Annotated in this window: 232 protein-coding genes, 3 tRNA genes and 1 other RNA gene (1 of these 236 running past the window's edge); 144 read left to right on the top strand and 92 right to left on the bottom strand. The window is 70.5% G+C overall.

Annotated elements, in window-relative coordinates; genetic code table 11:
• Positions 1-201: the start of an AAA family ATPase gene (locus tag CLV30_RS10975; RefSeq protein WP_420841972.1), read on the bottom strand. 756 nt of this gene lie to the left of the window's left edge; 201 of the gene's 957 nt are visible here — the first part of the coding sequence; its start codon is at positions 199-201; its stop codon lies beyond the left edge, outside the window.
• 595 nt (positions 202-796) lie between these two features.
• Between CLV30_RS10975 and mraZ the strand changes: the two genes are divergently transcribed.
• From mraZ to CLV30_RS10885, 18 genes are all read left to right on the top strand, one after another.
• Positions 797-1,228: a division/cell wall cluster transcriptional repressor MraZ gene (gene mraZ / locus CLV30_RS10970; protein WP_106537229.1), complete on the top strand. Its 432-nt coding sequence runs from the start codon at positions 797-799 to the stop codon at positions 1,226-1,228.
• A gap of 273 nt (positions 1,229-1,501) precedes the next feature.
• Positions 1,502-2,470, top strand: coding sequence for a 16S rRNA (cytosine(1402)-N(4))-methyltransferase RsmH (gene rsmH, locus CLV30_RS10965; RefSeq protein ID WP_106537285.1), 969 nt, complete (start codon positions 1,502-1,504; stop codon positions 2,468-2,470).
• Positions 2,467-2,880, top strand: coding sequence for a cell division protein FtsL (gene ftsL / locus CLV30_RS10960; RefSeq protein ID WP_205740596.1), 414 nt, complete (start codon positions 2,467-2,469; stop codon positions 2,878-2,880). The genes rsmH and ftsL overlap by 4 nt, the downstream gene beginning before the upstream one ends.
• Entirely contained in the window at positions 2,880-5,213 is a 2,334-nt protein-coding gene (locus CLV30_RS10955) for a peptidoglycan D,D-transpeptidase FtsI family protein (protein ID WP_106537228.1), read from the top strand. The genes ftsL and CLV30_RS10955 overlap by 1 nt, the downstream gene beginning before the upstream one ends.
• Positions 5,214-5,232: 19 nt before the next feature.
• Positions 5,233-6,843 carry a UDP-N-acetylmuramoyl-L-alanyl-D-glutamate--2,6-diaminopimelate ligase gene (locus CLV30_RS10950; protein ID WP_205740595.1) on the top strand — a complete coding sequence of 537 codons (1,611 nt, stop codon included), beginning with the start codon at positions 5,233-5,235 and terminating at the stop codon, positions 6,841-6,843.
• Complete coding sequence (locus CLV30_RS10945; RefSeq protein ID WP_106537227.1) at positions 6,840-8,291, top strand: UDP-N-acetylmuramoyl-tripeptide--D-alanyl-D-alanine ligase; 1,452 nt, start codon at positions 6,840-6,842, stop codon at positions 8,289-8,291. Before CLV30_RS10950 ends, CLV30_RS10945 begins: the two co-directional genes overlap by 4 nt.
• The gene (gene mraY / locus CLV30_RS10940) at positions 8,288-9,349 is read left to right on the top strand and encodes a phospho-N-acetylmuramoyl-pentapeptide-transferase (protein ID WP_106537226.1); all 1,062 of its coding nucleotides are present in this window, start codon (positions 8,288-8,290) and stop codon (positions 9,347-9,349) included. The genes CLV30_RS10945 and mraY overlap by 4 nt, the downstream gene beginning before the upstream one ends.
• Positions 9,346-10,809, top strand: a complete 1,464-nt coding sequence (murD, locus tag CLV30_RS10935; protein ID WP_240723205.1) for a UDP-N-acetylmuramoyl-L-alanine--D-glutamate ligase — start codon at positions 9,346-9,348, stop codon at positions 10,807-10,809. The genes mraY and murD overlap by 4 nt, the downstream gene beginning before the upstream one ends.
• A gap of 28 nt (positions 10,810-10,837) precedes the next feature.
• Entirely contained in the window at positions 10,838-12,118 is a 1,281-nt protein-coding gene (gene ftsW / locus CLV30_RS10930) for a putative lipid II flippase FtsW (protein ID WP_165358511.1), read from the top strand.
• Positions 12,115-13,200: an undecaprenyldiphospho-muramoylpentapeptide beta-N-acetylglucosaminyltransferase gene (gene murG, locus CLV30_RS10925; protein WP_106537224.1), complete on the top strand. Its 1,086-nt coding sequence runs from the start codon at positions 12,115-12,117 to the stop codon at positions 13,198-13,200. Before ftsW ends, murG begins: the two co-directional genes overlap by 4 nt.
• Positions 13,201-13,285: 85 nt before the next feature.
• A complete protein-coding gene (gene murC, locus CLV30_RS10920; RefSeq protein ID WP_240723204.1) occupies positions 13,286-14,665 on the top strand; it encodes a UDP-N-acetylmuramate--L-alanine ligase in 1,380 nt (459 codons plus the stop codon).
• A complete protein-coding gene (locus tag CLV30_RS10915; protein WP_106537222.1) occupies positions 14,662-15,402 on the top strand; it encodes a cell division protein FtsQ/DivIB in 741 nt (246 codons plus the stop codon). The genes murC and CLV30_RS10915 overlap by 4 nt, the downstream gene beginning before the upstream one ends.
• A 56-nt stretch (positions 15,403-15,458) precedes the next feature.
• Positions 15,459-15,968, top strand: coding sequence for a DinB family protein (locus CLV30_RS10910; protein WP_205740594.1), 510 nt, complete (start codon positions 15,459-15,461; stop codon positions 15,966-15,968).
• 408 nt (positions 15,969-16,376) lie between these two features.
• Positions 16,377-17,576 carry a cell division protein FtsZ gene (ftsZ, locus tag CLV30_RS10905; protein ID WP_106537221.1) on the top strand — a complete coding sequence of 400 codons (1,200 nt, stop codon included), beginning with the start codon at positions 16,377-16,379 and terminating at the stop codon, positions 17,574-17,576.
• A gap of 10 nt (positions 17,577-17,586) precedes the next feature.
• Entirely contained in the window at positions 17,587-18,309 is a 723-nt protein-coding gene (gene pgeF, locus CLV30_RS10900) for a peptidoglycan editing factor PgeF (protein ID WP_106537220.1), read from the top strand.
• A 126-nt stretch (positions 18,310-18,435) separates the two neighbouring features.
• The gene (locus tag CLV30_RS27840) at positions 18,436-18,969 is read left to right on the top strand and encodes a cell division protein SepF (RefSeq protein WP_106537219.1); all 534 of its coding nucleotides are present in this window, start codon (positions 18,436-18,438) and stop codon (positions 18,967-18,969) included.
• A gap of 96 nt (positions 18,970-19,065) precedes the next feature.
• Entirely contained in the window at positions 19,066-19,353 is a 288-nt protein-coding gene (locus CLV30_RS10890) for a YggT family protein (protein ID WP_106537218.1), read from the top strand.
• A gap of 46 nt (positions 19,354-19,399) precedes the next feature.
• Positions 19,400-20,320 (top strand): DivIVA domain-containing protein, encoded by a 921-nt coding sequence (locus tag CLV30_RS10885; protein ID WP_106537217.1) that lies wholly within the window; start codon positions 19,400-19,402, stop codon positions 20,318-20,320.
• 149 nt (positions 20,321-20,469) lie between these two features.
• Here the strand turns inward: CLV30_RS10885 and ileS are convergent, their stop codons facing one another.
• Complete coding sequence (gene ileS, locus CLV30_RS10880; protein WP_106537216.1) at positions 20,470-23,715, bottom strand: isoleucine--tRNA ligase; 3,246 nt, start codon at positions 23,713-23,715, stop codon at positions 20,470-20,472.
• Between the two features lie 362 nt (positions 23,716-24,077).
• Here ileS and CLV30_RS10875 point away from each other — a divergent pair, with 362 nt between their 5' ends.
• The 6 genes from CLV30_RS10875 to CLV30_RS10845 all read left to right on the top strand — a co-directional run bounded on the left by CLV30_RS10875 (position 24,078) and on the right by CLV30_RS10845 (position 31,631).
• Positions 24,078-24,341, top strand: coding sequence for a DUF167 domain-containing protein (locus tag CLV30_RS10875; RefSeq protein WP_106537215.1), 264 nt, complete (start codon positions 24,078-24,080; stop codon positions 24,339-24,341).
• Positions 24,342-24,471: 130 nt separating this feature from the next.
• On the top strand, positions 24,472-24,903 hold the full coding sequence (locus CLV30_RS10870; RefSeq protein WP_205740593.1) for a TraR/DksA family transcriptional regulator: 432 nt from the start codon (positions 24,472-24,474) through the stop codon (positions 24,901-24,903).
• 10 nt (positions 24,904-24,913) lie between these two features.
• Positions 24,914-25,837, top strand: a complete 924-nt coding sequence (locus CLV30_RS10865; RefSeq protein ID WP_106537213.1) for an RluA family pseudouridine synthase — start codon at positions 24,914-24,916, stop codon at positions 25,835-25,837.
• Between the two features lie 541 nt (positions 25,838-26,378).
• On the top strand, positions 26,379-27,389 hold the full coding sequence (locus CLV30_RS26945; protein WP_205740592.1) for a chorismate mutase: 1,011 nt from the start codon (positions 26,379-26,381) through the stop codon (positions 27,387-27,389).
• Positions 27,390-27,564: 175 nt separating this feature from the next.
• Entirely contained in the window at positions 27,565-31,095 is a 3,531-nt protein-coding gene (gene dnaE, locus CLV30_RS10850; RefSeq protein ID WP_106537212.1) for a DNA polymerase III subunit alpha, read from the top strand.
• Positions 31,092-31,631: a hypothetical protein gene (locus CLV30_RS10845; protein WP_106537211.1), complete on the top strand. Its 540-nt coding sequence runs from the start codon at positions 31,092-31,094 to the stop codon at positions 31,629-31,631. Before dnaE ends, CLV30_RS10845 begins: the two co-directional genes overlap by 4 nt.
• Before the next feature lie 193 nt (positions 31,632-31,824).
• Here CLV30_RS10845 and ybaK read toward each other — a convergent pair whose 3' ends face one another.
• Positions 31,825-32,319 (bottom strand): Cys-tRNA(Pro) deacylase, encoded by a 495-nt coding sequence (gene ybaK, locus CLV30_RS10840; protein ID WP_106537210.1) that lies wholly within the window; start codon positions 32,317-32,319, stop codon positions 31,825-31,827.
• Positions 32,320-32,491: 172 nt separating this feature from the next.
• On the opposite strand from ybaK, the gene CLV30_RS10835 reads away from it, so the two are divergent.
• The 9 genes from CLV30_RS10835 to hisB all read left to right on the top strand — a co-directional run bounded on the left by CLV30_RS10835 (position 32,492) and on the right by hisB (position 41,515).
• Positions 32,492-33,502 carry an acetylxylan esterase gene (locus CLV30_RS10835; protein WP_106537209.1) on the top strand — a complete coding sequence of 337 codons (1,011 nt, stop codon included), beginning with the start codon at positions 32,492-32,494 and terminating at the stop codon, positions 33,500-33,502.
• A complete protein-coding gene (locus CLV30_RS10830; RefSeq protein ID WP_106537208.1) occupies positions 33,490-33,846 on the top strand; it encodes a PAS domain-containing protein in 357 nt (118 codons plus the stop codon). The genes CLV30_RS10835 and CLV30_RS10830 overlap by 13 nt, the downstream gene beginning before the upstream one ends.
• Before the next feature lie 132 nt (positions 33,847-33,978).
• Positions 33,979-34,776 (top strand): IclR family transcriptional regulator, encoded by a 798-nt coding sequence (locus tag CLV30_RS10825; protein WP_205740591.1) that lies wholly within the window; start codon positions 33,979-33,981, stop codon positions 34,774-34,776.
• A gap of 45 nt (positions 34,777-34,821) precedes the next feature.
• The gene (locus tag CLV30_RS10820) at positions 34,822-35,481 is read left to right on the top strand and encodes a bifunctional 4-hydroxy-2-oxoglutarate aldolase/2-dehydro-3-deoxy-phosphogluconate aldolase (protein ID WP_106537206.1); all 660 of its coding nucleotides are present in this window, start codon (positions 34,822-34,824) and stop codon (positions 35,479-35,481) included.
• Positions 35,478-36,425 carry a sugar kinase gene (locus CLV30_RS10815; RefSeq protein ID WP_276319986.1) on the top strand — a complete coding sequence of 316 codons (948 nt, stop codon included), beginning with the start codon at positions 35,478-35,480 and terminating at the stop codon, positions 36,423-36,425. The genes CLV30_RS10820 and CLV30_RS10815 overlap by 4 nt, the downstream gene beginning before the upstream one ends.
• Positions 36,426-36,589: 164 nt before the next feature.
• Positions 36,590-38,329, top strand: a complete 1,740-nt coding sequence (locus tag CLV30_RS10810; RefSeq protein WP_106537205.1) for an AMP-binding protein — start codon at positions 36,590-36,592, stop codon at positions 38,327-38,329.
• A gap of 110 nt (positions 38,330-38,439) precedes the next feature.
• Positions 38,440-39,786 carry a histidinol dehydrogenase gene (gene hisD / locus CLV30_RS10805; RefSeq protein WP_106537204.1) on the top strand — a complete coding sequence of 449 codons (1,347 nt, stop codon included), beginning with the start codon at positions 38,440-38,442 and terminating at the stop codon, positions 39,784-39,786.
• Positions 39,783-40,913, top strand: a complete 1,131-nt coding sequence (locus tag CLV30_RS10800; RefSeq protein ID WP_106537203.1) for a histidinol-phosphate transaminase — start codon at positions 39,783-39,785, stop codon at positions 40,911-40,913. Before hisD ends, CLV30_RS10800 begins: the two co-directional genes overlap by 4 nt.
• Positions 40,913-41,515, top strand: a complete 603-nt coding sequence (hisB, locus tag CLV30_RS10795; RefSeq protein ID WP_106537202.1) for an imidazoleglycerol-phosphate dehydratase HisB — start codon at positions 40,913-40,915, stop codon at positions 41,513-41,515. The genes CLV30_RS10800 and hisB overlap by 1 nt, the downstream gene beginning before the upstream one ends.
• 245 nt (positions 41,516-41,760) lie before the next feature.
• On the opposite strand, the gene CLV30_RS10790 is transcribed toward hisB, so the two are convergent.
• On the bottom strand, positions 41,761-42,918 hold the full coding sequence (locus CLV30_RS10790) for an alpha/beta hydrolase family protein (protein ID WP_106537201.1): 1,158 nt from the start codon (positions 42,916-42,918) through the stop codon (positions 41,761-41,763).
• A gap of 53 nt (positions 42,919-42,971) precedes the next feature.
• Between CLV30_RS10790 and hisH the strand changes: the two genes are divergently transcribed.
• From hisH to CLV30_RS10755, 7 genes are all read left to right on the top strand, one after another.
• On the top strand, positions 42,972-43,613 hold the full coding sequence (gene hisH, locus CLV30_RS10785) for an imidazole glycerol phosphate synthase subunit HisH (protein ID WP_106537200.1): 642 nt from the start codon (positions 42,972-42,974) through the stop codon (positions 43,611-43,613).
• Positions 43,610-44,353 carry a class I SAM-dependent methyltransferase gene (locus CLV30_RS10780; RefSeq protein ID WP_205740590.1) on the top strand — a complete coding sequence of 248 codons (744 nt, stop codon included), beginning with the start codon at positions 43,610-43,612 and terminating at the stop codon, positions 44,351-44,353. The genes hisH and CLV30_RS10780 overlap by 4 nt, the downstream gene beginning before the upstream one ends.
• A gap of 80 nt (positions 44,354-44,433) precedes the next feature.
• Positions 44,434-45,159 carry a bifunctional 1-(5-phosphoribosyl)-5-((5-phosphoribosylamino)methylideneamino)imidazole-4-carboxamide isomerase/phosphoribosylanthranilate isomerase PriA gene (priA, locus tag CLV30_RS10775; protein WP_106537199.1) on the top strand — a complete coding sequence of 242 codons (726 nt, stop codon included), beginning with the start codon at positions 44,434-44,436 and terminating at the stop codon, positions 45,157-45,159.
• On the top strand, positions 45,156-45,566 hold the full coding sequence (locus tag CLV30_RS10770) for a RidA family protein (protein ID WP_106537198.1): 411 nt from the start codon (positions 45,156-45,158) through the stop codon (positions 45,564-45,566). The genes priA and CLV30_RS10770 overlap by 4 nt, the downstream gene beginning before the upstream one ends.
• Positions 45,563-46,324, top strand: coding sequence for an imidazole glycerol phosphate synthase subunit HisF (hisF, locus tag CLV30_RS10765; RefSeq protein WP_106537277.1), 762 nt, complete (start codon positions 45,563-45,565; stop codon positions 46,322-46,324). Before CLV30_RS10770 ends, hisF begins: the two co-directional genes overlap by 4 nt.
• A 481-nt stretch (positions 46,325-46,805) precedes the next feature.
• Positions 46,806-48,614: an ABC transporter ATP-binding protein gene (locus CLV30_RS10760; RefSeq protein WP_106537197.1), complete on the top strand. Its 1,809-nt coding sequence runs from the start codon at positions 46,806-46,808 to the stop codon at positions 48,612-48,614.
• A complete protein-coding gene (locus CLV30_RS10755; RefSeq protein ID WP_106537196.1) occupies positions 48,611-50,410 on the top strand; it encodes an ABC transporter ATP-binding protein in 1,800 nt (599 codons plus the stop codon). The genes CLV30_RS10760 and CLV30_RS10755 overlap by 4 nt, the downstream gene beginning before the upstream one ends.
• Positions 50,411-50,509: 99 nt before the next feature.
• On the opposite strand, the gene CLV30_RS10750 is transcribed toward CLV30_RS10755, so the two are convergent.
• Together CLV30_RS10750 and CLV30_RS10745 are read right to left on the bottom strand one after the other, a co-directional pair.
• Positions 50,510-51,046 carry a septum formation family protein gene (locus tag CLV30_RS10750; RefSeq protein ID WP_165358510.1) on the bottom strand — a complete coding sequence of 179 codons (537 nt, stop codon included), beginning with the start codon at positions 51,044-51,046 and terminating at the stop codon, positions 50,510-50,512.
• A gap of 137 nt (positions 51,047-51,183) precedes the next feature.
• Complete coding sequence (locus CLV30_RS10745) at positions 51,184-51,669, bottom strand: septum formation family protein (RefSeq protein ID WP_165358509.1); 486 nt, start codon at positions 51,667-51,669, stop codon at positions 51,184-51,186.
• Between the two features lie 169 nt (positions 51,670-51,838).
• On the opposite strand from CLV30_RS10745, the gene hisI reads away from it, so the two are divergent.
• From hisI to pyk, 14 genes are all read left to right on the top strand, one after another.
• The gene (gene hisI, locus CLV30_RS10740; protein ID WP_106537276.1) at positions 51,839-52,213 is read left to right on the top strand and encodes a phosphoribosyl-AMP cyclohydrolase; all 375 of its coding nucleotides are present in this window, start codon (positions 51,839-51,841) and stop codon (positions 52,211-52,213) included.
• Positions 52,210-53,769 (top strand): anthranilate synthase component I, encoded by a 1,560-nt coding sequence (locus tag CLV30_RS10735; RefSeq protein WP_205740589.1) that lies wholly within the window; start codon positions 52,210-52,212, stop codon positions 53,767-53,769. Before hisI ends, CLV30_RS10735 begins: the two co-directional genes overlap by 4 nt.
• Positions 53,766-54,401: a Trp biosynthesis-associated membrane protein gene (locus CLV30_RS10730; RefSeq protein ID WP_165358508.1), complete on the top strand. Its 636-nt coding sequence runs from the start codon at positions 53,766-53,768 to the stop codon at positions 54,399-54,401. Before CLV30_RS10735 ends, CLV30_RS10730 begins: the two co-directional genes overlap by 4 nt.
• Positions 54,402-54,536: 135 nt before the next feature.
• The gene (locus tag CLV30_RS10725; RefSeq protein ID WP_211300039.1) at positions 54,537-54,800 is read left to right on the top strand and encodes an HGxxPAAW family protein; all 264 of its coding nucleotides are present in this window, start codon (positions 54,537-54,539) and stop codon (positions 54,798-54,800) included.
• 2 nt (positions 54,801-54,802) lie between these two features.
• Positions 54,803-55,156 (top strand): winged helix-turn-helix domain-containing protein, encoded by a 354-nt coding sequence (locus CLV30_RS27525; RefSeq protein ID WP_106537192.1) that lies wholly within the window; start codon positions 54,803-54,805, stop codon positions 55,154-55,156.
• Positions 55,157-55,345: 189 nt separating this feature from the next.
• Complete coding sequence (trpC, locus tag CLV30_RS10715; RefSeq protein WP_106537191.1) at positions 55,346-56,158, top strand: indole-3-glycerol phosphate synthase TrpC; 813 nt, start codon at positions 55,346-55,348, stop codon at positions 56,156-56,158.
• Between the two features lie 253 nt (positions 56,159-56,411).
• A complete protein-coding gene (gene trpB, locus CLV30_RS10710) occupies positions 56,412-57,680 on the top strand; it encodes a tryptophan synthase subunit beta (RefSeq protein WP_106537190.1) in 1,269 nt (422 codons plus the stop codon).
• Positions 57,677-58,471, top strand: a complete 795-nt coding sequence (gene trpA, locus CLV30_RS10705; RefSeq protein WP_106537189.1) for a tryptophan synthase subunit alpha — start codon at positions 57,677-57,679, stop codon at positions 58,469-58,471. The genes trpB and trpA overlap by 4 nt, the downstream gene beginning before the upstream one ends.
• Entirely contained in the window at positions 58,468-59,205 is a 738-nt protein-coding gene (locus CLV30_RS10700; RefSeq protein ID WP_106537188.1) for a DsbA family protein, read from the top strand. The genes trpA and CLV30_RS10700 overlap by 4 nt, the downstream gene beginning before the upstream one ends.
• Before the next feature lie 84 nt (positions 59,206-59,289).
• The gene (locus tag CLV30_RS10695; RefSeq protein ID WP_106537187.1) at positions 59,290-60,120 is read left to right on the top strand and encodes a DsbA family protein; all 831 of its coding nucleotides are present in this window, start codon (positions 59,290-59,292) and stop codon (positions 60,118-60,120) included.
• Between the two features lie 57 nt (positions 60,121-60,177).
• A complete protein-coding gene (gene lgt, locus CLV30_RS10690) occupies positions 60,178-61,389 on the top strand; it encodes a prolipoprotein diacylglyceryl transferase (RefSeq protein ID WP_205740622.1) in 1,212 nt (403 codons plus the stop codon).
• A gap of 328 nt (positions 61,390-61,717) precedes the next feature.
• The gene (gene gltB, locus CLV30_RS10685) at positions 61,718-66,241 is read left to right on the top strand and encodes a glutamate synthase large subunit (protein ID WP_106537185.1); all 4,524 of its coding nucleotides are present in this window, start codon (positions 61,718-61,720) and stop codon (positions 66,239-66,241) included.
• A gap of 150 nt (positions 66,242-66,391) precedes the next feature.
• On the top strand, positions 66,392-67,858 hold the full coding sequence (locus CLV30_RS10680) for a glutamate synthase subunit beta (protein WP_106537184.1): 1,467 nt from the start codon (positions 66,392-66,394) through the stop codon (positions 67,856-67,858).
• A gap of 27 nt (positions 67,859-67,885) precedes the next feature.
• The gene (gene pyk, locus CLV30_RS10675; protein WP_106537274.1) at positions 67,886-69,325 is read left to right on the top strand and encodes a pyruvate kinase; all 1,440 of its coding nucleotides are present in this window, start codon (positions 67,886-67,888) and stop codon (positions 69,323-69,325) included.
• Between the two features lie 137 nt (positions 69,326-69,462).
• On the opposite strand, the gene CLV30_RS10670 is transcribed toward pyk, so the two are convergent.
• Positions 69,463-70,302 (bottom strand): helix-turn-helix domain-containing GNAT family N-acetyltransferase, encoded by an 840-nt coding sequence (locus CLV30_RS10670; protein WP_106537183.1) that lies wholly within the window; start codon positions 70,300-70,302, stop codon positions 69,463-69,465.
• Positions 70,303-70,466: 164 nt separating this feature from the next.
• Here CLV30_RS10670 and CLV30_RS10665 point away from each other — a divergent pair, with 164 nt between their 5' ends.
• From CLV30_RS10665 to CLV30_RS10655, 3 genes are all read left to right on the top strand, one after another.
• Positions 70,467-71,357 carry an LLM class F420-dependent oxidoreductase gene (locus CLV30_RS10665; RefSeq protein WP_106537182.1) on the top strand — a complete coding sequence of 297 codons (891 nt, stop codon included), beginning with the start codon at positions 70,467-70,469 and terminating at the stop codon, positions 71,355-71,357.
• Between the two features lie 98 nt (positions 71,358-71,455).
• The gene (locus CLV30_RS10660; RefSeq protein WP_106537181.1) at positions 71,456-71,884 is read left to right on the top strand and encodes an SAM-dependent methyltransferase; all 429 of its coding nucleotides are present in this window, start codon (positions 71,456-71,458) and stop codon (positions 71,882-71,884) included.
• A 372-nt stretch (positions 71,885-72,256) separates the two neighbouring features.
• The gene (locus CLV30_RS10655; protein WP_165358507.1) at positions 72,257-72,799 is read left to right on the top strand and encodes a DUF2321 domain-containing protein; all 543 of its coding nucleotides are present in this window, start codon (positions 72,257-72,259) and stop codon (positions 72,797-72,799) included.
• Between the two features lie 72 nt (positions 72,800-72,871).
• Here CLV30_RS10655 and CLV30_RS10650 read toward each other — a convergent pair whose 3' ends face one another.
• The 23 genes from CLV30_RS10650 to CLV30_RS10530 form a co-directional block, all read right to left on the bottom strand.
• Complete coding sequence (locus CLV30_RS10650; RefSeq protein WP_106537179.1) at positions 72,872-73,639, bottom strand: hypothetical protein; 768 nt, start codon at positions 73,637-73,639, stop codon at positions 72,872-72,874.
• 658 nt (positions 73,640-74,297) lie between these two features.
• Positions 74,298-74,552, bottom strand: coding sequence for a hypothetical protein (locus tag CLV30_RS10640; protein ID WP_106537177.1), 255 nt, complete (start codon positions 74,550-74,552; stop codon positions 74,298-74,300).
• Positions 74,549-75,286 carry a hypothetical protein gene (locus CLV30_RS10635; protein ID WP_106537176.1) on the bottom strand — a complete coding sequence of 246 codons (738 nt, stop codon included), beginning with the start codon at positions 75,284-75,286 and terminating at the stop codon, positions 74,549-74,551. The genes CLV30_RS10640 and CLV30_RS10635 overlap by 4 nt, the downstream gene beginning before the upstream one ends.
• Positions 75,283-75,681, bottom strand: coding sequence for a sigma factor-like helix-turn-helix DNA-binding protein (locus CLV30_RS10630; RefSeq protein ID WP_106537175.1), 399 nt, complete (start codon positions 75,679-75,681; stop codon positions 75,283-75,285). The genes CLV30_RS10635 and CLV30_RS10630 overlap by 4 nt, the downstream gene beginning before the upstream one ends.
• Entirely contained in the window at positions 75,678-76,010 is a 333-nt protein-coding gene (locus tag CLV30_RS10625; protein ID WP_106537174.1) for a hypothetical protein, read from the bottom strand. Before CLV30_RS10625 ends, CLV30_RS10630 begins: the two co-directional genes overlap by 4 nt.
• A complete protein-coding gene (locus CLV30_RS10620) occupies positions 76,007-77,194 on the bottom strand; it encodes a metallophosphoesterase family protein (RefSeq protein WP_106537173.1) in 1,188 nt (395 codons plus the stop codon). The genes CLV30_RS10625 and CLV30_RS10620 overlap by 4 nt, the downstream gene beginning before the upstream one ends.
• Positions 77,187-77,552, bottom strand: coding sequence for a hypothetical protein (locus tag CLV30_RS10615; protein ID WP_106537172.1), 366 nt, complete (start codon positions 77,550-77,552; stop codon positions 77,187-77,189). The genes CLV30_RS10620 and CLV30_RS10615 overlap by 8 nt, the downstream gene beginning before the upstream one ends.
• Positions 77,549-77,749: a hypothetical protein gene (locus CLV30_RS10610; RefSeq protein WP_106537171.1), complete on the bottom strand. Its 201-nt coding sequence runs from the start codon at positions 77,747-77,749 to the stop codon at positions 77,549-77,551. The genes CLV30_RS10615 and CLV30_RS10610 overlap by 4 nt, the downstream gene beginning before the upstream one ends.
• A complete protein-coding gene (locus CLV30_RS10605) occupies positions 77,749-77,985 on the bottom strand; it encodes a hypothetical protein (protein ID WP_106537170.1) in 237 nt (78 codons plus the stop codon). The genes CLV30_RS10610 and CLV30_RS10605 overlap by 1 nt, the downstream gene beginning before the upstream one ends.
• 1 nt (position 77,986) lies before the next feature.
• Complete coding sequence (locus CLV30_RS27275) at positions 77,987-78,547, bottom strand: toprim domain-containing protein (RefSeq protein WP_420841971.1); 561 nt, start codon at positions 78,545-78,547, stop codon at positions 77,987-77,989.
• The gene (locus CLV30_RS27835) at positions 78,468-78,794 is read right to left on the bottom strand and encodes a CHC2 zinc finger domain-containing protein (protein ID WP_420841970.1); all 327 of its coding nucleotides are present in this window, start codon (positions 78,792-78,794) and stop codon (positions 78,468-78,470) included. The genes CLV30_RS27275 and CLV30_RS27835 overlap by 80 nt, the downstream gene beginning before the upstream one ends.
• Positions 78,795-78,885: 91 nt before the next feature.
• On the bottom strand, positions 78,886-79,512 hold the full coding sequence (locus CLV30_RS10590; RefSeq protein ID WP_106537169.1) for a hypothetical protein: 627 nt from the start codon (positions 79,510-79,512) through the stop codon (positions 78,886-78,888).
• A complete protein-coding gene (locus tag CLV30_RS10585) occupies positions 79,509-80,033 on the bottom strand; it encodes a crossover junction endodeoxyribonuclease RuvC (protein WP_106537168.1) in 525 nt (174 codons plus the stop codon). Before CLV30_RS10585 ends, CLV30_RS10590 begins: the two co-directional genes overlap by 4 nt.
• Positions 80,030-80,218 (bottom strand): hypothetical protein, encoded by a 189-nt coding sequence (locus tag CLV30_RS10580; RefSeq protein ID WP_106537167.1) that lies wholly within the window; start codon positions 80,216-80,218, stop codon positions 80,030-80,032. Before CLV30_RS10580 ends, CLV30_RS10585 begins: the two co-directional genes overlap by 4 nt.
• On the bottom strand, positions 80,215-81,048 hold the full coding sequence (locus tag CLV30_RS10575; RefSeq protein ID WP_106537166.1) for an AAA family ATPase: 834 nt from the start codon (positions 81,046-81,048) through the stop codon (positions 80,215-80,217). The genes CLV30_RS10580 and CLV30_RS10575 overlap by 4 nt, the downstream gene beginning before the upstream one ends.
• Complete coding sequence (locus CLV30_RS10570; protein WP_106537165.1) at positions 81,042-81,281, bottom strand: hypothetical protein; 240 nt, start codon at positions 81,279-81,281, stop codon at positions 81,042-81,044. Before CLV30_RS10570 ends, CLV30_RS10575 begins: the two co-directional genes overlap by 7 nt.
• A 78-nt stretch (positions 81,282-81,359) precedes the next feature.
• Positions 81,360-81,770, bottom strand: a complete 411-nt coding sequence (locus tag CLV30_RS10565; RefSeq protein ID WP_106537164.1) for a hypothetical protein — start codon at positions 81,768-81,770, stop codon at positions 81,360-81,362.
• A gap of 61 nt (positions 81,771-81,831) precedes the next feature.
• Positions 81,832-82,236, bottom strand: coding sequence for a hypothetical protein (locus CLV30_RS10560; protein WP_129710902.1), 405 nt, complete (start codon positions 82,234-82,236; stop codon positions 81,832-81,834).
• 14 nt (positions 82,237-82,250) lie between these two features.
• Positions 82,251-82,778, bottom strand: coding sequence for a hypothetical protein (locus tag CLV30_RS10555; RefSeq protein WP_106537162.1), 528 nt, complete (start codon positions 82,776-82,778; stop codon positions 82,251-82,253).
• A gap of 62 nt (positions 82,779-82,840) precedes the next feature.
• Positions 82,841-83,788 (bottom strand): PD-(D/E)XK nuclease family protein, encoded by a 948-nt coding sequence (locus tag CLV30_RS10550; RefSeq protein WP_106537161.1) that lies wholly within the window; start codon positions 83,786-83,788, stop codon positions 82,841-82,843.
• The gene (locus tag CLV30_RS10545) at positions 83,785-84,051 is read right to left on the bottom strand and encodes a hypothetical protein (RefSeq protein ID WP_106537160.1); all 267 of its coding nucleotides are present in this window, start codon (positions 84,049-84,051) and stop codon (positions 83,785-83,787) included. The genes CLV30_RS10550 and CLV30_RS10545 overlap by 4 nt, the downstream gene beginning before the upstream one ends.
• A gap of 274 nt (positions 84,052-84,325) precedes the next feature.
• A complete protein-coding gene (locus tag CLV30_RS10540) occupies positions 84,326-84,781 on the bottom strand; it encodes a hypothetical protein (protein WP_106537159.1) in 456 nt (151 codons plus the stop codon).
• A gap of 375 nt (positions 84,782-85,156) precedes the next feature.
• Positions 85,157-85,402: a helix-turn-helix domain-containing protein gene (locus tag CLV30_RS10530; protein ID WP_106537271.1), complete on the bottom strand. Its 246-nt coding sequence runs from the start codon at positions 85,400-85,402 to the stop codon at positions 85,157-85,159.
• Between the two features lie 259 nt (positions 85,403-85,661).
• Between CLV30_RS10530 and CLV30_RS10525 the strand changes: the two genes are divergently transcribed.
• Positions 85,662-86,984, top strand: coding sequence for a glycosyltransferase (locus CLV30_RS10525; RefSeq protein ID WP_165358506.1), 1,323 nt, complete (start codon positions 85,662-85,664; stop codon positions 86,982-86,984).
• Between the two features lie 86 nt (positions 86,985-87,070).
• A complete protein-coding gene (locus tag CLV30_RS10520) occupies positions 87,071-87,322 on the top strand; it encodes a hypothetical protein (protein ID WP_106537156.1) in 252 nt (83 codons plus the stop codon).
• A 111-nt stretch (positions 87,323-87,433) separates the two neighbouring features.
• Here the strand turns inward: CLV30_RS10520 and CLV30_RS10515 are convergent, their stop codons facing one another.
• From CLV30_RS10515 to CLV30_RS10400, 25 genes are all read right to left on the bottom strand, one after another.
• Positions 87,434-87,769 (bottom strand): hypothetical protein, encoded by a 336-nt coding sequence (locus tag CLV30_RS10515; protein WP_106537155.1) that lies wholly within the window; start codon positions 87,767-87,769, stop codon positions 87,434-87,436.
• A 15-nt stretch (positions 87,770-87,784) separates the two neighbouring features.
• Positions 87,785-88,051 (bottom strand): hypothetical protein, encoded by a 267-nt coding sequence (locus tag CLV30_RS10510; RefSeq protein WP_106537154.1) that lies wholly within the window; start codon positions 88,049-88,051, stop codon positions 87,785-87,787.
• Positions 88,051-88,200, bottom strand: coding sequence for a hypothetical protein (locus CLV30_RS26430; RefSeq protein WP_165358505.1), 150 nt, complete (start codon positions 88,198-88,200; stop codon positions 88,051-88,053). The genes CLV30_RS10510 and CLV30_RS26430 overlap by 1 nt, the downstream gene beginning before the upstream one ends.
• Positions 88,197-91,877 carry a phage tail protein gene (locus CLV30_RS10505; protein ID WP_106537153.1) on the bottom strand — a complete coding sequence of 1,227 codons (3,681 nt, stop codon included), beginning with the start codon at positions 91,875-91,877 and terminating at the stop codon, positions 88,197-88,199. The genes CLV30_RS26430 and CLV30_RS10505 overlap by 4 nt, the downstream gene beginning before the upstream one ends.
• On the bottom strand, positions 91,874-92,734 hold the full coding sequence (locus CLV30_RS10500) for a hypothetical protein (RefSeq protein ID WP_106537152.1): 861 nt from the start codon (positions 92,732-92,734) through the stop codon (positions 91,874-91,876). Before CLV30_RS10500 ends, CLV30_RS10505 begins: the two co-directional genes overlap by 4 nt.
• Positions 92,735-92,752: 18 nt before the next feature.
• Entirely contained in the window at positions 92,753-96,355 is a 3,603-nt protein-coding gene (locus tag CLV30_RS10495) for a hypothetical protein (protein WP_106537151.1), read from the bottom strand.
• A 3-nt stretch (positions 96,356-96,358) separates the two neighbouring features.
• Positions 96,359-96,529 carry a hypothetical protein gene (locus CLV30_RS26940; protein WP_205740584.1) on the bottom strand — a complete coding sequence of 57 codons (171 nt, stop codon included), beginning with the start codon at positions 96,527-96,529 and terminating at the stop codon, positions 96,359-96,361.
• Between the two features lie 209 nt (positions 96,530-96,738).
• Complete coding sequence (locus tag CLV30_RS10485) at positions 96,739-97,101, bottom strand: phage tail assembly protein (protein WP_106537149.1); 363 nt, start codon at positions 97,099-97,101, stop codon at positions 96,739-96,741.
• Positions 97,102-97,247: 146 nt separating this feature from the next.
• Complete coding sequence (locus CLV30_RS10480) at positions 97,248-97,799, bottom strand: phage tail tube protein (protein WP_106537148.1); 552 nt, start codon at positions 97,797-97,799, stop codon at positions 97,248-97,250.
• Positions 97,800-97,886: 87 nt separating this feature from the next.
• Entirely contained in the window at positions 97,887-98,384 is a 498-nt protein-coding gene (locus tag CLV30_RS10475; protein WP_106537147.1) for a hypothetical protein, read from the bottom strand.
• Positions 98,384-98,725, bottom strand: a complete 342-nt coding sequence (locus CLV30_RS10470) for a DUF5403 family protein (protein WP_106537146.1) — start codon at positions 98,723-98,725, stop codon at positions 98,384-98,386. Before CLV30_RS10470 ends, CLV30_RS10475 begins: the two co-directional genes overlap by 1 nt.
• On the bottom strand, positions 98,725-99,096 hold the full coding sequence (locus tag CLV30_RS10465; protein ID WP_205740583.1) for a hypothetical protein: 372 nt from the start codon (positions 99,094-99,096) through the stop codon (positions 98,725-98,727). Before CLV30_RS10465 ends, CLV30_RS10470 begins: the two co-directional genes overlap by 1 nt.
• The gene (locus CLV30_RS10460) at positions 99,093-99,536 is read right to left on the bottom strand and encodes a hypothetical protein (protein WP_129710901.1); all 444 of its coding nucleotides are present in this window, start codon (positions 99,534-99,536) and stop codon (positions 99,093-99,095) included. The genes CLV30_RS10465 and CLV30_RS10460 overlap by 4 nt, the downstream gene beginning before the upstream one ends.
• Before the next feature lie 17 nt (positions 99,537-99,553).
• A complete protein-coding gene (locus CLV30_RS26425) occupies positions 99,554-99,694 on the bottom strand; it encodes a hypothetical protein (RefSeq protein WP_165358504.1) in 141 nt (46 codons plus the stop codon).
• A 14-nt stretch (positions 99,695-99,708) separates the two neighbouring features.
• Positions 99,709-100,734 carry a phage capsid protein gene (locus CLV30_RS10455; RefSeq protein ID WP_106537144.1) on the bottom strand — a complete coding sequence of 342 codons (1,026 nt, stop codon included), beginning with the start codon at positions 100,732-100,734 and terminating at the stop codon, positions 99,709-99,711.
• 28 nt (positions 100,735-100,762) lie between these two features.
• Complete coding sequence (locus CLV30_RS10450) at positions 100,763-101,353, bottom strand: hypothetical protein (RefSeq protein ID WP_106537143.1); 591 nt, start codon at positions 101,351-101,353, stop codon at positions 100,763-100,765.
• A gap of 77 nt (positions 101,354-101,430) precedes the next feature.
• On the bottom strand, positions 101,431-102,492 hold the full coding sequence (locus CLV30_RS10445) for a VG15 protein (protein WP_165358503.1): 1,062 nt from the start codon (positions 102,490-102,492) through the stop codon (positions 101,431-101,433).
• Positions 102,489-103,964: a phage portal protein gene (locus CLV30_RS10440; protein ID WP_205740582.1), complete on the bottom strand. Its 1,476-nt coding sequence runs from the start codon at positions 103,962-103,964 to the stop codon at positions 102,489-102,491. Before CLV30_RS10440 ends, CLV30_RS10445 begins: the two co-directional genes overlap by 4 nt.
• Before the next feature lie 46 nt (positions 103,965-104,010).
• A complete protein-coding gene (locus CLV30_RS10435; protein WP_106537141.1) occupies positions 104,011-105,684 on the bottom strand; it encodes a terminase in 1,674 nt (557 codons plus the stop codon).
• Positions 105,681-106,103 carry a phage terminase small subunit gene (locus CLV30_RS10430; protein WP_106537140.1) on the bottom strand — a complete coding sequence of 141 codons (423 nt, stop codon included), beginning with the start codon at positions 106,101-106,103 and terminating at the stop codon, positions 105,681-105,683. The genes CLV30_RS10435 and CLV30_RS10430 overlap by 4 nt, the downstream gene beginning before the upstream one ends.
• 20 nt (positions 106,104-106,123) lie before the next feature.
• Positions 106,124-106,696, bottom strand: coding sequence for a hypothetical protein (locus CLV30_RS10425; protein ID WP_106537139.1), 573 nt, complete (start codon positions 106,694-106,696; stop codon positions 106,124-106,126).
• Positions 106,693-107,760, bottom strand: a complete 1,068-nt coding sequence (locus CLV30_RS10420; RefSeq protein ID WP_129710900.1) for a collagen-like protein — start codon at positions 107,758-107,760, stop codon at positions 106,693-106,695. Before CLV30_RS10420 ends, CLV30_RS10425 begins: the two co-directional genes overlap by 4 nt.
• Before the next feature lie 122 nt (positions 107,761-107,882).
• Positions 107,883-107,956 (bottom strand) — tRNA-Lys (locus CLV30_RS10415).
• A 244-nt stretch (positions 107,957-108,200) separates the two neighbouring features.
• Positions 108,201-109,205, bottom strand: a complete 1,005-nt coding sequence (locus tag CLV30_RS10410; RefSeq protein ID WP_106537137.1) for a hypothetical protein — start codon at positions 109,203-109,205, stop codon at positions 108,201-108,203.
• Between the two features lie 330 nt (positions 109,206-109,535).
• Positions 109,536-109,608, bottom strand: a tRNA-Asn gene (locus CLV30_RS10400).
• A gap of 1,773 nt (positions 109,609-111,381) precedes the next feature.
• Here CLV30_RS10400 and CLV30_RS10395 point away from each other — a divergent pair.
• The 11 genes from CLV30_RS10395 (at position 111,382) to CLV30_RS10355 (ending at position 116,154) form a co-directional block, all read left to right on the top strand.
• A complete protein-coding gene (locus tag CLV30_RS10395) occupies positions 111,382-111,990 on the top strand; it encodes a hypothetical protein (protein ID WP_106537135.1) in 609 nt (202 codons plus the stop codon).
• A 110-nt stretch (positions 111,991-112,100) separates the two neighbouring features.
• On the top strand, positions 112,101-112,265 hold the full coding sequence (locus CLV30_RS26420) for a hypothetical protein (protein WP_165358502.1): 165 nt from the start codon (positions 112,101-112,103) through the stop codon (positions 112,263-112,265).
• A 5-nt stretch (positions 112,266-112,270) separates the two neighbouring features.
• Positions 112,271-112,441, top strand: a complete 171-nt coding sequence (locus CLV30_RS10390; protein ID WP_205740581.1) for a hypothetical protein — start codon at positions 112,271-112,273, stop codon at positions 112,439-112,441.
• 89 nt (positions 112,442-112,530) lie between these two features.
• Positions 112,531-113,136, top strand: a complete 606-nt coding sequence (locus CLV30_RS10385; protein ID WP_106537133.1) for a hypothetical protein — start codon at positions 112,531-112,533, stop codon at positions 113,134-113,136.
• Positions 113,137-113,157: 21 nt separating this feature from the next.
• Positions 113,158-113,769 carry a DUF7178 family protein gene (locus CLV30_RS10380; RefSeq protein ID WP_420841967.1) on the top strand — a complete coding sequence of 204 codons (612 nt, stop codon included), beginning with the start codon at positions 113,158-113,160 and terminating at the stop codon, positions 113,767-113,769.
• A gap of 15 nt (positions 113,770-113,784) precedes the next feature.
• Positions 113,785-113,850, top strand: an RNA gene (locus CLV30_RS10375) — hammerhead ribozyme type II.
• Positions 113,851-113,866: 16 nt separating this feature from the next.
• The gene (locus tag CLV30_RS26415) at positions 113,867-114,025 is read left to right on the top strand and encodes a hypothetical protein (RefSeq protein WP_165358501.1); all 159 of its coding nucleotides are present in this window, start codon (positions 113,867-113,869) and stop codon (positions 114,023-114,025) included.
• Positions 114,022-114,225 carry a hypothetical protein gene (locus tag CLV30_RS10370; protein WP_106537131.1) on the top strand — a complete coding sequence of 68 codons (204 nt, stop codon included), beginning with the start codon at positions 114,022-114,024 and terminating at the stop codon, positions 114,223-114,225. The genes CLV30_RS26415 and CLV30_RS10370 overlap by 4 nt, the downstream gene beginning before the upstream one ends.
• Positions 114,226-114,313: 88 nt before the next feature.
• On the top strand, positions 114,314-115,315 hold the full coding sequence (locus CLV30_RS10365; protein ID WP_106537130.1) for a DUF932 domain-containing protein: 1,002 nt from the start codon (positions 114,314-114,316) through the stop codon (positions 115,313-115,315).
• A 102-nt stretch (positions 115,316-115,417) separates the two neighbouring features.
• Positions 115,418-115,840 carry a hypothetical protein gene (locus CLV30_RS10360; RefSeq protein ID WP_106537129.1) on the top strand — a complete coding sequence of 141 codons (423 nt, stop codon included), beginning with the start codon at positions 115,418-115,420 and terminating at the stop codon, positions 115,838-115,840.
• Positions 115,837-116,154: a hypothetical protein gene (locus CLV30_RS10355; protein ID WP_106537128.1), complete on the top strand. Its 318-nt coding sequence runs from the start codon at positions 115,837-115,839 to the stop codon at positions 116,152-116,154. The genes CLV30_RS10360 and CLV30_RS10355 overlap by 4 nt, the downstream gene beginning before the upstream one ends.
• Here the strand turns inward: CLV30_RS10355 and CLV30_RS10350 are convergent.
• From CLV30_RS10350 to CLV30_RS25965, 5 genes are all read right to left on the bottom strand, one after another.
• The gene (locus CLV30_RS10350; protein ID WP_129710899.1) at positions 116,113-116,532 is read right to left on the bottom strand and encodes a hypothetical protein; all 420 of its coding nucleotides are present in this window, start codon (positions 116,530-116,532) and stop codon (positions 116,113-116,115) included. The two genes, CLV30_RS10355 and CLV30_RS10350, sit on opposite strands and share 42 nt — an antisense overlap.
• A 63-nt stretch (positions 116,533-116,595) precedes the next feature.
• Positions 116,596-117,447 carry a helix-turn-helix domain-containing protein gene (locus CLV30_RS10345; RefSeq protein WP_106537126.1) on the bottom strand — a complete coding sequence of 284 codons (852 nt, stop codon included), beginning with the start codon at positions 117,445-117,447 and terminating at the stop codon, positions 116,596-116,598.
• Positions 117,448-117,461: 14 nt separating this feature from the next.
• Complete coding sequence (locus tag CLV30_RS10340; RefSeq protein ID WP_106537268.1) at positions 117,462-117,908, bottom strand: DUF6879 family protein; 447 nt, start codon at positions 117,906-117,908, stop codon at positions 117,462-117,464.
• A 43-nt stretch (positions 117,909-117,951) separates the two neighbouring features.
• Complete coding sequence (locus CLV30_RS10335; protein WP_106537125.1) at positions 117,952-118,176, bottom strand: hypothetical protein; 225 nt, start codon at positions 118,174-118,176, stop codon at positions 117,952-117,954.
• A gap of 244 nt (positions 118,177-118,420) precedes the next feature.
• Positions 118,421-118,675 (bottom strand): hypothetical protein, encoded by a 255-nt coding sequence (locus CLV30_RS25965; protein ID WP_129710898.1) that lies wholly within the window; start codon positions 118,673-118,675, stop codon positions 118,421-118,423.
• A gap of 83 nt (positions 118,676-118,758) precedes the next feature.
• Here CLV30_RS25965 and CLV30_RS10330 point away from each other — a divergent pair, with 83 nt between their 5' ends.
• The 13 genes from CLV30_RS10330 (at position 118,759) to CLV30_RS10265 (ending at position 125,828) form a co-directional block, all read left to right on the top strand.
• Entirely contained in the window at positions 118,759-119,385 is a 627-nt protein-coding gene (locus tag CLV30_RS10330; RefSeq protein WP_106537124.1) for a DUF2637 domain-containing protein, read from the top strand.
• A 7-nt stretch (positions 119,386-119,392) separates the two neighbouring features.
• On the top strand, positions 119,393-119,599 hold the full coding sequence (locus CLV30_RS10325; protein ID WP_106537123.1) for a hypothetical protein: 207 nt from the start codon (positions 119,393-119,395) through the stop codon (positions 119,597-119,599).
• Entirely contained in the window at positions 119,599-120,162 is a 564-nt protein-coding gene (locus CLV30_RS26410; RefSeq protein ID WP_165358500.1) for a zinc metalloprotease, read from the top strand. The genes CLV30_RS10325 and CLV30_RS26410 overlap by 1 nt, the downstream gene beginning before the upstream one ends.
• A complete protein-coding gene (locus tag CLV30_RS10320; protein WP_165358499.1) occupies positions 120,159-120,794 on the top strand; it encodes a metallophosphoesterase family protein in 636 nt (211 codons plus the stop codon). The genes CLV30_RS26410 and CLV30_RS10320 overlap by 4 nt, the downstream gene beginning before the upstream one ends.
• Positions 120,791-121,282, top strand: a complete 492-nt coding sequence (locus CLV30_RS10315; RefSeq protein ID WP_106537121.1) for a hypothetical protein — start codon at positions 120,791-120,793, stop codon at positions 121,280-121,282. Before CLV30_RS10320 ends, CLV30_RS10315 begins: the two co-directional genes overlap by 4 nt.
• Before the next feature lie 192 nt (positions 121,283-121,474).
• Complete coding sequence (locus CLV30_RS10310) at positions 121,475-121,900, top strand: hypothetical protein (protein WP_106537120.1); 426 nt, start codon at positions 121,475-121,477, stop codon at positions 121,898-121,900.
• A 303-nt stretch (positions 121,901-122,203) separates the two neighbouring features.
• Complete coding sequence (locus tag CLV30_RS10300; RefSeq protein WP_165358498.1) at positions 122,204-122,548, top strand: hypothetical protein; 345 nt, start codon at positions 122,204-122,206, stop codon at positions 122,546-122,548.
• A 366-nt stretch (positions 122,549-122,914) separates the two neighbouring features.
• Positions 122,915-123,151: a hypothetical protein gene (locus tag CLV30_RS10290; RefSeq protein ID WP_106537116.1), complete on the top strand. Its 237-nt coding sequence runs from the start codon at positions 122,915-122,917 to the stop codon at positions 123,149-123,151.
• A complete protein-coding gene (locus tag CLV30_RS10285; RefSeq protein WP_106537115.1) occupies positions 123,141-123,518 on the top strand; it encodes a hypothetical protein in 378 nt (125 codons plus the stop codon). Before CLV30_RS10290 ends, CLV30_RS10285 begins: the two co-directional genes overlap by 11 nt.
• Positions 123,515-124,102, top strand: a complete 588-nt coding sequence (locus CLV30_RS10280) for a deoxynucleotide monophosphate kinase family protein (protein ID WP_205740579.1) — start codon at positions 123,515-123,517, stop codon at positions 124,100-124,102. Before CLV30_RS10285 ends, CLV30_RS10280 begins: the two co-directional genes overlap by 4 nt.
• The gene (locus tag CLV30_RS10275) at positions 124,099-124,389 is read left to right on the top strand and encodes a hypothetical protein (RefSeq protein ID WP_106537114.1); all 291 of its coding nucleotides are present in this window, start codon (positions 124,099-124,101) and stop codon (positions 124,387-124,389) included. The genes CLV30_RS10280 and CLV30_RS10275 overlap by 4 nt, the downstream gene beginning before the upstream one ends.
• The gene (locus CLV30_RS10270; protein ID WP_165358497.1) at positions 124,386-124,562 is read left to right on the top strand and encodes a helix-turn-helix domain-containing protein; all 177 of its coding nucleotides are present in this window, start codon (positions 124,386-124,388) and stop codon (positions 124,560-124,562) included. Before CLV30_RS10275 ends, CLV30_RS10270 begins: the two co-directional genes overlap by 4 nt.
• Positions 124,563-124,691: 129 nt before the next feature.
• Positions 124,692-125,828, top strand: coding sequence for a tyrosine-type recombinase/integrase (locus tag CLV30_RS10265; RefSeq protein WP_106537112.1), 1,137 nt, complete (start codon positions 124,692-124,694; stop codon positions 125,826-125,828).
• 76 nt (positions 125,829-125,904) lie between these two features.
• Here the strand turns inward: CLV30_RS10265 and CLV30_RS10260 are convergent.
• A tRNA-Leu gene (locus CLV30_RS10260) sits at positions 125,905-125,981 on the bottom strand.
• An 80-nt stretch (positions 125,982-126,061) separates the two neighbouring features.
• Between CLV30_RS10260 and CLV30_RS10255 the strand changes: the two genes are divergently transcribed.
• The 5 genes from CLV30_RS10255 to CLV30_RS10235 all read left to right on the top strand — a co-directional run bounded on the left by CLV30_RS10255 (position 126,062) and on the right by CLV30_RS10235 (position 130,979).
• On the top strand, positions 126,062-126,682 hold the full coding sequence (locus CLV30_RS10255; protein ID WP_240723199.1) for an ANTAR domain-containing response regulator: 621 nt from the start codon (positions 126,062-126,064) through the stop codon (positions 126,680-126,682).
• Between the two features lies 1 nt (position 126,683).
• A complete protein-coding gene (locus tag CLV30_RS10250) occupies positions 126,684-127,859 on the top strand; it encodes an ABC transporter substrate-binding protein (protein ID WP_106537111.1) in 1,176 nt (391 codons plus the stop codon).
• A 282-nt stretch (positions 127,860-128,141) separates the two neighbouring features.
• Positions 128,142-129,431 (top strand): branched-chain amino acid ABC transporter permease, encoded by a 1,290-nt coding sequence (locus CLV30_RS10245; RefSeq protein ID WP_165358496.1) that lies wholly within the window; start codon positions 128,142-128,144, stop codon positions 129,429-129,431.
• Between the two features lie 16 nt (positions 129,432-129,447).
• Positions 129,448-130,440 carry a branched-chain amino acid ABC transporter permease gene (locus CLV30_RS10240; RefSeq protein ID WP_106537109.1) on the top strand — a complete coding sequence of 331 codons (993 nt, stop codon included), beginning with the start codon at positions 129,448-129,450 and terminating at the stop codon, positions 130,438-130,440.
• Positions 130,441-130,520: 80 nt separating this feature from the next.
• Complete coding sequence (locus CLV30_RS10235) at positions 130,521-130,979, top strand: protein-tyrosine phosphatase family protein (RefSeq protein WP_106537108.1); 459 nt, start codon at positions 130,521-130,523, stop codon at positions 130,977-130,979.
• A gap of 264 nt (positions 130,980-131,243) precedes the next feature.
• On the opposite strand, the gene CLV30_RS10230 is transcribed toward CLV30_RS10235, so the two are convergent.
• The 5 genes from CLV30_RS10230 to CLV30_RS10210 form a co-directional block, all read right to left on the bottom strand.
• Positions 131,244-132,569 (bottom strand): ABC transporter substrate-binding protein, encoded by a 1,326-nt coding sequence (locus CLV30_RS10230; RefSeq protein ID WP_106537107.1) that lies wholly within the window; start codon positions 132,567-132,569, stop codon positions 131,244-131,246.
• A gap of 236 nt (positions 132,570-132,805) precedes the next feature.
• Complete coding sequence (locus tag CLV30_RS10225) at positions 132,806-133,582, bottom strand: ABC transporter ATP-binding protein (protein WP_106537106.1); 777 nt, start codon at positions 133,580-133,582, stop codon at positions 132,806-132,808.
• Positions 133,579-134,601 carry an ABC transporter ATP-binding protein gene (locus CLV30_RS10220; RefSeq protein ID WP_106537105.1) on the bottom strand — a complete coding sequence of 341 codons (1,023 nt, stop codon included), beginning with the start codon at positions 134,599-134,601 and terminating at the stop codon, positions 133,579-133,581. The genes CLV30_RS10225 and CLV30_RS10220 overlap by 4 nt, the downstream gene beginning before the upstream one ends.
• 348 nt (positions 134,602-134,949) lie before the next feature.
• A complete protein-coding gene (locus CLV30_RS10215) occupies positions 134,950-135,687 on the bottom strand; it encodes a DUF554 domain-containing protein (RefSeq protein WP_106537104.1) in 738 nt (245 codons plus the stop codon).
• Positions 135,688-135,700: 13 nt separating this feature from the next.
• Positions 135,701-136,192, bottom strand: a complete 492-nt coding sequence (locus tag CLV30_RS10210; protein ID WP_106537103.1) for a PaaI family thioesterase — start codon at positions 136,190-136,192, stop codon at positions 135,701-135,703.
• Positions 136,193-136,269: 77 nt separating this feature from the next.
• Between CLV30_RS10210 and polA the strand changes: the two genes are divergently transcribed.
• Positions 136,270-138,960: a DNA polymerase I gene (gene polA / locus CLV30_RS10205; RefSeq protein ID WP_240723198.1), complete on the top strand. Its 2,691-nt coding sequence runs from the start codon at positions 136,270-136,272 to the stop codon at positions 138,958-138,960.
• Between the two features lie 237 nt (positions 138,961-139,197).
• Positions 139,198-140,685 carry a lytic murein transglycosylase gene (locus tag CLV30_RS10200; protein WP_205740577.1) on the top strand — a complete coding sequence of 496 codons (1,488 nt, stop codon included), beginning with the start codon at positions 139,198-139,200 and terminating at the stop codon, positions 140,683-140,685.
• Positions 140,686-140,971: 286 nt separating this feature from the next.
• Here CLV30_RS10200 and CLV30_RS10195 read toward each other — a convergent pair whose 3' ends face one another.
• Positions 140,972-142,207: a lipopolysaccharide biosynthesis protein gene (locus tag CLV30_RS10195; RefSeq protein ID WP_106537102.1), complete on the bottom strand. Its 1,236-nt coding sequence runs from the start codon at positions 142,205-142,207 to the stop codon at positions 140,972-140,974.
• A gap of 215 nt (positions 142,208-142,422) precedes the next feature.
• Here CLV30_RS10195 and CLV30_RS10190 point away from each other — a divergent pair, with 215 nt between their 5' ends.
• From CLV30_RS10190 to CLV30_RS10175, 5 genes are all read left to right on the top strand, one after another.
• Positions 142,423-144,204 carry an MmpA family trehalose lipid delivery protein gene (locus tag CLV30_RS10190; protein ID WP_129710894.1) on the top strand — a complete coding sequence of 594 codons (1,782 nt, stop codon included), beginning with the start codon at positions 142,423-142,425 and terminating at the stop codon, positions 144,202-144,204.
• Between the two features lie 31 nt (positions 144,205-144,235).
• Positions 144,236-144,385 carry a hypothetical protein gene (locus tag CLV30_RS26405; protein WP_165358495.1) on the top strand — a complete coding sequence of 50 codons (150 nt, stop codon included), beginning with the start codon at positions 144,236-144,238 and terminating at the stop codon, positions 144,383-144,385.
• A gap of 23 nt (positions 144,386-144,408) precedes the next feature.
• Positions 144,409-145,767 carry a glycosyltransferase family 4 protein gene (locus tag CLV30_RS10185; protein WP_129710893.1) on the top strand — a complete coding sequence of 453 codons (1,359 nt, stop codon included), beginning with the start codon at positions 144,409-144,411 and terminating at the stop codon, positions 145,765-145,767.
• Positions 145,768-146,007: 240 nt separating this feature from the next.
• Positions 146,008-146,619 (top strand): class I SAM-dependent methyltransferase, encoded by a 612-nt coding sequence (locus CLV30_RS10180; RefSeq protein WP_240723197.1) that lies wholly within the window; start codon positions 146,008-146,010, stop codon positions 146,617-146,619.
• Positions 146,616-150,800 (top strand): alpha-(1->3)-arabinofuranosyltransferase, encoded by a 4,185-nt coding sequence (locus CLV30_RS10175; protein ID WP_106537099.1) that lies wholly within the window; start codon positions 146,616-146,618, stop codon positions 150,798-150,800. Before CLV30_RS10180 ends, CLV30_RS10175 begins: the two co-directional genes overlap by 4 nt.
• Here the strand turns inward: CLV30_RS10175 and CLV30_RS10170 are convergent.
• Positions 150,780-151,223 (bottom strand): hypothetical protein, encoded by a 444-nt coding sequence (locus tag CLV30_RS10170; protein WP_106537098.1) that lies wholly within the window; start codon positions 151,221-151,223, stop codon positions 150,780-150,782. The two genes, CLV30_RS10175 and CLV30_RS10170, sit on opposite strands and share 21 nt — an antisense overlap.
• Positions 151,224-151,229: 6 nt before the next feature.
• Positions 151,230-151,859 carry a hypothetical protein gene (locus CLV30_RS10165; RefSeq protein WP_129710892.1) on the bottom strand — a complete coding sequence of 210 codons (630 nt, stop codon included), beginning with the start codon at positions 151,857-151,859 and terminating at the stop codon, positions 151,230-151,232.
• A 219-nt stretch (positions 151,860-152,078) separates the two neighbouring features.
• Between CLV30_RS10165 and pgfA the strand changes: the two genes are divergently transcribed.
• From pgfA to coaE, 6 genes are all read left to right on the top strand, one after another.
• Complete coding sequence (gene pgfA / locus CLV30_RS10160; RefSeq protein ID WP_205740576.1) at positions 152,079-153,695, top strand: cell envelope lipid trafficking protein PgfA; 1,617 nt, start codon at positions 152,079-152,081, stop codon at positions 153,693-153,695.
• 372 nt (positions 153,696-154,067) lie between these two features.
• On the top strand, positions 154,068-155,555 hold the full coding sequence (rpsA, locus tag CLV30_RS10155; protein WP_106537095.1) for a 30S ribosomal protein S1: 1,488 nt from the start codon (positions 154,068-154,070) through the stop codon (positions 155,553-155,555).
• A 221-nt stretch (positions 155,556-155,776) separates the two neighbouring features.
• On the top strand, positions 155,777-156,478 hold the full coding sequence (locus tag CLV30_RS10150) for a hypothetical protein (protein ID WP_129710891.1): 702 nt from the start codon (positions 155,777-155,779) through the stop codon (positions 156,476-156,478).
• 160 nt (positions 156,479-156,638) lie between these two features.
• Positions 156,639-157,382, top strand: coding sequence for a YwaF family protein (locus tag CLV30_RS10145; protein ID WP_106537265.1), 744 nt, complete (start codon positions 156,639-156,641; stop codon positions 157,380-157,382).
• On the top strand, positions 157,345-159,315 hold the full coding sequence (locus CLV30_RS10140) for an endonuclease/exonuclease/phosphatase family protein (protein ID WP_165358494.1): 1,971 nt from the start codon (positions 157,345-157,347) through the stop codon (positions 159,313-159,315). The genes CLV30_RS10145 and CLV30_RS10140 overlap by 38 nt, the downstream gene beginning before the upstream one ends.
• Before the next feature lie 24 nt (positions 159,316-159,339).
• Positions 159,340-160,518 carry a dephospho-CoA kinase gene (gene coaE, locus CLV30_RS10135; RefSeq protein WP_106537092.1) on the top strand — a complete coding sequence of 393 codons (1,179 nt, stop codon included), beginning with the start codon at positions 159,340-159,342 and terminating at the stop codon, positions 160,516-160,518.
• A 21-nt stretch (positions 160,519-160,539) separates the two neighbouring features.
• On the opposite strand, the gene CLV30_RS10130 is transcribed toward coaE, so the two are convergent.
• Complete coding sequence (locus tag CLV30_RS10130; protein WP_106537091.1) at positions 160,540-161,229, bottom strand: pyridoxamine 5'-phosphate oxidase family protein; 690 nt, start codon at positions 161,227-161,229, stop codon at positions 160,540-160,542.
• 81 nt (positions 161,230-161,310) lie between these two features.
• On the opposite strand from CLV30_RS10130, the gene pdxR reads away from it, so the two are divergent.
• From pdxR to CLV30_RS10115, 3 genes are all read left to right on the top strand, one after another.
• Positions 161,311-162,714 (top strand): MocR-like pyridoxine biosynthesis transcription factor PdxR, encoded by a 1,404-nt coding sequence (gene pdxR, locus CLV30_RS10125; protein ID WP_106537090.1) that lies wholly within the window; start codon positions 161,311-161,313, stop codon positions 162,712-162,714.
• A 63-nt stretch (positions 162,715-162,777) separates the two neighbouring features.
• Entirely contained in the window at positions 162,778-164,886 is a 2,109-nt protein-coding gene (gene uvrB / locus CLV30_RS10120; protein WP_106537089.1) for an excinuclease ABC subunit UvrB, read from the top strand.
• Positions 164,887-165,116: 230 nt separating this feature from the next.
• Complete coding sequence (locus tag CLV30_RS10115; RefSeq protein ID WP_106537264.1) at positions 165,117-166,133, top strand: TerC family protein; 1,017 nt, start codon at positions 165,117-165,119, stop codon at positions 166,131-166,133.
• A gap of 282 nt (positions 166,134-166,415) precedes the next feature.
• On the opposite strand, the gene CLV30_RS10110 is transcribed toward CLV30_RS10115, so the two are convergent.
• Together CLV30_RS10110 and CLV30_RS10105 are read right to left on the bottom strand one after the other, a co-directional pair.
• A complete protein-coding gene (locus tag CLV30_RS10110; RefSeq protein ID WP_106537088.1) occupies positions 166,416-167,075 on the bottom strand; it encodes an MBL fold metallo-hydrolase in 660 nt (219 codons plus the stop codon).
• 13 nt (positions 167,076-167,088) lie between these two features.
• On the bottom strand, positions 167,089-167,844 hold the full coding sequence (locus CLV30_RS10105) for a maleylpyruvate isomerase family mycothiol-dependent enzyme (RefSeq protein ID WP_106537087.1): 756 nt from the start codon (positions 167,842-167,844) through the stop codon (positions 167,089-167,091).
• A gap of 121 nt (positions 167,845-167,965) precedes the next feature.
• On the opposite strand from CLV30_RS10105, the gene uvrA reads away from it, so the two are divergent.
• Together uvrA and CLV30_RS10095 are read left to right on the top strand one after the other, a co-directional pair.
• Positions 167,966-170,839: an excinuclease ABC subunit UvrA gene (uvrA, locus tag CLV30_RS10100; RefSeq protein WP_106537086.1), complete on the top strand. Its 2,874-nt coding sequence runs from the start codon at positions 167,966-167,968 to the stop codon at positions 170,837-170,839.
• Between the two features lie 156 nt (positions 170,840-170,995).
• Entirely contained in the window at positions 170,996-171,472 is a 477-nt protein-coding gene (locus CLV30_RS10095; protein ID WP_205740574.1) for a Rieske (2Fe-2S) protein, read from the top strand.
• Positions 171,473-171,559: 87 nt separating this feature from the next.
• Here CLV30_RS10095 and CLV30_RS10090 read toward each other — a convergent pair whose 3' ends face one another.
• Positions 171,560-172,396, bottom strand: coding sequence for a mechanosensitive ion channel family protein (locus CLV30_RS10090; RefSeq protein WP_106537084.1), 837 nt, complete (start codon positions 172,394-172,396; stop codon positions 171,560-171,562).
• 295 nt (positions 172,397-172,691) lie between these two features.
• Between CLV30_RS10090 and uvrC the strand changes: the two genes are divergently transcribed.
• The 9 genes from uvrC to CLV30_RS10045 all read left to right on the top strand — a co-directional run bounded on the left by uvrC (position 172,692) and on the right by CLV30_RS10045 (position 181,880).
• Positions 172,692-174,668, top strand: a complete 1,977-nt coding sequence (uvrC, locus tag CLV30_RS10085; RefSeq protein WP_106537263.1) for an excinuclease ABC subunit UvrC — start codon at positions 172,692-172,694, stop codon at positions 174,666-174,668.
• 78 nt (positions 174,669-174,746) lie between these two features.
• Entirely contained in the window at positions 174,747-175,628 is an 882-nt protein-coding gene (gene rapZ / locus CLV30_RS10080) for an RNase adapter RapZ (protein WP_106537083.1), read from the top strand.
• 25 nt (positions 175,629-175,653) lie between these two features.
• Entirely contained in the window at positions 175,654-176,682 is a 1,029-nt protein-coding gene (locus CLV30_RS10075) for a gluconeogenesis factor YvcK family protein (RefSeq protein ID WP_106537082.1), read from the top strand.
• A 186-nt stretch (positions 176,683-176,868) separates the two neighbouring features.
• Positions 176,869-177,849 carry a DNA-binding protein WhiA gene (whiA, locus tag CLV30_RS10070; protein WP_106537081.1) on the top strand — a complete coding sequence of 327 codons (981 nt, stop codon included), beginning with the start codon at positions 176,869-176,871 and terminating at the stop codon, positions 177,847-177,849.
• A gap of 228 nt (positions 177,850-178,077) precedes the next feature.
• Positions 178,078-179,085, top strand: coding sequence for a type I glyceraldehyde-3-phosphate dehydrogenase (gene gap, locus CLV30_RS10065; RefSeq protein WP_106537080.1), 1,008 nt, complete (start codon positions 178,078-178,080; stop codon positions 179,083-179,085).
• A 20-nt stretch (positions 179,086-179,105) separates the two neighbouring features.
• Positions 179,106-180,296, top strand: coding sequence for a phosphoglycerate kinase (locus CLV30_RS10060; RefSeq protein WP_106537262.1), 1,191 nt, complete (start codon positions 179,106-179,108; stop codon positions 180,294-180,296).
• 93 nt (positions 180,297-180,389) lie between these two features.
• Complete coding sequence (tpiA, locus tag CLV30_RS10055) at positions 180,390-181,148, top strand: triose-phosphate isomerase (RefSeq protein ID WP_106537261.1); 759 nt, start codon at positions 180,390-180,392, stop codon at positions 181,146-181,148.
• Between the two features lie 132 nt (positions 181,149-181,280).
• Complete coding sequence (gene secG, locus CLV30_RS10050; protein WP_106537079.1) at positions 181,281-181,511, top strand: preprotein translocase subunit SecG; 231 nt, start codon at positions 181,281-181,283, stop codon at positions 181,509-181,511.
• A gap of 21 nt (positions 181,512-181,532) precedes the next feature.
• A complete protein-coding gene (locus CLV30_RS10045; RefSeq protein ID WP_106537078.1) occupies positions 181,533-181,880 on the top strand; it encodes an RNA polymerase-binding protein RbpA in 348 nt (115 codons plus the stop codon).
• A gap of 124 nt (positions 181,881-182,004) precedes the next feature.
• On the opposite strand, the gene pgl is transcribed toward CLV30_RS10045, so the two are convergent.
• From pgl to tkt, 6 genes are read right to left on the bottom strand one after another with little or no spacing between them, the layout of a single operon-like run.
• Positions 182,005-182,775, bottom strand: a complete 771-nt coding sequence (gene pgl / locus CLV30_RS10040) for a 6-phosphogluconolactonase (protein ID WP_106537077.1) — start codon at positions 182,773-182,775, stop codon at positions 182,005-182,007.
• Positions 182,772-183,728 carry a glucose-6-phosphate dehydrogenase assembly protein OpcA gene (gene opcA, locus CLV30_RS10035; RefSeq protein ID WP_106537076.1) on the bottom strand — a complete coding sequence of 319 codons (957 nt, stop codon included), beginning with the start codon at positions 183,726-183,728 and terminating at the stop codon, positions 182,772-182,774. Before opcA ends, pgl begins: the two co-directional genes overlap by 4 nt.
• Positions 183,725-185,260: a glucose-6-phosphate dehydrogenase gene (gene zwf, locus CLV30_RS10030; RefSeq protein ID WP_106537075.1), complete on the bottom strand. Its 1,536-nt coding sequence runs from the start codon at positions 185,258-185,260 to the stop codon at positions 183,725-183,727. The genes opcA and zwf overlap by 4 nt, the downstream gene beginning before the upstream one ends.
• The gene (locus CLV30_RS10025; RefSeq protein ID WP_106537074.1) at positions 185,257-186,846 is read right to left on the bottom strand and encodes a glucose-6-phosphate isomerase; all 1,590 of its coding nucleotides are present in this window, start codon (positions 186,844-186,846) and stop codon (positions 185,257-185,259) included. Before CLV30_RS10025 ends, zwf begins: the two co-directional genes overlap by 4 nt.
• Positions 186,843-187,973, bottom strand: coding sequence for a transaldolase (gene tal, locus CLV30_RS10020; protein ID WP_240723195.1), 1,131 nt, complete (start codon positions 187,971-187,973; stop codon positions 186,843-186,845). Before tal ends, CLV30_RS10025 begins: the two co-directional genes overlap by 4 nt.
• Before the next feature lie 39 nt (positions 187,974-188,012).
• Positions 188,013-190,154 (bottom strand): transketolase, encoded by a 2,142-nt coding sequence (gene tkt / locus CLV30_RS10015; protein ID WP_106537073.1) that lies wholly within the window; start codon positions 190,152-190,154, stop codon positions 188,013-188,015.
• A 212-nt stretch (positions 190,155-190,366) separates the two neighbouring features.
• Here tkt and CLV30_RS10010 point away from each other — a divergent pair, with 212 nt between their 5' ends.
• Both CLV30_RS10010 and CLV30_RS10005 read left to right on the top strand, forming a co-directional pair.
• Positions 190,367-191,329 carry a heme o synthase gene (locus CLV30_RS10010; protein ID WP_106537072.1) on the top strand — a complete coding sequence of 321 codons (963 nt, stop codon included), beginning with the start codon at positions 190,367-190,369 and terminating at the stop codon, positions 191,327-191,329.
• A gap of 138 nt (positions 191,330-191,467) precedes the next feature.
• The gene (locus CLV30_RS10005; protein WP_106537071.1) at positions 191,468-192,361 is read left to right on the top strand and encodes a hypothetical protein; all 894 of its coding nucleotides are present in this window, start codon (positions 191,468-191,470) and stop codon (positions 192,359-192,361) included.
• Here the strand turns inward: CLV30_RS10005 and CLV30_RS10000 are convergent.
• From CLV30_RS10000 to CLV30_RS09990, 3 genes are all read right to left on the bottom strand, one after another.
• On the bottom strand, positions 192,340-193,137 hold the full coding sequence (locus CLV30_RS10000; protein WP_106537070.1) for a nucleotidyltransferase domain-containing protein: 798 nt from the start codon (positions 193,135-193,137) through the stop codon (positions 192,340-192,342). The two genes, CLV30_RS10005 and CLV30_RS10000, sit on opposite strands and share 22 nt — an antisense overlap.
• Positions 193,134-194,093 (bottom strand): COX15/CtaA family protein, encoded by a 960-nt coding sequence (locus CLV30_RS09995; RefSeq protein WP_106537259.1) that lies wholly within the window; start codon positions 194,091-194,093, stop codon positions 193,134-193,136. The genes CLV30_RS10000 and CLV30_RS09995 overlap by 4 nt, the downstream gene beginning before the upstream one ends.
• 133 nt (positions 194,094-194,226) lie before the next feature.
• The gene (locus CLV30_RS09990; RefSeq protein ID WP_106537069.1) at positions 194,227-195,165 is read right to left on the bottom strand and encodes an AraC family transcriptional regulator; all 939 of its coding nucleotides are present in this window, start codon (positions 195,163-195,165) and stop codon (positions 194,227-194,229) included.
• Between the two features lie 117 nt (positions 195,166-195,282).
• On the opposite strand from CLV30_RS09990, the gene CLV30_RS09985 reads away from it, so the two are divergent.
• A complete protein-coding gene (locus CLV30_RS09985) occupies positions 195,283-196,026 on the top strand; it encodes a class I SAM-dependent methyltransferase (RefSeq protein WP_106537068.1) in 744 nt (247 codons plus the stop codon).
• A gap of 31 nt (positions 196,027-196,057) precedes the next feature.
• On the opposite strand, the gene CLV30_RS09980 is transcribed toward CLV30_RS09985, so the two are convergent.
• On the bottom strand, positions 196,058-196,771 hold the full coding sequence (locus CLV30_RS09980) for an ABC transporter permease (protein ID WP_106537258.1): 714 nt from the start codon (positions 196,769-196,771) through the stop codon (positions 196,058-196,060).
• Positions 196,772-196,809: 38 nt separating this feature from the next.
• A complete protein-coding gene (locus CLV30_RS09975; RefSeq protein ID WP_106537067.1) occupies positions 196,810-197,736 on the bottom strand; it encodes an ABC transporter ATP-binding protein in 927 nt (308 codons plus the stop codon).
• Between the two features lie 229 nt (positions 197,737-197,965).
• Here CLV30_RS09975 and CLV30_RS09970 point away from each other — a divergent pair, with 229 nt between their 5' ends.
• From CLV30_RS09970 to CLV30_RS27830, 11 genes are all read left to right on the top strand, one after another.
• Positions 197,966-198,658 (top strand): helix-turn-helix transcriptional regulator, encoded by a 693-nt coding sequence (locus CLV30_RS09970; RefSeq protein WP_211300037.1) that lies wholly within the window; start codon positions 197,966-197,968, stop codon positions 198,656-198,658.
• Positions 198,659-200,071 carry a Fe-S cluster assembly protein SufB gene (gene sufB, locus CLV30_RS09965; protein WP_106537065.1) on the top strand — a complete coding sequence of 471 codons (1,413 nt, stop codon included), beginning with the start codon at positions 198,659-198,661 and terminating at the stop codon, positions 200,069-200,071. It abuts the gene before it with no gap.
• A 47-nt stretch (positions 200,072-200,118) separates the two neighbouring features.
• The gene (gene sufD, locus CLV30_RS09960) at positions 200,119-201,342 is read left to right on the top strand and encodes a Fe-S cluster assembly protein SufD (RefSeq protein ID WP_106537064.1); all 1,224 of its coding nucleotides are present in this window, start codon (positions 200,119-200,121) and stop codon (positions 201,340-201,342) included.
• Between the two features lie 88 nt (positions 201,343-201,430).
• Complete coding sequence (gene sufC / locus CLV30_RS09955) at positions 201,431-202,189, top strand: Fe-S cluster assembly ATPase SufC (RefSeq protein ID WP_106537063.1); 759 nt, start codon at positions 201,431-201,433, stop codon at positions 202,187-202,189.
• Between the two features lie 42 nt (positions 202,190-202,231).
• Entirely contained in the window at positions 202,232-203,500 is a 1,269-nt protein-coding gene (locus CLV30_RS09950) for a cysteine desulfurase (RefSeq protein WP_276319984.1), read from the top strand.
• Entirely contained in the window at positions 203,497-203,949 is a 453-nt protein-coding gene (gene sufU / locus CLV30_RS09945; protein ID WP_106537062.1) for a Fe-S cluster assembly sulfur transfer protein SufU, read from the top strand. Before CLV30_RS09950 ends, sufU begins: the two co-directional genes overlap by 4 nt.
• The gene (locus tag CLV30_RS09940) at positions 203,949-204,269 is read left to right on the top strand and encodes a metal-sulfur cluster assembly factor (protein ID WP_106537061.1); all 321 of its coding nucleotides are present in this window, start codon (positions 203,949-203,951) and stop codon (positions 204,267-204,269) included. Before sufU ends, CLV30_RS09940 begins: the two co-directional genes overlap by 1 nt.
• The gene (locus CLV30_RS09935) at positions 204,266-204,904 is read left to right on the top strand and encodes an HAD family hydrolase (protein WP_106537060.1); all 639 of its coding nucleotides are present in this window, start codon (positions 204,266-204,268) and stop codon (positions 204,902-204,904) included. Before CLV30_RS09940 ends, CLV30_RS09935 begins: the two co-directional genes overlap by 4 nt.
• Positions 204,905-204,909: 5 nt before the next feature.
• Complete coding sequence (def, locus tag CLV30_RS09930) at positions 204,910-205,410, top strand: peptide deformylase (RefSeq protein ID WP_240723214.1); 501 nt, start codon at positions 204,910-204,912, stop codon at positions 205,408-205,410.
• A gap of 87 nt (positions 205,411-205,497) precedes the next feature.
• A complete protein-coding gene (locus tag CLV30_RS09925) occupies positions 205,498-205,728 on the top strand; it encodes a DUF433 domain-containing protein (RefSeq protein WP_106537058.1) in 231 nt (76 codons plus the stop codon).
• On the top strand, positions 205,694-206,179 hold the full coding sequence (locus tag CLV30_RS27830; protein ID WP_165358492.1) for a DUF5615 family PIN-like protein: 486 nt from the start codon (positions 205,694-205,696) through the stop codon (positions 206,177-206,179). Before CLV30_RS09925 ends, CLV30_RS27830 begins: the two co-directional genes overlap by 35 nt.
• Here the strand turns inward: CLV30_RS27830 and CLV30_RS09915 are convergent.
• Positions 206,146-207,030: an SMP-30/gluconolactonase/LRE family protein gene (locus tag CLV30_RS09915; protein ID WP_106537057.1), complete on the bottom strand. Its 885-nt coding sequence runs from the start codon at positions 207,028-207,030 to the stop codon at positions 206,146-206,148. The two genes, CLV30_RS27830 and CLV30_RS09915, sit on opposite strands and share 34 nt — an antisense overlap.
• A 52-nt stretch (positions 207,031-207,082) precedes the next feature.
• On the opposite strand from CLV30_RS09915, the gene CLV30_RS09910 reads away from it, so the two are divergent.
• The 4 genes from CLV30_RS09910 to CLV30_RS09895 are packed head-to-tail and all read left to right on the top strand — an operon-like array spanning position 207,083 to position 210,801.
• Positions 207,083-207,985, top strand: a complete 903-nt coding sequence (locus CLV30_RS09910; protein ID WP_106537056.1) for an AAA family ATPase — start codon at positions 207,083-207,085, stop codon at positions 207,983-207,985.
• Complete coding sequence (locus CLV30_RS09905; protein WP_205740569.1) at positions 207,982-209,130, top strand: vWA domain-containing protein; 1,149 nt, start codon at positions 207,982-207,984, stop codon at positions 209,128-209,130. Before CLV30_RS09910 ends, CLV30_RS09905 begins: the two co-directional genes overlap by 4 nt.
• Positions 209,123-210,235, top strand: a complete 1,113-nt coding sequence (locus tag CLV30_RS09900) for an XdhC family protein (RefSeq protein ID WP_106537055.1) — start codon at positions 209,123-209,125, stop codon at positions 210,233-210,235. The genes CLV30_RS09905 and CLV30_RS09900 overlap by 8 nt, the downstream gene beginning before the upstream one ends.
• Positions 210,232-210,801: a nucleotidyltransferase family protein gene (locus CLV30_RS09895; RefSeq protein ID WP_106537054.1), complete on the top strand. Its 570-nt coding sequence runs from the start codon at positions 210,232-210,234 to the stop codon at positions 210,799-210,801. The genes CLV30_RS09900 and CLV30_RS09895 overlap by 4 nt, the downstream gene beginning before the upstream one ends.
• A 154-nt stretch (positions 210,802-210,955) precedes the next feature.
• On the opposite strand, the gene CLV30_RS26400 is transcribed toward CLV30_RS09895, so the two are convergent.
• Genes CLV30_RS26400 through CLV30_RS09880 form a run of 4 tightly spaced genes read right to left on the bottom strand, consistent with a single transcriptional unit; the run spans position 210,956 to position 214,919 of the window.
• The gene (locus CLV30_RS26400; protein WP_165358491.1) at positions 210,956-211,108 is read right to left on the bottom strand and encodes a hypothetical protein; all 153 of its coding nucleotides are present in this window, start codon (positions 211,106-211,108) and stop codon (positions 210,956-210,958) included.
• Between the two features lie 22 nt (positions 211,109-211,130).
• Complete coding sequence (locus CLV30_RS09890; protein ID WP_106537053.1) at positions 211,131-212,573, bottom strand: YlbE family protein; 1,443 nt, start codon at positions 212,571-212,573, stop codon at positions 211,131-211,133.
• Complete coding sequence (locus tag CLV30_RS09885) at positions 212,570-214,072, bottom strand: AllF/FdrA family protein (protein ID WP_106537052.1); 1,503 nt, start codon at positions 214,070-214,072, stop codon at positions 212,570-212,572. The genes CLV30_RS09890 and CLV30_RS09885 overlap by 4 nt, the downstream gene beginning before the upstream one ends.
• Before the next feature lies 1 nt (position 214,073).
• Positions 214,074-214,919: an oxamate carbamoyltransferase subunit AllH family protein gene (locus CLV30_RS09880; protein WP_129710889.1), complete on the bottom strand. Its 846-nt coding sequence runs from the start codon at positions 214,917-214,919 to the stop codon at positions 214,074-214,076.
• 79 nt (positions 214,920-214,998) lie between these two features.
• Between CLV30_RS09880 and CLV30_RS09875 the strand changes: the two genes are divergently transcribed.
• From CLV30_RS09875 to CLV30_RS09860, 4 genes are all read left to right on the top strand, one after another.
• On the top strand, positions 214,999-216,750 hold the full coding sequence (locus CLV30_RS09875) for a PucR family transcriptional regulator (protein ID WP_205740568.1): 1,752 nt from the start codon (positions 214,999-215,001) through the stop codon (positions 216,748-216,750).
• 69 nt (positions 216,751-216,819) lie between these two features.
• Positions 216,820-217,044 (top strand): type II toxin-antitoxin system Phd/YefM family antitoxin, encoded by a 225-nt coding sequence (locus CLV30_RS09870; protein ID WP_205740567.1) that lies wholly within the window; start codon positions 216,820-216,822, stop codon positions 217,042-217,044.
• On the top strand, positions 217,041-217,427 hold the full coding sequence (locus CLV30_RS09865) for a type II toxin-antitoxin system VapC family toxin (RefSeq protein WP_165358490.1): 387 nt from the start codon (positions 217,041-217,043) through the stop codon (positions 217,425-217,427). Before CLV30_RS09870 ends, CLV30_RS09865 begins: the two co-directional genes overlap by 4 nt.
• Before the next feature lie 34 nt (positions 217,428-217,461).
• Positions 217,462-217,899, top strand: a complete 438-nt coding sequence (locus tag CLV30_RS09860; RefSeq protein ID WP_106537253.1) for a PPOX class F420-dependent oxidoreductase — start codon at positions 217,462-217,464, stop codon at positions 217,897-217,899.
• 8 nt (positions 217,900-217,907) lie between these two features.
• Here the strand turns inward: CLV30_RS09860 and CLV30_RS09855 are convergent, their stop codons facing one another.
• Positions 217,908-218,465, bottom strand: coding sequence for a GNAT family N-acetyltransferase (locus CLV30_RS09855; RefSeq protein ID WP_106537049.1), 558 nt, complete (start codon positions 218,463-218,465; stop codon positions 217,908-217,910).
• A gap of 79 nt (positions 218,466-218,544) precedes the next feature.
• A complete protein-coding gene (locus tag CLV30_RS09850; RefSeq protein WP_106537048.1) occupies positions 218,545-219,387 on the bottom strand; it encodes a class I SAM-dependent methyltransferase in 843 nt (280 codons plus the stop codon).
• A 125-nt stretch (positions 219,388-219,512) separates the two neighbouring features.
• Between CLV30_RS09850 and CLV30_RS09845 the strand changes: the two genes are divergently transcribed.
• From CLV30_RS09845 to CLV30_RS09820, 6 genes are all read left to right on the top strand, one after another.
• Entirely contained in the window at positions 219,513-221,159 is a 1,647-nt protein-coding gene (locus tag CLV30_RS09845; RefSeq protein ID WP_129710888.1) for a LuxR C-terminal-related transcriptional regulator, read from the top strand.
• Between the two features lie 223 nt (positions 221,160-221,382).
• Positions 221,383-222,816, top strand: coding sequence for a uracil-xanthine permease family protein (locus tag CLV30_RS09840; protein WP_205740566.1), 1,434 nt, complete (start codon positions 221,383-221,385; stop codon positions 222,814-222,816).
• Between the two features lie 58 nt (positions 222,817-222,874).
• Complete coding sequence (locus tag CLV30_RS09835) at positions 222,875-223,792, top strand: FAD binding domain-containing protein (RefSeq protein WP_106537252.1); 918 nt, start codon at positions 222,875-222,877, stop codon at positions 223,790-223,792.
• A complete protein-coding gene (locus tag CLV30_RS09830; RefSeq protein WP_106537045.1) occupies positions 223,789-224,325 on the top strand; it encodes a (2Fe-2S)-binding protein in 537 nt (178 codons plus the stop codon). Before CLV30_RS09835 ends, CLV30_RS09830 begins: the two co-directional genes overlap by 4 nt.
• Complete coding sequence (gene cutA, locus CLV30_RS09825; protein WP_106537044.1) at positions 224,322-226,715, top strand: aerobic carbon-monoxide dehydrogenase large subunit; 2,394 nt, start codon at positions 224,322-224,324, stop codon at positions 226,713-226,715. The genes CLV30_RS09830 and cutA overlap by 4 nt, the downstream gene beginning before the upstream one ends.
• The gene (locus CLV30_RS09820) at positions 226,712-227,365 is read left to right on the top strand and encodes an SRPBCC family protein (protein WP_106537043.1); all 654 of its coding nucleotides are present in this window, start codon (positions 226,712-226,714) and stop codon (positions 227,363-227,365) included. The genes cutA and CLV30_RS09820 overlap by 4 nt, the downstream gene beginning before the upstream one ends.
• 18 nt (positions 227,366-227,383) lie before the next feature.
• Here the strand turns inward: CLV30_RS09820 and CLV30_RS09815 are convergent, their stop codons facing one another.
• Positions 227,384-227,638 (bottom strand): hypothetical protein, encoded by a 255-nt coding sequence (locus CLV30_RS09815; protein ID WP_106537251.1) that lies wholly within the window; start codon positions 227,636-227,638, stop codon positions 227,384-227,386.
• Positions 227,639-227,793: 155 nt separating this feature from the next.
• Between CLV30_RS09815 and CLV30_RS09810 the strand changes: the two genes are divergently transcribed.
• Complete coding sequence (locus CLV30_RS09810; RefSeq protein WP_106537042.1) at positions 227,794-228,696, top strand: carbon-nitrogen hydrolase family protein; 903 nt, start codon at positions 227,794-227,796, stop codon at positions 228,694-228,696.
• The last annotated feature ends 194 nt before the right edge of the window (positions 228,697-228,890 follow it).

Genomic DNA, 228,890 nt, shown 5'->3' with positions numbered 1-228,890 from the left:
GCGGACCGTGCAGTCGACCGCGCGCGCGACGGTCTTGGCCAGCATCGTCTTGCCGACCCCGGGCACGTCCTCGATGAGGATGTGCCCCTCGGCCAGCAACACGGTGAGCGCGAGCCGGGTGACTTCGGGCTTGCCCTCGATGACCGAGCCGATGGCGGCCTGGATGCGGCTGGTCGTGTCCGCGAGGTCAGGGAGGGCCAGTTCGGGCACCGGATGATCAGGGCTCGGTACCGCTTGGTGCCGGCTGTTGGTCAACGGTTCAGCCACATTTCCTCCCAATTGCTCCCCGACCTCACTGAGGCGTACCCGGCTGGTCGCCGACCATTCGGCACAACCCCCACCCCGTCCATTCTGACGTGCCTCGCGACTCACACGTTGCTGCCGGACCTTCGAGCTGTTGCGGAGAAGCCTATGTCGGCACGGAGCGCGCGCACCACGCGCCGGTTCCGGTGATCGCGGGGTTCCGCGCCGTTTCGGGTGCGTGCTCCCTGCTCATCGCAGCCTCCGGCAGTGGCCGATCAGGAGACGGGTGGCGGCGGATCGATCATCTCGGATCGACCCGATGGGCACCGGATCACTTCCGGCGTCGGGACGCGGGCGATCACGTGCGCACCGGGTGAACGGGGTCGAGTGCTTCCCGGAGGTCCGCTGGGGAGCGCCATGGGGGGCTTCTGGGGCGATTGTGGTTGCAAGTGGGGGAGAGTGGAGTACAGTGGCGGGCAATGGAGTACAGGCGGTCTGATGGGTTCGCCCGTGGGGACACGGAGGATCCGTTCGGACAGCGGGGAGGTGGGCCGTGTTTCTCGGCACCCACACGCCCCGGCTGGACGACAAGGGCCGGCTGTTCCTCCCGGCGAAGTTCCGGGACGAGCTGGCGGAGGGTGTCGTGATCACACGCGGACAGGAGCGTTGCCTCTACGTGTGGCCGCGCGCCGAGTTCGTGCGGTTCACCGAGCAGTTGCGCGCGGCACCGTTCACGCACAAGGGCACGCGGGACTTCGCCCGCATGCTCGCCGCGGGCGCCAGTGACGAGGTCCCGGACAAGCAGGGCCGCATCACCATCCCGCCGGGGCTGCGCACGTACGCCGGCCTCGAGCGCGAGTGCACCGTCGTCGGTGCCATGACCCGGGTGGAGATCTGGTCCGAGCAGGCCTGGGAGGACTACCAGGCGGAGAAGGAGCCGATGTTCGCCGACATCTCGGAGGAGGTGTTGCCCGGGATCTTCTGACCCGCCGCAGGGCACGTCTCGCATGTGCGTACGGCGAGGTCTCCGGCCGCTCATGGCTGGTTGGCGCACCTTCCCCGGTGCCAAGCAGCCGGAGCTGGCAAGCCCGAGCGGGCGGGGACCTGGTCGTACGGACAGCACCGAGGGAAACGGACGAGAGGCGACGGACGCGATCGACGGCGAGCGGCGGACTCAGTGGCTGACACGAACGGCGCGGACACGACGTCCCGACGCGGTGCCCGGACGTCGTGGGCGGCACGAGACACGGGGGTGTCGATGACCGAGCACAGCGGCGAAGACGCCGCACACGTTCCGGTGATGCTCGATCGGGTCGTCGACCTACTCGCGCCGAGTCTGGAAGCGGACGGGCGAGTGGTCGTCGACGCGACCCTGGGCATGGGCGGGCACGCCGAGGCCATCCTCGAGCGCAGCCCCGGCGCCCGGCTGGTGGGCATCGACCGGGACCCGGACGCGTTGGAGCGTTCGCGGGTGCGGTTGCGGCGTTTCGGCGACCGGTTCACCTCGGTCCACGCGGTGTACGACGAGCTCGCCGAGGTTCTCGGTGAGCTCGGCATCGACCGGGTCCACGGCGTCCTGCTCGACCTTGGTGTCTCGTCGCTGCAGCTCGACGAGGCCGAACGCGGCTTCGCCTACTCCCGGGACGCGCCGCTGGACATGCGCATGGATCGCACCTCGGGCATCACCGCGGCGGACGTGCTGAACACCTACGACACGCGGGCGCTGACCCATGTGCTGCGCGCCTACGGCGAGGAGCGCTTCGCCGCACGGATCGCCGGTGCCGTCGTGCGAGAGCGTGCACGAGAGCCCTTCACCACCAGCGCCCGGTTGGTCGCGCTGGTCCGGGACACGGTGCCCGCACCCGCCCGCCGCACCGGCGGGCACCCGGCGAAGCGGACGTTTCAGGCGCTGCGGATCGAGGTCAACGGCGAGCTGGCGACGTTGGAGCGGGCGCTACCGGCGGTCATCGACGCGCTGGCCGTCGGGGGCCGTGCGGTCGTGCTCTCGTACCACTCGCTGGAGGACCGGCTGGTCAAGCGGGCGTTCGCCGCGGGCGCGTCGAGTACGGCGCCGCTCGGGCTGCCCGTCGAGCTGCCCGAGCACAAGCCGATCCTGAAGCTGCTGACCCGGTCGGACGAGCCCACCGCGGACGAGGTCGCCGCCAACCCGCGAGCGGCGTCGGCGCGACTGCGAGCCGTGGAACGCATCGCGGGAGGTGCCGCATGAGCGCCGAACGCGCCGTGGCCACCGAGCGTGCGCGCTCGTCCGCGCCCCGGCGGCCCACACTGCGCAGCGTGCCGACCGGAGCCAACCGGATGCCGCGCGCGCCATTCGTCGTGCTGGTGCTGCTGGTGCTCGGTGTCGGGCTGATCGGACTGCTGCTGCTGAACACGGCGCTGCAGCAGGGCTCGTTCGAGTTGGAGGAGCTGCAGGCGGAGACCGCCGAACTGCGTGACCGCCAGACCACGCTGGCCGAACGGGTCGCCGAGCGTTCCGCGCCGGATGCGCTGGCCGAGCAGGCCCGGCGGCTCGGAATGGTGCCGGCGGACGATCCGGTGTTCCTGGAGCTCGGAGCCGCCGGGTCCGCCGGATCCACCGGAGCGTCGGGTGCGGAGGCCTCCGGGGGTGGAAACTGATGGCGTCGCAGAGTCGCGGTCCGGGTTCGCGCACCGGCAAGGCCGCGGGGACGGCGAACTCCGGCCGTGGGGGGACGACCGGGGCCGGTCCGCGGACGAGCAAGCCTGCTGGTCCGCGGACGGGTAAGCCCGCAGGTCAGGGGGCCGCCAAGTCCGCTGGCCCGGCGACCGGGAAGTCCGCAGGGTCGGGGGCGGCCAAGGCGAAACGCCCTGCCGGCGGCACCCGTCCGTCGTCGGCGCGTGGCCGGTCGGCCGGCGGCTCCGCGACATCCGGCCGGCGAGCCCGCGACCCGGAACGGCAGGAGACCGCGTCCGACTCCGCCAGGGGCAGCCGGTCCGGCACGACCAAACAGCGCCGGACTCCGGAGCGTGCGCCGGCATCGGGCACGACCTCGAGCCGGCGCGGCCCGTCGGCGGCGACGAGCCGAACCGCGCGGGCGGCGGCCGCGCCGCAGCGACCGAAGTCGGCATCCGGGCCGAAGGCGTCGAGTTCGAAGCAGGCGCCGAAAGCGAAGCAGGCGCCGAAGCCGAGGGCGGCGTCGAGCCCCAGGCAGACACCGAAGCCGAAGCAGCCGCCGAAGCCGAAGCGGCCGCCGAAGCCGAAGCGGCCCCCGCGCCCGGTTCAGCTCGCCGATCCGCGCAAGCGGCTGCGGGTGGCGCTGGTGGGCGTGTGCGTGGTGCTGTCGCTGTTCGGGGGCCGGCTGATCCAGCTGCAGGGCCTGGACGCGTCCAGTTACGCCGCCACCGCCAGCGACATCGGGCGCGAGATCAACACCATCCCGGCCGAGCGCGGCGACATCGTCGACCGCGACGGCGCCGTGCTCGCCGACACCGCGGAGGCCTACGACGTCGTCGTGGACCAGACGCAGGTCACCAATCCCGCCGCGTACGCCCTGCAGCTCGAGAAGCTGCTCGACGTCGACGCCGGGACGCTGCAGGAGGACCTGACCGGCGACGACCGCTTCATCTACCTGGCGAAGGGCGTACCGGGTGCCACCTGGCGTGACATCAAGGCGCTCGGGCTGGCCGGCATCACGCCGGAGGACTCGGCCGCGCGCGACTACCCGTCCGAGGAGGTGGCCGGCAACATCGTCGGTGTGCTGGGCGCCGACGGCACCGGTCTGACCGGGCTCGAGCAGGCCATGAACTCCACCCTCGCCGGCACCGACGGCAAGGCGTCGTACCAGTACAGCCCGTCCGGGCAGCGGATCCCGACGAGCGCGGAGAACAACGTCCAGGAACCGGTTCCCGGTACCGGGCTGCGGCTGACCATCGACCGGGACGTGCAGTGGTTCACCCAGCAGGCGCTGGCCGGGGCGGTCGAGCACGCCGGCGCGGCCGACGGGGCGGCGGTGGTCATGGACGTCGACACGCAGGAGATCGTGGCGATGGCCGGAACCCCGGCGTTGGACCCGAACGAGCCGGGCAAGACCGACGCGGAGCACCGCGGCAACAAGGCGGTCGAGGACGCGTACGAGCCCGGGTCGGTGTTCAAGCCGCTGACCATGTCCGCCGTGATCGAGGAGGGCCTGGCCGACCCGTCGACCGTCTACACGGTGCCGGACCACATCGAGCGCAGCGGCGAGACCATCCACGACTACTACGGTCACGGCGCCGACCGGATGACGCTGGCGGGGATCGTCGCGAAGTCCAGCAACGTCGGCACCGTGCTCGCCGCCGAGGATCTCGACAAGGACACGTTCCGCAACTACCTCGAAGAGTTCGGACTGGGCGAGCCGACCGACCTCGGCCTGCCCGCCGAGACCGGCGGCATCCTGCCGGAGGACTGGTCGGATCTCACCCGGGACAACATCGCGTTCGGGCAGGGCGTCTCGGTGAGCGCGGTGCAGATGGCCTCGGCCTACGCGACCATCGCCAACGGTGGCGTCCGGGGGGATCCGCGGCTGGTGGCCGCCACCATCGGCCCCGACGGCGAGCAGACCCCCGTCGAGCCCGGTGCCACCCGCCGGGTGATCAGCGAGAAGACCGCCGCCGACGTGACGAGGATGATGGAGGCGGTGATGGGCGACGACGGCACCGGGGAGCCCGCGCGCGTCGAGGGGTACCGGGTCGCGGGCAAGACCGGCACCGCGCAGCGCGTCGACCCCGAGTGCGGCTGCTACGCCGACTACAACTCGTCGTTCATGGGGTTCGCGCCCGCGGACGACCCGCAGTACGTCGTCGTGGTGTCGCTGTTCGAGCCGACGAACGGCAACTCCGGCGGCGGCCTGGCCGGCCCGGCGTTCTCGGACATCATGCGATTCGCACTGGAGCAGGGTGGTGTGGCACCGTCCGGCACCGAGGCCCCGCAGGTGCCACTGTTCGCCGAATGACCGAGTAGATTGCTCTGTCGTGCCCGATCGTCCCGGACTCCGTCCCCGTCACGTCGCGCCGCGCCGGCTCGCCGAGGTCGTCGCCGCGGCGCGACTGCCCGTCCCCACGGGACTGCCCGAGGACGCCGGCGACGCCGTCGTCACCGGCGTGACGCACGACTCCCGCCAGGTGCGGCCCGGTGACCTGTACATGGCGCTGCCCGGCGCACAGACGCACGGAGCGCGGTTCACCGCCGCCGCGATCGGTGCCGGGGCGGCCGCCGTGATCACCGACCCCGCCGGCGCCGCGGACGCGGCCGGCGCCGGCGCGCAGGCCGGAGCGGTGCCCGTCGTGATCGTCGACGACCCACGTGCGCGCATGGGCGCGGTCGCCGCGCACGTCTACGGCCAGCCCGCCCGTGACCTGCTCGTGCTCGGCGTCACCGGGACGAACGGGAAGACGACCACCACCTATCTCGTGGAGGCGGCGCTGCGCGCGGCCGGGCACCGGACCGGTGTGATCGGCACGGTGGGCACCCGCATCGGCGGCGAACGCCTCGACAGCGTACGCACGACGCCCGAGGCCACCGACGTGCACGCGCTGCTGGCCCTGATGCGCGAGCAGGACGTCACCGCGTGCGCCATGGAGGTGTCCAGCCACGCCATGGCTTTCGGGCGGGTCGACGGCGTCGTGTTCGACGTGGTGGGGTTCACCAACCTCACCCAGGACCACCTGGACTTCCATCCGGACATCGAGGACTACTTCGAGGCCAAGGCGCGGCTGTTCACGCCCGAGCACGCCGAGCGGGGCGTGGTGGTTACCGACGACGAGTTCGGGCGGCGGCTCGCCGCCCGGCAGCTGATCCCGACGACGCGGATCGTTCAGGGGACGGCGGGGGTCGCGGACGAGGCGGTGGCCGCGCCGTCCCGGGACCGGCACGAGTCGGCGCCGGCGCAGCCGCACTGGACGCTCGACCGCCACGGCGCGCTCCCGGTGCTGGCGGGCCCGGACGGGCAGCGGCTCGGGCTGCGGGTGCCGATCCCGGGGGACTTCAACGTCACCAACGCCGCGCTGGCGGTGGTCATGGCGCTGACGGGAGGGGTGCGGCCGGAGGCCGCCGTCGAGGGGGTCGCGGGCTGTGACGGCGTGCCCGGCCGCATGGAGCCGGTGCAGGTCGAGGACCCGTCGGTGCCGCACGGGGTGGTCGATTTCGCGCACAGCCCCGATGCCGTCGACAATGTCCTGCGGTCACTGCCGCCGGCCGGACGGCTGATCGTCGTCGTCGGCGCCGGCGGTGACCGCGACCGTGACAAGCGGCCGCTCATGGGCGCCGCGGCGGCTCGTGGAGCCGACGTCGTGGTGGTCACCGACGACAACCCCCGCTCGGAGGACCCCGCGGTGGTCCGGGCTGCGGTGCTCGCGGGTGCGCGCGGCGCAGCGCACGCACGCGCCGGCGACATCGTCGAGGTCGGCGGGCGCCGCGAGGCGATCCGGGCGGCGGTGGCGGCGGCGGACGCGGGCGACGTGGTCGTCGTCCTCGGCAAAGGGCACGAACAAGGGCAGGAGATCGCAGGCGCCGTGCACCCATTCGATGATCGAGACGTGCTCCGTTCGGAGCTGCGCCGGCGGAGTGAGGTGAGCCGACGGTGATCGCGATGACGCTGGCCGAGCTCGCCGCGGCCACCGGCGGGACCCTGGACGCGGTGCCCGACCCGGGGCGGCAGGTGACCGGTCCGGTCGTGGTCGACTCGCGCGAGGTGGAGCCCGGGGGCGTGTTCGTGGCCCGCGCCGGCGAGGAGCGTGACGGGCACGACTACGCCGCCACGGCCGTCGAGGCCGGCGCCGTCGCGGTGCTGGCGAGCCGCCCGGTCGGCGTGTCGGCGGTGCTCGTCGACGACACCGAGCGCGCGTTCGGCGCACTCGCCCGGGCGGTGGTCGACCGGCTGAAGGCCGGCCGGGGCGACGACGCGACCCAGGGGCTCGCCGTCGTCGGGGTGACCGGCTCGTCCGGCAAGACCACCACCAAGGACCTGCTGGCACAGGTCCTCGAGCCGCGGGGTCCGCTGGTGGCGCCGCCCGGCTCCTACAACACCGAGGTCGGCGTGCCGCTGACCGTGCTGCGCGCCGACGACACCACGCGCACGCTCGTCGTCGAGATGGGCGCGCGCGGCGTCGGGCACATCGACTACCTGTGCGGCATCGCCGCGCCGGACATCGGCGTCGTGCTCAACGTCGGCAGCGCGCACCTGGGCGAGTTCGGCGACCGGGAGACGATCGCCCGGGCCAAGTCCGAGCTCGTCACCGCGCTGCCCGCGCAGGGCACCGCCGTGCTGAATGCCGACGACCAGGTGGTGCGCCGGATGGCCGACGCGACGCTCGCCCGGGTGCTCATGGTGGGCGAGTCGGTGCACGCCGACATCCGCGCCGAGGACGTCCGGCTGGGCCCCTCCGGGTGCGCCTCGTTCACGCTGGTCACGCCGGAGGGCAGCGCCGAGACGACGCTGCGGCTGGTCGGCGAGCACCAGGTGAGCAACGCGCTGGCGGTGGCCGGCGTCGCGCATGCGCTCGGCACGCCCGCGAGCGAGATCGCCGCGCGGCTGGGACGCGCGCAGGCGCGGTCGCGCTGGCGCATGGAGGTCACCGAGCGGCCCGACGGCGTGACCGTCGTCAACGACGCGTACAACGCGAACCCGGAGTCGATGCGGGCCGCGTTGAAGACGCTGGCCACCATGGCGCCCCGGGCGGATGCCGAGGCGGGGCGCACCTGGGCCGTCGTCGGCGAGATGCTCGAGCTGGGCGACTCGTCGGCTGCCGAGCACGACGCCATCGGCCGCCTCGCCGTCCGGTTGAACGTGTCCCGGCTGGTGGCTGTCGGAAAGGGCGCGCGAGCCGTGCACCAGGGCGCGTCGCTGGAGGGGTCCTGGGACGGCGAGTCGGTGGCGGTGCCCGACGCGGACGCCGCGTACGAGCTGCTCGAGCGTGAGCTGCGCGCCGGCGACGTGGTGCTGCTGAAGTCCTCACGGGACGCGGGACTGCGTCATCTCGGCGACCGGCTGGCCACCGGCCGAGGCGGTGCCGACGCGGGAGGCGCCTCGTGATCTCGATCCTCACCGCCGGGGTCGTCGGGCTCGTCGCCTCGATCCTCGGCACGCCGCTGGCGATCCGGCTGCTGGTCAAACGCGGTTACGGGCAGTTGATCCGCGACGACGGCCCCACCAGTCACCACACCAAGCGCGGGACGCCCACCATGGGCGGCGCGGTGATCATCGTCGCGGCGGTGCTCGGCTACCTGGTGGCGCACCTCGTCCGGCTGTCCATGCCCAGCGTGTCCGGCGCGCTGGTGCTGTTCCTGGTGGTCGGGCTGGGCGTGGTGGGCTTCCTGGACGACTACATCAAGATCTCCAAACAGCGCAGCCTCGGCCTGCGCAGCCGGGCGAAGATGTCCGGCCAGGTGGCGATCGCCGTGATCTTCGCGGTGCTGGCCATCCGTTTCCCGGACGGGCAGGGCTACACCCCCGCGTCGCAGGCGCTGTCGGTGCTGCGGGACACGCCGTGGGTGCTGCCGGCGGTCGTGTTCGTTCTGTGGGCGCTGTTCATGATCTCCGGGTTCTCCAACGCGGTGAACCTGACCGACGGGCTGGACGGGCTGGCCACCGGCGCCGCGGTGATGGTGTTCGGCGCGTACACGCTCATCGGCGTGTGGCAGCTGAACCAGAGCTGTGGCGTGGCGCCCGGGCCGAGCTGTTACGAGGTACGCGACCCGCTGGACCTCGCGGTCGTGTCGGCGGCGCTGGTGGGTGCGTGTTTCGGGTTCCTGTGGTGGAACGCGTCCCCGGCGAAGATCTTCATGGGCGACACCGGCTCGCTCGCCCTCGGCGGCGCGCTGGCCGGCCTGGCCATCACCACCCGCACCGAGCTGCTGCTGGTGCTGCTCGGCGGGCTGTTCGTGCTGATCACGCTGTCGGTGATGCTGCAGGTGGGCTGGTTCAAACTGTCCGGCGGCAAACGGCTGTTCCGGATGGCGCCGTTGCAGCACCACTTCGAGCTCAAGGGCTGGGCCGAGGTGACCATCGTCATCCGGTTCTGGATCATCGCCGGGATGTTCGTCGTCCTCGGCCTCGGAGTCTTCTACGCCGAGTGGGTGGCCGGATCGTGACCGGGGCAGTGCCGTGGCTCGACCGTGCCGACCGGTCCAGCCCGTGGCCGCAGGTGTCGGCCGTCGTCGCCGGGCTCGGCGTGTCCGGATACGCGGCCGCCGACGCGCTCATGCAGCTCGGCGCCCGGGTGACGGTCGTGGACGAGCGCGACGGCGACGCCGAGCGCGAGCGCGGCACGATCCTGTCGATGCTCGACGTCGACGTGCGCCTCGGAGCGGGGTCGACGGCGGCGCTGCCGGCCGGCACCGACCTCGTCGTCACCTCGCCCGGCTGGCGCCCGGACGCGCCGTTGCTGCGTGCCGCCGCGGACGCGGGCGTGCCGGTGTGGGGCGAGGTGGAGCTGGCCTGGCGGCTGCGTGACCCGGCGACGCCGTGGCTGGTGCTGACCGGCACCAACGGCAAGACCACGACGGTGCGGATGCTCGCGGCCATGCTGCGCGCGGCCGGCCTGCGCACGGCGGCCGCGGGCAACGTCGGCGACCCGATCGTGGGCACCGTGCTCGACCCGGCCGGGCACGACGTCGTCGCGGTGGAGCTGTCGAGCTACCAGCTGCACTGGACGCGGACCATGGCCGCGCACTCGGCCGCCGTGCTGAACATCGCACCGGACCACCTCGACTGGCACGGCTCGGTGCAGGCGTACGAAGCCGACAAGGCCCGCATCTTCACCGGTGTGCAGCACGCCTGCGTCTACAACGCCGCCGACCCCGCGACCGAGCGGATGGTCCGCGACGCCGACGTGACCGAGGGCGCCCGCGCCGTCGGCTTCACGCTCGGCGTGCCCGACGTGGGCATGGTGGGCGTCGTCGAGGACGTGCTGGTCGACCGGGCGTTCGTCGCCGAGCGGCAGACGTCGGCCGCGGAGCTGGCGTCGGTGTCCGACGTGTACCCGCAGGCGCCGCACAACGTGGCCAACGCGCTCGCGGCGGCCGCGCTGGCACGCTCGGCCGGTGTCGCGCAGAGCGCGGTCCGCGACGGGCTGCGGGCGTTCGAGCCCGACCCGCACCGGATCGCGGCCGTGGCGACCATCGCCGGGGTCGACTACGTCGACGACTCCAAAGCGACGAACCCGCACGCGGCGGCGGCGTCCCTGCTGGCCTACGAGCCGGTGGTGTGGGTCGCCGGCGGCCTGGCCAAGGGCGCCGAGTTCGACGAGCTCGTCGGCCAGGTCCGCGACCGGCTGCGCGGCGTCGTGCTGATCGGCGCCGACCAGGCACGCATCGCGGAGTCGCTGGCGCGACACGCACCGGATGTCCCGGTGATAGCGATGTCCGGCATCGACAATCAACCTGTGGACGAGACCATGGCGAACGTCGTCGACGCCGCGGCCGGGATGGCCGAGGCGGGCGACACCGTCCTGCTGGCTCCCGCGTGCGCGTCCATGGACATGTTCACCGACTACTCCGCGCGGGGAGAGGCCTTCGCCGCGGCGGTGCGACGCCGCCGGCGCGACGCTTAGGGGTCCGGCGATGCGACGAGTCAGCGCAGTGACCAGCCGCGCCGACCGCGCGGCCGACGACACCGGCACCGACGGGGCGGCCGCGCGGTCGGCGGTGACCGCGGCCCGTGACGCCGTGGCGCGGCTGCTGCGCCGGCCGACGGCGTCGTACTACCTGGTGCTGGGCTCGGCGGGGATGCTGCTGCTGCTCGGCCTGGTCATGGTGTTCTCCTCGTCCAGCATCATCTCGCGGATGCAGTTCGGCTACTCGTACTACTTCTTCGCGCGCCAGCTCGCGTGGGTGCTGGTCGCGCTGCCCATCGCGTGGGCGGCGTCGCGGATACCGCTGCGGTTCATCCGCCGGCTCGGCCTGCCGATGGTGATCGTCGCCGTGGTGCTGCTGGCGATGACGTTCGTCCCGGGGCTGGGGGTCAGCCGTGGCGGCAACCGCAACTGGCTCGACTTCGGCGGGCCGTTCCTACTGCAGCCGTCCGAGCCGGCCAAGTTCGCCCTCATCATCTGGGGCGCCCAGGTCTTCGCGCTCAAGGGGAAGCTGCTGCGGCAGTGGAAGCACCTGATGATCCCGTTCGTGCCGGTGTCTGCGGCGGTCGTCGCGCTGACCATCGGACAGCACGACCTGGGCACGGCCCTGGTCCTGATGGCGATCGTGCTGACGCTGCTGTGGGTCGTGGGCGTCCCGACGTGGCTGTTCACGCTGGCGCTGGGTGGCGTCGCGCTGGTCGGCACGTACTTCGTCACCGCCTCGGCCAACCGGATGTCGCGGGTGTCCGGCTTCCTCGACCCGTTCTCCGACTTCTCCGGAACCGGGTACCAGGCGGCGAACTCGATCTACGCGTTCGCCACCGGCGGCTGGTGGGGGACCGGCCTGGGCGCCAGCCAGCAGAAGTGGGGCCAGCTGCCCGAGGCGCACACCGACTTCATCTTCTCGATCCTCGGCGAGGAGCTCGGCCTGCCCGGCGCGCTGATCGTGCTGATGCTGTTCTTCACGCTCGGCTACGCCGGCATCCGGATCGCGATGCGCACCCACGACACGTTCACCAGGCTGGCCGCGGCCGGCATCACCGGCTGGCTGATCGTGCAGGCGGTCATCAACCTCGGCAGCGTGCTCGCGGTCTTCCCGGTGGTCGGCGTACCGTTGCCGCTCGTGTCCTACGGCGGTGCCTCCGTGGTGGTGGCCATCGTCGCGGTCGGCGTGCTGATGACGCTGGCCAAGGAGGAGCCCGGCGCGCGCGAGGCGCTCGCCGCCCGGAAACGTGCGCGCCGCGAGCGGCGGCAACGACGCAGACTTCGAGGGAGGACCACCGGGTGAGGGTGGTATTGGCCGGCGGCGGAACCGCCGGGCACGTGGAGCCCGCGCTCGCGACGGCCGACGCGGTGCTGCGTGCCGAGCCGGACGCCGAGGTCACGATGCTCGGCACCGAACGCGGCCTCGAGATGCGGCTGGTGCCCGAGCGTGGGTACGAGCTCGCGCTGATCCCGCCGGTGCCGCTGCCGCGGCGGCCCACGCCGGACCTGCTGCGGCTGCCGGCGCGGGTGCGCGCCGCCGTCCGCGACACCGCGGCGGTGCTGCGCGAACACCGCGCCGAGGCGCTGGTCGGCTTCGGCGGCTACGTCTCCATGCCCGCCTACCTGGCGGCGCGCCGCCTCGGCACCCCCATCGTCGTGCACGAGGCCAACGCCAAGCCGGGCCTGGCCAACCGCATCGGCGCACGTTTCACCGAGCACGTCGCCACCGCGGCCGCCGACATCTCGCTGCCGCACGCCCGGCACATCGGCATCCCGCTGCGCCGCTCCGTGGCCATCCTCGACCGGGCCGCCGCCCGCGACGAGGCGTGCTCGTTCTTCGGTCTCGACCCGCGGCGGCGCACCGTGTTCGCCTTCGGCGGCAGCCAGGGCGCCCGCCGCATCAACGAGGCCGTCCACGGCGCGCTCGACGACCTGCTCGGCCGTGGCGTCCAGGTGCTGCACGCCGTCGGTGCCGCGAACGCCGGCGCCTACCGCGGCCGCGAGGGCTACGTCCCGGTGCCCTACGTCGACCGGATGGACCTCGCCTATGCGGCCGCCGACCTCGCGATCTGCCGCGCCGGGGCCATCACCTGTGCGGAGCTGGCCGCGGTGGGGCTGCCGGCGATCTATGTGCCGCTGCCGCACGGCAACGGCGAGCAGCGGTTCAACGCCGAGCCGACGGTGGCGGCCGGCGGCGGGATTCTCGTCCCCGACGCGTCGTTGACACCGTCCTGGCTGGCAAGCGAGGCCGGTGCGCTGGTCGACGACACGGACCGGATGCGGGAAATGGCGGCCGCAGCCGCTACTCTCGGTCGTCGCGACGCCGACGACCAGCTGGTCGAGATGGTCCGGCGCGCCATGGGCACGAGCAGCGTCGGAGGGTGAAACAGTGATCGTCTCGCCACCGGAGCGGATCGTCGCGGCCGATAAGCTGGGCCGGGTCCACTTCGTCGGTGTCGGGGGAGCGGGGATGAGCGGTATCGCTCGCATCCTGCTGGCCAGGGGAATCGCGGTGTCGGGAAGCGACGCCAAGGAGTCCGGCGTGCTGGCGGCGCTGCGGGCGCTGGGCGCGCAGGTGCACGTGGGCCACGAAGCGGCGAACCTCGGCGACGCCGAGACCGTCGTGGTGTCCACCGCGATCCGCGACACGAACGCCGAGGTCGTGGAGGCGCGGCGGCGCGGCCTGCACGTGCTGCCGCGCGCCTCCGCGCTGGCGGCGGTGATGTTCGACCGCAGGCCGGTGGCCATTGCGGGGACGCACGGCAAGACCACCACCACCTCCATGCTCACGGTCGCGTTGCAGCACTGCGGCGCGGACCCGTCGTTCGCCATCGGCGGCAACCTGAACGAGTCGGGGGCCAACGCCCACAACGGCAGCGGCGAGTTCTTCGTCGCCGAGGCCGACGAGAGTGACGCCTCGTTCCTCGCCTACGACCCGGAGGTCGCGGTCGTCACCAACGTCGAGGCCGACCACCTGGACAACTACGGCACCGAGTCGGCCTACATCCAGGCCTTCGACGCGTTCGCCGACCGGGTGAGCGGGTTCCTGGTGGTGTGCGCCGACGACCCCGGAGCGCGTGCCCTGGGTGAACGCGCCGCCAAACGCGGCGTCACCGTGCACACGTACGGTGAGACCGTCGACGCGGACGTGCGGCTGAGCGGGCTCGACCTGTCCTGGCCGCCGTCGCCGGCCGACGACCCCGCCGGGGGCGGCTCCGGCGCGTCGTTCGAGCTGGTCGCTCGCGGGCGCAGGCAGGGCCGGGTCGAGCTGCAGGTGCCCGGGCGGCACAACGCCCTGAACGCGACCGCGGCGTTCACCGTCGGGCTGGGGCTCGGGTTCCCGAGCGGTGAGCTGCGTGACGGCCTGGCCGGATTCAGCGGCACGCGGCGCCGGTTCGAGCTCAAGGGGATCGCGCGGGGGGTGCGCGTCTACGACGACTACGCGCACCACCCCACCGAGGTCGCGGCGACGCTGGCCGCGGCGCGGTCGGTGGCCGGCAGCGGGCGCGTCGTCGTGGTGTTCCAGCCGCACCTGTTCAGCCGGACCCGGATCTTCGCCGAACAGTTCGGCGCGGCGCTCGGCGCGGCGGACGAGGTCGTCGTCATGGACGTCTACGCCGCCCGCGAGGACCCCGAACCCGGCGTCACCGGCGCGCTGGTGGCCGCCGCGGTGCCGTTGCCGCCGTCGCAGGTGGCCTTCGAGCCCTCGTGGTCGGCGGCTCCGGAGCTGGCGGCGTCGCGGGCCGACACCGGTGACGTCGTGCTCACCGTCGGCGCCGGTGACGTCACGCTCGTCGGGCCGGAGGTGCTGGAGTTGATCGAGAACCCGGAGGGCGGACAGCGGCCATGAGCGTCGCGGCGCGGTCCAGCGGATCCCGGGACTTCGCCGCCCGGGTGCGGCGGCAACGGCTGCGGCGGGTGCTGACCGGGCTGATCGTGCTGGCCGGAGCCGTGCTCGTCGGCCTGGCGGCCTGGCTGGTCGGCTGGTCCGATGCGCTGGCCGTCCGCGACGTCTCGGTCGAGGGCGTGAGCGAGGATCGCCGGGCGGACGTGATCGAGACCGCGCAGGTGCCCGTCGGGTCACCGCTGGCCCGCGTGGACACCGGCGCCATCGAGGACCGGGTCGCCGCGTTGCCCGAGGCGGCCGCGGTGGACGTCGGCCGCTCCTGGCCGAACACGCTCACCATCGAGGTGACGCCGCGGGAGCCGCTGGCGGCGGTGCGGTCGGGCGAGGTCTGGTACGCCGTGGACGAGTCCGGCGTGTTGTTCGGCGAGTCCAGCCGGCGTCCCGAGGGGGTCCCCGTGCTGGAGGCACCGACGGACGACGACGAGGCGCTGGTGCGCGCTGCCGGGGTGGCGATGGTCACCGGGCTGCCCAGTGCCGTGCGCGACCGCGTCGAGAGCGTGCGCGCCGACTCCGAGGCCGACATCCGGCTGACCCTCGCCAGTGGCGCCACCGTCGAGATGGGCACCGCCGAACGGATCGACCGCAAGGCCGAGGTGCTGCTGGCGCTGATCGAGAAACAGGAGGAGACGCCGTCGGTGTACGACGTCTCGGCGCCCGAGCACCCGGCCGTCACCCCGTGACCCGGTGGCACGACGAGGGTGGAGTCGTGGCCGGAGAGGTGGCAGACTCGCCGCCCGTGACATCCGCGCCGCCCGCACGCCAGGACGTCGGCTTCGACCTGGACGCCCGTACCGAACTGGAGCACTTTCTCGACTTCCACCGGGCCACCGTGCACCACAAGCTCGCCGGACTGGCCGACGACGACGCGTGGCGCCGGTTCGTCCCGTCGCTGACCACGGCCGCCGGCGTCGTCAAGCACCTGACCTGCGTGGAGCAGTACTGGTTCCGCACCGTCCTCGCCGGCACGTCCGGGCCGCCGCTGCCGTGGACGCACGACCCCGACGCGGACATGGCCCGCGGCGATGGCGAGACGGTGGAGTCACTGCTGGCCGGTTACGCCGCCGAGTGCGACCGCTCGCGCGAGGTGGCCGCGGGCCTGGCGCTGACGGACCGTTCCGTGCTGGCGCGGCACGGGGAGCACCCCACGCTGCGCTGGGTGCTGATGCACATGGTCGAGGAGACGAGCCGGCACAACGGTCACCTCGACATCGTCCGCGAGCTGACCGACGGCGCCGTCGGCGAGTGAGCCGCCCGAGGGCGCCCCGTCGGCCGCGTCCTGCGCGCTGGGCTCACGTTGATCGTGGAGCTCTTGGTCCGAGAAGCAGACAATCCAGGCGCTGGACCCCCAGAACTCCACGATCAACCGCGGCGTGGTGTGGCGTTTCGGGTGGGCGGTCCCGCCGGTCCGCAGTGGCGGGACGGGGGATATCGTGAGCGGCGCGCTGGCGCCCCGGGCCGTCGTTGTCGACCGGAGTCCGGCAGTCGCGCAGGTGCGCCGTGCTCGTACTTCGTCCGATGTCGAAAGTGCGACGGTTCGGCGTGTCTGCGTCGTCGCCTCGGTCGCCGCGCTTAGCGTTTGAACATCTTCAGGTTGACATAACTATAAACCTCAACTTGAGGGTGAGAGTTGAACTCGAACGAGAGGCGATGTGACGTGACTGCCCCGCAGAACTACCTAGCGGTGATCAAGGTCGTCGGCATCGGCGGCGGCGGCGTCAACGCGGTCAACCGCATGATCGAAGTCGGACTCAAAGGCGTCGAGTTCATCGCGATCAACACGGATGCCCAGGCACTGTTGATGAGCGACGCGGACGTCAAGCTCGACGTCGGCCGCGACGCCACGCGGGGCCTGGGGGCCGGTGCGAACCCGGACGTGGGCCGCACCGCCGCCGAAGACCACGCGGAAGAGATCGAGGAGGTCCTGAAAGGGGCCGACATGGTCTTCGTCACCGCCGGCGAGGGCGGCGGCACCGGCACCGGCGGGGCACCCGTGGTCGCGCGGATCGCCCGCTCGCTCGGTGCTCTCACCATCGGCGTCGTGACCCGGCCGTTCATGTTCGAGGGGCGTCGGCGCGCGATGCAGGCCGAGGCCGGCATCGAGGCGCTGCGCGAAGAGGTCGACACCCTCATCGTCATCCCCAACGACCGGCTGCTGTCCATCAGCGACCGCCAGGTCAGCGTGCTCGACGCGTTCAAGAGCGCCGACCAGGTGCTGCTGTCCGGTGTCCAGGGCATCACCGACCTGATCACCACCCCCGGACTGATCAACCTCGACTTCGCCGACGTCAAGTCGGTCATGAGCAACGCCGGGTCGGCGCTGATGGGCATAGGTTCCGCGCGAGGGGAGGATCGCGCCGTCGCGGCCGCCGAGATGGCGATATCGTCGCCGTTGCTCGAGGCGTCCATCGACGGCGCCCACGGCGTCCTGTTGTCCGTGTCCGGCGGGTCCGACCTCGGCCTTTTCGAGATCAACGAGGCCGCCAACCTGGTGGCGCAGGCGGCGCACGACGAGGCGAACATCATCTTCGGCGCGGTCATCGACGACGCTCTCGGTGACGAGGTCCGGGTGACGGTCATCGCCGCCGGTTTCGACGGCGGCCTGCCGACCCGCCGCGACCTCGGATCCGTCCGCAAGGCCGAGGGCGGCCCGGCTGCGGCCGGCGCCATCGGGTCCGTCGGCACGGCGGGGGAGTCCGGTGAGGCCCCCGAGTCCGCCGACACGCCGGGCGAGGCGGCCCCGGCCGGTGACGGGGCAGGCGATGCGCCCGCCCCGCCGTCCCCGCCGCGGGAACAGCGCCGCATCGTGCCGTCGGGTCCGGGTGACGAACTCGATGTACCCGACTTCCTGAAGTAGCGTCGACAGCGTGCTCAGGCACGAACTCGACCTGGGGCCGGTGCGGTTCGCGTTCACCGATCGCCTCGGTGGCGTCAGCGCCCCACCGTACGACGAGCTGAACCTGGGCGGTCACGTCGGCGACGATCCCCGGGCCGTCCGCGAGAACCGTCGCCTGCTGACCGCTGCCGCAGGGCTCGGCGTGGACGACGTGTCGTACATGAACCAGGTGCACGGCGCGGACGTTGCCGTCGTGGACGGCCCGTGGCCGGACGAGGCTCCGGCCGTCGACGCCATGGTGACCACCGTCCCGGGGCGGGCGCTGGCCGTTCTGGTGGCCGACTGTGTCCCGGTGCTGCTCGCGGACCCGGACGCCGGCGTGGCCGCCGTGGCGCATGCGGGCCGGCAGGGCCTGGCCGCCGGGGTGGTGCCCGCCGTCGTGCGGGCCATGCGCGAGTGCGGGGCGCGCAAGCTCGTCGCCAGGATCGGTCCGGCCGTGTGCGGCCGCTGTTACGAGGTTCCCGAGCAGTTGCGCGACGAGGTCGCCGCCGAGGTCCCCGAGGCGTGGTCGCAGACCCGGGACGCGACGCCGGCGTTGGATCTGCCGGCCGGCGTGCTCGCGCAACTGCGTGCGACCGGTGCCGACGTCGCGGACGTCGGCACGTGCACCGTCGAGGACGCACGCTCGTTCTCGTACCGCCGCGACGGGGTCACCGGTCGGCTTGCCGGACTCGCATGGGTTTGTCAGGTGTGACGGGTGTGGCTGCTGCGACACACGGGCGTGTCGCAGCAGGAAAATGCCTGGTTCGGTTCAGCGGCGGGTCTAGTGTCTGAAGGCAACAGGGGACCGTCCACCACTAGTGCGGAGGATACATAGAGCATGGCCGGCGCAATGCGCAAGGTTGCGGTCTACCTCGGCCTCGTGGAGGACCGAGACCGCTTCGAAGACTATGACGACGAGTACGAGATCGACGACGACGGCTACGCCGAGGGGTTCGAGGACGATGCGCGAGACGAAGTCGAGGAGTTCGAGCCTCGACAGCCCGAACGCCGGGAGCGCGAGCAGACGGCCACGGTGGCGTCGTTGGACGCGCGGCGCCCGGTGAGTGCCGTGCGCCGCCAGGCCGCCAACCGCGAGGCGCGGATCACCACGCTGCATCCGCGCACGTACAACGACGCGCGCAAGCTCGGCGAGCATTTCCGCGACGGCATCCCCGTCATCATGAATCTCTCCGAGATGGACGATGTCGACGCCAAGCGGCTCGTCGACTTCGCCGCCGGCCTGATCTTCGGCCTGCACGGGAGCATCGACAGGATCACCGCGAAGGTGTTCTTGCTCACGCCGGCGGACGTGCAGGTGACCGCTCAGGACAAGGAACGCATCGCAGGTGGCGCGTTCTTCAACCAGAGCTGACGCGTGTCATGCTGACCGAGTTGTCGTCCCCGTCGAGGGCGGCGCGCCGGAGCCGATGTCGGCACCAGCGCACGTCGTCAGGTAGGTTCAGGTGTTGTGTCGGTTGTAAGTCAGGTCCTGTCCGCGGCGCTGTGGCTGTTCTTCATCGCCCTGCTGATCCGGCTCGTAGCCGACTGGATCCAGGTCTTCGCTCGAGAGTGGCAGCCGAAAGGGCTGCTGCTGGTCGTTCTGGAGGCCATGTACACGGTGACCGACCCCCCATTGCGGGCGATCCGCCGCGTCATTCCGCCGCTGCGGATCGGATCGATCGCCCTTGACCTGGCGTTCATCGTGCTGATCATTCTGGTCCAAATCGCACTTGCGATTGTCGGATCCCTAGGATGACGCGGTACGGTGACATTCTGCCAATGCTCACATCCGAGGTGACGCTATGCCACTGACGCCCGAGGACGTCCAGAACAAGGAGTTCACGACGGTCCGCCTGCGCGAGGGTTACGACATGCAGGAGGTCGACGAGTTCCTGGACGAGGTCGAGGCCGAGCTCGCGCGTATGCAGCGCGAGAACGACGAGCTGCGCGACAAGCTCGGCGCCGTGACTCGCGGCGGCGGCGTTGCCGCCTCTGCCGAGCCGGGGCAGGCTCAGCGCCAGCCCGAGGCTCCCTCGTCGCCTCAGGCTCCGCCGTCGGCCTCGACCCCGGCAGCCAGCACGTCCGGCACAGGCGCCGCGGCCCAGGGGTCCGGTGGCCAGCCGAGCGATGCGGCCGCCAAGGTGCTCGCGCTCGCGCAGAAGACCGCTGACGAGCTCGTCGCCGACGCCAAGTCCGAGGCCGACCGTCTGATGAGCGAGGCGAAGTCCCGCTCGGAGAAGCTCGACTCGGAGACCAAGGCGAAGGCCGCGAAGATCGAACAGGACGCGCGTCAGCGTGCCGAGTCGATCGAGCAAGAGGTCCAGCAGCGCCGCACGCAAGTGTTCGGCAAGCTCGAGTCCGACCGCGCCGACCTCGAGCGTGAGCTCGAGACGCTGCGGGCCTTCGAGCGCGAGTACCGCAGCAGGCTCAAGTCGTACCTGGAGCGTGAGCTGCGCAAGCTCGAGACCGGTGGGGTCGACGAAGCCGAGACCGGCGACGCCGGCACGGGTCAGCTACCCGCCGAGCCCGCAGGAAGCGGAGGTCAGGCGGGCACCGACACACAGTCGGGTGGCGGTGGCCAGGCCGCTGCGGCCGCGTCGGGTGGCCAGGCGACCCAGTCCGGCGGGCAGAACACCGGCGGGCAAGGCTCCGGCAACTCGGCGGCGCAGCAGTCCGGCTCGTTGCGGTCGGTGGCCAGCCTCCTCGACGACGAGCAGCACTGACACGGTCTGTCGCCCGAAGCGGCGTCAGCCGCCCAACGCGGCCCGGACAGCGGCACGGGGGCGTCCTCACGACACCCCCGTGCCCACGGGCGGCGTTGGGAATGATCACGTTCCGCATGTAATTCCATACATGCCATCTGACAACATGATCATTCTCCGGCAGCGGGGGTGAGGCGGCGGACGCGGAAGGTCAGTCCGAGGTCGGCGTCCGTGCGGTCGGTCTCGTCCGGCAGGGCGTCCAGCGATTCGTGTACGGCGGCCGCGAGGACCTCGTCGGCCAGCAGCTCACAGTGCTCGCGCAGCGCCGCCGCCATCGGCTCGTCGGCCTCCCAGGCGATCTCGATCCGGTCGGTGACGTCGAACCCGGACGCCTTGCGGGCATCCTGGACCAGGCGCACGGCCTCCCGGACCAGCCCCGCACGCACGAGCGCGTCCGTCAGGGTCAGGTCCAGCGCCACCGTCTCACCCTCACGGGCCACCGCCCAGCCCTCACGCGGCGTCTCGGTGATGACGACGTCGTCGGGCTCGAGCTCGACCGCGCCGAGACCGTCGACCTCGATCGAACTCGATCCGCGGGTGTTCAGCGCCGCGGCGAGCTCCTCAGCGTCAGCGGCGGCGACGGCGGCGGCGACCGTGGGCGTGTCCTTGGCGAAGCGCTTGCCGAGGGACCGGAAGTTCGCCTTCGCGGCGACGTCCACCAGCCGCTCCTCGCCGGCTCCGCTCTCGGCCACGGACATGACCTCGACCACGTTCAGCTCGTCGGCCAGTTCGGTGCGCAGCTCGCCGCGCAGCGACTCCCAGCCGCGGGCGCCGACCAGGGCCCGGGCCAGCGGCTGCCGGGTGCGTACCTTCGACTCGGCGCGGGCGGCACGCCCCAGCTCGACCAGACGGCGCGTCAGCGCGACCTCGGTGGCGAGGCGGTCGTCGACCAGCGAAGGGTCCGCGGCCGGCCACGACGCCATGTGCACCGACTGCGCGGCGTCCGGGGTGACCGGGACGATCAGGTCCTGCCAGATCCGCTCGGTGACGAACGGCACCAGCGGCGCCATCAGCCGGGTGAGCGTCTCGACGCACTCGTGCAGCGTCGCCAACGCCGCCGGGTCGCCGTCCCAGAACCGCCGTCGGGACCGGCGCACGTACCAGTTGGACAGGTCGTCGACGAACGCGGTGAGCCGGGCGCCGGCCTGCTGCGTGTCGAACTGGTCGAGCGCACCGTCGACGTCGCCGACCAGCCGGTGCAGCTCCGAGAGCGCCCAGCGGTCGAGCACCGGGCGCTCAGTCACCGGTGGCGCGGGCGTCGCCGGTGTCCATCCGGCGGTGCGCCCGTACAGCGACAGGAACGACGCGGTGTTCCAGTAGGTCAGCAGCACCTTGCGCACGACCTCGGACAACGTCGCGTCGCCGACCCTGCGGGCCAGCCACGGCGACCCGCTGGCCAGCATGAACCACCGCACCGCGTCGGCGCCGTGTGCGTCCATCAGCGGGATCGGCTCGATGATGTTGCCCAGGTGCTTGCTCATCCGGCGCCCGTCCTCGGCGAGGATCAGGCCGAGGCACACGACGTTCTCGTACGACGACCGGTCGAACACCAGCGTCCCGATGGCCATCAGCGTGTAGAACCAGCCGCGGGTCTGGTCCAGCGCCTCGCAGATGTACTGCGCCGGGTACGCCCGCTGGAACGCCTCGACACTGCCGGGGGCGTGCGGGTATCCCCACTGGGCGAACGGCATCGCGCCGGAGTCGTACCACACGTCGATGACGTAGGGTTCGCGCCGGAACGTGCCGGCGACGCCCGGCAGCGTGAACGTGACGTCGTCGACGTAGGGCCGGTGCGGGTCGAGCTCGGACAGGTCCTGTCCGGCCAGCTCGCCCAGCTCTGCCAGCGAACCCACGCACACGAGGTGCGACGGGTCCTCGTCGTTGCGCCAGATCGGCAGCGGCGTGCCCCAGTACCGGTTGCGTGACAGCGCCCAGTCGACGTTGCCGCGCAGCCACTCGCCGTAGCGACCCCACTTGACGGTCTCGGGGAACCAGTTCGTCTTCTCGTTCTCGCGCAGCAGCGCGTCCTTGATCCGGGTGGTGCGGATGTACCAGGACGGCTGCGCGTAGTACATCAGCGGCGTGTGGCAGCGCCAGCAGTGCGGGTAGTCGTGCTCGTACGGCGCATGGCGGAACAGCCGGCCGCGCTCGTCGAGGTCGCGGACGAGGTCGGCGTCGGCGTGCTTGAAGAACTGCCCTCCCACCAGCGCGACGTCGTCGGCGAAGGTGCCGTCGGCGCGGACCGGGTTGACCACCGGCAGTCCGTAGCGCTTGCAGACCCGCAGGTCGTCGGCGCCGAACGCCGGCGCCTGGTGGACGAGACCGGTGCCGTCCTCGGTCGTGACGTACTCGTCGACGACGACGATGTTCGCCTGCTGCTCGCCGGCTGGCAGCTCGACCAGCTCGAAGGGCCGCTGGTAGGACCAGTGTTCCATCTCGCCGCCGCGGAAGCGGCTGGTGACCGTCCAGCCCTCACCCAGCACGGCGTCGAACAGGGGCTCGGCGACGACGAGGGTCTCGGCGCCGCCGTCCGAAGCAGCACCCTCCTCCGATGCAGCCGGAAGGTCCCTGGTGGCCACCACGTAGGTGACGTCGGGGTGCACGGCCACGGCGGTGTTGGACACCAGCGTCCACGGCGTCGTCGTCCACACCAGCAGCGCCGCCTGCCCGGCCAGCGGGCCGGACGTCAGTGGCAGTCGCACGTACACGGACGGGTCGACGACGGTCTCGTAGCCCTGCGCGAGCTCGTGCGAGGACAGCCCGGTGCCGCAGCGCGGGCAGTACGGCGCCACCCGGTGGTCCTCGACCAGGAGGTCGTTGTCGAAGATCTGCTTCAGCGACCACCAGACGCTCTGCACGTACGAGGAGTCCATGGTCCGGTACGCCTGCGGCATGTCGACCCAGTGGCCCATCCGCGTGGTCAGCTCTTCGAACGCGTCGACGTGGCGCAGCACCGACTCACGGCACCGGGCGTTGAACTCCGCGACCCCGTAGGCCTCGATGTCGTCCTTGCCGTTGAAGCCGAGCTCCTTCTCGACGGTGATCTCGACCGGCAGGCCGTGGCAGTCCCACCCGGCGATGCGCGGGACGTGGTACCCCTTCATCGTCCGGTAGCGGGGGAAGACGTCCTTGAACACCCGCGACTCGATGTGGTGCGTGCCGGGCATCCCGTTGGCCGTCGGCGGGCCTTCGTAGAACGTCCACTGCGGGTTGCCCTCGCTGCTCTTCAGCGTCCGGGCGAACACGTCGTTGTCCCGCCAGAAGGCGAGGACGTCGTGTTCCATGGCCGGCAGGTCGACCTGGGCCGGTAGCGGCCGGTAGGTGCCCTGTGGCGTCTGCGCCGCGGTGTCGTCCATCTCTGGTGTCCTCCGTCGTGTGTCCCGGAACCGGCAACGGCGCTGCCGGACACGGTCGTGCTCGACGGAGGGACGGGTGGGGCCCGCGGTACCACCCTCCTTGACCACGCCGGTGGAACCCGCGTGGTCCGCTTCGTTCACTGCGGCCGGGTCTAGTCGGCCCGCCGTGGCGGTGCCTTTCTTCCGGCGGCTCCGGGGTGATCTTCACTCGTGCTCGTGTCACCGGGCTCACACCGTCCCCGGCTCGCTGTGACCGTCACACGGGCTACTCGTCCCATCGACGCCTGCTCGCAGACGACCAGTGTACGCACGACCGGCAGGAGCGGTCGCCCGGATTTCCGCGACCGTGTCAAGCTGGGGCGATGCGCGTGACGATCAGGGTCAAGCCGGGGTCCGCCCGTCCGCGGGTCGGCGGGCGCTACGGTGAGGCCCTGGTGGTCGCGGTCTCGCCGCGGGCTGTCGACGGCCAGGCGACGCGGGCGGCGCTGGATGCGCTGGCCGGCGCCGTGGGCTGCCGCCGCCGTGAAGTGATCTTGCTCACCGGGTCGAACAGCCGAACGAAGATCGTCCAGGTCCCCGACGTGTACTCGGCCCGTGTGACGGAATTGATGGAGCCCGGAGATTGAAGCGCGCAGCCGCACGATCTATCCTCACGGCACCTGGCTCTTTAGTAGGGCGGAGCCGGCCGGAACAGGGGGATTGAGCACCATGGCGAAACGGGCGACGGGGCAGACAGCGGAGACGAAGGTGGACACAGTGGCTGATGACGAGCGGCCGGAAGCCACGGAGGCTGTCGCGTCCGCGTTGGTCGTGCGCGAGGACGAGGATCCCTGGACGGCTGACGAACTGACCGAGGTCCAGCAGGTGCTCGCCACCGAGTCCGGCCGGCTGCGCGAAGAGATCGAGGAGGCCGAGGCGGACATCGCCGACCTGCTGCGCAGCGGCGACACCGGAGGCGAGGACCAGGCCGACACCGGATCGAAGACGTTCGAACGCGAGCACGAGATGTCGCTGGCGGCGAGCCATCGCGAGATGCTCACCCAGACCGAGCGGGCGCTGACGCGTATCGAGAACGGCACGTACGGCGTCTGCGAGAGCTGCGGCAACCCGATCGGCAAGGCGCGGTTGCAGGCCTTCCCACGGGCCACCCTGTGCATGACGTGCAAGCAGCAGCAGGAGCGGCGTTGACGCCGCGCGCATGACCGACCATCGCAGCATGCCCGTCCCGGACGGGCTCGACGGCGAACGGCTGGACGCTGCGTTGTCTCGGCTGTTCGGCTTGTCGCGAACACGGGCGGCGTCGCTCGTCGCCGACGGGCAGGTGGCCCTCGACGGCGAGGTCGCGGTGAAGTCCGCCCGCGTGCACGGCGGCTCGTGGCTCGACGTCGACATGCCGGCGGCGCCCGCGCCGGTGACGGTCGTCCCCGAGCGGGTCGAGGGGATGCGGGTGATCCACGACGACTCGGACGTCGTCGTGGTCGACAAACCCGTGGGCGTGGCGGCGCACCCGAGCCCCGGCTGGCAGGGGCCGACGGTCGTCGGCGGCCTCGCCGGCGCCGGGTTCACGGTGACCACCAGCGGCGCCGCGGAGCGTCAGGGCATCGTGCACCGGCTGGACGTGGGGACCAGCGGCGTGATGGTGGTGGCGAAGTCGGAGCGGGCGTACACGTCGTTGAAGCGCCAGTTCAAGCAGCGCACGGTCGACAAGGTGTACCACGCGCTGGTCCAGGGGCACCCCGATCCGTCCCGCGGAACCATCGACGCGCCCATCGACCGGCACCCCACGCACGACTATCGGTGGGCCGTCGTCTCCGGCGGCAAGCCCAGCGTGACCCACTACGAGACGCTCGAGGCGTTCCCGGCCGCGAGCCTGCTCGAGGTCCACCTCGAGACCGGGCGGACGCATCAGATCCGGGTGCACATGGCGGCGGTGCACCACCCGTGCGTGGGCGACCTGACCTACGGGGCCGACCCCTCGCTGGCCGAGCGGCTGGGCGTCACCCGGCAGTGGTTGCACGCCTGCCGTCTCGGTTTCGAGCACCCGGACACGGGAGAGTGGGTCGAGTACGACGCCGCGTACCCCGACGACCTGCAGGTCGCGCTCGACCGCCTCGCCGCGTGAGTCTGCTGCCACCGGCCCTCAGGCTTCGGCTACGGGCTTCGGGCTTCGTCCGTTGGTCGTGAGCCTGCGGTGCGTCACCTGATCGTCGTTTGTGCACCTGATCGCTGCGGCGAGCGTGATCAGGTGACGTCTCCGGGTCGGGGAGCCACGCTTCTGTCACCTGATCATGTCCGGGAAGCGGACACCGAATGATCAGGTGACGGTTCGCGGCCGCAGGGCGCCGATCTGTCACCTGATCACCGGGTGTCCGCATCGTGGAGACGATCAGGTGACCTCCGGGGCCGTGCCGTCTCGGTATGCGGGCGGTTCTGTCCGGACAATGGACCCGGCGGTGGGCGTTCGGCTAGCATGAGCGCATGCGCTGCTATCACGTCTTTACCGAGCCGGCCCGGGTGGCCGGCCGCGGTCGGACGTAGCACCGCGGATTCCACACCCGAGTCGGCACCCAAGGCCTTCAGGCGTCTCGCCTGGGGCCTTTCGTCATTCACGGCGACGCGCGGCCGGCTCGCTGCGGGCGGCTGCGCCGGAACAGGAGCCATCAGTGACCGCACCCGCCTCGCGCGCCACCGAGCCGTCCCCGCACGGACGAGGAAAGGCCCGGCTGGTCCTCGCCGACGGCGTGACCGTCGGCGGACCGCGCGTCCCGATCGTCGCCCCGCCCGGAACCGGCGCGGACGCCGTCTACGTGGACGCCGCCTATGTGGACCCCGCCTACGTGGACGCTGCCACGGGCTCCACTGCCGGCATCGACATGGACGGCGCCACGAACGTCACCGGCCCGGGCGTACTGGTCGATCTCACGGCGGAGCCGGACGGCGGATCCGCTCGCTACACGGCCGCGTCGCACTCGGGTGCCTCCGTCGTGGTGGTGGCCGACGACGCCGCCGGCCCGGACCGGGAGCCGGCCAGGGAGTCCGTGGACGCCCCGCAGCGGCACACAGCTGCCGCGGCGCGTGACGCGGCGGTCGTGCTCCGGCTGCGCCGCGACAGCGCGCCCGGTGACGTGGCCGAAGCTGCCCGGCGAGCAGGGGCGGACGCCGTCCTGGTCGATGCCGATGACCTGCCGGCCCTGGAACAGGCCCGGCGTCACGGCGTGCCGGTGCTCGCCGACGTCGACACCGCGTCCGTGGCGGCGCAGGCGGCCGTGGCCGTCGTCGGCGGGGCGGACGGGCTGTGGCTGTCCGGTCCGGTGACGGCCGGCGACGTGGGGCAGGCGCGCGAGGCCGCGACCCGGCTGGCGCCCCTCGTGCGCCAGGCGGTGCCGGATTCGGTGCCGGGGTGCCGGGAGGCGCTCGACGGGGTGGACGCGGCGCTGGCGACGCTGCTGGAGCACCGGGTGGCGTTGGCGGGGCGTATCCAGCAGCTCAAGCCCGTCGGCGGGTACGCGGGCCGCGACGCCGACCGGGAAGCGGCGATCGTGCGGGCGATGGCGGGCCGGGCGCCGTCACTGGGCGCCGCTCGGCTGGCCGGCATCGTCGACGCGGTGATCGCCGCCGGGCTGGACGTGGCCGAGGCCCGAGACGACGGAACGCCGCCGGTGTGGCGGGGATGACCGGCCACCGAACCGGCGATCACACGCGACACATCCGTCACTTTCGTCACAGTCCCGTGGCGTGCCCGGAGAGTCTGCGAGCCGGCGCCTTCGAGGGCGCATAGGGTAGCTCCCGTTCCTTCTCGCGAGCCCTCTCGCGTGGTGTGTGTCGATCCCCGAGGAGGCGGCAGCAGTCGTGTCGAGCGCTGGGTCCAATGCAGGGAATTTCGTCCACCTGCACGTGCATACCGAGTACTCCATGCTCGACGGTGCGGCCCGGGTCGACGACCTGTTCGCCGAGGCGTCGCGGCTGGAGATGCCGGCGCTGGCCATGACCGACCACGGCAACGTCTTCGGCGCCCACGACTTCTACAGCAAGGCCAAGAAGCACGGCATCAAGCCGATCATCGGCACCGAGGCCTACGTGACCCCGCGCACCAGCCGGTTCGACAAGGTGCGGGTGCGCTGGGGCGACGGTTCCGGCGACGACGTGTCCGGCGGCGGTGCGTACACCCACATGACGCTGCTGGCCGCGAACACCGGCGGCATGCACAACCTGTTCCGGCTGTCCTCGCTCGCCTCGATCGAGGGGTTCTACTTCAAGCCGCGGATGGACCGGGAGCTGCTGCAGACGTACGCCGGCGGGCTCATCGCCACCACCGGGTGCCCCAGCGGCGAGGTGCAGACGCTGCTGCGCCTCGGCCAGTACAAGGAGGCGGTGGCCGCGGCGGCGGAGTTCCGCGACATCTTCGGCACGGACAACTACTTCGTCGAGGTCATGGAGCACGGCCTGGACATCGAGAAGCGCGTCCGCGACGACCTGCTGCGGCTGGCGAAGGAACTCGACCTGCCGCTGCTGGCCACGAACGACCTGCACTACACGCACAAGGACGACGCCAAGGCGCACGAGGTGCTGCTGTGCGTGCAGTCCGGGTCCACCATGGCCGACCCGAAGCGGTTCAAGCTCGACGGCGACGACTACTTCCTCAAGTCGCCCGAGCAGATGCGCGAGGTGTGGTCGGAGCTGCCCGAGGCCTGCGACAACACGCTGCTGGTCGCAGAGCGCTGCGACGTGAAGTTCTACGAGGAGCCGGGCGCGTACATGCCCAGGTTCCCGGTACCCGAGGGTGAGGACGAGGTCTCCTGGTTCGTCAAGGAGGTCGAGACCGGGCTGCACAAGCGCTACCCGGGCGGCATCCCGGACGAGGCGCGAAAGCGCGCCGAGTACGAGACCGAGGTCGTCACCGGCAAGGGCTACGCCGGCTACTACCTGGTGGTCGCCGACTTCATCAACTGGGCCAAGGACAACGGCATCCGGGTGGGCCCCGGCCGCGGCTCCGGTGCCGGGTCCATCGCCGCGTACGCCATGGGCATCACCGACCTCGATCCGCTCCCACACGGGCTCATCTTCGAGCGGTTCCTCAATCCCGAGCGGATGTCGATGCCCGACTTCGACGTCGACTTCGACGAGAGTCGGCGCGGCGAGGTCATCCGCTACGTCACGGACCGCTACGGCAGCGACCGGGTGGCGCAGATCGTCACCTACGGCACCATCAAGGCCAAGCAGGCGGTCAAGGACGCCAGCCGCGTCCTCGGATTCCCGTTCGCGATGGGTGAGCGCATCACCAAGGCGATGCCGCCGGCCGTCATGGGCAAGGACGTCCCGCTCACCGGGATCTTCGATACCGAGCACGCGCGCTACTCCGAGGCCGGCGAGTTCCGCTCGCTGTACGAGTCCGACGCCGAGGTGCGCAACGTCGTCGACACCGCCAAGGGCCTGGAGAACCTGAAGCGGCAGTGGGGTGTGCACGCGGCCGGCGTCATCATGTCGTCGGAGCCGCTGCTCGACACCATCCCGATCATGAAGCGCGAGCAGGACGGCGCGATCATCACCCAGTTCGACTATCCGACCTGCGAAGATCTCGGCCTGGTCAAGATGGACTTCCTTGGCCTGCGCAACCTGACGATCCTCGACGACGCGCTGCGCAACATCGTCCGCAACGGCAAGGACCCGGTCAACCTCGAGGCGCTTCCGCTCGACGACAAGGCCGCCTACGAGCTGCTGGGTCGCGGCGACACTCTCGGCGTGTTCCAGTTCGACGGCGGCCCGATGCGCTCGCTGCTGCGGCAGATGAAACCGGACAACTTCGAGGACATCTCCGCGGTCGGTGCGCTCTACCGGCCGGGGCCGATGGGCGCCAACAGCCACATCAACTACGCGCTGCGCAAGAACGGCCAGCAGCCCATCACGCCGATCCACTCCGAGCTCGCCGACGCCCTCGAACCCATCCTGGGCACGACCTACGGCCTGATCGTCTATCAGGAGCAGGTCATGGAGATCGCGCAGAAGCTGGCCGGGTACACGCTCGGCAAAGCGGATCTGCTCCGCCGGGCCATGGGCAAGAAGAAGCGAGAGGTCCTCGACGCCGAGTACGTCGGCTTCGCCGCGGGGATGAAGGAGAACGGCTACTCCGAAGAGGCCATCAAGACGCTCTGGGACATCCTCGTCCCGTTCTCCGACTACGCCTTCAACAAGGCGCACAGCGCCGCCTACGGCGTCATCTCGTACTGGACGGCCTACCTCAAGGCGAACTACCCGGCCGAGTACATGGCTGCGCTGCTCACGTCGGTGCGCGACGACAAGGACAAGACCGCCCTCTACCTGTCCGAGTGCCGCCACATGGGCATCAAGGTGCTGCCGCCGGACGTCAACGAGTCGGCGGGTGACTTCACTGCGGTCGGCACCGACATCCGGTTCGGGCTGACCGCCATCCGCAACGTGGGCTCCAACGTCGTCGACGGCATCGTCGCCGCCCGCAACGACGAGGGCCGGTTCGAGTCGTTCCCCGACTTCATGAACAAGGTGCCGGTCAACGTCTGCAACAAGCGGGTCGTCGAGTCGCTGGCCAAGGCTGGTGCGTTCGACTCGCTCGGGTATGCGCGCCGGGCGCTGGCGGCGGTGGTCGACGACGCCGTCGACACGGTCATCTCGCTCAAGCGCAACGAGGCGGTCGGGCAGTTCGACCTGTTCGGCGGGGCCGCCGAGGACAACGGCGGCAGCTTCGAGGTCGCGGTCCCCGAACTGTCCGAGTGGGACAAGAAGCAGAAGCTCGCCTACGAGCGCGAGATGCTCGGCCTGTACGTGTCCGACCACCCGCTGATGGGGCTCGAGCACGTGATCTCCGGCGCGTCGGACCACACCATCTCCTCGCTCGGCGACGAGGACGAGGTGCCCAACGGCACCACCGTCACGGTGGCCGGGCTGATCACGTCGTTGCAGCGCAAGGTCAGCAAGCGCGGCGACACGTGGGCCATCGTCACGATCGAGGACCTCGAGGGCGGCATCGACACGATGTTCTTCCCGGCGACGTACCAGCTGTACGCGCTGCAGCTCGCCGAGGACGAGATCGTCGTGGTGAAGGGCCGGCTGGACCGCCGCGAGGAGTCCCCGCAGCTGATCGCCAGCGAGCTGAGCCTGCCGGACCTCGCGGATGGTCCGACCGGGCCGATCGTGGTGTCCGTGCCGGCCAGCCGTTGCACGCCGCCGATGGTCGACCGGCTCAAGGACGTCCTGGTCACGCATCCCGGCGTGACCGAGGTGCACCTGCGACTGACGGGTTCGGGCCGGACCACCGTGATGCGCCTGGCCGACGGACTGCGGGTGACCCCGTCCACCGCGCTGATGGGTGATCTCAAGGCATTGCTGGGCCCGTCGTGTCTGACGTGACCGAGACCCGCGCGCAGCGGCTCGGCCACGCCGGCGCGGGGACGCTGCGGGTGCTCACCGAGGTCGTCGTGGCGACGGTGGTGCTGGGTGCCGGCATGGGCGTGCTGTGGTGGCTGCTGGCGCCGGAGGTCACCGGCGTGGTGGTCGGCGGCGAACTGGCCGTCGACGCGCACGAGGGACAGAAGCTGTTCGACCGCGACGCGAGGTTCGCGCTGCTCGCAGGGGCGTGTGGACTGGTCACGGCGGTGACGTTCGCGGCGCGTCACCCGCGGCGCCCGGTGACCGTGCTGCTGGCACTGGCGGTGCTGGGTGTCGGCGGGTCGCTGCTCGCGCAGCTGACCGGCTGGTTGCTCGGCCCGTCCGGCGACGTCTCCGGCCTGGCCGACGGAACCGAGCACGCGGTCCCGCTGCGCATGGACACGCAGGCGGGGCTCATCGTGTGGTCGATGGTGGCCACGGTCGTGGTCGCCGTCGTCGCGGTCTTCCGTGAGGACCGGACCCCGTTCGCCGTCCCGGGGCAGCCAGCACCGAAATGACGTTCGTGTGACACAGCCGTTGGTGGCCTGCGCGTGCCCGCAGCGGCGTAACGCCGTACTGGTGTCCGGGTGTCGTCGTGTCGTGGCGTCGTCGTGTCGTGGTGTGGTTCGCGCGCAGATTCGTATGTCGATGCTCGCTGCTGGCCGCCTCGGCGGCGTCGATCCGAGTGATCGTCACACGAGCCCGACGTGATCAGCTGACGCGGGCGATGGTCGCGGTCTTCGCCTCAGTCGTCCGCACCAGATTCGATGGCGTGATTTCGAGGTCCAGTCCCCGGCGCCCGGCGGAGACGTACACCGTCTCGTGGTCGAACACCGATTCGTCGACGACGGTCGGCAGCTTCTTGCGCTGGCCGAAGGGACTGATGCCACCGACGACGTACCCGGTGGCCCGCTCTGCGCGGGAGGTGGCGGCCATGACCGCCCGCTTGCCCGAGGCTGCCCGGGCGAGCGCCTTCAGGTCGAGCGAGCCGGACACGGGGACGACGGCCACGACGAACGCGTCGTCGATCTCGGCCAGCAACGTCTTGAACACCCGTGCGGGAACCACGCCGAGCGCGCGTGCGGCTTCGAGCCCGAACGACGGCGCGGAGGAGTCGTGGGTGTAGGGGTGCAGGGTGTACGGCACGCCAGCATGTTCCAACGCCGTTGTCGCAGGGGTGCTTGATCGTTGGCGCGTTGCACTCATTGGGGCAATCTAGTCCGATCCGGCCCGTTCCGTCATCGAACGCGCCGTGACCTGCGCGTTCTACCGGTCCGGTGGGCCCGCCGGCCGGGCGCGTCCCGGCGATCGGCCGTACGGTCCATTAGGCTGCGACGACCGATGCCGGCCGCGGTGCGATGTTCTGGAGGCGACGCCGATGCCGCTGTTCGACCTGCCCCTGTCAGAGCTGCGCGAGTACCGTCCCGAGCGCAGCGAGCAGCCGGACTTCGACGACTTCTGGTCGCGCACGCTCGCCGAGGCCGCGGCGTTCCCACTGGACGCCCGGTTCACGCCGTACGACGCGGGGTTCGGCCTCGTGGACGTGTACGACGTCACCTACGCCGGCTGGGGCGGGCACCGTATCGCCGGATGGTTGCTGGTCCCGGCGGGCGCGTCGGAGCCGCTGCCGACGGTGGTGCAGTACATCGGCTACGGCGGCGGCCGTGGGTTCCCGCACGACTGGCTCGCTTTCGTGGCCACCGGGTGCGCGACGTTCGTCATGGACACCCGCGGGCAGGGCTCGGCCGGCACGCCGGGTGACACACCCGATCCGGTCGGCGGCGACAACCCGCAGAGCCCGGGGTTCATGACGCGCGGCGTGCTCGACCCGGACCAGTACTACTACCGGCGGGTGTTCACCGACGCCGTCCGCGCGGTGGACGCGGCCGTCTCGCATCCACTGGTCGACGGTGACCGCGTCGTGGTCGCCGGAGGCAGCCAGGGCGGCGGCATCACCCAGGCGGTGGCGGCGCTGCGGCCGGGCCTGATGGGTGCGATGATCGACGTGCCGTTCCTGACCGGCTTCCGCCGGGCCACCGAGATCGTCGACACGCTGCCCTACGGCGAGATCAGCACCTACCTGTCGATCCACCGCGACCAGGAGGAGCAGGTGTTCGGAACGCTCTCGTACTTCGACGGCATGAACTTCGCGGTGCGCAGCGAGGTGCCGGCGCTGTACAGCGTCGCGCTGATGGACCCGATCTGCCCGCCGTCGACGGTGTTCGGCTCGTTCAACCACCATGCCGGCCCGAAGGAGATCCGGGTGTGGACGTACAACAAGCACGAGGGCGGTCAGACGTTCCAGATCCGTGAGCAGCTGCTGTGGCTGCGTGAACAGTTCAAGCGCGACGACGGCCCCGGTACGGGGCGAGGGACGTGGTGGCGATAGCCGAGCACTCGATCGTCGTGGCCGGCACCGACGGGGTGATCACGCGGTGGAACGACGGCGCGGTCGCGCTGTTCGGTCATCGCGCCGAGGAGGCGGTCGGACGCAGCCTCGACCTGATCGTGCCGGAGCACCTGAGGCAGGCGCACTGGACGGGCTTCCGCCGCGCGATGGACCACCCGCAGGTCCGTGACCTGGCCGCCGACCTTCCGGTGCTGTGCGCCGACGGCGAGATCCGGCATTACGCGGGCCGGCTGCTGGTTCTCAGCGACGCGTTGGGCGTGGCGATCGGAGCGATGGCGGTCTACGCCCCCGAGGGCAGCACCGGCGTCCGCCCGTTCGGCTAGTGGGGGACGTCGCCGTCGTTCCGGACGACGGGACCGGTCCGGCGCCGGGTCTCGGATGAGCCGCGGCGTCGCGTCGCGTAGACTCTGCGCACGGAGCACAATGGCGTTGTGCAAAGCGCAATGGAAGGTCACGTGGACAGGAACTCCTCGTCGTCGCTGCGCAGGGCGCTGGCCCTGCTGGACGAAGTGGCGGCTGCCACCCCGGACGGCGGAGCCACGCTCGGTCAGCTGGCCGCCTCCGTCGAGGTGCACAAGAGCTCGGTGCTGCGGCTGCTCGCGCCGATGGCCGACGCTGCGCTCGTCCGGGTCGACAGCGGGCGCTACCGCCTCGGCCCGCGCGCGGCGCAACTCGGCGCGGTGTACCTGGCGGCGCTGGACCTGCGTGCGGTGGCGCATCCGCTGCTCGAAGAACTGGTCGACGCGACCGGCGAGACGGTCTACCTGGTGCTGCCGGACCTGCCGGAGATGGTGTACGTCGACAAGATCGACGGGCCCGGGCGGGTGCGGATGGCCTCGAGCATCGGCTCGCGCCAGCCCGCGCACTCGACCGGCGTCGGCAAGGCCTACCTCGCCTTCGCCGGGGACGAGGCCGTCGACCTCGTCGTCGGGCACGGAATGCCCGCCCGCACCGAGCAGACCGTCACCGACCCGCGGCGGTTCCGGGCCGAACTGTGCCGCGTGCGTGACCGCGGATACGCCGTGGACGACGTCGAGAACGAGGCGGACATCCGCTGCGTCGCCGCGCCGATCGTCGACCACGCGGGCAGCGTGACGGCGGCCCTGTCGGTGGCCGGCCTGGCCACCCGGATCACTCCCGAGCGTTACGAGCACCTCGGTGGTCTCGCCGTGCGGACGGCCCGTGCGGTGTCGGCCGCGCTCGGAGCCCCCGACCCGAAGATCATCGGCGCGCTCCGTGCGGAGGACGGCTGAGATGCTGATGATCACGAGAAGAACCGGACGTTCTGGAGGTTACGCATGACCGTTGCCGAACGCAGACAGCCGAGCAGGCAGCTGCGAGAGACCGGTGTGATGGCGATCCTGCGCGCCCGCTCCGCGGAGCGCTTCACCGACGTGAGCAGGGCACTGGTCGACGCGGGCATCACCTGCCTGGAGATCACGCTCACCGTGCCGGGCGCGATCGAGGCGATCGGCAACCTGCGCGCCGAACTTCCGGACGATGTCGACGTCGGCGCCGGCACGGTGACCGACGGTGTGCAGGCGCGGGCCGTGGTCGAGGCCGGCGCGGGCTTCGTCGTGTCGCCGTCCGTCGAGCCGGACGTGCTCGCGGTCGCGGCCGAGGCCGGAGTGCCCTCCTATCCGGGCGCCTTCACGCCGACGGAGGTGCTGACCGCGTGGCGCGCCGGTGCCTCGATCGTCAAGCTGTTCCCGGGATCCGCCGTCGGGCCGTCCTACATCACGAGCCTGGCCGGGCCGTTCCCGGACATCGAGATCATGCCGACCGGCGGGGTGAGCCTGACGAACATCGGCGACTGGATCAGTGCCGGTGCCTCCGGCGTGGGCCTGGGCGGTCCGTTGCTGGGCGACGCCGCGGACGGCGGCGATCTCGGCGCGCTCGCCGAACGCGCCCGGGTGGCGCTGGCCGCGGTGCGCCAGGCCCGGGGAGGTGTGGCGTGAACGCCGGCATGGTGACCCTCGGCGAGACGATGGCGCTGGTCTCCGGCGCGGAGGTCGGCTCGTGGGCGGGGCATCGGGACCTCAAGCTGTCGGTGGCCGGCGCGGAGTCGAACGTCGCCATCGGGGTGCGTCGACTCGGGCACCCGGCGAGCTGGATCAGCCGCGTCGGGGCCGACGGATTCGGCGAGCTGATCCTGCGCGAGCTCCGCGCCGAGAGCGTGTCCGCGCTGGCGACGACGGACGACGTGCGCCCGACCGGCCTGATGGTCAAGGAACGGCCGAACAGCCTGCGCACGCACGTGCGGTACTACCGCGGCGGCAGTGCTGCCGCGGGCATGACGGCGGCGGACGTGGACGAGCAGGCGGTCACGTCCGCGGCGGTACTGCACGTCACCGGCATCACGCCCGCGCTCGGCCGGGGGCCGGCGGAGGCGGTCCGGCACGCCGTCCGGCTCGCCCGTGACGCCGGGGTGACGGTCTCGCTGGACGTCAACTACCGCTCCGCGCTCTGGAGTCGCGACGACGCCGGCGCGGCGCTCGCGCCGCTGGTGGCGCAGGCCGACGTGGTGTTCGGCGGCCCCGAGGAGGCTTCGCTGCTCGTCGACGAGGCCGATCCGGAGCGGATGGCGCGCGACCTGGTGTCGCTCGGGCCGGGCCAGGCCGTCGTCAAACTGGGCGCGGACGGCGCGGTGTCCTGCATCGACGGCATCGTGACCAGCACCCCGGTGGTGCCTGTCCGGGTGGTCGACACCGTCGGCGCCGGCGACGCGTTCGTGGCCGGGTACCTGGCCGAGCTCATGTCCGGCGCGGAGTCGGAGCAGCGGCTGCGCACGGCCGCGGCTGCCGGCGCGTTCGCCTGCACCGCCCTTGGCGACTGGGAGGGCCTGCCCACCGGCGCCGACCTGCGGGCTCTGGTCGGCGGGGGAGACCAGGTCCGCCGCTGACGCCGCCGATGCCGTCTGACGGATGGGGGTGTGGTTACTGGCGCTATGGCCCCAGTAACCACACCCCCATCCGCTCGCGATCTTCGCCGACGCGCTCGGCTGACGGCCGCGGGCGGGGTAATGTCCGCCGCAGGACAACGTCAGCTCCACCGTGGAGGCCGGCCATGACCGAGACGACGCCCCACCAGAGCTTCCGGCAGGCACGCGATCTGCTCCTGGATTCGCGTGCCGACCTGGACGGCGCGCGCCGGCGGTACGTGCCGCCGCGGCCGGCCACGTTCAACTGGGCGCTCGACTGGTTCGACCAGGTCGCCCGGTCCGAGCCGACCGCCGGGCGGGTGGCGCTGCGGGTCGTCGACGAGCAGGACGAGACCGCGCTGACCTACGCGGAGCTGTCCGAACGCTCGGACCGGCTCGCGAACTGGTACCGCGCCCAGGGCATGCGGCGCGGCGACCGGCTGCTGCTGATGCTGGGTAACCAGGTCGAGCTCTGGGAGACCATGCTGGCCTGCATCAAGCTCGGCGTCGTCATCGTCCCGGCCACCACGCAGCTGTCCGCGGCCGACATCGTCGACCGGATCCGGCGCGGCGGCATCGGGCACGTCGTCGCGCGAGCCGCGGACGCCGAACGGCTCGACGCCGCCGCGGGTGAGTGCACCCGCATCGCGGCGGGCGGAGCGCCCACGGGCTGGCTGGACCACCGCGACGGCCTGGAACACCACGGCGGGTTCGAGCCGGACGCTCCGACCTTCGCCGACGACACGCTGCTGCTGTACTTCACGTCCGGCACGACCACGCTGCCGAAGCTGGTCGAGCACTCGCACGTGTCCTACCCGATCGGGCACCTGTCCACGATGTACTGGGTGGGGTTGCAGCCCGGCGACGTGCACGTCAACGTGTCGTCGCCGGGGTGGGCGAAGCACGCGTGGAGCACCGTGTTCGCGCCGTGGAACGCCGAGGCGACGGTGCTGGTCATCAGCCAGCCCAGGTTCGACGCCGAAGGGCTGCTGGAGACCATGGCCGCCCACGAGGTCACCACGTTCTGCGCGCCCCCGACCGTGTGGCGGATGCTCGTGCAGGCCGACCTGGCCGCCTTCCGCGGGCGCATCCCGCTGCGTGAGGTCGTCGCCGCGGGCGAGCCGTTGAACCCGGAGGTCATCGAGCAGGTCCGGCAGGTGTGGGACGTCACGGTCCGCGACGGCTACGGGCAGACCGAGACCTGCGCGCAGATCGCCAACACTCCCGGCCAGCCGGTCCGGCCCGGCTCCATGGGGCGGCCGCTGCCCGGGTACGAGGTGGTGCTGCGCGAGCCCGCCAGTGGGGCGGACCGCACCAGCCCCGGCGGGGAGGGTGAGGTGTGCCTGCGCCTCGACCCGCGACCGGTGGGGCTGATGACCCAGTACCGCGACGACCCCGAGCGCACCGCCGACGTCACCCGCGGCGGTGAGTACCACACGGGCGACGTCGCGACCATCGACGAGGACGGCTACATCACCTTCGTCGGCCGCACCGACGACGTCTTCAAGTCCTCGGACTACCGGATCAGCCCGTTCGAGCTCGAGAGCGTGCTCATCGAGCATCCCGCGGTCACCGAGGCAGCCGTGGTGCCGTCACCCGACCCGATCCGGCTGTCGGTGCCCAAGGCGTACGTGACGCTCGCCGCCGGGCACGAGCCGGACGCACAGACGGCCGGGTCGATCCTGCACTACGCCCGTGAGCATCTCGCGCCCTACAAGCGGGTGCGGCGGCTCGAGTTCGGCGAACTCCCGAAGACGATCTCCGGCAAGATCCGCCGGGTCGAGCTGCGCGACCGAGAGGACGATCTGCACGGGGACGGGACGCGCGGCGAGCAGGCGGGCGGTGCGGAGTTCTGGGAGGACGACGTCGCCGGCCTCGGCTCGTGACGATCTGGCGTCCGGGCGCGTCGTCCGCGTGATGAACCGGCGCACCGAGGCACGTCCCGGAATACGGTCCGGTTGTCCGCCTGGTGAGCTGCGCATCTACACTCGGGTAAGTGATACGCCGCATCGACCTGCGGGGGGCGAACGGCGACGGCAGCGCCGTCGACTACCGGTCGCTCGTCCCGCGCGCCGCCACTGACGTCGAGTCCACGCTGGAAGCCGTCCGGCCGATCTGTGCCGACGTCGAGCATCGCGGGCTGTCCGCGGTCAAGGAGCTCACGGCGCGGTTCGACGGCGTCGAGCTCGACGACGTCCGGGTTCCGGAGGCGGCCCTGGACGCGGCGCTGCGCACTCTCGACCCGCAGGTGCGTGCCGCGCTCGAAGAGTCGATCAGCCGGGCGCGTGCGGTTCACGCCGGTCAGCGCCGGACGGACACGACCGTCAGCCCTGTTCCCGGCGGCACCGTCACCGAGCGGTGGGTTCCGGTCGAGCGGGTCGGTCTGTACGTGCCCGGCGGACGCGCGGTCTACCCGAGCAGTGTCGTCATGAACGTCGTTCCCGCGCAGGAGGCCGGTGTCGGGTCGCTCGCGGTGACCAGCCCGCCGCAGCGTGACGCGCGCGGGCTGCCGCACCCGACCATCCTCGCCGCGTGCGCGCTGCTCGGGGTCACCGAGGTGTACGCCGTCGGCGGCGCCCAGGCGGTGGCCATGTTCGCCTACGGCGTGCGCGGCGACGACGGCACCTGGGCATGCCCGCCGGCCGACCTCGTCACCGGTCCGGGCAACGTCTACGTCGCGGCGGCCAAGCGACTGCTCAAGGGCCGCATCGGCATCGACGCCGAGGCGGGTCCCACCGAGATCGCGGTGCTGGCCGACAGCGGCGCCGACCCCGCACACGTCGCCGCGGACCTGATCAGCCAGGCCGAGCACGACCCGCTGGCGGCCAGCGTGCTCGTCACCGACAGCCCGGCACTGGCCGACGCCGTCGACACGGAGCTGACCCGTCAGGTGGCCGCGACGAAGCACGTCGAGCGTGTCCGAACCGCACTCGGCGGCGCGCAGTCGGCGAGCATCGTCGTCGACGACCTCGACCAGGGGCTCGCGGTGGTCGACGCCTATGCGGCGGAGCACCTGGAGATCCAGACCGCCGACGCGGCGGCGGTGGCGGCACGCGTGCGCAATGCCGGCGCGGTGTTCGTCGGGCCGTACGCCCCGGTCAGCCTGGGCGACTACGTCGCCGGCTCCAACCACGTGCTGCCCACCGGCGGCAGCGCGCGGCACACCGCCGGGCTGTCGGTGCAGTCGTTCCTGCGCGGCGTGCACATCGTCGAGTACGACGAGCAGGCGTTGCGCACCGCCGCGCCGCACGTGCGTGCGCTCGCCGACGCCGAAGACCTGCCCGCGCACGGCGACGCCGTCGGCGTGCGGTTCGGGACCGGCGACGAGGAGCGCCGCGGATGAGCGAGCTGCCGATCCGCGACGAGCTGCGCGGAATCCAGGCGTACGGCGCTCCGCAGCTCGACGTTCCGGTCTGCCTGAACGTCAACGAGAACCCGTTCCCGCCGTCCGAGGCGCTGGTCGCCGACGCCGCGGCCGCGGTGGCCGACGCGGTCCGCGGACTCAACCGGTACCCGGACCGGGAGGCGTCCGAGCTGCGCGCCGGCCTCGCGGCCTACCTCGAACGCGAGTCCGGCGTGTCGCTGCGGCCCGAGCAGGTGTGGGCGGCCAACGGGTCGAACGAGGTCATGCTGCAGATCCTGCAGGCCTTCGGCGGCCCCGGCCGGGTGGCGCTGTCGTTCGCGCCGACGTACTCGATGTATCCGGAGTACGCCCGCGACACCGCCACCACCTGGGTCACCGCGCCGCGGCGCGAGGACTTCACCGTCGACGTCGACGCCGCGCTGGAGGCCGTCGCCACGCACCGGCCGTCGGTGGTGCTGGTGGCCTCGCCGAACAACCCCACGGGGACGGCGGTCCCGCTGGATCTCGTCCGGCGGCTGCACGACGCGACGGAGGCCACCAGGACGGTCGTGGTCGTCGACGAGGCGTACGCGGAGTTCCGCCGGGACGGGACGCCGAGCGCCCTGAGCCTGTTGGCCGGCCATCCGCGGCTGGTGGTGACCCGCACCATGAGCAAGGCGTTCGCCTTCGCCGGAGCGCGCCTCGGCTACGCCGCCGCGTCCGAGGAGGTCGTGGACGCGCTACGGGTGGTGCGGTTGCCGTATCATCTGTCGGCGGTGACGCAGGCGGTCGCGTCGGCGGCGCTGCGCCACGCCGACGAGCTGCAGGCCCGGGTACGCCAGCTGCGTGACGAGCGCGACCGGCTCGCCGAGTGGCTGCGGTCGACGGGGCTCGAGGTCGCCGACTCGGACGCGAACTTCCTGCTGTTCGGCCGGTTCTCGGACCGGCATGCGGTATGGCAGGGTCTGCTGGACCGCGGAGTCCTGATCCGCGAGACGGGACCGGACGGGTGGCTACGGGTCTCGGTGGGCACGCCCGACGAAACGGCCGCGTTCACCGCGGCGCTGACAGCGGTGGTCGGCGACGGCGCGCGTGCCGGCGCGACAGTGGTGACGGGAGAACGATGATGAGTGATCGCACGGCGAAGGTCGAGCGGACGACCAGCGAGAGCACGGTCGCCGTCCAGGTCGACCTGGACGGCTCCGGCCGGCACGACATCGCCACCACCGTCGGCTTCTACGACCACATGCTCACCGCGTTCGCCAGGCACTCGCTGATCGACCTGACCGTCAGCGCGGAGGGCGACACGCACATCGACGTCCACCACACCGTCGAGGACACCGCCATCGTGCTCGGCCAGGCGCTGCGCGAGGCGCTCGGCGACAAGACCGGCATCGTCCGCTACGGCGAGGCGACCGTGCCGCTGGACGAGGCGCTCGCGCACGCGGTGGTGGACGTGTCCGGCCGCCCGTACTTCGTGCACGCCGGCGAGCCCGCCGGGCAGGAGCACGTGCTGATCGGCGGACACTTCACCGGGTCGCTGACCGCGCACGTCCTCGAGAGCATCGCCCACCACGCCGGGCTGACCATGCACGTACGGGTGCTCGGCGGGCGCGACCCGCACCACGTCGCCGAGGCGCAGTTCAAGGCTGTGGCGCGAGCGCTGCGTACGGCCGTCGCGTACGACCCGCGCGAGCTCGGCGTGCCGTCCACGAAGGGCGCCTTGTGACGCGGCTGAGTTCCGTTCGCGGACGGCGCCCGGAACCCGTCCTCGCCCGCGGCTCGCTCGTGCCTCGCTCGCCGATGCCCGTCCGCACCATGGACGGGTTCCGGCCGCCGTCCGCGAGGCGCGTCCCCGTTGTCGCTCGCCGATGCCCGTCCGCACCATGGACGGGATCTCCCCGCCCCCCACACGGGCGGCTCCGGCTGACGTCCGTTCGCGGACGGCGCCCGGAACCCGTCGTCGCCTGCGGGTCAGCGGAGGCGCGCGAGGAAGTCGAGGACTCGCGTCTCGTAGTGGTCCGGGTCGACGTTCCAGCTCTGGACGTGCTCGGCGTCGGTTCGCAGGTACGTCACCAGATCCGGGCGGGCCGCGGCGAGCGCGTCCGACGACGAGACCGGCACTGTCGAGTCGTTCGCGCCGTGGGCCAGGAACACCGGCACGTCCAGCCGTTCGGCACGGGTCACCTGGTCCATGGCGATCAGGTCGACACCGGCGCGCCACCGCACCGCCGTCGCGGCGACCCGGGCGGCGAAGCGGGGCATCCCGCGCTGGGCGGCCTGGTAGGTCAGAATGTCCGGCCACGACAGCGCGGGCGCGTCGTACAGCACCCCGGCCACGCCGTCGGAGCCGTGTGTGCGCAGGTAGTTCCCGATGATCGCGCCGCCCATCGAGTACCCGGCCAGGATCACGTCGCGGGCGCCGCGAGCACGCGCTTCGCTGACCGCTGCGGCGAGATCGTCGGACTCGGTCCAGCCGAGACCGAACTCGCCGCCGGGGTCCGCGGGTGCGCCGTCGTCGTTGCGGTAGGCGACGGACAGTTGCGGGTAGCCGGCTGTGTGCAGCGCGGGCATCAACCGGTAGCCCTCGGCGCGGGAGCCGCCGCGGCCGTGCACGTGCACGACCCAACGGGCCCCGCCGGCGGCGGGCAGGTACGTCGCGGGGTAGCGGCCCAGCGGCCCGTCGTAGCCGATCTCGCCGACGTCCAGCCCGGTGACCGTGGCCAGCTCCGCCGGCTCGAGCGGTGCGGCGTAGAAGTCGAGGCGGACGGTGGCGCCGACGGCCGGGGTGTCGGGGTAGGCGCGCAGGCCGCGCACGACGGTGCCCGCGGTGCCGGAGGCACGCACGACGCGGACATCCGGCCCCACCCGGGCATAGCCGCCGGGCCAATGCACTCCGAGCAGCCCCGGTTGGTCGGCGCCCGTGCCGGACAGGGTGACGGTGGATCCGGTGACCGCGACGACGGTCAGCGGAAACTCCGGCGGGTCGGGGCGGACCCGCAGCAGCTCGTCCGCGTAGTACCAGGCCCCGGCCGCGGTGCTCGTGAGCGCCACCCCCACGGCGGTCGCCGACCCGGCGACGGCGACACGCCGCCAGCGCCGCGGACGGCCTCCCGCAGTGGCGGCCGGCACGGGCCGATGATCGTCGAGGCTCACGAGCGAAGTGTGACACGCGGGAGGCACGGATGAGCGGCCGGCGGGTGGTCGTGCTGGACTACGGGTTCGGCAACGTGCGATCGGCGGTGCGCGCGCTGCGCGAGGTCGGTGCGGACGTCACGCTGACCGCGGACCGCACCGCCGCGATGGACGCCGACGGCCTGGTGGTGCCCGGAGTCGGCGCGTTCGCGGCGTGCGCCGACGGCGTCCGGGCGGTGCGCGGACACGAGGTCGTCGGGCGCAGGCTCGCGGGCGGGCGCGCGGTGCTGGGCATCTGCGTGGGCATGCAGATCATGTTCGATCGCGGCGTCGAACACGGTGACGAGGCCGAGGGTCTGGGGGAGTGGCCGGGTACGGTCGAGCGGATCCAGGCCACGCCGGTACCGCACATGGGCTGGAACACGGTCGACACGCCGGCCGACACGGCGCTGTTCGACGGTGTGCGCGACGAACGCTTCTACTTCGTGCACTCCTACGGGGTGCGGCGATGGGGCCTGCAGGACACGGGGCGGTTCGAGCCGCCGCGGGTGACCTGGTCCGAGCACGGCGGCGACCGGTTCGTCGCCGCCGTCGAGAACGGTCCGCTGTCGGCGACGCAGTTCCACCCGGAGAAGTCCGGGGACGCGGGGCTGCGGCTGCTGGAGAACTGGGTGAAGGGTGTGCAGACGTGACGACGTGGGATTCCGGCGCCTACGACCGCGACTTCGCGTTCGTCGCGGCGTACGGAGCCGAGCTGCTCGACTGGCTGGTGCCACAGCCCGGCGAGACGATCCTCGACCTGGGCTGTGGCACCGGTGACCTGACCGCGCGCATCATCGAGTCGGGCGCGACCGCCATCGGCATGGACGCCGACGCCGACATGATCGAGGCCGCCCGGGCCCGGCTCGGCGACGACGTCGAGCTGCGGGTCGCGGACGCGCACGACTTCAGCGTCGACCGTCCCGTCGACGGCGTGGTGTCCAACGCGGCCCTGCACTGGATGCCGGCGCAGGTCGAGGTGCTCGGGTGCGTGTCCGACGCGCTGCGCGTCGACGGCCGGTTCGTCGCCGAGATGGGCGCGACCGGGAACGTGGCCGCGATCACCGCGGCGGTCGACGAGGCGTGCCTCGAGGCGGGACGGCCCCGGCCGGCGTGGCCGTGGTTCTTCTCGTCGCCGGCGCAGTACGCGGCGATGCTCGAGGACGCGGGCCTCGAGATCCGCCAGCTGGACTTCTACGACCGGCCGACCCAACTGGCCGGGCCGGACGGGCTGCTGAAGTGGCTGTCGATGTTCGCCGCCGACGTGGTCGCCGCGCTGCCGGCCGACGTGCTGCGCCGTGCCGAGGAGATCGCCCGGCCGCAGCTGTGGCACGACGACGCCTGGTGGGCCGACTACCGGCGGCTGCGGTTCCGGGCGGTGAAGCTCGGATGAGCGGCCCCGGACGACACGAGGACGAGGGAGACCATGGCAGGCGTCACGACGGCCGGCGAGACGACGCGGGCGAGGCGACGATGACGGAGCTGGAGCTGCTGCCGGCGGTGGACGTGGTCGACGGCCAGGCCGTGCGGCTCGTGCAGGGCGCCGCGGGCAGCGAGACCTCGTACGGCGCGCCGCTGGAGGCCGCGCTGGCGTGGCAGGACGCGGGCGCGGCGTGGGTGCACCTGGTGGACCTGGACGCGGCGTTCGGGCGCGGGAGCAACCGCGAGCTGCTGGCCGAGGTGGTCGGGCGCCTGGACGTCGCGGTGGAACTGTCCGGGGGCATCCGCGACGACGAGTCCCTCGAGGCCGCCCTCGCGACCGGGTGCGCGCGGGTGAACCTGGGCACGGCAGCGCTGGAGAACCCGGACTGGACCGCCGCCGCGATCGCCCGGCACGGCGACCGCGTCGCGGTCGGCCTGGACGTGCGCGGGACGACGCTGGCCGCCCGCGGCTGGACCCGCGAGGGCGGCGACCTGTGGGAGGTGCTCGACCGGCTGGACCGCGACGGCTGCGCCCGGTACGTCGTCACCGACGTCGCCAAGGACGGCACGCTGCGCGGGCCCAACGTCGATCTGCTGCGTGAGGTGTGCGCGCGCACCGACCGTCCCGTCGTCGCCAGCGGCGGCGTGTCCACCCTGGACGACGTCGCCGCGCTGCGTGCCCTCGTCCCGGCCGGGGTCGAGGGAGCGATCATCGGCAAGGCGCTGTACGCTGGCGCGTTCACGCTGGAGGAGGCACTGAAGGTGGCGAGCACATGACCGTCCGGGTCGGCTCCGGCGCCCCGTGGGAGGCGATCGTCGGTTACAGCCGCGCGGTTGCCGCGGACGGGCACGTCTGGGTCAGCGGCTGCACCCCGATCGCCGACGGCGACGTCGTGCACGAGGGCGACGCGTACCTGCAGACCGTGCAGACCCTGCGCAACGTCGCTGCCGCGCTGGAGCGTGTCGGCGCGGCGCCCGAGGACGTGGTGCGCACGCGCATCTTCGTCACCGACATCTCCCGCTGGGAGGAGTACGGCCGCGCACACGGCGAGATGTTCGGCGACATCCGGCCGGCTACGTCGATGCTGCAGGTCAGCGCGTTGATCGATCCGCGGCTGCTGGTCGAGATCGAGGCGGTTGGCTACCGGGCGGGGCTCGGCGGCCCGACGGAGGAGGCGTCCTGAGCGTCGCGGTGCGTGTCATCCCGTGCCTGGACGTGGACGCCGGCCGGGTGGTGAAGGGCGTGCGCTTCGCCGACCTGCGCGACGCCGGCGACCCGGTGGAGATGGCCGCCGCGTACGGCCGTGAAGGCGCCGACGAGCTGGTGTTCCTCGACATCACCGCGTCCAGCGACGACCGGTCGACGATGTACGACGTGGTGTCGCGCACGGCCGACGCGGTGTTCATCCCGCTGACCGTGGGCGGAGGGGTGCGCACCGTCGAGGACGTGGACCGGCTGCTGCGCGCCGGAGCGGACAAGGTCGGCGTGAACACGGCGGCCGTCGCACGTCCGGAGCTCGTGGGCGAGATCGCCGAGCGTTTCGGCGCCCAGGTGCTGGTGCTCTCGGTCGACGCACGCCGCGGCGGCGACACCGCGTCCGGCTTCGAGGTCACCACGCACGGCGGACGCCGCGGCACCGGCACCGACGCGGTGAGCTGGGCCCGGCGCGCCGCCGACCTCGGCGCCGGCGAGATCCTGCTCAACTCGATGGACGCGGACGGCACGAAGAACGGCTACGACGTCGAGATGCTGCAGGCGGTGCGTGCCGCCGTCGACGTGCCGGTCGTCGCCAGCGGGGGCGCCGGGGCGCTGTCGCACTTCGCGCCCGCCGTGGCGGCCGGCGCGGACGCGGTGCTGGCCGCCAGTGTGTTCCACTTCGGCGACCTGCCCATCCGGGACGTGAAGGAGACGCTCGCGGCCGCGGGCCACCCGGTGCGCTGACCCCTGCGCTGGACGCTCGTGCCGCGGTCGCGTCGGCTGTTGTCACCTGATCGTCGTCCCGTCACCTGATCGTCGTCGACGTGTCGATCAGGTGACGACAGAAGTGTGGCCCCTGCTGCGGCCCGGAGCTCGGGTCACCTGATCATGTCCGATCGGTGGACACGAAACGATCAGGTGACAGTATGACGGTCCACGACGGCGATCTGTCACCTGATCATTCCCGGCTCGGCTGTCACCTGATCATTTCCTGCTCTGTCGGGCCGTGGCCGCACCCCGAGGCACGATCCCCGAGGCACGATGCGCTCGCGGCGGGCGCTCGCGGCGGGCGCTCGCGGCGGGCGCTCGCGGCGGGCGGTGCGGCGGCCCCAGGAGTGTCGGTGCCGGTTGGTACCGTACGTGTCCAGGTATCCCGCTCGCATTCGCGCCGTGTCCGCGCGCCCCGGTTCGCGCAGTGGGTCATCGTTGCCGACGTGGAGGCGCAGTGACGGACGAGCGACAGGCGACCCTGCGTGAGGGGTTCCGCGTCCTGTGGCGGGCGCTGCGTGACGAACCGGTCATTCTGGGCGTCGCGGTGGCCGGCAGCGCGCTGTACGGCATCATGACCGTCGCCTCGTCGGTGGTCATCGGCAGGGTGACCGACGACGTCGTCGTGCCCGCGTTCCGCGAGGGCGACACCACGACGGGCGCGCTCGTCGCCGCGGCGCTGGCCATCTTCGTCACCGCGCTGCTCAAGGCCGCGGGCATCGTGGTCCGGCGCTACTACGCGGGGCTCGGGCAGTACCGGCTCAACGCCCGCTACCGGCGCCGCGTCACCCGGCAGTACCTGCGGCTCCCGCTGTCCTGGCACCACCGGCACTCCACCGGCACGCTGCTGTCCAACGCGAACGCCGACGTCGAGGCGACGTTCTTCCCGATCGCGCCGTTGCCGTTCGCGCTGGGCGTCGTGGTCATGCTGGTGTTCGCGCTGGTGTCGATGTTCCTGGCCGACCCGTTGCTCGCGCTCGTGGGCGCGCTGGTCTTCCCGGCCATCCTGCTGCTCAACTTCGTCTACCAGCGCCGGCTGTCGCCGCTGGCCACCCGCGCACAGGCGTTGCGCGCGGAGCTGTCCGGCGTGGCGCACGAGTCGTTCGACGGCGCCGCGGTGGTGAAGGCCATGGGCCGCGAGGCGGACGAGACGCACCGCTTCGCCGGCGTCGCCCACCAGTTGCGCGACGCGAACATCGGCGTCGGCCGCATCCGCGGCGCGTTCGACCCGGTGCTCGAGGCGCTGCCGAACCTGGGCGTTCTCGTCGTGCTCGCGGTGGGCTCGGTGCGGGTGGCCGACGGCACCCTCGAGGCGGGCACGCTCGTGCAGGTCGCCTATCTGCTCACCGTCACCGCGTTCCCCATCCGGGCCATCGGCTTCGTGCTCGGCGAGCTGCCGCGGTCGGTGGTGGGCTGGCGACGGGTGTCCGCGGTCCTCGACGCCACCGGATCGCTGCCGTACGGCTCGACCCGGCTGACCGGATCGGCGCAGCCGGCCAGGCTGGGCCTGAACGGGCTCTCGTACTCCTACGTCGACGGCGCGCCGGTGCTGAACGACGTCACCCTGGACGTCGCTCCGGGCCGCACCGTCGCCGTCGTCGGCGCTACCGGCTCCGGCAAGTCCACGCTGGCCTCGCTGCTGGTGCGGCTGGTCGACCCGGTGAGCGGTGCCGTCCTGCTGGACGGCACCGACCTGCGTGAGTTCGACCGCGGCGAGGTCGCGGAGGCCGTGTCTCTGGTGTTCCAGCAGCCGTTCGTCTTCGAGGACACGGTGCGCGACAACGTCACCCTGGGCCGCGACGCGCCCGACGAGTCGGTGTGGGCCGCGCTGCGACTCGCCCAGGGCGACGGGTTCGTCGCCGAGCTCGCCGACGATCTCGACGCGCCCATCGGCGAGCGCGGCGCGACGTTGTCCGGCGGCCAGCGACAGCGGCTGGCGCTGGCACGCGCCGTGGTGCGCGAGCCCAGACTGCTGGTGCTCGACGATGCCACCAGCGCCGTCGACCCGGAGGTCGAGCGTCGCATCCTGGCCGGGCTGCGCGACGCGTCGCTGCCGTCGACGGTGGTCGTGGTCGCCTACCGGCGCGCCACCATCGCGCTGGCCGACGAGGTCGTCTACGTCGACGGTGGCCGCATCAGCGCGCGCGGCACCCACGACGAGCTGCTGCGTACCTCGGCTGGCTACCGCGAGCTGATCACCGCCTACGAGCGCGACGCCGCCGAACGTGCGACGGCCGCGACGGACAGCACCGGAGGACAGGCGTGAGTTCCAGCACCACGACCGGCACGGCCCGGCTCGGCGAGACCGGTCACGACACCGCGCTCGGCACACTGCGGCGCGGGCTCGCCCTGTCTCCCGAGATCACCCAGGGCCTGGCGCTGACGCTGGCCATCGCCGCGGTCGCCACGGCGGGGCGGGTGGTCGTGCCCATCGCCATCCAGCAGACCATCGACGGCGGGCTGAACGCGCCGGGCGGCGCCGACCTCGGTTACGTCCGCTGGATGGTCGGGCTGGCCGCCGTCGGCGTCGTCGTGACCGTGGTCGCCGCGTTCTTCATGAACGTGCGGGTGTTCCGCGCCAGCGAGTCGGGGCTGGCCACGCTACGCACCAAGGCGTTCCGGCACGTGCACGACCTGTCGGTGCTGACGCAGGACACCGAGCGGCGCGGGTCACTCGTGTCCAGGGTCACCAGCGACGTCGACACGATCTCGCAGTTCGTCCAGTTCGGCGGGCTGATCATGCTGGTCAGCGTCGGCCAGCTGGTGGTCGCCACGGTGATCATGGCGATCTACTCGTGGCAGCTGACGATCCTGGTCTGGGTCTGCTTCCTGCCGCTGTTCGTCGCGCTGCGCTACTTCCAGCGGCTGTTGTCGGCGGCGTTCCTGCTCGTCCGCGAACGTGTCGGCTCGATGCTCGGCGCGGTGTCCGAGGCCGTGGTCGGCGCCCAGGCCGTGCGGGCCTACGCGGTCGAGGGGCGTACGCAGCAGCGGGTCGACGACGCGGTCGAGGCGCACCGGATGGCCGCCACCCGCGCGCAGCGGCTCGCGGCGTCGGCGTTCTCCACCGGAGAGGTGGTCGCGGGCATCGCCAACGCCGCCGTGGTGGTCGCCGGCGTGCTGCTCGGCGTCGCCGGCGACATCACGCTCGGGCGGCTGCTGGCGTTCATCTTCCTGGTCACCCTGTTCATCGCACCGGTGCAGGTCGCCACCGAAGTGCTGGCCGAGGCGCAGAACGCGATCGCCGGGTGGCGGCGGGTCCTCGGCATCCTGGACACCCGCGCCGACGTCGCCGACCCCGGTGACGAGGGTGTGCGGCTGCCGCGCGGGCCGGTCGACGTCCGGTTCGAGCACGTCTCGTACGCGTACCCGGACGGGCCGACCGTGCTGCACGACGTCGACGTCGCCATTCCGCGGCACACGCGGGTCGCCGTCGTGGGCGAGACCGGTTCGGGCAAGACCACGTTCGCGAAGCTGCTGACCCGGCTGATGGACCCCGCGTCCGGACGGGTGCTGATCGACGGTGTCGACCTGCGCGACGTGCGGTTCGACTCGCTGCGCGAACGCGTCGTCATGGTGCCCCAGGAGGGGTTCCTGTTCGACGACACGCTGGCGGCGAACCTGCGCTACGGCCGCCCGGAGGCCACCGAGGACGACCTGTGGCGCGCGCTGACCGAGCTGGGCGTGGCCGACTGGGCCGACGGGCTGCCGTCCCGGCTGGCCACACAGGTCGGCCAGCGCGGCGAGTCGCTGTCGGCGGGAGAGCGCCAGCTCGTCGCACTGGCACGCGCCTACCTCGCCGACCCCGACCTGCTGGTACTGGACGAGGCCACCAGCGCGGTCGACCCGGCCACCGAGGTGCGCCTGGCGCGTGCGCTCGAGGGGATCTCACGCGGACGGACGTCGGTGACCATCGCGCACCGGCTGTCCACCGCCGAGGCCGCCGACGAGGTGTTCGTGTTCGACGCCGGCCGCCTCGCCGAACGTGGACGGCACAGCGAGCTCGTCGCCGCGGGCGGGCTCTACGCGGGCCTGCACGAGGCGTGGGTCGCCCAGTCGCGCTGACCCGTCATCCTCGGGTTCCGGGGCAGGCACAGCCGTGTACGGTGTGGCGCTGGTGTCGTTATGACGACACGATGTTCACACGGTGTCGCATCCTCGGTGTCAGCGGTTGGCGCCCTCGAGGGTGCCGGTGACGGGCCCGGCCGGGTCGAGGACGGTGCAGACGATCTCGCGGTCGCCCTGGGCCCACGACTCCTCGGTCGGCTCCAGCCACTGGACCTCGAGCTCGGACTCCTGGTAGCTCATTCCGACGAACGACTTGAACTCGGGGATGCAGTCCTTCTCGACCTGCTTCTGGAACGCGTCCGAGCCGGGGAACTCGCCGTCGGGCGCCTTGGTCACCGCGAAGACCTCCTGCTCGTGCTTCTCGTCGCACGGCGCCTTGGCCACGTTGCTGACCTCGGAGTCGGTCGCGAAGCTGCCGATGCAGTCGCCGAGCCCCACGTCGAAGACGTCGGCCGTCTCGGTGGCGGGCGCGCCGTCGTCGGCCGCAGCGGTCTCGGTGCCGCCGTTCGCGGACTCGCTCGCGGCCGCGGTCTCGTTGCCGCCGCCGGACTCGTCGTCGGAGCCGCAGCCGCTGAGGCTGATCGCGGCCACGGCGCCGAGCGCCGCGATGGTCGTGCGGATCGTGGACTTCACGGTGGGTGTTCTCCTTCGATAATGATCAACGCCACGGTGATCGCGGCGGCTACCTTGCTGTTCGTGCGACCGCCGGGGCGGCCGCGACGCACGGTGGTCGGTGCCGGCGCCGGCTGCGGACCCGCCCGGGGTGCCTGTCATCGCCCGGCGCCCTCGAGCGTCCCGGTGACCGGGCCGGCGGGGTCGTAGGCGAGGCAGACGATCTGGCGGTCACCCTGCTCCCACGACTCCTCGGTGGGCTGCAGCCAGTTGTAGTCGAGCTCGGAGTTCTTCCAGGCGACACCGACGAACTCGGCGAACCGGGCACCGCACTGCTTGGTCGCGCGGTTCTGGAAGGCGTCCGCGCCGGGGAACTGCCCGTCGGGCACCTCGGCGATCGCGTAGACCTCGTGCGTGTGCTCGTCCTCGCACGGCGCGAGCACGACGTCGGTGACCTCGTCGGCGTTGTCGACGTCGCCGAGGCAGTCACCCACCTTGATGTCGAACACGTCGGCGGAGTCGGCCGTCTCGGTCACGTTGCCCGAGGGGTCACGCTGGGGTTCGTCGTCACCCGAGCAGGACACGGTGGCGAACACCGCCACGGCACCCGCGACCGCGGCGATGGCGCGGATCGTGCGTGCCACTGCCGTGCACCCCTTCGTCTGTCGCTGTGCCGTCACCGCAGGTAGCCAACCACGACACCGTGCTCCGGGGCGTGGGCGTCCATGATACGAACCGTGCGGACACCGGGCCGTGGGGGACGCGCCGGGAGGCCCACCGCACCGGCCACCGCAGGTCGGGGAGAATGGTTCCATGCCCGACCTGGAGCCCACCCTAGCCGCTCGGCTCAGACGCAACGACGACGGCCTCATCGCCGCCGTCGTTCAGCAGCACGACACCGGCCAGGTGCTGATGATGGCGTGGATGAACGACGCCGCCCTGCACGAGACGCTGACGACCGGCCGTGCGACGTACTGGAGCCGCAGCCGCCAGGAGCTGTGGGTCAAGGGCGAGACGTCCGGTCACCGGCAGTGGGTGCGTGAGGTGCGCCTCGACTGCGACGGCGACACCGTCCTCGTCAAGGTCGAACAGGAGGGGCCCGCGTGCCACACCGGCAGCCACACCTGTTTCGACGACGGGCCGATCGAGGCCGTGGTGGGCCGGGCGCCGGGGACGACGGCGCGGTGAGCGGGCAGCTGGGGGCGGCGCCCGGGCTCGAGGAGTTCCGGGTACTGGCGAAGGATCGCAGGGTGGTGCCGGTGGTGCGCCGCCTGCTGGCCGACGGCGAGACCCCGGTGGGCGTCTACCGCAAGCTCGCCGCGGACCGCCCGGGCACGTTCCTGCTGGAGTCGGCCGAGCACGGCGGCGTGTGGTCGCGGTACTCGTTCGTCGGCGCGCGGTCGGCCGCGGTGCTGTCCGAGCGCGACGGCGTCGCCGTCTGGCACGGCAACCCACCGGTGGGCCTGCCTGCCGGAGGCGACCCGTGGGAGGCGCTGCGCGGCACCCTCGAGGCCCTGCACAGCGAACGACTTCCGGGGCTGCCGCCGCTGACCGGGGGCCTGGTCGGGTTCGTCGCCTACGACGCGGTACGCCGCCTCGAGCGGCTGCCCGAGACCACCGTCGACGACCTGCGGCTGCCGGACATGGCGTTCCTGCTGGCCACCGACATCGCGGTGCTCGACCACGACGACGGCACCATTCTGTTGGTGGCCAACGCGGTGAACTGGGACGACCGCGACCAGGGCGTCGACGAGGCGTGGCAGGACGCGGTGGGCCGGCTGGACCGGATGACCGCCGAGCTGGCCGAGCCGACGCCGTCGTCGGCGGCCTCGTTCGAGCCGGGCCTGCTGCCCGAGCACCACAGCGACACCCCGAAGGACCGGTTCCTGGCCGCCGTCGAGCAGGCCAAGGAGGAGATCCGGGCAGGCGAGGCGTTCCAGGTCGTCGTCTCGCAGCGCTTCCGCGCCCCGACCCACGCCGAACCGGTGGACGTCTACCGCGTGCTGCGCCGCGACAACCCGAGCCCGTACATGTACCTGCTGCGGCTGCCCGGCCCGGACGGCGGGGAGGACGGCTCCTACTCCGTCGTCGGCTCCAGCCCGGAGGCCCTGGTCAAGGTGGAGGGCGAGCGGGTGATGACGCACCCGATCGCCGGCACCCGCTGGCGCGGTGACACGCCCGAGGCCGACACCGCCCTGGCCGAGGAGCTGCTGGCCGATCCGAAGGAGCGCGCCGAGCACCTGATGCTGGTCGACCTGTCGCGCAACGACCTCGGCCGGGTCTGCGCGGCCGGCAGCGTCGAGGTCGTCGACTTCATGACGGTGCGCCGCTACAGCCACGTCATGCACATCGAGTCGACCGTCGTCGGCCGGTTGCGGGACGACCGCGGCGTGCTGGACGTGCTGGCGTCCTGCTTCCCGGCCGGGACGCTGTCGGGCGCGCCGAAGGTCCGCGCCATGGAGATCATCGACGAGCTCGAGACGACCCGTCGCGGGATCTACGGCGGCGTCGTCGGCTATCTCGACTTCTCCGGCGACCTCGACGTCGCCATCGCGATCCGCACCGCGCTGATCCGCGACGGGGTGGCGTACGTGCAGGCCGGCGGCGGCGTGGTGGCCGACTCCGACCCGGAAGCGGAATGGGACGAGTCGCGGAACAAGGCGGCGGCCGCGTTGCGGGCCATCGCGGTGGCCGAGTCGATCGAGGCCGTCGACGCGCGAGCGCCCGAGGACGTGCCGGATTGAGCGCGCGGCGGCAGTACCTGATCACGCTGGCGATGCTCGCCGCCGGCGGTGTGCTGGGGCTGGGCGTGTCGTCGCGGTCCTGGGGGACGGTGCGGATGCCGTCGTCGCTGACCGCCACGTCCACGACGGCGACCGGGAGCGACCTGTTGCCGCTGGCGCCGGCGGTCTCGCTGGTCGCGATCGCCGCCGTCGTCGCGGTGCCGGCCGTACGGCGGATCGGCCGCCGCGTCGTCGGCTCGGTACTGGTGCTGCTCGGCGCAGCCCTCACGGTCATGGCCGTGCGTACCGCACTCGACCTGGACGGGCGCATCGAATCGTGGGTCCTCCGCAGCCCTGGCACGGCCGACGAGGTCGGGCAGGTCTCCACCAGCCCGGCCTGGGTGGTGCTGCTCGCCCTCGCCGGGGCCGTCATCGTCGCCGCGGGGGCCCTCGTCGTCGTCCTCGGCCCGTCCTGGCCGGCCATGGGGGCGAGATACGAGCTGCGCCGGCCGTCGGCGGGTGGGTCGCGGCACGACGGTTCCGCGGGCGGTTCCGCGGACGAGGCGGCGGACGGTTCCGCGGATACCGACGACGCTGCGACCGACGCCCGGGAGGCCTGGGACGCGCTGGACCGCGGCGACGACCCCACCTGAGCCGGGCGGCCGCGCACCCGGGCTGCCGAGGCAGCGGGCGAGCGCCGCGGCTGATCCGGCACAATGAGTGTCAGCACGGCATCACGACGTGCCGACCATCAGGATCAGCGCAGGACGATGAACACAGGAGTTGGGATGGCGTACAACAGCCACGGTCACACCCCGGCGGCGTGGACCACGGTGATCATCATCTGCATCGCCTTCGTGGTCGGGGCCATCGGCGTGATGATGCTGAACTGGCCGCTGTTCTGGATCGGTGGCGTCGGGCTGCTCGTCGTCGGCGGCATCGTGGGCAAGGTCATGCAGATGATGGGGCTCGGCCAGGCGGATCCGCAGGCCGGGCGTGCGCGGACGGACGTGCAGAACAGCTCCGTCGGCGGTCAGGACAGCAGCGGATAGCCATGCCCACCCGCCCCGGCCGGACGCCGGCGGGCCCGCCGCGAAGCGGCCCGCCGTCGGTGTCGGTCGGCGGGGTGACGTTGGACGTGCCGAACCGGCGGGTCACCATGCCGTCGGGCGCACAGGCGGGGCTGACGCCGCTGCAGGCCGCGGTGCTCGCCCACCTGATGAGCCGCTCCGGGCGGGTGTGCTCACGTGCGGAGCTGATGTGCCAGGCGATGGGCTATCCGGTTCCGGTGGGCTCGCGCACGGTGGACGTGCACGTGGCGACGTTGCGGACCAAGCTGGGCGGAGCGCTGCGGATCCGCTCTGTCCGCGGAGTGGGCTACACGCTCGAGCCGTCTGCGGGGTCGTGATCCGATGGCCGCGCCGCGTTGTCGTCCCTGGGCAGAACGGGTCTGCGAACACAGTGCCACCGGGCCGGGCCGGGCTGCGCAGGCAGGCGTGCGGGAACGCCGCACGGGGGGCGGTCGAAGTCGCCGCGTGGACGTGGCTAGTCTGGACCGGCCAGATCGACCGATCGGTGCCGAGGACGGAGGGCGGACGTGAGCGTTCTCGAAGAGATCCTCGAGGGTGTGCGTGCAGATCTCGCCGAGCGGGAACACCACGTTCCTCTCGACCAGCTCAAGGCGATGGCTGCCAAGCAGCCTCCGGCTCGTGATCCGTTGCCGTTGCTCCGTTCTCCCGGTGTTTCGGTCATCGCGGAGGTGAAACGCTCGAGCCCGTCGGCAGGTTCCCTCGCCGACATCGGCGACCCGGCGCAGCTGGCCGGCGACTACGAGTCCGGGGGAGCGGCGGCCATCAGCGTGCTCACCGAGCAGCGCCGTTTCGGTGGCTCGCTGGACGACCTGCGCGCCGTCCGGGCGGCGGTGGACACCCCGGTGCTGCGCAAGGACTTCATCGTCACCAGTTACCAGCTCTGGGAGGCGCGCGCCCACGGCGCGGACCTGGCGCTGCTGATCGTGGCGGCGCTCGAGCAGATCGCCCTGGTGAGCCTGGTGGAGCGGGCCGAGTCCATGGGACTGACGCCGCTGGTCGAGGCGCACACCGCCGAAGAGGTGGCCCGGGCCGTCGACGCCGGGGCGAAGATCATCGGGATCAACGCCCGCGATCTCACCACGCTGGACGTCGACACGACCACGTTCGACCGCCTCGCCCCGACCGTTCCGGACGACGTGGTCAAGATCGCGGAGTCCGGCGTCAAGGCGCCTCGTGACGTCATCGACCTGGCCCGCGCCGGAGCCGACGCGGTGCTGGTCGGCGAGTCGCTGGTGACCGGGCGCGACCCCCGCTCGGCCGTGGCCGACCTCGTCGCCGCTGGTGCCCACCCCGCCCTCAACCGCGGCGGCCAACGCTGACATTGGCCGGCCACTCCGGCTCGCGAAATGATCACGTTCCGCATGGAATTCCATGCGTCACCACCCTTGCAGGCCTCGTGACGCGTCCAATCGCCTCGTGATGGGCGCCCGCGGGCACCCGATCGGGGTCCGCGGGCCGCGAGTGCGATGGGGATTCCGGCCCGGCGTTGCGGTACGGTCAACCGGTGGCGGCGCCGTCTGTCGAGCCCGCCGACATCACCGACCATCGGCGCACACACATCGAGGAGATCGGGTGGACACCAAGCCCGACGACAGCGCCGGTCCCGCGCCCGTCAGCGCGCCGGACCGGCCCGGGCGTTTCGGACCGTACGGCGGTCGCTACGTCCCGGAAGCCCTGGTCGCGGCGCTGGACGAGCTGGACCGCGAATACCGGGCCGCCGCGGCGAGCCCGGAGTTCCACGCGGAGCTCGATCAGCTCCTGGCCGAGTACACCGGCCGGCCCACGCCGTTGACGGACGCGTGGCGGTTCGGCGCCGAGGCGGCGTCGGGCGCGCGGATCCTGCTCAAGCGCGAGGATCTCAACCACACCGGCTCCCACAAGATCAACAACGTGCTCGGCCAGGCGCTGCTCACCAGGCGCATCGGCAAGCACCGTGTCATCGCCGAGACCGGCGCCGGCCAGCACGGCGTGGCGACGGCGACGGCCGCGGCGCTGATGGGCCTCGAGTGCGTCATCTACATGGGCGAGGAGGACACCCGCCGGCAGGCGCTCAACGTCGCCCGGATGGAACTGCTCGGCGCCACCGTCGTCCCGGTCACCACCGGATCGCGGACGCTGAAGGACGCCATCAACGAGGCGCTGCGCGACTGGGTGACGAACGTCGAGACCACCAACTACGTCTTCGGCACCGTCGCCGGCCCGCACCCGTTCCCGTCGCTCGTGCGCGATCTGCAGCGCGTCATCGGTGACGAGGCCCGCGAGCAGGTGCTCGAGCGCACCGGCCGGTTGCCGGACGCGGTCGCGGCGTGCGTCGGCGGCGGCTCGAACGCCATCGGCATCTTCCACGCCTTCGTCGACGACGCCGACGTGCGGCTGTGCGGGTACGAGGCCGGAGGTGACGGCGTCGCCACCGGCCGGCACGCGGCGACCATCACGGCGGGCGCACCCGGTGTGCTGCACGGGGCGCGTTCGTACCTGCTGCAGGACGACATGGGCCAGACCGTCGAGTCGCATTCGATCTCCGCCGGGCTCGACTATCCGGGCGTGGGGCCCGAGCACTCGTGGCTGAAGGACTCCGGGCGCGCCACCTACGAGCCGGTCGACGACGCCGAGGCCATGGAGGCGTTCCGGCTGCTGTGCCGCACCGAGGGCATCATCCCGGCCATCGAGAGCGCGCACGCCCTGGCCGGCGCCCGGCGGCTCGGCGCGGCGCTGGGCCCGGACGCCGTCATCGTCGTCAACCTGTCCGGGCGCGGCGACAAGGACGTCGACACGGCGGCGCGCTGGTTCGGCCTGCTCGAGGCGGACGAGACGGACGAGGCGACGGGAGACGAGTCGTGAGCACCGCGACCGCGTTCGAGAAGGCACGCGCCGAGGGCCGGGCCACGCTCGTCGGCTACCTGCCGGCCGGCTACCCGAGCGTCGACGGGTCGATCACGGCCATCCGCGCCATGGTCGACGCCGGGGTCGACGTCGTCGAGGTGGGCCTGCCCTACACCGACCCGCTGATCGACGGCCCGACCATCCAGACGGCGGTCAACGCTGCGCTGCAGGCGGGGACGAGGACGCCGGACGTGCTGCGCGTCGTCGAGGCGGTCGCGGAGACGGGGACGCCGGCCGTCGTCATGTCCTACTGGAACCCGCTGGCGCGCTACGGTGCCGACGCGTTCGCCCGCGACCTCGCCGCGGCCGGCGGTGCCGGTGTGATCACGCCGGACCTGACGCCGGACGCCACCGACGAGTGGATCCCGGCTGCCCGGTCGCGTGACCTGGACACCGTGTTCCTGGTGGCGCCGTCGTCCACCGACGAGCGCATCGCCATGACCACCGACGCCTGCCGCGGGTTCGTCTACGCGACCTCGGTCATGGGGGTGACGGGCACCCGCGAGCAGGTGGGCGACGCTGCCGCGGTACTCGTCGAGCGCACCCGCAAGGCGACCGACCTGCCGGTGGCGGTCGGGCTCGGCGTGTCGAACGCCGACCAGGCCGCCGAGATCGCCGGTTTCGCCGACGGGGTCGTGGTCGGTTCGGCGTTCGTCCGGCGCATGCTCGATGCCGCGGACGTCGACGACGGCGTGGCCGCGGTCGCGGCGCTGGCCGGTGAGTTGTCCGGAGGCGTGCGCCGTCGATGACCAGCAAGAAGGCCCAGGCGCGGCAACGAGCCGAGGCAGAGCGTGAGCAGGAGGCACGGCAGGAACGCCGGCGGGAGCGAATGCTGCGCGTCGGTGTGTCCGCGGGCGTCCTGCTGGTGGTGGTGATCGTGGCGGTGGTGGTGCTCGGTCGTGGTGGCTCGTCGGAGCCGGAGGGCACCGGCGCGATCCCCGAGGGCGCGACGTCCTCCGGTGACGGGGTGGCCGTCGGTGACGTGTCCGCGCCGGTGACCATCGACTACTGGTTCGACTTCCAGTGCCCCTACTGCGGCGAGTTCGAGGCCGAGAACGGTCCTGTGCTGCGGGAACTCGTCGCGGACGGCACCGCCCGCGTGGTGTACCACCCGGCGGCGTTCCTCGGTGAGGAGTCGTACCGGGCGAGCAGCGCGTTCGCGTGCGCCGTCGAGGCGGGCCGTCCGGTGGAGTACAAGACCGAGCTGTTCGCGCACCAGCCGGAGGAGGGCAGTGGTGGGTACACTCGGGAAGAATTGCTCACGCGCGCCGAAGCGGTGGGCATCGCCGATGCGAGTTTCGAGGCGTGCCTCACCGAGGGTACATACGCCGACTGGGGTGCTACGGTCCTCGACGCGATGCGAGATCAGGAGATCGAGGCCACCCCGGCCGTACTGATCGACGGTGAAGCCCTGGACGACCCGGCCGGCATGTCGGCCGACGAGTTCCGGGCCGCCGTCGACGAAGCTGTGACGGCATCGTGACCACTCGCCGGAACTTCGGTGCAGCTGACCAAGTTGTACCGTCGTCACCCTCGACCACCGTCCGCCGGAGAAGGAAGCGCACCGATGAGCAGCAAGAAGGCTGAGGCCCGCGAACGCGTCAAGGCGATGCGTGAGGAGCAAGCCCGTCGGGACCGTCGGCGTGAGCGCACCATGCGTTTCGGCGTCGCCGGGGCCGTGGTGGCCGCCGTGGCGATCATCGCGATCGCGGTCGCGGCCAGCCGGGGCGGCGACGGGCCGGTGGCGGTGCCGGAGGCGGCCGGGGCCGGTAACGGCCAGGAGGTCGGCTCCGAGAACCAGGGCATCATGATCGGCGACGCGTCCGCACCGGTGACCATCGACTACTGGATGGACTTCCTCTGCCCGCACTGCAAGGAATTCCACGACCGGAACGGCGAGGCGATCAGCCAGATGGTCGAGGCCGGCGACGCGAACATCGTCTACCACCCGGTCACTTACACCGGCAACGTCTACTCCACCCGGGCGAACAACGCGTTCGCCTGCGCGGCCGACGAGGGCAAGGCGAACGAGTTCATCGACGCGGCGTTCGCGTCCCAGCAGCAATGGTCCACGAGTACGCTGGTCGACCTGGGCGAACAGGCCGGCATCGGCGGTGACTACGAGTCCTGTGTGCGCGACGACACGTACGAGGACTGGTCCAGCAACGTCGAGTCGCAGGCTCAGAACTACGACGTGACCGGTACCCCGACGACGTTCATCAACGGCCAGCTGCTGCCGAGGACGTCGCAGACGCCTGACGGAATCACCTCCGCCGTCGAGGCGGTCGCCGCCGGTGGGGACGTCCCCACGCCGTCGCCGCAGGGCACCCAGGCGCCCGAGGGCGGGCAGACCGGCGGCGCCGCCGGTGAGCAGCCGTCGGCGCAGCCCACCCAGTAAGGCACCGGTGACCGCGATGCTCGGCCGGCGCCAGGCGACCGGTACGGTCTCCCCGTGATCGCGCTACCGGCAGTGCTGCCCGCGTCCATTCCGAGCCCCGGAACGTCGACCTGGGACATCGGCCCGTTCGAGCTGCGCGCCTACGCGCTGTGCATCATGGCCGGCATCGTGCTGGCCATCTGGCTGGGCAACAAGCGCTGGCTGGCGCGCGGCGGCGAACCGGGCGTCGTGCCCGACATCGCGGTGTGGGCGGTGCCGTTCGGCATCGTTGGCGGGCGGCTCTACCACGTCGTCACCGACTACCAGCTGTACTTCGGCGAGGGTCGTGACCCGTGGGAGGCCCTGCAGATCTGGGAGGGCGGCCTGGGCATCTGGGGCGCCATCGCGTTCGGTGCCGTGGGCGTGTGGATCGGCTGCCGGCGACGCGGTGTCCCGCTGCCGGCGATGGCCGACGCGACCGCGCCGGGCATCCTGCTGGCCCAGGCGGTCGGGCGCTGGGGCAACTGGTTCAACCAGGAGCTGTTCGGCGAGCCGACCGACCTGCCGTGGGCGCTGGAGATCGACCCCGGCCGCCGCCCGGTGGAGTACGCGGACTCGGCGACGTTCCACCCCACGTTCCTGTACGAGTCGCTGTGGGCGGTGTTCGTCGCGCTGCTGCTGATCTGGCTCGATCGGCGGTTCCGCCTCGGGCACGGCCGGGTGTTCGCGCTGTACGTGGCCGGCTACACGCTCGGGCGCGGCTTCTGGGAGTACCTGCGGATCGATCCGGCGAACGAGATCCTGGGCCTGCGGGTCAACATGTGGGTCTCCGGGCTGGTCTTCCTGGGCGCCGTGGCGTACGTGGTGGTGTCCGCCCGGCTGCGGCCCGGCCGCGAGGACCCCGAGACGCTGCGCGGCTACTACGAGGAGACGGACCCGTTCGCCGACGCGTCCGGCGACGATACCGACGACGACGGAAACGCCTTCGAGGCCTCCGACGAGGAAACATCGCGTGACGAGGCAGGCAACGACGAGACGGGCAGCGACGCCGTAGAGTCCGGGGCCGGTGACGGCGAGCCTGACACCGTTGCCGGCCGGGCCGGTGACGCGGATGAGGCCGACGACCAGCCGGATGTCGCGGACGGGCGGGACAGGTCCGACGGGCGGGACGCCGCTGATGCCGAGGCCGACGCCGCAGCCGAAGAAGCCGAGGGCACGGACGGGCCCACCGCCGACGACCCGCCGGCGTCGGATGCCGCCGAGACCGACTCGATGCGCAGCCGGGACTGACGCCGTTCCGTCCATGCCGGGAATCTTGTCCGCGTCGTGGTCATCGCGGACTGATGTCGCAATTTCGTCTTCGTCCCTGATGTGTCCTCGTCGACCGGAGGTACGCCGGAATATGGCACCATGTGCCTGACAATCTTCGGCGCGAACGGGTGAACTCGCGACGATCGTCAGGTACGGCTCCGCCGACGTGGTCGGAGACGGGGCCGAGCGCCGATATCATGGGCCGACACGTCAGCACGGAAAGCTTCACGTGTTGTAATCTCCACGAAACTCAGCACGGGCCAGCGCTGTCCCTGCACCCGCCGCCAGTCTCGACGACGGGAGTGCCATGCGCCTCACGCCTGATCCCCAGGGCCTGTACGACCCGCGGTTCGAACACGACGCCTGTGGCGTGGCCTTCGTGGCCACGCTCGACGGCGTGCCGAGCCGCGCGATCGTCGACCACGGGTTGACCGCCCTGAGCAATCTCGACCATCGGGGTGCTTCCGGTGCGGAGCCGGACTCCGGCGACGGCGCCGGGATTCTGATGCAGATTCCGGACGCCTTCTACCGCGAGGTGGTCGACTTCGAGTTGCCCGCCCGTGGCGCGTACGCCACCGGACTGGCCTTCCTGCCCGACGGCGACGAGCCGGCGGCCGAAGCGGTCGACCTGACCGAGCGCATCGCCGCCGACGAAGGGCTGCGGGTCCTCGGGTGGCGCGACGTCCCGGTCACGGCGGACCTGCTGGGCGCGACCGCACGATCGACGCTGCCGCGTATCCGGCAGCTGTTCGTGGCCGCCGACCAGGGCGCGGAAGCGGACATCACCGGCCTCGCACTCGACCGGCGGGCGTTCGCGCTGCGCAAGCGGGTGGAGCATCGAACAGAGGCGTACTTCCCGAGCCTGTCGGCGCGCACCATCGTCTACAAGGGCATGCTCACCACCGGTCAGCTGGAGCCGTTCTTCGGCGATCTGTCCGACCAGCGGCTGACGTCGGCGCTGGCGGTCGTGCACTCCCGGTTCTCCACGAACACGTTTCCCAGTTGGCCGCTGGCGCATCCGTACCGGTTCGTCGCCCACAACGGCGAGATCAACACCGTGCAGGGCAACCGGAACTGGATGCGCGCCCGCGAGTCCCAGCTGGTCAGCAACCTGATACCGGGCGACCTGTCGCGCCTGTATCCGGTGGTCGACCCGCAGGGCAGCGACTCCGCATGCTTCGACGAGGTGCTCGAGCTGCTGCACCTGGGCGGGCGGAGCCTGCCGCACGCGGTGCGGATGATGATCCCGGAGGCCTGGGAGAACCACAACGGCATCTCCAAGGCACGGCGCGACTTCTTCGAGTACCACAGCACGATCATGGAGCCATGGGACGGCCCGGCGTGCGTGGTCTTCACCGACGGCGAGCAGATCGGCGCGGTGCTCGACCGCAACGGCCTGCGTCCGGGCCGGTACTGGGTCACCGACGACGGGATCGTCGCGCTCGCGTCCGAGGCCGGCGTCCTCGACGTCGACCCGGCCAAGATCGTGCGCAAGGGGCGGCTGGAGCCGGGCCGGATGTTCCTGGCCGACCTGTCCGAGCACCGCATCCTCGACGACGACGAGGTCATGAACGCGCTGGCCACGGCCGAGCCGTACGGCGAGTGGCTGCACGCCGGGCTGATCCAGCTGGACGAACTGCCCGAGCGAGAGCACGTCGTGCACACCCACGCCAGCGTGACACGGCGGCAGCAGACGTTCGGCTACACCGAGGAAGAACTGCGCACGCTGCTCGTGCCGATGGCGAAGGCGGCGGCCGAGCCGGTCGGGTCCATGGGCACGGACACGCCACTGGCGACGTTGTCGGACCGGCCGCGGCTGCTGTTCGACTACTTTTCCCAGCTGTTCGCTCAGGTCACGAACCCGCCGCTGGACGCCATCCGCGAAGAGCTGGTGACGTCGCTGTTCGGGACCATCGGCCCGGAGGGCAACCTGCTGGAGCCCAGCCCGGCCGCGTGCCGGCAGCTGGTGCTGCCGTTCCCGGTCATCGACAACGATCAGCTCGCGAAGATCATCCACGTCAACCGCGACGGTGACCTGCCCGGATACGCCACGCACGTGGTCCGAGGGCTGTACGACGTGGCAGCCGGGGCGACCGGTCTGGCGCGGCGCCTGGACGAGATCTGCGCCGAGGTGTCCAAGGCCATCGACTCCGGCGCGCGCATCGTCGTGCTGTCGGACCGCAACTCCGACACCACCCTGGCGCCGATCCCGTCGCTGCTGCTCACAGCCGCGGTGCACCACCATCTGATCCGCGAGAAGAGCCGCACCAAGGTGGGGCTGGTCATCGAGAGCGGTGACGTCCGCGAGGTCCACCACGTCGCGTTGCTGATCGGCTACGGCGCGGGCGCGGTGAACCCGTACCTGGCCATGGAGACCGTCGAGGACCTCGCCCGGCGCGGCACGGTGCTGCCCGGCGTCGACCCCCAGCAGGCCGTCGCCAACCTGATCAAGGCGCTGGGCAAGGGCGTGCTGAAGGTCATGAGCAAGATGGGCGTGTCCACGGTGGCCTCGTACACCGGCGCGCAGATCTTCGAGGCCATCGGGCTCGCGTCCGACGTCGTCGACCGGTACTTCACCGGCACCACGTCGCGGCTCGGCGGCGTCGGCCTGGACGTCGTCGCCGAAGAGGTGCGGCGGCGGCACGCGCAGGCCTACCCGCGCAGCGGCGGGGCTACACCGCACCGCAGCCTCGAGGTCGGCGGCGAGTACCAGTGGCGCCGCGAGGGCGAGGAGCACCTGTTCGACCCGGAGACCGTGTTCCGGCTGCAGCACTCCACCCGTGCGGGCCGCTACGACGTGTTCAAGCAGTACACGTCCCGCGTCGACGAGCAGTCCGAGCGGCTGATGACGCTGCGCGGGCTGTTCGGCTTCAAGAAGGGCGAGCGCCCGCCGGTGGCCATTGACGAGGTCGAGCCGGTCTCGGAGATCGTGAAGCGGTTCTCCACCGGCGCGATGTCGTACGGGTCCATCAGCCAGGAGTCGCACGAGACCCTCGCCATCGCGATGAACCGGCTCGGCGGCAAGTCGAACACCGGCGAGGGCGGCGAGGACGTCGACCGTCTCTACGACCTGACGCGGCGCAGCGCCATCAAGCAGGTGGCCAGTGGCCGCTTCGGCGTCACGTCCGACTACCTGACCAACGCCGACGACATCCAGATCAAGATGGCGCAGGGTGCGAAGCCCGGCGAGGGTGGCCAGCTGCCCGGCAGCAAGGTCTACCCCTGGATCGCCGGCACCCGGCACTCCACGCCGGGCGTCGGCCTGATCTCGCCGCCCCCGCACCACGACATCTACTCGATCGAGGATCTCGCCCAGCTGATCCACGACCTGAAGAACGCCAACCCGTCGGCGCGCATCCACGTGAAGCTGGTGGCCGAGGTCGGCGTGGGCACGGTCGCCGCGGGGGTGTCGAAGGCGCACGCCGACGTCGTGCTGATCTCCGGGCACGACGGCGGCACCGGCGCCGCGCCGTTGACCAGCCTGAAGCACGCCGGCGGGCCGTGGGAGCTCGGGCTCGCCGAGACACAGCAGACGCTGCTGATGAACGGACTGCGTGACCGGATCGTCGTGCAGACCGACGGGCAGCTCAAGACCGGCCGCGACGTCGTCGTCGCCGCGCTGCTGGGCGCGGAGGAGTACGGGTTCGCGACCGCGCCGCTGGTGGTGTCCGGCTGCGTGATGATGCGGGTGTGCCACCTGGACACCTGCCCGGTCGGCGTGGCGACGCAGAACCCGCAGCTGCGCGAGCGCTACACCGGCAAGCCGGAGTTCGTCGTCAACTTCTTCGAGTACATCGCCGAAGAGGTGCGCGAGTACCTGGCCGAGCTGGGTTTCCGCAGCCTCGACGAGGCCATCGGGCACGCCGAGATGCTGGACACCAACGCGGCGGTGGAGCACTGGAAGGCCTCCGGGCTGGACCTGTCGCCGGTGCTGCACGTGCCCGACGTGCCCGACGACGCAGCCCGGCACCAGGTCGTCGAGCAGGACCACGGCCTGCAGAAGGCGCTGGACAACCAGCTGATCACGATGGCGACGGACGCGCTCGAGCACGGCGAGCCGGTCCGTGCGCAGCTCGACGTCCGCAACGTCAACCGCACGGTCGGGACGATGCTCGGGCACGAGATCACCAAGCGCACCGGCGGCAAGGGCCTGCCGGACGACACCGTAGACATCACGCTGGTGGGCTCGGCCGGGCAGTCGTTCGGCGCGTTCCTGCCGTCCGGGGTCACGCTGCGGCTCGAGGGTGACGTCAACGACTACCTCGCGAAGGGGCTGTCCGGCGGACGGGTCGTGGTGCGGCCGGACCGTTCGGCGATCTTCGCGGCCGAGGAGAACGTCATCGCGGGCAACGTCGCGGCCTACGGCGCCACCGGCGGCGAACTGTTCGTCCGGGGCGTGGTCGGCGAGCGGTTCTGCGTGCGCAACTCCGGCGTGACCGCCGTCGTCGAAGGCGTGGGCGATCACGCCTGCGAGTACATGACCGGTGGCGAGACGGTCATCCTGGGCCGCACCGGACGCAACATCGCCGCGGGCATGTCCGGTGGGCAGGCGTTCGTCCTGGATCTGGACACCAGCCTGGTGAACCCGGAGATGGTCGAGCTGCAGGAGCCGACTCCGGACGAGCTGAGCCGGGTGGAAGAGATCGTGCGCCGTCACCACGCGGCGACCGGCTCCACCGTCGCGGAGGCGTTGCTGGCCGACTGGGCGATCGCCCGCGCCCGGTTCACGACCATCATGCCCAAGGACTTCAAGCGTGTGCTGGCCGCCAAGGCTGCCGCCGAGCGTGAGGGACGCGACGTCGACGTCGCGGTCATGGAGGCGGCGAAGTGAGGGTTCGGTTGCGGGACGGCGTGGCGCCTTCGCCACCGGCTGTCTCAGATCGTGGCGGTGAAGCGTGCCACGATCTTCGCCTTGACGCCGGCTACGCGAAGCCACCACGCCGTCCCGTCCACGTACCCAGTCACTGTAAAGAGGTGTCACATGGCTGACCCGCGAGGATTTCTGACGACGCAGCGCCAGGGGGCGAAGGCACGCCCGGTCGATGAGCGGCTCAACGACTGGGACGAGGTGTATCCGCGCCCCGGCATCGGCAAGGCGCTGCTGCCGATCATCACCGAGCAGGCCGGCCGGTGCATGGACTGCGGCATCCCGTTCTGTCATCAGGGGTGTCCGCTGGGGAATCTGATCCCGGAGTGGAACGACCTCGTGTGGCGTGACGACTGGCGCGCGGCGTCGGAGCGGCTGCATGCGACGAACAACTTCCCGGAGTTCACCGGCCGGTTGTGCCCGGCGCCGTGCGAGGCGGCCTGTGTCGTGGCGATCGCCGACGACGCGGTGACGATCAAGAACGTCGAGGTCGCCATCATCGACCGTGCGTTCGAGGAGGGCTGGGTCGTGCCGGCCCCACCGGAACGGCTGACCGACCGCACGGTCGCCGTGGTGGGGTCGGGACCGGCGGGTCTGGCCGCGGCGCAGCAGTTGACACGTGCGGGGCACACGGTGGCGGTGTACGAGCGTGACGACCGTGCCGGTGGGCTGCTGCGTTACGGCATCCCGGAGTTCAAGATGGAGAAGCGGCATCTGGAGCGCCGGCTGGACCAGATGCGCGCGGAGGGCACCATCTTCCGCACCGGCGTCGACGTCGGTGGCGCTCTGACCGGGCAGCAGCTGCGTGCGCGTTACGACGCGGTGGTGCTGGCCGTCGGCGCGACCGACTGGCGCGAGCTGGACGTGCCGGGACGTGAGCTGGACGGCGTCCATCAGGCCATGGAGTACCTGCCGCAGGCCAACCGGGCTGCCGCGGGTGAGACGGTGCCGGATCAGATCACCGCCGAGGGCAAGCACGTCGTCATCATCGGCGGCGGCGACACGGGCGCGGACTGCCTGGGTACGGCACACCGGCAGGGCGCCGCGTCGGTGACCCAGCTGGAGATCATGCCGGAGCCACCGGAGACCCGCGACGAGTCGACGCCGTGGCCGATGTGGCCGCTGATGCTACGGTCCTCGAGTGCACACGAGGAGGGCGGCGAGCGGGTCTACTCCGTCTCGACGCAGCGGTTCAACGGCGAGAACGGCACGGTGACCTCGTTGCGGCTGGTCGAGGTCCGGCGCGGCGAGCGCGGGTTCGAGCCGGTCGAGGGTACCGAGCACGAGATCCCGGCCGACCTCGTGCTGCTGGCGATGGGTTTCGTCGGCCCGGAGAAGTCCTCGATGGTCGAGCAGCTCGGCGTCGACCTGGACGAACGCGGCAACGTCCGACGTGACGGTTCGTACGAGGCGACGGTCCCCGGGGTGTTCGTGGCCGGCGACGCCGGACGCGGTCAGTCGCTGATCGTGTGGGCGATCGCCGAGGGCCGTTCGTGTGCCGCGGCGGTGGACCGCTGGCTCACCGGAGTGGACCGGCTGCCGACGCCGGTCTCGCCAACCGACCGCCCACTCGCGGTCTGACTGTTCGGAGGGCTAGTGTTGGCGGACGTGCGTAGAGCGAAGATTGTGTGCACCCTCGGTCCAGCGACCGACTCTCCCGAGCGGCTGCGGGCGTTGATCGACGTCGGCATGGACGTCGCCCGGTTCAACCTCAGTCACGGCAGCCATGCCGAGCACGAAGAGCGCTACCTGCGGGTGCGCAAGGCCGCCACGGAGGCCGAGCGCAACGTGGGTGTCCTCGTCGATCTGCAGGGACCCAAGATCCGGCTCGGCGAGTTCGCCGACGGCTCGGCGGAGCTCGAGCCCGGTACCACGTTCACCATCACGACCGACGAGGTCGAAGGCACCGCGGAACGGGCCTCGACGACCTACGAGGGGTTGCCGGGCGACGTCGCACCCGGCGACTCGATCCTGATCGACGACGGCCGGCTCTCGGTCGAGGTCCGCGAGGTCGTCGGCAACGACGTCGTCACCACCGTCGTCCTCGGCGGGCGGGTCTCCGACCACAAGGGTCTGAACCTGCCCGGCACGGCCGTCAGCGTTCCGGCGATGTCCGAGAAGGACGTCGACGACCTGCGCTGGGGGCTGCGGACGGGCGCGGACATGATCGCGCTGTCGTTCGTGCGCAGCGCCACCGACGTCGACGAGGTCCACCGCATCATGGCCGAGGAGGGCGTGCGCCTCCCGGTCATCGCGAAGGTCGAGAAGCCGCAGGCGGTGGACAATCTCGCCGAGATCGTCGACGCGTTCGACGGCGTCATGGTCGCCCGCGGCGACCTCGGGGTCGAGCTGGCGCTGTGGGACGTTCCGCTGGTGCAGAAGCAGGCCGTCGAGCTGTGCCGCCGCCGCGCCAAGCCGGTCATCGTCGCGACGCAGATGCTCGACTCGATGATCAGCAACCCGCGTCCGACGCGGGCGGAGACGTCCGACGTCGCGAACGCCGTGCTCGACGGCACCGACGCGGTCATGCTCTCCGGCGAGACGAGCGTCGGCTCCTATCCGGTCGACACCGTCAGCACCATGGGCAGGATCGTCGAGACCGTCGAGGAGCACGGTCTCGAGCGCATCCCGCCGCTGGGCACCCAGCCGCGGACCAAGGGCGGCGCCATCACCAAGGCCGCGGTCGAGACCGGCGTGCTGCTGAGCGCGAAGTATCTGGTCGCGTTCACGCAGAGCGGCGACTCGGCGCGGCGCATGGCACGGCTGCGTCCCGGCATTCCGCTGCTGGCGTTCAGCCCGCTGGAGACCACCCGGCACCAGCTGGCGCTGTCGTGGGGCATCGAGGCCTTCGTCGCCGAGCACGTCGACCACACCGACGAGATGGTCAAGCAGGTCGACCGGATGCTGCTCGAGCAGGACCGCTGCCGCCGGGGAGACCTGGTGATCATCGTGGCCGGCTCGCCTCCGGGCATCCCGGGCTCGACGAACGCGATGCGGGTGCACCGCATCGGCGACGCCGTCGGCAAGGTCGCCCCCGCCTACCACTGACCGTCGGCGGGAATGACCACGTTCACCATGGAATTCCCTGCGTCACCACCCTTTCAGGCCTGGTGATGCAGGGGAAATCCTGGTGACGTGACCCGCGGCGCGGATGCCCGACGTCGACGCGTCGCGCGGCTCGGTGGTCAGCTCGCGCGACGTTCGAGCAGCACGGTGTCGCGCCACTGCCCGTCGAGCTGCCCGATCCGCTCGCGCAGACCGACGATCCGAAAGCCGGCGCTGCGGTGCAACGACAGGCTGCCGCGGTTCTCCGGGAAGATCGACGTCTGTAGCGTCCACAGGCCGTCGTCGGCGTCGGCGGCCATGACCTGCTGGTTCAACAGGGCGCGTCCGACGCCTCGTCCCCGTGCGTCGGCGGCCACGTACACCGACGTTTCGGCGACGCCGGAGTAGCACGCACGTGACGACGTGGGCGACGCGCTGGCCCAGCCGGCGACGCGTCCCTCCAGTACCGCCACCCAGCGGTGCCCGGCCAGCCATTTCGCGTCCAGTTCGTCCGTGGCCGGAACCTCGGTCTCGAACGTCGCGTCGCCGGTGTCGATGCCCTCGGCGTAGATGCGGCGCACGTCGCCCCAGTCGTCGTCGGCCAGGGCGCGCACGGCGACGTCCGGCGGCCCCGGCGGGCAGCACGAGACGGTCGCCACGGTGCCCATGACCGCGTCGGCGGCATGCGGCAGCCCGGTGCAGCATGCCTGGTTGACGCGGACGACAGTGGCCGTCCCGACCTTCTCGAGGACGAGGAACCCCACGTCGGCCAGGTTGCGGACGTGATGCGAGCAGGTGGACTGGCTGATTCCGACCCGGTGCGCGAGGTCACCGACGTTGACGCCCCCGGGAGAGGTCGCGACGGCGTGCAGCAGCCGCACACGTGTCGGGTCGCCGAGGCTGGCGAACCAGTGTGCGTACGTGGCGGCGTCGTCGGCGTCGAGCGTCGAGCCGTCGGTGGGGGAGTCCAGTGCCGTCATGCGCCGATTATCGACGTTCGACGATGATCGCGCCAAACCGGGCGCCTGGACGCGTCCGCACGGTCGCGGTTCCCGCACCGCGCCAGCCGTGGACTTGAGTTCGAGCGCGCTCGAAGGTCTAGCGTCACACTCGAATCGACGCCCGAACCGGAAGGCACACACCCGTGGAACTCGGAATTCACGTATGGACGTTCGACCACCCCGCCGGTGCCGCCGGCATCGCGCCGGAGCTCGCGCGGGTGGGCGAGGCGACGGAGCGCGCCGGAGCCACCTGGCTGTCCGTCATGGACCACTACTTCCAGATGGAACACGTCGGACGGGCAGAGCAACCCATGCTCGAGGGCTACACCACGCTCGGCTACCTGGCCGCGCACACCACGACGGCTCGACTCGGGCTGCTGGTGACCGGCGTCACCTACCGCCACCCCGGCCTGCTGGCGAAGATCGTGTCGACGCTGGACGTCGTGTCCGGCGGTCGCGCCGCACTGGGCCTGGGCGCGGCGTGGTACGAACGTGAGCACCTCGCGCTCGGCGTGCCGTATCCGCCGGTGGCCGAGCGGTTCGAGCGCCTGGACGAGACGCTGCGCATCTGTGTGCAGATGTGGGACCGCAACGACGACGGCCCGTTCGACGGCACGCACTATCAGCTGGCCGAGACGCTGTGCTCGCCACAGCCGCTCAGCGAGCCGCGTCCGCCGATCCTCATCGGCGGCGGGGGAGAGCGCAAGACGCTGCGGCTGGTCGCACAGTACGCCGACGCCTGCAACCTGTTCGCCACGTCGCCGGCGGACGTGCGGCACAAGCTGGACGTGCTGCGCCGGCACTGCGACGACGTCGGCCGCGACCCCGCCGAGATCACCGTGACAGTGCTGTACACGGGCCAGACGCTCAACGACGGCGACGTGGCCGGCTTCGCCACCGAGATGGCCGACTACGCGGCACTGGGTGTGCACCAGGTGATGGTGATGCCGCCCGACGGCAACGTGGCCGACTGGATCGACCGAGCCGTCGCGCCAGCCGTGCCGAGGGTGGCCGACCTTCGCGCCGCGGCCTGATGCAGTTGTGACGTAGCTGTGACGCGGCGGGCCGCGGCGTCGGGCGCGGACACGGCTGAGCCGTTCCATCCAGTGGTTGGATGCGGTTGAATGTCGTGATGGCCGTCCTGTCGGCGCGGCTCGCCGCGATCGTCGACGCGCTTCCGCTGCGTCCGGGCATGAGGGTCCTGGAGATCGGCGGGGCCCCGGGCTCGGCGGCACGCGCGGTCGCGTCCCGCATCGGAACCGGACACGTCCTGGTGATCGACCGGTCAGCGTCGGGCGTCGCGCTCATCGAGCGAAACGCTCGTGCCGAGATCGACGCCGGCGTGCTGAGCGCACGGCACGTCGCCGCCGAGGAGTTCGAGCTGCTTGCCGGCGAGGAGCCCTACGACGTGGCGTTCGCCGTGCGCGTCGGTGCCTTCGACGGGCGGCACCCCGAGGCCGGCCGGGAGGCGCGCCGTCGGGTCGCGGCGGCTCTGGTGCCCGGTGGGCGGCTGTTCATCGACGGCGGCGATCCGCTGCGCGCGATCGATCTGCGCGGGTGAGGATGGTAGCCCGGGTCGGACTCGAACCGACACACACCGCATTTTGAGTGCACGTACGGCCGTCCATATCACCAGCAACGATGGGCGTCAACTGAGCAGCTCAGGGCGTCGGGGCGATTAGGATGTTCGCCCCATTCCACGGCGTCGCGTCGCGGTCTGCTCACTATGTGCTCACTGACGCGACGTCGCGGGCTGGCGCAACCGACGACGCTCATGGTATAAGCCGGGCCCCGGCTCAGGGAGAGATCCCTGGGTCGGGGCCTTTTTGCGTTCCGCGTCGATTGCACGTGTGTCCTGGGCTAGGTATACGATCTTCGCGCCGATCGGCCGCTCCGGTCGGGAATCTACGAGCGAGGGGGGCGAGAAGCCATGGTGAGCGAGATCAAGTGGCCAGCAGCCGAGCAAGAAGGGGCACGGCGCGGCGGTTCTTTCTACCTGGGCGCCGCTGTATGTAAGCGGGGGCACGTCGAGACGGTGGACTTAGAGCCCGGCGGCCCGGTGACCGTCTCCGACGCCTGCCCGTCGTGTGGCGCGCGAATGCTCACGGCGTGCCGTAGTTGCGGGGTGCGGATTCGCGGCGACCAGTTCGTGCCCGGCGTGGTTAGCTTCTCGACGCCGAGGCGTCCGTCATTCTGCGACGGATGCGGCGCCGCGATGCCTTGGGCGACTCGCCAAGAGCGAATCCACGAGCTGGAGAACTTGCTTGACGAGGCCGAAGAGATCGATGAGGCGGACCTCGTGGTGATCCAGGACCATCTGGAGCGACTTCGGGAGTCATCGCTATCGGAGAGGGACGAGAAGGCGGCTTGGTCAGAGGTGAAGCGCCGCTCGGGTGACGCGCTTCGGTCCGAACGTGTGTCCAACGTCCTGGAAGGGCTGGTGACGGCTGCAATCCGCGCCCAGCTCAATCTGTGACCAGAGCAGAAGGCCCCGCTCCAGGGAGGTTGCACCCGGAGCGGGGCCTTCTGCGTTCCGGGCCTGCCGGAACTAGTCGGCACGTGAAGCTTTGATGAGCTTCTCTTCAACGGCAGCCTTCCGGGCGTGGATAGCCTGCACCGCGCTTCCGAGCGGGTCTCCCACGAGGACCTGGCTGTACGACTCAGTGGCGAGGAGCATGCAATCGAGGCTCGTGAAGTGGAGGTTGAGCAGGTCCGCGGGAAGCTGAGGATCAAGCCGGATCGATGGAATCCCACCGGGGCCACCGTCGAAGTCGAGGAAGAGGGATGCCGTGTGGATGTTGCCATGGCTCTGCTGCGTCAGCAGGCCCCAGAGAGCGAGCAGACGCGCGCCATCATCGCCTAGCGCCTTGAATCGTGCGGTCATGTTCTTGACGGGTCCGTAGCCGTCAGGCGCGCTCGGAGGGAGCGAGTCGACGAGATCCTTGAGTTCGTCGGGCGGCGTGAGGCCGGCCTGGTACATGTCCCTCAGGACTCGGCCCTCGGAGTCTTGGGCTTTGGCTAAGACCGCTTCCCACGCCTTGGGATCTCTGGCGACGAGAGCTGCGCTTACGGCATCCTCCAGGGCCAGTCTGACAAGGGGCGCGGCAGCGTGTGGGTGCTCGTTATTCACTAGGAGCGCGACTGCTTCGAGCGTGTGTTCGATGTGTCGTAGCCAGCCACCAATGAACCTGACCTCCTCTTCCCACCCTTCCTGTGCCGTGACCGACTCCGGCAAGTCGAATCGCAACGACGCGGTGTCCTCCAGCATCTGGCCGACTTCGGCCATCGCCTCGTCCATCATCTTCTGATCGATCATGTCCCCACCCTTCGCCTGCGCTGATCGGTGGAGTGTCTCATGACGGTCGGACACAAGGTGACGTCTGCGGACGCGCTACTTGCACATGCACATGCAGTGTCGATGGTGTACTGTTGATCTCGTAGGGCCGGGCGGGGGGCGACTACTACGCCGAAGGGGAGTTCGGCAGGAAGTGTCGGTCCTCAGTGAACCTAACCGCATGGATGTGGCTGCCTACAGCAATGTATTTGGCCCTCCTGTTCATCCCGACCTTGGTTGCGCTACGCACAAGAGATCCTGGCCGTCGTCGCGCGGCGATCCAGGTACTGCGGCTGCTCGTGGTCCGAGGCGGTCGGACGCCAGGGAAGTGATCGACCGGCCTCGGAAGCACGATGCCCGGTGCTAGACACGTAACTGGCCCCAGTTAGGTGACGGGCCTAGCTGGGGCCAGTTGCGTACAAGGGCTATCGCTCGCCAAGGAGGAACTTGTTGCGACTCCAAGCGTCGATGGCAGTCCACGGCACTCCGCGCCGACTGGCGTCCACCTCGGCGCAGCCCGGGCAGCACCAGTCCTCGTTGCCCAGGTCGACCAGGGGCGGGTAAGCCGCCTCCAGGGCCTCCAGCTCGCGCCGGAGCTGCTCCCCGCTGACAATCTCCACGGTCGCGCCACCGGGGCTGCTCATCGGCTCTCAACTCCCAGCGGCAGGGATAGGCGCGGCCCGTCACTGCCATCGACGTACCGCAGCGGGATGCCGAAGAGGTGAGTGACCCCCGAGATGGCGCCGAGCGGATGCGCGACGCCGACCGTCACGTACGCGCCATCGAGGTTGTGTCTCTGCTCCAGCAGCGCCGACCGGAACCGATGGAGCTGCTCGAACTCTGCGGCGTGGCTTCGGACGATGCGCTCGACCTCGGCAGAGAGGAGCGCGCTCATCGGTCGAGCAATCGGTACGCTTCGGTCAGGACGTCGACCGTGTGCCGGTGCAGGTCGCCTTGCGAGGCACTGAGCAGTGCCGCGTCATCATCGCCCGTGCCGTACTGGCGATCGGCAAGCTCGGCCCAGGCGTTGGCCTCGCCCTGGTGCTCGCCAACCAGATGCTGGATCTCGTCGGCCAGATCCCGACGGCGCTGGCTCCGAGCCTGAGCCTTCCGGGCGTCCGCCGCGACGCCACCGAAGGCCAGCTCGAGGACCGCCTGGTCGACCTCGGCGATCGGGATGCTGGTCTGGGCGTGCGCAACGGGATGGCTCGTGCCGTGCACCAACAGGGCCTCTACCTCGGCCTCATCGTCGGCCGCCGCCTCGGCGGCGACGGCACGGGCGTGCTCGAGAGCCTCGCCCCAAGTCTCCCCGACGTCCTGCGCCGCCTGCGCGGCCGACAGGACGTCCACGGCACGCCCCTCGAGGGCAACGCCAACCCTGGCGGCCTGTTCGGTACCAATGGTCGAGCCCTCGATCTCGAGGAGATTCGAGATGGGAACACCTGCTCGGTGCAGCGCATGACCCACGATGCATCCGGGGGCGCTGCCGCCCTCGGTGCGGTGAACGTAATGGCACATGGTGGAGTCGGCCGGGACGCCGTCTTCGTCCTCGTAGACGTAGCCCTCGTTGCCCTCGACGACCTCCTCGAGAAGGCGCAGGGCCGCGCGCGTGTTGACGGGGGTCCTCACTGGTCGTGCTCCTCTCCGTCCAGGAACGCGATGAGCGCCTGGATGCCGCTGTCGATGCGCCGCGAGATCGTCGACTCGCTCACGCCCTGTAGTTCTGCGATGCGCGCCTGGCCCCAGTGCATGCCGTGGCGCAGGAAGATGGCCGCGCGCTCGGCCGGCGTCAGCGCCGAGCTGTTGGCCCAGGCGATCTGGATGTCGCACATGTGGGCGATCCAGTCGACGCTCTTGCGCGGGTCCGGCTCGGACCCTTTGGGCATGCCCGGCTCGGGCTCGCCCTCGCTCGTGCGAGTCCCGTAGGCGTATTCCGGGTCCCAGAGGCCGGGCAGCAGGTCCTCGACCTGCTCCCGGCCGTAGGAGAACTGGTCGCCGTAGTGGTGCTGGGTTGCGACGGTCACAGCCGGCCGGCCTCCATCTCGTTTTCGATGCTCGTGGTGTTGAAGGTCCGCTCGGCCTCGGCGCCGCGCCGCTCCGTGAGGAAGCGGCGCATGTTGCGCTCGATGTAACCGAGGGCGTTCTCGCCGTGCTTCTCGAGGTACTCCTCGACCATCTCTGGCCGCTCGAGCAGCCAGATCCAGGCGTCCTGACGGAGGTCCTCCCAGTCGGCGCCCTTGAAGCGCCGAGCCACCTGCCGGCCAACGCGCTCGGGCAGCTCAGCCAGCTCGGCGCGGGGGTCGCTCTCGGTCTCCCAGTTGTTGAGCATCACCTGCTCTGCCACCCCCGTCACACGATCACCAGGTCTCGCCAGCCGTCGGAGTCGAGCGTCACGGACATGACGCCGGGCGCCGACTCCGCGCCGGAGAGGTTGCGGAACCACGAGCTGCCGTTGTCCGACGTCGGCGCGATGAACAGCCACCGGTCGTCGCCCACGGTCTGCACGCGCAGGTTGTGGAAGTGGCCGAAGACGGCGATGTCCGCACTGCCGATCGGCGTCCGGCCCAGGGCCTGGCCGGCCAGCCACTTGCCGAGCTGGTCCGGGTTGCGCACCTGATGGCCGTGCGCCAGGCCCAGCACCCTGCCGCCGACGGCCTCGACCGCCACGGACTCGGAGTGCTGGTCCGGCGCGTAGAACTCGACGTGGCCATACCGCTCCGGGTAGACCTCGGCCATGTCCATCACCTGCGACAGGACCTCGATCCCGAAGTCGTCCAGCGTGGTGCCCATCTCGCTCTTGCCCCGGCGCACGCGGCAGTGGTTCGAGCCGACCGACAGGACCTTCACCGAAGGCGCCAGCTGGGCGGCCGTGTCGATCCACTTCCAGAACACTCGGCGCCAGACGCGAATCTGCTCGGTGAGCTGGAGGTCGTTCGTCCGGTCCTGCGACCCGACGCTCTCGAAGTTCTCGATCGCGTCCCCGGCGTCGGCGAGGATGATCTCCTCGGGCTGCTGCTCCTGGACGTACGCCGCCCAGCGCGCCAGGCTCATCTCGAGGCGCTGGAGCAGCTCCGAAGTGCCGCCCCGGTGGTCCACCTTGCCGGCCTGTGGGTCGGCGATGACGGCTACGTTGGTCACCTGGGGGATGCCGAAGTCGGGGTCGATCCAGGCGTCGGCTGCTACCGCTCGTTCGACGGCGGCATGCAGATCGTCCAGGTCCGGCATCAGATCGTGCTCGGCGGCCCGCTCGCGGCGCCGGAAGGACACGCGCGTGGCCTCGAGCCGGTTGCCGCCTGGCGAGTCCCACTCGGAGCGCCGGAGCGAGACGACCTCCCAGAGCGAGGGGTCCTGGCCTTCCTTCTCGAGGAACTCCAGTGCGGTACCTTCGGTCACCACGCCGGGCTCGTCGTTCAGCTCGACCTCGGCCTCACCCTTGAGGCTGTTGATGTCGACACGGCTCGAGAACACCGCCTGCGGGGCTCGGCGCGAGGCCGGCGCCGGGGGCGCGGCCTTGAGCTTCTCGGTCAGCTCACTCACTGGCGCTCGCCGCCTTCCGGTCGATGTGCTGGATCATGGCGACTGCGACGGCGGCCACTTGGACCAGCTCCTCGCGGCGCCTGGTCGGGTCGACCTCGCCGAGGGCCTCGTAGGTCTCCTCGAGTAAGATCCCGTCCCAAGTGAGGCGCCCTCGCTCGACACGGACCCCGTTGCTCCACTTCCAGCGCTCAGCCTCATATGCGTAGTTCGCGTGGATGACCAGGCCGGCGTGAGGGCCTGCGCCGCCCACCGTGGGGTGGTTCTGCTCGCCCCAGCGCTCGTCCTGGCGGACGCGCTCGTCGAAGACCTCTTCGAGCGCTCGGTCGATTTGGAGCAGGTCGGGCAGCGGGGCACTCACGCGATCACCGACTTCGGCATGGCGTACGGCCGACCGCCGAACGTGGTGTGCACCCGGTAGCGGGCGAGGTTCGTCTCCGAATCGAACTCTGGAGCGATTCGGACAATGTCGGCCGGAGGCAGGGCCACGAAGTCCGCGACCTTCTGGAGCTGCTCGCGGGTGACCGGAAGCTGCTCGCTGATCTGTGCTGGTCTCACTAGGGCACCTTCCGGCGCAAGTCGCGCCTGTAGCTGCGGATGGTGGAGGTCGAGATGGGATGACCGGACTCGGTGAGGATCGCCGCCAGGGACTCGGACGTGTGGTCCGTTCCGGCTAGGGTCTCGGTCACCAGGTCGCGCTCGGCGTCGTCCAGGGAGGCGAGGATGGCCTCGACCTTGCCTAGCGGCTTCCTTCGGGCCGGTACCTGGGCCAGCTTCTCTCGAAGCTCGGTCACACTAGTACACCTCCTTGCGCTCAAGCAAGCCGAGAAGGTGCTCGGCCCCATGCTTGAGGTATTCGTCGGTCACGTCGCCCTCGCGGAGTCGGACGGGCTTGGCCGTCACCAGCGCGCGGGTCACCGTGTTGGTCAGCTCGCTCCCGGCCTTGTCCGGGTCTGCCCATGTCCACACGCGGGAGAAGCCGTTCAGCATCCTGCGGTGGCGGCCGGCCCATGCGTGGTTCCCAGCGACGGCAACCGCGTTGAGGCCAATCTTCGTGAGGATGATGCAGTCCAGCTCGCCCTCGCACAGGTGGATTTCGTCGCCGGCCACGTGCAGCGCCGGGACGTTGAACATCCGGGTCGGCTCGCCCTCGAGCGACTTGTACTTGCCGTGGCCCGCGTCCTTGCATGAGTGCACCTGGAGGCAGCGGAAGCGGACGCTGAGTACGCGGCCGTCGTGCCCCAGGTAGGGGATGGCTAGGCGGCCCCGGACGTGCTCATGGCCCGGATGGGGGTCGGCGACGTAGCCCAGCCGGAACGTAGCCGCCTCGGCCTGACCGATTCCTCGCGCTATCAGGTACTCCGCGACTTCGCGCGAAACGGCCCTCTGGTACGAGGTCGTCGCCTCCTCCAGCATCTCCCGTTGCGAACCCGAGAGTGGCCGCAGCGGCTCGTGCTCCTCGGAAATCTGTCCCCTCCTTCTTCATGATCAGGTTCCACACGTCGCCGCCCTCGCCGCAGCGATGGCAGTTCCACAGGCCAGTGCCGCGGAGGTCGAGTGAGCACGACGGCGTGCGATCGTCATGCACGGGACAGCGGACCATCTGACGCGCCCTGGCCCGGTTGACCTGGACGCCGTAGTGCTCCAGGACCTCCGACAGTTCGGGTCGTCCGGAATCCTCGGGCCGCTGTGGCTCAAGCCGCGCGAACCGCGTCATCGTTGCGCTCCTGTCGGAATGCCTGCGCCAGGTCCGGGCGCTCCACCTCGTCGAGCAGCTCCATGAGGTGGCTGCGGCTGTATCCGAGGCGCCTGGCCAGGCTGTCCGGCGTGTCCGTGCCGACGAGGAAGTCCAGCTCCTCGACAACGTACGCCCGACGCTTCGCCATGCAGGCGGCCTCGCAGTACTTGCGGGCCGCGAATGCCTCTGCGCCCTCGCCATACCTCGGCTCGAGGTGGCCCCCGCAGCCGAAGCACATCCGTCGCACCTCGGCCAGCGCGGCCTTCTCGCCGCCCCGGTGGTCGTGGTAGCACCGAAGGGAGCAGAACTGCCGCCGCCGGAACTGGCTGACGGACTCGCGCCCGGCACGATCCTGCTCCATCGTCTCGCCGCATTGCTCGCACGACTTGCGGGCGGGGGCGACGGCTCGGGTCGTGCTGTAGCAATCCCGCGTACAGTACTTGCGTCGCCGAAACTGTCCGGGCAGCTCGCCCTCTCGCCGCCAGGTCGCCTCGCCACAGCCCGCGCACTGCTTGGAGTTCGCGCTTTCGTGCCGCCGTCCGGCCAGGTCGATCAGCTCGGCCAGGTCGGGCTTGTCCCTCACGCAGCCACCTCCTCGGTGGGGTCGGGCCACTTGGCCTTGCGCAGGACGTCGAGCACGGCTTCGCCCTGGTAGGGACCGAAGAACGGACTGTCGCCGAGCCAGGCGCGACCGGCCTCGCGCAGCCACCAGGCGTCGACCTGGTTGTCGTCGCCGAAACTGCCCCTGTATTGGTCGGGAGTCGCGGCGAGCATGGCCGTCTTGTCGGCGTTGCCCTTGCCGGTGGCGAACTTCTTGAGCGTGGCCGGGCTGATCCGCGCGACGGGGACTCCGGCGCTGGCGAGTGCCATGCGGATGACGCCCTGGGCCATGCCGGTCAGGCCGGCGCTCTTGGCGTTGACCGGCAGGTCCTCGATGACGGCCAGATCGACCGGCCAGTGGTCTTCGACGTCGACCAGCAGGCGGAGATAGATGGACTCCAGGCGGTCGTCGCCCTTGAGTCTCGACTTCATCGTGTAGGTCTTGCCGTCCGGCAGGCACACGCCGGTCGCGGTCAGCGACGGGTCGATCCCGAGGACGTTCACTCCGGCCCCCCGTAGGTGTCCTGGAGCGTGCGGATGTACGCGCCGAAGCTCACCAGGATCAGGAGGTAGGTGATGAGGCCGAGAACGGACATGACCACCGTCAGCACGCCAGAGCCGGACAGGATGCCGACGGCGAAGGACGTGACGGGGATGCCCGCAATGAGGGCGCCGATTGCGCTCTTCACAGGTCGATCACTCCAGGTGGGTTGAAGGTGCCCTTGTACGGGCCGAAGCGGGTGTGTTCCGGGTAGGCGCGGAGCGTGCAGAACTGCTGCGCCGACGGGTCCGAGCGGCCCATGCGCTGCTTGATGATGGCGATGTTGTAGGCGTACGACGTCGGGTCGAGCGCCACGGAGAGCGACAGCTCGGGCTTCTCCGACAGCCCGCCCTTCACCTGGTCCCGCGACGGCGGCGTCCAAGGGCTGCTCTTCGCCTCCCAGCCCTTGTCGGTCGCGTGGTGCAGGATCAGGATGGTCGAACCGGTCTCTCGGGCCAGGTCGGTTACCTCGGCCATCGCTGCCATCTGCGCCTCGTAGCTCGACTCGCAGCCCTCGATGTCCATGAGGTTGTCGAGGACGACGATGGCCGGGTACGAATCCCACAGCTCGACGTAGGCGTCCAGCTCTTGTGCCAGTCCGGTCCATCGGATGGGGGAGTCGAAGCAGAGCTGGAACTTCATCGGCGCGATCGCGTCGAGGTACATCTGCCGGGCCGCCGCGTCCGACATGCCCCGCTCGATCTGCTCCGTCGTGTGGCCGGTGACGATCGACGCCAGGCGGGCCGAGGCTGTGAAGCCGCTCATGTCGGCGGACATGTACAGCGTCGGCAGGCCCATCATGGCCGTCCAGAACAGGGCGAACCCCGACTTCTGAGTGCCGGAGCGGCCGGCCACCATGATGACCTCGCCGCGCCGGGGGCGCGCTCCGTGCTGGTAGAGCGGCTCCAGCTCGGGCACGCGGGGGAGTTCGGCGTTCCCCTGGACGTTGCGCGTCAAAGCGCGCTGTGCATTCAGCATTGGCGGCCCCGATCGCCAAGCCACACGCCGTGGCGCCGGCTTGACCGGATGTCATGCCCCGCGCGGCGAAGCTTTTGCGTCAGGAAGGACAGGCGCGCGTAGTTGTGGTCGTCGGGGGCACCGCCGAGTGACACGAATATGTCGATCTGCCGCTGGGGCTCGCTGGTCAGCGCCGCCAAGAACTCTTCCGCAGTGATCTCGCCAACCCCGCGGTACTTCAATGTTGTGGCCACGTGGGGCGCTCCTCCTCTCTGGCCGGGGCGCGGACCGGTCGTCGTTGCCGGCCCGCGCGGTCCAACTAGTACATTCAGTCAGATGGGAGCCCCGGCCAGTTCCTCTTCGAGCCCCTTGACGTACTCGACGACCTTCGCCTGCACCTCGGGCGAGGCCGGGACCCAAATCCACGGCGGATTCATGCCGGGCTTGGCCTTGCCCTGGCCGAGAGTGACGATGACGCCCTTGCCGACGTACTGCTCGAGGTTGCGAGCGAGGGCGGTCTGCTGGACCGTGACGGACTCCCGGACCTCGTCCGGCACGCCGGTCTCGAGCGCGACCTCGGACTTGAAGAAGGTCATGCGGGCGACGGCCGTGTCTTTCGGCCCGTAGTCGGTCGGGCGCTGGCGCTCGTAGCTGAGCGGCTCGATGAGGATGGCGACGGCCTCGGACTCGTCGGCAGGCTTGAAGTAGGAGGTGCCGCCTGCGAAGTTGGTGATCTGAACCACTGGGTGATGCTCCTCTGTTCTGTTGTCCGATGAAGTTGTGTGTGGTGCTGGTGGAGCGGGGTCAGACGAGCTTGAAGTCGCCCCGGCCGAGCGTTTGCGTGAGCAGGTACCCATCGCGGTGATGGACGCCCCTGGCCTCGACGCAGGCGTCGGGTTCGCTCGACGTCGACGTCAGCGTGGCAAGCGCCCCCTTGCGGAAGGCGTGGTAGCCGATCCGCCGAGGCATGTCCGGCTCGGGGTGTGATGGTCCGTCGGTCAGGACCTCGATCGTGTCGCCGATCTGCGGCTCACGCTCCAGCTCCGGCTTCGGGAATGTGTCCGTGAGCCAGGCGATCAACTCGGGCACATCCTCAGCCGCGATGTAGACGTGATGGCCGTCGCCCCGGTCTTCCAGGCGCAGTGCGTCATCCTCGACGGAGGCGGCAACCCGCCCGGCCCCCGCGTCCTCGAACTCGACCCGAGTCACTCTCCGTGCCGCCATCAGGCGATCGCCGCCTTCCGCTCCTTGGCCGCCGCGCCGATGGCCGCGTCGGCCTCCCACTCGGCCTTGTTGTCCCGCCACAGCATCTGGAGTTCGCGGACCGTGTTGGCGGCCTTGACCTTGTCCATGAGCGTCTGCGGCTGTGCCTGGGCCGGAGCCTGGCCGGCGCCCGCGGCGGGGTCTGCTGCGGCGCTGGCGGCCTGCGCCTGCGCCCAGGGGTCGTCGCTCGCCGGTGGCTGGCCGATCGGCGCGGCGCCCGCCTGCGACACAGCCGGGGCCTGCGGAGTAGAGACCACCGTGGCGCCGAGGTCGTTGCGGAGCTTGTACAGCCCCTTCGCCTCCTGGTCCGCGCGGACGACGAGCTGGGCCAGCGTCTGGCCCTCCAGTTCGGCGGCGTTCCACCCGAAGGCCGCGATGAGTCGCAGCCGCTGGTCGTGAACATCCTCGCCGCCGATGGTCAGCCACGGCGCGTGGAAGTCGTCCTTCTTGTCGCCGTACTTGATGGAGATATTCCCTCCGTTGCTCACTGAGTGAGCCCTCCTCTCGGTTGGTGAGACCAACACTATCCTGTCGGTCCAACTAGTGCAACTCAGCCTGATGTGATCTGCTTCATGTCCGACGAGACCTCCAGCGCGGGCAGCTCGTCAGCGCGCTCGCCGCCCATGAGGGTGCAGAAGTCGCGCACGGAGCACGACTTGCACATCATGCCGGGCGACGGCAGGAACACGCCGGCCCGGATGCCACGCCAGGCCATAGCGAACTGGACGTCCACGTACTCCGGCGTGAACCGCGACAGGTCCTCCATGTATTTGAGGCCGTCGCCGTCCTTCTCGTAGTTCTTCGCCATCCAGAAGCCGCCCCGGCGCACCGGCAGGCCGTAGTCTCGCGCTAGGCCGACGCCGTACGTGCCGAGCTGGAGGCTCGACTTAGGCTCGTGGTTTCCGCACTTGAGGTCCACCGGCACGCCCGTGCCGTCGTTCGGGTCGACGAAGACCCGGTCGATGTAGCCGACGAACGGCTCGCCGCCAACGTGCACCTCGATCGGCACCTCGATGCCCGGCTCGCCCCACGGCGTCTCCCAGAGCCGGTACCCGGTGTTCTCGCGCCAGCGAATCCAGGCCGAGACGTACAGCGGCCCATGGGTGAGCCACCAGGACTTGTTCTGCTTGTCCGGCCACGCCTTGCTGGCCCGGCCGCTGGCCCGCAGCGCGCTCTCGGGGAAACCGGAGCGTTCGACCTCCTCGGCGATCGCCTCCTCGAAGGCTGCTTCGAAGTCGAGCACCTCGACGTCCTCGCCGAACCAGGCCCGGTCGGCCAGCTCGGTCACGTGGTGCACCGCGGTGCCGCCGACGGTGTTCCAGTACGACGGGCCACGCACGCCGTGACCTCGCTCGATCCGGTACCGCTCGCCGCACTCTGCGTACGTCGACAGCGCCGAGAAGCTGAGATGGCCCGGTAATCGAAACTGCTTGGGACCGGGGAGGTCTGTCTTGGCCGGCGCGCTCGAGTCGACCGGCACGATCTCCAGCGCCGTCACTCGTCGTCCAGGTCAGTCGGGACCAGGTAGATCCGCGTGCGCCCGTCCGGCAGGACTTCGGCCTCGCACTCGTCGGGCTCGATGACCTCGAAGCCGAGCGCTTCGGCGAGATTCAGCGCCTTGGCCAGGTTGCGCGTGTCGTAGTCGGGCTGGAGTTCGACGTGGAAGTCGTATGCTTCGTCGTCGAGGCTGAGGTGGACGTCCTTGGAGATGGCTCGCGCGACGCGGGTCTGCGGCCCAGCGCCCAGTGGAACTGCTGTCACTAGTGGGAACCTCCGGTGTACTAGTGTGACCTGACAGGACCCTTGTGTACCACGCTCGGGGTGCATGGTGCAAGCGGTGTGCCCCAGGTGATCTGGGTGAAGAATCCCCCCGGATTACCCCCTGTCGGGCTGCCCTGCACAGCCCGCGGTCACGACGATGACGTTACTTGACCGGGAAAACGTTCTCAACGGCCCGAGTACGTTTCTAAACGTGACATAAAACACAGAAAGGGCGCCACGCACCGAAACGCGTGGCGCCCTCCAGGGGTCCGTGTTAGTGCCTGCTGGGTCGCTCGGTAGACGGCGAATCCGGCACCCGAATCAGGTCCGTGTCGATGCCCTCCCGCGCCGGCACGTAGAACCATCCCTCCTTGGTGTCGGGCTCGTAGTGCACGACCCGGCCGTCAGTCTTGAGCCGCTCCTTGAAGCTGTCGAGCCGCGCTTTGTCGTCCTTGTCGATCGACTTACCGGCCCTCAACTTCGCCTCGAGCCGGAGCATCTTCGGCGCAAACAGCCAGCGATGCTCTCGCTTCATAGCCCAGGGAATCAGGCTGTCATCGCGGACCGTGCGGCGATCAAGTCCGCGGCGTCGCCGAAAGGCCGCCCACATCGATTGCGACGTCTCGATGTTGTACTTGGTGCGGTACAACTCGATGATCTCGTTGTAGGTCTTGCCCTCCTCCATCCAGCGGATGGCCTCGTTCTCGTTCTGAATCTTGGGCCTACCCATTGCGTCGCCCACTCCCCTTCTTTCGCCCCCGGTGGCCCCCCGTGAGCACCCGGACATAACGATCGTGCAGCAAGAGTGTGATCGTGTCAAGATTGGAGCGCAAGTTGCCTACTGATTGGTACACTTGGTGCTGTCAGGGAGGTGTCAGGGCGATGGCCTACATAGAGGTTTGTGACAGGAGCGAGGACCACGGGCGAATGGTGAGAGAGTTCACGATCTCATCCGGGGGGCGTTCTGCGAGGGTGGTCCTGTGTGAGACGTGCGCGCGCGACATGGATGAGCTGATGGGTGGGGGCCAGCAGGCGTCGAGGCCACGCGCCCGGCCGGCGCGCGGCTATGAGCAGGCGTCGAAGTCAATGGAGGAGATCGAAGCCCTCAAGCTCCGGTAACTTCCCGATAGCGCCGCAGCAGCTCCTCCAGCGAGGAGCCGAGTGCGGTAGTAATGCGATCCAACTGCACCAGATCGAGCCGTAGCTCGCCGCGCTCGTAGCCCGAGACGAATCGCTGCGGCTCGCCGATGCGCGCCCCTAGGTCGCTCTGGCGCAGGTCGGCTTCCTCCCGCAGCTCCCGCAGGATGCGGCAGAGCTTGGCGTGCTCGGGGGAGCGGATCGACTTCTCCATGAGCGTCAGGCCAGCGCCCCTGGCGTCCAATACAAACTTTGTATAAGGTGCGCTATGGGTCGGATGCCCGACCCGTTCCCACTTCCCGCAGATCTAAGCGCCGGTCGGGCGGGTGCTGTGGGGGATTTGTCCGGGGTTGGGTGGATGGTGGCCGGACATCAAGAGCGAGCAATCGCCAGGGGGGCAAGGGTTGACACGAGGCAGATACCGACCGGGCATGACGCGAGGGAACCGCGAAGCGGCGACCAGGACGAAGCGCATGACCGTGACGGCACTCTTGCTATTCACGGTCACCGCGGTGGCCGTGCTGTTCAAGTGGAGCAACTACGGTGCCGCGAGCCTGTACGGGTATGCGGTGTTCGCGATCCTGGGGACCAAGCTCCTGCTGTCGCTGATCCCGCAGCGGAAGCGGCCGGAGGCGAACCACAACAAGCGTGTGGGCGTCATCGTGACCATCTACAACGAGGACCCCGAGCTGCTGCGCAGGTGCATCGACTCGCTGCTCAACCAGACCTTCCAGCCGACGCGGCTGATCATCGTGGACGACCACTCCGGCAAGCTGGCCGCGTTCGAGATGGCGAAGTTCTACGCGACGATCGATCCTCGGGTCACGGCTGTGCGCCAGCCCGAGAACCTCGGCAAGCGCGAGGGCCTGGCCGTCGGCTTCCGCGAGATGGCCGGCGAGGTCGACGTGTTCGTCTGTGTCGACTCCGACTCCGTGCTCGAGCCGAACGCCATCGCCGAGGGCATGCGGGCGTTCCGGTCGCGCAAGGTGACCGCGGCGACCGGGCTCGTGCTCCCGCTGAACTACGAGACGAACGCCCTGACCCGGCTGCAGGACGTCCGCTACGCCAACGCGTTCCTGGGGGAGCGCGCGGCCTACTCGCAGTTCGGATCGGTGCTGTGCGTGTGCGGGATCCTGGCGTTCTACCGCGCCGACATCGTGATGAAGAACCTGGACGACTTCCTGACGCAGGAGTTCCTCGGCAAGCCGGCCGTCACTGGCGACGACCGTCGCCTGACCAACTACGCCCTGACGCAGGGCCGGGTCGAGTTCGTCGAGTCGGCGATCGCGCACACCGCGGTGCCGGAGAAGTTCAGCCACTTCGTGCGCCAGCAGGCGCGCTGGGGGCGCAGCTTCTTCCGCGAGTCGCTGTGGGTGCTCGGCAACCTGCGTCCGTCGCGCATGGCGTGGTGGCTGACGGCGCTGGAGATCGCCCAGTGGGCGGTGTTCTCGACCCTGATCATGTACGTCGTGGTTATTCACCCGCTGGTCGGCGGGGAGCCGATGATCGGGCAGTACCTGCTGTTCGTCGGCTTCATGGCCCTGGCTCGCGCAGTGCGCTACTTCGACGTGCGTCGCGATGGCCAGGGTGTGCTGTCCAGGCTGGGGACGTTCTTCACGGCGCCGATCTACGGGTACATGAACCTGTTCGTCATGCTCCCGCTGCGGTTCTACTCTCTCGTCACGCTGCGCCTGGCGAGCTGGGGGACACGCAAGTCGGTGGAGGTCACTGCCCAGCCGGCGCAGTCGGAGCCGGAGGCTGAGCCTCCACGCGCGCTGGCCGGCGCGCAGCAATGACCGACGGGGCGGCGGCTCCATCCACTCGCGCCGCCCCGTCTCCAGCCACGTACGATGTCCGGACATACTTGATCGAAGGAGGCAGGGTGGGACTCACGCGCAAGCTCCTGAGCACCAGCACGGCCGGTGCGGTGGACTTCCGGTCCGACAAGGAGCGCACCGCCCGCAAGACCGCCAAGGGCGCCCGCGCCGGCAAGAAGGGCAACAAGATCGCCAAGGCCGACGCGAAGGTGTCCAAGAAGCAGCTCAGCGCCATCGAAGAGCAGAACCGCCTACTCGAGGAGCAGAACCGCCTCCTCGCCGAGCAGGCTGTAGACGACGACGGCCAGGAGCGCTAGCTGGAGTCGGCCCGCACGCGCGGGCATGTGGCACCACCTCCCGCGTGTGCGCGGGTAGAACGACGAAGAGCCCCCGTCCCGGAAGTCCAGGACGGGGGCTTCTTCATGCGATCAGCGGGTGGCCGGCTTGCCGTCGTACCTGGGCGCCTGGTTGGAGCCGAGCACGAGCCGGGTCAGCCACGCGGGCACGCGGTGCTCGAGCCGGCGCCACACGGCGTACCAGACGGCCACCACGGCGCCGGTGATGAACAGGACGAGGTCGCCAGACGTGAGCAGCGCGACCACCGGGGCCGGCAGCCAGGCGAGTTGCGCGGCGCCCCAGGTGATGAGCGCGCCCCACAGGACCGGCACGACGGTGCGCAGCCAGGAGGCCATGCCGCCGCCGATGGCACCCTTCGCGCGGATCACGCGGAGCAGGGTCTTGAGGTTGCGGATCACGGTGTTCACTTGTGGGTTCTCCTCCTACAGGACGATGGCACCGATGGCCACGACTACGGCCAGGGCAGCGATCAGGGTCTTGACGGCCCAGCGGGCGAAGGCCCGGTCGGCCTTGCGTGCCTCGACCTCGGTGGCGAGGCTGCCCTCGAGTGCCGAGATGCGCGTCTCGCGGGCTTCGACGACGCGCAGGCGGTCCTCGTGGTCGTCGATCTTCGTGCCGTGTTGGGTCAGCACGACGTCGAGCTTGGTCTCCAGGCGGGTGAGCCAGAGGCGGACGTCCTCGTCGCTCATCACGCGGCCCCGGAGCGGGCTTCGTCGCGCTCGTCGCGCAGGGCCTCGGCCAGGACCTCGAGTGAGGCGACCTGGGTGGACAGGTCGGCGATGCGCTCGGCCTGGCGCCGGATGACGGCGTCCTTGTCGATCTGGGGAAGGTCGCTCATGTCGCAGACTCCTGCGGTTGGTTGTTGTCCTGACCCCAGCCGCCGCCCGTGTCGCGGTCGGGGTCCGGGGTTCTGGTTTCTTGTTCGATGTCGAAGTCGGCGCCGTGGCGCTCTGCCTTCACGAGCCAGGAGAAGGACTGGCCGGCTTGGCCGGTGACCGTGAAGCGGCCGTCCATGACGGCGGTCCACTCCACCGGTGCCCCGTGAGGCGTCACCAGGGCCGTGCGGTTGTCTGTCTTGGCCAGTGCCTCGAAGTAGTTCGGCAGCTCGACCACAGCCTCGCCGCGCTCGTCGAGCGTGGCCGAACCCCAGTATTCGATGCCCGAGACCGGGGACTCTGTCGAGGCGTGGAGCAGGTCCATGCCGGGCTTCGTCGGGTGCGGGATGCGGAAGTTCTTGATCGTGCTCGTGACCGAGGTGGCGTGAAGCAGCCCGTTGACATCGACCCGATAGTCCCGCCCTCGCAGGTTCGGGGTCAGGTTGATGTCCCCGTTGGCTCCCAAGTACATGTGGCCGTCCCCGGCCCCATCGTTGATGAACACGATGTCTCGGCCGATACCCCAGGAGCCGTCACTTCGCCCCCGGACGACGGCGCCATTGACGCCCGAGTTGTCGCCGCCGTTGATGCCGAACGCCCAGGAGCCGTCGCCGTGTGCGTAGGCCACTGGGTAGCCCTGGAGGCCATTGCCGATCCGGAACTCGCCCCGCGCCTGCTGGAGCTGGAACTGGTTGTGCCGGGCGTCGGCGTGGGGGACGCCTGAGTTCAGGTGTAGCGACGGGCTGGGCTGGGTACTGGAGCCGTTGTCCCAGCCGAGGATGTTTGGTGCGGTGTACCAATCGCCCGCGGTCTCTGGGTAGAAGTACACGGCCGGGTTGTCTAGGCCGGTCTCCCGGATCTCCACCCTCGGCGTCGCCCAGCCAGTTCGGAACGTTCCGGTGAACGTGGCGCTCCCGCCCGAGGAGATCTCGACCGTCTGTTGGCCGCTGCCGTTCCAGGCGGCAATGCCCTGGGAGTCGATCCGGATGCGCTCATTCGCGCCCGAGTACACGCGCAGGCCGGACGGGTCGATCTGCACCCGATCCGACGTGTCCTGGCCGACGGCGTCCTGGACGATGACGTCGTCCACGATGTAGCGGCCGTCGGTGCCGGAGTGGTTTCGCACGGCGAGGTACGCCTGGTAGTGCACCGCCGTGTCCGGGACCGTGAGAGTGCCTTCGGCGTTCTCCCACGAGAACGTCGCGCCGGTCTGGCCGATCTGTCTCGAGTGGTACGTCGTGCTGCCGTCATCATGGACGACCTGGATGTAGATTCGCAGGAACGAATCGGGGCCGGTGATGCCACCAGAGCCTGCCGTGCGCCCCCATCCCGAGACGTAGATGCGCCGGGATGCGGGGATTGGCAGCTCGGGCGTCAGGTACATCGTCGAGGAGCCGGGGGTCGGGTCGCACTCCAGTGACCGGGCGCCCCTCCGCGGGTACGAGGTCCTGACGGCCCAGGCGCCCACGGCGGCCGGCATGGCCGTCTCGCCATCGCCAACCGCGGTCCAGTAGTCGAGGTCCTCGAAGCCGGGGTCGCTCACGCGGTTCACGCCCGCGCCGGCCATCTGCGACGGGGTCACCGAGCCGATGCGCAGCTTCTCGGCCGTGATTGAGCCGGCCGCGATCTTGTCGGCCGTGATGGCGTTGGCTGCGATGTGGCCGGCCTCGATCGCCAGGGCCTGGATCAGGCCACCGGTGATGGTCTCGCCCACGATCTTCTCGGACGCCACGAGCGTGCCGTCCTTGATGTGGGCACTGTCGATGATCTCGCCGATGATGTCCGTGTCGACCAGCGGCTGCACCTGGATCGTGCTCACACCCGACGGGTCCGAGCTGTTGTCAGACCGGTCGACGGCGACAAAGGCCACGTGCACGTCGGTGTTGTACGGCAGGTCGGTCAGTACGGTGAGGTTGCGTTCGCCGACCAGGGTGTCGACCAGGCTCGCCGGGGTCGGCGTGAATGCCGGGTCGCTGCCGACATGGACCTCGATGTGCGAGAGGTCGCGGGGCATGCCCGCGCCGTCGAACGTCTGCCCGTCCCATTCAACACGGACCGTGCCGAGCCGGGACGACAGGACCGGCGTGCTCGGCGCCGGGGGCGGGATCTCGTCGTCGGCGATCTCGACCTGGAGGATCTCCGAGAACTCGCCGGCCCCCGCGTACTGGGCGACGGCGCAGACCTTGAACTGCCACACCTCGCCGACGTCGAACGGCGAGTGCGCCACGTGCGTTCCATCTACACGAGCCAGGCGGAACCAGTTCTGCTCGCTGTTGAGCGGCCGGCCGTACAGGTCGTACCGGACGATCTCGATGTTGGTGCCGTCGGTGGCCGTGGTGACGGCCGCCCACTCGGCCTCGATCAGTCCGCGGGGGATGCCCGCCGAGTTGATGTAGCCCTGCGAGTTGAGCATGAAGCCCTGTGGCGCGTTCGCGGCGCGCGTGTCCTGCCCGACGTCGGTCGGCGGTGGCGGCTGCGGCTTCGTGCCGGTGCCGCCGTTGCTTGAGGCGCCTCCAGCGATGTCGCGGGCACGCTGTGCGGCCTTCACGCTGGCCTCGATGAACCGATCGTTCAGGGTCAAGTTGCCCTGCACGACGCCGTTGGCGTCTTTCGACAGGGTCAGCGACCGGATGCGAGCGCGCGTCTTGGCACCATCTACGCCGGGGGCGTAGATCCAGTCGCCGGGGCGGTAGTCGCGCAGCACGATCCAGCGACTCGCTGCGAAGATCAGGCCGCGGGTCATCTGGATGCGCTCGCGTTCGCCCTCGCGCAGCGTCTTTTCGGCGAGCAGGATGGCGGTACCTTCGTCGGACACGCCGCCCTGATCGATAGTGACCTCGAACTCGCCCCACGGGGAAACGGCGGCCGGGTTGGATACCTCCACCCGGAGGCCGTCTTCGCCGCGCAGCAGCGCACGGTGGATCAGCCCGGAGGCGTCACCCTTGTCAGGGGCCGAGGTGATGTCCAGGCCGGACCGGAGGTTCACCGGGTTGTCGCGGGTCGTCAGGTCACGCGCGAGCAGGGTGTCGGCGTTGTAGACGTGCAGCTCGCGACCCCAGAAGTTCCAGTCGATCGCGCCCTGGTCGGCGAGCGAGCTGAGGACCTGGTCGAGCTTCATGCCGACGTCAAACGACAGGTTCAGGCGCTCGACCCAGGGCTCGCCGTCGGAGTCGCTGGCGTCGGAGATGTCCCACGACATGCCGGGCACACAGCCCCGCGCCTGCGCCTCCTCGAGCAGGGTGCGGAGGATCTCGCCAGGCGTGGCGTCGACGAACTGGCGCCGGCCGTCCTCGTCCATGTGGCCGCTCTTGCCGCGCACCTGCGCAGTTCGCAGCAGCCAGGAGTAGCCCGGCATGCTCAGCTTGAGCGACTTCGCCTCGTCGAGGTGGTCAGCGCTCCAGGCGAGGCGGATGAACCGGCCGTTCGGGGGCTCGGTCCAGTCGGCGCCGGTATTCCACTCGACGGCGACCTCGCAGAAGCTCTCGAGCCACTCGGAACCGGGCAGGCCGCGAGTGTAGGAGAGGTCGAGCGCGGGGCGGTCGTTGAGCGGGAGGCTGGTGGAGGTACTGGTGGGGTGGTGGAGCACGCCGAGGCGCGCGCCGTCCGGCTCGTAGGCAACGAGCCTGATATCGAACGTCACAGTAGCCAGGCCCTCCGTGCTCGGATCTTGACAGTGCCGGTGCCGCCAAACCGGTAGACGTCCATCGAGACGACGGACTGGGTTTGGGTGTGGGTGTAGTGCGGGACGAGGGAGAAGCCACCAGGGCCAGCGTCGAGGTTGCCGGTCACGTCAACGGACGTGTCGGGGTCGAGCGGGTTGCCCTCGTACCGGATGGCGCGCATGTCGAGTACGTCGATGCGCAGGCCCTGGCCGGGGCCGGACGTGGCATTGAGCTCAATCCACTGTCCGCTGGTCTGGTCGGTGACGCGCAGCTGCGTCATCGAGCCGTCGGCGTAGATGATGGCGTCACGGATCGGCGCGTTGCCGCCGCCCAGGGTCGGCGACGAGGTGGACCACGTCTCGCCACTGGACAGCGATGGGGACGTGGCCGTGGTCCAGCGCTCTTCCCGCCACAGCGGGTCGGGCAGCTCGAACACGAGGATCACCCGCACGTTGCGCGGGTCGAGGAACTCGGGCTGGATCGAAGTGACGACGCGGGCGCGGGTGAAGTGCTGCTTGTCGCCGCGCACGCGGTGGATCGTCTGGAGGTCTGTACGCCTGCCGGCCAGCCCGAGGATGTACTGGAGGTTGTCCTCGAGCTGGCCGAAGCCGCGAGTGGTGCCGTGCTGGTCGTTGTCGGTCACGATCAACCGCAGGGCCAGGGTGCCGGACTGGTAGTGCTCGTTGTGCTGAGCGATCAGCCCGTCACGCCCCGGCACCGATATGGCGGCCGAGCGCACGGCCGGGATGGACTGGTATGGGTTGTCCCGCTCCAGGAACCATCGCAGGCCGGGGTCGTCCAGGGGAGTCGCGCCGAGCTTGTACGTGGTGTCCAACGGTGCGACTCCCCTTCATCAGAGCCCAAGGGCCGCAGCCACCTGGAGCGAGTCGTTGACCTGCTCCGATGCCGGCTGGGCCTGCGGGTTGTGGTTGGTCTGGTAGATCGTGATGTTCCCGGCCGTGGCGCCGTCGTCGAACTCGGCCGAGTCCGGCTGGAGCGACGGCAGCGCCGGGTAGGCGGACTGGGCCAGCCGCTGGGCAGCCTTCTCGGCCTCTCGCTGGGAGGCGAGGATGCCGTCGGCGAGTCCGGAGCCGATGGACTGGCCCGAGTAGAAGACCCAGCCCTTGCCCGAGAACGGACCCTTCTTGGCTGGCGAGAACGGGAAGTAGTCCCGTAGCCCGCCGAGGAATCCGCCGACCGAGCCCGTGACCGAGTCGAAGGCGGACTTCATGCCGTCGCCGAAGCCTTCGATCAGTGACCGACCGGAGTCCCAGAGCCAGCTACCGGCGTTGGCGAACAGGCCCAGGACATCGTCCTTGAGGTCGCCGAAGAAGTTCTTCACGCGACCAAGCCCGCCCGTCACGGCGCTGCCGAGGCGACTCAGGCCGCGTCGGAACAGGCCGACCAGGCCGTTGAGCGCCCCCGAGGCGATGCCCCGGATGTTGCTCAGGGCTCCGGAGAAGAACGACCGGATGCCGCCCCAGGCGCCTCGGAAGATGCCCGCGACCGCGCCCAGGGCGCTGCTGAACAGTCCCTTGATGCCGTTCCAGGCGCCCTTGAATAGACCCTTCAGCGCGCGCATCCCGGCCTTGGCGATCCGGAAGACGCTGACGCTCATCCAGACCTTGAACAGCCCGACGATCACGTCCCAGACGCCAGAGAAGATCTTCTTGATGCCTTCCCAGACGCGCTTCCAGTCACCCGTGAAGATCCCGGCGAAGACGTCGAAGATTCCGGTGATCACGTCGAGCGCGCCCTGGATCGCCTGCGTTGCACCCTCGACAAGGGTGAGCAGGGTCTGGGCGAAGAACTTCGTGAGGAACTCGACGATCGGCCCCAGTAGTGGCAGGACCTTCTCCAGCGCGGACGCCAGAGTGGTGAACAGCTGAGCCAGGATCGGCGCCAGGTCCCGCAGGAGCTGAGCCACGATCGGCAGGACCGTAGTGGCCAGCATCGTGAACAGGTCCACGAGGACGGGCAGCATGGCGATCAGCGCCGGGAGGAGTCCCGTCGTGATCAGGACTGCCAGGGCGTCAGCCACCTGGAGCAGCACCGGCCCGAGGGCCTGGAGGACCTGCAACAGTGCGGCGCCCAGGAGCGCGACGACCGGCTCGAGAACCGGCGCCAGGCGCTCGATGATCCCAGCCAGGATCGTGAACGCCTCGCCCAGGATCGGGCCGATTACAGCCGCGAGCTGGCCGGCCAGGCTGCCGAGCGCGCCCAGGGCGTCCGCCACGGGGCCGAGCGCGGGCAGGAGTCCGTTGACACCCTCCTCGACTCCGTCGAGGAAGTCCGTGAGTCCGCGCTGGAACTCGGGCCGGGCGAGGGCGTCGGCGATGCCGCCGAGCGCGCGGCCGACGATGCGACCGATCTGCGGCAGGGCCACGCCGAGCGTGTCCGCGAACGTCGTGAAGAAGTTCGTCAGGCCGGGGCCGGCCTCGTCGGCGATGTTGTCCATCGCTTTGTGTGCGGCCTCGAAGACCGTGACAAGCTTCGACTGGAACGGCTCGCCGTTGACGACGTCCGCGATCCGCTCGAGCGCGTCCGCAAGGGAACCGAGCGTGGAACCACCGGCTGCATTCGCAGCTTCGGCGATGCCGAACAGGATGCGGCCCGTCTCGCGCAGCACGCGCCCCAGGTCGGCCAGCGCCATGATGCCGGCGTCGATCCAGCCCTGGAGCCGGCCGTCGCTCGCCGCCTCGGTGAGCCAGGCGTCGAACTGCCGGGAGATGCGCACGAACCACTGGGCCAGGCGCGGCAGGTAGGACGAGCCCGCGGTGCCGAGCGTCTCGATCGCCGACGCGATAGCGTCCGTGCCTTCGGCAGCGATGTCGATTGACTCGTTGAGGTTGTCGAACATCTCCTCGAGCGAGCCGTCGAGGAATCGCTCCAACGAGCCCGACAGGTTGGCGAAGTAGCCGCCGAGAGCGGTGGCGGTTCCGCGGAGCCCAGCGGCGAGCTGGGGGAACAGCGTGTCGATCAGGTTGCGGATCGGCTGCTCGGCCTCGGACCAGAAGCGGTCGGAGAGCTGGTTCTGGAGTCGGGCGAAGCGGTCCCCGACGTCGGCCAGGACCTCGGGCGCGTCCTGGAGGACGGCGATGAGCGTGCCCATTGCGATGCCGACACCGGCGAAGATGCCGGGCAGCGCGAGGGCGACTCCTGAGATCTGCGCCAGCGACGCGGACAACGCGAACAGGTTGCTCGCGCCGGCCAGGCCGGCCGCGCCGAGCGTGCCGATGGCGAGAGCCGCCTGCGCCAGGATCGGGATGCTCTTGTCGAGGTTCAGAATCTGCCGGTTGAGTCGCTGGACGTAGTCGCCCAGGACACGGAAGCCGGACAGTGCCGACAGTGACGTGGCGGCGCGCAGGGCTGCCGCCTGGGACACGCGGGGGATCAGCTCGACGACCCGCGACCGGCTCAGGTAGGCAAGCTCGGCCTGCGCCTCCCGGTACGCCGGGTCGGCGACATCGGGCTCAAGCTCGATCTGCTCACCCTCGTACTCCTCGATCAGCTCGTCGAGCTGGTCACGGAAGTCGTTGAGAGAGCCCTGGTCGCGTGCGATCTCGAACTCGATGGTCTTCTTCTCGACCAGCTCGTCCACCTGCTGCCGGAGCTTGCGCAGGCCCTCGATGTTGTCCTCGGCGCTGAACTGGATCGGCCGGGACTCCAGCTCGGCGACCATCTCGTCGCGCATCGCCTGGAGCGACTGCTCGGAGTAGTTGACGCTGAGGTCGACCTCCGGATGCCGGATCTTGTCCAGCTCGGTGTCGATCTGACTGATGGCGCGGAGGACGGAGTCCTCGTTGTCCATCGCCACGCGCAAGTCCAGCGTCCGGCCTTGCGCGATCATGTCGTCGAGGCTGTCGCGGAACTCGCGCAGCGAGTCTTGGTCTGCGTCGACTTCGACGTTGACCGTGTGTGGCTGGTCGACAAGGGCGTCGATCTGCTTGCGCAGCTTCTCGTACCCCTCGAAGGTCTCCTCGACCTCGAACCGCAGGGGCTTGTCCTCGATCTCTTCCTCGAGCAGCTCACGCGCAGCGTCCAGGCTGTCGCGGTCCAGCTCGACCTCGAGCTTCTCCAGGTCGAGCCGGCGCAGCTCCTCGTTGATTCGGTCGATCGCCTCCTGGAGCGAGCCCCGGTCGTCGGCGTCGTACTCCAGCTTGATCTTCTTGATCTGATCCTGGATGCGCTTGGTGGCAGCGCGCGCGTCGGCTTGGGCCTTCTCGCCGTCGACATTCACCTGGGCGGTGAGGTCGGACTCGCGGATCTCGGCCTGCATCTCGCGCGTGGTGCGCTCCAGCTCGCGCAGCGCATCGCCGGCATCGACCTTCACGTTGATGGCGTCGGTCGACTTCTCGATCTTCTTGAGCTGGCCCTTGAGGTTCTTCCGGAACGCAGAGGTGTCCGGGAAGACCTTCACGCTGACCTTGCCGATGACGACGCCGGGATCAGCCACGACCTACCTCCTGCTCATCTTCATCCACAGGTCCTTGACCGTGGCCTTCTTCTTGGTGGTCGCACTGGCCGTCTCGGGCCGGGGCCACTCCGGGAACTTGGGCTCCTTGCCCTTCTTCCAGTTACCGGAGATCTTGGTGTTGAGGTTGAGCGCGTCGAACAGAGAAGCGAGCACGTGCCGCTCAACGCCCCAGCCGAGGTGTTCTGGGCCGCCGCGCATGAGCGCGTGCGTCATCGAGTCGTCTGGGAGCCTCCACACGAGCTGGAGGACGAGAGCCGGGGCTGGCCCGTCTCCTCTGATCACGGCCGCCAGGTCGACGCCGTAGTAGTAGAGGAGGTCCGGGTACAGCCCGCGGCCGTAGTCGTCGATCAGCTCGGCGAGGCTCAGGCTTCCCCCGCCGAGGTGCCCTTCGTGTACTTGTCGAACACGGCGGCGACCATCGTCAGGTCGGACAGCGCCGCGTTGAGCTTCTCGCCCTGGATCGGCCGCTCGCACACGGTGCCCAGCACCTCGCGCAGAACGGCCTCCTGGTCGACGTCGTCCTCCTCGTCAGCGTCCTTGTTCTTGTCGAGCACCGCCTGGAGCCGGCTGACCTCGTCGCGCGCCTCCTTGCCCAGGCGCAGCGGGTTGAGCATGACGACCTTGAACTCGCCGGACTCGCGCTCGGCGTCGGGAAGGGTGATGGTGACGTCGGCGTACTTCTCTTCGGCGTACGCGCGGATGTCGTCCAGGGTGAATGCAGTCATGGGGTGCGGACCTCCGTTGTGGGTCGCGGACCGAGTTGGAGCCCCCTCCCGCGCCGGGTCCGCACGCAGCGCGGGAGGGGTGGATCAGGGGAGCGGAAGGTCCCCCAAGTGCGCATCGCTGAGAGGCGTGGGGGGCATGGACTGACTCAGGGAGTGACGTCGCCGAGCGGCGTCACCGCGTAGGCCCAGGTGTTGCCGCCGTAGACCAGTGGGGTCACGGACAGCGGCAGGCCGGCGAGCGACTCGGCGTCCGGGACGGACAGGTCGTCGCCGCGCAGGATTTCCGCACTGGGCGCGTAGAAGGCGAACACGTTCGAGGCGTCGATGAAGACGGCCAGGAACGCGCAGCGGGTGGGCTGCGGCGTCTGCGGGACGCCAAGGGTGCCGTCGGCGTTCTCGACGGCATTGCTGCCGAAGTACAGCTTGAGCGCCGCCCTGTCGAACTGCTGGAGGGTGAAGGTCATCGCCTCGGTGCGCGGGCTGTACGTGGTCCGCAGGCTCTTCGCCTGGAGCGTTCCGAGAACGGTCTGCTCGCCGCCTTCGGAACTGAGGGCCAGGATCTCCTCGAGCGAGGTGTGGCCGACGTTCTCCCAGTCGACCTCGGGGGCGGTCAGGTCGGCCGGCAGAGCGGTGCCCTCGGGGGCGGTGAGGTAGTTGCCGTCGTTGACGACAAGCGTGGCGGCGTTGTTCAGGGCCACTGCGATCCTCCTTGGATCAGGAATTGGGCATGCGAAGAGACCGCCGCCTCGCCAGGAGGTGCGGTGGTGAAGGTGGGGAAGGGCCGGCTACAAGGCGCGGCGGATCGTGATGCCGTAGAGCGTTTCGTAGCGCCAGACCCCGGTAGGCAGGTCGGCGTACTGCACCGGCCCGGAAGATGTGGCCCAGTCGGTTACGCGGCGCGGCGACTCGAGCATGCGCAGGCGAGTAACGGAGCCACGACCGGGAACGGTCACCTTGTTCATCCAGGCGTTGCGCAGAACCACCCGCACGGCGTCAGACAGCCGAGCACCGTCCTCGTCGCCGTCGGGGTCCGCGGTGAACGTGTGGATCGTGAAGTCGCCCTGGTCGAGGAATCGGATGTCGCCGTCCCAGTAGCCCTGCTGCGCATGTCGGCGAACCAGGACGAACGGCAACACCTCGCCCTCGACGAAGGCCCGCAGGCCCTCCTCGGGGATCAGGGAGTAAACCGCCACGCCGGGAAGGCCGTCGCGCAGGATCGGCAGGAGGACGTCCTCCAGGGGCGCGAACTCGACCAGCTCGTCGACAGCGTCGGGGAGTGGCATCAGGGCGCCTCCCCGTAGATCCCAGCCGCGCGCCGCAGGACCGCCAGGCCCTCCATCTCGCCGACTGTCTTGCCGTCGTCGTTCTCGCGGCCCTTGCGGCCGAACTCGATCGACATGGCGGCCTTGAGGCCGCGCTCGTCGTTGAGGGTCACGTACTGGTCGACGTCGCCACTCTCGGTCTCGATGAAGGCGTGGCCGTCGTGGCGGTGCCGGGAGAGGATCGCGTCCGCCTTGTTGCCGATGCTGACGGCGTGGCCCTTGATGGCGTTCTGCGAGGAGCGGTGTAGGGCGATCGCCCGTTCCAGCTCCATGCTCTTCACGCGCCGGTAGACCTCGGCCATCACGGCACCTCCGGGAGTGCGTCTTTGGCGGCACCGCCCGGCCGCTCGCGCAGGTCGATCGACCAGTGGCGGACGTGGCGAGTGCCGTGGTGATAGGCGGGCGGGGCGGCGACGTCCCAGACAGAGCCGTCCCACTCGGCGCGAGAGAAGCTCCCGACGCCGGGAAGGTCGCGCGTGACGCCGACACGGATGACGTTGATCTGTTGCTGACCGGCCATCGACGCGATCGAGGAGCGCTGAGGGATGCCCCAGGCCGTGGTCTCGATCACCGAGTCAGGGTCGGCCGCCAGCACCTTGTTGCCGCGCCGGTCGGTCACTTCGCGCATCTGCCAGAACCGGATCGGCCGGCCGTGCCGGCGCTGCCGGCTCACCAGTCATCCTCGGCGGCGTGGAACGGGAACGGCTCACTACTGCCGACGACCGGCACGTACTCATCGCGCCGGCTGCGCAGCTCGCCCCACGGTGAGATCGGTGCGGACTGAATCCCACCGCGGCCGGCCGCAGAGGCGGCCATCTTCTGCTCGGCGTCGGTGAGGTACGGCGCAGGGTGCGCCTCTTCCCAGGCGACCGTCTCGTCACCGGCGCGCGACTGGCTGTAGCCGTCGGTGTTCTTGAGGTATCGCTTGACCGAGCGGATGACGAGGATGCGCGCCACCGCGGGCGCCGTAGCCGGGTCGGGCCACGGCGCACCGTAGTAGCGCACGAGCATCGACGCCTCTTCGAGCGCCCCCTCGGCGTCCCGCTGCTCGTCCTCGTCGAGGATGCGGTCGAGCTTGCCCTCCAGAGCCTCGAGCGTCACAAGCGAGTCCACGGGTCACCTCCAGGGGGTCAGTCCGTGCTCTTGGGCTTGCTGCTGGAAGTCCGCTTGGTGGTGGACTTCTTGGTGGTGCTCTTCTGCCTGACCGGGGTCGGCGAGGCGGCCTCGTCGGTGGAGGCCGCCGTCGTCGTGAACGTGTGGCCAGCGGCCATCACGCTGGCTCCCGTCAGGCCGCTGAAGGGTCCGTGAGGCCGGTGATCTGGGCCAGGACCTCGGTCGGGCTGCCCACGGTCGGGTCCGGGTACTTCGCCGTGGCGCCGACGCCGAGCTTGACGCCGCGGAGGAAGTGCTCGCCGGTCTGGAGCGGCTTCTGGCCGGCAGTCGCGTGCGGGCCGACCAGGATGTCCTTGGTGTACTGGAAGCCGTACCAGGTGTTGACCACCGAGCGGTCCTGCTGGTGCACGGTGTCGTAGTCGCGCAGCCACCGCATGGCGAAGCCGCCGTAGGAGGCCGACGCGCCGAACGGCACGCTCGACGGCACGCTCGGCGCGGCCGTCAGGCAGACGTTCGCCGACTGCACGAAGGCGTAGGCGCTGTCCGGGTCGATCTCCTGCGAGGTGATGACCGTGAAGCCCATCCAGTTGCGGATGGTGGCCGAGCGCAGCGCGGTGTTGGCAGCGCTCTCGCCGACCGAGTCCGCCCGGTTGAACTTGTCGTTGTTGAGCAGGTTCGCCTCGAAGCTCGAGCCGACCAGCATGATCCGCTGCTCGGCCGGAGCGCGGAGCAGGTTCAGCGCGCGCCGAGCCTCGACGAACGCACCGTGCTCGGAGCCGACGGTCACCGGGATGACGACCTCGTACGGCGCGGCCTCCAGGTGGGAGACGGCCTTGGACTCCAGGCCACGACCCACGGCCTCGGCCTGCGGGTTGATCAGGCCGGTGTAGGACTGGAAGTCCATCTCGGCCTGCTCGTCGGTGACGGCGACGCCCTGGTAGATGTTGCCGCCGAACGTCACGGAGACCTTGGTCTCGGCGTACTCGTCGAACTGGATCGCGGTCGAGCGGTCGTTTCGCCACCCGTACTCGCGGAAGGGCAGGGTGCCCTTCACCTTGAAGTTCAGGGTGTCGTCCTTGGCGCCCTTGTAGTCCTCGATGCCCTTCTTGACCATGAGGTTCGGGACGACGACCTCGCCGGCCAGGACGCCGACAGCGTGATCGGCCAGCTTCTCGGGCTTGACAACGGTGTGTGCCACAGTTCTTCTCTCCTAGAGGCGTGGTGGGTCAGAACATGGACTGGGCGCGCGGGCCGTACTTGGCCGCGCTCTCGCCGGGGTCCTTCGGGGCGCTGCTTTCCGGCTGATCCGTGGGGTCGAGGCCGCCGCTTACCGAGCCGCTCTTTTTGCTCGGAGCGGGCTTCGGCACCAGGTCCTTGAGCGCCTTCGCATCGGCGAGCAGCTCTTCTTTCGTGGAGCCGGTCAGCCGGCTGGCGAGGGCGGTCGGCAGCTCGACTTCGTCGGCGATCTCGCGGCGCAGGGCGTCGGCCTCGTAGCCCGAGATGGTGTTGCGCAGCTCCTTGGTCAGCGCCTCGACCTCGTCGGCCGTCTTGGCGCCCTCGAATTTGGCCTCGGTGTCGCGGAGCTTGGTCCGGTAGGACGCGGCCTCGTTGCGGAGCTTGTCGACGTATGCCTGGTCGTAGACCTTGGGCTCGCCCCCGTCGCCACCTTCGCCGGGGCCTGCGCCCCCGGACGGTGCACCGCCCTCGCCGCCTTCGCCGCCCCCTCCGGAGCCGCCTTCGGGGTCGGTGTCGAATGCCAGGCCAGTGAGGAAGCCGGGCAGGGCGGGCTTGTTGAGCTGAGCGGTGCTTCGGAACACTTACGCCTCCAGGGCGGATCGGTGTGGACATGCGAAAGGCCCGCCACCTGGGCGGGCCTTGGGGAAGCTGGACTGCGTCAGTCCTGCTGGGATCGGATGTACTTGCGCCACACGGACAGGGCGTCTCGCCCGGACGTTCCGCGGGTCACTCGCGGCCACTCCTGCGCGTACCGTCGATTGAGCGCGAAGAGCGGCGAGTTGTTGAGCTGCTCGCGGCTGTAGACGGGCTCCGCGTAGCAGTTGCAGTTGTCGTGGTACCGGTCGACGTCTGCGGCAGTCCCGGCCACCAGCTCTTGCCGCGTCGGGCCAGCCGACGACTGCGAGCGGTACGGGCCGGACTTCGGCGTGAAGCCGCGAGACAGGAGCATCGCGCACCACCCGCAGGGGGTGCCGGTGCGGGACAGCCGCACGTAGCCGAGCACCCGCTCGTCGCGGTCGCCGGCAGCCTTGATGAGGTCCCGGCCGCCGTTGCGGGCGACGCGGGATGCGGCGGCGGCCTGTCGAGCGCCGGCCTTCGCGTGCGCCTGCTCGCGCAGCTCGTCGACCTCGCGGGCGGACAGTTCCTCGAGTCGATCGTCGCCGAGGTCTTCGAGCTGGCGCTCGATGTTGGCCGGGCCGAGTGCGTCCAGGACGAGTCGGGCCTCTTCCTCGGCTTCGCGCTCCCGGCGCTCTTCCTCGGCTCGCAGGTCCTCGATCTCCTCGACCGGGACGCGGTCCTCGTCAATCGGCTCACTTGGCTCACCCGGCTCAGGCTCGGGCTCATCACTCGGCTCGACGACCTCGTCGGGCGGAAGGTCGGACTCGACGCCAGCCAGCGCCCGGAACTCGCCCCGCAAGACCTCTAGGGTCACGTAGCGCGGGCTCGGGAGGGTGGGGTCAGCGACCGTCCGGCCCGTGCGCAGTGCGCGGGCGAGGCGGTAGTAGGCCATCGCCAGTGCGCGGCTCTGTCGGCGCCGGGTGAGGATGAGCTGGACGGCCCGGTCGAGCCACTGCTGAGCCGTGGCTGCGAGCCGAGCGGGGTTGACGCTCTCCCACAGCTCCAGCGCCTCAGCCGTGGTCTCGACGCCGATCTGGGCGAGTGCGAGCTGGAACGCGGCCGACGCCTCTTCCGCTTCGCGGATGTGCGCCGGGGTCGTCATGCGGCCGGAACCTCCAGGGTGCTCGGCTGCGGCGGTATGACGTCACCCGACAGCCCTTCGGGCTCGGCCGGCGTTTCGCGCGGAGCGGTGGCGCGGCGGTTGCCATTGGCGAGCGCCACGTCGGGCTGCGCCGCGCGCAGGTCCCTCCACTCCTCCAGCTCGCGCGGGGTCACGCCCGGCACACGGCGCCAGAGGCCCTCTTGCGGCACGCCGAGCAGCTGGTGCAGCTTGCCGAGTGCGTCACTCGTCTGAGCCAGGCTCTGGGCGCCCATGTCGCGCCAGACCACCTCGAGACCGAAGTCGCCGGCCTGCGCCGCGTTGCCCTCTAGCTCACCAACGAGCCGGAAGACCCGCTCCCAGGACTCACCGAAGCTGTGCTGGAACTCTTCGATCTTCCGCGCCAGCGCCGTCTCCGCTGCGTTCAACGCCTCAGCCGAGAGGTTGGCAACCTGCCCGAGCAGGTGGTGTGGCGGGATCTGCTCGATGGCGGCCAGGTGGCGGATGCCCATGTCGATTGCGCTGATGTAGCCGTCGAGGGGGGTCTCGCCCAGCTCGCCGAACTGCGAATCCGGCGACTCGGCCATCATGAACCGCGTCAGGTGAGCGCGAACGGGCTTCTCGATCGGCTGGCCGTTGTCGTCGAGCTTGGGCTCGCCGGTCTCTGGGTCGAGCACGTACGACGGCTCCATGCCGGTCACGTAGCGGACCTTGAACGAGCCGAAGGTCTGGGCCACCAAGAGGTCGAAGACCGTCTGGTTGATCCTGTCCTGGAGCGGGATCAGCGGGCCGACAAGGCCCGTGGTGCGCCCGTCCAGGTCGACGTGCGGGGCGAACCGCTCAACCGGGCACTCGCTGTTGCCGTGCGGGCCAACCCTGGTCACGCTGGTAATGTCGCTGAACGACTTGAAGCGGACCTCATACTCGTCGACCTCGTCCCAGTAGCGGGCGATGCCCTCCTGCTCGCTCTCTTTGTCGTCCCGCTTTACGTGGCGCGGCCAGCGCTTGACGTGGATCGCCGCGAGCGGCGCGTCGTCGTTGACCGGGTCGTCGTAACCGACGGCGGTCCGCAGCGGCGACAGGACGCGCATGCGACCCTGCCTCGGGTTGTCTTCGACGGCCTCGGTGAGTACGAACGAGTGCCCGTAGCCGAAGGCGCCGCGGTAGAGCGAGCCCTGGCGCTTGTCCATGCCGGAGCGCTGCCAGGCCGCCCATTCCTGGGCGTTCTCGTCGCTCTCCGGGTCGCTCGTGCGGACGCCATCCACATACAGGCCCTGCGCCGGCGTGGCGATGACCAGCGGAACGAGGTTCGTGACCGACCGCTTGGCGAGGAGCTTGTACTCCTTCGTGGCGTCCTTCGGCATGTACGGGTCGTCGTGGTCGCCCTTGATGTACCGGTCACAGGCCATTAGCCCGTCGTGGGCCTCGCGGTCGCGATGCAGGATGCAGAGCAGCTCCTCGGCGCGGGCGCGCACGGACTCCTCGTCCAGGGCGAGCGCATCGATATCCAAGGTGCTCCTCCTACGTGAAGTGGACGCGGCCGGCGCGCTTTCCGGTGGGCTTCTTCTGGCCGCGCTCGTGGTAGTCGTGCTCGGCTTGGTGTGCGGCCATCAGGGCGGCGTAGCCGTCGACCTTCTTCGGGCTGTCCTTGCTCTCCTTGCCGAAGCTCAGGCCGTAGTTGTTCACCCGTCGCCGGGCGTTGAGGATGTGCCGGCGCAACGTCGCACCGATGTCGCCATGACCGCCCAGAAGCGGCTTGGCGCTGCGGGCAATGCGCAGGCTGGCGTTGAAGATGCTCGACACCAGGGCTTCGTGGGCTCGCGTGACGAGCTGCTGCGAGCCGCGGAAGTCCCAGCCGATGGCCGACTTGTTTGACGGGCGCACGGCGTAGCTCTCCCCGTACAGCCGAGACCAGGAGTCGATGTACGACTCCCACTGCTCGACGTCGGCGTAGAACGCCCGCACCCGGAAGCGCCTGTGCGCCTCATGCACGAACGAGTCGACGACCTCGGTGTCGACCTCCCAGCCCTCGCCGGCTTCGCCGAGCGGCTTCTCCCAGATTCCGAGCGGCACCACCAGGCGGTCGCTCAAGCGAAGTCCCACTAGTGCAGTGGCATCACGCGACTTCGACCCGTCGAAGCCGAGCACGATCTCGTCGCCGTCCTGGAGCAGGAGCTTCGAGAGCAGCGGCGTGATCTGGTCTTCGCCGTAGATCGCGTCCTCGTCGGCGACGATCTGGTTGTAGTACATGCGGCGCGAGCGCTGGAGGCTCTGTGTCAGCGAGAGGATCGACTTGGTGATCGCCTCGATGTCCAGCCAGGTCGCGTCGCCGCGAACCACACGGAGGACGAGCGGAATGACCTCTGCCGTGAGCGGCGCGTCGGCCGGAGCCTCGAGCGTGTCGTACAGGAAGCCCGTGTCGACCGCCCGGCCCTCGGCGACCTGGACGTAGGCGTCGCGGTGGCGTTCGGCGACGCTGTCCTCGCCCGGCATGTACGCGTTGGTGATCGCCAGCCACCGGGCGTTCATCTTCGTCGAGTTGCCCTCGATCACGTCCATCATGTCGTGACCGCCGACCCCGGAAACCCAGTGGTGAGTCTCGTTCAGGATCGTGAAAGTGGTGCGGTTCCCCTCCAGCGTGCGGTAGCTGGAAGTAACCGCCTCGAGCATGTGGCCGCCAGCCGCATACAGGATCTCTTTGCCGACGTCGATGCCAAACTCGGCGATCAGTTCCGGCGACATGAGCGACGGAAGGAGGCGCATGGTGTTGCGGGTCTGGCTCTGCGAAACGGCGGCGATCGAGACCCAGGCGCTCTCGACGCGCCGCGCGACCGGCTGGCCGCCAGGCCCCCAGTGCGAGAATCGGCTCGGCCCGACGAACTCGACAATGGCCATCGTGGCCAAGAGCGGGTCCTTGCCCCAGCCCTTCATGCGCTGGAGCACGCCGGTGCGGTAGGCGAACACGCCACGCTCGTCGAGGGCGTACCACCAGAGAATGAAGCGCATCTGTTCCGGCGTGTATCGCCACGGGCCGCCCTCGGGCGTCCGGAGGTACTGCCCGACCCAGCCGATAATCTCCCAGCCGAGCGTGTACTCGGGCAGACGCCAGGAGCCGTCTTCGTTCTTCTCCCACGTCGGGCCGAGGGTGACCGGGGTTATGGGCTCGGGGGTCGGGGTACCGAACGGCCCCGTCACTCGCCCACGCCGAGCGCAGCTCGGGCGTCGTTGATGGCGGTGACGGAGGCGAGTTCAGTCGGCGCTTCGGGCTCGGCCAGCTCCAGGCGCAGCCGGCGCCGGTCGCCCTCGGTGAGCATGAGGTTCTGGAGCGCCGTCATGATCGACTGGAGCATCTGCCCGGACCGGACGCGCGAGTTCTTGTAGTGGCTCAAGTCGTCGCAGAGCGAGTACAGCAGCGCCCAGTCGGTGTCCTGGTAGTAGCGGGACTGGCCGGACGTGGCTGCGCTCTCGTACAGCCGGAGCGCGATCGGGTGCCAGTTCACGTCGGGCTCGATGTCCCACGTGACGGGCATGGCCTCGCCCTTGGTGACCTGCACGCCTTCGGGCTGGTTGCGGCGACGGCGCTCCTCGGAGCGCTTCGGTGTCGGGCCAGGCATGCAGGTCACCTCCTCTGGGCTTACATCGGGACTGGCCACGACCTCACGTAGACGCCTTCGGGGGTCGTGGCACGGCGCAGATAAGCCATGACGTTGACGACTTCCCAGTCGGTCAACCAGCGCCGATAGATCGCGATGGCGTTGACGGGCGTGGGGTTCGTGACTTCGAGCGACTCGACCAGGTACTCGGGCGCTCCGTCGAACGTCACTGCTGCGTAGTCGAGCATTGTGCGAACGTCGACCTCATTCGGCCGCGCCCGTGAGGCAATGACGTGAGGGACACCCTCGTTCCAGTTCGGCGGGACATCAACCTGCGCGATTGTGTTTCCGAAGGCGTCCTCGCTCTCCGTGGAGGCGTAGATGCCCCCCAGCGCTGACTCCTGGAGGAGGCGCGGGCCGAGCGTGGAGCCACCCGCAGCGAGGCGAATGTGCGGCTTGTCGGTGGGCCTGGTTGCGGCGTACCAGGAGGTAACGACGGTGACCTCGGTGCCCTGGTAGTTGCTCAGAGGCGTAGTCCCGCTGGCGATGTTCGTGAAGAGGTCCTGGGTCGGGGCAATGGCCTCGAACCGGTCTTCGGCGAAGAGGCCCCTCACGCCGTCGCCATCCCCACAGCCCCAACGGCGGCCATCCACACGGCGCCGTCCCAGAGCAGGTGCAGCACGTCGACCGCCCCAGCAGGGGCGCCGCTCGTGTACGGGACACCCTGTGCCCACAAGACCGAAGCAGGGAGCGCGATCGTGCGCCCGCCAGTGGCGTCCTGGGTGAGGACCAGCGTGACGACCCTCTCGCGGCCGTCGGAAGGCGGCGTGGTGAGGGTGAACGTCGTGTCGACGGCGAGCGTTACGCGGCCAACAAGGCCGGTCGTCGAGGCGTCAACGTTGACAGTGCTCCCCGACGGGAGGTCGACGACGGGGCGCTCGGCCGGGGCGCCGTCTTCGCCGGCAGGCCCGGCCGGACCCTCGGGTCCCTGTGGCCCGGTGGCGCCGGTGTCGCCCTTCTCGAAGACAAGGTTCAGCGTCTGGCTCGGTGAGGTGCCGGTGATCGTGGCCGACGGCTCGGTGCCCGAAGCCACTGTGCCGATGGACAGGACGTTCGCCGGGCCGGGGCTGCCGTCCCGGCCGTCGGTGCCGGGCGGGCCTTCCTGCCCGCGCGGGAGGGTGAAGTTCAGCGTCTGGTTCGGCGTCTCGCCTTCGACCGAGACCGCGGCGGGCGTGCCGGGGGCGCTGGTCGCCACGTCGCCGATCGACAGGACGTTAGCCGGCCCCTGGATCGTCTGGACGCCGTCGCTCTCAGACACCGGGATCAGCGTGGTCAGGTCGACCTCGCCACCCGCGGGGACATTGATGTGGAACGGATCGATCAGCACGCCGAAGTCGAGCCGGACCTCGTAGGTCCAGTCGACGGGGTTGCCGTCGGGGTCGTCGGTGGCCACGAGCATGACGCCCTGGTTGCCTTGAGCGTCGAGCAGGTAGCCGTCCTGGTCGATCGGGCAGGTGATGGCCTGCGGGACGATCGTCGCGGGGTCCGGGGTGGCTACGGGGTAGCGCACGTACGTAGGCGACGGCGTGAACGTCACGAAGCCGGTGACGGGCGTCCCGTCGGGGTTGCTGTCCAGGTCCGCGCCGTCGGCGACCGCCTGGAGGAAGCGACCAGTCACGCGGCCGTATTCGACCTCGCCAGGCAGTGCCACAGGGACCTCCTATGAAGTTGATGGGGCAGGGCCGACCCAGGGGCGCCGCCCGTCGTCGCCGTGGACGCAGGGCCTCGGCCGGCCCGTCGTACGCCCGCCTGGACTCGAACCAGGGACTCGCCGGGTAAGAGCCGGCTGCTCTGACCAACTGAGCTACGGACGCGAGTGCGGACCACGGCGAGGGCCTGTCCGCGCTGCGAGGGGGCCGGGCTGGGCATGGCCACCACGGCCAGAGGCGCTCCGGTGGGATAGCCCTCGCAGGTGTTGCACTCCTCTAACGGGTGGTCGGTCCGCCAGGAGCAAGAATGGCGGCGCGGGGGAGACGGAGAGGAGGGCGCCTCAACCCCGCGCCGCGGGGATCACCGAGGGGCTATTGCCCGCACTCGGCGACCAGCCTGTTCAGCGCGTCACTTGCCGTCGCGCTCAGCGGCGAGCCTCGCCGCCAGGTCGTCCATAGCCGACCGCACGAGGGCCTCGACCTGGTCCGGCGTCGCCGGGGCGCCCGTGAGGTTCGATGCCCGGTGGACCGACGTGCCCATCTGGCGGCCGAACGGCGAGTCTCTGCGTGCAGCAGCGCCCCACGCCTTCTTCACGTGCCTCCGGATGAGGCGGCCGAACAGGCTGTTCAGGACGCTCCCGAACCGGCGCCCGAATGGCCCGTTGCGCTCGTCGGCGTCCTCGAACGCCGACAGAACGCCAGCCCGCACGGCCCCCTCCACGCCCGGCAACACGTCGTGCTCCAGGTGCTTCTTGTGCCAGTCGGCCATCCACTGCTTGTCTTCGGGGGTCAACTCGTCCTCCTCCTGCCCGGCGAACTCGCGGGCGTACTGCATGATCGTGTCGATATCGATGTCGCCGGGGTCGCCGTGCGTGTTCCCCGATGCGTGCATGTGGCCGAGGACGCCCTTGAAGGCGTCGTATTCCTCGCCGGACATGCGGACGCTGGAGTCGCCGTAACTGGCCGGGTAGCTCAGCCAGCGCTCGGCCGCCTTGAGCGGGACGTCCCACTCGACGGCGATCTCGGCCAGCACCTGGCCAATGAGCCGGAGCCCGTCGTCCGGGATCTCGCCGATGTCGTGGCCGTAGTCGGCGACCAGGCCGGGGTCGCAGTATCCGATGATCTCGATCTGCACCACGCCGTCGCGGTTCTCGCGGACGCCGGTGTAGGACGGGTCGCGCAGGGCGCGGGCGCTGCGGTCGAGATCGTGATGCTGCCGAACCTCGCAGGCCCACGGGTCGATCGTGAGCGTCGGCGAGCTGGCGCCGCCGCTGTAGCCGGGCCAGCTCCGAGTCTCCGTGGAGTGCAGGAGGATCTTCTCGAGCACGCCGTCGGACATGTCGCCGCCGGTGAAGTTGTCCTGGAACCACTGGGCCGTGGTGTTGGCCATCGACAGCTTCTTGGCGTTCGCCATCAGCCCACCAATCCTGGATGTTGTTCGGTGCGTCGGAACTTCGCCTGCTGCTTTCGCCGGTTCGCGGCCCTGCCGGCCGCCGACTCCTTGCCGGTCTTCTCTGCGTGGTGCGGGTCGCAAATGACCCGAAGGTTCTCGTCGCGGTGATCGTCGTCATTTCGGATGTGGTCGATCGCGCCGTACGAGTTCGGGCACTGCGAGCCGTCCGCAAGGCGGACCTGGCAGCGGTCCTTGTCCCGCCGTCGGATGCGGGCAACTATGTGTCTCCAGTTGCGGGGCAAGCGCTGTCGTCTATCGGAGGTGGACCAGGGCACTGATCCACCTCCATTGCTCTCCAGTCAGGACTTGAACCTGAAACCATCCGGGTAACAGCCGGGTGCTCTGCCAATTGAGCTACCGGAGAATGCCCCGACGACGTATTGCGATTTCACGCTGTCGACTCGGGGAGGTATGTGCGCCTTGCTCTAGGCTCTAGGCCTGGATTCTAAAGAACCAAGGCTCTAGCTCTGGATTCTAAAGAACCAAGGCTCTAGCTCTGGATTCTAAAGAAGCAAGGCTCTAGCTCTGGATTCCAAAGAACCAAGGCTCTTGGCTCTTGGCTCTAGCCTCTCTTGTTCCTTGCTCACACTCTGTGTATGCGGAGCCGGGGCGGGGGTACTTGCAAGGGACGCCCTGTGACCTCCGTTACACACGTGCTGAGCTGCGATGATGCCGAGCACCGCCCAGGAAGGTCTCGCGATGTGAGCAGACGCAGAGCCCTGGCGTTGGCGGGTCGAGGCGTCGGCGAGCCGTGCCCAAGGGCATGTCCAGACCTTCGCCAGGCGCTTTCCAATGCCTGTCCTTTGGGGCGCCTGCGGCGCCCACAGGACCTACCCCTGTTACATATGGGCGGGGCTGCCGCCCCGCCCATTAGACTCTATTCCTACGCCAGGACTTCAACCCTCATTCGCCGACGCCCACCGGCCCCGGAATGGCTTCGCCACCCGGTGCCGGCAAGCGCCAGCGGCAGAGTAAAAGGGAGACTCCTGGCGACCGTGCATGGCCGGGGCGATTTCGTCCGCCCGGAGCAGTCGCCGCATATTCATGCGGCCGTCCTCTGCGCGTCGACCGGTTGAGGGTGCGGGCCAGGCGCCAGAATCGACTCTGGAACCCGTACACAATCGGAGGCACTGAGTACAAACGGTGCCCCTCCCCGTCGCGCGGGGGATGTACCCCACCCTGGCCGCGTTGTCAAGACGACTCCGCACGTCGCATGATCATGCGTCACTACGCATAGAGATGCATACAAGGTAAGCCATGCCTAAGCAGTGCAAGCAAGGCATGCAAGGCGAGGCATGCCTAGGGCAGGCGACTGGCAAGGCAGCCAGGGCTAAGCAAGCGGGCAAGCGGCCATAGCGGACCGGGCCAGCACGGGCACGGGCTACCGGTCAAGGCGCACCACGGCAGAGCCATAGCGAGGCAGACACACGCGCGCACGCGCGCGTAAGCGAAAACCCACCAAGGCGAGTCCAACTAGCGCACGGCCCATCGGTCAGCGCGATAAAGCGAACGGCCGACCGACACAACAGTTCTGACCAGCACAGAACATGATCATCTGTGGAGCTGGGGAGGGCACGCAAAGCCTCAGCCAAAAAAATCTTGGAAATTCCTTCACCGCTGGTCAGAGCAGGTGCCGATCTCGAGAACCGGCCGATCCGGGCCGTTTCCGGCCGAAGTGGAGTTGCGAACTAGTTGGACCGTGACCTACTGTTCTCATCAGTTCCACAGCAACACCGAAACAGCCGAGACGGACCCACCACGGCAGAGCCGGGGATCACGGGTCAGACGAGAGTCAGGCAGGACCGTTCCGGTCTAGCGCTCGTCAGGGTCGGTAGCTGGACATCGGGGAGCAGGGAACACACAAACTTCACAACGGACCGGCTGCGAGCGGTGAGGACCAATCGCAGTAAACGGGACATCGCCTTAGTTCGAATGGCGCGAGTGGCTAAGAGGCCGAACCTTCGCACGCGAACTAAACGCCATGACCCAGCCCGACGGTTCCCATAGAAAACGGACGCAATCAATGCCCATAATCCGCGATTCGGTATCGGTAGGCATAGCGATACAGGGTGCGAATCCCTAGGCGTCCGCGGTCGATCGTCGAGCCGAACGACGGTCACGGTTGGAAGGAAAGATCATGCTGAACACTGTTTTTGCTAGCCGCGAGGACGTTGCCGACGGTTATGTGCGGATCGTGTCCACCCGGAGCAACACAACCGAGGGTCACACCGTGCCACTGACCATCATTCGGCAAGCGAACGACGGTGCATGGTTCGACGGTTACAGCGTCGACCGATCGAACTACCGTTCGCTAATCCGCGACTTCGGCATCCGTGGTGAGGATGAAAACGGAATTCTCGTCAAGGTGTCGTATTGCGACGGGTACGGGCTCGCTTTCGTGGGCCGGGACGACACAACCATGATCGGTCAGATTGCGCAGGGTCTCGCCGAACAGTACGCGGTCTATGACGAGACCGACTGGTCAGAGCTCGAAGACGAAGACCAGAGCGCATACCTAGAGGACGGCGCGGTACACGACTTCCGTCGTGATCTGCGCTACCGAGACGACGTGTCGGAAGCGGAGTATGACGCGCTTGACGACCTAGATCACAACGTTATCGAAATGGCGTTGCGGGAGTCGGTTTCGGAGCACGATCACTATGGCGACTGGGACGGCACGGGCTATCGCGCGTGGTCCGACATTGTCGAGTCCACGCGACGGAAGCTCGCGACTGTCGCGGCATGAATGTACTAGTGAGATCAGAGTGTGACGGTCCGGCCATTGGTCGCCCGGTTCGAATCCGGGGCACTCACTGACACGCGCCGACGTGGTGCGTGCGACAGAGAGAGGAACGCATGACCGCGCATGACGCCGTGCGAGTGCTGCGCAAGCGTGGCTACTCGGCGCACGTCGACAACGGCCAAGCCGTGGCACTTGTCGAGTGGCAGGAGTGGCACAACGGCACGTTTTCGATCGAATCGCGATTCGAGCCGGTGGCCCGGCTCTCTGAATGGAGGTAGAAGACATGGAATTCACCATCGGGCAGCGCGTGGAAGCTCACCCTGCGACGGATGCATGGATGTCCGGTGACCAGTTCGGCAACGTCCAGAAGATCGGCCGCAAGTACGTACACGTACTGATGGACCGGTCCGGGCGTGTCCGCAAGTTCCCTGCTGATCTCCTGCTGTCGCGTTGACATGCCGGGGGTCTCGCCATGGCTAGGTGCACTAGTGAGACCTCCAGTGTGCCAACACGGGCACGCTCAATCGAGCGAGGGGAATTGACATGATCGACGAACGGCGCCTAGAGGTCCGCGAGCTTGGCCACGCCGTGGCGCGTGAGCTGGCGAGCCTGACCGACGGCGCATGGTCCGCTGACGCCGAGATCCGCTATCGGGGACTCGACTTGTACGGGCCGAATGGTGAGCGCATTGCCATTCTGACCGACAACCGGCCGGGCCGTGTCGAGATCTACGGCGTGCATGATCTCGCTGCCGCGCGACAGGCATCGCCACGACTGGAGAGCCCTACGATCACCGTCGCCATGAATCGTGGCGCGGCCACGGTGGCGCGAGAGATTGTGCGCCGAGTTCTGCCGACGTACCGCGACGAAATGGCGCGCGGCAAGGCCGCTCTAGCGGCTCACCGTGACGCGATAGGGCGGCGTGATGCGGTGATGGAATCGCTTGTTTCGCGCATGGACAACCCTTCGCGGCCGTCGCATTGGCAAAGCGACCACAAAGCCGCTGCCATGTTCGGCACGTTCGGCAAGGACGGTCCGCGCGGGGAGGTCATCACCAATAGTGACGGCTCGCGCATGCACCTAGAGGTCAACAACGTCGATCCGGGGCTGGCGCGCGAATTGCTGGACGTGATCCGCAAGCATTCCTGACAGCTGGCGAAACGGCGCACAATGCGCCGTCGCATGGCCTGGCATGCCATGCCTGATGATGCCTGCCAATTCACACCGAGAGGAACCGTATTGCGACCCACCACGCCTAATGTCTTGCGCGTGTATGAACGCGCGACGTCGGCCGAACGGTCCGACGGCATGCGCTGGTATCGAGACGCGCATGAGTTCGCGGCATCCCTGACCGATGATGTCCCTACGGCGGTCGGCGTGCTGGCTGCACTGTCGCCACGGATGCCGTGGGGGCGGAACAAGGCCCTTGCATCCGACGCCGTGGCGCGTGGCTATGCGAGCGGCGCGTTGCTAGACAACGTCGCTAAGGCGGACGCGATTCTGTCCGGCGCTGACCCGCTGGCCGTGCTGCGCGGCGACAAGGTCAGGAATTTCTACCTTGCGATTCTCGAGCCTGACTCTCATGCCGGTGTCGTGATCGACCGTCACGCCTTTGACATTGCGGTCGGCCGCAAGACCGGTGACGCAGCACGGCAAGCGCTCGCACGCAAGGGCATGTACGACCGGTTCGCCCGTGCCTATCGGCGTGCGGCGGACGCCGTGGGTGGCGTAACTGCCGGGCAAATGCAAGCCGTGACGTGGACGGCATGGCGTGCTGCCTAGGTGCACTAGTGAGAGCGGCGAAACACACCCGCGCGGTGTGTCCCGTGGCTTGGCATGCCACGGCTGACGAGCCTGCCGAGACGAGAGGAAGCGAACCATGATCGAGCTACTTACTGCCTTGCTGGTGGCCGTGCTGCCTGCCTGCCCGGCGAGCGGCGAGGACTCCGCATGGTGCACCAACACGAGCACTGACCGCGTCGTCGTGAATCTCGAGATGGCCGACCCTGCCCCGGCGCGGCTGGTGATGGATCGGTGATCCGCGAGGGCCGCGAGTGGCAGGTGCGGGCGCTGGCTGACGCTGCCGACGCCGAGCAGCGAGAGGACTACAGGCCGGTTGGACGCGCCTACCTACGCGGAATGAGTGACGCACTGCGCGTGCTGGTTGGCGACCTTGACCCGCGTGAGGCGTCGGCCGCGCTGACGCTCGCCTACGAGCGCTATCTGGACTCCATCTGACCCCCCCTGGCGAAACCGGGCCATGCCCGGTCGCGTGGCTTGGCATGCCACGCCTGAGGAGCCTGCCACCGGAGAGGAGAAAGTCACCATGTCGCAAGAGACCAGCACGTGGCTCAACACGCAGACCCTGATCGGATACACCGACAAGCGGGGTACGGCGTGGCACTACCGAGCCGAAGAGCAGGGCGACGAGTCGAACCATTACCCCGGACCCGTGCCGGTGGCTGACGTTCGGCGTCGGCTGTTCGACTGGACCGCCATCGAGGGCGAGATCTCGGCGTCGGCACTGACCCCTGACGGCGTCCTGTCGATGACCGACCCGGACCGCAAGGCAATCATGCGCAGCGACACGAGCGCGATTCTCGGCATCTTCAAGAGCGGGTACCGCATCCACCAGTACGACGAGTGGCTCGTGCACAACGTAGAGACCCTGCTCGATGCTGACCTTGCGGTCGGCTCTGCTGGCCTGCTCAAGGGTGGGGCCGTGGCGTGGGTGCAGGTGGAGATGGCCGACACCCTCAAGACCGAGGGCGTGGAGTACCGGCCGTTCCTCACGGCTGCTACGTCCATGGACGGGTCAATGGCCACGACCTATCAGACGGGCGTGCAAGTGGTTGTCTGTGACAACACCCTGTCTGCTGCGCTCGGTGAGAGCGCGAACCGGGTCAAGGTCAAGCACTCGGTGAACAGCCTCCGCAAGATCGGTGACGTGCGTGACGCGCTCGGCATCGTGCACGCCGTGGCCGACGACTTCGCCGAACAGGTGGAAGCGCTGACGCGGCAGACCGTGACGGACGACCAGTGGTCGCGGTTCCTGGCGGCTCACGTCGGTGACGGTGGTGATTCCAAGCGGGGTCAGTCCATCGCGGATCGCAAGGCCGGTGAGCTGCGGCGGCTGTACAACCATGACGAACGGGTGGCGCCGTGGCGCGGCACCGCGTTCGGCGTGCTGTCGGCGGTGAACACGCACACCCATCACATGGGCACCGTGCGGGGCGCGTCGCGCGCCGAGCGAAACATGGAGCGCGCCATCTCCGGAGGCGTCGACAAGCTCGACGCCGACACGTTGCGCCTGCTGGCCACCGTCTGACCTGACCGAGTGAGTTGGCCGAGCACCCGTGCCGCGCGAGGGGACGGCACGGGTGCTCCCTTGCCCGCTCGGGCAGAGCCGCACGCGAGAGAGGACAAGATCATGGACACAAGAGACTTCACCGTGACAATCACGGGCTCGGAGGCCGACGACGGCGAGGCCCCGTATCAGTACGTGGTGCGTGCCGAGACGAAACAGGCGGCTACTGCCGTTGCGGAGCTGGCGCACCGTGAAGACGATCCGGACGGCGAGATCCGCTACGTCACCGCAGCGCCAGGACTGCCCGCGTTCGGGGCCTGGAATGACCTGCGAGGAGATGACGCGCCCGCCGCGCAGGTCTCGCAGCTACTCGCCGAGTATGACGAGTGGAGCGCAAGGCGGGCCGAGGTGTCCGAGCGAGAGGAGCACGCATCCGGCCTGTGCGAGTCGCTGAGTGATGAGTGGGCGCAGTCCGACGACCGCGCCGTCGACCTACTCCGCGAGCTGGCGCACGCCGTGCGTGACGAGAGGAGCGAGGTCCGATGAGCGAGCCGACCGTAGCCGCGCAAGCGTTGATCGACCTGGCCCGCAAGGGTGGCTTGCGCGTGACGCCCGTCGCGCCCGGCGGCGAGATTCCGGGCATGGATGCGGTGCGCATCTATCAGGCGCTCGACAGCGCCCACGACGACCTGATTGTGGCGTGGTCACCCGCGCTGGGCACCATCTGCCTGCTGTCGGGTGACAGCAGGCGCGAGGTGACTCACTCGGAGGCCGCCCGCTACATCCACGAACTGTCCAGTGACGAGGGGGAGTCGCAATCAGACCCACTGAACCCGGCACGTGGCGACGTCGCGGACTGACTCCCAGTCGCTCACCCGCTTGAATCCCAGCGCGGTGAGTGCGTAGTCGGCGGCGTCGTTACCTCGGTTGCCGTAGGCGAGTGGCCGGTTGGCCACCGTGACGTCCTGGTCGTCGGTGACGATGACCGAGTGCAGTATTCCGTTCTTGACCAACCACGCTGTGAGCAGCTCGGGAGGGCACTCCCAGCACCGGGCGAACCCGCCGGTACGCCTGCCGTCGGCTGCGTAGACCTCGGTGACAAGGTGCTTGGTCACGCGGTCGCAGTTCTCACACGGGCGCTTCTCATAGTGCGACTCGTACGGCGCGGCCGTGGCGTCGTCTCCGCGTCGCGGCCCGTCATTGGTCGTTGGTGGCGTGTCCATTGCGGGCGTCGTCATGCTCATGACGCTAGGGACGGCCGGTCACCGTGCTCAATGAATGTGCACGGACTTGCACGGGCCCTACGCGTCGAGGGCGTCGATGGCCGCCGTGATGAGTGACCGCGCGGTACGGCCGTGGACGGCAAGGTCGACCAGAGCGGCGAAGGTCTGTGCGTACATGGCGATCTCGCCCGGCTGGGTGATCGTGAGCCAGGCCGAGACGAGTTCGACGTTGACTTGCGTGTCGTCGAAGATCCAGAAGTCTTCGACCGGGTGCAGCGCGCTGCGGTCCGCTGTGCTGGGGATGATGCCGAGGCTGACGCTGGGGAGTGAGGCGACGGAGAGCAGGTGGCCGAGCTGGCCCGCCATCACGTCGGGCCCGCCGATCATCGTCCGGAGCGTTGATTCCTCGACGACGATGGCGAATCGGTGGTCACCCTCATGTAGAACTCGCTGCCGTTGCATCCGCACGGCCACGGCGTCCTCGATGTCGTGGCCGAGGTTCCGACGCTCGGCGGTCGCCTGGAGAATCGACCGGGTGTAGCCCTCGGTCTGGAGTGGCCCCGGGAGCAGCCATGAGGAGTAGGCGCGGAACCGCTTGGTGCGGTCGAACAGGGGAGAGGCGGTCTCTTGGGCCTGCTTGAGTCCGGCGCGCTCCAGGCGGCGCCACTCGACGTACATTCCTTCGATGCCGCGTGCCGTGGCGATGAGGTCGGCGGCCTGGTCCTCAACGCCGCAGTGGTGCGTCCATGCGCGGATGTCCGCATCGGATGGTGGCGTTTTTCCGTGCTCGATGCGAGAGCACTTCGACTCGTGCCACCCGGCCATGCCGGCCAGCGCCCGCGCCGTGAGGCCGGCGTCTTGGCGGAGTTCGCGCAGACGCCGGCCCAGGGCGCGTTTGGCCTCTTGGACGCTGGACGACGGGGAGGGCAATGGGGTTCGGTGAACTACGCCGGCCAGTACTCCGCGTGCGGCACTGCCCGCTCCCACACCGCGTCAAACGCCGACGCGAGTAGGCTCACGATGGATGGGTCGTCGATGATCTCGTGTTCGGTGGAGTCGCCCTCGCCGTCGAAGTGGTTGATCAGGGCTGGGCCGTCGTCGAAGAGCCAGAAGTCGTTACCGGGCAGGGTCAGGTCGGTTGCGCGTCGCCTGGGTAGCCAGCGCACGTCCTCCCCTGCGGCGATGTTGAGGTCCTTGGTTACCTCGCCCTCAAATCGGATGTACTCGCTGATCGGTTCCGACACGATCCGTGCGCGCAGCATCTCGACGCCGCGACCGGTGTTCTCTCGCACCATTTCGGGCCAGGGCCGGTAGCGCTCGGCAGGGTCGACGGGCTGCCCGGCCGCCCAGTCGATGAAGACCGGGTCGTTGCGCGAGTATCCGTCGCGCATCTCCAGGTGCACGGCGCGACGGCGGCTGCCGTGCAGCAGCTCCTCAAACGTCGGCTCCGCCACCGTTCACCTCCGGGAAGAACTGCATCATGCGCTTGGGGAACTCGATCACGGTCTCATGCTCGGGAATGTCCATCTGAGCCAGCCGCTCAGGGTCCGTGACCTTCCACCCCTGGAGCACGTAGTTGTCCGTCTCGTCGTCCAGGTACACCGTCGGGGAGTTGTTGACTGGGGAGTTCGTGTCCTTGCCGAGCTTGATCAGGGCCATGATGGTCTCCTGGGTCCGGGGAACGTGACTTGCGTGTGTGCCCGATCTTGCACGGGCCGAGCGTCGACCACAAGGGAACTTGCACGAACTTGCGCACCCCAATTCGTCCGGGGAGTCCGTTACGCTCTGCGCCTTGGGGGTGGTCGGCCTTCATCGCTGGCGTCAAGGACGGCGAGTTCGGCTGACCTGAACTTGCCCCCGAACGCGGCCCTCTCCCCATGCCGGGAGGGGGTCGCGCTCATGCCTACCGCTTGTCGCCCATGCGGTAGACGTCGATCGGCTTCACCCACACTCCGTTTGAGCTGAGACGCCCGGTGGTGTCTCGCACCTCGACATAGACGTTGGCGTCGCCCCAGCGGCGAGCCACGCCCGCGAGGAACTCCTCGCCATCCTCTTCCCAGACCACGCGCACCCGGACGTCGATCCCCGGCTCTCGGTTCTTGAAGCGGCGTGGCTCTGCGGGCCAGTGCTCGTTTAGCACGGCCTGCCACTTCAACACGTGCGGCGGTTGTCCCCGCTCTGACATACCCATGCACCCAGTTTCGAACACCAGTTCCCATCTCGCAACGAAGGAGGACAGTCATGCCGTCGACCGGCCGACTTGAGCGCAACGCGCTGCGGCTGATGCTGGTGGTCGCGATCGCCATGTCGGCACGCGCTCTGTACGACGTCGGCGTAGCGGCCGGACTCGGTCCGGTGCTGGCCGCTGGACTGCCGGTGATCCTCGACGGCTTCGCCATCCTGGCGGCGCGCGTGGTGACCCGGCTGTCCGGACGGGCCGCGACCTACCCATGGACCCTGCTGGTCCTGCTGGGCGCGGTGAGTGTGTGGGCGAACGCCTTGCACGCTCACCCGGTGACGGTCGGCGCGCTGACGCTGACCACCTGGCAGGCCCAGGCCGTGGCGGCGCTGCCGCCCGTCGTCCTGGGCTTCGGCTTCCACCTGACGCAGATGGTGAGCCGGGCTGACGCCAAGGCTCAGGTGCCTGAGCCTGAGCCAGCACCTGACCCCACGCCCGAGCCAGGGCCTGAGCCGCCGAGCCGGTCGCCGTACGAGGTGGCTGCGCGTGAGGCGTGGCTGCACCACGGACCCATGACGGGCGCCGTGCTGGCCGAGCGCATCGACAGCTCACTGGCCACGGGCAAGAGGCTCGCGGCCAAGTTCCGCACCGAGGGCGCCGACCCGGCGCCCGTGACTACTGAGGAGTGATCAGCAAATGGTCAAGTTCAACATCGGCGACAAGGTCGAGGTCGTCTCCAACGACTTCGAGGAGCACGAGCCGTATCACTACCTCGACGTCGGAACCCTGGTCGAGGTGATCGACGTCGACAGGACTGAGGTTCGGGTGATCGACCGCTCCTCGCGCCATCACCTCGTCCAGTGGGTGCTCCCGCGCCACATCCGCAGGGCGGGTGAGCCGTGATGCTCAGGACCCTGGCCGGCGTGGCTCTGGTGGTGGCCGGCGTTCTGTTGCCGACGTCGGCGGCAGGTGGTGACCTGCCGCAGCTCGACGCTGGCGTGACCCGCGAGGAATCGCTCGGCCGATGGCCGGGCGTGGCTCCGCTGGTGTGCGTACAAGACGAGACCGCTGGGTTCCCCGTGCGGGAGGCTGCGGCTGACTTCCGCGACCTGCCAGTGCGGCTCGTCGTCAAGGACGACTGCACCCACCACGGCAACGTCGTGCGGGTCGTGACGCGCATGGCCGAGGACTGCTGCTACAGCGCGTGGTTCAAGGGTGAGCGCATGGAGCACGACCCCGAGCTGTTCGCCAGCGCAACCATCTGGCTGAACGTCGACCAGGCGTACCGGCACACGCCGGAGAGCTGGGCCGCTGCGATCCGCCACGAGCTGGGTCACGCCGCAGGGCTTGGCCACGGCGACGGCACGACCGTGATGCACCCGACCGGCTACACCGAGGTCGGGCACCTGACCGAGGGCGACCGCCAAGCGATCGCCGATATCTACGAGAGGAGCAGAGCCGAGTGAGACACCTATTCACCAGCGACCTGCACCTCGGCCACGAGAAGGTCGCCGGCCTGCGAGGGTTTGAATGTGCCGTCGAGCACGACAAGGAGATCGGCGAGCGCTGGGCCTCGGTGGTTGGCGAGAGGGACATCGTGTGGGTGCTCGGCGACTTTTCGTGCGGAGCCGAGGACTATGCACTGGACCTGCTGCATGGGCTGCCCGGTCGCAAGCGACTGATTGTGGGCAATCACGATGCGGCCCATCCGATGCACCGGCGCGCGGCGCAGGCGCTGGCTCGCTACGGCAACGTCTTCGAGTACGTGGCCATGGCCGGGCGGGTGAAGCTCGCCGGGCGTGACGTCCTGCTGAGCCACTTTCCGTGGTCCGGCGAGCGCGCAGGGGATGGTCGGGAGCGACAGTTCCGGCACTGGCGCATCCCTTTCGATGAGGGCGGCGTTCTGCTGCACGGACACACGCACCGCACCGACCAGCGAGCGCACGGCGCATACGCCGACTGGAATCCCGGCCTGGCTGGCTCGTCATGGGCGCCTCATGGAAGCGCTCTGCAAGTCCACGTCGGCCTGGACGCATGGGACCTAACTCCCGTTCATGCACACATCATCGAGAAACTGATCAAGGAGAACGACCAGTGACTGAGTTCAAGGTAGGCGACAAGGTCCGCATCGTCGACAACAAGGAGTGCGGCGTCGTCGTGCATGGTCTCGACATCGGCGCCGAGGTGACGGTAGTCAAGGTCGACCCCGGCGACCATGACCTGCCGTACTACGTCGAGGGCGCGAGTAGTCGCGGCCCGCTGTTTGAGTGGGTGGGGCCGCGTCACGTCGAGGGTGCAACCTCGGCCGTCGAGCCGGGGCGCACGACCGTGCCCGAGATGGCTGACGAGGACCTCGAAGTGGCGTACCACGCCATGTCCGATCGGGTCCTCCAGTGGCAGCACCTGGACGCCACGATCAACGAGGACCTGCGGGCGCTGAGCGAGCTGACCGGAGAGCTGAACCGGCGCGCCGCACAGCGCGACCTCCTGACCGCGCTGTCGTACGTGCCGATCGAGAAGATCGCGGGGGTCGTCGTCGGCCAGGACCTGGACCTGGGCAACGGACTGGTGGTGACCCGCAGTTGACCCGGCTTCTGGATCTGGGTGGCGACCAGTTCATCAATCCGGACGCCGTTGACGCAATCCTGCCGTGGCGCGACAAGCCACGACCGGGCCAGGCGCCGGGGATCAAGGGGAGCTTGATCTTCCTACGCACCCACGCAGACGCCGTGGCAACAGAGGCTCAACCTCGAGAGGTGGCAAGGGCGGTGATCGCTGGTGAAGGTTCGGCTGACGGCCCGTAAGGACGAGATCCAGGCCATCACCGACGTCCTCGAGGACGACACGTACGAGAGCGCCGAGAAGCTGGCCCGGGCGGTGGTCACCACGACCATGCGCCTGTTGCTGGACCGTGACTGGTACGTAGTGGCGTCCCGCAACGGCGGCAACAACCTGCTGTACGGGCCGGTGCCGTCGGAAAACGAGGCGTTCAAGGCCATCAACTCGGGTGAGCTGGGGCTCGGCGGTGAGGTTGGCGTGTTCCCCGTGCGGTCCGTATCGAACAGGGAACGCGCCGTCGAAGAACTGGACGCCGACCCCAATCCAGCGTGCGCCGCATGCAACCACCCGAAGGTCACGCACGAGCACCCGGAGGTGAACGGATGCGTGGTCAAGACCTGCAAGTGCAAGAAGTACACGACGTGAACAGAGAGGGGGCGGCCTCGTGAGCCGTCGAGTTGAATCCACCTGGTGCCACGAGGCCGGCAAGAGGTCGTTCGCCACGGAGCGGGACGCTGAGAAGGCGCTCGGTCGGAGCCAGACGAGCCGGCGCCGGAAGGCCGACGCCCACGGCACGCGCCGAGGGCTGTACGTGGAGAACCGCTACTACGAGTGCGGCGCATGCGAGGGCTGGCACCTGACGAGCCAGTCTCGGCACGCGCACAACGACATGAATGCGATCGGAGTGCACTAGTGAGACCCGCGACTGATGAGGCGATGCAGCTCACCGTGGACCTGACGAGAGCCGAGCAGCGGGAGGACCGCCTGATGCGGCGGGTCGACGACCTGACGGAGCAGCGCGACTTCTGGTTCGAGGAGGCGGCTCGCGCTCGCCAGGAGCTACAGGACATGCGCGACCACGTCATCGACCTCCAGGTCGGCGAGGGCTTGATCGTTGACGCGGGCTGGCGTGAGCGCCTGACCGAGCACATCCAGCGCATGGAAGGGCTGGCCGAGTCGTGGGGAGTGCCGCCCATATACGCCTGCGACCGCTGGCGGGGGTACCGGAACGGGACTGCCGAGACGTACTGGCTCGAGGCTCAGCGCCTGCGGAAGGGGCTGCTCGGTGAGTGAGCGTATCGAGCAGGCGGTGAAGCTGCTCAGCACTTGCACTTGTCGTGAGGGGCGCAACCGGTACGGCCCTTGGCGCCAGATCGACATGAGCTGTCCGCTGTGCGGGGATTCCCGCGGCCGAGTCCAGGCCCTCGTTGACGCTGGACTGATCGCCACTCAGGTGGAGCTAGAGCACTACGACCTGTGGGGCAACCGGACCAGAACGCCGGATTACGCCACCTGTCGCACCATCTACCGGTACGTGACTCCGTGGCGGGAGGTGGGTGCGCACGAGCCCACCCTCCCGGCGAATCGCACGGAGGCCGGCTGGCCGCGCTGCGCGACTTGCGAAGGCGGCGGGTGCCACGACTGCACGGACCCGGCCGGATGACCGACCTCGTCGACTACGCGCCGCCCGTGCCGAGCCTCGCCGACGGCGTGCCGTACCGGCCGCGCATGCGAGTTGAGCACGAGGCCAAGGGTCGGGGCTGCGTCGAGTGGCTCCGGCTCCCGACGAAAGACAAGGACGTGCCCGTCGAGGCCGTCGTGATGTGGGACAGCGGCGAGCCGGCGAAGCCGGTGCCGATCAGCGAACTCTGGGAGGCAGAGAGCAGTGACAAGTGAAACGACCCCGCTTGGGTCGGTCGTATGGGCCATTTACGAGGCGGACCTGCCCGAGGTGAGGCGGGCCGCCAGGCTCGACAACGACCGCGGGCGGGCGTACCACTATGACGACAGGTTCGACCCCGCCCTGCCGCACCACGTGGCGCGCGCCGGAGAGGGCCTCGAGGAGCGCATCGCAGACCTGACCCAGGAGCTGGCTGCACTCATGGCCGTGGCTCGCGCGGACGACGAGGTGCAGCGCGCGGAGAGGGCGCGACAGAAGCTCCTGTCCGCCGTGGCGACGACCAGCCCCCAGGCCGTGGCCGCGATGGCCGACGCGCTCGGGCTCGACTTCGATGAGCTTGAGCCGCTGGTGGGTGACCTGTGAGCGGCCTCGTCATCGGCCTCACGGGCAAGAAGCGCAGCGGCAAGGGTGAGTTCGCCCGGCGTCTGGTCGAGGAGCACGGTTTCACTCAGGTGTCGCTGGCCGGGCCGCTCAAGGACGCGGCGCTGGAGCTGGACCCGGTTATCGGCGTCGAGTTCAGCGGACGGGGCAGCGACTTCGACGCCATCCGACTGTCCGAGATCGTGGACACGCTCGGCTGGGAGCAGGCCAAGGAGATTCGCGAGGTGCGTCGCACGCTCCAGCACATGGGCGTCGGCGTGCGCAACCTGGACGAGGACTTCTGGCTGCGCATCGCGCTGGAGCGGATCGGCGACACGCCGGGGCCGGTAGTGGTCGACGACGTCCGCTTCCCCAACGAGGCCGACGCGGTTCAGCTTCTCGGTCATCTGGTCCGCATCGTGCGGCCGGGACTGGAGAGCGACGACACGCACGACTCCGAGACGGCGCTGGACGACTGGCCCGTCAACTTCACGATCCACAACAGCCGGGACCTGGAGTGGCTGCACCTCAATGCCGACGCCATCGCCCGAGCCCTCCTCAAAGCCCAGAGGGAGCTGATCAAGTGAGCAACATCATCGAGAAGCTGGACATGACGACGATCCTGGACGAGTTCGTGCGCGACCTGTACAACTCGCAGGCCAGCTTGGAGGCGGAAATCCCGCCCTACGAGGAGCTGGAGGCGTTCCAGCGGTACTCACTCAAGAGCACGTACCTGCCGGTGCTGCGGGCCGCCGTGGAGGCGGCAGCTCCCCATGTCCGGCGCGCGGTCGAGGCCGAGCTGGTGGACGAGCGCTTCACGCAGGCCGTGGCCGGGGTGGACATCGAGGTGCCGGACGTGGGCGGGGCCTGGTGAGAGAGAAGTACGTCGACATCCACGCCGTGGCCGAACACCTCGACGTGAAGGTGAGCTGGCTCTACAACCACGCCGACCGGGCAGGTCTGCCCTGCTACAAGGTCGGCCAGAAGCGCAGGTACCGCCTCTCGGAGGTCGACGCCTGGGCTGAGCAGAACCGCGCGTCACTCTGACGCCGAGACAGAAACGCAGCCCCACGCCATCGACATGGTCCCGGCGTGGGGCTGCGTGTATACAAAGTCTGTATATCGTCAAGGAATCGACCGCCAGGGCGGCAGTCGAAGCGACGAGAGGAGCGCGAGATGGCGTACACCGAGCCACGCACGGGCGGGCACATCGGACGGTACAGGGTGGACGGCGACCTCAAGGCGACCGCCGTGTTCAAGCGGAAGCGGGACGCGCTGGCCGAGGCAGAAAAGCAAGAGGAGTCCGCGAAGAGGCAGGACTGGACCGACCCCGCGCGCGCGAAAATAACTGTGGGCGAGTGGTACCCGATGTGGCTGGACCAGCTCGAGGTGAGCGACAAGACGAGGGCCGGTTACGACGACCGGCAGAAGCGCATCGCACTGGTCTGGGATGGCGTGCCGCTCAAGCGCATCGCACGCGAAGATTTCGTCAAGTGGGTGCGGACCATGCAAGGAGCGAAAGGCGGCCCGGTCGGCGACACGACTCGAAACGACACGGCCAAGCAGTTCGTGCGGATGATCGATGCGGCCGTCGCCGACGACCGACTCCCGCGCAACCCGGTGCGCGACCGGTCGGGCAAGCTGCCGAAGATTCCGGCCAGGGAGAGGGAGCGGGAGCACCGATACCTCGACGCGGAGGATGTGCACCTGCTCGCCGAGACGGCGCGGGACGTTGAGCCCACGCCAGAGCGCGGCCGAGAGACAGAGGCGCTGATCTACCTGATGGCCTACTGCGGGCCGCGTCCGGGCGAGGTGGCCGCATTCAATGAGCGGGACTTCAACCGGAAGAAGGGCACCATTCGTGTCGTCAAGGCGTACTCGACAGTCGGCGGCAAGCTGATTCTCGGTCCGACGAAGACGCACGAGCGGCGCACGATCCGCCTGCCCGAGTTCGTCGCCAACAAGCTCGGGGTCATGCTCGACGATCGCAATGGCCGTTCGCCCGACGAGCCGTTGTTCCGCTCGCCGCGGGGCATGCGGCTCCGGATCGTCGAGTGGGCACGCAAGGTATTCAAGCCGGCGGCGGCGAAGGCCGGCGTCGATCCGCTGGTGCCGTACGACCTCCGGCACACGGCGGCCAGCCTGGCCGTGGCGAGCGGGGCCACGGTGCTCGCCGTCCAGAAGATGCTCGGCCACAAGGACGCGGCCATGACGCTGAACGTCTACGCCGACCTGTTCGACGGTGACGTTGTCGATCTTGCGCAGCGGCTCAGCAAGGTCGCCGAGGCCGAGGTCGAGGACGACGCGGCGTAGGGCTGCCGTGGGGAGCCCTGCTCACTATGTGCTCACTGGCATTCATTGAGATGGGTGCGGATTCTGGTGTTCTCGCTGGTAGCCCGGGTCGGACTCGAACCGACACACACCGCATTTTGAGTGCGGCGGCTTTGCCAATTTGCCTACCGGGCCAAGGCCCGCGCGTACGTGCGCAAGCAACGCCGACCCTAGCCTACCCGGCACTCGTTGCATGCTCCGAGTAGGCTTTCCCGGTGACCGATTCGCCATCGCCATCGCCAACTGCAACCGCCCGGCGCGTGCTCGTTGCCGAGGACGAGTCGCTCATCCGCCTGGATCTGATCGAGATGCTGGGGGAGGAGGGCTACGAAGTCGTCGGTGAGGCCGCCGATGGTGCCAGCGCCGTCCGCCTCACCGAGGAGAACCGGCCCGACCTGGTCGTCATGGACGTCAAGATGCCGGTACTCGACGGCATCTCGGCGGCCGCGCGCATCGTCGAGCAGCGCATCGCCCCGGTCCTGATCCTCACCGCGTTCTCTCAGCGTGATCTCGTCGAGCGAGCCCGTGAGGCCGGCGCCATGGCCTACCTCGTCAAGCCGTTCACCAAGGCGGACCTGGTTCCGGCCATCGAGATGGCGCTGTCCCGCCACGAAGAGATCGCCCAGCTCGAAACCGAGGTCATCGACCTCAACGAGCGGCTCGAGACCAGGAAGCTGGTCGACCGTGCGAAGGGTGTGCTGCAGACGAGGTTCGGGCTGAGCGAGCCGGACGCGTTCCGATGGATCCAGAAGGCCGCGATGGACAAACGGACCTCGATGCGAGACGTCGCGAACGTCGTCCTCGCCGAGAGTGAGGACGACGGAGCGAACAGCTGACGTGCGGGGCATCCGCCGCGTAGCCGTCGGTGTCGCGGTGCTCGCCGCTGCCGCCGTCTCGTCGTCGTGCGGCATGGTCGACGCGCTGGGTGACGACGACGCCGGTGCACAGACCGCGACGGTCGGCGTGCTCGTGCCACAGGAAGGGTGGCAGAGCGCCGACGGCGCCGGCGTCCTGGCTGCGGTGCGCTCTGCCGTCGACGACGCCGCGTCCGGCATCTCCGGCTGGACCGTCGACGTGGTGCCGATCGACGAGACCGACGTCGCGGGGGCCAAGGCCGAGGTGACGGAGCTGATCGACCGTGACGGCATCGCCATCGTCGGCGGGCTCACCACCGAGGCGATCCGGGCGGTCCAGCCGCTCGCCGACGACGCGGACCTGTTGTTCGTCTCGCCGGCCGACGTTGACCCGACCCACACGCGCGGCGCCGATCGGGGCGAGCCGATACGTCCGTACGACTCGTACTTCCGTACGGCGGTTCCGGACACGACGGCGACGCAGGTTCTCGCGCGCTACGCGGTGTCCGGCCTGGACGCCACGAAGGTGGCGGTGGTCGACGGGGGCGACCCGACGGAGGCTCAGGAGTTCTCGTCGGCGGTCCGTGAGTCCGGCGCCGAGGTCGTCGTCGCGGGCGCGGTGGGCGCCGGTGGCGTGGCCGGACTCGTCGACGACATGCGTGCAGATGGCGCCCAGGTGGCCTACGTCGCCGGAGCGTCGAAGGTCGCCGCCGAGGTCACCAGGCAGATCGCCAAGGCCGGCCTCGACGTCGACGTGATCGGTGCGCAGGCCGTACGCGACGACGCCTTCATCGCCGGAGCCGGAGAGGCAGCCGACGGGGTCGTGACCGCGTTGCCGTCACGTCTCGACCCCACGGCCGGCGTCGCGCCGGACGGGTGGGCCGACGAACTGGAGGCGGAGCAGGGAGCCGCTCCGGGCGAGTACGGTGCCGCGGCGTACGACGCCGGCACCGCCGTCGGGACCGTCCTGGGCCGGTGTCTGCCCCCGGCGAGCTCGGCGGCAGCGGCTCGGGAGGGCTGCACCGGCGAGCTGGTGCACGTCGACTTCAGCGGCCTCACCGGTGAGGTGTCGTTCGACGAGTTCGGCGACCGCGTCGGGGCGGTAGCTGAACTGCGCGTCCTACGCGGCGGGCGCTGGAAGCCACTTGCGGGCGAATAGACGGGTCGGACAGGTCACAGAGTTCTAACAACCTGATCCTGGTTCGTGCTGCTTGCTGTCATACCCACGATCCCGGGGCATAAGTTTCTCCGTCAGGGTGAGTGATTCGGGTGGTTCGTCTCCTGCTCGGGTGACCGCCTGTGGCCAGTGCCTCGTGCTGTGTTGACGAGACCGTCGGTGATGGGAGCGAAACGGGTGTTGTTCGGGCAGAGGATCCGCCTGCTCTTGTCACCGCGGGACGCAAGACATGCCGCCGGACACCGGTACCGCGCGTGGTCCGTCGTGCTCGGTCTCGTCATCGTGCTGACCACCATGCTGGCGCCGGCTGCGGTCGCCGTCGAGACGCCGTCACCCGGCGACGACGCTACGCAGGGCGGCGAGCAGGCGACCGAGCAGGGCGTGACCGGCACCCTGCGCGACGACGAGAGCGAGCCCGTCGAAGGCGTCACGATCGTCGTGACCGACGCCTCCGGCGCCGAGGTGGCCGAAGCCGAGACCGACTCGAGCGGGCAGTGGGAGGCCATGGTCCCCACCGGCGGCACCTACACCGTCGAGCTGGACACCGGCACCCTGCCCGAGGGTGTCGAGCTGCGCGACCCGGAGAACAACCCGCTCGAGGTCCAGGTTCCCGAAGGGCGCACTCGGCCGGTGATCTTCCAGCTGGGAGAGGGCGAAGCCGACCGGGCGCAGGCCCAGGCGATCGCGCGAGCCGTGGCCAACGGTCTCAAGTTCGGCCTGATCATCGCCATGGCCGGAGTCGGGTTGTCGCTGATCTTCGGCACCACCGGGCTGATCAACTTCGCGCACGGCGAGCTGGTCGCGCTGGGCGCCATGCTGACCTGGTACTTCAACGTCGACGATCCGCAGATCCAGCTGATCGGCGCCGCCGCGATCGGCATCGCGCTCACGGCCGCGTTCGGCGCCGGGCTGGAACGCGGCATCTTCCTGCCATTGCGACGACGACGATTCGGCCTGTTCCAGCTGGTGATCATCACGATCGGCATCTCGCTGCTGATCCGGCACCTGTTGCTGCTGTTCTTCGGTGGCTCTCCGCGCACGTACAGCGACTACGTCGGGCAGGAGGCGCTGCACTTCGGCCCGGTTTCGTTGACCCCCCGCGACATCGTGATCATGTGCCTGTCGGTCCTGATCCTTGTCGCCTTCGCGACCATGCTGCAACGCAGCCGCACCGGCAAGGCCATCCGCGCGGTCGCCGACAACCCGGCGCTCGCGTCCGCGTCGGGCATCGACGTGGACCGGGTGACGCTGGTGGTGTGGACGCTCGGCGCGGCGCTGGCGGCGAGCGGCGGCGTACTGTTCGGATCGGCCGTCGCCGTGGACTGGTTCATGGGCTTCCGACTGCTGCTGCTGATGTTCGCCGCGGTGATCCTCGGCGGTATCGGTACGGCGTACGGCGCCATGGCCGGTGGGTTGGTGATCGGGCTCGTGACCGAGCTGTCGGTGCTGTGGTTCCCGTCCGAACTGAAGTACATGTGGGCGCTGCTCGCGTTGATTGTGGTCCTGCTCGTCCGCCCGCGGGGCATCCTCGGGCAACGAGAGCGGATCGGCTGAAGGGGAGGACTGCGACGTGGACTGGGCCTCGATTCTCGGCAACGGCCTGCGGTCGGGCTTCGGCCCGCAGGCGGCGTCGTACGCCCTGCTCGCCATCGGCCTGAACATGCACTACGGCTTCACCGGCCTGCTCAACTTCGGCCAGGTGGGGTTCATGCTGGTCGGCGCGTACGGGGTCGGAATCTCGGTGGCGACCTTCGGATGGTCGATGTGGGTGGGCGTGCTCGTCGGGATACTCGGCGCGATCGTCCTGGCGCTGATCGTCGGCATACCGACGCTGCGGCTGCGAGCGGACTATTTCGCCGTCACGACCATCGCGGTCGCCGAGGTGCTGCGGCTCATCGTGCGTTCGGGCTCGGCCGAAGAGGTGACGGGCGGACCGTTCGGCTTGCAGTCGATCGCGGACGAGTTCCACGCGTTGAACCCCATTCCGAACGGCACCTACGGCATCGGCGGTCTCAGCTATTCGTCCGGGCAACTGTGGTCGCTGCTGGTGACGTGGGGCGTCGCGCTGGTTGCCACCGTCGTGGTCATCCTGTTGATGCGAAGCCCGTGGGGCAGGGTCATCAAGGCCATCCGAGAGGACGAGGAAGTCGCACGTGCGCTCGGCAAGGGTGTGTTCAGCTACAAGCTGCAGAGTCTCGTCATCGGCGGCGTCATCGGAGCCCTGGGCGGGGTGATGTTCGCGATCGCGGGCCAGACCGTCAACGCGGACACGTACCAGCCGCAGGTGACGTTCTTCGCCTATACCGTCCTCATCCTGGGCGGCGCCGCCACGCGGTTCGGGCCGCTGGTCGGAGCTGTACTGTTCTGGTTCCTGTTCAGCTCCGTCAGTGCGGCGCTGCGGCAGGCAGCCAACGCCGAGTACCTGCCGGGCTTCATGACGACCGGCGGCGCGACCGGCGCGGTCGTGCTGGCCACGGTGGGCTTGGCGCTGGTGCTGTTGATGGTGTTCCGCCCGCAAGGCCTGATGGGTCGCCGACAAGACGTGATCACCCTGACGAGCTGACCTTTGGCTCGTCGGAGCCGAGAATGACCAGGTTCACCATGGAATTCTCTGCGTCACTACTCGTACAGGCCTCGTGATGCATGCACAGGGGTGGTGACGGCCCGGCGGGACACTCCGGACTCTGGGATCCGGCCGACCCCGGCGTGATGCGGCTGCCGTCGGGACGGCTCGTACGCGGTCGCGCGTTGCGGCAAGGGTTTCCGGGCGGAACGGAGCCGACGTTCGCGCTGTACCTGCTCGGTCGGGAGCCGCCGGAGTTCCCGTGGGAGGCTCGCTGGCTGCGCTGGCCGGACTTCTGGTTGCCGCGGGATCGCGCGGCAACGGCGGACGCGCTAGGTGAGGCGTGGGCGCGTTCGGGAACCGAGCGGGTCGAGGTCGGATGCAACGGCGGGGTCGGTCGCACCGGTACCGCCCTGGCCTGCCTGGCCGTCCTGGACGGCGTTCCAGCGGACCGGGCGGTCGGATACGTGCGCGAACACTACTCGCGGCGCGCTGTCGAGGCCCCTTGGCAACGGCGTTACGTCGCTCGCTTCGGATGACGGTGGCGCCCCGGTGTCCGTCCGTCGCACCCCAGTGTCCGTCGGACACGCCGCTGCGGGCTGGGGCTGATCGGCTGCATCACCAGGCGTTCGTACGCGTCACCAGGCCTGTAGGGGTGGTGACGCATGGAATTCCATGCTGAACGTGATCATTTTACCCCCGGCAGAGACGAGTGACGGCCCGGTAGCCCGTCGGTGGAACGGGTACCGGGCCGTCACAGTGCGTCTACGGTCGCTCGGATGCGACCACGTCGCTCGCGCTCGTCAGCCGAGTTGGGTGAGGTCGACGTCCTGGGAGCCGACGACCTCGAGCGAACCGTCGTCCTGGAACTGGGCGATGGCGTAGCGCCCGACGGCCGGGTCGGTGCCCTGGATGTTCAGCGGACCGCTGACGCCCTGGTAGTCGATGTCCTCGCCGGAGGCGAGCAGCTCACTGCAGTTGGCGAAGGTGCTGCACTCGGTGCCGTCCTTCGTGACGGCGTTGACCGTCTCGTTGAAGTCGACCGGGTCCGTCGAGTCGGCGGCGATGGCTCCCAGCGCCATGATGATCATGCAGTCGTAAGCCTGCCCACCGTAGATCAGGTTGCCCTTCTCGTTGTCGGGCAGCCGCTCGTTGAGCCGGTTGTTGAACTCTTCGCCACCCGAAGCGCCGATGACCTTCATCCCGGAGATGAAGCCCGGATCGTCCGGGTTCACGTCCTGGGTGAGGGTCGGGCCGAACAGGCCGTCGCTGCCGTAGATGGCGTTCGCCGGCACTCCCGCCTCGATCAGCTGGCGGATCAGGGTCGCAGCCTCGCCGAAGCCGATGATGACGACGGCGTCCGGGTTCGCCCCGGTGATCTGCGAGACCTCCGCGGAGAAGTCCGACGTGTTCGGGTCGTAGTCCACGCGTGTCGCCACCGATCCGCCGAGGTTCTGCACGTTCGTCTCGACCAGGTCGGCGAGGGCCACACCGTAGTCGTCGGCACGTGCGACGACGGCGACGTTCTGCGCGCCATCGGCGACCACCGTGTCGGCGATGATGGGCGCGACCGCGGCGTCCGGAGGAACGGTCCGGTGGTAGAAGCCGTTGTTCTCCTGTTCGGAGAACGACGGCGACGTGTTGGCCGGCGAGCACTGCACGATCTGGTTGTCGTACAGCAGCTGGATGATCTCCTGGGACATCCCCGATGCCGCGGCACCGAGTACGCCGTCGACACCGCTGTTGATCAGCCGTGCGGCGGCCTGCTGCGCCAGTGCGGCGTCGCCTGCTTCGTCACCGGTCGTCAAGGTCACGTCGCTGCCGAGCACGCCGCCGGCGGCGTTGATGTCCTCGAGCGCCATGTTGGCGCCGGTGATCATCGGCGCGCCCAGGAAGGCCAACGGGCCGGATTCGGGGAGTACGTATCCCAGGTCCAGCACTTCGTCGCGTCCGGGCCGCTCGACGTCGACGTCGGCCTGCGGCTCGTCGGTCTGCCCGGTGTCCTGGGTCTGGTCCTCTGTGGGTTCGGCAGTGCCGTCGCTCCCGCCACCGTCGTCGCCGCACGCACCAAGGGTGAGTGCCGCGGCACCGGCGAGGGCTACCCCACGCCATAACAAGGGTCGGCGCATCGCTGTCTCCTCGTTCGCGTCTGACCGTGAACTGCCGCGAGTGGTGCGTTCGGCACGGTTCGCGAGCCGCACGCAGAACCCCCAGCGGATGGCTGGAAGACCCAGCACGCAGGAAAAGTACAACCCAGACGTGACATACGCCACGGGTGAGGCGTATGTGACGCACAGATGTGATCGTGGAGTGACCTTGCGGTGTCGATCGCAAGGTCGGCCGGTGACCCCAGGGTGGCGCCGGATCAGGCCCGGGCGAGCGTGCCCAGGTACAACTCGATGATCTTCGGATCGTTCAGCAACGCCGAGCCGGTCCCGGTGTAGGCGTTGCGCCCCTGGTCCAGAACATAGCCGCGATCGCAGATCTGCAGGCACCGCCGGGCGTTCTGCTCGACCATGACGACCGAGACGCCGGCGCCGTTGATCTGCCGCGCCCGGATGAACACCTCGTCCTGCATGGCCGGAGACAGTCCGGCCGACGGCTCGTCGAGCAGCAGGACGGACGGCTGCATCATCAGTGCGCGGGCCATCGCGACCATCTGCCGTTCGCCGCCGGACAACGACCCGGCGCGCTGCTGCCTGCGATCGGCCAGCGCGGGGAAGAGTGACGTGACGAACTCGAAGCGCTCGTCGAAGGTTCCCGCCGCCTGGAACGCGCCCATCTGCAGGTTCTCGGTGATGGTCAGCGACGGGAAGACGTTGTTCGTCTGCGGGACGAAGCCGATGCCACGGGAGACGAGGTCGTTCGGCTTGTTCCCGGTGATGTCCTCGCCGCGCAGGGTCACGGTGCCCGACGTCACCTTGATGAGTCCGAACAGTGCCTTGAGCAGGGTGGACTTGCCGGCGCCGTTCGGGCCGATGATGCCGACGAGCTCACCGTCGCGGATGTAGACGTCGCAGCCGTCGAGGATGTTCACCCCGGGGACGTAGCCGGCGACGAGTTCGTCCACCCGCACCAGGGCGTCCTCGGCGCCGGCCAGATGGTCCGTGCGGTCGCGGGTTCCGGTGTCGGGCGCCGTCATCGCGTGCCCTCCTCGTCGTGGTCGGTGGTGACGGCTGCCCCGTCGTCGGCTCCTTCAGCCTCGTGGTCCCGGTCGGCCTCGTCGTCGTGGGCCGGCCCGGACAGCTCCGTCTCGATCTCGCTCTCGGCCTCGGCGAGCTGGGCCTGCTCGTCGGCCTCGGTGCGCGGGGCGTCGTGGTGTCCGCCGAGGTAGGCGTCGATGACGGCCGGGTCGGCCATGACGTCCGCCGGTGGTCCCTCGGCGACGAGGTGCCCCTCTGCCATGACGACCGCCCAGTCGGACACGTCACGCACCATGTCCATGTCGTGCTCGACGAACAGCACCGTCAGCCCTTCGTCACGGAGCTGCTTGACGTGCTCGAGCAGGGACTGGGTGAGCGCGGGGTTCACGCCGGCCATCGGCTCGTCGAGCATGACCATCGTCGGCTCGGCCATCAGCGACCGCGCCAGTTCGAGGAGCTTACGCTGCCCGCCTGACAACGTGCCGGCGAGATCGTCGCGCAGGCGGTCCAGGTTGAACCGCCGTAGCAACTGCTCGGCCCGCTCGGTGACCTCGTTCTCCTGGGAGCGCCAGATGCCGGGAACGAGGGCACGCCAGGCGTTCTCGCCCCGTTGCTGCCCGGCGCCGAGACGCATGTTGTCGAGCACGCTCAGCCGGGGGAGCGTCCGGGTGAGCTGGAACGTGCGGACCATGCCGGAGCGGGCGACGCGGTAGGCGGGTAGGCCGGAGATGCGCCTGCCCTGGAACGTCCAGGTGCCGTGGTCGGCGCGGTCGAATCCGGTGAGCAGGTTGAACAGGGTGGTCTTGCCGGCACCGTTCGGGCCGATGAGTGCGGTGATCGCGCCACGCTGGACCTCGAGGTGGTCGACGTCGACGGCGGTGAGACCGCCGAAGCGGCGGGTCACGTGGTCGGCGACCAGAATGGCGTCCGCCTTGGGAGCGCCCGGGCGCCGCGGCACGTCCCCGAAGACGTCCGGTCTCGCCCCGGACGCCGGGACGGATCGCGTGTCAGCTGCCATGGAGACTCGTCCCCCTTCCGCTCCCGAGTATCACCCACCGGGCGCGGTGAGTGCACAGCAGCGCTGGACGGGTGCACGAGACGTCCGGTCCGGCCATGGACGGCGGTGCCGTGCTGCGGTCGCGTCTGGGCACTGGATCTCCTCCGGAACGGTGGTGGTGCGGGAGCCTAACCCGACGACGTCGGCGCGTCGTCGTTCGGCGCGCGATGTGTCCGGATTGGTACCGGGTGGTGACCGGCGGTGTGGCATCGGTGGCTGGCGTCACCAGGACTGTGCACGCGTCACGAGGCCTGTACGGGTGGTGACGCATCGAATTCCATGGTGAACGTGATCATTCCGCAGGCGCCGTCACGTTCTGAAGGCGGTGACGATGACGACGAGCAGTGGCGCGACCACCAGCGCGGGCAGCAGGTCGCCGACCGGGAGCGGTTTCATCCGCAGCAGCCGCAGCGCCACGCCCACCAGGAGCAGTCCGCCGGTCGCGGTCAGCGCCGCGATCGCGGCGTCGCCGAACACGTCGCCGGCCAGGACGCCCAGCAACGTGAGCAGACCCTGGACGACGCCCACGGCCAGCGCGGAGGCCATGACGCCCCAGCCGAGGGACGCGGCGAACGCCACGGAGGCGAAGCCGTCCATGGTGGCCTTGAGGGCGAGCTGCTCGTAACCGGTGCCCATGCCGTCGGACAGCGAGCCCAGGATCGTCAGCGGGCCCACACAGAAGACCAGGGACGCGGTGAGGAACCCCTCGATGAACCGGCGGCGCGCCTCGCCGTCCCCGTCGCGTGCGAGCCGGTGCTGCAGGACCCCGCCGAACTCCTCCAGCCGTGACTCGATCCGCAGCAGCGACCCGGCAATGCCCCCGATCAGCAGGGCGCCCAGAACGACGAGGACGGTCGCGGACTCGCCGACCGCGGCGGCCAGGACCGCTGCCGCGGACACCGCGGCGATCAGCAGCGTGACCAGGCCGAGGGCGTCGGTGACGACGTCACGGGTGCGCTGAGGGAGCCGGTGGCCGACCAGGACGCCGATGCCGGAGCCGGCGAGGACGGTCACGACGTTCAGGACCGTTCCGAACCCACGGAACACGGTGGCGTTCCGGTCAGCGCTCGTCGGCGGTGGCCGGCGGCTCCTGCGGCGCGGACCGCAGCACGCAGGTGAGCCGTGCGGTGCAGACCCGGTGGCCGTCGTCGTCGGTGATGACGATCTCGTAGCTGGCCGAGCCGCGTCCCTGGTGCGCCGGCGTCGCCACGGCGGTGACGTGGCCGGTCCGGACTCCCCGGTGGTGAGTGGCGTTGATGTCGACGCCGACGGGGAACCGGTCCGGAAGTGCGTGCAGCCCGGCCGCGACGGACCCGACGCTCTCGGCGAGCACACACGAGGCGCCACCGTGTAGCAGCCCGACCGGCTGGGTGTTGCCGGCGACCGGCATGCGCGCGACGACGCGGTCCGGCCGCGCGTGCAGATACTCGATGCCGAGGACGTCGTCGAGCGGAGCCTTCGGCAGGTTGGCCAGGACCGACGGCTGGTCGTCGAAGTCGATGCCGTCGCCGCCGTCGCCCTGGTCGGGGGCGGGCCGTGGGCGTGTGGTCATGGTCGCCGACGATACCGGTACCGCCGGATCGCGCCGGCCGGGTCACATTGTCGGTGCGGCCTACTAGGGTTTGCGGCGTGGTCGAACCTGCACATCCATCCCGCCTGTTGCTGCTCGACGGTCATTCGCTGGCCTATCGGGCGTTCTTCGCGCTGCCGGTCGAGAACTTCTCGACGACGACGGGGCAGACGACGAACGCCGTGTACGGGTTCACGTCGATGCTGATCAACGTGCTGCGCGACGAGGAGCCCACGCATGTCGCGGTGGCCTTCGACGTGTCGCGTGCCACGTTCCGCAGCGAGAAGTTCCCGGACTACAAGGCCAACCGCACCAGCTCGCCCGACGAGTTCAAGGGCCAGGTCGGGCTGATCAAGGACGTGCTCGAGGCGCTGCACATCCCGGTGTTCGAGAAGGACGGATACGAGGCCGACGACGTCATCGCCACGCTCGCCGAGCAGGCGCAGGCCGAGGGCCTGGACGTGTTGATCTGCACCGGCGACCGCGACGCGTTCCAGCTGGTGAACGACCAGGTGACGGTGCTGTACCCGAAGCGGGGCGTGTCCGATCTGACCCGGATGACTCCGGAGGCGGTGTACGAGCGCTACGGCCTGTCGCCGGAGCAGTACCCCGACTACGCGGCGCTGCGCGGCGACCCGTCGGACAATCTCCCGAACATCGCGGGCGTGGGCGAGAAGACGGCGGCCAAGTGGGTGGTGCAGTTCGGCACCCTGGACGACCTCGTGGCCAGGGTGGATGAAGTCAAGGGCAAGGCGGGCGACGCGCTGCGCGCGCACCTCGGCCAGGTGCTGACCAACCGCCAGCTCACCGAGCTCGTGCGTGACATCCCGCTCGACACCCGCGTCGACGACCTCGCCCGGCAGAGCTGGGACCGCGAGCAGGTTCATCAGGTGTTCGACGCGTTGCAGTTCCGCGTCCTGCGTGACCGGCTGTACCAGACGCTGGAGTCCGCCGAGCCCGAGGCCGACGAGGGGTTCGAGATCGATCCGGTACGGCTCGACGCGGGCGAGGTCGCCGGTTGGCTGGCCGAGCACGCCGCGGCCGGGCACCGGGTGGGTGTCTCCATCCGCGGCAGCTGGAGCCGCGGCACCGGTGAGGTCACCGAGGTCGCCGTGGCCTCCGACGACGGTGAGGGTGGCTGGTTCGAGCCGGCGTCGCTGACCCCTGACGACGACGCCGCCGTGGCGGCCTGGCTCGCCGACGCCGAACGGCCGAAGGTGTTCCACGACGCCAAGGGACAGCTGCATGCGCTGCTGGCGCGTGGATGGACCGTGCGGGGTGTCGCGGCCGACACCGCGCTCGTGGCGTTCCTCGCGTTGCCGGGGCAGCGCTCGTACGACCTCGCCGACCTGGTGCTGCGTTTCCTGGGCCGCGAACTGCGCGCGCAGGCCGCTGACGCCGCGGTGCAGCTCTCCCTGGACGGCGGCGACGAAGAGCAGCTCGGCCGCGACGAGACCATCCGCGCCCGGGCCGTGCTCGACCTCGCCCACTCACTCGACGGTGAGCTGGCGAACAAGGGCGGCCGGCGGCTGTTCGACGAGGTCGAGCTGCCGCTGGTCGGCGTGCTCGCGTCCATGGAGCAGATCGGCATCGCCGTCGACACCGACCACCTGCGCTCGCTGGAGTCCTCGTTCGCCGACGCCGTCGCCCAGGCGGCGGACGACGCCTACGACGCCATCGGCCGGCGCGACGTCAACCTGGGCTCGCCGAAGCAGCTGCAAACGGTGCTGTTCGACGAGCTCGCCATGCCGAAGACCAAACGCATCAAGACCGGCTACACCACCGACGCCGAGTCGCTCGCGGACCTGTACGCCAAGACTCAGCACCCGTTCCTCGAGGCGTTGCTGCGCCACCGTGACGTGTCCAAGCTGCGGGTCACGGTCGAGGGGCTGCTGAACTCGGTCGCGGACGACGGCCGCATCCACACCACGTTCGGGCAGACCGTGGCCGCCACCGGACGGTTGTCGTCCACCGACCCCAACCTGCAGAACATCCCGATCCGTACCGACGAGGGCCGGCGCATCCGCGAGGCGTTCGTCGTCGGCGACGGGTACGAGTCGCTGCTGACCGCCGACTACAGCCAGATCGAGATGCGCATCATGGCGCACCTGTCCGAGGACGAGGCGCTGATCGACGCGTTCGCGTCCGGCATGGACTTCCACGCGGTCACCGCGTCCCGCGTCTTCGGGGTGGGCGCCGACGAGGTCACCCCGGCCATGCGCGCCAAGATCAAGGCGATGAACTACGGCCTGGCCTACGGCCTGTCGTCGTACGGGCTGTCGCGACAGCTGGGCATCGAGGTGGCCGAGGCCCAGAAGCTGATGGACGAGTACTTCGAGACCTTCGGCGGTGTGCGCGACTACCTCAGCGCGGTGGTCGAGCGGGCCCGTATGGAGGGCTGGACCGAGACCATCATGGGCCGCCGTCGCTACCTGCCGGATCTGACCAGCGACAACCGCCAGCGTCGAGAGATGGCCGAGCGGATGGCCCTGAACGCGCCGATCCAGGGCTCGGCCGCCGACATCATCAAGGTCGCGATGCTCGGCGTCGACCGCGCCCTGCGTGAAGAGCGGCGCGCGTCGCGGCTGTTGTTGCAGGTGCACGACGAACTGGTCCTCGAGGTCGCCCCGGGTGAGCGTGACGATCTGGAGGCTCTGGTCCGGCGTGAGATGGGAGCCGCGTACCCGCTGCGGGTGCCGTTGGACGTCTCAGCCGGAATCGGGCGAACGTGGCAAGACGCCGCGCATTGATCTTAAGGGACTTCTTAGCTTCGCGGGGGTAGCGTGCCGTAGCGGCGCATGCGAATCTCATAGGGACGTCGTGAGAACGGGAGTCCCGTGTTGCGCCCTGTGTTGCGAGCAGTCGGTGCTGCCGTCGCGTGCTCAGGAATTCTGTCGCTGAGTGGCGCGGCGGGTTTGCCCGGTCCGAACTCGTTGGTGTCGGCGACGCGGTCGGACGACTCGGGACACACGGGCGCGGACGACGGTGTGACGGTCGAGTCGGTCGCACTCGACGACGAACAGGCCTCCGTCACGGTCGTCGAGGTGCCGTCGTCGTCGGCGACGTCGCCGTACCCCAGCGGAGCACCGGGCTCGTACGTTCCCGGGGCGACCGGGTCGGGGACGTCGGCTGCCGGTCTCGGCATCCCGGACATCGTGCTCGACGCGTACCAGCAGGCCGCCGCGACGGTCTCGGCGGACGACCCCGCGTGCGGCATCCGCTGGGAGGTGCTCGCCGGCATCGGCAAGATCGAGTCGGGGCACGCCAACGGCGGCCAGGTCGATGCCGACGGGGATGCACGACCACGGATCCTCGGTCCCGCGCTCGACGGCAACGGTTTCGCCTCGATCAGCGACAGCGACGGCGGACGGTGGGACGGCGACACGATCTGGGACCGCGCTGTCGGGCCGATGCAGTTCATCCCCGGAACATGGAAGGCCTACGGCGTCGACGGTTCCGGCGACGGCCTCGTCGACCCGCACAACGTGTTCGACGCGACGGTGTCGGCGGCGCGCTACCTGTGCGCCGGCGGGGACGATCTCAGTACCGAAGCCGGGCTGCGGAGCGCGCTGTACCGCTACAACAACTCTGATTCCTACGTCGCCACGGTGCTGAGCTGGATCCGGACGTACGAGGCCGGTCGCGGGCACGTCACCGAGGCGCCCGGTCCCGGTGACGACAACCCGATCCTGGCCGGCGGGCCGAACGGTCCGCCGTCGCCCGACGATCCGTCGTCGCCGAAGCCTCCGGGCCGGCCGGACGGTCGAAATCCAGGGGAGAACCCGCCGAAGCCGTCGCAGGATCCGACCGGCGATACCGACGGCAAGCCGGATCCCGACCCGGAGCCGAGCGGGCCGGAGAACTCGCCGACGGAGGACCCGCCGACGAAGTCCCCGTCGCCGACGGAGACACCGACGAAGTCCCCGTCGCCGACGAAGTCCCCGACGCCGACGAAGTCCCCGACGCCGACGAAGTCTCCGTCGCCCACGGAGACGCCGACACCGACAAAGTCGCCGACGAAGTCCCCGTCGCCGACGGAGACGCCGTCGCCGACGGAGACGCCCACGGAGACGCCGACACCGACGGAGACGCCGACACCGACGGAGACGCCGACCGAGACGCCCACGGATGACCCGACCAGCCCGGACGAGGAGACGCCCGAAGAGTGCACGGACGACAGCACCGAGGGTGATACGGACGGGAGCCAGGACACGACATCGGGGCAGGAAGCTCCGTTGGAGGACGGCTCCGCCGGCGAGGACGGATCGAACGAGGACGACCCGAATCAGGACGACCCGAATCAGGACGACCCGAACGAGGACGAGTCCTGCGACGAGTCACCCGAACCGACGCCGACCGGGGAGACCGACGAGCCCACTGAGCCGTCGAGCAGCCCGACGCAGTCGCCGGAGGCGCCGCGCACCGCGGAGCCGACCACGCGCCAGACCGCGGGCCGGGTGAACCGGCGGCAGTGACGCGCCGGAGGTGTTGGTGTCCTCCGTAGCCGCCCGGAACACTGGTCGCTCGCGTCCTGAGCGTCTGGTGTCTCTGTACGGTGCCACGCGGATCCCGGCGCTGCTCAGAATCGATCAGGTGACACATTCACCATCCTCGATGGGCCAGCCGTCACCTGATCGTCGGTGGCCCGGATCGTGAGACGTGATCAGGTGCCGGTCTGTGCCCGCCGTGGGCAGTTCACGTCACCTGATCGGCACTGTCAGTGTGATCAGGTGAGATTTTCGCGATCAGGTGACGCCGGTGTCACCTCTGGTCGGGGTGATGGTGCCGGTGGCGCGCAGGGGTGACGAACCGGGTGAATGCCGCCTGTTCGCGCAGCAGCCCCCAGCAGACGACGGCGCCGGCCGTGACCAGGCCCGGGACGAGGACGTCCGCCAGCGACGCGGCCGTGGTCTCGACCACCACGACATAGCCGACCAGCAGGGTCCAGAGCACGGCGGTGGTCCAGCGGTCACCGCGCGCCAGGTGGGCGTAGACGAGCACGTGGGCCAGCGCGTACAGGGCGCCGAGCGCGGCGAACCCGGGCACCCACGGGCCCAGCTCCGCGTAGTCGTCCCCGGCGACCAGCAGTACCGCGGTGTCCGAGAACAGCCATGCCAGCAACGTCAGAACGCCGCCGCTGGCGGCGACCGCGAGGACACCCAGCGTGACGGCGCCGCGCCGTCGGGCCGGGTCGGTCATGGCCGGGAAGGCCAGCATCGGGACGAACTGCGGCAGCCAGAACACGACCTTGGCGAAGATCGAGCCGGCCGCGTACAGGCCGCTGGCATCCGCCGGCAGGACGTGCCGCGCGAGCATCACGTCGACGTTCGTCAACACCACGAAACCCAACAGCAAGGCACCTGACGACAGCGTCGCGCGCAGGGCCGGCGAGCGCGCCCCGGCCGCGGCCGGGCGGGCGACCGTCCAGGCCACGACGGCGGCGAGGACGAACCCGGCAGCGATACCGATCAGTCCGGCGGTCGCGGTGGGCCGGATCGCGATCCCGACGAGCCCGCCGCCCACCCGCAGCGCGGCCTGGATCGCGAGCAGCGCGGCCAGCAGCCGGAAACGCTCACGCCCCTGGACGATCCCCAGTGAGGGCGCGGCGACCGCCAGGCCGCCGATCGCGACGGCCGCGGCGATCGCCGCCACCACGGACGGAAGATGCAACCCCTCGCGGAGCAGCGGACTCACGGCCGCGAGAGCCGCGGTGAGCACCATGGCCACGGCGAGACCGGCACGCACCGGCGGGGCGGCGGGCCGTCCGGTCGCCACCGCCCTGGCCGTCGTGGCCTGGATCGCCAGCGCGGCGACGTTGCCGACGACGATCAGCGCCAGCAGCGCGCTGAACGCACCGAACTCCGCAGGGCCGAGCCGCCGGGCACCGACGACCGTCAGGACGTAGCCGAGCCCGTTGGCCAGGCTCGTGCCGACGGCGAGCACGCCCGCGGGGCCGCCGAGCCCGGCGTTCCGGACCTGCCGAGCCAGCCGCGCCATCGCACCATCCTGTCAGGCCGGCGCCTGGCCGACGGCGTGCTCTCCCCGGCCCGAGCGTGTGCGTTCGATCCCGCCGACGGGGCCGCGCCGGCGCGCGCCGACGGATATGCTCGCAGCCGGTCGGCGGCCAAGCGTGCGCGAGAGCGGTGATCATCGGCGTGATGTGCTCGCCCGGGCCCCCGGTAGCCGGTGATCAGCGTCCGGCGGCCGGACGCGTGCGGCGTGCTCGATCTTCCCGGGTCGGCCCGGCCCTGTGGTCGGTGCTGCTCGGCCTGCTCGTGCTCGCACCGCTGGCTGCGCCCGGGTACGTGCTGTCGTACGACATGGTCGCCGTGCCCGACCAGGCGCTGTTGCCGTCGTCGATCGGCCTGAGCAGTGCGCTGCCCCGTGCCGTGCCGCTGGACGCGGTCGTGGCGGTGGCCGACTCGGTGGTGCCGGGCGCGGTGTTGCAGCGGCTCGTACTCGGCGCGATCGTGGTCGGCGGTGCCCTGGGCGCGGCGTCGGCGTTGCCGTCCCGCAGCCCGTGGCCGCGGCTGGTGGCCGCCAGTGTCTACGGGTGGAACGCCTACCTCGCCGAGCGGCTGGTTCTGGGCCACTGGCCGGTGCTGATCGCCTACGCGGCGCTGCCGTGGCTGCTGGTCGCCGCGCGTCGGATGCGCGCCGGGCGGCCCGGCGCCGGTGCCGCCGGTGTCGTGCTGGTGGGAGCGGCCTCGGTGACGGCGACCGGCGGGATCATCGCGACGGTGCTGTTCGCGACGCAGGCGCTGGTGCCCGGCGGCACGAGGCGGCGCAGCCGGCGGTTGCTGCCGGTGCTCGCGGCGGTGGCGTTGCAGGCGCCGTGGGTGGTCCCGGGCGTGTTCCGGCCGGGTTCGGCGGTTTCCGACGCCGCAGGTGTCGAGGCTTTCGCGACCCGCGCCGACATGCCGTGGGGGCTGCCGGGCAGCGTGGCGACTCTCGGCGGCGTGTGGAACGCCGCGGTGGTCCCCGACAGCCGGGCGGCGGTGTCGTCGGCGCTGCTGTCCGCGGTCGTCGTCGTGCTCGCGGCCGCGGGGCTGCGGGAGCTGGCACGCAGGGTCGGTCGAGCCGAGGTGATGGCGCTGGGCGGCCTGGCCGCGGCGGGCATCGTCCTGGCGATCGCGGGCGCCGTGCCGGCCGGAGAGGCGGCCGTGCAGTGGTTGGTCACACACGTGCCGGGTAGCGGGCTGATCCGGGACGGGCAGAAGTTCCTGGCCTGGTACGCGCCGTTGCTGGCGCTGGCCGCGGCGTCGGGCGCCGCCGCGCTCGCCCGGGCCGTGGGAGACACCCGGGCGAGAACCGGTACCCGAGCGGCCCCGACCATGCGGGCGGAACCCACCGGCCGGGCGGGGCCGGCGGTACTGATCGTCGCCGCGCTGCTGCCGGTGGCGGCGCTGCCCGACCTGGCCTGGGGCGCGGCCGGGCGGCTGACACCGGTGGAGTATCCGGCCGAGTGGTCGCAGGTGCGTACCGCACTGGCGCAGACACCGGGTGACGGTGACCTGGTCGTGCTGCCGTTCCAGCCGTTCCGCTCGTTCCCGTGGACCGATGGGCGCACGGTGCTGGACCCGGCGCCGCGCTTTCTGCGCATCGAGACCGTCGTGCCGGACACGCTCCCGGTCGGCGGCACCGTCGTGCCGGGGGAGGACGAACGCGCGGCGCGAGTGGGCGCGGCGCTGCGTGGACCGGAGCCGCTGGCGGGCCTGGCCGCGGCGGGTGTCGGCTGGGTGGCGGTGCACCGGGACACCCCGGGAACGGTGCCCACGGCCGTCACGTCCGGTGCCGAACCGGTCGAGCTGACGGGCCGGCTGGACCTGTACCGCGTTCCCGGTACGGTCGAACCCTGGACCGAAATTCCATCGGCTCGTCCGGTCGTCTTGGCCGACATCGTCTTTTTGGTCATTGTTGTCGGCGCTTCGGTGGATCTTGTCCGGATCGCCTGCTTGGGTCGGCGTCGATCACTACGCTCCCCGGTGTCGTGAATAGCTACGTCACTGAGGGGTTCACACTTTCATGGGCAATTTCGGAGGCGTCGTCGCCGCCATTGTGGGTGTCGTCCTCGCCGGACTGACCGTCGTGACGGCGGTGAACGTGACACAGTCCGAGAGGTCCGACGCGGGCGAGGTCAGCCAGGAAGAGCTGATCGACTACGACCAGCGCTGACCGGAGTGTCCACGGCGAGAACGATGCCCGACGACAACGGCGTCGCCGCCGGTCGGCTGCGGGTCACCATCGTGAACTGGCGCGACACCGGGCACCCGGAGGGCGGCGGATCGGAACGCTACGTCGAGACGGTCGCGGCCGGTCTGGCCGCCGCCGGGCACGACGTGACCGTGTTCTGCGCGTCGTATCCGGGAGCGCCGCGGGAGGAGTTCCGGGACGGATACCGGGTCGTCCGGCGCGGCGGGAAGCTCACCGTCTACGCGCACGCCCTGCGGATGCTGGCGGCGGGACGGCTCGGCCGCCCGGACGTGATCGTGGACGTCCAGAACGGGATGCCGTTCTGGACCCGGCTGGTGGCCCGCTGCCCGGTGGTCGTGTTGGTCCATCACGTGCACCGCGAGCAGTGGGGCGTGGTGTACGGCCCACTGCTCGCCCGGCTGGGGTGGTGGCTGGAGTCCCGGCTGGCGCCACGCGTGTACCGCCGCTGCCGCTACGTCACGGTTTCCGAGGTCACCCGTGCCGAACTGGAGACGCTGGGCGTCGAGCGCTCACGTGTCGACGTCGTGCACAACGGCACGGCGCCCGCGCCGGCGACCGAGGCGTCGCGTTCGGCCACGCCGCGCCTGTGCGTCCTCGGGCGGCTTGTCCCGCACAAGCAGGTGGAGCATGCGCTGCACGTGGCGGCGCGGCTGCGCACGAGGTGGCCGCAGCTGCGGGTGAGCGTGCTCGGCACCGGCTGGTGGGAGGACCGGCTGCGGGCGACAGCCGGTGAGCTGGGCGTCGACGACATCACCGAGTTCCACGGGTACGTCGACGAGCGGGCGAAACACGACGAGCTGGCTCGCGGCTGGCTGCTGCTCGCCCCGTCCGTCAAGGAGGGGTGGGGGCTGATCGTGGTGGAGGCGGCGCAGCACGGGTTGCCGTCGGTCGGCTACCGATCGGCCGGAGGCATCGCCGAGTCGATCGTGGACGGGCGGACCGGTGTGCTGGCCGACGATCTCGAGGGGATGACGCGGGTGACCGAGGAACTGCTGGCCGACGACGCCCGCAGGGCCGAGCTCGGCAGGGCGGCGGCGCAGCACGCGGCCGGGTTCACCTGGGAGTCGACGGTACGAGGCTGGGAGCGGGTGCTCACGCGGGAGGCTGCTCGTTCGCGTCCCGTCGGCACGCTGTGCGGGACCGGGACCGGGACCGGGAGCGGGCCGGGGACAGGGATCGGGTCGGGGACCGAGACCGTACCTGGTACGTCCGGGGTGGTGCCGCACGGGGCCGGGGTGCCGCACGGGGCCGGGGTGCCGCACGGGGCGGCGGCGCGCGCAGGTGGCGCCGCGGCGCGCGGGATCGGTGCGGCGACGTGGTCGTTGTTCTTCCGCCAGTCGTGACCGGGCGGTTCTGCGGCCCCGGCAGTCGCTCCGGCCGGCGGCCAGTGACCCGGTTCGGGCGATGTGTGCGAATGACACGAACGCTGACCATGAATGGGGTATTTTGCCGGCGTGCTGGTCCCTGATTCCCGGAGTCGTGCGACCCTGGGCCGCTCGGCCCGGTTGTTCTCGGCCTTTTTGACCGAACAGAGCAATCCGGACAATTTCTACGAGATTCTCGCGGGCGATTCGGTTGACCAATTGTCCGAATTTGTCGAGTTACCGGATGCTCTTGTGCTCGACGTCGGCGGCGGCCCCGGATACTTCCGCCGGGCGTTCCGCGCCGCCGGAGCGCGTTACGTCTCCGTCGACAGCGATGTCGGCGAGCTGGCCGCGCGCGGGTCACCGGAACCGGGCAGCGTCGTCGGCAGCGGGATGGCGCTGCCGGTCCGCGACGACGCCGTCGACGTGTGCTACTCGTCCAACGTGCTCGAGCACGTGCCGCGTCCCTGGGCGATGGCCGACGAGATGCTGCGGGTCACGCGTCCCGGCGGGGTCGTGTTCCTGTCGTTCACCGTCTGGTGGTCGCCGTGGGGCGGGCACGAGACGGCGCCGTGGCACCTGCTCGGCGGCGAACGCGCGGCGCGCCGGTACGAGCGCCGCACCGGGCACCCGCCGAAGAACCGTTACGGCCGCTCGCTGTTCCCGGTCACCGTGCGCGACACGCTGGCATGGGCCCGCAGGTCGCCGCGGGGGCAGCTGGTCCGCGCCCTTCCCCGGTACCACCCCTGGTGGGCCGCGGCCGTCGTCCGGGTGCCCGGCGTGCGTGAGCTGGTGACGTGGAACCTCGCCGTGGTGATGCGCCGCCGATGACGGTCGAGCCGAGCGAGCCGGCGCGGCACAGCGTGACGGCCTGGCGACTGTGGCTGACGGCGTGCGCGTCGGCCCTCGTCGTTCTCGCGTTCCGGCAGCAGCCGGGCCGGATCGTGCCGGACACGAAGCTCGACCTGACGGCGGACCCCGGCGGCTTCCTGGGCCGGGCGTTGCACCTGTGGGAGCCCGCGGCGGCGTTCGGGCAGCTGCAGAATCAGGCCTACGGCTACCTGTTCCCGATGGGGCCGTTCCATCTGCTCGGCGAGCTGGCCGCCATGCCGGCATGGGTGATCCAGCGGGCGTGGTGGTCGCTGATCATGGTGGTCGCCTTCGCCGGCATGCTCCGGCTGGCGACGCAGCTCGGTGTCGGCAGGCCGTGGACGCGGCTGCTCGGCGCCATGGCGTTCGCGCTGACGCCACGGATCCTGGTCTCGCTCGGCGCGGTGTCGATCGAGGCGTGGCCGACGGCCCTGGCGCCGTGGATCCTGGTCCCGCTGGTCCGGGCGCATGGTGGCGGCGCGGTGGTGCGCAACGCCGCCGCGTCGGCCCTGGCCGTCGCGTGCATCGGTGGTGTCAACGCGGCGGCCACGGCGGCGGCCGTCGTGCCGGCGGGGCTGTGGCTGGTGCTCGCGCCACGGTGGCGCGGACGGCTGCGCTTCGCCGCCTGGTGGGTCGGCTGCACACTCGTGGCCACGGTGTGGTGGTGGGGTCCACTGCTGCTGCTCGGGTCGTACAGCCCGCCGTTCCTCGACTGGATCGAGACGGCGGCGAACACCACCCAGCACACCTCGCTGGTGGAGGTCGCGCGCGGTAGCGACCACTGGCTCTCGTACCTCGGCGGAGCCGACGGGCCGCAGTGGCCGGCCGGCTGGCTGCTGGCGTCCGAACCGGTGCTGATCCTGGACACGATGCTGGTGGCCGCGCTCGGACTCGCCGGGCTGGCCCGACTCGACATGCCGGCGCGCCGGGTGCTGCTGACCGGTGCCGTCGCCGGCCTCGCCCTGGTGAGCGCCGGATACGCGGGCTCGGCGGCGTCGCCGCTGGCCGAGCAGGTCAGGGCGTTGCTGGACGGGCCGTTGGCGCCGCTGCGCAACGTGCACAAGTTCGACGTGGTGCTGCGTATCCCGCTCGTGCTGGGGCTGACACACGTGTTGGCGATGCTGCCGCGGGTGGACGCGGACCGGCGGTTCCGGGTGCTGGCCACCGGGCTCGCGGTCGTCGTGCTGGCCGGTGTCGCAGTGCCCGCGCTGGCAGGCCGGCTGCCGCAGCCCGGTTCGTACGAGCGCATCCCGCAGCACTGGCGGGAGGCGTCGGCATGGCTCGACGAGAACGCCGGGACGGGCCGGGCGTTGCTGGTGCCGGGCAGTGCGTTCGCCGAGTACGCGTGGGGCTCGCCGCGCGACGAGCCCGTGCAGGCGCTGGCCGACAGCCGCTGGGCGGTGCGTGACTCCGTGCCGTTGTCGTCGGCCGGAAACATCCGCCTGCTCGACGCGGTCGAGACCCGGCTGGCCGCGGGGGAGGGCGGCGCCGGTGTCGTCCGGGCGCTGCGCAGGGCGGGCGTGGCGCATCTGGTCGTGCGCAACGATCTGCGGCGCGAGGGAACGAGCGTGCCACGGGCCTCGCTGGTCCACCAGGCACTGGCCGACCTGCCCGGCGCCGAGCGAGTGGCCGCGTTCGGCCCTCGCGTCGGGCCCAGGGACCGGGCGGACACGGCGGTCGACTCCCGTCTCGACACGCGGTACCCGGCCGTGGAGATCTACCGGATCGCCGATCCTGATCGTGAGCTGCGGGTGCGGGCCCACCCGCTGCACGGCAGCATGCGGATGTCCGGCGGGCCCGAGTCGTTGCTGACCGTCGGCGACGCCGGACTGCTGGACGAGCGCGCCGTGTTCGTGGCCGGGGACGGGGCCTCGGTGCCCGACCCGTCGCCGGTGCCGGTGGTCACCGACGGGCTGCGCCGCCGCGCGGTCTGGTTCGGCGCGACCAGGAACAACGAGACCGAGGTGCTGCGAGCCGGCGACGACGGACCACTCGACCGTGCCGTCCGCGACTTCCTGCCCGTCGACGACCCGGCGCGCGAGACCGTCGCCGTCGTGGACGGTGTCGCCGGCGTGACCGCGTCCTCGTCGGGTTCGGACCCGCTGGCGACGCTCGCGCGGGGAGCGGAGCATTCCCCGTGGTCGGCCGTCGACGGTGACCCTGCGACCAGCTGGGTGTCGGGGGAGTACGGACATCCCGAGGGCCAGTGGCTGGAGATCGAGTTCGAGCGGCCGCGAACCGTCGACACGGCCGAACTGGTTCCCGTCGACGACGGCCCGGTGGGCGCACCGGTCACCCGGGTCGCCGTCGAGACCGACACGGGCACCGTCGAAACCGCCCTGCATCCGGACGACGACGTGCACGAACTGGAAGTCCCGCCCGGACGCACGTCACGGCTGCGGGTGCGCGCCGTCGAGACGGGGCCCGGCACGCCGACAGGCGTCGGAATCCGGGAGCTACGCGTCCCGGGCCTGTCCGCGCGGAAGACGCTGCGGGCGCCTCCGGTGCGCGGCGACGACCTCGGCGGGCCTGGCACGGCGGAGACGCTGGTGTTCGCGACCGCCGACGGTGCTCGCCGTGCGTGCGTGCGCACCGGCGAGCGATCGCGCTGTGCCCCGCAGCTCGAGCGCGTCGGGGAGGAGAACGGCGACCTGAGGCGTCGAGCCGAGACCAGCGTCGCGGCCACCTACACCGCCGAGGCCACCGTGCGACCCCGGCCCGGTACGGCGCTGACGACACTGCTCGAGCCCGACGCGGGTGCGCTGCGAGCCGAGGCGAGCTCCCGGGCGGTCGACGATCCTCCGGGTCGCCCGCAGGCGGCTGTCGACCTCGACCGCGGAACGGGCTGGGTGGCAGCACCCGGCGACGAGACGCCCGTGCTGGCACTGTCGTGGGACGAACCACGCCGCATCGACGGCGTCCGGATCGCCGTGGGCCGGTGGCTCGCCGCGTCCCGTCCGAGCCGGGTGGAGCTGACAGCGGGTGGTGAGCGGCACACCGTCGACGTCGGCGACGACGGGCGCGCGCTGTTGCCGGAACCGGTCGAGACCACCGGGGTCGAGATTCGGTTCCTCGAACTCGACGAGGTCGTCGACACCGACACCGCGTTCGGGCTGCGTTCGGCGCTGCCCGCGGGAGCGTCCGAGGTCGAAGTGCTGGGAACGGACGAACTGCGGGAGCCGGTGGACGGCAGCGAACCGGTGGAACTGGCGTGCGGGTCCGGACCTCGCCTGGTGGTGGACGGCGCCACGATGCCGACCGAACTGAGCGGAACCGTCGACGACCTGCTGCGCGGCGGCCGCCTCGACGTGCGCTCCTGCGGCGAGGCGGAAACGTTCGAGCTGGAACCCGGCACGCACGACATCACGCTGGCGGCGTCCCCGGCGACACGCCCGGAGGCGTTGACGGTACGGCCGGTCTCCGCGGACCGGGCCGAGCCCGCCGAACCACTCGACGTGCACGTGCGGGCGTGGTCGCAGACCCATCGGCGGGTGGCGGTGCCGGAACGGGACACCGCGGCCGTGCTGACGGTCACCGAGAACATGAACGACGGCTGGACGGCGAGCCTCGACGGCACCGAGCTGGAGCCGGTCCGGGTGGACGGCTGGGCCCAGGGTTACGTGCTGCCGGCGGGCGCGGCCGGTGTCGTCGAGCTCACGTACCGGCCGGACACGCCGTATCGCGCGGCGCTCGGAACCGGCGCTGCCGGCGCGACCCTGATCGCCGTGCTCTGGTGGCGGGCCCCGCGGACGCCGCCGTGGGCCCCGGCGCACGGTGGCGCACGGGCGGGCGGCCGGCACGGTGCACGGCGCCGCCGTGCTGGAGGCGGGCTCCGGGTGATCGCGGGCACGGCCGCCGCGGTCGCGGCACTGGGACTGCTCGGCGGGGTCGCCGGACTCGCCGCCGCAGGGCTGGGCGCCGCCGTGGGTGCCGCGGCCCGCCGGTGGTCGCGGCTCGAAGAGGTCGTGCCGGTGCTGGCGGGTGGAGCTGCTCTGGCGGCAGGGGCCGTGGTCGCGCTGCGCCCGTGGCCGGGGCCGGACCCGGGCGCGCACTCGGCAGGCGCTCAGGTGCTCATGCTGGTCGCGCTGGCGCTGGCGACGCTCGGTCCGCGGCAGTCGGTGCTACTCCGCCGGAGGACGTGACGCCGACGCCGCCTCGGGTGGTGGGTCGTGGACCGTGGCTTGGTCCAGGGAGAGATGACCTTCGTGGACGATCTGGCCCACAGCCACCAGGCAGTGCACCAAACCGAGATTCCGGGGAACCTCCCGGGCGGCGTCCGTCTCGCCGAACGCGAGCCGGAGCTCGGCCTCCAGAACGTCGGTCGAGATGACGACCGAGTCGTCGAACCTGTCGATCGTGCGTTCGGCGACCGCGGCCGGGCCGTGAGCCGAGTCGGCCGGTAGCCGGTCGACCGCATTGAACAGAGCTTCGAAGATCAACGGTCCGCTCTGCTGCCATCCCTGCTGCTCGAGCTCCTGTATGGCGGCCACGAGTTCCGAAGAGTTCGCGTCGACGGCAGCGTGGAGGGCGCGACGGATCAGGGGGCGCACATCGGTCTCGACCATCGGGTCCTATCCTTTCCGCTTCTTCGTCCATCGTCCAGCCGCCTCGAGGAAGACCGCCGCGGACAACACCGCGGCGGACACCGGATCATCGACTTCGGAGCCCACGGGTGCCTGCGGCGGGTCCACCTTCGGAGCCGTCGCGGTGAAGACGTCGACGAGTTCGTCGATCTCGTCTGCGTGGTTGAGAAACGCTTGACGTGCGCGTTCCCAGTTGCTCGGCCGCCGGCGGACAGGCGCGTCGTCGGCATCGGCAGCGCTGTCGGGCGGGTCCTCCGGTGGCCGCTCCAGGTCCGGCGAGTGGTCGGGCGAGTGGTCCGGTGGGTCACGCGGTGCGGAGTGCCGGTCGATCAGTGCCCGGAGCTCGGCCGCCTGTGTGTCGAAGGCCGTGCCAGCGTCCTGTGCGAGCTCGTCCATGACGCGTGCCATGTCGCCGGCGATGTCGCGGATGGCCGACTCGACGACGGCGGCTTCGTCCCGCGGCAGCTCCGACACGGCGGTCCGGGTGATCTCCTCCACCGTCGAGCGGTTCGTGCCCGCGGTCTCGTCGATGATGGCCCGGGCCTCGGCGCCGGTGGCGGTCAGCGCCTCGGCGCCGGACCTGACCGGGCCGTCGCCATGTTGACCCTCGGCGTTCATGCCGAGGTAGGTGTGCTCCGCGGACGACGTGTGACAACCGGCGGACGAGGAGGCGACTCCGTGTGGGAGCGCGATCGACGGGACGCTGGTGGGGCGGATCTTCGGCGGATCGGCTTCCTCGACGCCCGCGTCGGCGGTAGTTTCGCGCTGTGCCCGGACACGTACGCTGAGTGGTTGGACCCTGTCGGGACGGGCGCGACACGGACGAGGAAGGTACCCATGCGGCGCACGATCGGTCTGGTCCTGCTGGGGCTGGGCGTGTTGATGCTGGTCCTGGCGCCGTTGCTCAGGTGGTACGCGTATCCGCAACTCGCGGTCGTCCCGGACGAGGCGAGCGAGCGGGTGTCGGTGGGCCGGGACGTCGTGGTGCTCGACCGGTCCGCCCTGGTGACCAGACAGGCGCCGTACGAGCGCACGACCGACGTGCGCGCCGAGCGCCGGGTGGTGCCCGATACGGAGGCGAGCACCGGAGACGTCGCCGTGCGCGAGACGAGCCTGACGACCTTCGACGCCGGCGACGGTGCTGCGGCGACCGAGGACAACGTGCTGTCGTACCTGCAGGAGCGCGTCGCGTTCGACCGGCACACCGGGCGTGCGGTCAGCGGTTACGGCCAGTACGTGGCCGAGTCGGACGACGAGAACGACGCCGAGCCGCTCGATCACACCGGCTATGTGCTCAAGCTGCCGTTCGAGACCGAGCAGCGCGACTACGACGTGTGGGACGCGCGGCTGCGCGACACCCGGCCCATGGTGTTCGACGGCGTCGACGAGCGCGGCGGTCTGGAGGTTTACCGCTTCGTGCAGCGCATCGACCCGACGCCCGTGGCAGAGCTCGAGGTTCCGGGCGCGCTGTTCGACAGGTCCGGCGCGGTCACGGCCGAGCACGTGTACAGCAACACGCGCACCATCTGGGTGGAACCACGCACGGGCGCCATCGTCGACGCGCGCGACGAGCGGGAATCGTTCCTGCGTGTCGGCGACGAGCGCGGTCCGGCGGTCGTGCAGGGCACGATCTCCTACACCGACGGCCAGGTCGCCGACAACGTCGCCGAGTACGAGGACACCGCGGCGGAGCTGACGCTGGTGCGTGACACCGGTCCGGTGGCGCTTCTTGCGGCCGGCGGAGTGTTCGTGCTGGTGGGTCTGCTGGTGTCGCGGCGCCGCTATTCCGGACGACGCGCTGCGGCGCCGGCCGGGCCGGTCGCCGACGTCGTGCCGGATCCGTTGCCCGGTCCTCGCCCGGGTCCGGAGCCGGAACCTCGCCCGGAGCCAGAACCCCACCCGGAGCCAGAACCCCACCCGGAGCCAGAACCTCAGCCACGGCCGGAACCTCAGCCCGAACCCGGGCCGGAGCCGCGGCCTCAGCCCGAACCGCAGCCGGAGCCCGAACCGCGCCCGGAACCCGAGCCGGAGCCGCGGCCTCAGCCCGAGCCCCGGCCGGAACCGGAACCACAGCCGGAGCCCGAACCGCGCCCGCAGGAGGAGCCCGGACCGGTCGGGCGGACTGCCGGTGCCCCGGGTCATGACGCGGCGGACCGATCCGTCGTGCCACGGCCCGAACCCCGGCCGGAACCGGCACCGCAACCACGCCCGGAACCCGAGCCGGATCCGCGGCCGCAGCCTGAACCCGAGCCGGAGCCCGAGCCGGTCGCGAGCGGTGCCGGCCAGGGGACTGCCGATCCGGAGGGTTCGGACGCCGGCGCCTCCGGCGGCGGGCGGCGTCGTCGGTTCCGCCGTGCCCGTGCGGGCACCGCGGAACCCGAGGAGAACGAAGACGAGCTGTTCGACGAGTTCGACGAGGACGGCCGCTCCGCGGGAAGCGCGTACCGCTACTGAGCGTGACCGGGCCCGTCCCGTACGAGCCGTTTTCCGTCCGCGTCGTCGTGCCGGTCCCGGAACTCGGTCCGGCCGGTGTTCGTTGACGGGGTCAGCTGGACGGGGAGCTGATGCTGAGTGGGAATTTCATAACTCATACCGCGCGACGTGATCAACTCGCGACCTGACGCCGATTGACCCTGGTCCACTCGGCCGGGTAGCCTAACGATGCGCTGTGGGCCTGTGCGAACCTCGGACAGAGCAGGCTCGCGCTCGTTACTGTCGGTGGGCGGCACAGGGGTTTGTTCAGGTCTCTGGTCGATTCGGTGGCACGGCGATCCAAGGGTCCTGGCGCGGAACACACCTACATCCTTGTCCGGAGTCCCCTTCCACATGACGAGCAGCATCGAGGCCGAGACGGCCCCTTCGGCAGCCACCGCGACGACGCAGGTAGCCGTCAATGACGTCGGGTCCGAAGAGGCATTCCTCGCCGCGATCGACGAGACCATCAAGTACTTCAACGACGGCGACATCGTCTCCGGTACCGTCGTCAAGGTCGACCGGGACGAAGTCCTGCTCGACATCGGCTACAAGACCGAGGGCGTCATCCCCTCGCGCGAGCTGTCCATCAAGCACGACGTCGATCCCAACGAGGTCGTGGCCGTCGGTGACGATGTCGAGGCCCTCGTCCTGCAGAAGGAGGACAAGGAAGGCCGGCTGATCCTGTCCAAGAAGCGCGCGCAGTACGAGCGCGCCTGGGGCAAGATCGAAGAGGTCAAGGAAGCCGACGGCGTCGTGTCCGGCACCGTCATCGAGGTCGTCAAGGGCGGGCTCATCCTCGACATCGGGCTGCGTGGCTTCCTGCCCGCCTCGTTGGTCGAGATGCGCAGGGTCCGCGACCTGCAGCCGTACGTCGGCCGCGAGATCGAGGCGAAGATCATAGAGCTGGACAAGAACCGCAACAACGTGGTTCTGTCCCGCCGCGCCTGGCTCGAGCAGACCCAGTCCGAGGTCCGGTCGACCTTCCTGCAGACCCTGCAGAAGGGCCAGATCCGGTCCGGCGTGGTCTCCTCGATCGTCAACTTCGGCGCGTTCGTCGACCTCGGCGGCGTCGACGGCCTGGTGCACGTCTCCGAGCTGTCCTGGAAGCACATCGACCACCCGTCCGAGGTGGTCGAGGTTGGCCAGGAGGTCACGGTCGAGGTCCTGGACGTCGACATGGACCGCGAGCGGGTCTCCCTCTCGCTCAAGGCGACGCTCGAGGACCCGTGGCAGCAGTTCGCCCGCATCCATCAGATCGGCCAGATCGTCCCGGGCAAGGTCACCAAGCTGGTGCCGTTCGGTGCGTTCGTGCGGGTCGAGGACGGCATCGAGGGTCTGGTGCACATCTCCGAGCTGGCCGAGCGCCACGTCGAGGTGCCCGAGCAGGTCGTCACGGTCGGCAAGGACGTCATGGTCAAGGTCATCGACATCGACCTCGAGCGTCGCCGCATCTCGCTGTCGCTGAAGCAGGCGAACGAGGGCGACACTGCCGCTCAGGTGTCCGAGCACTTCGACCCGACCCTGTACGGCATGGCGGCCGACTACGACGACCAGGGCAACTACAAGTACCCCGAGGGCTTCGATCCGGAGACCAACGACTGGCTGCCCGGGTACGAGAAGCAGCGCGAGGAGTGGGAGCGGCAGTACGCCGAGGCCCACGCGCGCTGGGAGGCGCACAAGTCGCAGATCGAGACCGCGCAGGAGGCCGACGGCGAGGCGAAGGTCGAGGCCCCGTCCTCGTTCACGACGGCCGCGCCCGAGGAGCAGCAGCCCGAGAACGGGACGCTCGCCTCCGACGAAGCGCTTCAGGCACTTCGCGAGAAGCTCACCGGCGACTGAGCAAAGCCGGCATGTCCGGGTCCTGGGTTGCGCCGATCGGCGCAACCCAGGGTTCGTACGGGTGTCGGCGAGATGCGAGCCGCGGGCGGGGACGGCGCCGATCGGCGCAACCCCGCCCGCGGCTCGCGTGTCACCGGGCGGCAACGAGACGGTGACGATGCTGAGCAACGGGTCGTCCGCGCGCTGAATCAGGGCGAGGCGGACGCTACCGTATGGGCGTGATGAGCCGAGACCGCACAGCCGCCGCGGTGGTCGTGTTCGTGGCGCTCACCCTCACGGGATGCTCGAACTCCGACGAGCCCGAAGTCCCGGTGGTCCCCACGGAGTCGTCGGCGTCGCGGGGCTCCGGCGAGACCGACGACGCGGTGGCCGAACCCACTCCGTCGCCCACGTCGACCACAGGCGTGCCCGAGTTGTGCGAGGAGCTGGCCACGGCCGGTGACGTCGCGCAGATCCTCGAGGTGCCCATGCGCGGGCAGACGCGCCGCATCTACAACGACGACCATCTCGAGGAGTCGGGCCGTACCGGCCGGCTCACCTGTCGTTACGGCGTCCGCAGTGCGCCGGACACGCCCAGCCCGGGCAACCGGCCCAGCGCGCCCGCCAGACAGCCGCGCATCCCGCTGGAGTTCTCGGTGAGCGGCTACGTCGACGCCGAGGTGGCGGCGGGCCGGATCACCTCGACCGTCGACGCGGCCCAGGCTGCCGGGACGACCGTCAAGGCGCAGTCGGTGGCCGGACGGGACGGTTTCCTGCTGAGCGACAAAGAGGACGTGTCGTTCATCGTCGCCGACGACATCCGGACCTATGTCGTGACGCTGGCCCACCGTGTCGTGCCGAGGAAGGCCGAACGGGTCGTTCTGCTGGCCATGGCCGAGCACCTGCTCGGCATTCCCTCATCGACCGCCTCCGCGCAGGCCTGAGCGGGTTCCGCCGGGCCACTCGCCGCGAATGACGTCCATCGGGCTCGGTGGTCGATTCGGCGGGTCGCATCGCTGGACCTTGCACGGCGGTGGAGGCGCATAATGGGGATGCCGAAACCTGGCGAACCCAGGGATGGTGCCGCCGATGCGGACGGATCGGATGTTGGCCACTGGCGACTTCTCGTCGTACGGCATCTCTCACCAGGTGGTGCTGGCACTGCTGATCGCGGCTGCCTGGTGGCTCGTGCGACGTGGCCGCCGGTCCCGCGGTAGCGCGGCCGCCGATCGCCTGAGTGTCGCGTTCGCACTGATCTTCCTGCTGCCCACGCTGCCGTTGCAGATCTGGTTCCAGTTGCCGGACCGGTTCAGCCTCGGGCTTTCGCTGCCGATCCAGCTGTGCGACCTGGCGTGGTTGACGGCGGTGTACGCGCTGTTCACCCGCCGGCGATGGGCAATCGCGTTGACGTACTACTGGGGACTCACGCTCAGTACTCAGGCCGTACTCACACCTGATCTGGGGGCGGGATTCCCGGACCCCGCGTTCATCCTCTATTGGGCCATGCACGGCCTGACGGTCGTGGCCGCGATCTACCTGACCTGGGGCCTCGGGCTCCCACCGGACTGGCGGAGCTATCGGATCGCCGTTGCGGCGACGGCGCTGTGGGCCGCCGTCGTCTTCGCGTTCAACTCGATCGCCGACGTCAACTACGGCTTCCTCAACGCCAAGCCGGATTCGGCGTCGATCCTCGACCTCTTCGGTCCTTGGCCCTGGTACGTGCTGGTCGAGATCGTGCTCGTCGCGACGATCTGGGCGTTGATCACCTGGCCGTGGGTGGCCCGCTCGACGTCGTCGGGCGGTGGCCGCGGTGACCGCCGACACCGTATCGGAGGCGCCGGTGCGTGACGTTGCGATCAGGGCGGGGATGAACGGACGGCTCGGGACGCATCGCCGTCGGGCGCTGACAGTCTGCCTGACGACCGTGGTCCTGGCGGAGGTCATGCGGGTCTCCTTCCCGCTGCTGTACGACTTCGCCGGCGGCGTCGGCTTCACCACGGCGGCCGTTGTCGTGCCGCTGATGTTCGCCGCTCCGCTGGCGGCAGCACCTCTCGGTCGGTGGGTCGGTCCGCGTGCGGCGCTGGTGGCCGGCGGTGGCGGGCTCGCCGTCACCCGCGTGATCATGCAGGCGCAAAGTACACCGGGCGTGGCCGTGGCTGTCGTCGGCACACTCGTGGGGCTGGTGGCCCTCTCGGCGGCGCTTCGCAGATCGACGGAGAGCGGGGACACGGCGGCGTCCGCGGCGTTCTTTCTCGGACTCACGGTCGACACCGGAATCCGAGTGGCCCTGACGACGTGGGATGCGGCGTGGCAGTCGACGCCGTTCGCCTGGATCGTCGGGCTCGCACTGCCGGCCCTGTTGGCCTGGTCGATCGTGCCGGAGCTCCGTGAACCCCGTGCGCCGGCGACCGAGGCGCGGTGTGGCGACTCGGTGGCGCTGGCGGCCCTGCCCGGTCCGCTGTTCGCCCTGCAGACTCTCGTTCTCGCCAATCCCGCGTTCGTCGCATCGTCCGGGCAGACCAGCCTCCCGTTCGCGGGTGCCGTCGTGTTGGTGGGCCTGGCGACCGCCGCAGTCATGCCGGCCGCTCGCGGGATCGGCAGGTGGGTTGCCGGCGGAGGTCTGGTCGTCGTCGCCGCCGCGCTGACCGGACCTACCGGCGCCACCGGCGTGCCGGTGTGGATTGGTGTCGTGACCGGCCAGGCTTGTGCCGGTGCCCTGGTCATGGCGGTATGTGCGAGGACGGTGTCCGCCCGTCCGTCGACTCGATCCGTCCGTACGGGTCTGGGCGCGGGTATCGGATCGTTGGCGCTGGTCGGCGTGTTGCTCTCCTACCAGATCTCCTACGAGATTCCGCTGGGCATTCCGCAGCCGGCGTTCGTGGCGGCCGGAGCGGTGATGATCGCAGCCCTGGCCTGGCGCGTACCGGAGCTCGATCGTGCCCCGACGTCGCCCGACGCGATCGTGGTGCGGCGAGTCGCGGTTCTCGCGCCGGTGGTGGGCCTGCTCGTTCCGCTGTGGTCGACGCTGACCTGGCCGGAGCCGGCGCCGTCACCGGCCGGCGAGCGGGTCCGGATCGCGACGTACAACATTCACAGTGCCGTCTCGTGGCACGGCCGGCTCGATCCGGAAGCCATCGCGCGGGTGCTCGAGGCCGGCGGGGCGCAGATCGCCATGCTGCAGGAGGTGTCTCGCGGTTGGCCGTTGGGCGGCGGGCTGGACGGCGCCGCCTGGCTGTCTCGGCGGCTCGGGGCGGAGGTCGTCTACGGCGCCACTGCCGATCACCAGTTGGGCAACGTGGTGCTGTCGGAGTACCCGATCGCCCGCCACTGGTCGGACGTCATGGACAAGGGCACCGGCACGATGCGGCGTGGCTACCTCGGCAGCACGGTCGTGCTGGGAGAGACGACACTCGACGTGTGGACCACTCAGCTGCAGCATCAGGACCACACGACCGCCACACGTCAGGCGCAGGGGCGTCAGGTCCTCGACGCCTGGCGCCGGCTCGGGGCGGGGGAGCGCAGCCTCATCGGCGGCGACCTCAACGCCCGGCCCGGCTCTCCGGACATCCGGCCGTGGTTCGACGGCACGGGCCTGGTGTCGGCGCAGGATGTGGCAGGTGACCCGCTCGTCAACACGTCGCCGTCGAACGCACCCGACCACCGGATCGACTGGATCTTCGGCACCTCGGACATCGGCTTCTCGGATGTCGTCGTGCCGCCGACTCTCGCCAGCGACCACCTGCCTGTTTTCGTGACCGTCCGTGTCGCCGGGGCGGGCTGAGCACCGGCCGGTAGGGTCGGTCGGGTGTTGCGAGTGGGGCTGACCGGCGGCATCGGCGCGGGCAAGTCGACGGTGGCCGGTCGTCTGGACGAGCTGGGCGCGACGCTGATCGACGCGGACCGGATCGCCCGCGAGGTGGTGGAACCGGGGACCGCCGGTCTGGAGGCCGTCGTGGCGGAGTTCGGCACCGAGGTGCTGGACGCCGACGGCGCACTCGACCGGTCGCGGCTCGGCCGGATCGTCTTCGACGACGACGAACGCCGCCGGGCGCTGAACGCGATCGTGCACCCGCTGGTGTACCGGCGACGCGAGCAGTTGGTCGACGAGGCCGGGCCGGCGGCGGTGGTGGTCGAGGACATCCCGCTGTTGGTCGAGAACGGGTTGGCGCCGTCGTATCCGCTGGTCCTGGTCGTGCACGCGGACGAGGAGACGCGGGTGCGAAGGCTGGTCGCCGACCGCGGCATGAGCGCGTCCGATGTCCGTGCCCGCATCGCCGCTCAGGCCACGGACGCGGACCGGCGTGCCGTGGCCGACGTCTGGCTGGACAACTCGGGCCCGCCGGAGCGGACCGTGGAAACGCTCGATCGGTTGTGGCACGACCGGGTGGTGCCGTTCGAGGCGAACCTGCGCGCGGGGGTGCGTGCGGCGCGTCCGGAGCACGTGGTGATCGCCGAGCCGGACCCGTCGTGGGCGGATGACGCGCACCGCATGGCCCAGCGGGTGCTCCGAGTGGCGGGAGAGTCGGCGCTGCGCGTCGATCACATCGGTTCGACGGCGGTTCCCGGACTCGCTGCCAAGAACGTCGTCGATCTGCAGATCGTCGTCGCCGACCTGGCGACAGCGGTCGAGGTGGCCGGCGCGTTGCCGGCGGCCGGGTTGGTGCGGATGCCGGACCGCTGGTGGGACGTCGGCCGGGACGGGCGCGCGTGGGACAAAGAGCTGGCGTGCAACGCCGACCCGGCGCGAGCCGTGAACTGTCACATCCGGCCGGAGTCGTCACCGGCCTGGCGCGACGCGCTGCTGCTGCGTGACCGGCTGCGCGCCGCGCCGGACGACGGCGCCGAGTACGCCGCGCTGAAGCGCCGCCTGGCTGCGCGAGGGTACGGATCCGTCGACGAGTACGCGGCCGCGAAGACGTCGTGGATCAATGCGATGCTCGAGCGGGCGGACGCCTGGGCGAAACGGGTCGGCTGGCGGCCGTGACATCACCTCGGTTGCCCCGGCTCAGGGCAGGTCACGACCGGCGACGTGCGGCGGTACCGGTGTGCCGTCGGCGAGAAGCGGACACGGTTGCGGCGCGTCCCAGTGCCGGCGCAGCGGCAGCACCCCCGCCCAGCCTTCGTGTCCGGCTACGTCGGGGTCGTCGTCGTTCGGCGGCCCGGAACGCAGCTTGACGGAGGCCTCGTCCAGCGGCAGCGCGAGCACGGCGGTGGCGGCCAGCTCCTTGCGCGTCGGCAGGCGCGCGTGCTCCCACGAACCCGGGGCGACGTGCTCGGTGACCACACGTAGCGCCTCGCGTTTCGCGGCCGGCTCGGTCACCGGCGAGGCGGTTCCGTGCACGACGGCGCTGGCGTAGTTCATCGAGTGGTGGAAGACCGACCGTGCGTAGACGATCCCGTCCAGCCGGGTCACCGCGACACTGACCGGCGCACCGTCCGCCGCGGCGATCAGGCTGGCGGCGCCGGTGGATCCGTGCAGGTAGAGAACGTCGTCCAGGCGCCCGTACACGGTCGGCAGGACGACGGGCGCGCCGTTGCGGACCAGTCCCAGGTGGCAGATCAGGCACGAGTCGAGGACGTCGTACAGGGCCGCTCGGTCGGTCCGCGACCGCTTGTGACCGCGGCGCACGGTGCTCCGGGGCGTGGACGACAGCGGCGTGGCGCCGGTGCTGACGGATGTGGGCGTGTGCGTCATGCCGCCGATCCTGCCCCGCGTGTGTGGCATCATTGAACGTCCACTCTGCGTCCATTCGAGAAGGCCACTTCCATCCCGCCGATGCCCGAGGTCCCTGTCGCCGTCGACCGCGCCGATCCGCGGCCGCTGTCCCGCCAGATCGCCGACCAGCTCCGCGACGCGGCGGCCCACGGCGTGGTGCGGGTGGGCGAGCGGCTGCCGTCCACCCGGCTGCTGGCGCGGTCGTTGCTGGTCAGCCGCACGGTGACGGCAGCGGCGTACGAGCAGCTCTACGCCGAGGGATGGATCGTCGCGCGGCACGGCGCCGGGACGTTCGTGGCGGCCGTCCCCGGCGCGTCCGGGGCGGTGGGCGCGCGCGACGCCGCAGACCACCCGGAGGCGGGCGCCGGTGCCGGTGTGGCGTCCGGCCGTGCGCCCGGCCGGTGCGGGCGGGAGATGGTGAACCTGGGGGTCGGGTCCCCGTGGGCGGACGGCCTGCTCCCCGCGGTGTGGCGACGGGCGTGGCGGCGTGCCGCCGACGTCTCACCCGACTCCGTCCCGGTCCGGGACGGGGATCCGCAGTACCGGGAGGCGGTGGCCGAGCACCTGCTCAGGCACCGTGGGCTCGCGGTCCGCGGCGGTTCGGTGCTCGCCACGGCCGGCACGACGGCCGCGGCGATGGAGCTGGGCGCCGTCCTCGGGCACGGGTGCACGGTCGCGGTGGAGGAGCCCGGGTACCAGCGGGCCGTGGCCGCGCTGCGGGCCGCGGGCGCCCGGGTCGTACCGGCGCCCGTCGATGCGGACGGCATCGTCGTCGACGCCCTTCCGGTCGACGTCGACGCCGTGTACTGCACGCCCGCGCACCAGTTCCCGCTTGGCGGACGGTTGCCGGCGGCACGACGGATCGCGCTGGTCGAGTGGGCGCGCCGGCACGGCGCCCGGATCATCGAGGACGACTACGACGGCGAGTTGCGCTACGACGTGGCGCCGCTTCCGCTGCTGGCCGCGATCGGGCCGGACGTGGTCGTCCAGCTGGGAACCACCAGCAAGATCATCTCGCCGACGCTCGGCGCGGGCTGGATGGTGGCCCCGCCCGACGTGGCCGAGTGGGTCGTGCGCCGGCGCGACTCGGCGGGGCTGCGTCCGCCCGGCGCGGGCCAGCGCGTGGTGGCCGCCATGGCCGAGACCGGTGACCTGGCCAAGCACCTGCGCCGGGTCCGACGTGAGCTGGCCGCCCGGCGCGAGCTCGTCGTGCAGCGGCTGACGGGTGCGGCGCTGCGGGTCCGCGGCGACCGGGCGGGCGCGCACGTGACCGTGCCGTTGCCGGACGCCGAGGCCGAACACCGCCTGGTCGCGACGGCACTGGACGCGGGCGTGCGGGTGGAGGGGCTACGCCGCTGTTTCGACGGTCCGCCGCAGCTGACCGGCGTCACGATCGGCTACGCCGCGCCGGCGCGGCGCGAGCAGCTGGAACGGGCGCTGCGGATCGTGGTCGAGAGCCTGTGACGTGGTGGTGCCGGGCGCGAACACGGTGCGACGTTGTCGGTGGCGACGCATACGGTGGTCGGTATGCGTGCTGCGAGTGACCTGACCCGGACGGTGGCCCCGTTCTCGGTGGTCAGCGACTGGGATCCGTCCGGCGATCAGCCGGCAGCCATCGACGAGCTCGAACAGCGCATCAACGCGGGCGAGAAGGACGTCGTGCTGCTCGGCGCCACCGGAACGGGCAAGAGCGCGACCACGGCATGGATGATCGAGCGGCTGCAGCGGCCGACGCTCGTGCTCGCGCCGAACAAGACGCTGGCGGCACAGCTGGCCAACGAGTTCCGCGGGTTGCTGCCGAACAACGCGGTCGAGTACTTCGTCTCGTACTACGACTACTACCAGCCCGAGGCGTACGTTCCGCAGAGCGACACCTACATCGAGAAGGACTCCTCGGTGAACGAGGAGGTCGAACGGCTGCGGCACTCCGCCACCTGGTCGCTGCTGACACGGCGCGACGTGGTGGTGGTCGCGACGGTGTCGTGCATCTACGGTCTCGGTTCCGCCGACGAGTACCTGAACCGGATGGTCCACCTCAAGGTCGGCTCCGAGCAGGACCGCGAAGGGCTGCTCCGCCGCCTGGTCGAGGTGCAGTACACGCGTAACGACCAGAACCTCACCCGCGGCACCTTCCGGGTCCGCGGCGACACGCTCGAGATCATCCCGATGTACGACGAGCTCGCGGTCCGGGTCGAGTTCTTCGGTGACGAGATCGAGCGCATCGTCACCATGCACCCGCTCACCGGCGAGATCGTCCGTGACGAGAACGAGACCTACATCGCTCCCGCCACCCACTACGTCGCCGGTCCCGAACGCATGCAGCGCGCCATCGACGGCATCGAGGCCGAGCTCGAGGAGCGGCTGGCCGAGTTCGAGCGGCAGGGCAAGCTGCTCGAGGCGCAGCGGCTGCGCATGCGCACGAGCTACGACATCGAGATGATGCGCGAGGTCGGGTTCACTTCCGGCATCGAGAACTACTCCCGGCACATGGACGACCGCCCGCCGGGGTCCGCGCCGAACTGTCTGCTCGACTACTTCCCGGACGACTTCCTGCTGGTCGTCGACGAGTCCCACGTGACCGTCCCGCAGATCGGCGGCATGTACGAGGGCGACATGAGCCGCAAACGCACCCTGGTCGACCACGGGTTCCGGCTGCCCAGCGCGATGGACAACCGTCCGCTGCGGTGGGAGGAGTTCCTGCAGCGCATCGGGCAGACGGTCTACCTGTCGGCCACACCGGGCCCGTACGAGCTGGACAAGGTCGAAGGCGTGGTCGAGCAGATCATCCGGCCCACCGGGCTGATCGACCCCGAGGTGGTGGTGAAGTCCACCAAGGGACAGATCGACGACCTCCTGCACGAGATCCGCACCCGCTCCGAGCGTGACGAGCGGGTGCTGGTCACCACGCTGACGAAGAAGATGGCCGAAGACCTCACCGACTACCTGCTCGAGCAGGGCGTGCAGGTGCGCTACCTGCACAGCGAGGTCGACACGCTGCGCCGTGTGGAGCTGCTTCGTGAGCTGCGGCTGGGTGACTTCGACGTGCTGGTCGGCATCAACCTGCTCCGCGAGGGGCTCGACCTGCCCGAGGTGTCGCTGGTCAGCATCCTCGACGCGGACAAGGAAGGGTTCCTGCGGTCCGGCACGTCGCTGATCCAGACCATCGGCCGTGCGGCCCGCAACGTGTCCGGGCAGGTGCACATGTACGCCGACACGATCACGCCGTCGATGCGCAACGCCATCGACGAGACGAACAGGCGCCGCGAGAAGCAGATGGCGTACAACACCGAGCACGGGCTCGACCCCACCCCGCTGCGCAAGCAGATCAGTGACATCACGGAGCTGCTGGCCCGTGAGGACGCCGACACCGACGAGCTCATGAGCGGCTCGGGTCGTACCGCCAGCCGGGGCAAGACGCCGGTGCCGGGGTTGAAGAGCACGTCCGAGACCGGAAAGCACGCCGCCGAACTGGCGGGTATGCCCGCGGCCGATCTCGCCCAGCTCATCCAGCAGCTCACCGAGCAGATGCACACGGCGGCGGGGGAGTTGCAGTTCGAGCTCGCGGCCAGGCTGCGGGACGAGATCTCCGAGCTCAAGAAGGAGCTGCGCGGGATGCACGAGGCCGGCGTCGGCTGATCGTCGCGACCGCTTCACCTGCGAGTTTCCTGACCACGATGGTGGTTGTGAGATACTGGTACCGACGTGGAGGGGAGTAATCCCGACGCGGTGGCATCGTCATCACGGATGCTCCCCGACTGGTGGGGGCACCCGGTGCCTCCGGCCCGTACCCTCGGGCGGACCAGACCTCCGGTCGCGGTGACCGTTTGCCCATTGCCACCGACCGGAGAGGACAATCAGCGTCCGTGTTGGATCTTCCCGTCTGGTTCGAAATCGGAACCTTCGTCGTCCTGACCCTCCTGCTCGCCGTCGATCTACTCCTCGTCACCCGCCGCCCGCACGCTCCGTCCATGAAGGAGGCCGCGGCGTGGGTGACGTTCTATGTCAGCCTTGCTGTGCTGTTCGGCGTGGCCATGCTGGCGGCCGCGGGCGGACAGGCGTCCGGCGAGTTCTATGCGGGTTGGCTCACCGAGTACAGCCTGAGCGTCGACAACCTGTTCGTGTTCGTCATCATCATGGCCCAGTTCAAGGTGCCGCGGAAGTACCAGCAGTCGGTGCTGATGTTCGGCATCCTGACGGCCATCGTGTTGCGCGGCATCTTCATCCTGATCGGCGCGGTGGCGATCAACCAGTTCGCGTGGGTCTTCTACATCTTCGGCATCTTCCTCGTCTACACCGCGGTCAAGCTGGCGAACCAGCAGGTGCACGAGGACGAGCACGAAGAGCAGTACGAGAACGCGGTGGTCCGGCGTGCGCGCAAGATGCTGCCGATGACCGACGACTACCACGGCATCAAGCTGCGCACCCGCGTGGACGGCAAGCGGCTCTACACGCCGATGATGATCGTCTTCGTGACCATCGCCTCGGCTGATCTGCTCTTCGCGGTCGACTCCATCCCGGCGATCTTCGGGCTGACCCAGGAGGCGTTCATCGTCTTCACCGCGAACATCTTCGCCCTGATGGGGTTGCGGCAGCTGTACTTCCTGATCGGCGGTCTCCTGGAACGCCTCGTGTACCTGTCGGCGGGACTCGCGGTCATTCTGGCGTTCATCGGCGTGAAGCTGATCATGCATGCGCTGCACGAGAACAACCTGCCGTTCGTGAACAACGGCGAGGGGCTGCACGGAGTCCCCGAGGTGCCGATCTGGCTGTCGCTGACGGTCATCGTCGGAACGTTGCTGGTCACGACCGTCGCAAGCCTACTCAAGAGCCGGCACGACCAGCGTCGCGCCGACGCCGTCACCGAGTCCGAACAGTCGAACTGACCGTCGCGGCGAACCGGTGCGCGACGTCGCGCCACACCGGTTCGCCGCGCCGGTTCGTCGGCGCGTGCCCGGCGTTCGAGCTCGGCAGCGGCGAGGACGAAGACGATCAGGTGACACAGCTGGGGGGTTTCCGGGCACGGCGTCACCTGATCGTTTCGCGTCCGGCATCTGGACATGATCAGGTGACGCGCACGGCGGGGGTGGCGCCGGCGCGGAGCACCTGATCGACAGTGCACGAACGATCAGGTGACGGATGAGGAGTCGCGCACGTAGCGGCCGTCGTCACCAGCCGCGCTCACGCCACTGCGTCAGCTGTGGACGCTCCCGCCCGAGGGTGGTGTCGTCGCCGTGACCGGGGTAGACCCACGTCTCGTCCGGGAGGCGCTCGAAGATCTTCGCTTCGAGGTCGTCCATCAGCGAGGTGAAGTCCTCCGGCGTCGTGGTCCGGCCGGGGCCACCCGGGAACAGCGAGTCGCCCGTCCACAGGTGAGGCGGACCGGTGGGGTCGTCGTACAGCAGCGCGACGCTTCCCGGTGTGTGCCCCACGAGGTGGACGACCTCGAGCTCGCACCTGCCGAACCGGACGTGTTCACCGTCGGTCACCGGTTCGGCGGTGGGCACGGCGATGGCCGGCGCGTCGTCGACGTGCGCGACCGTGGTGGCGCCGGTGGCGTCGACGACGTCGTCGAGCGCGCGCCAGTGGTCCGCGTGCCGGTGCGTCGTGACGATGCGGACGACCGGCCCGTCGCCGCAGCTCGCCGTGATCCGGTCCGGCTCGGCGGCGGCGTCGACGATCAGCTCTTGTCCGGTGTCACGACAGCGCAGAACATAGACGTTGTTGTTCCACGCGCCGCCGACCGAGAGCTTGGTGACGATCAGGTGCGCCAGTTCGTGCACCGCGGGCGTGCCCCCGGGGACGACGTGTCCGCTGTACGTCCGCACGAGGTCGGCCTCCTCACGACCAGGGCGGCAGGACGGGCAGGCGCGCGTCCGAGGGGTCGACGGTCAGCTCGGCCCCGCCGCCGCGCCCGGTGAGCCAGCCGAGCATCGGCCGCGCCGGGCCGGCGACGGTGACCCGGGTCTCGGTGCCGAGATGCTCGGTCGGCCGCCCGTCGACGGCGACCGCGACGGCGGGAACGTCGTCGCGCCGGCCGAACGCGCGCACCGTGTCGTCGAGTGCGCGGCGGACGAAGCTGTCAGGCCAGTCCGCGGGCGTGTAGCCGGCGTCCAGGTCGACGTGGTGCAGCTCGAGCTCGAGCAGGCGCAGCCAGAGCACCCGGCGCCCCGGCACCGGGTCGCCCTCGCCGCCGGCACGCGGGTGCACCCGGCGCTCCCAGCCGTGGTCCGGCATGTCCATGACCGCCTTGGTGAAGCGCTCGGCGGAGGTGTACAGGTCCTCGACGAGTTCGCCGGGGGGCCGGGCGGCGCCGGCCTCGATGTCGGCGGCGCGTGACTCGGCGCTGGGGTAGGCGAACGTCTCGGTGCCGGTACGTGCCCAGGTGAGCAGGTTGACGAGCGCGTCGGCGTTGCGAGCGAGGTGCGTCAGCACGTGGGCGCGCGTCCAGGGCGCGCACAGGCTGGGGCCGCGCAGGGCCGCCTCGTCGAGGCCGGCGGCGGTGGCCAGGACGCGGTCGGTCGCGGCGGTGACGGGCCCGGCAGCGGAGTCGCCGCCGGAATCGTCGGGCGTGGATTCGGCGTTGACAGAAGTCACGGACCCGAAACTAGTCGTCTTTGGCTGACAGGGCGACCTTGTCGGTGCCCGCGCCTACGATGCGAAGGGTTAGCCGAAGTACCCGCACGCATACTGTCCAGACCGGAGTCCACGGGGCCACATGACCGACCCAGCCGCCACTCGCGCGGGCGACAGTCTCGTCGTCCGCGGTGCTCGAGAGCACAACCTCAAAGACGTCTCCATCGACCTGCCGCGCGACTCGCTCATCGTGTTCAGCGGGTTGTCGGGGTCGGGCAAGTCCAGTCTCGCGTTCGACACGATCTTCGCGGAGGGACAGCGTAGGTACGTGGAGTCGTTGTCCGCCTACGCGCGGCAGTTCCTGGGCCAGATGGACAAACCCGATGTCGACTTCATCGAGGGCCTGTCCCCGGCGGTGTCCATCGACCAGAAGTCCACCTCGCGCAACCCGCGCTCGACCGTGGGCACCATCACCGAGGTCTACGACTACCTGCGGTTGTTGTACGCGCGCGCCGGGCACCCGCACTGTCCCGAGTGCGGGCGCCCCATCGGCCGGCAGACGCCGCAGTCCATCGTCGACCAGGTGCTCGGTCTCGAGGAGGGCGCGCGGTTCCAGGTCCTGGCCCCGGTGGTGCGCGGGCGCAAGGGCGAGTACGTCGACCTGTTCCGCACGCTGTCGTCGCAGGGGTACTCGCGGGCCCGGGTGGACGGCGTCGTGCACCAGCTCGCCGAGGTGCCGAGCCTGAAGAAGCAGGAGAAGCACACCATCGAGGTGGTGGTCGACCGGCTGACGGTCAAGGAGTCCGCCAAGCGGCGGCTCACCGACTCGGTCGAGACCGCGCTGCGCCTGTCGGGCGGGCTGATCACGCTCGAGTTCGTCGACCTGCCCGAGGACGACGAACACCGCGAACGCGTCTACTCCGAGCACCTCTACTGTCCGCACGACGAGCTGTCGTTCGAGGAGCTCGAGCCGCGGTCGTTCTCGTTCAACTCGCCCTACGGCGCCTGTCCCGAGTGCGCGGGTCTGGGCAACCAGATGGAGGTCGATCCGGAGCTGGTGGTGCCCGACCCGTCGCGCAGCATCGACGACGGCGCGCTCGCTCCGTGGGGCAACGCCGCGACGTCGGAGTACTTCAACCGGCTGGTCGCGGCCCTCGCCGACGCCGTGGGCTTCCGCACCGACGTGCCGTTCGAGTCGCTGCCGAAGAAGGCACGGCAGTCCGTGCTGTACGGCCACGACACACAGGTGCACGTGCGCTACCGCAACCGCTACGGACGCGAACGCTCGTACTACACGAGCTTTGAGGGCGTGATCCCGTGGGTGCGGCGGCGCTACGCCGAGGCGGAGTCCGACACCAGCCGTGAGCGCCACGAAGGGTTCATGCGCGAGGTCCCGTGTCCCGCCTGCCGGGGCAGTCGCCTCAAGCCGGTCGTGCTGGCGGTCACCGTCGGGGGCCGCAGCATCGCAGACGTCGCGGCGATGCCCATCGGCGAGTGCGCGGCGTTCCTGCGCGACCTGCGGTTGTCCGAGCGCGAGGAGCAGATCGCCGCGCGTGTGCTCAAGGAGTGCAACGAACGGCTGCAGTTCCTGGTCGACGTGGGGCTGGACTATCTCAGCCTCGACCGCGCCGCGGGGACGCTGGCCGGGGGAGAGGCGCAGCGCATCCGGCTGGCCACGCAGATCGGCTCCGGGCTCGTCGGGGTGCTGTACGTGCTCGACGAACCCTCCATCGGGCTGCATCAGCGCGACAACCACCGGCTCATCGAGACCCTGGTCCGGCTGCGCGACCTCGGCAACACGCTGATCGTGGTGGAGCACGACGAGGACACCATCCGCACCGCCGACTGGGTCGTCGACATCGGTCCGGGCGCGGGCGAGCACGGTGGTCAGGTCGTGGTCAGCGGACGGGTCGACGAGCTGGTGACACATCCGGACTCGGTGACGGGGGCGTACCTGTCCGGCAAGAAACGCATCGACATCCCGGCGGTGCGGCGTCCGCCGGCCGACGACCGGGCCGTCACCGTCGTCGGCGCGCGGGCGCACAACCTGCGCAACGTGACGGTGAGCATTCCGCTCGGGTGCTTCGTCTCGGTTACCGGTGTCAGTGGATCAGGCAAGTCCACCCTGGTCAACGACATCCTGTACACCGCCTTGGCGCGCGAGATCTACAGCGCGCGGGCGGTGCCCGGGCGACACCGGCGTATCGACGGCACCGCTCTGGTCGACAAGGTGGTGCACGTCGACCAGTCGCCGATCGGGCGGACCCCGCGCAGCAACCCGGCCACCTACACCGGTGTGTTCGACCATGTCCGCAAACTCTTCGCCGAGACCCAGGAAGCGAAGATCCGCGGCTACCAGCCGGGCCGGTTCTCGTTCAACGTCAAGGGCGGACGGTGCGAGGCCTGCAGCGGCGACGGCACCATCAAGATCGAGATGAATTTCCTGCCGGACGTCTACGTCCCGTGCGAGGTGTGCCACGGAGCGCGGTACAACCGCGAGACCCTCGAGGTGCACTACAAGGGCAAGACGATCTCCGAGGTGCTGGAGATGCCCATCGAGGAGGCCGTCGACTTCTTCGCGCCGGTCGAGCGCATCGCGCGGCACCTGCGTACGTTGACCGAGGTCGGGCTGGGGTACGTGCGGCTCGGCCAGCCGGCGCCCACGCTGTCCGGCGGCGAGGCCCAGCGCGTCAAACTCGCGGCCGAGCTGCAGAAGCGCTCCACCGGTCGCACCATGTACGTGCTCGACGAGCCGACGACGGGCCTGCACTTCGAGGACATCCGCAAGCTCATCGGGGTTCTGCAGGGCCTGGTCGACAAGGGCAACACCGTCGTCATCATCGAGCACAACCTCGACGTCATCAAGACCGCCGATTGGATCATCGACATGGGCCCCGAGGGCGGCACCGGCGGCGGGACCGTGGTCGCGACCGGCAGTCCGGAGGACGTCGCCAAGGTCGAGGAATCCCATACGGGTGCGTTCCTGCGACGGATACTCGGAGTCTCCGGCACCTGACGCAATCCCACCCGCGGGCGGATCCGTATCGCAGGTATGGATCACGATCGACACACCGAGACGACCGACGTTCCGGCCCGACACGACACGTCCGCGGGCCACCCCGGCGCTCCCGGGGGGTGCCCACACTGTGCACCACGGCGCCGTACCGTCCTGATGGGCGCCGGCGCCGTCGGGGTGGCCGGCGTGCTGGCCGCCTGCGGCGGCGAGGACGCCGGCGACGGCACCGCCGGGGAAACACCAGGCACGCCGAGTGGCGGCTCGACCGGCCGGACGCAGCCGGACTCCTCGACCGGCGACACCTCGACGGAATCCTCGACCGGCGGGGGCGGCACGGGCGGCAACGACGGGCAGTTGACCACCACCGAAGAGGTCCCCGTGGGCGGCGGCGTGATCCTCGACGGCGCGTCGGTCGTGGTCACGCAGCCCACGGCCGGCGAGTTCGTCGCGTTCAGCAGCATCTGCACCCACCAGGGATGCGCGGTGACCGAGGTGTCTGACGGCGTCATCCGCTGCCCGTGCCACGGCAGTGAGTTCTCCGCGACCGACGGCTCGGTGGTGCGTCAGCCGGCTCCGGAGCCGCTGCCCGAGGTGCCGATCACGGTCGAGGGCGGCCGGATCGTGCGCGGCTGACCCACGCCGGCTGCGCATCCGCGGCCACGCGAAACCGCGGCCCGAGGGTGCGGAACCCTCGGGCCGCGGCACGGCGTGGTCGATCGATCAGAGCGGACCGGGAGACTCCGGGGGACGCTGGCCGTAGCCTCCGGACTCTCCACGGCCGCCGGAGGTCTCGCCGTAGCCGGTCGAGCCGCCGGTCGGTGAACCCGGTGTGCCGGTGGGGCCGCCGGTGGGGCCGCCAGGGCGGCCGCCGTCGGGCCGAGGGGCGAGCTTCTCCCACCACTGCTGCGCGGTCTTGATGCCGCCGATGCCGAAAGCGATCGTTCCGGCCACGAGCACCGCCAGTGGCAGGTACTGCAGCAGCGTGTTCTCGACCTTCGCCGTGACCGACGGCGCGAAGTTCAACGTGTCGAGGGCCGCGAGAACGCCGATGATCAGCACACCGATCCTGATGACGGTGCTGATCCACGCCATGTTCCGGCTCTCCGCGAACGGCCGGACGACTCCGGCCGCCCAGTTCGCGATGGCCGCGGCCACGAACAGCACCAGCAACGCGATCGCGATCAGCGGAATGTAGGCGATCAGGCGATTGAGCATCGACGTGAGCTGATCGATGCCGAGGACTTCCGCGGCGATCTGGATGAAGACGACAAAGATCAGGAAGTAGACGACCTGACCGATCAGCTTCACGCCCGATGTGCCGGCCTGCTGGAGGGTGCCCTCCAGTCCGGTGGCTTCGGTCAGCCGGCCCGCGCCAACCTTCTCGAGCGCCATGACGAGTATCCGGCGAATGAGTTTGGCGATCCAATGACCGATCAGTATCAGGAGGAGCGCGATGACGAGTCGCGGTACGAAGTCCCCGACGTCGGAACCAAGTTCGGAGAACGAGTTACTGAGCTCGTCGACGAAGTTCACGTCGGTTTTGACCAATGTACGCATCTGACCTCCAAAATTCGCGGCGTGCTGCGTCGAAGGTAGTTCCGAGTCAAGGTGTTCATCAGCCGAATCCGCTTTATTCCTCGGTTTCTACGGTTCACGACAAGCGGTATTGTCAGAATTTGCCCGTTCCGGCATGGGTCAGCGGGGCGGTTGCTGCTGTCGTTAGCTTCTCGTGACCTGCACGTGGCCGGGGCGGGCCGGTGTTCTCTGCGCCGTTTCCGGTGGTGTCCGCCGGGAGCGGCGGGCGCGTCGGCCGCCGTCGGAGGTGTCGGTGTCGCGGCATAGGGTGGGACACGTGGCCGATCCGTCGACGTACCGCCCGGCCCCGGGGTCGATCCCGGTCGAACCGGGTGTCTATCGCTTCAGTGACCCGAACGGTCGCGTCATCTATGTCGGTAAGGCGAAGAGCCTTCGCGCGCGGCTCTCGTCGTACTTTCAGGACCTCGCCGCGCTGCATCCGCGCACGCTCGCGATGGTGACCACGGCCGCCAAGGTCGAATGGACCGTCGTGCGCACCGAGGTCGAGGCGCTGCAGCTCGAGTACTCCTGGATCAAGGAGTACGACCCCCGGTTCAACGTCCGTTACCGCGACGACAAGTCGTATCCCTATCTCGCCGTGACACTGAACGAGGAATACCCGCGCGCCATGGTGATGCGTGGCGCCAAGAAGCGCGGTGTCCGCTACTTCGGGCCGTACGCCCACGCGTGGGCGATTCGCGAGACGCTCGACCAACTGCTGCGGGTATTCCCGGTACGGAGCTGTTCCAAGGGAGTGTTCAACCGATCCCGGCAGATCGGGCGTCCGTGCTTGCTGGGTTATATCGGAAAATGCTCGGCGCCGTGCGTCGATCGTGTCGACGCCGACGAACACCGCGCCATCGTCGACGATCTCGTGGCGTTTCTCGACGGAAAGACCACCGCCTACGTCCGCCGACTCGAGCGGGAGATGAAGGCCGCTTCGGCCGAGCTCGACTTCGAACGGGCGGCACGGCTGCGCGACGACATCGCGGCGCTGGAACGGGCCATGGAGGCCAACGCGGTCGTGCTCGGCGACGGCACCGACGCCGACGTCGTCGCGCTCGCGGACGACCCGCTCGAGGTGGCGGTCCAGATCTTCTACGTCCGCGGCGGCCGCATCCGCGGCCAGCGAGGCTGGGTGGCCGACAAGTCCGACGACGCGTCGGCCGGTGACCTGGTCGAACGCTTCCTGCTGCAGTTGTACGGCGAGCTCGGTGGCGAGGCCGTGCCGCGCGAGGTGCTGGTGCCCGAGCTGCCGGCGGACCCGGACGAGGCCGGTGCGCTGCGGGAGTTGCTGGCCGAGATCCGCGGGGCCAAGGTCGACCTCCGGGTGCCGCAGCGTGGCGACAAGAAGGCTCTGCTCGAGACCGTGGCCACCAACGCCCAGCAGTCGCTCAAGCTGCACAAGTCGAAGCGCGCCAGCGACCTCACCACCCGCAGCCGCGCGCTCGAGGAGATCCAGGAGGCGCTCGAGCTCGACGAGCCGCCGCTGCGCGTCGAGTGCTACGACATCTCCAACCTCGCCGGCACCGAGGTCGTGGGGTCGATGGTCGTCTTCGAGGACGGGCTGGCCCGCAAGCGCGAGTACCGCAAGTTCACCGTCCGCGGCGAGGACGGGCACGACGACGTCTCGGCAATCCGCGAGGTCCTCTCGCGGCGTTTCCGGAGGCTCCGGGAGGCGCCGGCCGACGACGAGGCCGCTGACGAGACCGCCGACGGCGCGCCGGACGCCGGCGACCAGCCCGAGACGGCACGCCCACGGGCGTTCGCCTACGCGCCGGGCCTCGTCGTCGTCGACGGGGGGCAGCCGCAGGTGAACGCGGCGCGGGTGGCCATGGACGAGGCCGGCGTCGCCGACATCCCGGTCATCGGGCTGGCGAAGCGGCTCGAGGAGGTGTGGCTGCCCGACACCGACGACCCCGTCATCATGCCGCGCACCAGTGAGGGGCTGTACCTGCTGCAGCGGGTCCGCGACGAGGCGCACCGTTTCGCCATCACCCATCACCGCCAGCGCCGCTCCACCTCGATGACCGACAGCGCGCTGGACGGGATCCCGGGGCTCGGCCCGGCACGGCGCAAGGCGCTGCTGGCACGGTTCGGTTCGCTGAAGCGGCTGCGGGCGGCCACAGTGGACGAGGTCGCGGCCGTGCCCGGGGTCGGCCCGGCCACGGCACAGGCCGTCGTGGACGCGTTGGCCACCGGTCCACGGCCGACCTCGGTGAACACCGCTACCGGCGAGGTCGCGGAGTCATGAGCGTCACCGCCGGCCACACACCGATCCGGTGCGGCGGGTCACGGGGAGCACGGCACACCGAAGGGGGACACGATTCACATGAGCAGTGGTGAACACGCCGGGGCCGAGTCGCCGGAGCTGCTGCTGGTCACCGGGATGTCCGGTGCCGGGAAGACGGCGGCGACGGCCGCGCTGGACGATCTCGGCTGGTTCGTGGTCGACAACCTGCCGCCGTCGCTGCTGATGGATCTGGTCACGACCGTCACCGACCGCACGGACCTGCGCCGGGTGGCGGTGGTCGCCGACGTGCGCGGCGGCGTGTTCTTCGGCGAGCTACGCGGTGCTCTCGACCGCCTCGGTGAGCACGGCATCCGGCCCACGGTGCTGTTCCTCGAGGCCGGCGACGAGTCCCTGGTCCGCCGGTTCGAGTCGGCGCGGCGGCCGCATCCGCTGCAGGCGGGCGGGCGTGTGCTCGAGGCCATCGAACGCGAGCGCGAGGAGCTCGCGTCGTTGCGCGCGGCGGCGGACACCGTCGTCGACACCTCCCTGCTCAACGTGCACGAGCTGGCCGAACGGGTGCGAGCGGCGTTCTCCGGGCCCGAGGTCGGGCTGCGCGCGATCGTCGTCTCGTTCGGTTTCAAGTACGGGCTGCCGGTCGACGCGGACATGGTCGCGGACATGCGGTTCCTGCCCAACCCGCACTGGGTGCCGCATCTGCGCACGTTGAACGGCCGGGACGCCGAAGTGAGCGACTACGTGCTGACACAGCCGGGCGCCGAGGAGTTCCTGAACCACTACGACGATCTTGTGGGTATGGTCTCGCAGGGTTACCTGCGTGAGGGCAAACGGTTCGTCACGGTCGGCATCGGCTGCACCGGCGGCAAGCACCGGAGTGTCGCGATGACCGAGGCACTGGCGCAGCGACTGCGGAAACAGGGCATCGAGACCTTGGTCGTCCACCGCGACCTCGGCCGGGAGTGAGCGAACAGCGAATGAGCAGGCAGGGATGAGTGAGCTGCCGCCGGCGCCGGCGGTCACCGTCGCGGGACGGCCGCACCCGTCCGGGCTGGCCGGTCCGAAGGTCGTCGCGCTCGGCGGCGGACACGGTCTGGCGGCCTCGTTGTCGGCGCTGCGCCGCATGGCCGGCCGGCTGACGGCGGTGGTGACGGTCGCCGACGACGGCGGCTCCAGCGGCCGGCTCCGTGGCGAGCTGGGCGTGCTGCCGCCCGGCGATCTGCGGATGGCGCTGGCGGCCCTGTGCGGCGACGACGACTGGGGCCGTACCTGGGCGCGCGTGCTCCAGCACCGGTTCGCCAGCGGTGGCGAGCTGCACAACCATGCCGCCGGCAACCTGCTCATCGTCGCGTTGTGGGAGCTGCTGGACGGGCATGTCGAGGGTCTCGACTGGGTCGCGCGCCTGCTGGGCGCGCAGGGCCGGGTGCTGCCCATGTCGTTGGTCCCGATGGACATCGAGGCGATCGTGGGCAGCGCCGACCGCGGCGCCGACGGCCACCGCGTCCTCAGCACCGTCTCCGGCCAGCACGCCGTGGCGACGGTGCAGGGCGACGTCGTCGCGGTGCGGCTGGTTCCCGAGAGCCCGCCGGCGTGTCCGGAGGCGCTCGAAGCCATCGCCGACGCCGACTGGGTGGTGCTGGGACCGGGCTCGTGGTTCACCAGCGTCATCCCGCACCTGATGGTGCCGGAGCTGCGCGCCGCGCTCGTCGAGACGCGGGCGAGGGTGGCGGTGACGCTGAACCTCTCCGAGGAGGGTGGCGAGACCACCGGCTTCACCCCCGAGATGCACCTCGAGGTGCTGGGCGCCTACGCGCCCGAGCTGCCGGTCGACCTCGTGATCGCCGAGCGGGCGTCGTCCCCGGACGAGAAGCTGCTGCGCCGCATCGCCGGCGAGATGGGCGGCGAGCTGGTGGTGGCCGACGTGGGCGCGCACGACGGCACCGGACGGCACGACCCGGAGCGGCTCGGCCGGGTGTTCGCCCGCATCCTCGGCCGTGACGCCATCGCCCCCTGGCGCTGAGAGTTGTGCGGTTGCGCCCCGTGTGGGGCCGTTCCCGCCCGCGGCTCACTCGTCCCTCGCTCGCCGATGCCCGTCCGAACCCTGAACGGCCCCACACGCGGCGCAACCTCGCTACCTGGCGTTGGCCGCGGGCGGGAACGGCTCCGCCCGGCAACACCACTCCCGACCGTGTGGCAGGATCGAGCCATGGCGATGACCGCATCCGTGAAGGACGAGCTGGCTCGCCTCGAGGTCACCAAGACATGCTGCCGCAAAGCGGAAGTGTCGTCGCTGCTCAGGTTCGGCGGCGGCCTGCACATCGTCAGTGGAAAGATCGTCATCGAGGCCGAGCTGGATACGGGGGTCGCGGCCCGGAGGCTGCGGCGCGACATAGCTGAGGTGTTCGGCCACGACAGCGACCTGGCCATGGTCTCGGCGGGCGGGCTGCGCAAGGGCAGCCGGTACGTCGTGCGGGTGGTGCGTGACGGCGAGCGGCTGGCCCGCCAGACGGGTCTCGTCGACGGCGGCGGGCGGCCGGTCCGCGGGCTGCCGCCACAGGTCGTGAACGGCGCCGAGCACGACGCGGAGGCGGCGTGGCGCGGCGCGTTCCTCGCCCACGGGTCGCTGACCGAGCCGGGCCGCTCGTCGGCGCTGGAGGTGACGTGCCCGGGACCGGAGGCAGCTCTGGCGCTCGTGGGCGCGGCCCGCAGGCTCGAGATTCAGGCCAAGGCGCGTGACGTGCGCGGCATCGACCGGGTGGTGGTGCGCGACGGCGATGCCATCGGCGCGCTGTTGACCCGTCTCGGCGCCCACGACAGCGTGCTGGCGTGGGAGGAGCGCCGGATGCGCCGCGAGGTCCGGGCCACCGCGAACCGGCTGGCCAACTTCGACGACGCCAACCTGCGGCGCTCCGCACGGGCGGCGGTGGCCGCCGGCGCGCGCGTCGAGCGGGCACTGCAGATCCTCGGTGACGAGGTGCCCGACCACCTGCGCGTCGCCGGCGAGCTGCGGCTGCAGAACAAACAGGCGAGTCTCGAGGAGCTCGGGCAACTGTCGGACCCGCCGATGACGAAGGACGCGGTCGCGGGCCGGATCCGCCGGCTGCTCGCGATGGCCGACCGCAAGGCGTCCGACGAGGGCCTGCCGGGCACCGACGCCAATCTCACGCCGGACATGCTCGCGCCGTGAGCCGGTCGAGGGCCGGTCACGGCCGCTGACCGCGGCGTGTGCCGACCGTGTGACGGCGGTGTTGCCCTGCGACGGCAGGCGCGGTACCACTTGTCGGCGGTGATGCCATAGTGTTTCCGAGTGGGTCACCACGACGGGGTGGGACGACCAGCCGACTCGCGGCCTGGGCGTTGACGCGTGCCTCGGCCGCCGCAAGAGATCACCCTGAAACGTGAAGGAGTTTGTCCCATGACTGTTCGTGTTGGCGTCAACGGCTTCGGCCGTATCGGGCGCAACTTCGCCCGCTCCGTGTTCGCGCAGGGGCGCGACGACATCGAGATCGTCGGTGTCAACGATCTGACGGACCCTGCGACGCTGGCCCATCTGTTCAAGTACGACTCGATTCTGGGCACGCTCGACGGCGTCACCTCGACCGGCGACTCGATCTCGGCCGGCGGCCAGACGTTCAAGGTGCTGGCCGAGCGTGACCCGGCGCAGCTGCCGTGGAAGGACCTCGGCGCCGACGTCGTCCTGGAGTCCACCGGCATCTTCACCGACGCGACGAAGGCCAAGGCGCACGTCGAGGCCGGCGCGCAGAAGGTCATCATCTCCGCGCCCGCCAAGAACGAGGACGCCACCTTCGTCATGGGCGTCAACCACGACGACTACGACCCGGCGGCGCACACCGTCGTCTCGAACGCGTCGTGCACGACGAACTGCCTCGCGCCGATGGCCAAGGCGCTCAACGACGCCTTCGGCATCCAGCGTGGCCTGATGACGACCATCCACGCGTACACCGCCGACCAGAACCTGCAGGACGGCCCCCACAAGGACCTGCGCCGGGCGCGTGCCGCCGCGACCAACCTGGTGCCCACCAGCACCGGGGCCGCCAAGGCCATCGGCCTGGTGCTGCCGGAGCTCAAGGGCAAGCTGGACGGGTTCGCCGTCCGCGTGCCCACGCCCACAGGCTCGGCCACCGACCTCACCGCAACGGTCGACCGTGAGGTCACCGCCGACGAGGTCAACGCCGCGATGAAGGCCGCGGCCGAGAGCGGGCCGCTCGCGGGGTACCTGCGCTACACCGAGGACGAGATCGTCTCCAGCGACATCGTCACCGACCCGGCCTCGTGCATCTTCGACGCCGGCCTGACCCGCGTCATCGGCGACCAGGTGAAGATCGTCGGCTGGTACGACAACGAGTGGGGGTACTCGAACCGTCTCGCCGACCTCGTTCGTCACGTCGGCGCCTCCCTGTGAGCGGGGTCGGAGCCACGGCGATGAAGGGCATCGGCGACCTGGGGGACCTGCGCGGCCGGCGGGTGCTGGTCCGTGCGGACCTCAACGTGCCTCTCGACGGCGACACGATCACCGACGACGGCCGCGTCAAAGCGTCCGTGCCGACCATCCGGCGGCTGACCGAGGCCGGTGCGCGTGTGATCGTCACGGCCCACCTCGGCCGGCCGAAGGGCGTGCCGGACGCCAAGTACTCGCTGGCGCCGGTCGCGCGACGGCTGAGCGAGCTGCTGGGCCAGCAGGTGGGCTTGGCCGCCGACACCGTCGGTGAGGGCGCGCAGAAGGCCGTGGCCGCGTTGTCCGACGGCGACGTCGCGATGCTCGAGAACCTGCGCTTCGATCCGCGTGAGACCAGCAAGGACGACGCCGAGCGGGGCTCGATGGCCGCCGACCTGGCGGCGCTGGCCGACGTGTTCGTCTCCGACGGTTTCGGTGTGGTGCACCGCAAGCAGGCGAGTGTCTACGACATCGCCCAGCGGCTGCCGCACGCTGCCGGAGGCCTGGTGGCGGCCGAGGTCGAGGCGTTCTCGAAGGTGCTCGACGCCCCGGAGCGGCCCTACGTGGTCGTGCTGGGTGGTTCGAAGGTGTCGGACAAGCTGGGTGTCATCGACAACCTGATCGACACCGTCGACAGGCTGCTCATCGGCGGTGGCATGGCGTTCACCTTCCTGGCCGCGCAGGGTTACGGGGTCGGCGGGTCCCTGCTCGAGGCCGACCAGGTCGACACCGTCAAGGGGTACCTGGCCCGTGCGGCCGAGGCCGGCGTCGAGCTGGTCCTGCCGGTCGACGTCGTCGTCGCCGAGGACATCGCCGAGGACGCCGTGACCGACGTCGTCCAGGCCACGGCCATCCCGCAGGACCGCAAGGGCCTCGACATCGGGCCGGCGTCGGTCGACCTGTTCCGGGGCAAGCTCGCCGACGCGCGGACGGTCGTGTGGAACGGCCCGATGGGCGTGTTCGAGGTGGCGCCGTTCGCCGCCGGGACGCGCGAGGTGGCCGTGGCCGTCTCGCAGGTCGAGGGGACCAGCGTCGTGGGCGGGGGCGACTCCGCGGCGGCGGTGCGTCAGCTCGGACTCGACGAGGACGCTTTCACGCACATCTCCACCGGCGGCGGGGCGTCCCTCGAGTTGCTCGAGGGCAAGTCGCTGCCGGGACTGACGGTGCTCGACGATTGAGCTGACGTGAGCGGACGGGCCGCCGCCGGGCGGCGGCCCGTCGGCTGTTGATCGGGAAGGACACGAGTGGCGAAGAGCACGCGCCGGCCGTTGATGGCCGGGAACTGGAAGATGAACCTGAACCACCTCGAGGCGATCGCGGTGGTGCAGAAGCTCGCGTTCTCGCTGACCGAGGAGGACGCCGAACGGGTCGAGGCGGCCGTGCTGCCGCCGTTCACCGACATCCGCTCGGTGCAGACCCTCGTCGAGGGCGACAAGCTCGGGGTGGGCTACGGCGCCCAGGACATCTCCGTGCACGACTCCGGCGCGCACACCGGCGAGATCTCCGGGGTGTTCCTGGCCAAGCTGGGCTGCACCTACGTGGTGGTGGGGCACTCCGAGCGTCGCGAGCACAACGGCGAGACCGACGACGTCGTCGCGGCCAAGGTGCAGGCGGCGTTGCGGCACGACCTCGTTCCGATCCTGTGCGTCGGCGAGGGGCTCGCCGTCCGGCAGGACGGCCGCCACGTCGAGCACACACTGGCCCAGCTGGACGCCGCTCTGGACGGGCTCTCGGCGGAGCAGGCGGCGCGCGTCGTCATCGCCTACGAGCCGGTGTGGGCCATCGGCACCGGTGAGGTCGCGACGCCGGACGACGCCCAGGAGATGGCCGCGGCCATCCGGGCACGGCTGGAGTCGCTGTACGACGGCGACGTGGCCGCGACCGTGCGGGTGCTCTACGGCGGATCCGTGAAGTCGTCGAACATCACACCCATCATGGCGGGCGAGGACGTGGACGGCGCGCTCGTCGGCGGCGCCAGCCTGGATCCGGAGGAGTTCGCGTCGATCGTCCGGTACTACCGCGACGCCTGACAGCCTCACCCCCTGTGATCATCGCTCGTACACCGGTATCATTCGGTCCGACGGGCAAGAGAACGTAGGCTTGACCCGCGCACCACGGGGTGCGCGGGCCGTGGCCGATCTGGAAGGACAAGGCTGACCACCGTGGAACTGGCATTCTCTATCCTGCTCGTCATCACCAGCCTGCTGCTGATCCTGCTGGTGCTGATGCACAAGGGCAAAGGCGGCGGCCTGTCCGACATGTTCGGTGGCGGGGTGTCGTCGTCGCTGGGCGGGTCCTCGGTGGCCGAGCGGAATCTCGACCGGCTCACCGTCGCGCTCGGCCTGCTCTGGGCCGCCGCGATCGTCGCGCTCGGACTACTCCGCGCCGGATAGGCCGGACAGAGGAGACTCGTAGTGGTCGGTGCTGGTGGCAATGCAATCCGTGGCAGTCGCGTAGGAGCGGGGCCGATGGGTGAGGCCGAGCGCGGCGACACTGCGCCCCGGCGCAGGGTCAGCTACTTCTGTGAGCACGGCCACGAGAGCGCGCCGAGCTTCGCGGCCGACGCCGAGATCCCGGACTCGTGGGACTGCGTCCGGTGCGGGCTGCCGGCCAGCCAGGATCGCGAGCACCCGCCGACCGCCCCCAGGGTCGAGCCGTACAAGTCGCACCTCGCGTACGTGAAAGAGCGCCGCAGCGACGAGGACGGCGCCGCGCTGCTCGAGGAGGCGCTGCAGGCGCTGCGTCAGCGTCGCAACCTCTGAGGCTCCGCTCTGGAGCGTCGCAACCTCTGAAGCTTTGAAGCGCCGCCATCACCAGGCGATTGCATGCGTCACCAGGCCTGTACGGGTGGTGACGCATGCAATTCCATGGTGAACGTGGTCATTTTCAGGGGGAGGCGTGGCGGTGCTGGTCCGGGAGTTCCGCGGCGGCGGAGCGGTCCAGCAGCCACCGGGTGGCCCGGTGACCGCGCACCCCGGACGCAGGGATCCGCGTCGATCCGGCCTCGGCCCGTGCCATGCGTACCGCCGGAGCCTTGTCCTCGCCGGCGACGACCAGCCACACCTCGTCGGCGGCCCCGATCGCGGACAGGCCCAGGCTGATCCGGGTCGGCGGCGGCTTCGGCGCCCCGTGCACGGCGACGACGGGACGTTCGTCGTCCAGCGCCGGCTGCTCGGGGAACAGCGAGGCGACGTGCCCGTCGGGCCCGACCCCCAGCAGCAGCACGTCGAACGTCGCCGCCCCGGTGTGCTGGTGGGCGCGGACGTAGTCGGCCAGCGTCGCGGCGTAACGCTCCGCGCCCTCCTCCGGGCTGCCGGACCCTTCCGCGGGCATCGGATGCACCCGCGCCTCGTCGACCGGGACGTGGTCCAGCAGCGCCTCGCGTGCCTGGGTCTCGTTGCGCTCCGGGTCGCCCGGCGGCAGGAACCGCTCATCACCCCACCACACGTCCACGGCCGACCAGTCGACGGCGGCACGGGCCGGGGAGGCGGCCACGGCCCGCAGCGTGGCGATGCCCACGCTGCCGCCGGTGAGCACCACCGACGCGTGTCCCTGGTGTGCCTGCGCGTCCACCAGGGACGTGATCAGCCGGGCCGCGACGGCGTCGGCCAGCACGCCGGAGTCGCGATGGATGACGACCGTCGAGTGCTCGCTCATCTGCCGGCCTTCGCCTTCGTCCGCGTCGTCTTGCCGGTCTCCTCCTGACGGCTCAGGCCCTGGACCAGCACCTCGCCGTAGATGTCGTCCGGGTCCAGCCGCCGCAGCTCCTCGGCCAGGCACTCGCCGGCCGTGCGCCGTGGCAGTGCGACCCGGCGGTCCGCCCGGCCGGGCGCGGTGAGCACGGCCAGCTCCTCGTCCGGGCGCTCGATCGCGATCGGCCCGGACTCGCGGTCGAGACGGACGCTGAGCAGCCCGTCCACGCCGGTGGCCTTGGTCCGGGTCACCGGGCAGTCCAGCGTCAGCGCCAGCCAGCCGGCCAGCAGGTCCGCGCTGGCGTTGTCCGCCCCGCCGACCACCCGGGCCGACCGGACCGACTCGTACGGCGGCTGGTCCAGCGCCGCGGCCAGCAGCGCACGCCACAACGTCAGCCGGGTCCACGCCAGGTCGGTGTCGCCGGGCTGGTAGCCGGAGACCCGGTCGTGCAACGCGGCGATGGGACGCTTGCACGCCGCCGCGTCGGTGATCCGGCGCTGCGCGAGCTGGCCGACCGGATCGTCGGCCGGAACCGCCGGCGCCTCGGTCGGCCACCACACGACCACCGGATTGTCCGGAAGCAGCAGCGGCACCACCACCGACACCGGGTGCGCCGTCAGCGGCCCGAACGTGCGCAGCGCCACGACCTCACTGGCGCCGGCGTCGCCGCCGACCCGGATCTGCGCGTCCATGCGGGTCGAGCCGCGTGAGGTCCCGCGGATCACCGCGATGATGCGGCACGGATGCTCGTGGCTGGCGTGGTTGGCCGAGGCGATCGCGTCCTCGGCGTCGTCCTCGTCGACGACCAGCACCAGCGTCAGGACACGGCCCAGCGCCACCGCGCCGTGCTTCTCGCGCAACTCCACCATCCGCTTCGCGACGTCCGAAGCCGAAGTGGACGGGATGTCGATGATCATGGTCTTCTCCAGCTACGGCCGTCGCGGGCGAGCATGGCGTCTGCCGACTCCGGGCCCCAGCCGCCGGAGGGGTACTGCTCAGGGGCCCCGTTGTTCGCCCAGAACTGCTCGATCGGGTCGAGGATCTGCCACGACAGCTCGACCTCCTCGTGCCGGGGGAACAGCGGCGGGTCGCCCAGCAGCACATCGAGGATGAGCCGCTCGTAGGCTTCCGGGCTCTCCTCGGTGAACGAGTACCCGTAGCCGAAGTCCATGGTGACGTCGCGGACCTCCATCGACGTCCCGGGCACCTTGGAGCCGAACCGCAGAGTGACACCCTCGTCCGGTTGTACCCGGATCACCAGGGCGTTCTCGCCGAGCTCCTCGGTGGCGGTGGACTCGAACGGCAGGTGCGGGGCGCGCTTGAACACGATCGCGACCTCGGTGACCCGCCGCCCCAGGCGTTTGCCTGTGCGCAGGTAGAACGGAACGCCGGCCCAGCGCCGGGTGTCGATGTCCAGGCGTACGGCGGCGTAGGTCTCGGTCGTGGAGTCGTCCGGGATGTCCTCCTCGTCGAGGAAACCGGACACCGGGTTGCCCCCGGCCCACCCGGCGGCGTACTGCCCACGCGCGGTGTGCAGGCTCAGGTCCTGCGGCAGCCGCACGGCCGAGAGCACCTTCTCCTTCTCCGCACGCAGGTCCGCCGGGTCGAACGACACCGGTTCCTCCATCGCCACCAGCGCCAGCAGCTGCAGGAGGTGGTTCTGGATGACGTCACGGGCCGCGCCGATACCGTCGTAGTACCCGGCACGTCCCTCGATGCCGATGTCCTCGGCCATGGTGATCTGCACGTGGTCGACGTAGTGGGCGTGCCAGACCGGCTCGAACATCTGGTTCGCGAACCGCAGCGCGAGGATGTTCTGGACGGTCTCCTTGCCCAGGTAGTGGTCGATCCGGAAGATCGAGTCGGCCGGGAAGATCGCCTCGACGGTCTCGTTCAGCTCGCGGGCGCTTTCCAGATCGTGCCCGAACGGCTTCTCGATGACGACGCGGCGCCACTGGTTCTCGTCCTCGGGATCGGCCAGCCCGGACCGCGCGAGCTGCTTGCAGACGTCGTCGAAGAACGCCGGCGGGATCGACAGGTAGAAGGCGTGGTTGCCCCCGGTGCCCTGTTTCTCGTCCAGCTCGCGCACCGTGTCGGCGAGCCGGTCGAACGCGTCGTCGTCGGAGAAGTCGCCGGAGACGAACCGGAACCCCTCGGCGAGCTGGCGCCACGTCGACTCGCGGAACGGCGTGCGGGCGTGCTCGCGCACGGCGTCGTGGACCTGTTTGCTGAAGTCCTGATGTGCCCAGTCGCGGCGGGCGAAGCCGACCAGCGAGAAGCCCGGCGGCAACAGCCCGCGGTTGGCCAGGTCGTACACCGCGGGCATCAACTTCTTGCGGGCCAGGTCGCCGGTCACTCCGAAGATCACCAGGCCGGACGGCCCCGCGATCCGGGGTAACCGCTTGTCCCTCTTGTCGCGCAGCGGATTCGTGGTGGGAACGGCGTTCAACGCAGCAGACCCTTCAACGTCTCGACTCCCGTGGCCCGGTCGGTCAGGTGCAGCCGCAGCACCGGGCGTTCGTGCTCGGCCAGCACCTGGGCGTCACCGGCCGCCTGTGCACTGATCAGCTCACCGAAGGTGAACGGCCGGTCCGGAATCGCCACGTCCACCTCCGGTGCGCCGGTGACCTGGAGGAACACACCCTGGGCCGGGCCGCCCTTGTGGTACTGCCCGGTGGAGTGCAGGAACCGCGGACCCCAGCCGAACGTCGTCGGACGCCCGGTGCGCCGCACCAGCGGCACCCGGACGTCGGCGAGTGCGGCGTCCGCGCCCTCCCGGTCCAGATAGGCCATCACCGCCAGGTAGCCGTCGGCGTCGAGCCGGTCGAGCAGCGCGCCGAGCGCCCCGGCCAGCGAGTCGACCCCGTCGAGCAGCCCTGCGGAACCGCGGACCTCGACGCCGTTCTCGACGAACGCCGGCGCCTCCGGCTCCGGCGGCGCGTCCAGCAGACCGCGGGCCGCCTTCTTCGCGCTCTCGACGTCCGGCTGGTCGAACGGGTTGATCCGCAGCAGGCGGCCGGCGACGGCCGTCGCGTACTCCCAGAGCAGGAACTGCGCACCGAGCGAACCGGTGACGCCCACCGCCGGCTCGACGCCCTCGGGCGCCTCGCCGAGGAAGGCCGCCAGCACGTCCGCTGCCGGCCTGCGGACGTCCGGGTCGCCGGCCCCGCTCGTGGCGATCGGCAGCACCCCCGTGCCCAGCTTGCCGGTGGACTCCGCGATCAGCTGTTCCGCCCAGTCGGCGAATCCGGCGATGCCGGAGCCGGCCTCGGCGATGGCCACCTTGTCGCGTCCGGACCCGCCGAGCGCCGCGCCCAGAACGAGGGCCGGGTTGGCGGCGTCGTCGAGGGCGAGATCCGCCGCGACCGAGTCCGCGCCGTCGAGCAGCGCCGCGATGTCGGCGCCGGCGAGTCCGCTGGGGACCAGGCCGAACGCCGTCAACGCGGAATAGCGGCCGCCGACGTTCGGGTCGGCCAGGAACAGCCGGCGGTACCCGGCCTGCTCCGCGTACTCCGCGAGCCCCGACCCCGGATCGGTGACCGCGACCATCCGCGAGGCGGCGTCGATGCCCGCCTCGGTGAACGCGGCCTCGAACACGCGCCGCTGGCTGTCCGTCTCGACCGTGGACCCGGACTTGCTGGACACGACCAGGACGGTCCGGTCCAGGCGGTCGCGCAGTGCACGCCGCACCGCGCCCGGATCGGTCGTGTCCAGCACCGTCAGCTCGACGCCCGCCGTCGCGGTGATCACCTCCGGGGCCAGCGACGAACCGCCCATACCGGCCAGCACGATCCGGTCGAGGCCCTCGGCACGCAGCTCCGCCAACAGCGCCTCGATCTCGGCGAGCAGCGGACGCGACGTCTTGTGCAGATCGGTCCAGCCCAGCCGGATCGACGCCTCGGGCTCGGCGTCCGGACCCCACAGCCCCGGATCCTTCGCCGCGATGCGGGAAGCGACCGCGTCCGCGACCAGCCCGTCGACGACGCCGGACGTGTCGAGCCCGTGCACGGCGACGCCCAGCCGCTCACTCGTCACTGCGCCGCCTCCAACTTCGCGTTGACCGAGTCCAGCAGTTCGTTCCAGCTCGTGGCGAACTTCTCGACGCCCTCGCGCTCGAGAACCTCGGTGGCGTCGTCGAGATCGACACCGGCCGCGCGGACGGCGGCCAGCACGTTCGCGGAGTCCTCGCGGTACGGGCGCACCGTGTCGCCGGTGATGACGGCATGGTCGGCGGTCGCCTCGAGCGTCGACTCCGGCATCGTGTTGACGGTCTCGGGAGCCACCAGCTGGGTGACGTACATCGTGTCCGGGTAGTCGGGGTTCTTCGTCGAGGTGGACGCCCACAGCGGCCGCTGCCGCAGCGCCCCGGCGGCCTCCAGCCGCTGCCAGCGCTCCGTGGCGACGAAGTCCTCGTACGCGGCGTAGGCCTGCCGGGCGTTCGCCACGGCGGTCTTGCCGCGCAGCCCCAGGGCCTCGTCCGTGCCGATGGTCTCGAGGCGCTTGTCCACCTCGGCGTCGACGCGGCTGACGAAGAACGACGCGACCGAGGCGATGCCGTCGAGCGACTCGCCGTTCTCGAGGCGCTGTTCCAGCCCGGCCTGGTAGGCGTCCATGACCTCGCGGTAGCGGTCGATGGAGAAGATCAACGTGACGTTGACGCTGATGCCGGCGGCGATGGTCGCGGTGATGGCCGGCAGTCCCGCCTTGGTCGCGGGAATCTTGACGTAGATGTTCGGCCGGCCGACCTCGGTCCACAGGTCGGCCGCCTGGGCGATGGTGCCCTCCGTGTCGAACGCCAGCCGCGGGTCGACCTCGATGGACACGCGGCCGTCGCCGTGCCGGCTGTTCCGGGCGATCGGCTCGAACAGGTCGGCCGCCGCGCGGACGTCGTCGGTGGTGAAGTCGCGTACGGCGGTGTCGGCGCTGGACCCGAGCTCGGCGTGGCGGCGCAGGTCGTCGTCGTACAGGCTGCTCTTGCTGATCGCGGCCTGGAAGATCGTCGGATTGCTGGTGACGCCGACCAGGTGGCTGTGCTCGATCAGGTTCTGCAGGTTGCCGGTGGTCAAACGGTCGCGGGACAGATCGTCGAGCCAGATGGCCACGTCTTCGTCGGAAAGGCGGGCCAGCGGGTCCCGGTCCATGTCGGTCATCGTGTCGGTCATGGTGTCATCTCGCTTCCGGTATCGACATCGCTGACGGATCTAGGAGTGGGTGATGGACTCGCGGGCCGCCGCGACGACGGCGTCGGCGGTGATGCCGAACTCGTCGTACAGCGTCTTGTAGTCGGCCGAGGCACCGAAGTGCTCGAGGCTGACCGCGCGCCCCGCGTCGCCGAGATAGCGGTGCCAGCTCATCGCGACACCGGCCTCCACCGAGACGCGGGCCCGCACGGACGGCGGCAGCACCGACTCGCGGTACTCGGCGTCCTGCTCGTCGAACCACTCGTGCGAGGGGAACGACACCACCCGGGTGGGCACGCCATCGGCCTGCAGCCGCTCGCGGGCGGCGACCGCGAGCTGCAGCTCCGAACCGCTGGCCATCACAATCACCTGGGGCTTACCCCCGTCGGCCTCGGCGAACACGTACGCGCCACGCGCCGTGCCGTCGGCCGAGGCGAACTCGGTGCGGTCGAACACCGGGACGCCCTGCCGGGTCAGCGCGACGCCGGCCGGGCGGTGTGCGCGTTCGAGGACGGTCCGCCACGCCACCGCCGTCTCGTTCGCGTCGGCGGGGCGCACGACGTCGAGCCCGGGGACGGCCCGCAGCGCGGACAGCTGCTCGACGGGCTGGTGAGTCGGGCCGTCCTCGCCGAGGCCGATGGAGTCGTGCGTCCACACGAACGTCACCGGCAGCTGCTGCAACGCCGCCAGCCGGACGGCGGCGCGCTGGTAGTCGCTGAAGATGAGGAAGGTGGCCGCGTACGGCCGGGTGAGCCCGTGCAGGGCGATGCCGTTGGCGATCAGCCCGGCGGCGAACTCACGCACGCCGAAATGCATGGTCCGCCCGTACGGGTGGCCCGGGAACATCTCGCTGGAGCGCTTCTCCGGCAGGAAACTCGGCTCGGCGTCGATGGTGGTGTTGTTCGAGCCGGCGAGGTCGGCCGAACCGCCCCACAGCTCGGGAAGCACCGGCGCGATGGCGTTGAGGACCTTGCCGGACGCGGCCCGGGTCGCGAGGCCCTTGCCGCCGGGCTCGGTCGCCTCGAACTCCGGCAGCGCCGCGGCCCAGCCGTGCGGCAGTTCGCGGGCGCGCAGCCGGTCGAGCAGCGCCGCCCGCTCGGGGTTGTTCTCGCGCCACACCAGGTAGCGCTGGTCCCACTCCGCGTGCAGCTTGCGCCCGCGCTCGACGACCTGCTGGGCGTGGGCCAGGACGTCCGGGTCGACGTCGAAGGTCTTGTCCGGGTCGGCGCCGAGGATGCGCTTGGTGGCGGCGACCTCGTCCGCGCCGAGTGCCGACCCGTGGATGGCGCCGGTGTTCTGCTTGTTCGGCGCGGGCCAGCCGATGATGGTGCGCACGCGGATGAACGACGGCCGGTCGGTGACGGCCTTGGCCGCCTGCAGCGCGTCGAAGACGGCCCGCGGATCCTCGCGGTAGTCGCCGCCCGCGGTGAAGTCGACCTCCTGGACGTGCCAGCCGTAGGCGGCGTACCGGGCGGCGGTGTCCTCGGTGAAGGCGATGTTGGTGTCGTCCTCGATGGAGATCCGGTTGTCGTCCCAGAGCACGATCAGGTTGCCCAGCTCCTGGGTGCCGGCCAGCGAGCTCGCCTCGCCGGACACGCCCTCCTCGAGGTCGCCGTCGGAGGCGACGACGTAGACGTGGTGGTCGAACACGCTTTCGCCGGGGGCGGCGTCCGGGTCGAGCAGCCCCCGCTCGCGCCGCGCCGCGAAGGCCATGCCGACCGCCGACGCCAGCCCGGAGCCCAGCGGGCCGGTGGTGACCTCGATGCCCTCGGTGTGCCCGTGCTCCGGGTGCCCCGGGGTCTTCGACCCCCAGGTGCGCAGTGCGGCGATGTCGTCGAGCGACATCGGGTAGCCGGACAGGTACAGCTGGACGTACTGGGTGAGGCTGCTGTGGCCCGCGGACAGCACGAACCGGTCGCGGCCGGGCCACTGCGGGTCGGTGGGGTCGTGCCGCAGGACCTGCTGGTACAGCGTGTACGCCACGGGCGACAGGCTCATGGCGGTCCCTGGGTGGCCGTTGCCGACCTTCTCGACGGCGTCCATGGCCAACAGCCGTCCGGTGTCGACAGCGCGGTCGTCGAGCGCGGTCCAGCTGAACGGCGTGCCGTCGTCGGTCTGCGCCGGGGCGGACGTGCTGGCGTTGGTGTCGGGTGTCGTGTTCACCGGCTGACGTTCCTCTCGAGCTGGTGCGGATCAGGTCAGTGAAGCAACTCGGGGCCGCCGTGTTCGCGTGATGGCCGTCCCGGGGTCGAGCGTATCGGCGCGCCGCCGTCCGTAGTGCCCGGGCACTCGGGACAACGGACCCACCGGTAGACTCAACGGGCCGTGAGTGACGGAGCTTCCCGTCCCGTCTGTCTCTTCGACCACACATGAGGATGATCGTGACGCCCGTCGAGCCGAGCCGCGTCGACACCAGCCGCGAGACGCAGCCGTCGCGGCCCGCGTCATCGCGGTGGCGCGCGGTCGCGGGCGCCTATCTGGCGCTGATGAAGCTACGTGTGGTCGAGCTGCTGCTCATCACGACGTTGCCGGCCATGGTGCTGGCCGAGCGAGGGCTGCCGTCGCCCGGCCTGGTCGCGGCCACGCTGGTGGCCGGCACCTTGGCCGGCGGTAGCGCACACGCGTTCAACCAGGTCCTCGAGCGCGACATCGACGCGGTCATGCACCGCACCCGGCGCCGCCCGCTCGCGCGGGCGCAGGTCCCGCCGTACCACGCGTTCGCGTTCGCGTCGCTGCTGTTGGCCGGCTCGACGGCGATCATGCTGGTGTGGGTGAACGCGCTGGCGGCGGCGCTGACCATCGCGGCCAACCTGTTCTACGTCCTCGTGTACACGATGCTGCTCAAGCGCCGCACGTCGCAGAACATCGTCTGGGGCGGTGTCGCGGGCTGCGTGCCGACCCTGATCGGCTGGGCGGCGGTGACCGGCAGCCTGGACTGGCCGCCGGTGCTGCTCTTTCTCGTCGTGTTCTTCTGGACGCCGCCGCACTACTGGCCGCTGGCGATGCGCTACCGCGAGGACTACGTGCGCGCCGAGGTGCCGATGCTGCCGGCCGTGGCGTCGGCCACCACCGTCGCGACGCAGATCCTCGCCTACTCGTGGGCCATGGTCGTCACGACGCTGGCGCTGTGGCCGGTGGGCGACCTCGGATGGATCTTCGGCCTGTTGGCCGTGGTGACCGGGGCGTGGTTCCTGTCCGAGGCGCACCGGCTGCACGGGCGCGCCCGGCGCGATCCGTCAGGTGCCGGGCTCAAGGCCATGCGGCTGTTCCACGGCTCCATCACCTACCTGACGGTGGTGTTCGCCGGCGTGATGGCCGACGTCCTGATCCTCGGCTGATCCGCCCGCGCCGCGGCATTCCGCCACCAAGAGAATGGGTCCGGACGTATCGGATGACCGTCGAGTGCGCGGGCGAACCTCGCCGTTCCCGCGTTGGCCTCACGACGTCGACAACAGCCGTCAGGCACCATTGACGCCGTGAAAGCGCGCAACGGCTCGTCCGGCACGTCCCTGCCACCACCGGCCGGGTGGAAGCCCTTGCCGCTCGGCGGATGGCTGGCGACGACGGTGAGCGCGGCCGCCGCCCTGATCCTGGTGGTGCCCGCGGTGCTGCTCGCGCTCGACGGCGATCGGGTGCAAACAGCGGTGACCGGCGGGGTCGCCGTGCTTCTCGTGGTGACGGCGGTGCTCGTGCGGCCTCGACGGCGTCGTGCGCCGGCGCGTGCCGTGCTCGTCGAGGTCGAGGGGACGCACACCCCTGGGCTGCGGTTCCCGGTGCGTCCGACTCCGCCGCTGGTGAGCGTGGGACTGCTGCTGGCGGGTCTCGTGTTCGTCGCGCTGGCACTCGCCGCCGGGGTGGCGGCCGTGCTGCAGGGGGAGTGGCCGATGCTCGCCGGTGTCGCCGTCCTGGTGGCCGTGGGAGCGGTGTTCCTGCTCGGCGGGATCGCCGGCCTGCGCTCGGCGCGTACCGGCCTCGGTGTCGACCTCACGCCGCGGCATGTCGTCGTCGGCCTGGGCATCGACCGGGTGGTGCTGGCGTGGGACGAGATCGCCGCGATCGGTGCGACCACCGTCCGCTACGGCTTCCGCACCGCGATCCCGGCGCCGGTACAGCACTGGCTGCTGATCGAGGCGAGGGACCCGGGGGCGGTGACCGAGCGGAGCCGTCCGCGTCCGGCGGCTCTCGGCCGGCTGGCCGGCCGAGTGTCCGCAGCGGTGGTCGCGGCCGTGCCGACCGGCAGGCTGGCCGGTGACCCGGTGGTCTGCTTCCGCACGCTCGAGCACTATGCGAGCCGGCCGGACGCGCGGGCGGAACTGGGCGACGGCACCGCGGCCGCCGCCATCGCGCGTCAGGACGCGGCGAACGCCTGAGCGCTGTCGCGGACCGCCTCGATCAGGCTTGCGGCCTCGCGCAGGTCCTCGGTGGTGAACAGGACGTCGCCGCCCGAGCGCGAGGTGAGCGCGCGTTCGCCCAGTTCGGACCACCGCGGAAAGCGGGTGGCGAGGTGGTCGGCCGCGCCCGACTTGGAGACGACGTCTCCGGTGGTCAGGGTGTAGTGCAACCGTGGCGGGCCGAGCACGGCCCACTCGATCGTCGCGTTCTCGACCACCCGGTCGGCCGGTGCGTGCGCAAGACCGGCGGTGACCCGTTCGCCGAACCGGCTCCAGTACCCGGCGAGGTTGTCCAGCAGCCAGTCGCGGACGACCTCGTCCGGCTGGGCCGGGACGCCGAGGTCGGCGGGGTCGACGCCGCGGACCGTCCGTCCGTGCCGGCGAAGCGCCCGCCAGGTGACGGGGTTCAGCTCATCGCAGGGCTCGTCGACGCGCAGCGTTCCCCCGGCGACGAACGGGACGGTCTCGCCGTCACGGGGCGGGTCGTCGAGGTGTTCGCGGGACACGTAGAAGCCGTCGTAGAACGTCGACGCCGACAGCTTGGCGTGCACGTCGGCCAGGGCGGCACACTCTCGCGGGTCGGGCGGGCGGCTGGTCACGACGACGACGTCGACGTCGCTGGTGCCGGCGTGGAAGTCGCCCAGCGCGGCCGACCCGGTGACGTAGAGCCCTTCCACCAGGCCCGGCACGAGGTCGTCGACGAGCGCCAGATGCCGGCGGGTCAAGTCGCTGACCAGCGGGGGCAGCGGGCTCATCGCACCGTCTCTGTTGCCGGGAGCCAGCGGCTGGCATACCAGGCGTCCACCGCGGCGGCGATCAGCAGCGCCGCGCCGAGCATGTGCAGTCCGACCAGCAATTCGGGCAGCTCCAAGCGGTATTGGACGACGCCGACGAGACCTTGAGCGACTTCGACGCCGAGGAGGACGGCTGCCGCCCGGGCCGCGCGCCCGGGCGATCCGACGGCGCGCGCGGCGAAGTACAGGCCGATCGAGAGCCCGACCAGCACGAGGACCGCGTCGGCGTGCACCTGGGTGACCACGGCGACGTCGAGGCCGGTGCGTTCGGCGTCCGGGTCGCCGGCGTGCGGGCCGCTGCCGGTGACGACGGTCCCGAGATAGACGACGACCGCGGTGGCGACGAGGGTCAGCAGCCCCAGCCGCTCGAGCCACGGCTGGCCGATCCGCCGCGGCGGCACCGCAGCCGGTCGCCGTGCCCGCCGCACGAGGACGGTGGCCACCCCGACCAGTGCCGCCGACACGAGGAAGTGGAACATCACCACCCACGGGTTCAGGCCCGTCCACACGGTGATGCCGCCGATGACGGCCTGTGCGGGGATCACGGTGAGCAGCACCACCGACGGGACGACGAGGTCGCGGCGGGGACGGTCGGACGAGAACGTGCGCAGCACGGCGAGCAGCATGGCCGTCGCGACGGCGGCCAGCACGAAGAAGAGCAGCCGGTTGCCGAACTCGATGGCGCCGTGCAGGCCCATCTCGGGCGTGGACGTCAGCGAGCCTTCGGTGCAGTGCGGCCAGTCGGGACAGCCGAGGCCCGAGTCGGTGAGCCGGACGGCGCCGCCGGTGACGACGATGCCGACCTGGGTGATCCACGAGGTCAGCGCCAGCTTGCGCAGCGCCGCCTCGGAGATCAGCGGAACCCACCGCTGGAACCGCCCACGGCCCTCGGCCGGCGGCGATGGCGCGGTGGTCATGCTCACCGCGCCATCGTAGACAACCGGACGGTCAACAACGCCGACCGGGGGAGTGATCAGTACCGAACGGGGCAAAACGCGACCACCCGGCGGGACCGGGTGCGGAAGCGGCACCCCGGCACGCAGAGGCGGGTCACGACGATGCGCGCTGGCTGTGCCGCCACCGCTGGGGGGTGATGCCGTGCCGGTCCCGGAAGCGGCGGACGAGGTAGGTGGCGTCGCGCAGGCCCGTCCGGGCCGCGACGGCGCCGAGCGGGAGATCGGTGTCGCGCAGCATCCGCCGGACCTCGGTCATGCGCCGCTCGGTGATCCATTCGAGCAGCGGACGGCCGGTCCGTTCGCGTATCACGGTGGTGAGGTGTCCCGCGGTGTAGCCGAGCGCCCCGGCGATGTCGGCGACGGTGACCGGTTCGCGGAACGTCGCCTCGATCCGGTCGAAGACCTGCTGCACCAGCGGGTCCGGTGCGCTCGGTGCGGCCGGCGCCACCCGTGCGGCCGCGACCAGGACCCGGGTGAGTAGTCCGGTCACGACCTCGCGGGCGCCGAGGCGGCCCGGGTCGGCGAGCTCCTCGGCCAGGTCCGCGAGCCACGCCGACCAGCGTTCCCGGTCCGGTTCGGCGACCCGGCCGTGTCCTGCTCCGGGCGCGAACATCGCGAGCAGCGGATGGTGGCTCCAGGCCAGTGGGGAGACCGAGGCCAGCGCAGGTACCGCGTCCGGCGTGAAGGCGACCGACCACGCGCGAGCGCGGGCCAGTTCCGAGAGGGCCGAGACACCGATCACCTGCCCGGGAGACACGGCGTGAACCTCCCCGGCGCGCAGCGCCAGCTCGGCATCGTCGACCACGAAGGAGCCCGCGCCGTCCTCGACATAGACCAGGACGAGGAAGTCGTGGGCGTGCCGGTGGTCCGGCGGAAGCCGGGCGTGAGCGGCCTCGGTGTCGAAGCGGATCACCGAGACCGGAGGTACGCCCGGACGCTGCTCGTAGCGGTAGACCGGTGTCCCGTCCGGGCGCACCGAACGCAGCCGCGGCGACGACGGCGCGTGCGGGCCTGTGACCGAAGAATGTGCCATGGTTCCCTACTTCTGTACTGCCTCGGACCCGCAGGATATCCAAGACTCGACGGTGTAGACACCAGGTCCCGTCACGGTTCGCCGGGACCGGCCCACCGAGAGCCCAGGGAGTTCCGAATGACTGCAGAAGCCGCCGTACGCATCCTCGACCAGCGCACGCCGGAGGAGCGAGACCGCCCGTTCCTGCCGGGAATGGGCAGGACCTGGCTCCTCCCGTTCTACGACACCCTCAGCCGCGTCGGCGGCGTCCGGGCGCTGCACGAGCGCGCGGTCGAGCTGGCCGGCCTCGAGCCCGGCCAGACGGTGGCCGACGTCGGCTGCGGCACCGGCAACCTCTCGCTCGCCGTGCTCGCCGCCGAGCCGCACGCGCGCGTCACCGGACTCGATCCGGACGCGGACAGCCTGCGCAGAGCCGCTCGCAAGGCACGCCGCCGGCGCGTGTCGCTCACCCTCGTCCAGGGCTACGCCGACCGGATCCCGGCCGACGACGCCTCGCTCGACCACGTGGTCTCGTCGCTGGCGCTGCACCACGTCGACGACGACGGCCGGGTCGCGTTCGCGCACGACGCGCTGCGCGCCCTGCGGCCGGGAGGCACCGTCACCATCGTCGACTTCGGCGGTCCCATGACGAACACGGCGGACGCTCAGCACTCGACACACGGACACGGCCCGGCCCACGCCCTCCGGCACCTGCGCCGCCTCGTGCGCGAGCCGGCGACGCAGACCCCGGCCGTCACCCGCAACCTCGGCGACGGCATCGTCGCGCTCCTCGCCGCCGCAGGGTTCGCCGACGCGCGCGAGGTCGAGCACGTCCAGCATCGGTTCGGCCCGGTCACCTTCGTGCAGGCGAGCCGCCCCTAGTGCTCCCGGCTCGGATGGGCAGCACCGCTGGTCACTCCCAGCGGAACCACCGCGCGGCGGCCGTCGTGCCGGCGGCCGCCCAGATCACGAGGACGACGAGCGGCGCCCACGGCAGGCCGTCGCCGTCGGCGAGGACCGAGCGCAACCCACCGGCGAGCGCGCCCGTCGGCGTGGACTCGAGCACGGGCCGCAGCGCGTCCGGGAACTGCCCGAACGGGATCACGACCCCGCCGAGCACCAGCAGGAGCAGATACACCAGGTTGGCGGCGGCCAGTGTGGCCTCGGCGCGCAGCGTGCCGGCCATCAGCAGCCCGAGCCCGGCGAACGCGGCGGTGCCGGCCAGCAGCAACGGGACGGCGGCCATCGCGCCGTCCGGGCGCCAGCCCAGTGCCAGGCCCAGGCCGCCGACCAGGACGACCTGCAGGACCTCCACGACCAGGACGGTCACGGCCTTGGCGGCGAGCAGCGCCCACCGTGGCAGCGGCGAGGCGGCCAGGCGTTTCAGCGCGCCGTACCGGCGTTCGTACCCGGTGGCGATGGCCAGGGACGTGAACGCCGTGGACATGACCGACAGCGCGAGGATGCCCGGGACCAGGAAGTCGACGCGGTCGTACTCGCCGGTGTCCACCACCGGCACCGCGGTGAGCAGTCCCAGTAACACCACCGGGATCACGGCGGTGAGCAGCAACTGCTCGCCGTTGCGGAGCAGCAGCCGGACTTCGAGCAGGACCTGCGCGGCGACCATGCGGGTCAGGGGAGCGGCGCCGGGAGCGGGTACGTAGGTCACCGTGCCGACCGCCTGGTCAGTTCGAGGTAGACGTCCTCGAGCGAACGGCGCCCGACCTGCAGCCCTTCGGCGAGGATGTCGTTCGTGGCGCACCACGACGTGAGCGTCGCCAGCAGGTGCGGGTCGACGACCCCGGCGACCTGGTACGAGCCGGGGGTGACCTCGCGGACGTCCGCGGACTCCGGCAGCGCGGCCCGCAGCGTCGACAGGTCCAGCCGGGGCGGCCCGCCGAAACTGATGACGTCGTCGCCCGGCCCCGAGGTCAGCTCCTCCGGGCTGCCTTCGGTGACCAGGCGGCCGTGGTCGATGATGACGACGTGGTCGGCCAGTTGCTCGGCCTCGTCGATCAGATGCGTGGTCAGCACGACGCTCACGCCGTCGCCGCGCAGTTCGCCGATGAGGTCCCAGGTGGAGTGCCGCGCATGCGGGTCGAGGCCCGCCGTCGGTTCGTCGAGGAACACCAGTTCGGGACGGCCGACCAGGGCGGCGGCGAGGGCCACGCGCTGGCGCTGGCCGCCGGAGAGCCGCCGCAGTGGCGTGCGGCCGGTGCCGCCGAGCCCGAGCCGCTCGACCAGCCGGTCCACGTCCAGCGGGTGCCGGTGCAGCCGCCCCAGGTGGGTGAGCAGTTCGCGGGCGCCGGCGCCGGGGTACAGGCCGGCGCCCTCCTGCAGCATCACGCCGACCCGCGGGCGCAGCTCGGCGCTGTCGCGCCGCGGGTCGAGGCCGAGCACGCGGACGCGGCCGGTGTCGGGCTCCCGGAAACCCTCACAGGTCTCCACCGTCGTGGTCTTGCCCGCGCCGTTCGGCCCGAGCAGCGCGGTGACCGCGCCGGAGTCGACACGCACCGAGAGCCCGTCGACCGCGGTCGTCGTGCCGTAACGCTTGACCAGGCCGTCGACCTCGACGGCGGGCGGCACACTCACCCTGTGAGTCTCGCACGCGCAACGTGGGCGAGTGCTGGCACGTGGGTGCCGAGTCCGACACCGACACGTTGAAGGTAAGGCTGACCTGCGTGACGCATCCCACGGGGGGTAGGTTGAGACGGGGAACGAAAAAGAGCACGATGGTGTTGTGAAAAACACGCAGGAGGTAGCCGGGGCGCCGGGGAACACCCCCGTCGCCCAGGATCCTCATGCGCGTACACGTGAACGCGTGGCCCGGTCGATCCTCGAGAACGGGCCGTCCACGGCGGCGACACTGGCCGACCTGCTCGGTCTGACGCCGGCGGCGGTCCGGCGCCACCTCGACACGCTCGTCGCCGACGGCATACTCGAGGCACAGGAGGAGCGAGTGTACGGCCACCGCGGCCGGGGGCGCCCGGCCAAGGTGTTCGTGCTGACCACGGCCGGCCGCGACGCGTTCGAGCAGGCCTACGACGACCTCGCCGTGGGGGCGTTGCGCTTCCTGGCCGAGACCGGTGGTGACGACATGGTGCTGGAGTTCGCCCGGCGCCGGATCGCCGATCTCGAGGAGCGTTACCGGCAGCTGCTCGACGACGTCGAGCCGGGGCAACGTGCCGAGGTGCTGGCGCGCGCGTTGTCCGCTGACGGTTACGCCGCCTCGGCGCAGGCCTCGCCCGTCGTCGACGGCGAGCAGCTGTGCCAGCACCACTGCCCGGTGGCTCACGTCGCCGAGCAGTTCCCGCAGCTGTGTGAGGCCGAGACCGAGGCGTTCGCGCGGCTGCTGCACACCCACGTGCAGCGCATCGCGACCATCGCGCACGGCGAAGGGGTCTGCACCACGCACATTCCCCGCAGCTCCGAGGACTCCGGTCCCGGCAGCGCTTCCGCACCAGTTCCAGCACAAACCGAGGCACGAAACGTATCCGCGGAGAGGATCTCATAGATGACCACCACCGCTCACCCCGAACTCGAGGGACTCGGACGCTACGAATACGGCTGGGCCGACGCCGATGCCGCGGGTGCTGCCGCCAAGCGAGGCCTGAACGAGGACGTCGTCCGCGAGATCTCCGCGCTCAAGGACGAGCCGGACTGGATGCTCGACATCCGGCTGAAGGCGCTGCGGCTGTTCGAGAAGAAGCCCGTCCCCACCTGGGGTGCCGACCTGTCGGACATCGACTTCGACAACATCAAGTACTTCGTGCGCTCCACCGAGGAGCAGGCCGGGTCCTGGGAGGACCTGCCGGAGGACATCAAGACCACGTACGACAAGCTCGGCATCCCCGAGGCGGAGAAGCAGCGCCTGGTCGCCGGCGTGGCCGCGCAGTACGAGTCCGAGGTCGTCTATCACAAGATCCGTGAGGACCTCGAGGAGCAGGGTGTCGTCTTCCTCGACACCGACACGGCGCTGCGTGAGTACCCAGAGCTGTTCAAGGAGTACTTCGCCTCGGTCATCCCGGCCGGCGACAACAAGTTCTCCGCGCTGAACACCGCGGTGTGGTCCGGTGGCTCGTTCATCTACGTGCCGAAGGGCGTGCACGTCGACATCCCGCTGCAGGCCTACTTCCGCATCAACACCGAGAACATGGGCCAGTTCGAGCGGACGCTGATCATCGTCGACGAGGACGCCTACGTCCACTACGTCGAGGGCTGCACGGCGCCGATCTACACCTCCGACTCGCTGCACAGCGCCGTCGTCGAGATCGTCGTGAAGAAGGGCGCCCGCTGCCGCTACACGACCATCCAGAACTGGTCGAACAACGTGTACAACCTGGTCACGAAGCGGGCCACGGCCGCCGAGGGCGCCACCATGGAGTGGATCGACGGCAACATCGGCTCCAAGGTCACCATGAAGTACCCGGCCATCTGGCTGATGGGCGAGCAGGCCAAGGGCGAGACGCTGTCGCTGGCCTTCGCCGGCGAGAACCAGCACCAGGACTCCGGTTCCAAGATGGTGCACATGGCGCCGAACACGTCGAGCTCCATCGTGTCCAAGTCGGTGGCCCGCGCCGGGGGACGCACCTCGTACCGCGGCCTGGTCCAGGTCATGCCGCGTGCGCAGCACAGCGCCAGCACGGTGCGCTGCGACGCGCTCCTGGTCGACACCATCTCGCGGTCGGACACATACCCCTACAACGACATCCGCAACGACGACGTCTCGATGGGGCACGAGGCCACCGTCTCCAAGGTCAGTGAGGACCAGCTCTTCTACCTGATGAGCAGGGGCATGACCGAGGACGAGGCGATGGCGATGATCGTCCGCGGGTTCATCGAGCCGATCGCCCGCGAGCTGCCGATGGAGTACGCGCTCGAGCTGAACCGGCTCATCGAGCTGCAGATGGAAGGCGCTGTTGGGTGAGGTGGTCACCGGACCACACACCCAGCTTTGACGACGAGAGAGAGTAGATGAGTACCTCTGAATTGCCGGCCTCGACGCAGGAGCGGGCCGCCCAGCACGGCCTGACCGAGCACACCCACGGTGGTGCTGCGCTCGACGAGAGCAAACACGGCGGTAGCGCCTTCCACACCGTGGCGTCGTTCGACGTCGACGACCACCCCGTCCCGCGCGGCCGTGAGGAGGATTGGCGGTTCACGCCGATGGCGCGGATGCGCGGCCTGCACGACGACGCCGCGCTCGACGGGCACGACTACGAGGTCACCGTCGACGCCGACCCGCAGGTGAAGGTCGAGACGCTCGAGGCGGGCAACGCCCCCGTGCGTGGGTCGTCCGGGTACGTCCCGGTCGACCGACCCAGCGCACGGGCGTGGGCCGAGGCCGACAAGGTGGTGACCGTGACGGTCCCGCGCGAGGCGGTGACCGAGCAGCCCACGGTGATCCGGGTGAACGGCCTCAGCTCCGAGAAGGGCGCCGCCGGGCACGTCGTCGTTACCGCGGAGCGGTTCAGCCAGTCCGTCGTGGTGCTCGACTACGGCGGCTCGGCCGCGCTGGCCGACAACGTCGAGATCATCGCTGAGGAAGGCGCCAAGCTCGTCGTCGTGGCCGTGCAGGACTGGGCCGACGACGCCGTGCACGTGTCGCACCACCACGTCCACGTCGGCCGCGACGCCACCGTGAAGCACGCTGTCGTCGGCTTCGGCGGCGACCTCGTGCGGGTGTCGTCGTCGCTGGACTACGGCGGCCCGGGCGGCGACGCCGAGATGCTGGGGCTGTACTTCGCCGACAGCGGGCAGCACCTCGAGAACCGGCTGCTGGTCGACCACAACCAGCCGCACTGCCGCAGCGACGTGCTGTACAAGGGTGCGCTGCAGGGCTCGAAGGCGCACGCGGTGTGGATCGGCAACGTGCTGATCCGTCCGGAGGCCGAGGGCATCAGCACTTTCGAGCTCAACCGCAACCTCGTGCTCACCGACGGCGCGCGCGCCGACTCGGTGCCGAACCTCGAGATCGAGACCGGCGAGATCGAGGGGGCGGGCCACGCCAGCGCCACCGGAAGGTTCGACGACGAGCAGTTGTTCTACCTGCAGGCGCGCGGCATCCCCGCCGACGAGGCGCGCCGGCTGGTCGTCCGGGGCTTCTTCACCGAGCTGATCAACCGGATCGGTGTCCCCGAGATCGCCGAACGGCTCGTCGCCTCCGTCGAGCGCGAGCTGGCCATCAGCGAGCAGTGACGATGACGGCTACCACCATCACCGTCACGACCATGACCGCCACGACTGACACCACGACTGACCAAGACCTGCGAGTGAGGCATACGACATGAGCACCCTGGAGATCCGCGACCTGCACGTCTCCGTCGACACCGAGACCGGCCCGAAGGAGATCCTGCGCGGCGTCGACCTCACGGTCAGCAGCGGGCAGACGCACGCGATCATGGGCCCCAACGGCTCCGGCAAGTCCACCCTGGCCTACTCCCTGGCCGGGCACCCGAAGTACACCGTCACCAGCGGCACCGTCACGCTCGACGGCGAGGACGTGCTGGCCATGAGCGTCGACGAGCGCGCACGGGCCGGGCTGTTCCTCGCGATGCAGTACCCGGTCGAGGTTCCGGGTGTGTCGGTGTCGAACTTCCTGCGGACCGCGAAGACGGCCGTCGACGGCGAGTCGCCGAAGCTGCGCACCTGGGTCAAGGACGTCAAGAACTCGATGCAGAGCCTCGCGATCGACGACGCGTTCGCCGAGCGCGACCTCAACACCGGCTTCTCCGGTGGTGAGAAGAAGCGCCACGAGATCCTGCAGCTCGAGCTGCTGAAGCCGAAGTTCGCCGTTCTCGACGAGACCGACTCCGGTCTCGACATCGACGCGCTGCGCGTCGTCTCCGACGGCGTCAACCGGTTCACCGCCGACGGTGACAAGGGCGTGATGCTGATCACGCACTACACCCGCATCCTGCGCTACATCAAGCCGGACCACGTGCACGTGTTCATCGCCGGCCGCGTCGCCGAGGAGGGCGGCCCGGAACTGGCCGACAAGCTCGAGGAGCACGGCTACGTCGACTACGCCGGCGCCTCCGCCTGAGGGCGCCGGCCGGCATCGAGGAAGAGCATTGAGGAGAGCACCGTGGCGAACGACCTGACCAGCCCGCTGGACGTGGACCGGATCCGAAAGGACTTCCCGATCCTCGACCGGCGGCTGGCCGGCGACCACGCTCTGGCCTACCTCGACTCGGCGAACACGTCGCAGAAGCCGCAGGCGGTGATCGACGCGCTGACCGAGCACTATGCCCGCCACAACGCCAACGTCGCGCGGGCGGTGCACCAGCTCGGCGAGGAGTCGACCGCGGCGTACGAGGGCGCGCGCGATCGCATCGCCGCGTTCGTCGGCGCGGCGTCGCGTGACGAGATCGTTTTCGCCAAGAACGCGTCCGAGGCGCTGAACCTCGTCGCCAACACGCTGGCCAGCGGCCTGGCCGACGACCCCCGCTACCGGCTCGGGCCCGGCGACGAGATCGTCATCAGCGAGATGGAGCACCACTCCAACATCGTGCCGTGGCAGCTGGCCGCCCGGCGCACCGGAGCGACGCTGCGGTGGTTCGGGCTGACCGACGACGGCCGTCTCGACCTGTCCACGATCGACGAGCTGATCAACCCGCGGACGAAGATCATCTCCGTGGTGCACCAGTCGAACATCCTCGGCACGGTCAACGACCTCGCCCCGATCGTGGCCCGCGCACATGAGGTCGGCGCCCTGGTGATGGCCGACGCTTCGCAGTCGGTGCCGCACATGCCGGTCGACGTCGCCGCGTTGGGCGTGGACCTGCTGGCGTTCACCGGGCACAAGATGTGCGGGCCGACCGGCGTCGGTGTGCTGTGGGGCCGCGGTGCGGTGCTGGACGCGCTGCCCCCGTTCCTCGGCGGCGGCGAGATGATCGAGACGGTGTCCATGGAGGGCTCGACGTTCGCGGCGGTGCCGCACAAGTTCGAGGCCGGGACGCCGCCGATCGCGCAGGTCGTCGGGCTGGGCGCGGCGGTCGACTATCTCACCGGGCTGGACATGGCCAAGGTGTACGCGCACGAGCGGGAGCTCACCGGCTACGCGCTGCAGCGCTTCGCCGGTGTCGACGGCGTGACGATCATCGGCCCGGACACGCCCGAGGGTCGCGGCGGCACGATCTCGTTCACCGTCGACGGCGTCCACCCGCACGACGTCGGGCAGGTGCTCGACGAGCAGGGCGTCGCGGTGCGGGTGGGCCACCACTGCGCACGGCCGGTGTGCGTACGCTACGGAATACCCGCGACCACGCGGGCGTCGTTCTACCTGTACACCACGACCGACGAGATCGACGCTCTGGCCGACGGGTTGGAGCGGGTGAAGAGGTTCTTCCGGTGAGCGACAGCCTGTACCAGGAGATCATCCTGGACCACTACAAGTACCCGCACGGGCGCGGGCTGCGTGAGCCGTTCCAGGCCGAGGCTCACCACGTGAACCCGACGTGCGGGGACGAGATCACCGTGCGGGTGGCGGTGGACGGCGGCACGCTGACCGACGTGTCCTACGACGGTCAGGGCTGCTCCATCAGCCAGGCCTCGGCGAGCGTCCTGCACGACCTGCTCAGCGGGCAGGGCGTCGACGACGCGTTCGAGGTCGAGCGCGCGTTCGTCGAGCTGATGCAGGGTAAGGGTGAAGTCGAACCGGACGAGGACGTGCTCGGTGACGGGATCGCCTTCGCCGGCGTGGCGAAGTATCCGGCCCGGGTGAAATGCGCGTTGCTGTCCTGGATGGCGTTCAAGGACGCCGCATCGCGAGCACTGGCGACAGAAGGAGAAGTGACCCGCTGATGACCACCGGCACTGTTGACATCGAGGATGTCAAAGAAGCCCTGCGCGACGTGGTGGACCCGGAACTGGGTATCAACGTCGTCGACCTCGGGCTGATCTACGGCGTGTCCGTGGACGACGACGGCGTCGCCACCATCGACATGACGCTGACCAGCGCGGCCTGTCCGCTGACCGACCTGATCGAGGAGCAGGCCGCGTCCGCCACCGACGGGCTGGTCAAGGAATTGAAGATCAACTGGGTCTGGATGCCGCCGTGGGGCCCGGACAAGATCACCGACGAGGGGCGGGAGCAGCTGCGGGCGCTCGGCTTCAACGTATGAGCCGCTCGGCGCCGACGACCGTCGTGTTCGACCTCGGCGGTGTCCTCGTCGACTGGGATCCGCGGTACCTGTACCGCTCGTTGCTTGCCGACGACGACGCCGTCGAGTCGTTCCTCGCCGAGGTCACGACGCCGGAGTGGAACGCCGCGCAGGACGCCGGCCGCAGCTGGGACGACGCCGTGGCCGCCCTCACCGCGCAGCATCCGAACCATGCGGAGCTGATCGCGGCCTATCACCACCGGTGGACCGAGACCATCGGCGGACAGATCGACGGCACCGTCGACCTGCTGCGTGAGCTGCGAGACACCGGTGTCGGCCTGTACGCGCTGACCAACTGGTCCGACGAGAAGTTCCCGCACGCCGAAGAGCGCTTCGACTGGCTGTCGTGGTTCGAGGGCATCGTGGTCTCCGGCCGCGAAGGGCTCGTCAAGCCCGATGCCCGCATCTTCCGGGTGCTGCTCGACCGGTACGGCCTGGACCCGTCCGTTTCGGTCTTCATCGACGACAACCCGGCCAACGTCGAAGCCGCGCGCGAGCTCGGATTCACCGCACTGCGTTTCACCGGGAGCCAGCAGCTGGCCGGCTCGCTCGCCGAGCTGGGTCTGGTGCCGAACCGCAAGGAGGCCACGGCGTGAGCATCATGCCGATCCGGATCTGGGGCGATCCCGTTCTGCGCACCCCGTGCGACCCGGTCACGAAGTTCGACGGCGAGCTGCAGCGGCTGGTCGACGACATGTTCGAGACGATGTACGACGCTCCCGGCGTCGGGCTGGCGGCCAACCAGGTCGGTGTGTCGTTGCGGCTGTTCGTGTACGACGTGGGCGACGGGCTGAAGGGCGTCGTCGCCAACCCGGTCCTCGAGCAGTTCGAAGGCGAGCAGGTCGGTGAGGAGGGCTGCCTGTCGGTGCCCGGCCTTGCCTACGACCGGCGCCGCGCGATGTACGCGACGGTGTCCGGGGCGGACGTGCACGGCGAGCCCGTCCGGGTGGCGGGCGAGGGGTTGCTGGCCCGCTGCTTCCAGCACGAGACCGACCACATCAACGGCGAGATCTACGTCGACAAGCTCGACCGTGGCGAGCGCAAGTCCGCGCTGAAGGCGATCCGCGAAGCCGACTGGGCACGCGAGCCGTCGGTCGGCTGAACCGCCGTTGTGGGCGAGCGTCCGGCTCGCAACCACCGAGGCGCGAAATCACTACGGGTCTGTTGTCGGTGTGGGTATCGTTGCGGTATGGCGTTCGAGAGAATCACCGTCGATCATCGGATCATGGGCGGCGTGCCGTGTATCCGTGGTACGCGTGTCCCGGTAGCGACCGTGGTGGGCCTCATCGCTGAAGGTTTGGCGCCGACGGACATCGTGAACGACTACCCGCAGCTCACGGTTGACGACGTCCGCACGGCTCTCGAGTATGCACCCGCGGTAGTGGATGCCCGTGAGGTACCACTGCTCGCATCCGCATGAAGATTCTTTCGACGAATGTCTCAGTAGGCGGCTCAGCGACCTGTTGAGGGGTGCAGGCCACGATCCGGTCCATGTCGCTGACGCCGGTCTTCTTGGTGCCCCTGATGAGGAAGTCATGGCGGCGGCAGTGGCTGATGGACGAGTGTTGATATCGGCCGACGCCGACTTCGGTGAGCTTCTCGCATCGAGCAATGCGACGTTGCCGAGCGTCGTCCTGCTTCGGCGATCGGAACGCCAGGCGCACGAGCAGGCGGCCGTACTTCTCGAGAACCTGCCGTTGATATCCGATGAGTTGGACGCAGGCGCCCTGGTCGTGGTCACGAGTGACCGAATGCGGATCCGATCGCTACCTCTCCGGCAGCGGTCTTTTCATCCGCCGGCTGATGAGCGAACGAGTATCACTCCCTTTGGGCCTGCTCACGCGCCGTTGACGTCGGTGAGAATCGAGTAGACCGACGTCGTGGCGCAGACGAACAGCCGGTTGCCCTTCGGGCCGCCGAACGTGAGGTTGGCGACCGGCTCCGGCACACGCAGCGTTCCCAGCGCGGTGCCGTCTGCGTCGATGCAGCGCACACCGTCGCGAGTGGCGGCCCAGAGGCGTCCCAGGCGGTCGACGCGGACGCCGTCGACCCCGCCGCCGCTGCCGGCGAGAACGTCGCCGCCACTCAGCCCGCCGTCGATGGTGACGTCGAACGCACGGATGTGGTCCCTGCCGCTGTCGGTGACGTACAACCGCCGCTCGTCCGGCGAGAAGGCCAGCCCGTTCGGCCGGTCGAAGTCGTCGCCCACGACGTGCACGGTGCCGGACCCCGGGTCGATCCGGTAGACGTGGCAGGCGCCGATCTCGGAGTCGGCGCGGTGGCCCTCGTAGTCGCTGTCGATGCCGTACGCCGGATCGGTGAACCAGACCGACCCGTCCGAGCCGACGACGACGTCGTTGGGGCTGTTCAGCCGCTTACCGTCGAATCGGTCGGCGAGCACCGTGATGCTGCCGTCGGGCTCGGTGCGGGTGACCCGCCGCCGGCCGTGCTCGCAGCTGACCAGCCGGCCCTGTCGGTCGAGGGTGTGCCCGTTGGCGTACCCCGAGGGCGCGCGGAACACGCCGACGGTCCCGGTCGGCTCGTCCCAGCGCAGCATCCGGTCGTTCGGGATGTCGCTCCAGATCAACTGCCGCCACGCGGGCACGTAGACCGGGCCCTCGGTCCACCGGCAGCCGGAGGCGAGGCGTTCGAGCCGAGCGTCGCTCTTCACCCGGAACCAGCTCGCCCAGGGCTCGAACGTCGCGGGAGAAGTGTCGGCCATGCGCAGATCTCATCACATCGCCAGCCGTACCGCCGCGGCGTAGCGTGGGTCCATGAACGACTCCGCACCGACCGCCGCCCCCGAGGCGCCCGGTGAGCTGGCTCGCCGGCTCGACGACGCCGGGTACCTGGCCGACGACGGCCTGGCGACGGCGGCGTTCCTGGCGCTGCGGATGCACCGCCCGCTGTTCCTCGAGGGTGAGGCGGGCGTCGGCAAGACGTCGCTGGCGCGGGCTCTGGCGGTCGTGCTGGACGCGCCGCTGATCCGGCTGCAGTGCTACGAGGGCGTCGACGCCGCCCAGGCGCTGTACGACTGGGACTTCCCGCGCCAGCTGCTGCACCTGCGGGCGTCGGAGGCCGCCGGCGTCACCGACGTCGACCGCCTGGAGCACGAGCTCTACGACCGCAGGTTCCTGCTCGCCCGGCCCCTGCTGCGAGCGCTGGAGACGTCGCCGTCGGTGTTGCTGGTCGACGAGGTGGACCGGGCGGACGACGAGTTCGAGGCGTTCCTGCTCGAGGTGCTGTCCGACTTCACCATCTCGATCCCCGAGATCGGCACCGTCCGGGCGCAGCATCCGCCGGTCGTTGTCGTGACCAGTAACCGGACCCGCGAGGTCCACGACGCGCTGAAGCGCCGCTGCCTGTACCACTGGCTGGCGCACCCCTCGTTCGAGCGCGAGGTGGCCGTGATCCGGCGGCACCTTCCGGGCGTGCAGGACCGCCTCGCCGACGACGTCGCCCGCGCGGTGCAGCGCATGCGCGCCGACGATCTGCTCAAGCCGCCCGGGCTGGCCGAGTCCATCGACTGGGTCACCGCGCTGGCGGCGCTCGGCGCCACCGAGCTGAACGCGGAGCTCGCGGCGCGGACCCTGGGCGCGGTGCTGAAGTACCAGGAGGACACCGACCGGGTGCTGGGCGGGGTGGACGAGCTCGTCGCGGGCGGGTCAGGCCCGTGACCGGGGCGGCCGCGCCGCGCGACGCCGTCGAGGTGCTCGTGGGGTTCACGCGCCGGCTCGGGGACGAGGGCGTTGTCGTGTCGCCAGGCCGGGTGCACGCGATGCTCGAAGCGCTCGGCGAGCTCGACGCGGGGTCGATGCGTGCCGTCTACTGGTCCGGGCGGGTGACGCTGTGCGCGTCTCCGGAGGAGGTCGAGCGTTACGACCGGGTGTTCGCCGACTACTTCTCCGGACACCGGCCGCGCCCGCGCGTGCGGGTCCAGCTCCCGGAGCCGACACGGCCGGTCGCGGTGCCGGCGGACCCGTCCGGCAGGTCCGAGGACGACGACGCCGCACCACCGGACCGGCTCGCCACCGCCAGCCGGATGGAGGTGCTGCGCCACCGCGACGTGGCCGAGCTCGGCCCGGACCAGCGCGCCGAGGTGCACCGGTTCGTCAGCATGCTGACCCCGGCCGCGCTCGAACGGGTGACCCGCCGGATGCACCCGGCATCGTCCGGGCGGGTCGACGCGCACCGCACCGTACGGTCGATGTTGCGCCACGGCGGCGAGCCCGCGGAGCTGCGCCGGCACCGGCAGGCGCGCCGGAACCGCCGGCTGGTGTTCCTGGTCGACGTCAGCGGCTCGATGGCGCCGTACGCGGACATGACGCTGCGGTTCGCGCACGCCGCGTGCCGGGCACGGCCGGGCACCGAAGTATTCACCGTCGGCACCCGGCTGACCCGCATCACGCGTGAACTGCGCGGACGCGACCCGCAGGCGGCGCTGTCGGCCGCCACCGCGGCGGTGGCCGACTGGAGCGGCGGCACCCGCCTCGGTGACGAGGTGAAGGAGTTCCTCGACCGCTGGGGCCGGCGCGGCACCGCTCGCGGCGCCGTCGTCGTCATCGCCAGTGACGGCTGGGAACGCGGCGACCCGGCGTTGCTGGGCACGCAGATGGAACGGCTCGCCCGGCTGGCCCGCACCGTCGTGTGGGTCAACCCGCACCGCGGCCGCGCCGGCTACGCGCCGCGGACGGGCGGCATGCGGGCCGCGTTACCGCACGTCGACCAGCTCGTCGCGGGGCACTCCGTGGACGCGATGCAACGCCTGGCCCGGCTGCTGGCGGCGCAGCCGGCGGTGGGAGATGCTGTGGACCATGCGTGAGGTGATGGACGACCTGGTCGCGGCGGTCGACGGCGGGCATCGTGCCGGGCTGGTGACCGTCGTGCGCACGTTCCAGTCGGCGCCGCGGCCGCCGGGAGCGTCGATGGTCGTCAGCCACACCGGTGAGGCGGTCGGCAGTGTCTCGGGCGGGTGCATCGAGGCGGCGGTCTACGAACTCGCCGGCGAGGTCGTCGCCGGACGCGAACCGACCATGCAACGGTACGGCGTCAGTGACGACGACGCGTTCGCCGTTGGTCTGACCTGCGGCGGGACCATCGACGTGTTCGTCGAGGCGGTGAGCGGCGAGACGTTTCCGCAGCTACCGGCGGTCGCCGACGCCGTCGCCCGGGGTGAGCCGGTGGCGGTGGCCACCGTCGTCTCCGGCCCCGGCGACGTCGGCGCCCATCTCGTCGTCGGGGCGGAGCACGTGTCGGGCACGCTGGGTGGTCAGCGGCTGGACGACGCGGTGGCCGACGATGCCCGCGGCATGCTCGAGCAGGGGATGACCGGCGTGCGCCGCTACGGCGCGGACGGCGAGCGGCGTATGGACGACCTGGAGGTGTTCGTCCAGTCGTTCGCGCCGCGGCCGCGGATGCTGGTGTTCGGCGCGATCGACTTCGCGGCGGCTCTGGTGAGGGTCGGCCGGTTCCTTGGCTATCACGTCACCGTCTGCGACGCCCGCCCGGTCTTCGCGACGCCGCGCCGGTTCCCGGACGCCGACGAGGTCGTGGTGAGCTGGCCGCACGACTATCTGGCCGAAGCCGAGGTCGACGAGCGGACCGTCGTCTGCGTCCTGACCCACGACCCGAAGTTCGACGTCCCGCTGCTGGAGGCCGCGGTGCGCACACCCGCCGCCTACATCGGGGTGATGGGGTCGCGGCGCACCCACGAGGACCGGATGGCGCGGCTGCGCGAGCAGGGCGTGAGCGACGCGGAACTGGCCCGGCTGTCGTCGCCGCTCGGCCTCGACCTGGGCGGACGCACACCGGAGGAGACGGCGGTGTCGATCGCCGCCGAGATCGTCGCCGCCCGGTGGGGCGGGACCGGGCGCCGGCTGCGCGACATCGGCGGACCGATCCACCGTGACGAGCGGGGCACCGCATGACCGCCGCGCCGGCCGCCGGGCTGGTGCTGGCCGCGGGCGAGGGACGGCGCTTCGGCGCGCCGAAGGCGACGGTCGAGCTGGACGGCGAGCGCCTCGTCGACCGTGCCGTCCGGCTGCTGGCCGACGGCGGCTGCCGGCCGGTGGTGGTCGTCGACGGCGCGGTGCCGCTGACGGTCCGCGGCGCGCGGGTCGTGCACCACGAGGACTGGTCGTCGGGCATGGGCTCGTCGCTGCGGGCGGGACTCGAGGCGCTGCGTGCCGAGGCCACCGGCGCCGTCGTGGTGGTGCTGGTCGATCAGCCGTGGCTGGGGCCGGAGTCGGTGCGGCGGTTGCGCGCGGCCCGGGCCGGCGGCGCGTTCGTCGCGGTGGCCACGTACGGCGGGCAGCGTGGCAACCCGGTGCTGCTGGCTCGGGAAGTGTGGGACGACGTCGCCGCGCTGGCGCAGGGCGACGTCGGCGCGCGGGCGTTCATGACCGCGCGTCCGGAGCTGGTGACGTCGGTGGCCTGCGACGACACCGGGCGCCCCGACGACGTCGACGTCCCGGAGGACCTGCCCGGCAGGTGACTCGTGCCCACCAGCCGACGGCTCGTTCCCGCAGCGGGCTCGACGTACAACTGAGCGTCGCATAGACAACTGAGCGCCGAACGGCGGCCCGTTCGCGCCCGCATCCGGCGCTCAGTTGTATGTCCAGCGCTCACATGTATGTCGGTGCGGCCGTTCACCGATCGCCGGCCGCGGATTCCCGGTCTTCGACGGAGCCGTCGCCGCGCCACATCGGAACGACGGCGACGATGCCGCTGTCGGTGTCGAGGCCGTGCTCGGCGTACACCTCGTGTCGGTGGTCGGCCAGGCCGTCCGTCGAACCCGACACCGACGTCCCCTGCCCATGATCATCAACGATCCTCCGTGCCATGACCCGGATCATCGTTGATGATCATGGGCGGGGCGGCGTCGGCCAGTGCGCTCAACGCGGCGGTGAAACAGGCCTGCGGCGGCTGCACGAGCCCGGCGCCGACCTGCCCGGTTCCGGCCACCCGGCCCGCCATGCCGGTGTTGATCTGCGGCAGGATGCCGGTGCGGGCGACGAGGGAGACGTCGATCCCGGTGGGCGCGCCACTGAAATCCAGGATCGGAAAGGCGTAGGCGGGGTTCTCGGCCAGCGTGATCTCGTACATCGCCCGGCTGGTCCGCAGCGCGTCGGGCACGCTGCCGCCGACGAAGCGGACGATCGCGGGCGCGGCGGCCATCGCGAACCCGCCGATGCCCATGGTCTCGCAGATGGTGGAGTCGCCGATGTCCGGATTCGCGTCGTCCGGTCCGAAGCTTCCGAGGAACAGCCCGTCGGGGGTGTTCGCCGGCGCGGTGAACCACCTCGAGCCCGTTCCGGAGACCTGGACGCCGAAGTCGGTGCCGTTGCGCGCCATCGTGGTGACGACCGTCGAGCCGTCGATGCCGGCGGCCGCGGACGTCTGCAGCTTGCCGGCCGGCATGACCAGGTTGAGGAAGAAGTGGTCGTTGCCGGAGACGAACCGGACTGCCTCGGCGATCCGCGTCCCTGGCGCGTCACTGTCGATCAGGTCCGGCAGCAGCTCGCGCAGCAGCATCAGGGTGCCGGCGCGGTTGCGGTTGTGGCCCTCGTCGCCCATCTGCACCATCTGCGCGACGATGCCCTTGACGTCGACGCGCCCGTGCCTGCGCACCGCGTCCCGCAGCTGTGGCCCCAAGACGTCGGTCATCCACCGCAGCCGGTCGAGGACGTCGGGGGAGTAGGCGCCGTAACGCAGCACGGCCCCGAGGCCCTCGTTCAGTGAGCACCACGCCGTGCCGTCGTTCGCCTCGTCACGCAACTCGAACATCCACATCGACGGCGACACGACGCCGGCCATCGGGCCGACGGCGCCGCGATGGTGACAGGGCTCGAGGGTGATGCGGGCGCCGGAGTCCAGCATCGACTCGGCTTCCTCCGGCGTGTCCGCCAACCCTTCGAACAGCAGGGCGCCGATCAGTGCGCCGCGCATCGGCCCGGACGCGTGTTCCCACGACAGCGGGGGACCGGCGTGCAGGAACTCGCCCCGGCGCAACCCCAGCGCCTCGTGTGCGGGACGGACGTCGACGAGCTCGGCGGTGGCGGCGAGCATCCGTTCGACGGCGGCGGCGTTGGCCGCGGCCCGGCGCGGATCGGCGGCGACGCGGACCAGGTCGTCCTCGGTGCCCGGCAGCGGCGGGCGCCAGTCGACCGCGGCGACGGGAACGGCCTGCGCTGTCAGCGCGTCGGTGAACAGCTCCACCCCCGCGGTGATCACGCTGGGTTCGCTGTGCAGCAGTGCGTCGCTCATCGTCGGGCCTCCACGAGCTCGACAGCGGTGCGGGTGGCCTCCGCGTTGGACAGGTGCACCGACGCCCCGGCGTCGCGCAGCGTCGTGGCCTGCCGCGTCAGTCCCTGCGGGTCGTCGGCGGTGCCGACGAGCGAGACCACGACGGCGAGGTCGCGTTCCTGTGCGCCGGCGTGTTCGCGTGCCTCGCTGATCGCCGGGGCCAGTTCGCCGGCCGGGTCCGGGTGCGCGCCGTGGCCGAGCACGACGTCCAGCAGGACGACGCCGCAGGCGGGGTCGTCCGCCGCGGCGAGCAGCCGCTCGATCCGCAGCGTGTTGTCGATCATGGGGTGGGCGCGTCCGCGGGTCAGCGCGTCGTCCCCGAAGTCGATCATGACGTGCCCGTCGCCCGGACGTCCCCATGGCGGTGCGCCCTCGGGCAGCGCCCAGTCGGCCCGCAGCGGGGTGTTCGACCGGACCGGGCCGAGCGCGGCACTGGCGATCAGCATCGCCTCGTCGCAGAGCGTCCCTCCGGAGAAGATCCCGTTGACGTGCCCGTGCGGCCGGCTCCGCGGCGTGGGCGCGGGCCAGGACCGCGGTGCCCGCCACGGCGCGCCGACGGTTTCGGCGACGCTCTCGGCGACGGCGGTCAGGTCCGGTCCGCCCGCGCCGAGCGGGGCGACGACGACCGGCTTGCCGGCAGACTCGGCTCGCGTGTGCACGAGATCGGCGACGGCGGGCGCCGGAGGCTTGCCGAGCACGACGACGACCTCGGTGGCATCGTCGTCGGCGAGCAGGTCGAGCGCGGCGAGCGTGGACGCGCCGCCGACCTCTGCGGACATGTCACGCCCGCCGACGCCGAGGCAGTGGCTGACACCCACGTCGACCGCGTCGAGCAGGCTCATCACGTGCTGGGCTCCCGTGCCGGACGCGGCCACGATGCCGACGGGTCCCGGCCGGACGACGTTGGCGAAGCCGAACCCGGTGCCGCCCACGACGGCCGTGCCGCAGTCCGGGCCCATCACCAGGACGCCGCGCGCGGCGGCCGCGCGTTTCAGCCGGACCTCCTGCTCGACGGGCACGTTGTCGGAGAACACGATCACCGGGAGCTCGTGCTCGACGGCGTCCATGGCCTCGACGAAGGCGTGCGCGCCGGGGGTGGAGACGAACGCCACCGTGGCGTCGCCGTCGCGTGCGGCCGCCGTCACGGTGCGCGGTGGCGCGGTGGCGGCATCGCCGGACGGGCCCGGGCGACGGTGCCCGGCCAGAGCAGTGTCCAGCGCGCACAGCGCCCCCGGCAGCGCGTCGTCGTCGGCCGTCTCGACCGCGACGACGAGGTCGTTCGGCCCGGCTCCGGCGGGGCGCTGGAACCCCATGCCGTCCAGCAGGTCGAGGTTCAGCTCGGTGGCCATGGCGACCATCGCGGCGACAACGCCGGGCTCGGCCGCCACCGATCGGCTGACCTGCATCAACGTGACGGAGTCGTGGTAGCTGCCGGTGCGGACGTCGAGATGGCGGGGCATCTCACCTCCTGGGAACGGCGACGGGCGGATTGGGGGCGGGCGGATGCGGTGTGCCGAGTGCGGTGCGCAGGCCGAGGCAGAGCGCGGCGCCGGAGGTGTGCCCGACGCGCAGCAGGCGCTCGTGTGCGGCGTCCAGGTCGTCGGACGGACCGTCGAGCGCGTCGAGCAGGGCTGTCAGCGCGGGCACGGCGCGGCCCGACGCGGCGTGCCGGAGCAGGCCGGCGGAGACGGCGGTCGTGCGCTGCCACGGCCGCGCGGCGTCGACGGCGGCCGCGAGCCGGTCGCGTCGCGGGTGTTCGCCGGTGGCGTGCCACGTGACCAGGGCGGCGGCGAGGACGTCGTCGCCGGCCGGGGTGAGCCCGGGGCCGAACCCCAGCAGCGCGAGCACGGCGGCCTCCAGCGCGGCCGGATCACCGCCGGCGGTGGCGAGTGCGCGCGCCCGCGCCAGCAGCGCCGGGTCGACCGGCGGCACGGACCGTGCGGCGCGGGCACGGCAGCGCTCCGGATCGGTGACGTGCGCCTGCGGCACCCGGCGCCACCGGCGCGCGCGGATGCGGACGCCGCCGAGCTCGACCTGCCCGTCTCCGACGGCGGCCGGATCGCCGCAGAGTACCGGTGGCAGCCGCGTCGAGACGGTGAGCGCGCACGGCAGCGCGACGGCGTCGTCGGCCGCCACGGCGATCAGTTCGTCGTCGGCCCGGACGGCCACGAGCCGGCGGGTCGCGGCCACGACCCGGGCCGGGCGACGCGGACCGCGCAGCAGGGTCGCCACCGGTGCCGCGCCGACAGCGGGGACCTCCCGCGCGGCGCGGACGACCCGGTCGGTCGCGGCGGTGGGGACGGACACCGGCACACCTCCGTGACGTCCCGGCGCGCCGGGAGCTTGGTACTGCCCAGAACGTAGCCGGGCCGCTACCGTCTCTCGCATGGGAAAACTTGCCAACGATGGCGTCCCGGCTTCGCCGGAGTTGCCAGCGGGCGAGGGCCACCGGGCGGCGCGCCCCTCGCCGCCGGGCCCGGAGGTCACCTGGCCGACCCACGCGGTGCCGGGGCTGACCATCCGGAAGGCGATGGATATCCCGGCGCTGGCGGGGGCGCGGCTGCTGGCCGGCGCCGGCGGCATGGAGCGTGTCGTGCAGCGCGCGAACGTCATGGAGGTGCCGGACATCCTGCCGTGGGTGAAGCCGCACGAGCTGCTGCTCACCACCGGATATCCGCTGCGCAACACGCCGCAGGGCCTGCCCTCGCTGGTGACCGAGCTGAACGCGCGCGGTCTGGCCGCGCTGGCGGTCAAGCTGCACCGCTACCTGGACGCGCTGCCGGACGAGATGGTCGACGAGGCCGAGCGGCTGGGCATGCCGTTGTTGCTGCTGCCCGATGCGGTCGGGTTCGACGACATCCTGAACCAGGTGCTCACCGGGGTCCTGCACCGGCAGGCGTCGGCCCTGGAACGTTCGTGGGAGGTGCACCACGCCCTGCTCTCGGTGGTGCTGGACGGCGGCGGGCTACGCGAGGTGGCCGGCAAGACGTCGGCCGTGCTCGGGGTGTCGGTGTTCATCACCACGCCCGACGGCCGGGTGCTGGCCGAGGCCGGCGGCGAGGACGAGCTCGCCGGGTGGCGCGAGACCAGCTGTTTCGACCCGTCCGGGCGGTTCCGCACCGAGCACGAGCGCGGCGGGATCCACAGCTGCGGCGACACGCCCGGCAGCCATGCCGTGGTTCCGGTGGTCGCCGGGCGGGTCGACCACGGCCGCATCGTCGCGTTCGCCCGCGACCGCCAGCTCGACGGCAACGACATCAACGTCCTCGAGCGGGCGGCGACGGTGGCCGCACTGGCGGTGAACAAGCAGCTCGCGGTGACCGCGGTCGAGAGCAAGTACCGCGGCGACTTCCTCCGGGACGTGCTGGCCGGCCGCGCGGGCGACCGCGACCAGGTCGTCGAGCACTGCGAGTCGCTGGACTGGGACGTCGACCGCGACCTCGTCGTCGTGGTGGCCGAGCTCGACCCCGAGGCGCGTCCCGCGAGCGCGGCGGCTCCGCACCGCCGTCCCGCCCAGGAACGCTTCGCCGGGGCGTGGCACACCGTGGTGACCCGCCGCGACCCACGCGCCGCCGTCGTCGGCTTCGCGCAGGAGGTCGTCGCGTTGTTGCCGGTGCCGCAGGACGGTGACGCCGACGCCGTCGTGCGCGAGATGGTCCGGCAGGTCGCAGGCGACGGCGGTGGCGGGCGCCGCGCGTTCTCCACCGGGGTCAGCCGCATCGTGCACGACCCCGCCGAGCTGCCCACCGCCTACGAACAGGCGCGCCGCGCCGTGCAGGTGGGCAGGCAGCTCGAGGGCGGCGCCGCACTGGCGCACTTCGACGGCCTGGGGTCGTTCCGGCTGCTCAGCCAGATCGAGGACAGTGCCGAGCTGCGCGGGTTCGCCCACGAGACGCTGCACGAGCTGGCCGACACCGGCGACCCCGAGATGGCGGACCTGCGGCACACCCTGAAGGTGCTGCTGGACACGAACCTGAACGTGGCCGAGGCCGCCCGGCAGCTGCATTTCCACTACAACACGCTGCGCTACCGCATCGGCAAGCTCGAACGCATGGTCGGGCCGTTCACCACCGACCCGGAGCTGCGCCTGGACCTCGCGCTCGCGCTGAAGGTGCTGCAGATGCGCGGCCTCGACTGAGTCGTCGAACAGCCCTCGCCAAGACGAACGTACGTGATATTCTTGACGTGCGTACGGGAGGTGTTTCTGGTGACGGTCACCGCGTCGGAGTTGCGGCAGAACGTCTATCGGCTGCTGGACGAGGTGCTCGAGAGCGGCGCGCCGCTGGATATCGAACGCAACGGCCGGCGGCTGCGGATCGTGGCCGTCGAGTCGCCGTCGAAGCTTGCCCGGCTCACGCCACATCCGGACACGACCGTGGGGGATCCCGAGGATCTTGTCCACGTGGATTGGTCGGGTGAGTGGAGCCCGTGATCCTGCTCGATACGCACGTCGTCGTGTGGTTGTACCAGGACGCTGAGCGGCTGATTCCCGAATCGACTCGGCAGGCGCTGGACGCACATTCGTTGGTGTTGTCCCCGTTCGTCCGGCTGGAACTGCAGTATCTCAACGAGGTCGGCAAGGTGACGGTTGCCGCAGAGTCGATCGTCGACGAACTGGCGGCCAAGCTGGAGATGATCCACTCCGACCCGCCATCGGCTCAGATCTGCACTGTTGCCACGACCCTCCGGTGGACGAGAGATCCCTTCGACCGGCTCCTCTCCGCCCAGGCAACGGCGACGGACATGCCGCTGGTCACCAAGGACCGAACGATTCGACAGAACCTTCCACTCGCGCGCTGGGACGAGGACTTCTGACCCCAACCACACAGCCGAAGGAGTGCTGATCACCGTGCCGAAACCACCGTTGCCGCAGGAAGTCGGCGAGTTCCTCGCCAAACCGAACCCGGCCGTCATGACCACCGTGCGACCGGACGGGCAGCCCGTCTCGGTGGCGACGTGGTACCTGTGGCGTGACGGGCGGGTGCTGGTCAACCTCGACGAGGGACGCAAGCGGCTGGAGCACCTGCGCCACGACCCGCGGGTCAGCCTGACCGTCCTGGACGAGGGCAACTGGTACACGCATGTCAGCGTCCAGGGCCGGGTGGTCGAGCTGACTGAGGACGCCGAGCTGGCCGACATCGACGCGCTGGCCCAGCACTACATCGGCCAGCCCTACCCGACGCGGGACCGCCGCCGGATCAGTGCGTGGATCGAGGTCGACCGCTGGCACGGGTGGGGTTCGATGGAGAACACCGACGTCGAGCACCACCACGGCGTGCGGCTCTGAGCGCTGCCCTACGCCGGGACGGCGCCGTCACGCAGGCCGACGGCGTCGTGGCGCCAGAAGATCTCCGGGTACACCAGCGTGCCGGTCATCCAGGGCTCGACGGCGTCGAGCCGCACGACCTGGAAAGCGGGGTCGGGGATGCGCAGCGACGGCTTGCGGAACCCGAGCTGACCCGCCGGCTCGAACCCGAACCGCGGATAGAAGCCGGGCTCGCCTTCCAGGAACACCAGCGGCACCGAACGGATGCGCATGATCTCGAGCCCGCGCCGGACCAGCGCCGCCCCGACGCCCCGACGCTGTGAGTCCGGCAGTACGCCCAGCGGGCTGAGCACCCGGACGCCGACGAGGCGTTCGGGCGCGTCGAGAAGCGCGGGTGTGAACATCACGTGCCCGATGACGTGATCGCCGTCCTGTGCGACGAGGGACAGGCCCTCGCCCGGGACGACCAGCGTGCGCAGGTCGTCGGTGAGATCGGCGACCGCGGCTCCGTGCTCGTCACCGAACGCCTGCAGGTGGATGTCGCGGACCGCACGCCGGTCGCCGGCGTGTTCGAGGCGGAGCTTCATACGGGCGACGTTAAAGGCCGCCTCCGACAGCCTGCACACGGTTTTCCGCTGGCACGGGCTCGACCGCGGACCGGAGAAGTCAAGACGCACAGCTCACAAGGTGGGTTTCGTTCCCGAACGCCAGACCGGCGTCGTCCAGGTACTCACTCAACTCATGCTCCAAGTCCGCGACCAGCGCCGCCTGTCGTTCAGTGGTCAGGGCACTCAGCGGGGCGGCCAGCGGCGAGCCGGCGGCCTCGCGCCGGACGAACTCCGGCACCGTCGGGAAGCGTTCCTCGCCGATGGCGATCAGGATGCTGACCTCGGCGAACCCGGCTGCGTGTGCGTCCGCCCGCAGCGTTTCGGGAGCACCGAGCGCGAACGGCGAGGCCATCATCGCGGCCGCCGACTGCCCAGCGTGCCTGCCGAGGGCACGCGCGAACGTGTCGTAGACCGGGTGGTGCGCGAGCGAACGCAACACACTGAACGTCACGCGGCCGCCCGGGGCGGTCACTCTGCGCATCTCGCCGAGCGCGGCGACCCGATCGTCGAAGAACTGAACCGCCTGCTGGCAGAGCACGGCGTCGAACGTGGCGTCGTCGAACGGCAGGTCGGTGACATCCGCCTGGTGGAACTCGACCGCCGCGTCCGCGTCGGCCGTGACCCGTCGCGCGGTAGCGAGCATGTCCGGATTGATGTCGATTCCGGTGACCGTCCCGGTGTGCCCCAGGCGTCGTGCCGCCGCCCGCGCGACGGCACCGGTCCCGCACCCGACGTCGAGCACCCGCGCGCCGGGGAGCACGGCCGCGTGGTCCACCAGGCGCCGGGCGAACGGTTCGAAGATCACCGGGACCAGGTACTCCTCGTAGGCGGCGGCCGCATCGTCGCGCAACTGCCAGCCGGTACCGGTTCTGGTCTCTGCGGTTGTGGTGGTGTCGCTCATCTGCGTTCTCCTCTCCGACGGTGGCAGCATGGCAGTGCTCCGACGGCTCGTCATGGGTGAAAACACGGGTCGTGGCCCGGGTCGCTGCACGCTCCATCACCCGCGTTCTGTGGCAGTCTGGGTCAGTGCCACACGACGTGGTGGGCGAGCTGACCGAGCAGGGGAATGCGGCGTTGGCCTCCTGCGACTGGTCGACCGCGCGCGAATGCTTCGAACGAGCCCGCGAGGTGCGCGAGACGCCGGAAGTGCTCGACGGACTCGGGCGGGCCGTCTATTGGCAAGGTGAGTACCAGCACGCGCTTCATCTGCGTGAGCGTGCGTATGCGGGCTACCGCCGGCGTGACGACCGCCGCTCGGCCGGACTTGTCGCGGTGCAGGTGGCGCAGCTGTACGGGCTGATATCCGGCAACGCGGCAGCCGTCGACGGCTGGCTCGGGCATGCGCGGCGGATGCTCGCCGACGGCGGAGACTGCGTGGAACGCGGATGGCTGGAGCTGTTTCTGGGTTGTGTCACGTCCGATCCCGCCGAACGGGAACGGCGCACCCGGTCGGCCGCCGCGGCGGGCCGGCGCCTGCGCTCGCCCGACCTGGAATTCGACGCGCTCGGCTACCTCGGCCTGGCGCGGCTGGAGGCCGGTGCGGTCGACGAGGGCATGCGGCTGATGGACGAAGCGGTGGCCGCGGTCGCGAGCGGACTCGTCGGCGATGCGTGGGCAGCCGGGGAGATCTACTGCACCCTCTTCCACGGCTGCGAGATGGTGCTCGACGTCCGCCGCGCGGAGCAGTGGATGCGCGCGGTCGACGCCTACGTCGAGCGCACCGGAGAGCTGCCGATCTCGGCGATCTGCCGGATGCACTACGGCGGACTGCTCATGGCGGCCGGGCGATGGGACGAGGCCGATCATGAGCTCACCGAGGCGTTGCGGATCTACCGGAACACCTCCTGGGGCACTCGGTTCGAGCCGCTGCTGCGGCTGGCCGACCTGCGGGTCAGACAGGGACGTTTCGACGAGGCCGAGCGGCTGATGGACGGGTTCGAGGACCACGGTTCCGCTGCGGGGCCGCGGGCGCGGCTGTTGCTGGTTCAGGGTGAGCCGCGGCTCGCGCGTTCGGTGGTGGACCGCGCGCTGGGTGACGGCTGCTGGCTGTCCACGGCACCGATGGTCGCGCTCCGCGTTGAGGTGGCGCTGGCTTGCGATGCGGTCGACGAAGCGCGCGCGGATGCCGACGACCTCGCCCGGTTGGCCGCCGACACGGACTCGACGTGGCTGCGCGGGCTCGCCGCACTGTCGCAGGCGAGAGTCATGCTGGCCGCTGCCGACGATCCGGCGAAAGCCCAAGTCGAACTGGAAGGGGCGCTTGCGGCCTTCGCCGAGTCGGGCTTGCCGTTCGAACTCGCGACGGCGCGGCTCGACCTGGCGGCTCTGCTCGTGGACACGACGCCGGAGGTGGCCCGTAGCCACGCCCGATACGCCGCGGACGGCTTCCTGCGGCTGGGCGCGCGTCGGGAGGCTGACGTCGCCGCACACCTGCTCCGGCGCCTCGGCGAGCCCACCAGGAAGGCGCCCCGGCCCGACGGGGTCCTCACCGAGCGGCAGAACGACGTGTTGAGGTTGCTCGCGGAGGGACTGTCCAACACCGAGATCGCCCGGCGCCTCGTCATCAGCCCGCGGACCGCGGAGCACCATGTCGGCAACATCCTGTCTGCGCTGGGACTGCGCAGCCGTGCCGAAGCCGCTGCCTACCTGCTCAGACATCCTCAGCAGGACTGAGCCGGCGGCACACCGGGTCACCGCCCCGTCGGAGGCCGGGCGCAGAGGTTGCCGATGGCGTTGCGGTGGGATCGGTAGATCATGCCCATGCCGGACACGCCCTCGGTGCCTAGGTTGCCTCCATCGTGTCCAACAGGGTGGCATACGTCGCCTGAACGGATCCGGATCAGGCCGCGGCATGTTGCCGGCACCGGCAGTTGCCGCCCGGACGAGGAGGCGTCACGTGGCATTCGGCTGGAAAGTGGTCCATGGCGGCAAGACCCCTCCGCCGGGCGAGGTCGTCCGGCCCGACGAGCGACTGTCGTGGGGGAGGACCGTCGGGCTCGGCGCCCAGCACGTCGTCGCGATGTTCGGCGCGACGTTCGTGTTCCCGCTGGTGATGGGGCTCAACGCGCAGCTCGCGATCATGATGAGCGGGGTCGCGACCATCTGCTTCCTGCTCATCGTCAAGGGGAAGGTCCCCAGCTACCTGGGCACCAGCGCGTCGTTCGTCGGCGGCGTGGCCGCGATCCGCGCCCAGGGCGGCGACTCGCCGGAGGTGACCGGCGCGATCCTCGTCGCCGGTGTCGTGCTGGTGGCCGCGGGCGTGCTGATCCACGTCCTCGGACCGGGTGTGCTGCACACGGTGCTGCCTCCGGTGGTGACCGGTGCCGTGGTCATGCTCATCGGGTTCAACCTGGCGCCGGTGGTCGCCGACGTCTACTGGCCGCAGGACCAGTGGATCGCGCTGATCGTGATGACCGCGGTGATCATGATGGCGGTCGGGCTGCGCGGGTTCTTCGGCCGCATCGCCGTCTTCCTCGGCCTGGTCTTCGGTTACGCGCTGTCCTGGGTGTTCGACCGGGTGTTCGGGCAGATCACCGCCTACGACGCGAACGCCGGCGAGGTGACGACGCACTGGCGGGTGAACTTCGACGCCGTGGGCGACGCGGACTGGATCGGGTTCCCCGCCGAGACGATGACCGGCCCGGACGGCGCGGAGGTCGCGGGCTGGCACCTGCCGAGCTTCAACGCCGCGTTCATCCTGCTGGTGCTGCCCGCCGTCATCGCGCTGATCGCCGAGAACGCCGGACACGTCAAGGCGGTGGCGGAGATGACCGATCGCGATCTCAACCCCGAGATGGGCCGGGCCATCGGCGCCGACGGCGTCGGCACCGTCCTCGCCTCGTCCGTCGGCGGGTCGCCGACGACGACGTACGCCGAGAACATCGGCGTCATGGCCGCCACCAGGGTCTACTCGACGGCCGCGTACTACGTCGCGGCGCTGGTGGCGATCGGGTTCGGTTTCTCACCGAAGTTCGGCGCGCTGGTCTCGGCGGTGCCGGGCGGCGTTCTGGGCGGCATCACCGTCGTGCTGTACGGCATGATCGGCATGCTGGGCGCGAAGATCTGGATCGAGAACGGTGTCGACTTCGCCAACCCGATCAACCTCGTCCCGGTGTCCGCGGGGATCATCATCGCGATCGGCGACACCTCCCTCGAGATCACCGACGACTTCGTGCTCTCCGGGATCGCTCTCGGGACGCTGGTGACGATCGCCGCCTATCACCTGTCGCGGCTGGTCGCGCCGCCGTACCTGAAGGGTGGCAGCGGCGGCCCACGGGCACCGTCGTCGGGACCGGTCCCCGAACGCGCCGGTGAGGCCGGAACGCCATGAGCATCGGCCCGAGCCGGAACCCGGGCAGCACGGCGCCGTCGAGGAGGAGGATGAGGGCGTGAAGCCTTCGGCGTTCGCGTACCACCGGCCCGGCACGGTGGACGAAGCCGTCGCGACGCTTGCCGGCGTCGGCGACGACGGCAAGGTGCTGGCCGGCGGACAGAGCCTGGTGCCGATGCTGAACATGCGCCTGGCCGCCCCCGCGCACCTGGTGGACGTCAACCGGGTGGACGGGCTCGACGAGGTGCGGGTGGTCGACGACGGTGCCGGCGCGAGCGTGCGGGTGGGCGCCGCGGCGCGGCACACCGACGTGGAGCACGACGCCGAGGTGGCGGCCGTGCTTCCGCTGCTGCGGCAGGCACTCGAGCACGTCGCCCATCCCACGATCCGCAACCGCGGCACGACCGTGGGCAGCCTGGTGCACGCCGACCCGGCGGCGGAGCTGAACGCGGTGCTCGCGCTGCTGGGCGGCTCGGTGACGCTGCGCTCGACGACGGGCAGCCGGGTCGTGAACGCGAGCGAGCTGGTCACCGGGCCGATGCAGACGTGCCTGCGTCCCGACGAGCTCGCCACCGAGGCGGCGTTCCCGGTGCCGCAGGGGCACACCGGCACCGCCTGGACGGAGGTGTCGCGCCGCGCCGGCGACTACGCCGTGTGCGGCGTCGGCGTGCTGGTCACGGTCGACGACGAGCTGCGGGTGCGCTCGGCGCGGGCGGCGTACGTGTCCATGGGCCCGGTGCCGGAGGTGCTGGATCTGACCGAGCCGGTGGCCGGGATCGCCGCAGGTGGGGCGCGGCCGGACGAGTGGGCGGCGGCCGGGCGCCTGGCGACGGCGCGGCTGGAGCCCGACGACGACATCCATGCCACCGCGGCCTACCGCGGCCATCTCGCGGGCGTGCTCACCGCCCGCGCCGCCCGTGCCGCAGCCGAGCGGGCCGTGGCCCGAGCCGGCGACACGACGGGAGCGAGTACATGAGCATCGAGGAGCATCCCGGCCGCACCGAGACTCGGCACGACGTCCGGGTGACGGTGAACGGCGTCCCACGCACGGCCACGGTTCCGGCGCGCCGGTTGCTGTCCGACTTCCTGCGCCACGACCTGGCTCTCACCGGGACGCACGTCGGCTGCGAGCACGGCGTGTGCGGTGCGTGCACCGTGCTGGTGGACGGGCGCCCGATCCGCTCGTGCCTGCAGTTCGCGGTCATGCACGACGGCGCCGAGATCACGACGGTCGAGGGGTGCACCCGCCCCGACGGCGAGCTGGGCCCGGTGCAGCGGGCGTTCCGGGACTGTCACGGATTGCAGTGCGGGTTCTGCACCCCCGGGTTCGTCACCACGATCACCGCCTACCTCGACGAGCATCCGCGCCCGTCGGCGACCGAAGCGCGGGAGGCGATCTCCGGGAACCTGTGCCGGTGCACCGGCTACCAGAGCATCGTCGACTCGGTGCTGCGCGCCGCGGAGATCCGCAGTGACCAGGGAGACGGGCGAGGGGAGACGCCGCAGTGACGACACGGACGGTCGGCGAGCCGATCGCGCGCCGGGAGGACCCGCGGCTGCTCACCGGGCAGGGCCGCTACCTGGACGACATCGGGCACGATGCGCTGGCCGCGGCGTTCGTGCGCAGCCCGCACGCGCACGCGCGGATCGTGGACGTCGACGTGACGGATGCGCTGGACGTCGACGGACTGGTGGCGATCTACACGCACGAGGACCTGCCGGGCCGGGTGGGCGAGCCGCTGCCGGTGCTGATCCCGCACGCCGCACTGACCGAACCGCGAACGCCGTACGCCCTGGCCAGGGACGAGGTGAACCACGTCGGCGAGGCCGTGGTCATGGTGGTGGCGACCGGCCGGGACGTCGCCGAGGACGTGTGTGAGCGGATTCGGGTCGAGTACGACTTCCTGCCGCCGGTGGTCGGGATCGAGTCCTCCCGCGACGCCGCGGCGCTGGTGCACGACGACGTGCCGGGCAACGTCTCCGCGCACCTGGTGCAGGAGGTCGGTGACGCGCGTGCCGCCGTGGACGCGGCCCCGCACGTGGTCGAGCTCGACCTCGAGATCGAGCGCAGCGCGTCCACGCCACTGGAGGGCAAGGGCGTGCACGCACGCTGGGACGCCGACGACCGCAGCCTGCGCGTGTACACGTCCACCCAGGCGTCGACGTCCGTGCGCGCGGCGGTCGCCGCGAAGCTCGAGCTGCCGCCGGACCGGGTGGAGGTGATCGCCCCGGATGTCGGCGGCGGTTTCGGTGTGAAGATCGTGCACCCGTGGCCGGAGGAGGTCCTGGTGCCGTGGGCGGCCATCCGGCTCGGCCGCGAGGTGAAGTGGACCGAGGACCGCCGCGAGCACTTCGTCTCCGCCGCCCACGAGCGTGGCCAGCTGCAGCACGTGCGGGCCGGGTTCGACGACGACGGCAGGGTGCTCGGCCTCGACGTCACGTTCTGGCACGACAACGGCGCCTACACCCCTTACGGCATCATCGTGCCGATCGTCACCTCGACGCAGCTGCTGGGGCCGTACAAGCCCGGGGCCTACCGGGTGGAGTTCTCCAGCCTCTACACGAACACCGTCACGGTCACGCCGTACCGCGGTGCCGGGCGCCCGCAGGGTTGCTTCGCCATGGAACGGACCATGGACGCGATCGCCGCGGAGCTCGGCCTCGACCGCACCGTCGTGCGTGAACGCAACTTCATCCAGCCCGACGAGATGCCCTACGACCACGGCCTGACGTTCCAGGACGGGCGCCCGCTGATCTACGACTCCGGGGACTTCCCGGCGACCCTGGCCAAGCTGCGCAAGCTCGTCGGCTGGGACGAGTTCGAGACCTACCGCGACCAGGCCCGTGCGCAGGGCCGCCGGGTCGGTATCGGGATCGGCTGCTATGTCGAGGGCACCGGAGTCGGCCCGTACGAGGGCGGCTTCGTCAAGGTCGAGACCGACGGCACGGTCGTCGTCGCGACCGGGCTCACCACCCAGGGCCAGGGGCACCAGACGGTGTTCGCCCAGGTCGTGGCGGACGAGCTCGGCGTCGGCGTCGACCGGGTCGCCGTCACGACCGGGGACACCCGGCGGTTCGGCTACGCCGTCGGGACGTTCGCCTCCCGGGCGGCCGTGATGAGCGGCAACGCGGTGGCGCTGGCCGCGCGGCGCGTGCGCGAGAAGGCGTTGCGCGTGGCCGGCGAGGCGCTGGAGGCGGACCCGCGCGACCTCGAGATCGTCGACGGCGAGGTCCGGGTCAAGGGAACCCCGGGCGCGACGATCCCGCTGACGACCGTCGCCGTCCTGTCGAACCCGTTGCGCTACGCCTTCGACGCCGAGACCGAACGGGCGACCCAGTTCGCCTCACCGGGCGACCCGGACCAGCCGCCGGTGGCCGACGACGACGAGCCGGGCCTTCAGGGCACCGACTACTACTCGCCGCCGCGGTCGACGTTCGCCAACGGCATGCACGCGGCGATCGTCGAGACCGACCCCGAGACCGCCGAGATCTCGATCCTGCGCTACTGCGTCGTCCACGACTGCGGGACCCTGCTCAATCCCCGGCTGGTCGAGGGGCAGATCCACGGCGGCGTGGCCCAGGGCGTCGGCGGCGCACTGTACGAGCGGATGGTTTACGACGACGCGGGACAGCTGGTGAACGCGTCGTTCATGGACTTCCTGATGCCCTACGCGACGGAGGTTCCGGCCATCGAGATCGACCATCTGCAGACGCCGTCGCCGCTGAACCCGCTGGGCGTCAAGGGCGCCGGCGAGGCCGGCGTCATCCCGGTCTCCGCGGTCCTGGCCGCGGCCATCGAGGACGCCGAGGGCATCCGCGTGACCCGGATGCCGATGTCCCCGTCCGAACTGCACCACCTGCGCGAACGGTCGACGAACGAGGAGGGCCCCCGCCGATGAAGGTCTCCGGAACCGCCGTGCTGCACGCCCCGCGAGAGCGGGTCTGGCAGGCGCTGACCGATCCGGCCGTCCTGGTCCGCACCATTCCCGGCTGCGAGCGGCTGGAAGAGCGCGGCGGGGACACGTACACGATGACGGTCACCGCCGGCGTGGGGTCGGTCAAGGGGACCTACGCGGGTGAGGTCCAGCTACGTGACCAGCAGGAACCGGATTCGTTCGTGCTCGCGGCCTCCGGGGCGGGAGCGCCCGGCACCGTGAGCGCGGACGTCGCGGTCACGCTCAGTTCGGACGGTGACGGGGCGACGCAGCTGACCTACGACGCCGACGCCATCGTGGGCGGCATGATCGGCGGGGTGGGGCAGCGGATGCTCACCGGGGTGGCGAAGAAGACCGCGGGCGAGTTCTTCGCCGCGGTCGACGACGTGCTCACCGGCCGCGAGCCGGCGGCCGCTGCGGGGGTGCCCGGGGCGCCGGCCGCCGGGGTCGAGGCGCCCCCGGGTGCGCCGACGGTGCACGAGGCGCCGGTCCCGGTGCGCTCGGCCGCCGGTGCCGTGAACCGCGACGTCATCGGCGGCGCTCTCGCCGGTGCGGCCATCGCGCTGGCCGGCGTGCTGGTCGGAGGATGGGTGGCCGGCCGGCGATCGCGCTGACCTCGGCCCCGTCAGGGCTCAGCTCGCCCGTCCGGGTCCGTCGAGATGGTCGACGAGCCCTTGGACGCCCTGCGACATCGCACAGTGCGCGCAGCAGTAGAAGTGCCCGTCGGACTCGACGCCGTGCCCGACGACCTTGCAGCCGCAGTGCTCGCAGACCGGCGCCATCCGGTGGATGGCACATTCGAAGCTGTCGAAGACGTGGACCGTGCCCTGGGCGTGGATCTCGAAGGCCAGGGCGTAGTCGTTCCCGCAGACCTCGCAGACCGCCATCGTGATCATCTCCGCTGGTAGTGGATCCATGGTCGGATGTCTTCGATGGTTCTCCGACGTCCGGCCGCACGCAAGCGATGTGCGGCAGTCGGTGCTCGCCGCGCCTACGATGGGTCCCTACACCGCCCGTACGGGTGCGCAGAGGAGGACGGCGAATGCGCGCGTTCACAGCGGCCGCGGTCCAGGTCAGGCCGCGCGCCGAGACGCTGACGCCCGAGAGCGTCAAGTTGAACGTCGAGCACGCGCTCGAGCAGGTCGAGCGGTGCGTCGAGGACACCGGCGCCGAGCTCGTCGTGCTGCCCGAGTCGGTGACCACCGGGTTCACCCCCGGCTGCCCGCCCGAGGCGCTGTGGGAGCTGGTGAGCGACGTTCCGGGTCCGCTGAGCGAGGCGTTCCAGGAGACGGCGCGGCGGCTGGGCGTGCACCTGGTATGGGGCAGCTACGAGCGCGGCGCGGAGCCGGGGATCGTGTACAACTCGGCCGCGCTCGCCGGGCCCGACGGCGACGTCCGTGGCATCTATCGCAAGACGCACCCGTACTGCACCGAGCTGCGCTCCCGCGGCGGCTGGGTGACTCCGGGCGACGACGTGTGCGTGGTCGACACCGAGCTCGGCCGCATCGGCATGATCATCTGCTTCGACGGGGACTTCCCGGAGCTGTCCCGTATCACCGCGGTACGCGGCGCGGAGGTCGTCGTGCGGCCGTCGGCGCTGCTGCGCTCGGCCGATCTGTGGGAGCTGACCAACCGTGCCCGGGCGTACGACAACCACGTCTTCGTCGTCGGCGCCAATTGCACCGGCACCGACCCGGCGGGTGTGCTCTACTTCGGCAACTCCATGATCGTCACGCCGATCGCCGACGTCGTCGCGCGTGCGGCGACGCACGAATGCTGGATCTCCGCGCGGCTCGACCCGGACACGGCGATGCGGTCGCTGACACCCGGGTCCAGTGTGGGCCAGGGGTTCGATCACCTGGCCGAGCGCAACCTCGAACTCGTCCGCCGGTATGCCGACGACCTCGCCGGCGAGGCGGATACGTCGTTCCCGTACGGCGGCTGAACCTCGCCCGGGGCGCGGGCGTCGTCGCTCCGGTGCCGCCCGTCACCAGGATCGTGCACGCGTCACGAGGCCTGCAGGGGTGGTGACGCATGGAATTCCGGCTCTTGTGACGTTTCCGTGGGTGGGTGAGCGCGTCTGATAGAGCTGCACGCCGCTCTCGCTCTAGGTTTCTGTCTTGTCAGGGATCAGAAACT

Origin of the sequence: Haloactinopolyspora alba (assembly GCF_003014555.1) — a bacterium.
Lineage (GTDB): Bacteria > Actinomycetota > Actinomycetes > Jiangellales > Jiangellaceae > Haloactinopolyspora > Haloactinopolyspora alba.
This window is presented reverse-complemented; position numbering and strand designations above follow the sequence as displayed.

What these genes read in the sequence shown, in the direction of transcription:
- rsmH (WP_106537285.1), top strand. Translation starts at nt 1,502, where the DNA reads ATGACCGAGCACAGCGGCGAAGACGCCGCACACGTTCCGGTGATGCTC.
- ftsL (WP_205740596.1), top strand. Translation starts at nt 2,467, where the DNA reads ATGAGCGCCGAACGCGCCGTGGCCACCGAGCGTGCGCGCTCGTCCGCG.
- CLV30_RS10955 (WP_106537228.1), top strand. Translation starts at nt 2,880, where the DNA reads ATGGCGTCGCAGAGTCGCGGTCCGGGTTCGCGCACCGGCAAGGCCGCG.
- murC (WP_240723204.1), top strand. Translation starts at nt 13,286, where the DNA reads ATGAGCGGTATCGCTCGCATCCTGCTGGCCAGGGGAATCGCGGTGTCG.
- CLV30_RS10915 (WP_106537222.1), top strand. Translation starts at nt 14,662, where the DNA reads ATGAGCGTCGCGGCGCGGTCCAGCGGATCCCGGGACTTCGCCGCCCGG.
- CLV30_RS27840 (WP_106537219.1), top strand. Translation starts at nt 18,436, where the DNA reads ATGGCCGGCGCAATGCGCAAGGTTGCGGTCTACCTCGGCCTCGTGGAG.
- CLV30_RS10885 (WP_106537217.1), top strand. Translation starts at nt 19,400, where the DNA reads ATGCCACTGACGCCCGAGGACGTCCAGAACAAGGAGTTCACGACGGTC.
- ileS (WP_106537216.1), bottom strand. Translation starts at nt 23,715, where the DNA reads ATGGACGACACCGCGGCGCAGACGCCACAGGGCACCTACCGGCCGCTA.
- CLV30_RS10875 (WP_106537215.1), top strand. Translation starts at nt 24,078, where the DNA reads ATGCGCGTGACGATCAGGGTCAAGCCGGGGTCCGCCCGTCCGCGGGTC.
- CLV30_RS10865 (WP_106537213.1), top strand. Translation starts at nt 24,914, where the DNA reads ATGACCGACCATCGCAGCATGCCCGTCCCGGACGGGCTCGACGGCGAA.
- ybaK (WP_106537210.1), bottom strand. Translation starts at nt 32,319, where the DNA reads ATGAGTGCAACGCGCCAACGATCAAGCACCCCTGCGACAACGGCGTTG.
- CLV30_RS10835 (WP_106537209.1), top strand. Translation starts at nt 32,492, where the DNA reads ATGCCGCTGTTCGACCTGCCCCTGTCAGAGCTGCGCGAGTACCGTCCC.
- CLV30_RS10820 (WP_106537206.1), top strand. Translation starts at nt 34,822, where the DNA reads ATGACCGTTGCCGAACGCAGACAGCCGAGCAGGCAGCTGCGAGAGACC.
- CLV30_RS10810 (WP_106537205.1), top strand. Translation starts at nt 36,590, where the DNA reads ATGACCGAGACGACGCCCCACCAGAGCTTCCGGCAGGCACGCGATCTG.
- CLV30_RS10800 (WP_106537203.1), top strand. Translation starts at nt 39,783, where the DNA reads ATGAGCGAGCTGCCGATCCGCGACGAGCTGCGCGGAATCCAGGCGTAC.
- hisB (WP_106537202.1), top strand. Translation starts at nt 40,913, where the DNA reads ATGAGTGATCGCACGGCGAAGGTCGAGCGGACGACCAGCGAGAGCACG.
- hisH (WP_106537200.1), top strand. Translation starts at nt 42,972, where the DNA reads ATGAGCGGCCGGCGGGTGGTCGTGCTGGACTACGGGTTCGGCAACGTG.
- priA (WP_106537199.1), top strand. Translation starts at nt 44,434, where the DNA reads ATGACGGAGCTGGAGCTGCTGCCGGCGGTGGACGTGGTCGACGGCCAG.
- CLV30_RS10770 (WP_106537198.1), top strand. Translation starts at nt 45,156, where the DNA reads ATGACCGTCCGGGTCGGCTCCGGCGCCCCGTGGGAGGCGATCGTCGGT.
- hisI (WP_106537276.1), top strand. Translation starts at nt 51,839, where the DNA reads ATGCCCGACCTGGAGCCCACCCTAGCCGCTCGGCTCAGACGCAACGAC.
- CLV30_RS10725 (WP_211300039.1), top strand. Translation starts at nt 54,537, where the DNA reads ATGGCGTACAACAGCCACGGTCACACCCCGGCGGCGTGGACCACGGTG.
- CLV30_RS27525 (WP_106537192.1), top strand. Translation starts at nt 54,803, where the DNA reads ATGCCCACCCGCCCCGGCCGGACGCCGGCGGGCCCGCCGCGAAGCGGC.
- CLV30_RS10700 (WP_106537188.1), top strand. Translation starts at nt 58,468, where the DNA reads ATGACCAGCAAGAAGGCCCAGGCGCGGCAACGAGCCGAGGCAGAGCGT.
- CLV30_RS10695 (WP_106537187.1), top strand. Translation starts at nt 59,290, where the DNA reads ATGAGCAGCAAGAAGGCTGAGGCCCGCGAACGCGTCAAGGCGATGCGT.
- gltB (WP_106537185.1), top strand. Translation starts at nt 61,718, where the DNA reads ATGCGCCTCACGCCTGATCCCCAGGGCCTGTACGACCCGCGGTTCGAA.
- CLV30_RS10680 (WP_106537184.1), top strand. Translation starts at nt 66,392, where the DNA reads ATGGCTGACCCGCGAGGATTTCTGACGACGCAGCGCCAGGGGGCGAAG.
- CLV30_RS10670 (WP_106537183.1), bottom strand. Translation starts at nt 70,302, where the DNA reads ATGACGGCACTGGACTCCCCCACCGACGGCTCGACGCTCGACGCCGAC.
- CLV30_RS10660 (WP_106537181.1), top strand. Translation starts at nt 71,456, where the DNA reads ATGGCCGTCCTGTCGGCGCGGCTCGCCGCGATCGTCGACGCGCTTCCG.
- CLV30_RS10650 (WP_106537179.1), bottom strand. Translation starts at nt 73,639, where the DNA reads ATGATCGATCAGAAGATGATGGACGAGGCGATGGCCGAAGTCGGCCAG.
- CLV30_RS10640 (WP_106537177.1), bottom strand. Translation starts at nt 74,552, where the DNA reads ATGAGCGCGCTCCTCTCTGCCGAGGTCGAGCGCATCGTCCGAAGCCAC.
- CLV30_RS27835 (WP_420841970.1), bottom strand. Translation starts at nt 78,794, where the DNA reads ATGGTCCGCTGTCCCGTGCATGACGATCGCACGCCGTCGTGCTCACTC.
- CLV30_RS10575 (WP_106537166.1), bottom strand. Translation starts at nt 81,048, where the DNA reads ATGCTGAATGCACAGCGCGCTTTGACGCGCAACGTCCAGGGGAACGCC.
- CLV30_RS10540 (WP_106537159.1), bottom strand. Translation starts at nt 84,781, where the DNA reads ATGGGTAGGCCCAAGATTCAGAACGAGAACGAGGCCATCCGCTGGATG.
- CLV30_RS10530 (WP_106537271.1), bottom strand. Translation starts at nt 85,402, where the DNA reads ATGGAGAAGTCGATCCGCTCCCCCGAGCACGCCAAGCTCTGCCGCATC.
- CLV30_RS10525 (WP_165358506.1), top strand. Translation starts at nt 85,662, where the DNA reads ATGACCGTGACGGCACTCTTGCTATTCACGGTCACCGCGGTGGCCGTG.
- CLV30_RS10510 (WP_106537154.1), bottom strand. Translation starts at nt 88,051, where the DNA reads ATGAGCGACGAGGACGTCCGCCTCTGGCTCACCCGCCTGGAGACCAAG.
- CLV30_RS26430 (WP_165358505.1), bottom strand. Translation starts at nt 88,200, where the DNA reads ATGAGCGACCTTCCCCAGATCGACAAGGACGCCGTCATCCGGCGCCAG.
- CLV30_RS10485 (WP_106537149.1), bottom strand. Translation starts at nt 97,101, where the DNA reads ATGACTGCATTCACCCTGGACGACATCCGCGCGTACGCCGAAGAGAAG.
- CLV30_RS10475 (WP_106537147.1), bottom strand. Translation starts at nt 98,384, where the DNA reads ATGCCACTCCCCGACGCTGTCGACGAGCTGGTCGAGTTCGCGCCCCTG.
- CLV30_RS10470 (WP_106537146.1), bottom strand. Translation starts at nt 98,725, where the DNA reads ATGGCCGAGGTCTACCGGCGCGTGAAGAGCATGGAGCTGGAACGGGCG.
- CLV30_RS26425 (WP_165358504.1), bottom strand. Translation starts at nt 99,694, where the DNA reads ATGGCCGCTGGCCACACGTTCACGACGACGGCGGCCTCCACCGACGAG.
- CLV30_RS10445 (WP_165358503.1), bottom strand. Translation starts at nt 102,492, where the DNA reads ATGACGACCCCGGCGCACATCCGCGAAGCGGAAGAGGCGTCGGCCGCG.
- CLV30_RS10430 (WP_106537140.1), bottom strand. Translation starts at nt 106,103, where the DNA reads ATGCCTGGCCCGACACCGAAGCGCTCCGAGGAGCGCCGTCGCCGCAAC.
- CLV30_RS10410 (WP_106537137.1), bottom strand. Translation starts at nt 109,205, where the DNA reads ATGGCGAACGCCAAGAAGCTGTCGATGGCCAACACCACGGCCCAGTGG.
- CLV30_RS10395 (WP_106537135.1), top strand. Translation starts at nt 111,382, where the DNA reads ATGCTGAACACTGTTTTTGCTAGCCGCGAGGACGTTGCCGACGGTTAT.
- CLV30_RS26420 (WP_165358502.1), top strand. Translation starts at nt 112,101, where the DNA reads ATGACCGCGCATGACGCCGTGCGAGTGCTGCGCAAGCGTGGCTACTCG.
- CLV30_RS10390 (WP_205740581.1), top strand. Translation starts at nt 112,271, where the DNA reads ATGGAATTCACCATCGGGCAGCGCGTGGAAGCTCACCCTGCGACGGAT.
- CLV30_RS10385 (WP_106537133.1), top strand. Translation starts at nt 112,531, where the DNA reads ATGATCGACGAACGGCGCCTAGAGGTCCGCGAGCTTGGCCACGCCGTG.
- CLV30_RS10380 (WP_420841967.1), top strand. Translation starts at nt 113,158, where the DNA reads ATGCGCCGTCGCATGGCCTGGCATGCCATGCCTGATGATGCCTGCCAA.
- CLV30_RS26415 (WP_165358501.1), top strand. Translation starts at nt 113,867, where the DNA reads ATGATCGAGCTACTTACTGCCTTGCTGGTGGCCGTGCTGCCTGCCTGC.
- CLV30_RS10365 (WP_106537130.1), top strand. Translation starts at nt 114,314, where the DNA reads ATGTCGCAAGAGACCAGCACGTGGCTCAACACGCAGACCCTGATCGGA.
- CLV30_RS10360 (WP_106537129.1), top strand. Translation starts at nt 115,418, where the DNA reads ATGGACACAAGAGACTTCACCGTGACAATCACGGGCTCGGAGGCCGAC.
- CLV30_RS10355 (WP_106537128.1), top strand. Translation starts at nt 115,837, where the DNA reads ATGAGCGAGCCGACCGTAGCCGCGCAAGCGTTGATCGACCTGGCCCGC.
- CLV30_RS10350 (WP_129710899.1), bottom strand. Translation starts at nt 116,532, where the DNA reads ATGACGACGCCCGCAATGGACACGCCACCAACGACCAATGACGGGCCG.
- CLV30_RS10340 (WP_106537268.1), bottom strand. Translation starts at nt 117,908, where the DNA reads ATGCGCGACGGATACTCGCGCAACGACCCGGTCTTCATCGACTGGGCG.
- CLV30_RS10335 (WP_106537125.1), bottom strand. Translation starts at nt 118,176, where the DNA reads ATGGCCCTGATCAAGCTCGGCAAGGACACGAACTCCCCAGTCAACAAC.
- CLV30_RS10330 (WP_106537124.1), top strand. Translation starts at nt 118,759, where the DNA reads ATGCCGTCGACCGGCCGACTTGAGCGCAACGCGCTGCGGCTGATGCTG.
- CLV30_RS10325 (WP_106537123.1), top strand. Translation starts at nt 119,393, where the DNA reads ATGGTCAAGTTCAACATCGGCGACAAGGTCGAGGTCGTCTCCAACGAC.
- CLV30_RS26410 (WP_165358500.1), top strand. Translation starts at nt 119,599, where the DNA reads ATGCTCAGGACCCTGGCCGGCGTGGCTCTGGTGGTGGCCGGCGTTCTG.
- CLV30_RS10290 (WP_106537116.1), top strand. Translation starts at nt 122,915, where the DNA reads ATGACCGACCTCGTCGACTACGCGCCGCCCGTGCCGAGCCTCGCCGAC.
- CLV30_RS10265 (WP_106537112.1), top strand. Translation starts at nt 124,692, where the DNA reads ATGGCGTACACCGAGCCACGCACGGGCGGGCACATCGGACGGTACAGG.
- CLV30_RS10235 (WP_106537108.1), top strand. Translation starts at nt 130,521, where the DNA reads ATGCACAGGGGTGGTGACGGCCCGGCGGGACACTCCGGACTCTGGGAT.
- CLV30_RS10230 (WP_106537107.1), bottom strand. Translation starts at nt 132,569, where the DNA reads ATGCGCCGACCCTTGTTATGGCGTGGGGTAGCCCTCGCCGGTGCCGCG.
- CLV30_RS10225 (WP_106537106.1), bottom strand. Translation starts at nt 133,582, where the DNA reads ATGACGGCGCCCGACACCGGAACCCGCGACCGCACGGACCATCTGGCC.
- CLV30_RS10220 (WP_106537105.1), bottom strand. Translation starts at nt 134,601, where the DNA reads ATGGCAGCTGACACGCGATCCGTCCCGGCGTCCGGGGCGAGACCGGAC.
- CLV30_RS10210 (WP_106537103.1), bottom strand. Translation starts at nt 136,192, where the DNA reads ATGACCACACGCCCACGGCCCGCCCCCGACCAGGGCGACGGCGGCGAC.
- CLV30_RS10195 (WP_106537102.1), bottom strand. Translation starts at nt 142,207, where the DNA reads ATGGCGCGGCTGGCTCGGCAGGTCCGGAACGCCGGGCTCGGCGGCCCC.
- CLV30_RS26405 (WP_165358495.1), top strand. Translation starts at nt 144,236, where the DNA reads ATGGGCAATTTCGGAGGCGTCGTCGCCGCCATTGTGGGTGTCGTCCTC.
- CLV30_RS10185 (WP_129710893.1), top strand. Translation starts at nt 144,409, where the DNA reads ATGCCCGACGACAACGGCGTCGCCGCCGGTCGGCTGCGGGTCACCATC.
- CLV30_RS10175 (WP_106537099.1), top strand. Translation starts at nt 146,616, where the DNA reads ATGACGGTCGAGCCGAGCGAGCCGGCGCGGCACAGCGTGACGGCCTGG.
- CLV30_RS10170 (WP_106537098.1), bottom strand. Translation starts at nt 151,223, where the DNA reads ATGGTCGAGACCGATGTGCGCCCCCTGATCCGTCGCGCCCTCCACGCT.
- CLV30_RS10165 (WP_129710892.1), bottom strand. Translation starts at nt 151,859, where the DNA reads ATGAACGCCGAGGGTCAACATGGCGACGGCCCGGTCAGGTCCGGCGCC.
- pgfA (WP_205740576.1), top strand. Translation starts at nt 152,079, where the DNA reads ATGCGGCGCACGATCGGTCTGGTCCTGCTGGGGCTGGGCGTGTTGATG.
- rpsA (WP_106537095.1), top strand. Translation starts at nt 154,068, where the DNA reads ATGACGAGCAGCATCGAGGCCGAGACGGCCCCTTCGGCAGCCACCGCG.
- CLV30_RS10150 (WP_129710891.1), top strand. Translation starts at nt 155,777, where the DNA reads ATGAGCCGAGACCGCACAGCCGCCGCGGTGGTCGTGTTCGTGGCGCTC.
- CLV30_RS10145 (WP_106537265.1), top strand. Translation starts at nt 156,639, where the DNA reads ATGTTGGCCACTGGCGACTTCTCGTCGTACGGCATCTCTCACCAGGTG.
- CLV30_RS10130 (WP_106537091.1), bottom strand. Translation starts at nt 161,229, where the DNA reads ATGACGCACACGCCCACATCCGTCAGCACCGGCGCCACGCCGCTGTCG.
- pdxR (WP_106537090.1), top strand. Translation starts at nt 161,311, where the DNA reads ATGCCCGAGGTCCCTGTCGCCGTCGACCGCGCCGATCCGCGGCCGCTG.
- uvrB (WP_106537089.1), top strand. Translation starts at nt 162,778, where the DNA reads ATGCGTGCTGCGAGTGACCTGACCCGGACGGTGGCCCCGTTCTCGGTG.
- uvrA (WP_106537086.1), top strand. Translation starts at nt 167,966, where the DNA reads ATGACCGACCCAGCCGCCACTCGCGCGGGCGACAGTCTCGTCGTCCGC.
- CLV30_RS10095 (WP_205740574.1), top strand. Translation starts at nt 170,996, where the DNA reads ATGGGCGCCGGCGCCGTCGGGGTGGCCGGCGTGCTGGCCGCCTGCGGC.
- CLV30_RS10090 (WP_106537084.1), bottom strand. Translation starts at nt 172,396, where the DNA reads ATGCGTACATTGGTCAAAACCGACGTGAACTTCGTCGACGAGCTCAGT.
- rapZ (WP_106537083.1), top strand. Translation starts at nt 174,747, where the DNA reads ATGAGCAGTGGTGAACACGCCGGGGCCGAGTCGCCGGAGCTGCTGCTG.
- CLV30_RS10075 (WP_106537082.1), top strand. Translation starts at nt 175,654, where the DNA reads ATGAGTGAGCTGCCGCCGGCGCCGGCGGTCACCGTCGCGGGACGGCCG.
- whiA (WP_106537081.1), top strand. Translation starts at nt 176,869, where the DNA reads ATGGCGATGACCGCATCCGTGAAGGACGAGCTGGCTCGCCTCGAGGTC.
- gap (WP_106537080.1), top strand. Translation starts at nt 178,078, where the DNA reads ATGACTGTTCGTGTTGGCGTCAACGGCTTCGGCCGTATCGGGCGCAAC.
- CLV30_RS10060 (WP_106537262.1), top strand. Translation starts at nt 179,106, where the DNA reads ATGAAGGGCATCGGCGACCTGGGGGACCTGCGCGGCCGGCGGGTGCTG.
- tpiA (WP_106537261.1), top strand. Translation starts at nt 180,390, where the DNA reads ATGGCCGGGAACTGGAAGATGAACCTGAACCACCTCGAGGCGATCGCG.
- pgl (WP_106537077.1), bottom strand. Translation starts at nt 182,775, where the DNA reads ATGAGCGAGCACTCGACGGTCGTCATCCATCGCGACTCCGGCGTGCTG.
- opcA (WP_106537076.1), bottom strand. Translation starts at nt 183,728, where the DNA reads ATGATCATCGACATCCCGTCCACTTCGGCTTCGGACGTCGCGAAGCGG.
- tal (WP_240723195.1), bottom strand. Translation starts at nt 187,973, where the DNA reads ATGACCGACACGATGACCGACATGGACCGGGACCCGCTGGCCCGCCTT.
- CLV30_RS10010 (WP_106537072.1), top strand. Translation starts at nt 190,367, where the DNA reads ATGATCGTGACGCCCGTCGAGCCGAGCCGCGTCGACACCAGCCGCGAG.
- CLV30_RS10000 (WP_106537070.1), bottom strand. Translation starts at nt 193,137, where the DNA reads ATGAGCCCGCTGCCCCCGCTGGTCAGCGACTTGACCCGCCGGCATCTG.
- CLV30_RS09995 (WP_106537259.1), bottom strand. Translation starts at nt 194,093, where the DNA reads ATGACCACCGCGCCATCGCCGCCGGCCGAGGGCCGTGGGCGGTTCCAG.
- CLV30_RS09990 (WP_106537069.1), bottom strand. Translation starts at nt 195,165, where the DNA reads ATGGCACATTCTTCGGTCACAGGCCCGCACGCGCCGTCGTCGCCGCGG.
- CLV30_RS09985 (WP_106537068.1), top strand. Translation starts at nt 195,283, where the DNA reads ATGACTGCAGAAGCCGCCGTACGCATCCTCGACCAGCGCACGCCGGAG.
- CLV30_RS09980 (WP_106537258.1), bottom strand. Translation starts at nt 196,771, where the DNA reads ATGGTCGCCGCGCAGGTCCTGCTCGAAGTCCGGCTGCTGCTCCGCAAC.
- sufB (WP_106537065.1), top strand. Translation starts at nt 198,659, where the DNA reads ATGACCACCACCGCTCACCCCGAACTCGAGGGACTCGGACGCTACGAA.
- sufD (WP_106537064.1), top strand. Translation starts at nt 200,119, where the DNA reads ATGAGTACCTCTGAATTGCCGGCCTCGACGCAGGAGCGGGCCGCCCAG.
- sufC (WP_106537063.1), top strand. Translation starts at nt 201,431, where the DNA reads ATGAGCACCCTGGAGATCCGCGACCTGCACGTCTCCGTCGACACCGAG.
- CLV30_RS09940 (WP_106537061.1), top strand. Translation starts at nt 203,949, where the DNA reads ATGACCACCGGCACTGTTGACATCGAGGATGTCAAAGAAGCCCTGCGC.
- CLV30_RS09935 (WP_106537060.1), top strand. Translation starts at nt 204,266, where the DNA reads ATGAGCCGCTCGGCGCCGACGACCGTCGTGTTCGACCTCGGCGGTGTC.
- def (WP_240723214.1), top strand. Translation starts at nt 204,910, where the DNA reads ATGCCGATCCGGATCTGGGGCGATCCCGTTCTGCGCACCCCGTGCGAC.
- CLV30_RS09925 (WP_106537058.1), top strand. Translation starts at nt 205,498, where the DNA reads ATGGCGTTCGAGAGAATCACCGTCGATCATCGGATCATGGGCGGCGTG.
- CLV30_RS27830 (WP_165358492.1), top strand. Translation starts at nt 205,694, where the DNA reads ATGCCCGTGAGGTACCACTGCTCGCATCCGCATGAAGATTCTTTCGAC.
- CLV30_RS09915 (WP_106537057.1), bottom strand. Translation starts at nt 207,030, where the DNA reads ATGGCCGACACTTCTCCCGCGACGTTCGAGCCCTGGGCGAGCTGGTTC.
- CLV30_RS09910 (WP_106537056.1), top strand. Translation starts at nt 207,083, where the DNA reads ATGAACGACTCCGCACCGACCGCCGCCCCCGAGGCGCCCGGTGAGCTG.
- CLV30_RS09900 (WP_106537055.1), top strand. Translation starts at nt 209,123, where the DNA reads ATGCGTGAGGTGATGGACGACCTGGTCGCGGCGGTCGACGGCGGGCAT.
- CLV30_RS09895 (WP_106537054.1), top strand. Translation starts at nt 210,232, where the DNA reads ATGACCGCCGCGCCGGCCGCCGGGCTGGTGCTGGCCGCGGGCGAGGGA.
- CLV30_RS09890 (WP_106537053.1), bottom strand. Translation starts at nt 212,573, where the DNA reads ATGAGCGACGCACTGCTGCACAGCGAACCCAGCGTGATCACCGCGGGG.
- CLV30_RS09885 (WP_106537052.1), bottom strand. Translation starts at nt 214,072, where the DNA reads ATGCCCCGCCATCTCGACGTCCGCACCGGCAGCTACCACGACTCCGTC.
- CLV30_RS09875 (WP_205740568.1), top strand. Translation starts at nt 214,999, where the DNA reads ATGGGAAAACTTGCCAACGATGGCGTCCCGGCTTCGCCGGAGTTGCCA.
- CLV30_RS09855 (WP_106537049.1), bottom strand. Translation starts at nt 218,465, where the DNA reads ATGAAGCTCCGCCTCGAACACGCCGGCGACCGGCGTGCGGTCCGCGAC.
- CLV30_RS09850 (WP_106537048.1), bottom strand. Translation starts at nt 219,387, where the DNA reads ATGAGCGACACCACCACAACCGCAGAGACCAGAACCGGTACCGGCTGG.
- CLV30_RS09830 (WP_106537045.1), top strand. Translation starts at nt 223,789, where the DNA reads ATGAGCATCGAGGAGCATCCCGGCCGCACCGAGACTCGGCACGACGTC.
- CLV30_RS09820 (WP_106537043.1), top strand. Translation starts at nt 226,712, where the DNA reads ATGAAGGTCTCCGGAACCGCCGTGCTGCACGCCCCGCGAGAGCGGGTC.
- CLV30_RS09815 (WP_106537251.1), bottom strand. Translation starts at nt 227,638, where the DNA reads ATGGCGGTCTGCGAGGTCTGCGGGAACGACTACGCCCTGGCCTTCGAG.
- CLV30_RS09810 (WP_106537042.1), top strand. Translation starts at nt 227,794, where the DNA reads ATGCGCGCGTTCACAGCGGCCGCGGTCCAGGTCAGGCCGCGCGCCGAG.